The organism is Pseudomonas sp. MPB23, assembly GCF_046605395.1.
Taxonomy (GTDB): Bacteria; Pseudomonadota; Gammaproteobacteria; order Pseudomonadales; family Pseudomonadaceae; genus Aquipseudomonas.
This window is the reverse complement of the sequence record NZ_CP176771.1, coordinates 115,343-346,028: the sequence shown is the minus strand read 5'-3', so window position 1 is coordinate 346,028 and position 230,686 is coordinate 115,343. Positions and strand designations below refer to the sequence as shown.

At 62.5% G+C, this 230,686-nt stretch carries 185 protein-coding genes, 2 tRNA genes, 8 pseudogenes and 1 riboswitch (2 of these 196 cut by a window edge); of the genes and pseudogenes, 101 read left to right on the top strand and 94 right to left on the bottom strand.

Features of this window, described 5'->3' with window-relative positions:
- The 6 genes from ACLH0J_RS01465 to ACLH0J_RS01440 all read left to right on the top strand — a co-directional run.
- Nucleotides 1-2,879, top strand: the 3' portion of a protein-coding gene (locus ACLH0J_RS01465) for a type VI secretion system Vgr family protein (protein ID WP_411390594.1). Its footprint begins 22 nt before the window's first position; the window shows 2,879 of its 2,901 coding nt (coding positions 23-2,901); the start codon falls outside the window, past its left edge; its stop codon occupies nt 2,877-2,879.
- 35 nt (nt 2,880-2,914) lie between these two features.
- Entirely contained in the window at nt 2,915-3,367 is a 453-nt protein-coding gene (locus ACLH0J_RS01460; RefSeq protein ID WP_411390593.1) for a hypothetical protein, read from the top strand.
- Between the two features lie 98 nt (nt 3,368-3,465).
- On the top strand, nt 3,466-3,762 hold the full coding sequence (locus ACLH0J_RS01455) for a hypothetical protein (protein ID WP_411390592.1): 297 nt from the start codon (nt 3,466-3,468) through the stop codon (nt 3,760-3,762).
- 34 nt (nt 3,763-3,796) lie between these two features.
- Complete coding sequence (locus ACLH0J_RS01450) at nt 3,797-5,821, top strand: DUF3274 domain-containing protein (protein ID WP_411390591.1); 2,025 nt, start codon at nt 3,797-3,799, stop codon at nt 5,819-5,821.
- Nucleotides 5,818-7,476 (top strand): DUF2875 family protein, encoded by a 1,659-nt coding sequence (locus ACLH0J_RS01445; RefSeq protein WP_411390590.1) that lies wholly within the window; start codon nt 5,818-5,820, stop codon nt 7,474-7,476. The genes ACLH0J_RS01450 and ACLH0J_RS01445 overlap by 4 nt, the downstream gene beginning before the upstream one ends.
- Nucleotides 7,477-7,568: 92 nt before the next feature.
- On the top strand, nt 7,569-7,838 hold the full coding sequence (locus ACLH0J_RS01440) for a PAAR domain-containing protein (protein ID WP_411390589.1): 270 nt from the start codon (nt 7,569-7,571) through the stop codon (nt 7,836-7,838).
- Between the two features lie 368 nt (nt 7,839-8,206).
- On the opposite strand, the gene ACLH0J_RS01435 is transcribed toward ACLH0J_RS01440, so the two are convergent.
- From ACLH0J_RS01435 to ACLH0J_RS01340, 20 genes are read right to left on the bottom strand one after another with little or no spacing between them, the layout of a single operon-like run.
- On the bottom strand, nt 8,207-8,602 hold the full coding sequence (locus tag ACLH0J_RS01435) for a hypothetical protein (protein WP_411390588.1): 396 nt from the start codon (nt 8,600-8,602) through the stop codon (nt 8,207-8,209).
- 26 nt (nt 8,603-8,628) lie between these two features.
- Nucleotides 8,629-9,855: a beta-ketoacyl-ACP synthase gene (locus tag ACLH0J_RS01430; protein WP_411390587.1), complete on the bottom strand. Its 1,227-nt coding sequence runs from the start codon at nt 9,853-9,855 to the stop codon at nt 8,629-8,631.
- Nucleotides 9,855-10,583 carry a 3-oxoacyl-ACP reductase FabG gene (gene fabG / locus ACLH0J_RS01425; RefSeq protein WP_411390586.1) on the bottom strand — a complete coding sequence of 243 codons (729 nt, stop codon included), beginning with the start codon at nt 10,581-10,583 and terminating at the stop codon, nt 9,855-9,857. Before fabG ends, ACLH0J_RS01430 begins: the two co-directional genes overlap by 1 nt.
- Nucleotides 10,580-11,041 carry a hotdog family protein gene (locus ACLH0J_RS01420; RefSeq protein ID WP_411390585.1) on the bottom strand — a complete coding sequence of 154 codons (462 nt, stop codon included), beginning with the start codon at nt 11,039-11,041 and terminating at the stop codon, nt 10,580-10,582. Before ACLH0J_RS01420 ends, fabG begins: the two co-directional genes overlap by 4 nt.
- On the bottom strand, nt 11,038-12,204 hold the full coding sequence (locus ACLH0J_RS01415; RefSeq protein WP_411390584.1) for a beta-ketoacyl-[acyl-carrier-protein] synthase family protein: 1,167 nt from the start codon (nt 12,202-12,204) through the stop codon (nt 11,038-11,040). Before ACLH0J_RS01415 ends, ACLH0J_RS01420 begins: the two co-directional genes overlap by 4 nt.
- Entirely contained in the window at nt 12,201-12,683 is a 483-nt protein-coding gene (locus ACLH0J_RS01410) for a hypothetical protein (protein WP_411390583.1), read from the bottom strand. The genes ACLH0J_RS01415 and ACLH0J_RS01410 overlap by 4 nt, the downstream gene beginning before the upstream one ends.
- Complete coding sequence (locus ACLH0J_RS01405) at nt 12,680-13,414, bottom strand: class I SAM-dependent methyltransferase (RefSeq protein ID WP_411390582.1); 735 nt, start codon at nt 13,412-13,414, stop codon at nt 12,680-12,682. Before ACLH0J_RS01405 ends, ACLH0J_RS01410 begins: the two co-directional genes overlap by 4 nt.
- On the bottom strand, nt 13,411-14,658 hold the full coding sequence (locus ACLH0J_RS01400; protein WP_411390581.1) for an NAD(P)/FAD-dependent oxidoreductase: 1,248 nt from the start codon (nt 14,656-14,658) through the stop codon (nt 13,411-13,413). The genes ACLH0J_RS01405 and ACLH0J_RS01400 overlap by 4 nt, the downstream gene beginning before the upstream one ends.
- Nucleotides 14,659-14,691: 33 nt before the next feature.
- Entirely contained in the window at nt 14,692-17,010 is a 2,319-nt protein-coding gene (locus ACLH0J_RS01395) for an MMPL family transporter (RefSeq protein WP_411390580.1), read from the bottom strand.
- Complete coding sequence (locus tag ACLH0J_RS01390; RefSeq protein ID WP_411390579.1) at nt 16,994-17,689, bottom strand: outer membrane lipoprotein carrier protein LolA; 696 nt, start codon at nt 17,687-17,689, stop codon at nt 16,994-16,996. Before ACLH0J_RS01390 ends, ACLH0J_RS01395 begins: the two co-directional genes overlap by 17 nt.
- The gene (locus ACLH0J_RS01385; RefSeq protein WP_411390578.1) at nt 17,686-18,111 is read right to left on the bottom strand and encodes an acyl-CoA thioesterase; all 426 of its coding nucleotides are present in this window, start codon (nt 18,109-18,111) and stop codon (nt 17,686-17,688) included. The genes ACLH0J_RS01390 and ACLH0J_RS01385 overlap by 4 nt, the downstream gene beginning before the upstream one ends.
- Nucleotides 18,104-19,645, bottom strand: coding sequence for an HAL/PAL/TAL family ammonia-lyase (gene hutH, locus ACLH0J_RS01380; RefSeq protein WP_411390577.1), 1,542 nt, complete (start codon nt 19,643-19,645; stop codon nt 18,104-18,106). Before hutH ends, ACLH0J_RS01385 begins: the two co-directional genes overlap by 8 nt.
- Nucleotides 19,629-20,564, bottom strand: a complete 936-nt coding sequence (locus ACLH0J_RS01375; protein WP_411390576.1) for a glycosyl transferase — start codon at nt 20,562-20,564, stop codon at nt 19,629-19,631. The genes hutH and ACLH0J_RS01375 overlap by 17 nt, the downstream gene beginning before the upstream one ends.
- Nucleotides 20,561-21,295: a glycosyltransferase family 2 protein gene (locus ACLH0J_RS01370; protein ID WP_411390575.1), complete on the bottom strand. Its 735-nt coding sequence runs from the start codon at nt 21,293-21,295 to the stop codon at nt 20,561-20,563. The genes ACLH0J_RS01375 and ACLH0J_RS01370 overlap by 4 nt, the downstream gene beginning before the upstream one ends.
- Nucleotides 21,288-22,958: an AMP-binding protein gene (locus ACLH0J_RS01365; protein WP_411390574.1), complete on the bottom strand. Its 1,671-nt coding sequence runs from the start codon at nt 22,956-22,958 to the stop codon at nt 21,288-21,290. Before ACLH0J_RS01365 ends, ACLH0J_RS01370 begins: the two co-directional genes overlap by 8 nt.
- Nucleotides 22,955-23,500, bottom strand: coding sequence for a hypothetical protein (locus ACLH0J_RS01360; RefSeq protein WP_411390573.1), 546 nt, complete (start codon nt 23,498-23,500; stop codon nt 22,955-22,957). Before ACLH0J_RS01360 ends, ACLH0J_RS01365 begins: the two co-directional genes overlap by 4 nt.
- Nucleotides 23,497-23,751, bottom strand: coding sequence for an acyl carrier protein (locus tag ACLH0J_RS01355; protein ID WP_016979215.1), 255 nt, complete (start codon nt 23,749-23,751; stop codon nt 23,497-23,499). Before ACLH0J_RS01355 ends, ACLH0J_RS01360 begins: the two co-directional genes overlap by 4 nt.
- A gap of 9 nt (nt 23,752-23,760) precedes the next feature.
- On the bottom strand, nt 23,761-24,030 hold the full coding sequence (locus ACLH0J_RS01350) for a phosphopantetheine-binding protein (protein ID WP_010563239.1): 270 nt from the start codon (nt 24,028-24,030) through the stop codon (nt 23,761-23,763).
- Nucleotides 24,008-24,820, bottom strand: coding sequence for a lysophospholipid acyltransferase family protein (locus tag ACLH0J_RS01345; RefSeq protein ID WP_411390572.1), 813 nt, complete (start codon nt 24,818-24,820; stop codon nt 24,008-24,010). Before ACLH0J_RS01345 ends, ACLH0J_RS01350 begins: the two co-directional genes overlap by 23 nt.
- A complete protein-coding gene (locus tag ACLH0J_RS01340; protein ID WP_411390571.1) occupies nt 24,796-25,515 on the bottom strand; it encodes a beta-ketoacyl synthase chain length factor in 720 nt (239 codons plus the stop codon). Before ACLH0J_RS01340 ends, ACLH0J_RS01345 begins: the two co-directional genes overlap by 25 nt.
- Nucleotides 25,516-25,841: 326 nt before the next feature.
- On the opposite strand from ACLH0J_RS01340, the gene ACLH0J_RS01335 reads away from it, so the two are divergent.
- Nucleotides 25,842-26,612, top strand: coding sequence for a ParA family protein (locus ACLH0J_RS01335; protein ID WP_411390570.1), 771 nt, complete (start codon nt 25,842-25,844; stop codon nt 26,610-26,612).
- 119 nt (nt 26,613-26,731) lie between these two features.
- Here the strand turns inward: ACLH0J_RS01335 and trxC are convergent, their stop codons facing one another.
- On the bottom strand, nt 26,732-27,166 hold the full coding sequence (gene trxC, locus ACLH0J_RS01330; protein ID WP_411390569.1) for a thioredoxin TrxC: 435 nt from the start codon (nt 27,164-27,166) through the stop codon (nt 26,732-26,734).
- Between the two features lie 84 nt (nt 27,167-27,250).
- Here trxC and ACLH0J_RS01325 point away from each other — a divergent pair.
- Nucleotides 27,251-27,349: pseudogene (locus tag ACLH0J_RS01325) on the top strand (transcriptional regulator); the annotation flags it as partial.
- A 21-nt stretch (nt 27,350-27,370) separates the two neighbouring features.
- Here ACLH0J_RS01325 and selO read toward each other — a convergent pair.
- Genes selO through ACLH0J_RS01310 form a run of 3 tightly spaced genes read right to left on the bottom strand, consistent with a single transcriptional unit; the run spans nt 27,371 to nt 34,013 of the window.
- Nucleotides 27,371-28,834 carry a protein adenylyltransferase SelO gene (gene selO / locus ACLH0J_RS01320; protein ID WP_411390568.1) on the bottom strand — a complete coding sequence of 488 codons (1,464 nt, stop codon included), beginning with the start codon at nt 28,832-28,834 and terminating at the stop codon, nt 27,371-27,373.
- A gap of 48 nt (nt 28,835-28,882) precedes the next feature.
- A complete protein-coding gene (mscK, locus tag ACLH0J_RS01315) occupies nt 28,883-32,221 on the bottom strand; it encodes a mechanosensitive channel MscK (RefSeq protein ID WP_411390567.1) in 3,339 nt (1,112 codons plus the stop codon).
- A 49-nt stretch (nt 32,222-32,270) separates the two neighbouring features.
- Entirely contained in the window at nt 32,271-34,013 is a 1,743-nt protein-coding gene (locus tag ACLH0J_RS01310) for a potassium/proton antiporter (RefSeq protein WP_411390566.1), read from the bottom strand.
- A 313-nt stretch (nt 34,014-34,326) separates the two neighbouring features.
- Between ACLH0J_RS01310 and ACLH0J_RS01305 the strand changes: the two genes are divergently transcribed.
- A complete protein-coding gene (locus tag ACLH0J_RS01305) occupies nt 34,327-34,557 on the top strand; it encodes a hypothetical protein (RefSeq protein ID WP_411390565.1) in 231 nt (76 codons plus the stop codon).
- A complete protein-coding gene (locus ACLH0J_RS01300) occupies nt 34,554-34,847 on the top strand; it encodes a cell division protein ZapA (protein WP_411390564.1) in 294 nt (97 codons plus the stop codon). The genes ACLH0J_RS01305 and ACLH0J_RS01300 overlap by 4 nt, the downstream gene beginning before the upstream one ends.
- 11 nt (nt 34,848-34,858) lie before the next feature.
- On the opposite strand, the gene ACLH0J_RS01295 is transcribed toward ACLH0J_RS01300, so the two are convergent.
- Together ACLH0J_RS01295 and putA are read right to left on the bottom strand one after the other, a co-directional pair.
- Nucleotides 34,859-36,661: an acyl-CoA dehydrogenase gene (locus ACLH0J_RS01295; RefSeq protein WP_411390563.1), complete on the bottom strand. Its 1,803-nt coding sequence runs from the start codon at nt 36,659-36,661 to the stop codon at nt 34,859-34,861.
- 190 nt (nt 36,662-36,851) lie between these two features.
- The gene (putA, locus tag ACLH0J_RS01290; protein ID WP_411390562.1) at nt 36,852-40,805 is read right to left on the bottom strand and encodes a trifunctional transcriptional regulator/proline dehydrogenase/L-glutamate gamma-semialdehyde dehydrogenase; all 3,954 of its coding nucleotides are present in this window, start codon (nt 40,803-40,805) and stop codon (nt 36,852-36,854) included.
- Between the two features lie 29 nt (nt 40,806-40,834).
- On the opposite strand from putA, the gene ACLH0J_RS01285 reads away from it, so the two are divergent.
- From ACLH0J_RS01285 to ACLH0J_RS01270, 4 genes are all read left to right on the top strand, one after another.
- Entirely contained in the window at nt 40,835-41,092 is a 258-nt protein-coding gene (locus tag ACLH0J_RS01285) for a hypothetical protein (RefSeq protein WP_411390561.1), read from the top strand.
- A gap of 175 nt (nt 41,093-41,267) precedes the next feature.
- Nucleotides 41,268-42,755 carry a sodium/proline symporter PutP gene (gene putP / locus ACLH0J_RS01280; protein ID WP_411390560.1) on the top strand — a complete coding sequence of 496 codons (1,488 nt, stop codon included), beginning with the start codon at nt 41,268-41,270 and terminating at the stop codon, nt 42,753-42,755.
- A gap of 204 nt (nt 42,756-42,959) precedes the next feature.
- Entirely contained in the window at nt 42,960-44,990 is a 2,031-nt protein-coding gene (gene tssI / locus ACLH0J_RS01275; protein WP_411390559.1) for a type VI secretion system tip protein TssI/VgrG, read from the top strand.
- The gene (locus ACLH0J_RS01270) at nt 44,990-45,715 is read left to right on the top strand and encodes a DUF4123 domain-containing protein (protein WP_411390558.1); all 726 of its coding nucleotides are present in this window, start codon (nt 44,990-44,992) and stop codon (nt 45,713-45,715) included. The genes tssI and ACLH0J_RS01270 overlap by 1 nt, the downstream gene beginning before the upstream one ends.
- Here ACLH0J_RS01270 and ACLH0J_RS01265 read toward each other — a convergent pair.
- On the bottom strand, nt 45,701-46,978 hold the full coding sequence (locus ACLH0J_RS01265) for an O-acetylhomoserine aminocarboxypropyltransferase/cysteine synthase family protein (RefSeq protein ID WP_010563256.1): 1,278 nt from the start codon (nt 46,976-46,978) through the stop codon (nt 45,701-45,703). The genes ACLH0J_RS01270 and ACLH0J_RS01265 overlap by 15 nt on opposite strands.
- Nucleotides 46,979-47,153: 175 nt before the next feature.
- Here ACLH0J_RS01265 and ACLH0J_RS01260 point away from each other — a divergent pair, with 175 nt between their 5' ends.
- Nucleotides 47,154-47,990, top strand: coding sequence for a 23S rRNA (adenine(2030)-N(6))-methyltransferase RlmJ (locus tag ACLH0J_RS01260; protein WP_411390557.1), 837 nt, complete (start codon nt 47,154-47,156; stop codon nt 47,988-47,990).
- Between the two features lie 105 nt (nt 47,991-48,095).
- On the opposite strand, the gene msrA is transcribed toward ACLH0J_RS01260, so the two are convergent.
- From msrA to aceE, 4 genes are all read right to left on the bottom strand, one after another.
- Complete coding sequence (msrA, locus tag ACLH0J_RS01255; RefSeq protein ID WP_411390556.1) at nt 48,096-48,743, bottom strand: peptide-methionine (S)-S-oxide reductase MsrA; 648 nt, start codon at nt 48,741-48,743, stop codon at nt 48,096-48,098.
- Nucleotides 48,744-48,817: 74 nt separating this feature from the next.
- Nucleotides 48,818-51,505: a putative bifunctional diguanylate cyclase/phosphodiesterase gene (locus ACLH0J_RS01250; protein WP_411390555.1), complete on the bottom strand. Its 2,688-nt coding sequence runs from the start codon at nt 51,503-51,505 to the stop codon at nt 48,818-48,820.
- 317 nt (nt 51,506-51,822) lie between these two features.
- Nucleotides 51,823-53,469, bottom strand: coding sequence for a dihydrolipoyllysine-residue acetyltransferase (gene aceF, locus ACLH0J_RS01245; RefSeq protein WP_411390554.1), 1,647 nt, complete (start codon nt 53,467-53,469; stop codon nt 51,823-51,825).
- An 11-nt stretch (nt 53,470-53,480) separates the two neighbouring features.
- A complete protein-coding gene (aceE, locus tag ACLH0J_RS01240; RefSeq protein WP_411390553.1) occupies nt 53,481-56,126 on the bottom strand; it encodes a pyruvate dehydrogenase (acetyl-transferring), homodimeric type in 2,646 nt (881 codons plus the stop codon).
- 383 nt (nt 56,127-56,509) lie between these two features.
- Between aceE and glnE the strand changes: the two genes are divergently transcribed.
- From glnE to ACLH0J_RS01190, 10 genes and pseudogenes are all read left to right on the top strand, one after another.
- Nucleotides 56,510-59,449, top strand: coding sequence for a bifunctional [glutamate--ammonia ligase]-adenylyl-L-tyrosine phosphorylase/[glutamate--ammonia-ligase] adenylyltransferase (gene glnE / locus ACLH0J_RS01235; protein ID WP_411390552.1), 2,940 nt, complete (start codon nt 56,510-56,512; stop codon nt 59,447-59,449).
- A gap of 204 nt (nt 59,450-59,653) precedes the next feature.
- Nucleotides 59,654-60,688 carry a lipopolysaccharide heptosyltransferase II gene (waaF, locus tag ACLH0J_RS01230; RefSeq protein ID WP_411390551.1) on the top strand — a complete coding sequence of 345 codons (1,035 nt, stop codon included), beginning with the start codon at nt 59,654-59,656 and terminating at the stop codon, nt 60,686-60,688.
- 1 nt (nt 60,689) lies between these two features.
- Nucleotides 60,690-61,751 (top strand): lipopolysaccharide heptosyltransferase I, encoded by a 1,062-nt coding sequence (gene waaC / locus ACLH0J_RS01225; protein WP_411390550.1) that lies wholly within the window; start codon nt 60,690-60,692, stop codon nt 61,749-61,751.
- Nucleotides 61,751-62,875: a glycosyltransferase family 4 protein gene (locus ACLH0J_RS01220; RefSeq protein WP_411390549.1), complete on the top strand. Its 1,125-nt coding sequence runs from the start codon at nt 61,751-61,753 to the stop codon at nt 62,873-62,875. The genes waaC and ACLH0J_RS01220 overlap by 1 nt, the downstream gene beginning before the upstream one ends.
- On the top strand, nt 62,872-63,678 hold the full coding sequence (rfaP, locus tag ACLH0J_RS01215) for a lipopolysaccharide core heptose(I) kinase RfaP (protein WP_411390548.1): 807 nt from the start codon (nt 62,872-62,874) through the stop codon (nt 63,676-63,678). Before ACLH0J_RS01220 ends, rfaP begins: the two co-directional genes overlap by 4 nt.
- Entirely contained in the window at nt 63,678-64,412 is a 735-nt protein-coding gene (locus ACLH0J_RS01210) for a lipopolysaccharide kinase InaA family protein (RefSeq protein WP_411390547.1), read from the top strand. The genes rfaP and ACLH0J_RS01210 overlap by 1 nt, the downstream gene beginning before the upstream one ends.
- Complete coding sequence (locus tag ACLH0J_RS01205) at nt 64,409-65,161, top strand: lipopolysaccharide kinase InaA family protein (RefSeq protein WP_411390546.1); 753 nt, start codon at nt 64,409-64,411, stop codon at nt 65,159-65,161. The genes ACLH0J_RS01210 and ACLH0J_RS01205 overlap by 4 nt, the downstream gene beginning before the upstream one ends.
- Nucleotides 65,161-66,618: a lipopolysaccharide kinase InaA family protein gene (locus ACLH0J_RS01200; RefSeq protein ID WP_411390545.1), complete on the top strand. Its 1,458-nt coding sequence runs from the start codon at nt 65,161-65,163 to the stop codon at nt 66,616-66,618. The genes ACLH0J_RS01205 and ACLH0J_RS01200 overlap by 1 nt, the downstream gene beginning before the upstream one ends.
- A gap of 71 nt (nt 66,619-66,689) precedes the next feature.
- Nucleotides 66,690-67,446: pseudogene (locus tag ACLH0J_RS01195) on the top strand (DUF3800 domain-containing protein).
- A 387-nt stretch (nt 67,447-67,833) separates the two neighbouring features.
- Nucleotides 67,834-67,977, top strand: a pseudogene (locus tag ACLH0J_RS01190) (ABC transporter permease); the annotation flags it as partial.
- Nucleotides 67,978-67,983: 6 nt separating this feature from the next.
- Here the strand turns inward: ACLH0J_RS01190 and ACLH0J_RS01185 are convergent.
- Together ACLH0J_RS01185 and ACLH0J_RS01180 are read right to left on the bottom strand one after the other, a co-directional pair.
- A complete protein-coding gene (locus ACLH0J_RS01185) occupies nt 67,984-69,369 on the bottom strand; it encodes a surface-adhesin E family protein (RefSeq protein ID WP_411390544.1) in 1,386 nt (461 codons plus the stop codon).
- Between the two features lie 74 nt (nt 69,370-69,443).
- Nucleotides 69,444-71,528 carry a TonB-dependent receptor family protein gene (locus ACLH0J_RS01180; RefSeq protein WP_411390543.1) on the bottom strand — a complete coding sequence of 695 codons (2,085 nt, stop codon included), beginning with the start codon at nt 71,526-71,528 and terminating at the stop codon, nt 69,444-69,446.
- Nucleotides 71,529-71,701: 173 nt separating this feature from the next.
- Between ACLH0J_RS01180 and ACLH0J_RS01175 the strand changes: the two genes are divergently transcribed.
- The 7 genes and pseudogenes from ACLH0J_RS01175 to ACLH0J_RS01145 all read left to right on the top strand — a co-directional run bounded on the left by ACLH0J_RS01175 (nt 71,702) and on the right by ACLH0J_RS01145 (nt 79,581).
- The gene (locus ACLH0J_RS01175; RefSeq protein ID WP_411390542.1) at nt 71,702-72,022 is read left to right on the top strand and encodes a YceK/YidQ family lipoprotein; all 321 of its coding nucleotides are present in this window, start codon (nt 71,702-71,704) and stop codon (nt 72,020-72,022) included.
- Between the two features lie 151 nt (nt 72,023-72,173).
- Nucleotides 72,174-73,931 carry a carbamoyltransferase gene (locus ACLH0J_RS01170; protein ID WP_411390541.1) on the top strand — a complete coding sequence of 586 codons (1,758 nt, stop codon included), beginning with the start codon at nt 72,174-72,176 and terminating at the stop codon, nt 73,929-73,931.
- Nucleotides 73,915-75,045, top strand: a complete 1,131-nt coding sequence (locus ACLH0J_RS01165) for a glycosyltransferase (RefSeq protein WP_411390540.1) — start codon at nt 73,915-73,917, stop codon at nt 75,043-75,045. Before ACLH0J_RS01170 ends, ACLH0J_RS01165 begins: the two co-directional genes overlap by 17 nt.
- Nucleotides 75,045-75,941, top strand: a complete 897-nt coding sequence (locus ACLH0J_RS01160) for an antimicrobial resistance protein Mig-14 (protein ID WP_411390539.1) — start codon at nt 75,045-75,047, stop codon at nt 75,939-75,941. The genes ACLH0J_RS01165 and ACLH0J_RS01160 overlap by 1 nt, the downstream gene beginning before the upstream one ends.
- Complete coding sequence (locus ACLH0J_RS01155) at nt 75,938-77,335, top strand: PIG-L deacetylase family protein (RefSeq protein ID WP_411390538.1); 1,398 nt, start codon at nt 75,938-75,940, stop codon at nt 77,333-77,335. The genes ACLH0J_RS01160 and ACLH0J_RS01155 overlap by 4 nt, the downstream gene beginning before the upstream one ends.
- An 11-nt stretch (nt 77,336-77,346) precedes the next feature.
- Nucleotides 77,347-78,315 carry a glycosyltransferase gene (locus ACLH0J_RS01150; protein WP_411390537.1) on the top strand — a complete coding sequence of 323 codons (969 nt, stop codon included), beginning with the start codon at nt 77,347-77,349 and terminating at the stop codon, nt 78,313-78,315.
- Between the two features lie 181 nt (nt 78,316-78,496).
- A pseudogene (locus ACLH0J_RS01145) lies at nt 78,497-79,581 on the top strand (glycosyltransferase).
- On the opposite strand, the gene ACLH0J_RS01140 reads toward ACLH0J_RS01145, so the two are convergent.
- On the bottom strand, nt 79,570-80,136 hold the full coding sequence (locus tag ACLH0J_RS01140) for a toluene tolerance protein (RefSeq protein WP_411392758.1): 567 nt from the start codon (nt 80,134-80,136) through the stop codon (nt 79,570-79,572). The pseudogene ACLH0J_RS01145 and the gene ACLH0J_RS01140 sit on opposite strands and share 12 nt — an antisense overlap.
- Nucleotides 80,137-80,285: 149 nt before the next feature.
- On the opposite strand from ACLH0J_RS01140, the gene ACLH0J_RS01135 reads away from it, so the two are divergent.
- The 6 genes from ACLH0J_RS01135 (at nt 80,286) to ACLH0J_RS01110 (ending at nt 87,193) form a co-directional block, all read left to right on the top strand.
- Nucleotides 80,286-81,464, top strand: coding sequence for an O-antigen ligase family protein (locus tag ACLH0J_RS01135; RefSeq protein WP_411390536.1), 1,179 nt, complete (start codon nt 80,286-80,288; stop codon nt 81,462-81,464).
- 9 nt (nt 81,465-81,473) lie between these two features.
- Complete coding sequence (gene msbA / locus ACLH0J_RS01130) at nt 81,474-83,282, top strand: lipid A export permease/ATP-binding protein MsbA (RefSeq protein WP_411390535.1); 1,809 nt, start codon at nt 81,474-81,476, stop codon at nt 83,280-83,282.
- A gap of 149 nt (nt 83,283-83,431) precedes the next feature.
- Nucleotides 83,432-84,136: a sulfotransferase family 2 domain-containing protein gene (locus tag ACLH0J_RS01125; RefSeq protein WP_411390534.1), complete on the top strand. Its 705-nt coding sequence runs from the start codon at nt 83,432-83,434 to the stop codon at nt 84,134-84,136.
- Entirely contained in the window at nt 84,129-84,737 is a 609-nt protein-coding gene (gene cysC / locus ACLH0J_RS01120) for an adenylyl-sulfate kinase (RefSeq protein WP_411390533.1), read from the top strand. Before ACLH0J_RS01125 ends, cysC begins: the two co-directional genes overlap by 8 nt.
- Before the next feature lie 103 nt (nt 84,738-84,840).
- Nucleotides 84,841-86,265: a bifunctional D-glycero-beta-D-manno-heptose-7-phosphate kinase/D-glycero-beta-D-manno-heptose 1-phosphate adenylyltransferase HldE gene (gene hldE, locus ACLH0J_RS01115; protein WP_411390532.1), complete on the top strand. Its 1,425-nt coding sequence runs from the start codon at nt 84,841-84,843 to the stop codon at nt 86,263-86,265.
- Nucleotides 86,258-87,193 (top strand): NAD-dependent epimerase/dehydratase family protein, encoded by a 936-nt coding sequence (locus ACLH0J_RS01110; RefSeq protein ID WP_411390531.1) that lies wholly within the window; start codon nt 86,258-86,260, stop codon nt 87,191-87,193. The genes hldE and ACLH0J_RS01110 overlap by 8 nt, the downstream gene beginning before the upstream one ends.
- Before the next feature lie 33 nt (nt 87,194-87,226).
- Here the strand turns inward: ACLH0J_RS01110 and ACLH0J_RS01105 are convergent, their stop codons facing one another.
- From ACLH0J_RS01105 to ACLH0J_RS01090, 4 genes are read right to left on the bottom strand one after another with little or no spacing between them, the layout of a single operon-like run.
- Nucleotides 87,227-88,195, bottom strand: a complete 969-nt coding sequence (locus ACLH0J_RS01105) for a metal ABC transporter ATPase (RefSeq protein WP_411390530.1) — start codon at nt 88,193-88,195, stop codon at nt 87,227-87,229.
- Nucleotides 88,196-88,236: 41 nt separating this feature from the next.
- Nucleotides 88,237-89,049 carry an aldo/keto reductase gene (locus tag ACLH0J_RS01100; protein ID WP_411390529.1) on the bottom strand — a complete coding sequence of 271 codons (813 nt, stop codon included), beginning with the start codon at nt 89,047-89,049 and terminating at the stop codon, nt 88,237-88,239.
- The gene (locus ACLH0J_RS01095) at nt 89,046-90,221 is read right to left on the bottom strand and encodes an NAD(P)/FAD-dependent oxidoreductase (RefSeq protein ID WP_411390528.1); all 1,176 of its coding nucleotides are present in this window, start codon (nt 90,219-90,221) and stop codon (nt 89,046-89,048) included. The genes ACLH0J_RS01100 and ACLH0J_RS01095 overlap by 4 nt, the downstream gene beginning before the upstream one ends.
- A gap of 55 nt (nt 90,222-90,276) precedes the next feature.
- Nucleotides 90,277-90,612 (bottom strand): DMT family transporter, encoded by a 336-nt coding sequence (locus ACLH0J_RS01090; protein WP_411390527.1) that lies wholly within the window; start codon nt 90,610-90,612, stop codon nt 90,277-90,279.
- A gap of 119 nt (nt 90,613-90,731) precedes the next feature.
- Between ACLH0J_RS01090 and ACLH0J_RS01085 the strand changes: the two genes are divergently transcribed.
- Nucleotides 90,732-91,622, top strand: a complete 891-nt coding sequence (locus tag ACLH0J_RS01085) for a LysR family transcriptional regulator (protein WP_411390526.1) — start codon at nt 90,732-90,734, stop codon at nt 91,620-91,622.
- Between the two features lie 23 nt (nt 91,623-91,645).
- Nucleotides 91,646-92,923, top strand: a complete 1,278-nt coding sequence (gene waaA, locus ACLH0J_RS01080; protein ID WP_411390525.1) for a lipid IV(A) 3-deoxy-D-manno-octulosonic acid transferase — start codon at nt 91,646-91,648, stop codon at nt 92,921-92,923.
- 30 nt (nt 92,924-92,953) lie between these two features.
- Here waaA and ACLH0J_RS01075 read toward each other — a convergent pair whose 3' ends face one another.
- Nucleotides 92,954-94,393: a TolC family outer membrane protein gene (locus ACLH0J_RS01075; RefSeq protein WP_010563297.1), complete on the bottom strand. Its 1,440-nt coding sequence runs from the start codon at nt 94,391-94,393 to the stop codon at nt 92,954-92,956.
- A gap of 194 nt (nt 94,394-94,587) precedes the next feature.
- A riboswitch (TPP riboswitch) is annotated at nt 94,588-94,693 on the top strand.
- 148 nt (nt 94,694-94,841) lie between these two features.
- Between ACLH0J_RS01075 and thiC the strand changes: the two genes are divergently transcribed.
- Nucleotides 94,842-96,731, top strand: a complete 1,890-nt coding sequence (gene thiC / locus ACLH0J_RS01070) for a phosphomethylpyrimidine synthase ThiC (RefSeq protein ID WP_010563298.1) — start codon at nt 94,842-94,844, stop codon at nt 96,729-96,731.
- A gap of 144 nt (nt 96,732-96,875) precedes the next feature.
- Nucleotides 96,876-98,165, top strand: coding sequence for a putative hydroxymethylpyrimidine transporter CytX (gene cytX, locus ACLH0J_RS01065; protein ID WP_411390524.1), 1,290 nt, complete (start codon nt 96,876-96,878; stop codon nt 98,163-98,165).
- Here cytX and ACLH0J_RS01060 read toward each other — a convergent pair.
- Entirely contained in the window at nt 98,134-98,871 is a 738-nt protein-coding gene (locus ACLH0J_RS01060; protein WP_411390523.1) for an RsiV family protein, read from the bottom strand. The two genes, cytX and ACLH0J_RS01060, sit on opposite strands and share 32 nt — an antisense overlap.
- Nucleotides 98,872-99,064: 193 nt before the next feature.
- Between ACLH0J_RS01060 and ACLH0J_RS01055 the strand changes: the two genes are divergently transcribed.
- The 8 genes from ACLH0J_RS01055 to ACLH0J_RS01020 all read left to right on the top strand — a co-directional run bounded on the left by ACLH0J_RS01055 (nt 99,065) and on the right by ACLH0J_RS01020 (nt 107,871).
- On the top strand, nt 99,065-99,682 hold the full coding sequence (locus ACLH0J_RS01055; RefSeq protein ID WP_411390522.1) for an NUDIX domain-containing protein: 618 nt from the start codon (nt 99,065-99,067) through the stop codon (nt 99,680-99,682).
- Nucleotides 99,673-100,122 carry a DUF1249 domain-containing protein gene (locus ACLH0J_RS01050; protein ID WP_411390521.1) on the top strand — a complete coding sequence of 150 codons (450 nt, stop codon included), beginning with the start codon at nt 99,673-99,675 and terminating at the stop codon, nt 100,120-100,122. Before ACLH0J_RS01055 ends, ACLH0J_RS01050 begins: the two co-directional genes overlap by 10 nt.
- A 98-nt stretch (nt 100,123-100,220) precedes the next feature.
- Nucleotides 100,221-101,036, top strand: coding sequence for a 3',5'-cyclic-AMP phosphodiesterase (gene cpdA, locus ACLH0J_RS01045; RefSeq protein WP_411390520.1), 816 nt, complete (start codon nt 100,221-100,223; stop codon nt 101,034-101,036).
- A 49-nt stretch (nt 101,037-101,085) separates the two neighbouring features.
- Nucleotides 101,086-101,694, top strand: a complete 609-nt coding sequence (locus ACLH0J_RS01040) for a YqiA/YcfP family alpha/beta fold hydrolase (protein WP_411390519.1) — start codon at nt 101,086-101,088, stop codon at nt 101,692-101,694.
- Nucleotides 101,695-101,748: 54 nt separating this feature from the next.
- Entirely contained in the window at nt 101,749-103,653 is a 1,905-nt protein-coding gene (gene parE / locus ACLH0J_RS01035; RefSeq protein WP_411390518.1) for a DNA topoisomerase IV subunit B, read from the top strand.
- On the top strand, nt 103,653-104,648 hold the full coding sequence (locus ACLH0J_RS01030; protein ID WP_411390517.1) for an esterase-like activity of phytase family protein: 996 nt from the start codon (nt 103,653-103,655) through the stop codon (nt 104,646-104,648). Before parE ends, ACLH0J_RS01030 begins: the two co-directional genes overlap by 1 nt.
- 73 nt (nt 104,649-104,721) lie before the next feature.
- Nucleotides 104,722-106,986: a DNA topoisomerase IV subunit A gene (gene parC, locus ACLH0J_RS01025; protein WP_411390516.1), complete on the top strand. Its 2,265-nt coding sequence runs from the start codon at nt 104,722-104,724 to the stop codon at nt 106,984-106,986.
- A gap of 177 nt (nt 106,987-107,163) precedes the next feature.
- Nucleotides 107,164-107,871 carry a membrane integrity-associated transporter subunit PqiC gene (locus ACLH0J_RS01020; RefSeq protein WP_411390515.1) on the top strand — a complete coding sequence of 236 codons (708 nt, stop codon included), beginning with the start codon at nt 107,164-107,166 and terminating at the stop codon, nt 107,869-107,871.
- Nucleotides 107,872-108,003: 132 nt separating this feature from the next.
- Here ACLH0J_RS01020 and ACLH0J_RS01015 read toward each other — a convergent pair whose 3' ends face one another.
- A complete protein-coding gene (locus ACLH0J_RS01015; protein ID WP_411390514.1) occupies nt 108,004-109,533 on the bottom strand; it encodes an AhpA/YtjB family protein in 1,530 nt (509 codons plus the stop codon).
- Nucleotides 109,534-109,666: 133 nt separating this feature from the next.
- Between ACLH0J_RS01015 and serB the strand changes: the two genes are divergently transcribed.
- Nucleotides 109,667-110,881 (top strand): phosphoserine phosphatase SerB, encoded by a 1,215-nt coding sequence (gene serB / locus ACLH0J_RS01010; RefSeq protein ID WP_411390513.1) that lies wholly within the window; start codon nt 109,667-109,669, stop codon nt 110,879-110,881.
- A gap of 123 nt (nt 110,882-111,004) precedes the next feature.
- On the opposite strand, the gene asd is transcribed toward serB, so the two are convergent.
- From asd to ACLH0J_RS00995, 3 genes and pseudogenes are all read right to left on the bottom strand, one after another.
- Nucleotides 111,005-111,865, bottom strand: coding sequence for an archaetidylserine decarboxylase (gene asd, locus ACLH0J_RS01005; RefSeq protein ID WP_411390512.1), 861 nt, complete (start codon nt 111,863-111,865; stop codon nt 111,005-111,007).
- Nucleotides 111,866-111,881: 16 nt separating this feature from the next.
- Nucleotides 111,882-112,696: pseudogene (gene rhdA, locus ACLH0J_RS01000) on the bottom strand (thiosulfate sulfurtransferase).
- Nucleotides 112,697-112,753: 57 nt separating this feature from the next.
- Complete coding sequence (locus ACLH0J_RS00995; protein ID WP_411390511.1) at nt 112,754-114,289, bottom strand: HDOD domain-containing protein; 1,536 nt, start codon at nt 114,287-114,289, stop codon at nt 112,754-112,756.
- 167 nt (nt 114,290-114,456) lie between these two features.
- Here ACLH0J_RS00995 and motA point away from each other — a divergent pair, with 167 nt between their 5' ends.
- The gene (gene motA, locus ACLH0J_RS00990) at nt 114,457-115,308 is read left to right on the top strand and encodes a flagellar motor stator protein MotA (RefSeq protein ID WP_003171338.1); all 852 of its coding nucleotides are present in this window, start codon (nt 114,457-114,459) and stop codon (nt 115,306-115,308) included.
- Between the two features lie 3 nt (nt 115,309-115,311).
- Nucleotides 115,312-116,328: a flagellar motor protein MotB gene (gene motB, locus ACLH0J_RS00985; RefSeq protein ID WP_411390510.1), complete on the top strand. Its 1,017-nt coding sequence runs from the start codon at nt 115,312-115,314 to the stop codon at nt 116,326-116,328.
- A 51-nt stretch (nt 116,329-116,379) separates the two neighbouring features.
- Here motB and rsgA read toward each other — a convergent pair whose 3' ends face one another.
- Nucleotides 116,380-117,411 (bottom strand): small ribosomal subunit biogenesis GTPase RsgA, encoded by a 1,032-nt coding sequence (rsgA, locus tag ACLH0J_RS00980; protein ID WP_411390509.1) that lies wholly within the window; start codon nt 117,409-117,411, stop codon nt 116,380-116,382.
- A gap of 108 nt (nt 117,412-117,519) precedes the next feature.
- Between rsgA and orn the strand changes: the two genes are divergently transcribed.
- Nucleotides 117,520-118,062 carry an oligoribonuclease gene (gene orn / locus ACLH0J_RS00975; protein ID WP_017849764.1) on the top strand — a complete coding sequence of 181 codons (543 nt, stop codon included), beginning with the start codon at nt 117,520-117,522 and terminating at the stop codon, nt 118,060-118,062.
- Between the two features lie 184 nt (nt 118,063-118,246).
- Complete coding sequence (locus ACLH0J_RS00970) at nt 118,247-118,861, top strand: trimeric intracellular cation channel family protein (protein WP_411390508.1); 615 nt, start codon at nt 118,247-118,249, stop codon at nt 118,859-118,861.
- Here ACLH0J_RS00970 and queG read toward each other — a convergent pair.
- Nucleotides 118,840-119,922 carry a tRNA epoxyqueuosine(34) reductase QueG gene (queG, locus tag ACLH0J_RS00965; RefSeq protein WP_411390507.1) on the bottom strand — a complete coding sequence of 361 codons (1,083 nt, stop codon included), beginning with the start codon at nt 119,920-119,922 and terminating at the stop codon, nt 118,840-118,842. The two genes, ACLH0J_RS00970 and queG, sit on opposite strands and share 22 nt — an antisense overlap.
- Before the next feature lie 63 nt (nt 119,923-119,985).
- On the opposite strand from queG, the gene ACLH0J_RS00960 reads away from it, so the two are divergent.
- The 13 genes and pseudogenes from ACLH0J_RS00960 to ACLH0J_RS00900 form a co-directional block, all read left to right on the top strand.
- Nucleotides 119,986-120,846: an NAD(P)H-hydrate dehydratase gene (locus tag ACLH0J_RS00960; protein ID WP_411390506.1), complete on the top strand. Its 861-nt coding sequence runs from the start codon at nt 119,986-119,988 to the stop codon at nt 120,844-120,846.
- Nucleotides 120,834-121,304, top strand: a complete 471-nt coding sequence (gene tsaE, locus ACLH0J_RS00955; RefSeq protein WP_411390505.1) for a tRNA (adenosine(37)-N6)-threonylcarbamoyltransferase complex ATPase subunit type 1 TsaE — start codon at nt 120,834-120,836, stop codon at nt 121,302-121,304. Before ACLH0J_RS00960 ends, tsaE begins: the two co-directional genes overlap by 13 nt.
- A gap of 15 nt (nt 121,305-121,319) precedes the next feature.
- Nucleotides 121,320-122,741, top strand: a complete 1,422-nt coding sequence (locus tag ACLH0J_RS00950; RefSeq protein ID WP_411390504.1) for an N-acetylmuramoyl-L-alanine amidase — start codon at nt 121,320-121,322, stop codon at nt 122,739-122,741.
- Nucleotides 122,741-124,652: pseudogene (gene mutL, locus ACLH0J_RS00945) on the top strand (DNA mismatch repair endonuclease MutL). The gene ACLH0J_RS00950 and the pseudogene mutL overlap by 1 nt, the downstream one beginning before the upstream one ends.
- On the top strand, nt 124,652-125,623 hold the full coding sequence (gene miaA / locus ACLH0J_RS00940; protein ID WP_411390503.1) for a tRNA (adenosine(37)-N6)-dimethylallyltransferase MiaA: 972 nt from the start codon (nt 124,652-124,654) through the stop codon (nt 125,621-125,623). Before mutL ends, miaA begins: the two are co-directional and overlap by 1 nt.
- A gap of 94 nt (nt 125,624-125,717) precedes the next feature.
- Nucleotides 125,718-125,978 (top strand): RNA chaperone Hfq, encoded by a 261-nt coding sequence (gene hfq, locus ACLH0J_RS00935; protein ID WP_034117442.1) that lies wholly within the window; start codon nt 125,718-125,720, stop codon nt 125,976-125,978.
- 12 nt (nt 125,979-125,990) lie between these two features.
- Nucleotides 125,991-127,292 carry a ribosome rescue GTPase HflX gene (gene hflX / locus ACLH0J_RS00930; protein ID WP_411390502.1) on the top strand — a complete coding sequence of 434 codons (1,302 nt, stop codon included), beginning with the start codon at nt 125,991-125,993 and terminating at the stop codon, nt 127,290-127,292.
- A 96-nt stretch (nt 127,293-127,388) separates the two neighbouring features.
- Nucleotides 127,389-128,564: an FtsH protease activity modulator HflK gene (gene hflK, locus ACLH0J_RS00925; protein WP_411390501.1), complete on the top strand. Its 1,176-nt coding sequence runs from the start codon at nt 127,389-127,391 to the stop codon at nt 128,562-128,564.
- Entirely contained in the window at nt 128,564-129,430 is an 867-nt protein-coding gene (gene hflC, locus ACLH0J_RS00920; protein ID WP_411390500.1) for a protease modulator HflC, read from the top strand. The genes hflK and hflC overlap by 1 nt, the downstream gene beginning before the upstream one ends.
- A gap of 293 nt (nt 129,431-129,723) precedes the next feature.
- On the top strand, nt 129,724-130,911 hold the full coding sequence (locus ACLH0J_RS00915; protein WP_411390499.1) for an ATP phosphoribosyltransferase regulatory subunit: 1,188 nt from the start codon (nt 129,724-129,726) through the stop codon (nt 130,909-130,911).
- Nucleotides 130,912-130,965: 54 nt separating this feature from the next.
- Nucleotides 130,966-132,255, top strand: a complete 1,290-nt coding sequence (locus ACLH0J_RS00910; RefSeq protein ID WP_411390498.1) for an adenylosuccinate synthase — start codon at nt 130,966-130,968, stop codon at nt 132,253-132,255.
- Between the two features lie 112 nt (nt 132,256-132,367).
- A pseudogene (locus tag ACLH0J_RS00905) lies at nt 132,368-133,423 on the top strand (methyl-accepting chemotaxis protein); the annotation flags it as partial.
- Between the two features lie 411 nt (nt 133,424-133,834).
- A pseudogene (locus ACLH0J_RS00900) lies at nt 133,835-134,329 on the top strand (methyl-accepting chemotaxis protein); the annotation flags it as partial.
- Nucleotides 134,330-134,398: 69 nt separating this feature from the next.
- On the opposite strand, the gene ACLH0J_RS00895 reads toward ACLH0J_RS00900, so the two are convergent.
- The 4 genes from ACLH0J_RS00895 to ACLH0J_RS00880 form a co-directional block, all read right to left on the bottom strand.
- A complete protein-coding gene (locus ACLH0J_RS00895; protein ID WP_411390497.1) occupies nt 134,399-135,964 on the bottom strand; it encodes an ABC transporter permease in 1,566 nt (521 codons plus the stop codon).
- Nucleotides 135,964-136,989: an iron ABC transporter substrate-binding protein gene (locus ACLH0J_RS00890; RefSeq protein WP_411390496.1), complete on the bottom strand. Its 1,026-nt coding sequence runs from the start codon at nt 136,987-136,989 to the stop codon at nt 135,964-135,966. Before ACLH0J_RS00890 ends, ACLH0J_RS00895 begins: the two co-directional genes overlap by 1 nt.
- A gap of 144 nt (nt 136,990-137,133) precedes the next feature.
- Nucleotides 137,134-137,220 (bottom strand) — tRNA-Leu (locus ACLH0J_RS00885).
- A gap of 178 nt (nt 137,221-137,398) precedes the next feature.
- A tRNA-Leu gene (locus tag ACLH0J_RS00880) sits at nt 137,399-137,485 on the bottom strand.
- 224 nt (nt 137,486-137,709) lie between these two features.
- Here ACLH0J_RS00880 and rnr point away from each other — a divergent pair.
- The 7 genes from rnr to dnaB all read left to right on the top strand — a co-directional run bounded on the left by rnr (nt 137,710) and on the right by dnaB (nt 144,925).
- Entirely contained in the window at nt 137,710-140,343 is a 2,634-nt protein-coding gene (gene rnr, locus ACLH0J_RS00875; RefSeq protein WP_411390495.1) for a ribonuclease R, read from the top strand.
- On the top strand, nt 140,340-141,095 hold the full coding sequence (rlmB, locus tag ACLH0J_RS00870) for a 23S rRNA (guanosine(2251)-2'-O)-methyltransferase RlmB (protein ID WP_411390494.1): 756 nt from the start codon (nt 140,340-140,342) through the stop codon (nt 141,093-141,095). The genes rnr and rlmB overlap by 4 nt, the downstream gene beginning before the upstream one ends.
- 245 nt (nt 141,096-141,340) lie before the next feature.
- The gene (gene rpsF / locus ACLH0J_RS00865) at nt 141,341-141,763 is read left to right on the top strand and encodes a 30S ribosomal protein S6 (protein ID WP_010563335.1); all 423 of its coding nucleotides are present in this window, start codon (nt 141,341-141,343) and stop codon (nt 141,761-141,763) included.
- Between the two features lie 28 nt (nt 141,764-141,791).
- Complete coding sequence (gene rpsR / locus ACLH0J_RS00860; RefSeq protein WP_002551829.1) at nt 141,792-142,022, top strand: 30S ribosomal protein S18; 231 nt, start codon at nt 141,792-141,794, stop codon at nt 142,020-142,022.
- Between the two features lie 36 nt (nt 142,023-142,058).
- Entirely contained in the window at nt 142,059-142,952 is an 894-nt protein-coding gene (locus ACLH0J_RS00855) for a hypothetical protein (RefSeq protein ID WP_411390493.1), read from the top strand.
- Nucleotides 142,953-142,970: 18 nt separating this feature from the next.
- Nucleotides 142,971-143,417 carry a 50S ribosomal protein L9 gene (gene rplI, locus ACLH0J_RS00850; RefSeq protein WP_010563337.1) on the top strand — a complete coding sequence of 149 codons (447 nt, stop codon included), beginning with the start codon at nt 142,971-142,973 and terminating at the stop codon, nt 143,415-143,417.
- Nucleotides 143,418-143,527: 110 nt separating this feature from the next.
- Nucleotides 143,528-144,925 (top strand): replicative DNA helicase, encoded by a 1,398-nt coding sequence (gene dnaB / locus ACLH0J_RS00845; RefSeq protein ID WP_017849744.1) that lies wholly within the window; start codon nt 143,528-143,530, stop codon nt 144,923-144,925.
- Between the two features lie 6 nt (nt 144,926-144,931).
- Here dnaB and ACLH0J_RS00840 read toward each other — a convergent pair whose 3' ends face one another.
- Nucleotides 144,932-148,924 carry a dermonecrotic toxin domain-containing protein gene (locus ACLH0J_RS00840; RefSeq protein ID WP_411390492.1) on the bottom strand — a complete coding sequence of 1,331 codons (3,993 nt, stop codon included), beginning with the start codon at nt 148,922-148,924 and terminating at the stop codon, nt 144,932-144,934.
- A 216-nt stretch (nt 148,925-149,140) separates the two neighbouring features.
- On the opposite strand from ACLH0J_RS00840, the gene ACLH0J_RS00835 reads away from it, so the two are divergent.
- The gene (locus tag ACLH0J_RS00835) at nt 149,141-151,444 is read left to right on the top strand and encodes a YgiQ family radical SAM protein (protein ID WP_411390491.1); all 2,304 of its coding nucleotides are present in this window, start codon (nt 149,141-149,143) and stop codon (nt 151,442-151,444) included.
- A 183-nt stretch (nt 151,445-151,627) separates the two neighbouring features.
- Here the strand turns inward: ACLH0J_RS00835 and ACLH0J_RS00830 are convergent, their stop codons facing one another.
- Nucleotides 151,628-151,867, bottom strand: a complete 240-nt coding sequence (locus ACLH0J_RS00830; RefSeq protein ID WP_411390490.1) for a pyocin S6 family toxin immunity protein — start codon at nt 151,865-151,867, stop codon at nt 151,628-151,630.
- 310 nt (nt 151,868-152,177) lie between these two features.
- Here ACLH0J_RS00830 and ACLH0J_RS00825 point away from each other — a divergent pair, with 310 nt between their 5' ends.
- The 3 genes from ACLH0J_RS00825 to ACLH0J_RS00815 all read left to right on the top strand — a co-directional run bounded on the left by ACLH0J_RS00825 (nt 152,178) and on the right by ACLH0J_RS00815 (nt 158,994).
- Nucleotides 152,178-155,468, top strand: a complete 3,291-nt coding sequence (locus tag ACLH0J_RS00825) for a DUF2126 domain-containing protein (protein WP_411390489.1) — start codon at nt 152,178-152,180, stop codon at nt 155,466-155,468.
- Nucleotides 155,469-155,617: 149 nt separating this feature from the next.
- The gene (locus ACLH0J_RS00820) at nt 155,618-158,104 is read left to right on the top strand and encodes a circularly permuted type 2 ATP-grasp protein (protein WP_411390488.1); all 2,487 of its coding nucleotides are present in this window, start codon (nt 155,618-155,620) and stop codon (nt 158,102-158,104) included.
- Nucleotides 158,104-158,994: a transglutaminase family protein gene (locus tag ACLH0J_RS00815; protein WP_411390487.1), complete on the top strand. Its 891-nt coding sequence runs from the start codon at nt 158,104-158,106 to the stop codon at nt 158,992-158,994. Before ACLH0J_RS00820 ends, ACLH0J_RS00815 begins: the two co-directional genes overlap by 1 nt.
- Nucleotides 158,995-159,061: 67 nt before the next feature.
- Here ACLH0J_RS00815 and ACLH0J_RS00810 read toward each other — a convergent pair whose 3' ends face one another.
- Entirely contained in the window at nt 159,062-159,244 is a 183-nt protein-coding gene (locus ACLH0J_RS00810) for a hypothetical protein (RefSeq protein WP_010563345.1), read from the bottom strand.
- Between the two features lie 331 nt (nt 159,245-159,575).
- Between ACLH0J_RS00810 and azu the strand changes: the two genes are divergently transcribed.
- Nucleotides 159,576-160,022: an azurin gene (azu, locus tag ACLH0J_RS00805; RefSeq protein WP_411390486.1), complete on the top strand. Its 447-nt coding sequence runs from the start codon at nt 159,576-159,578 to the stop codon at nt 160,020-160,022.
- Between the two features lie 119 nt (nt 160,023-160,141).
- Here azu and nadE read toward each other — a convergent pair whose 3' ends face one another.
- The 3 genes from nadE to ACLH0J_RS00790 all read right to left on the bottom strand — a co-directional run bounded on the left by nadE (nt 160,142) and on the right by ACLH0J_RS00790 (nt 163,284).
- Nucleotides 160,142-160,969: an ammonia-dependent NAD(+) synthetase gene (nadE, locus tag ACLH0J_RS00800; protein WP_411390485.1), complete on the bottom strand. Its 828-nt coding sequence runs from the start codon at nt 160,967-160,969 to the stop codon at nt 160,142-160,144.
- 3 nt (nt 160,970-160,972) lie between these two features.
- Nucleotides 160,973-162,187: a nicotinate phosphoribosyltransferase gene (pncB, locus tag ACLH0J_RS00795; RefSeq protein WP_411390484.1), complete on the bottom strand. Its 1,215-nt coding sequence runs from the start codon at nt 162,185-162,187 to the stop codon at nt 160,973-160,975.
- A gap of 206 nt (nt 162,188-162,393) precedes the next feature.
- A complete protein-coding gene (locus ACLH0J_RS00790) occupies nt 162,394-163,284 on the bottom strand; it encodes a LysR family transcriptional regulator (protein ID WP_411390483.1) in 891 nt (296 codons plus the stop codon).
- Between the two features lie 153 nt (nt 163,285-163,437).
- Here ACLH0J_RS00790 and ACLH0J_RS00785 point away from each other — a divergent pair, with 153 nt between their 5' ends.
- From ACLH0J_RS00785 to ACLH0J_RS00750, 8 genes are all read left to right on the top strand, one after another.
- A complete protein-coding gene (locus ACLH0J_RS00785; RefSeq protein WP_411390482.1) occupies nt 163,438-164,928 on the top strand; it encodes an aldehyde dehydrogenase family protein in 1,491 nt (496 codons plus the stop codon).
- A gap of 106 nt (nt 164,929-165,034) precedes the next feature.
- The gene (locus tag ACLH0J_RS00780) at nt 165,035-166,315 is read left to right on the top strand and encodes an NAD(P)/FAD-dependent oxidoreductase (RefSeq protein WP_411390481.1); all 1,281 of its coding nucleotides are present in this window, start codon (nt 165,035-165,037) and stop codon (nt 166,313-166,315) included.
- Between the two features lie 374 nt (nt 166,316-166,689).
- On the top strand, nt 166,690-167,826 hold the full coding sequence (locus ACLH0J_RS00775) for a branched-chain amino acid ABC transporter substrate-binding protein (protein ID WP_411390480.1): 1,137 nt from the start codon (nt 166,690-166,692) through the stop codon (nt 167,824-167,826).
- 122 nt (nt 167,827-167,948) lie between these two features.
- Complete coding sequence (locus ACLH0J_RS00770; protein WP_010563353.1) at nt 167,949-168,863, top strand: ABC transporter permease subunit; 915 nt, start codon at nt 167,949-167,951, stop codon at nt 168,861-168,863.
- 2 nt (nt 168,864-168,865) lie between these two features.
- On the top strand, nt 168,866-170,143 hold the full coding sequence (gene livM / locus ACLH0J_RS00765; protein WP_411390479.1) for a high-affinity branched-chain amino acid ABC transporter permease LivM: 1,278 nt from the start codon (nt 168,866-168,868) through the stop codon (nt 170,141-170,143).
- The gene (locus ACLH0J_RS00760; protein ID WP_411390478.1) at nt 170,140-171,015 is read left to right on the top strand and encodes an ABC transporter ATP-binding protein; all 876 of its coding nucleotides are present in this window, start codon (nt 170,140-170,142) and stop codon (nt 171,013-171,015) included. Before livM ends, ACLH0J_RS00760 begins: the two co-directional genes overlap by 4 nt.
- Nucleotides 171,012-171,728: an ABC transporter ATP-binding protein gene (locus ACLH0J_RS00755; RefSeq protein WP_262051624.1), complete on the top strand. Its 717-nt coding sequence runs from the start codon at nt 171,012-171,014 to the stop codon at nt 171,726-171,728. The genes ACLH0J_RS00760 and ACLH0J_RS00755 overlap by 4 nt, the downstream gene beginning before the upstream one ends.
- Before the next feature lie 699 nt (nt 171,729-172,427).
- Nucleotides 172,428-173,192, top strand: coding sequence for an SDR family oxidoreductase (locus tag ACLH0J_RS00750; RefSeq protein ID WP_411390477.1), 765 nt, complete (start codon nt 172,428-172,430; stop codon nt 173,190-173,192).
- A 120-nt stretch (nt 173,193-173,312) separates the two neighbouring features.
- Here the strand turns inward: ACLH0J_RS00750 and ACLH0J_RS00745 are convergent, their stop codons facing one another.
- From ACLH0J_RS00745 to ureE, 5 genes are all read right to left on the bottom strand, one after another.
- Nucleotides 173,313-174,434 (bottom strand): AGE family epimerase/isomerase, encoded by a 1,122-nt coding sequence (locus ACLH0J_RS00745; protein ID WP_411390476.1) that lies wholly within the window; start codon nt 174,432-174,434, stop codon nt 173,313-173,315.
- Nucleotides 174,435-174,593: 159 nt separating this feature from the next.
- Nucleotides 174,594-175,166: a HupE/UreJ family protein gene (locus tag ACLH0J_RS00740; RefSeq protein WP_411390475.1), complete on the bottom strand. Its 573-nt coding sequence runs from the start codon at nt 175,164-175,166 to the stop codon at nt 174,594-174,596.
- A 22-nt stretch (nt 175,167-175,188) separates the two neighbouring features.
- On the bottom strand, nt 175,189-175,803 hold the full coding sequence (gene ureG / locus ACLH0J_RS00735; RefSeq protein WP_010563363.1) for an urease accessory protein UreG: 615 nt from the start codon (nt 175,801-175,803) through the stop codon (nt 175,189-175,191).
- 9 nt (nt 175,804-175,812) lie between these two features.
- Nucleotides 175,813-176,487 carry an urease accessory protein UreF gene (locus ACLH0J_RS00730; protein WP_411390474.1) on the bottom strand — a complete coding sequence of 225 codons (675 nt, stop codon included), beginning with the start codon at nt 176,485-176,487 and terminating at the stop codon, nt 175,813-175,815.
- On the bottom strand, nt 176,484-176,984 hold the full coding sequence (gene ureE / locus ACLH0J_RS00725) for an urease accessory protein UreE (protein WP_411390473.1): 501 nt from the start codon (nt 176,982-176,984) through the stop codon (nt 176,484-176,486). Before ureE ends, ACLH0J_RS00730 begins: the two co-directional genes overlap by 4 nt.
- 278 nt (nt 176,985-177,262) lie before the next feature.
- Here ureE and ACLH0J_RS00720 point away from each other — a divergent pair, with 278 nt between their 5' ends.
- Complete coding sequence (locus ACLH0J_RS00720) at nt 177,263-177,760, top strand: C40 family peptidase (protein ID WP_411390472.1); 498 nt, start codon at nt 177,263-177,265, stop codon at nt 177,758-177,760.
- 5 nt (nt 177,761-177,765) lie between these two features.
- On the opposite strand, the gene ACLH0J_RS00715 is transcribed toward ACLH0J_RS00720, so the two are convergent.
- A complete protein-coding gene (locus tag ACLH0J_RS00715) occupies nt 177,766-178,398 on the bottom strand; it encodes a TetR family transcriptional regulator (RefSeq protein WP_010563367.1) in 633 nt (210 codons plus the stop codon).
- Between the two features lie 161 nt (nt 178,399-178,559).
- Nucleotides 178,560-179,021, bottom strand: coding sequence for a hypothetical protein (locus tag ACLH0J_RS00710; protein ID WP_411390471.1), 462 nt, complete (start codon nt 179,019-179,021; stop codon nt 178,560-178,562).
- Between the two features lie 347 nt (nt 179,022-179,368).
- Here ACLH0J_RS00710 and ACLH0J_RS00705 point away from each other — a divergent pair, with 347 nt between their 5' ends.
- The gene (locus ACLH0J_RS00705; protein WP_411390470.1) at nt 179,369-181,438 is read left to right on the top strand and encodes an AsmA family protein; all 2,070 of its coding nucleotides are present in this window, start codon (nt 179,369-179,371) and stop codon (nt 181,436-181,438) included.
- Nucleotides 181,439-181,491: 53 nt separating this feature from the next.
- Here the strand turns inward: ACLH0J_RS00705 and ACLH0J_RS00700 are convergent, their stop codons facing one another.
- Nucleotides 181,492-182,022 (bottom strand): bacterioferritin, encoded by a 531-nt coding sequence (locus ACLH0J_RS00700; protein ID WP_411390469.1) that lies wholly within the window; start codon nt 182,020-182,022, stop codon nt 181,492-181,494.
- A gap of 175 nt (nt 182,023-182,197) precedes the next feature.
- Between ACLH0J_RS00700 and ACLH0J_RS00695 the strand changes: the two genes are divergently transcribed.
- From ACLH0J_RS00695 to ACLH0J_RS00685, 3 genes are all read left to right on the top strand, one after another.
- The gene (locus ACLH0J_RS00695) at nt 182,198-183,088 is read left to right on the top strand and encodes an esterase/lipase family protein (RefSeq protein WP_411390468.1); all 891 of its coding nucleotides are present in this window, start codon (nt 182,198-182,200) and stop codon (nt 183,086-183,088) included.
- 133 nt (nt 183,089-183,221) lie between these two features.
- Nucleotides 183,222-183,521, top strand: coding sequence for a PsiF family protein (locus ACLH0J_RS00690; protein ID WP_010563372.1), 300 nt, complete (start codon nt 183,222-183,224; stop codon nt 183,519-183,521).
- Between the two features lie 139 nt (nt 183,522-183,660).
- Nucleotides 183,661-184,674 (top strand): AI-2E family transporter, encoded by a 1,014-nt coding sequence (locus tag ACLH0J_RS00685; RefSeq protein WP_411390467.1) that lies wholly within the window; start codon nt 183,661-183,663, stop codon nt 184,672-184,674.
- Between the two features lie 73 nt (nt 184,675-184,747).
- Here ACLH0J_RS00685 and ACLH0J_RS00680 read toward each other — a convergent pair whose 3' ends face one another.
- On the bottom strand, nt 184,748-186,016 hold the full coding sequence (locus tag ACLH0J_RS00680) for an Hsp70 family protein (protein WP_411390466.1): 1,269 nt from the start codon (nt 186,014-186,016) through the stop codon (nt 184,748-184,750).
- A 286-nt stretch (nt 186,017-186,302) separates the two neighbouring features.
- Here ACLH0J_RS00680 and ACLH0J_RS00675 point away from each other — a divergent pair, with 286 nt between their 5' ends.
- Entirely contained in the window at nt 186,303-187,244 is a 942-nt protein-coding gene (locus tag ACLH0J_RS00675) for a DnaJ C-terminal domain-containing protein (RefSeq protein ID WP_411390465.1), read from the top strand.
- 12 nt (nt 187,245-187,256) lie between these two features.
- Here the strand turns inward: ACLH0J_RS00675 and ACLH0J_RS00670 are convergent, their stop codons facing one another.
- From ACLH0J_RS00670 to urtA, 12 genes are all read right to left on the bottom strand, one after another.
- Entirely contained in the window at nt 187,257-188,384 is a 1,128-nt protein-coding gene (locus tag ACLH0J_RS00670) for a sensor histidine kinase (RefSeq protein ID WP_411390464.1), read from the bottom strand.
- Between the two features lie 92 nt (nt 188,385-188,476).
- Complete coding sequence (gene ureC, locus ACLH0J_RS00665) at nt 188,477-190,177, bottom strand: urease subunit alpha (protein ID WP_411390463.1); 1,701 nt, start codon at nt 190,175-190,177, stop codon at nt 188,477-188,479.
- A 107-nt stretch (nt 190,178-190,284) separates the two neighbouring features.
- Nucleotides 190,285-190,590 (bottom strand): urease subunit beta, encoded by a 306-nt coding sequence (locus ACLH0J_RS00660; protein ID WP_321142462.1) that lies wholly within the window; start codon nt 190,588-190,590, stop codon nt 190,285-190,287.
- On the bottom strand, nt 190,587-191,120 hold the full coding sequence (locus tag ACLH0J_RS00655) for an N-acetyltransferase family protein (RefSeq protein WP_411390462.1): 534 nt from the start codon (nt 191,118-191,120) through the stop codon (nt 190,587-190,589). The genes ACLH0J_RS00660 and ACLH0J_RS00655 overlap by 4 nt, the downstream gene beginning before the upstream one ends.
- A 5-nt stretch (nt 191,121-191,125) precedes the next feature.
- Nucleotides 191,126-191,638: an N-acetyltransferase family protein gene (locus tag ACLH0J_RS00650; protein WP_411390461.1), complete on the bottom strand. Its 513-nt coding sequence runs from the start codon at nt 191,636-191,638 to the stop codon at nt 191,126-191,128.
- Between the two features lie 9 nt (nt 191,639-191,647).
- Nucleotides 191,648-191,950: an urease subunit gamma gene (ureA, locus tag ACLH0J_RS00645; protein WP_003171437.1), complete on the bottom strand. Its 303-nt coding sequence runs from the start codon at nt 191,948-191,950 to the stop codon at nt 191,648-191,650.
- Between the two features lie 42 nt (nt 191,951-191,992).
- Complete coding sequence (locus tag ACLH0J_RS00640) at nt 191,993-192,832, bottom strand: urease accessory protein UreD (protein WP_411390460.1); 840 nt, start codon at nt 192,830-192,832, stop codon at nt 191,993-191,995.
- Nucleotides 192,833-192,863: 31 nt separating this feature from the next.
- Complete coding sequence (gene urtE / locus ACLH0J_RS00635) at nt 192,864-193,562, bottom strand: urea ABC transporter ATP-binding subunit UrtE (protein WP_411390459.1); 699 nt, start codon at nt 193,560-193,562, stop codon at nt 192,864-192,866.
- A 130-nt stretch (nt 193,563-193,692) separates the two neighbouring features.
- Nucleotides 193,693-194,526, bottom strand: a complete 834-nt coding sequence (gene urtD, locus ACLH0J_RS00630; protein WP_411390458.1) for an urea ABC transporter ATP-binding protein UrtD — start codon at nt 194,524-194,526, stop codon at nt 193,693-193,695.
- The gene (urtC, locus tag ACLH0J_RS00625; RefSeq protein WP_411390457.1) at nt 194,523-195,590 is read right to left on the bottom strand and encodes an urea ABC transporter permease subunit UrtC; all 1,068 of its coding nucleotides are present in this window, start codon (nt 195,588-195,590) and stop codon (nt 194,523-194,525) included. The genes urtD and urtC overlap by 4 nt, the downstream gene beginning before the upstream one ends.
- Entirely contained in the window at nt 195,590-197,092 is a 1,503-nt protein-coding gene (gene urtB, locus ACLH0J_RS00620; protein ID WP_411390456.1) for an urea ABC transporter permease subunit UrtB, read from the bottom strand. The genes urtC and urtB overlap by 1 nt, the downstream gene beginning before the upstream one ends.
- Before the next feature lie 81 nt (nt 197,093-197,173).
- Entirely contained in the window at nt 197,174-198,439 is a 1,266-nt protein-coding gene (gene urtA / locus ACLH0J_RS00615; RefSeq protein WP_010563386.1) for an urea ABC transporter substrate-binding protein, read from the bottom strand.
- Between the two features lie 317 nt (nt 198,440-198,756).
- On the opposite strand from urtA, the gene ACLH0J_RS00610 reads away from it, so the two are divergent.
- Nucleotides 198,757-206,004: a DUF4329 domain-containing protein gene (locus tag ACLH0J_RS00610; protein WP_411390455.1), complete on the top strand. Its 7,248-nt coding sequence runs from the start codon at nt 198,757-198,759 to the stop codon at nt 206,002-206,004.
- 20 nt (nt 206,005-206,024) lie between these two features.
- Here ACLH0J_RS00610 and ACLH0J_RS00605 read toward each other — a convergent pair whose 3' ends face one another.
- From ACLH0J_RS00605 to ACLH0J_RS00580, 6 genes are all read right to left on the bottom strand, one after another.
- A complete protein-coding gene (locus tag ACLH0J_RS00605; RefSeq protein ID WP_411390454.1) occupies nt 206,025-207,407 on the bottom strand; it encodes a PepSY-associated TM helix domain-containing protein in 1,383 nt (460 codons plus the stop codon).
- Between the two features lie 112 nt (nt 207,408-207,519).
- Entirely contained in the window at nt 207,520-209,580 is a 2,061-nt protein-coding gene (locus ACLH0J_RS00600; protein WP_411390453.1) for a TonB-dependent copper receptor, read from the bottom strand.
- Nucleotides 209,581-209,673: 93 nt separating this feature from the next.
- Nucleotides 209,674-210,021 (bottom strand): DUF2946 domain-containing protein, encoded by a 348-nt coding sequence (locus tag ACLH0J_RS00595; protein WP_411392757.1) that lies wholly within the window; start codon nt 210,019-210,021, stop codon nt 209,674-209,676.
- A gap of 52 nt (nt 210,022-210,073) precedes the next feature.
- Nucleotides 210,074-210,556 (bottom strand): copper chaperone PCu(A)C, encoded by a 483-nt coding sequence (locus ACLH0J_RS00590; protein ID WP_411390452.1) that lies wholly within the window; start codon nt 210,554-210,556, stop codon nt 210,074-210,076.
- Nucleotides 210,557-210,604: 48 nt separating this feature from the next.
- Nucleotides 210,605-211,000, bottom strand: a complete 396-nt coding sequence (locus ACLH0J_RS00585; RefSeq protein ID WP_411390451.1) for a DUF2946 domain-containing protein — start codon at nt 210,998-211,000, stop codon at nt 210,605-210,607.
- Between the two features lie 97 nt (nt 211,001-211,097).
- Nucleotides 211,098-211,385 carry an addiction module antidote protein gene (locus ACLH0J_RS00580; RefSeq protein WP_078833060.1) on the bottom strand — a complete coding sequence of 96 codons (288 nt, stop codon included), beginning with the start codon at nt 211,383-211,385 and terminating at the stop codon, nt 211,098-211,100.
- Nucleotides 211,386-212,003: 618 nt separating this feature from the next.
- Between ACLH0J_RS00580 and ACLH0J_RS00575 the strand changes: the two genes are divergently transcribed.
- On the top strand, nt 212,004-212,258 hold the full coding sequence (locus ACLH0J_RS00575; protein ID WP_411390450.1) for a DUF6124 family protein: 255 nt from the start codon (nt 212,004-212,006) through the stop codon (nt 212,256-212,258).
- A 50-nt stretch (nt 212,259-212,308) separates the two neighbouring features.
- On the opposite strand, the gene ACLH0J_RS00570 is transcribed toward ACLH0J_RS00575, so the two are convergent.
- Both ACLH0J_RS00570 and cbiE read right to left on the bottom strand, forming a co-directional pair.
- The gene (locus ACLH0J_RS00570; protein WP_411390449.1) at nt 212,309-213,028 is read right to left on the bottom strand and encodes a cobalt-precorrin-6A reductase; all 720 of its coding nucleotides are present in this window, start codon (nt 213,026-213,028) and stop codon (nt 212,309-212,311) included.
- Nucleotides 213,025-214,230: a precorrin-6y C5,15-methyltransferase (decarboxylating) subunit CbiE gene (gene cbiE, locus ACLH0J_RS00565; protein WP_411390448.1), complete on the bottom strand. Its 1,206-nt coding sequence runs from the start codon at nt 214,228-214,230 to the stop codon at nt 213,025-213,027. The genes ACLH0J_RS00570 and cbiE overlap by 4 nt, the downstream gene beginning before the upstream one ends.
- Before the next feature lie 38 nt (nt 214,231-214,268).
- On the opposite strand from cbiE, the gene cobG reads away from it, so the two are divergent.
- The 5 genes from cobG (at nt 214,269) to ACLH0J_RS00540 (ending at nt 219,617) form a co-directional block, all read left to right on the top strand.
- A complete protein-coding gene (gene cobG / locus ACLH0J_RS00560) occupies nt 214,269-215,615 on the top strand; it encodes a precorrin-3B synthase (protein ID WP_411390447.1) in 1,347 nt (448 codons plus the stop codon).
- Nucleotides 215,608-216,234: a precorrin-8X methylmutase gene (locus ACLH0J_RS00555; RefSeq protein WP_411390446.1), complete on the top strand. Its 627-nt coding sequence runs from the start codon at nt 215,608-215,610 to the stop codon at nt 216,232-216,234. Before cobG ends, ACLH0J_RS00555 begins: the two co-directional genes overlap by 8 nt.
- Entirely contained in the window at nt 216,234-216,965 is a 732-nt protein-coding gene (locus tag ACLH0J_RS00550; RefSeq protein WP_411390445.1) for a precorrin-2 C(20)-methyltransferase, read from the top strand. Before ACLH0J_RS00555 ends, ACLH0J_RS00550 begins: the two co-directional genes overlap by 1 nt.
- Nucleotides 216,965-218,602: a precorrin-3B C(17)-methyltransferase gene (gene cobJ, locus ACLH0J_RS00545; RefSeq protein WP_411390444.1), complete on the top strand. Its 1,638-nt coding sequence runs from the start codon at nt 216,965-216,967 to the stop codon at nt 218,600-218,602. Before ACLH0J_RS00550 ends, cobJ begins: the two co-directional genes overlap by 1 nt.
- 235 nt (nt 218,603-218,837) lie before the next feature.
- Nucleotides 218,838-219,617 (top strand): hypothetical protein, encoded by a 780-nt coding sequence (locus ACLH0J_RS00540; protein ID WP_411390443.1) that lies wholly within the window; start codon nt 218,838-218,840, stop codon nt 219,615-219,617.
- On the opposite strand, the gene ACLH0J_RS00535 is transcribed toward ACLH0J_RS00540, so the two are convergent.
- The 9 genes from ACLH0J_RS00535 to accC all read right to left on the bottom strand — a co-directional run.
- Nucleotides 219,614-220,210: a MarC family protein gene (locus tag ACLH0J_RS00535; RefSeq protein WP_411390442.1), complete on the bottom strand. Its 597-nt coding sequence runs from the start codon at nt 220,208-220,210 to the stop codon at nt 219,614-219,616. The two genes, ACLH0J_RS00540 and ACLH0J_RS00535, sit on opposite strands and share 4 nt — an antisense overlap.
- Nucleotides 220,211-220,386: 176 nt before the next feature.
- Entirely contained in the window at nt 220,387-223,158 is a 2,772-nt protein-coding gene (locus tag ACLH0J_RS00530; RefSeq protein ID WP_411390441.1) for a response regulator, read from the bottom strand.
- 113 nt (nt 223,159-223,271) lie between these two features.
- On the bottom strand, nt 223,272-224,564 hold the full coding sequence (purD, locus tag ACLH0J_RS00525) for a phosphoribosylamine--glycine ligase (RefSeq protein ID WP_411390440.1): 1,293 nt from the start codon (nt 224,562-224,564) through the stop codon (nt 223,272-223,274).
- Nucleotides 224,565-224,714: 150 nt separating this feature from the next.
- Nucleotides 224,715-226,322 (bottom strand): bifunctional phosphoribosylaminoimidazolecarboxamide formyltransferase/IMP cyclohydrolase, encoded by a 1,608-nt coding sequence (purH, locus tag ACLH0J_RS00520; protein WP_411390439.1) that lies wholly within the window; start codon nt 226,320-226,322, stop codon nt 224,715-224,717.
- Between the two features lie 81 nt (nt 226,323-226,403).
- Nucleotides 226,404-226,724 carry a DNA-binding transcriptional regulator Fis gene (fis, locus tag ACLH0J_RS00515; protein WP_002555375.1) on the bottom strand — a complete coding sequence of 107 codons (321 nt, stop codon included), beginning with the start codon at nt 226,722-226,724 and terminating at the stop codon, nt 226,404-226,406.
- Entirely contained in the window at nt 226,721-227,734 is a 1,014-nt protein-coding gene (gene dusB, locus ACLH0J_RS00510; protein WP_411390438.1) for a tRNA dihydrouridine synthase DusB, read from the bottom strand. The genes fis and dusB overlap by 4 nt, the downstream gene beginning before the upstream one ends.
- A 186-nt stretch (nt 227,735-227,920) precedes the next feature.
- Nucleotides 227,921-229,150: a DUF3426 domain-containing protein gene (locus tag ACLH0J_RS00505; RefSeq protein ID WP_411390437.1), complete on the bottom strand. Its 1,230-nt coding sequence runs from the start codon at nt 229,148-229,150 to the stop codon at nt 227,921-227,923.
- 30 nt (nt 229,151-229,180) lie between these two features.
- Nucleotides 229,181-230,059 carry a 50S ribosomal protein L11 methyltransferase gene (gene prmA, locus ACLH0J_RS00500; protein ID WP_411390436.1) on the bottom strand — a complete coding sequence of 293 codons (879 nt, stop codon included), beginning with the start codon at nt 230,057-230,059 and terminating at the stop codon, nt 229,181-229,183.
- Between the two features lie 276 nt (nt 230,060-230,335).
- On the bottom strand, nt 230,336-230,686 hold the 3' portion of the coding sequence (gene accC / locus ACLH0J_RS00495; protein WP_010563410.1) for an acetyl-CoA carboxylase biotin carboxylase subunit. 1,011 nt of this gene lie beyond the right edge of the window; the window shows 351 of its 1,362 coding nt (coding positions 1,012-1,362); its start codon lies off the right edge, out of view; its stop codon occupies nt 230,336-230,338.

Sequence of the window (230,686 nt, the reverse complement as noted above, 5' to 3'; positions counted from 1 at the left end):
TTCTCTCGGCTCAAAAGCACCGTTTGATCAAACTGGCTGTTAAAACAGAATCCGATCACGAACTGTTGCTGGACAGTTTCAGTGGCCATGAAGCGATATCCCAACCGTTCAGCTTTGACTTAGCGTTGCTTAGCCGCGATCCGCTGATCGAACTCAAGACCGTGGTCGGCCAACCCACGCTGCTTGAAGTCGAACTGGCCGATGGCGCTCACCGCTGCATTCACGGCCATATCACGAGCTTCAACCACCTGAAAAATGATGGCGGCCTGAGCTATTACTCGGCAACGTTGAGCCCATGGTTTTGGTATTTGAGCCAGCGAATGGATTCTCGTATTTTCCAAGACCGCACGGTGGTTGATGTGTTGCACACGGTCTTCGGCCATTACGGCGCATTGGCCAAGTTCCGATTCGATCTTGCGCAGGGCGTACCCCTCAGAACCCACAGTTGCGTCACGCAGTTCAATGAAACAGACGAACACTTTGCGCGGCGCCTGCTTGAGCAAGAAGGCTTGTTGTTCTACTTCGAGCACACCGCACAAAGCCACACGCTGGTGGTGCGTCATGATTCCGACAGGCTCGTGCCGCTGGAGCAACAACCGGTCATTCAATACCACCAGGACTCGATCCCGGACGCTGCCGACACCATCAGCGAATGGACTGCCCAACGCCAGCAGGAATCCGACGCCATCAGTGTTTCCTCGTTCGATTACAAGCAGGCAGACCAATGGGAACAGGTCGATACTGGCCTGCTGAAGTCTGCCAGCAACTCTGCACGATTTGAGCGGTACGAATTTTTAGGTCAATACAACCCTGGCAGCCGTGCCGACGCGACCAATCGTGTCGGCTGGCGCCGCGATGCCTTGCATATGCTGAGCAAAACCTTTCGCGGCGTCAGCAATTGCCGAGCGATGGTGCCGGGTTACACCTTCACGCTAACGCAGCACCCCCGACATGATCCCTCACAGGTGAATAGCGGCAGCAATCAGCGCGAACCAGGGGCCACGGTTAATGAGTTTCTGCTATTGAGCGTGCAACATCAGGGACACAACAATTACCTCAACGAAGCGGAAGCGGACTACAGCAATACCTTCACCAGCATCCGTCGCCATATTCCTTATCGCCCTCAATGCTTAACGCCATGTCCAGTGCTTGCTGGGCCTCTGACCGCCATCGTGGTCGGCGATAAAAATTTGGGGGAAGTGCATACCGATGAGTGGGCGCGAGTGAAGGTGCGCTTTCATTGGCAACGCCAACAGCCCGATCAGCGCGACAGCACCAGGCAGCATGCGCAAGACACCGCGTGGCTACGGGTAGCCCAGCCCAGCGCGGGTGATGGCTTTGGTCATCAGTTCATGCCGCGTATCGGGCAGGAAGTGGTGGTGAGCTTTATTGCCGGGGACGTTAACCAGCCTTTGATCACCGGCACCGTTTACAACAGCAGTCACCACTCGCCTCGCTTCAGCGATGTATCAGGGTTGAAGCAGTTGCCGACCAACAACGCCCTAAGCGGAATTAAAACTAAAGAACACCAAGGACGCGGCTACAACGAGTTGTTGTTCGATGACACCCCAGGCGAGCTGCGTACTCGACTTGCCAGCCGTCATCAGGACAGTGCGTTGAACCTGGGTAAACTGACCACGCCACGCAACGAAGGCAAGGCCCAGCCGCTGGGTAACGGCGCAGAACTGCGTACCAATGCTGCAATCGCCTTACGTGCCGCGCAAGGCTTACTGCTGACCACCTACTCCAAGCATCAAGCGCAAGACCCGCAGTTGGGCCGGGAAACGCTGTTGGAATTGCTCAGCCAGTGTGCCGACCTGTTTAAGTCTTTGGGTGAGACCGCCGCCGCACAAGGCGCCCAGGCACTCGATCACGCCGGTATCGAAGCGCTGCGCCAAACTCTGAATCAGTGGCCCGCTGTCGACAGTTCAGCCAGCGGTGATCCGCTGATCGCCATCACCAGTGAGGCGGGAATCGTCAGTGCCACCCCTGCATCCCAAGCCCATTACGCCGGGGGCAATCACGACACGACCGCGCAGGATCATCTGCAAATGACCAGCGGCGCGGCCATGCGCCTGCACGCGGGCCAAGGTATTTCCGCGTTTGCCCAGGATGCTGGCATCAGCGCCATCGCCAATCGCGGCAAAGTACTTGTGCAGGCTCAAAACGACGACATCGCCCTCAATGCACAAAAGAACCTGCACGCCTCGGCGGCTGAAGGTGAAATCGTCCTGACGGCGCCGACCATTCGTTTGGTCGCTGATGACGGCAGCTACATCAAGATTGGCGGCGGCATCGAGATTGGTACGTCAGGCAGCGCCATCGTGCACGCGGCAGACCATGACTGGGTAGGTCCCAAGACCGACCGCGTACCCATGCCAGCGTTTGGGCGCGATGGGGCAGATCAGCGTCACGTTTTGCACTTTGAGGGTGACGCAAAAGCTGCTGCGTTATCGCAGGCTTACAATGTCACGCTGGAGGATGGCAGCGTGGTGCAAGGGATCACTGGAGGTGACGGGGGGACGGAACAGATTCAGCGAGAGTCCATGCAATTAGCCAATGTGAATGCCTTGAAGCCGTTGCTTGACTCAGGTTCGGCGGGCATTGGGGGCGGCCTGAAACCTGCGCCCAGCAAGAACAGCCCGTATGACCTCACCTATCTCATCAAAGACAAGCAGACCGGCGTGCCGCTCAGCGACGTGAAATATCGAATTCAGCTTGAGTCCGGCGATGTCGTCATTGGCATCACCGACGAGCACGGCAACACCCAAACCGTGCAATCCGACACACTACAAATCGCCAAAATCGAGGTGCCTTACGATGACGATAGCGCAACACAACCTCACTCCCACGTCGGACCAGACACCTGTGATTGTTGAGACTTCCACGAAAAAAGCCCAATGGCCGCTCTTGGGTGAGTGAATTTCCGACCAGCGTCAGCCTGGATGACTTGGCTGCACCGTTTGCGACACAGGCAACGGCCTTTATTACTGCTCTTCGTGCCGCAGGCGCAACCGTTAGCATTTCTGCAACGTTACGGCCTGCCAATAGGGCCTTCCTCATGCACTGGGCATGGCAAATCGTGAACAACGCCGCCGACCCACAAACAGTGCCGGAACGTGAAGGCATCGATATTGAATGGGCCCATCAAGACGATGCAGGCGCTTATTCCCATGATAAATCCGTGGCTGGCGCTCAAGCGATGCTCACTGCGTATGGCATCAAAAAAGACCTTAAAGTTTCTCCATCCCTAACGTCCCGACATATCGAAGGCAACGCCATCGATACGACGATCAGTTGGGCGGGGACCCTCACTATCAATAATGCATCAGGTACTGCGGTGATCATCAATACCGAACCTCAATGAATCTTGAGTTGCACGCTGTGGGGAAGACCTACGGCGTTATCAAGTTTTTGGGGGGAGACAAGGACAAACCGCATTGGTCAACGGACGGAAAGTAACCCATGACTACCCATTTCTCAGTAGCGGCAGTGTTGTTGCTCGCATTGACTCAAACGGCTTGCGGATCGGAACAAATTCCCAGCGATATTGGTGAATTCGTTGAACAGCGGGACCTGTGTGACCACTTGCGTGGCGAAATCCCCGATCTGGGTGATGAGCAAGCGCAGGTCATCGACGACATCAACCAGCAATGCCGAGGCACGGACGCTGAACTGCAACGGCTCAAGCTCAAATATGCAGGCAGCACTGCGTTTGAGAACCTGTTGAATCAGTACGAGCCGAACATCGAATCCCCGTGAAATGAGCTGATTGCAGCCTTCAAGGAACTAAGGCATGAGCGACCCCAACTACAGTGTTATCGCCGAACTACGCAGTCGGCTTGTCCCTAATCGCCCCGGTGATCGACTGGTCGCTATCCCACGCGACATGCCCGGCATCGTGATTTTTTTGCATGGCGTTAACGACCCTGGCGCTTCGTATGAGTCGGTGGAAACTGGGTTACTTCAAGGATTGAACGAGCGGCTGCACCGCCCGGATTTATGCGCGGGAAGTTATGGCGCTGACTTTGCGGCGGCCAAGGCGATTCCGGTAGAGGACTTAAACAGTGTCGAACAACGCATGCTCGACGACCCCGATACCTACCTCTACAAACGCAGCGCCGATAAAACCACCCGCAGTTGTTTCATCCCGTTCTACTGGGGCTATCGCGCCGCACCCGACGAAATCAAGCGCGACAAGAACGGCGACCCGACCAAGCTGCGCACCCAGTATCAGGACAACTTCGATAACCGCCTGGACCGGCACTTCGCCAAGGGCGGTGGGTTCTTCGCCAACGCCACCAACAATCTGTTGGAAATGTTTGGCGAGGGATTTAGCAAAATCACCCGGCACGCGGCTAATCTTGTTCTGCCCAATACGTTGTTCATGGGGGCCAACCCGCAACGTCGCTATTTCATTCTGGCTGCCCATCGTCTGGCCATGCTGATCAGCGAAGCGCGCCGTCTAGCCCCCGATGAAACCATCACCATCATGGGCCACAGCCAGGGCACGCTGATCACCCTGCTGGCGCAGGCCTTACTGGTGGATCGTGGCCAGCGCTGCGCTGACTGCGCGATCATGGTCGCCTCACCGTACTCACTATTGCCGAACAAAACTCCGAAAGGCTCAGATACCCTCGGCACCCTAATCGATATCGTGCAGGCCGTGACTGCCAAGCCTCATGCAGGCCCGTCCCTCGGAGAGATGCAATACGGGCAACCCGGTTATGGCGGTCGCACCGGCCCGAACTGGTCGCCGCAGCAGGGTCAGCGCCTGGGGCCGGATGACAGCACGGTGGTGTTTCCCGAGCGTGACAATCGCGGCAAGGTTTATCTGTATTTCAGCCATGACGACTCTACCGTTGGCATCAACGATGTCAGCGGTATCGGCACCTTTGGCGTGCCGTCACATTTACCCGATGGCAAGCCAGCCATGGCTGCGATGCCTTCAGGGTTTTATCAGCGGCTGTGGAGCACGCGGCATCGCGATGAACAGCCAATCTACGTGGGGGCGGAACCTAGTCTCGTGCCCTTGCGCGTCAGAGGAGAGCGTTATTCGGCAGAACATCAGCTAATCCCCGCCATATTGCAAACCCCCACAGGCATCGGTCAAACCCGCTATATCAACGGCGAAGTGCTGGTGCCGCCGCACGCGCCGCAGATGTTCGGCGGTGAAGCCGTCACTGGAAGCCCGACCGCCCCCGGTATTGACGCTCCGGACGCAGTCTCGCAGAACAACGCGCTGGGCAATAGCAACGCCAAGTTCAAATGGGTTGAAGTGCGCAAAAGCCCAACGCGCGTGGCTGAGGCTCAGGAGCTGGCCGCCTGGAATCAGGGCAAGGAGCCGGACGACCAAACTCGCGTGCTGCGCCAGACCGTGGTGTCGGGCAACCCAATGCTCAAAACCGTCGATCACTTTCTAATCGAGCGCGAAGAAACTCCCAACGAAATCCGCGTCCGTCTGGCGGTCGACCCCAAAGAATGGGGCAATAACAGCTATCACTCGGCGATTCTGCGCAGCCCGGAAAACCATCGGTGGGTGACGGCGATGGATGTGGCGGTGGGGCAGGGTAAATGTTTGGACGATCCGCAGATTCGGGAGGTGTTGATTGCGATGGCGGATTGGCGGGTGAATGAAAAAGCATACAAAGAAGGGCTGACCCAAATGCCGGGATGGCCAAGGCTTAGTGCCGACGCGCGATCCTTGGCCACGGCCAACTTCCTTTACTACCAATACGGAACATTTCCCTCTCCTGAACTGGTGCCAATGACGCCGCCGCCACTGGTCAGAAGACCCGCCCCCACAGGAGGTCAATCATGAGCAACCGACCGCGCTTAACGGTTTTCCTCTGGATCGGGTTCGTACTGGTGCTCGGTTGGCTGATGTTCGTGACCTATGAAGTGATGAAATATATAGAGATTGAAGAGATGACGATGAAAAACGTTGCACCTCCCACCCTTGTAGGACTTGCTGCCATCTTTGGTGTTGTGGCGGTGTTGTATGGCGCGGTGTGGAGCGGCAAGGCCGTGATGCAATGGGCCAATGGCGGCGCTGCTGTTGTTGCGCAGCCTGTGCCACTCACCGCAGAACAGATTGCCGAACGTGAACGGACTTATGCGTTGGAGATCAGGGCGGCGGGGTTAGCGGTGGGTGTTTGGCATCAGACCCGCATTTGGAATTTGATCAAAAAAAAGAACGACAACTTTAGCTCTATCTATTCCCAGAAGGCCGAGGATTATCCTTACTCTGCGAGCACCCGACGTAATATTGCTGTGATTAATACCGGCGCATCGTTTCACCATTCTGCCCGCGATGCCGTGGCCTACTGGCCCTTGCCGACCTTTGCGCTTGGCCCTCTCAAGCAGCCTAAAGACAACGGCTCGGAAACCAACATTTTGAGTGGGCGAAATGCTGCCACCCTTGGCGTGACGCTGTTTCTTTGGCAGGACGCAGACAACACCACCCATGCTCAACCCATGATCGAAAAGCTTTTCCAGTTTTTTGATGAACATCAGGAAGTGCCAGAAGCATTGATCATCAGTGAAGATGGCGATGTAACCCGTAGCGCTAACCGAGTTGCCGGAACGCCGGGGCTTCAAGATGGCAAAATGGTGCCAAAGGTCTACGAAAGCATGACCGGCCTATTGGTCTCGCGCTCGGATCGGGTCGATCAATACCTGCGCCCATTTGCCACTAACGAGGAAGAGGACAACCAGAATAAGCGCACCGACATGGGCAAGTTATGGGCGTTTTATTGGAAGCATTCTGTTTTATTCGACGGTATCTATGCGGTCAAGAAGCAAGCTGAGGGGGTAGAGAATGCATATGGCCCCGGCACCATGTCCAGCACCTACTGGCACGCCCAACTTCCCAAACTCTGGCAAACCCTCAGCAATCGCGGCCCCGGCCGTTTCGAACCCACGCCCTGGCTTCCCGTGCGCTGGGCCGAACATCAGATCAAGGAATTCGACGCCGCGCCCATGCTCGGTTACCTGCACCGCCCGATAAAAGTTTCGATGACCAACGAAAACGGCAAACCCCTCAAGCCCGCACTACAGGTCAAAACCCTGCAAAGTGCCTGGCTTAAAGCCCTGAACACCTTGCCCGAAGACGCCGCCCCGGTGCGAGTGTTCTATGACAGCACCGACAACATCGACGGCCTGATTGCCCTCAACAACGCCTTGCATGGATTGAATACCGACGGCACCAGCATCGAACTGGGCAACGTCGAAGAAGGCTACGACCTGGGCCGTCGCCTGGGCAATACCGGCGTCAGCAGCGCACTGGTCGCCATCAACCTCGCCAGCATGGCCAGCTACCTCGACGGCGGCACCAGCGCCGTGGTCTACAACGGCAGCGACGGTACTACTACCGTACAAATGGTCCGCCCACCGGACGAGGCCACCAAAGCCAAAAACGCTAAAACCCGTTGGGCCGACCCCTTCAGCTTCGGCGCCCCGGGAGGCAAGCAATGAAGCGGCCTATTTGGGAAGGCGGCATGTTGTCTAGCTTTGATACCACTTGCGCATGTTTTCAAGTACCAGCCGTAACAGCCGGGAGTTAAGTAATGAAACAACCCGTTTGCTTAGGCGACACCACCGGCCGTGGCGGTAAGGTCATCGACTGCCAACTTGCAGGCACTCACCAGATCAACGGCAAAACCGTGACCGTAGTCGGCGATAAAGCCACCTGTCCGTTGCATAGTGGTATCTACGCGTTCACAGAGGGCCACCCACATCGACGGATGAACGGCCTGAGCATCGTCCTGGATGGGCATCGGCTGGAATGCGGCTGTCATGGGATAGCAAGTCATGCAGCCAACGTGCAAGTGGGTTAACTGCCAACACAACCCGTTTGGTACAGGGCTCTTCCTGAGCGTGGCTGCGCTTTTCTACCGTAATGAAGCGAGCACCCTATGCGATGTCTAGATTGACCTTCATCAGCATTGAGAATGCGCACACGAGCGAAAAAGCAGCAGTACGCAGTGCGCTTGGGTTGCGATGAGGTGGGTGATGGATGAACGGCGTTGTGCCACTGATTGCAGCAGATTTTTTTCAGGCATACTGCCCGAGTTCCCGAAAGGGGCTTGTGAGACTCTGAGGATCCTGGGCAACCAGCAATTGCAGAGCCAGGCAGGAAGCGGTGATGACAAGCCAACCTGTTTGTGAAGAGGGCGCCGAAAGGCGCCCTTTGTCGTTTCCGGGTTTACTGCATCCCCGCCGAACGCAACGCTGCCATGATGTCCCGATCCAGCATGCTCACCCAACGGTTGTAGTTGCGATGGATCTTGCCGTCCTTGTAGCCCAGGTCGCGGCTGTCACGGTAGGTGATGGCGTAGCTGTTGCGGGTGTAGCGGATGTCGATGGCCGCGTAGAACTGATTGCGCACATTGATTTCGGCCTGCACCAGTTGCGGGCTCAGGCGCTGTACCGTCCAGTTGCGCTTTTGCAGGGCGTCGACGATCACCGTTTTCATTTTTTCTTCGCTGACCTGGGGGCTGGCCACCAGCTCGTGCTGGGTGTTGAGTATCGGTTTGCTGGTGCAACCGGCGGTGGTCAGCAGGGCGAGGGTGATCAGGGTGGCGCGTAGCAAGGAAGACATTCCGTTTTCTCCAGTCGATTAAAAAGTCAGGACCAGCGGCGAAAGATCAACGAGGTGTTGACGCCGCCAAAGGCAAAGTTGTTGTTCATCACATAGTCGTGGTGCATCTCGCGGAACTCACCCTGCAGGTAATCCAGCTCGCCGCATTGCGGGTCGACGCAATCCAGGTTGAAGGTGTGCACGTACTGGTCGCGGTTCATCATCTCGATGCTGAACCACGACTCCAGCGCGCCACAGGCGCCCAGGGTGTGGCCGAGGAAGCTTTTCTGCGAGCTGATGGGCATGCGGCTGCCGAACAGGCTGTGGGTGGCCAGCGTCTCGGCGATGTCGCCCTGGTCGGTGGCGGTGCCGTGGCCGTTCACATAGCCGATGGCCGAGGGCTCGAGCCCGGCGTCTTCCAGGGCCAGTTCCATGGCGCGGCGCATGGTTTTCTGCTCCGGGCGGGTGGTGTGCTGGCCGTCGGCGTTGCTGCCGAAACCGACGATCTCTGCATGGATATGCGCACCTCGCGCCAGGGCGTGTTCCAGCTCTTCGAGCACCAGCATGCCGCCGCCTTCGCCGATCACCAGGCCATCGCGGCCGCTGTCGTAGGGGCGTGGACTGGTCTGCGGCGCGTCGTTCTTCAGGCTGGTGGCGTAGAGCGCGTCGAACACCATGGCTTCGGTGGGGCACAGCTCTTCGGCGCCGCCGGCGAGCATCAGCGGCAGACGCCCGAACTTGATCGCCTCATAGGCATAGCCGATGCCCTGGCTGCCGCTGGTGCAGGCGCTGGACGTGGGGATCAGCCGCCCGGTCAGGCCAAAGAAGATGCTGATATTCGCCGCCGTGGTGTGGGGCATCATGCGCACATAGGAGTTGGCGTTCAGCCCCTCGGCCACCGAGTTGAGCAGCATGTTGCCGAATGCCTTGATCTCATCGGTGCTGCCGGTGGACGAGCCGCAGGCAACGCCCATGCGCCCGTCCTTGATCGACTCGTCGCCGAGCAAGCCTGCGTCCCGCAACGCCTGCTCCGCTGCCCACACCGCCAGGCGCGAGACGCGGCCCATGCTGCGCAGTTGCTTGCGGGTCCAGTGGGCGGGCACGACGAAATCGTCGATCGGCCCGGCCAGGCGTGTATTGAGTTCGGTAAAGCGGTCCCATTCGTCCATGCGCCGGATGCCGCTGCGGTTGGCGCGAAAGTTGGCCGCGATGGTGTCCCAGTCGCTGCCCAGGGAGGTCATGCCGGCCATGCCGGTAACGACGACACGTTTCATCAACACAGGCCTCCGTTCACGGCCAGGACCTGGCGCGTGATATAGCCGGCTTCGGCCGACATCAGGAAATTCACCGCGCCGGCAACTTCTTCCGGCGTGCCCATGCGCTGCGCCGGGATCATTTTCATCAGTTCTTCCACTGGCACGTTTTCATCGAGCATGGCGGTGTCGATCAAACCGGGCGCGACGCAATTGACGGTGATCTTGCGCTTGCCCAGCTCGATGGCCAGCGCCTTGGCCGCGCCGATCAGGCCGGCTTTGGAGGCGCTGTAGTTGACCTGGCCACGGTTGCCGATCAGCCCGGACACCGAGGTAATGCACACGATACGCCCGGCGGCGCGACGCCGGATCATCGGCATCATCACCGGGTGCAGCACGTTGTAGAAACCGTCGAGGTTGGTGCGCATCACCACGTCCCAATCGTCCTCCGACAAGGCCGGGAAGGCACCGTCGCGGGTCAGGCCGGCGTTGAGCACCACGCCATAGTACGCGCCATGTTGCTCCACATCGGCTTCCAGGATCTGCTTGCACGCCGCGCGATCCGCCACGTCGAATTGCAGCACCCGGGCCTTGCGTCCCAGGGCCTGGATCTCGACCTGCACCGCGTCCGCTTCGGCGCGGCCACTGCGGCAATGCAGCACGATGTCATGGCCGGCCTGGGCCAGACGCAGGGCAATGGCGCGCCCGATACCACGGCTGGAGCCGGTGACCAGTACGGATTCAGTCATGGCGTTTCGTCCTTCGATTCATCTAAATAAGTGGCCGCCTGGGGCGGTCGAAATACGTTCAAGCGGGCGCTGGCCTGGATGCCGTCGCCGGTGAGGTGGCATTCGAACACACCCATGCCGTTGTCGTCTTCCAAAGAGCGCAGGCCATGGATGCTCAGCTCGGCGCCGAGGGGAAAAACCGCCACGTTGCATTCGAACTTGCGTGTGCCGAGCAGGAAGCCCAGTTCCACGGCTTCGCCTTTCTGGCGCGCGCGGCAGCCGGCATAGGCGGCCACGCTTTGGGCCATCAGCTCGATGCCGACCCAGGCCGGCAGGCTGCCGTCGGGGCGGTTGAACAGGCCGTTGGGCTTGACGGTGACGCGGGTGTGAATCTGCTCTTCATCGAACGACAGCACCTGGTCGATCAGGATCATGTCGCCCGCATGGGGCAGCAGTTCGGCGAGTGGCCAATCGATCATGGGGCCTCTGCGATTATCAGGCTGACGTTGTTGCCGCCGAAGGCAAACGAGTTGCTCATCAGGCAGCGTTTTTCCAAAAGCTCACCGACATGCGCCCAGCGCAAGGCGGGCAGTGCCGGGTCGGCCTGGCCGTCCCACACGTGGGGCGGCAGCCGACCATGGGCCAGGCTCAACCAGCAGAACGCCGCTTCCAGTGCGCCGGCGGCGCCCAGGGTGTGGCCGCTCATGGGCTTGGTCGACGAGCAGGGCACGCCTTGGGGAAACAGGCTGGCGACGGCCAGGCTTTCCATGGCGTCATTGTGTTGGGTGGCGGTGCCGTGCAGGTTCAGGTAGCCGATCTGCCCGGGCTGCAATTTCGCACTGGCCAGGGCCTTGTGCATCGCCTGCAACGCGCCTTTGCCGGTGGGTTCCGGCGCGGAGATATGGTGCGCATCGCAACTGGCGCCGCTGCCCAGCAGGGCGATGAAGGCGGGCTCCCGGGTCATCAAAAACAGCACCGCGGCTTCGCCGATATTGATGCCGTTGCGGTTCACCGAAAACGGGTTGCAGCGCTCGTTCGACACCGCTTCCAGGGCGCTGAAGCCATTGAGGGTCAGCTTGCACAGGCTGTCGACGCCGCCGCAGATCACCGCGTCGCACACGCCCAGGTCCAGCAGGCGCCGCGCGCTCATCAGCGCGCGGGCGCTGGACGTGCAGGCGGTGGAAATCACATAGGCCGGGCCGCTCAATTGCAGCCAGTCGGCGAGGAAGTTCGCCGGCGCGCTGAGTTCCTGTTGCTGGTAGTCGTAGTCGCCGGGGAAGCGGTGGTCGCGCAGGTAATGGGCGATGCCGCGACTGGCTTCGTCGATACCGGAAGTGCTGGTGCCCAGCACAATGCCGACCCGCGACGGGCCATAGGTGAGGATCGCCTGGCGAATCTCGCCTTCGATCTGCAACGCCGCTTCCAGCAGCAACTGGTTGTTGCGGCTGCTCTGCTGGCCCAGCTCGGGCGGGATGATCGCCAGCTCGCCGTGCACGCCGCCCACCGGTAGCACGCGCTCCGGCACCCAGCCGCTTTCGCCGCGCATGCCGGAGCAGTCGCCGGCGAACAGATTGCGGCTGACCTCATCCTGGCCGCGTCCGAGGGCGCAGATTACGCCGAGGGCATTGAGATAGGCGGTCATCGGCCGGCCCCGAGCGGGCTGATGCGATAACTTACGGGCTGCCCGCTGATGTTCACGCGGAACACCTCCGACGACTGATAGACGATCTGCCAATGGCCCGGCAGGGTGCGCGTCAGGTCCATCGCCTGGGCGTCGGGATAGAGCGCGCGCAGGTCATCGGCCGACGCCAGGGCGAACAGCAAGGCGGCGAACAGCTCGCGCGCCTGGGGATTGGGCGGCAGCAAGCCGTCGGCTTGCCACTGGCCGTCGATCAGCTTTTGCCGGGCCTGGGGGATGCCCAGCGGGTCCATCATCGACCAGCGGATGCCGCCGCCCTCGCGCTGGATCACCAGCAGCCAATCCTGGCTCTGGCCCGCTTCCAGGCGCTGCACATGCAATTGCAGCGGCAGGGCCAGGGCCGGGGTTTTCTCGGGCAGCGGCGCTTGGCTGGCGCAGGCGCTCAGCAGCAACAGGGCACCGATCAACAGCCGACGCATCATGTTGGCGCGCTCGCCAAGGGTTTGCGGGCCACGCAGTTGACCAGGGTTTCTTCGCGCTGGCCCACCGGCGGCGGCTGGCGCAGGCCCCAGCGTTCCAGCAGGCCGAAATCGCGGGCGCGGCTCCACCACAAATACGGGTACGAGACGTTCTGCGCAGCGAACTCGAAACCCTGCTCGCGCAGCATCTCCAGGTATTGCCCGGCGCTTTTCTGCACGTGCATCGGGTGGCGGAACAGCCAGCGGATCACCCAGGTGTCGATGTAGGCTTCGGTGGACTCGGCAAACAGCAGGTAGCCGCCAGGCTTGAGCACCCGGTAGAACTCTTTCAAGGCGCGATGCTGCTCGACCAGATGATGGAAGGTTTGGTGGCAGAACAGCAGGTCGACACTCGCGTCCGGCACGTTGAGGGTGGCGCAGTCGCTGCCGATCAGCTCGACGTCCAGGCCCTGGCGCGCCGCTTCTTCGCGGCTCAGCGCCAGGCTGTGGGGGTCGGCATCCAGGCCGATCAGGCGCGCGGGCGCGAACACCTGTTGCAGCAACTTGAAGGATTTGCCCTGGCCGCAACCGGCGTCCAGTAACACCGGCGCCACCGGCAATGGCTCGCTGAACAGGCTGCGCAGGTCGTTGATCGCCACGCGCAACACGTGGTGCTGCCAGGTATGGCTGCGCAGGAACCAGAAGCCGAACTTGGTTTCTTCGACGTAGTTCTTACTCAAGTACTGACTGCTCACGCGACATCCCCCGCACAAATCTCCGACAACATCCGCAACCGCCGCTTGGGCTCGCTGACAAACGGGTTGCGCTCGTCCCAGGCATAGCCGGCGAGGATCGAACTGATCATGCGGCGAATCTCCGGGGCGCTGCCGGGATGGAAAATCACGTCCTGGAAAGTCCCGGCGTACCAGCCTTCGACGTAGCAGCGGAAGGTATCGACACCGCGCTTGAGCGGTTCGGCGAATTCGCGTTGCCAGTCCACGCTCTCGCCGCTGAGCTGGCGATGCAAGAGGCCGGCGGCCATGCTCGCCGAACGCATGGCGATGGTCACGCCGGACGAGAATACCGGGTCGAGGAATTCCGCCGCATTGCCCAGCAGCGCAAAGCCCGGGCCGTGCAGGGTTTTGACGTTGGCCGAATAGCCGCCGATGGTGCGCGCCGGCGTATCCCACACGGCGTTGTGCAGCACGCCGGACAGGCTTGGGGTTTCGTCGATGAAGCTGCGCAGGCAGGCGTCGAGGTCGCTGTCGCGGCCGTCGAAATGCGCCTGGGCCGCCACCACACCGATGGAGCAGCGCCCGTTGCTGAACGGGATGGTCCAGAACCAGATATCGCGTTGGGTCGGGTGGGTGGTGACGAGGATCTTGGTGCGGTCAAACCCTGGGTGCTCGATGCGGTCTTCGACGTGGGTGAACACCGCCTGGCGCACCGGAAAGTCCGACGGCGCTTCCAGGTCCAGCAGGCGCGGCAGCACGCGACCGTAGCCGCTGGCGTCGAGCACGAACTGGGTCTTGATGTGGTACTCGCTGCCGTTCTCGCGGCGCACATGCACATAGCGGCACGCGCCGGAAAGGTCCACGCCGATGAGGGTTTCGCCGTAGCGAATGTCCACGCCCTGCAACGCGGCCTGATCGGCCAGCAACTTGTCGAACTCGCCGCGCTGCACCTGGAAGGTGGTCGGCTTGCCGTTGCTGAAGGTATCGCTGAAGTCGAACGCGCTGTAGCGCTCGCCCCAGGCGAACGCGGCCCCGGTTTTTACCTGGAAACCGGCGGCCTGCACCGCGTCGAGCATGCCGGCTTCTTCGATGAAGTCGATGCAGTGCGACAACAGGCTTTCGCCAATCGAGAAGCGCGGGAAGTGCTGGCGCTCGATGATCAATACATCATGCCCTTTGCGCTTTAGCAGCGCGGCGGCGATGGCACCGGACGGGCCGGCACCGATCACCACCACCTGGCGACGTTCCATTTCAACTATGGGCACGAGGGCTCCTTGCCACATTGGCGATATTCACATTCATTGGGCGTGCTTCTGATGGCCGGCCCAGGGCGCCAGCATAAAGCTGAACGCCAGGCCCAGGCTGACCGACAGGCCGAAATTACTCACTGCGGGTGTACTCGACACCGCCAGCAGGCCGAACGACAACCAGGTCGTCAGCGCCGCCAGCAGTGTTCCCAACAGACTGACCGCAGGGCCGCCGATCTGCTCGCGCATCAAAATCGCATAGTCGACGCTGATGGCCGTGACCAGCAGCAAGCCGAACAGGCTGAACAACGTCAGCGGCTGGCCCAGCCAACCGAGGCTTGCCAGGCTGCAGAGGGCGGCCAGCAGCGGCAGGGCGACGATGCGCAAGGCACCGCCGAAACCGAACGGCAGGATCAGCAACAGCACGATCAGCCCACAGGACATCAACTTCAATTCGGCCGCGCTGATCTGCGTGTCGGCGAACACCCGGTTCAGGTCGCCGAGGCGATCCACCAGTTGCACGCCTGGCAGGTCCAGCGCCTGCACCCGCAGCAGCGCCGGGTTGTTCAAGCCTTGCAGGCTGACCATCGCCGCCACGCCGCCGTCGACCGGGCCGAGCCACAAGGTGCGCCAAGGCTCGGCCAAGGGGCCTACCAGCGCGGCGTCGATGTCTTCGGTGGGCAGCGCTTGCAGTTGCGCGACTTCGGCGTGCAGGGCGCTGGCGGGTACGCCGAGGTCCAGCAGCGGCTGCCAGTGTTGCGCCAGGTTGTTCAGCGCCTCGCGCAGTTGTTGCTGTTCGGCGGGCAGGTTGACCAGTTGGTTGAGCGCCAGGTAGCCCTGCAGCTTGTCCATGTTCACCAGTTGGTCCAGGCGCTGGCTCAAGGCGGCCTGGCGCTCCAGCAACTGCTGCTGGTTGTCTGCACGCACCAGGAAGAACTGGCTGGTGGGCTGGAAACCGGTGATGCGTGCTACGGCCTGGGCTTCTTGCAGCAATTGCGGCGGTGCGCCGATCCACTGGCGGATATCGTTTTTGCTGTTGAGCTGCCACAGGCCACCGACGCAAAACAGCAGCACCCACACCAGCAGCACCGCGCTCGGCACGCGCTTGAGCAACCCCGCCCGCAGTTGCCACAGGCATTCGGTGATGCGCAGCGGCCACTGTGCCGGGCGCAGTTCGACGCCGTTGAGCAGGGCCGGTAACAGGCACACGGCGGATAGATACGCACCGACCAGCCCGGCGGCGGAGAACACCGCGATTTGCGTCAAGGCCGGGAACGGCGTCCAGGCCAGCGCCAGGTAACCGATGCAACTGGTGGCCAGGCTCAGGCTCAGCCCCGGCAAGGTCAGGCGCAACGCCGGCCAACTGCGCCAGGGTTGCAGGCTCCAGCTTTTCGACAGGTAGTGCAGTGGGTAATCCACCGCCACGCCGATCAGGCTCGAGCCCAGCACCAGGGTCATCACATGCATATGGCCGAACAGCGCCACACAGGCCACTGCGCCGAAGAGCATGCCCACCAGCACCGGCACAAAGGCCAGCAGCACGCGCCAACGCCGGAACGCCAGCAACAGCAGCAGCAAAATACCGACGGTCGCGCCGCCGCCCACCCAGGTGATTTCCCGCGTGGCCTGCTGTTGCCCGCTCGCGGCGTAGAGCAGACCGCTGGCGGCGAGCAATTGCACGCCTTGGCTGCTGGCCTGTGCGCGGCTGGCCTGGAGCAAGTCGGCGACCTGCAACGGCAGGTTCATATCGAAGGCATTGCCGGTGGTGTGCGCGCGCAGCAGCACCCAGCTTTTGCCATCGGCCTCGGCGATCAACGCGCCGCTGCCGATATCCAACTGGATCGAACCGCGTTGCGGCTGGCTGTTCTGGATGCGTCCGGTGAGGCCCAGCCAGTCATCCTGGCTCGGCACCAGGCTGAACCCGGTGAAGGGGTCGAACAGGGCTTGCACACGTTGTTGGATGAACGCGTCGGGCTGCTCGACCAGTTGCGCGCGGTCCTTGGCCGAGAGCATCGCCAGGCGCCCGCGCAGCAGTTGTTCGCGCAGGGCCGGCAAGTCGGCCTGCAGGTTCCATTGCACCTTTTCAAACAGCCCACTGGCCTGCCAGCGCTCGCCGAGTTGCTCGGCCATGGTCACGGCTATTTGCCGGTCGGCATGCCCCACCAGCACCAGCATTTGGCGGTTCAGCGGCTCCTGCATGCGTTGTTCGGCTTGCAGTTCCAGGGCGTCCGGCGTGCTGCCCGGCACCAGCTCCATCAGGTTGGCCGACAGCGGCGCGCCATGGCGCCACTGCCAGCCGGCCAGGGCCAGCACCGCCACCAGCAGGATCAGGAACAGGCGCGGCAGCAGGCGCTCACTGGGCAAAGTCATGGCTCTCCGCGTCGCTCAAGGGTTTCCCGGCGGTGCTGTCCTGCATGCGCAGCACGGTGCTGTCGCCCTGGGTCTCCAGCAGCTCGATGGTTTGCACCAACTCGCCCCCGTCGATATTGATCTGGGTGAACACCTGCTTGAGCAGCAGGGAACGCGGGATCAGGGTCAGCTTCCATTGCTGGGCTTCGCCTTGCAGCTGCAGTTCAAAATCGCGCTGCAAACCACTGCTGTCGCCCTGGAGGACGGCGAGGAACAGACGGTTCTGCTCGGCGCCGGCGCTCTTGTTCGGCAGCGCTTGCCAGCCGTTGGCGTCACGGCGCGCAATGCCTTCGGGGCGGATGCGGTAATCCTGTTGCAGCGGGGTTTTGAGCAGCCACAGCAGGCCGTGGTCCTTGGCGAGGACGAAGGTGCCTTTGCTGACCAGAGGTTGTGGCAGGGCGCGCAGGTGTTTTTCCTGGATGAAGCTGCCGTGGATCACGCTGGGTTTAGCCAACTGATCGCTGAGCTGTTGCAGGTCAAAAGCGTGAGCCAGGCTTGGAATGCTTAATAACAGGCTTAACACGATCCCTGTGGGAGCGGGCTTGCTCGCGAGGGACGTTAACGATAACGCGGGTCGCCTGACACTCATCAGGACCCTCAGGATCTTCGCGAGCAAGCTCGCTCCCACAGGGGATCTCATTTCAAAGCTCTCTCTACGGCGTCAGTGAATATTGTTGGTGAGGCCAGTTGCATCTCGCGGCTGGCGATGTCCACCGCCACCTGCACGGTCATGGCGCGGGTCAAACGCTCACCGCTGGCAAGATCGGTGATCAGGTAATTGACCTTCAAGCGGTTCTCCCACTCCACCAGGCTGGCGCGCACGTTGAGGGTCTGGCCGAAGGTGGCGCCGCGCACATAGCGCAGTTGCATGTCGATCACCGGCCACGCATAACCCGACTCGAGCATCGCGGTGTAGTTGTGGCCGATCTTGTCGAGCAAGGCGCACCGGGCGATTTCCAGGTACTTCACGTAATGGCCGTGCCACACCACGTTCATGGTGTCGATATCGAAAAACGGCACGAGGATTTCCGTGTCGCTGTGCAACACGCCCGGGCTACGCATGCAGCCTCCAGTGTTGCTCGGCGATACGTTTGAGGCACAGGCGCAGTTCGCCTTCGAGGGCGCGGTCTTCGATCACGGGCGGGAAGTCCTTGGCCAGTGCCTCGTGCATCGCGGCAAGTGCCGGCGGCAACGGGCGTGCCTCGTCGGCCCGGGCGCGCAGCCACACGCCCTGGTGGGCGGCGAGCAGGGTGGCGGCGGCGACCTGTTCGGTCAGCTCCAGCACACGGATCGCATCGCGGGCGGCGATGGTGCCCATGCTCACCTTGTCCTGGTTATGGCATTCGGTGGAGCGCGAGAACACGCTGGCCGGCATGGTGTTTTTCAGCGCTTCGGCGGTCCAGGCGCTGGTGCCGATCTGTACCGCCTTGAAACCGTGGTTGAGCATCGCGCGGTCGGCCGGGGCGCCGGACAGGTTGCTCGGCAGGCCATGGTTGTAACGCACGTCCACCAGCAGCGCGAGCTGGCGATCGAGCAGGTCGGCGACATTGGCCACCAGGGTCTTGAGGCTGTCCATGGCGAAGGCGATATGGCCGCCGTAGAAGTGCCCGCCGTGCAGCACGCGCTCTTCTTCGGCGTCGATGATCGGGTTGTCGTTGGCGCTGTTCAGTTCGATCTCGATGAACGAACGCAGCCAGTTCAGGCTGTCGGCCAGCACGCCGAGGACGTGGGGCGCGCAGCGCAGCGAGTAGCGATCCTGCAGGCGATGCAGCGGCGCGGTCGGCGCGTCGATGGCCAGGTCCTTGCGCAGCCAGGCCGCGACTTGCATCTGCCCAGGGTGCGGCTTGGCGGCGAACAGGCGCTCGTCGAAGTGTTCCGGGTTGCCTTGCAGCGCCACCACGTTCAGCGCGGTGATGCGCGTGGCCAGTTGCAGCAGGTAATCGGCGCGGGCGAAGGCCAGGCAGGCGAGGCCGGTCATCACCGCAGTGCCATTCATCAGCGCCAGGGCTTCCTTGGGGCGCAGGACCAGCGGGGTCCAGCCCAGTTCGCGGTGGACGTCGATGGCCTGGCGCCGTTCGCCACGGAACAGCACCTCGCGTTCGCCAGACAGGGTCGCGGCCACGTAGGACAGCGGCGTCAGGTCACCGCTGGCGCCCACCGAGCCTTCTTCCGGGATCAGCGGCAGTACGTCGTGTTCGAGGAAGGCGTGCAGACGCTCCAGCAACTCCACGCGCACCCCGGACACGCCGTGGCACAGCGACTGCAACCGCGCGGCGAGCACGGCGCGGGTGGCTTGGGCGTCGAGCAACTTGCCCAGGCCGCAACCGTGGAACGTGTACAGATGACGGGGCAAGGCTTCGACGTGGTGCAACGGCACCGCCACCACGCAGGAGTCGCCGTAGCCGGTGGTCACGCCGTAGATCACGCCTTCCTTGTCCAGCAGCGAGTCGAGGAACTGCGCGCCCTTGGCGATGCGCTGGCGGTAGGCGGCGTCATCCTGTAAGTGCGTGGGCACCTGACGGTTGGCCAGGGCCAGCACGTCTTCGATGCGCAGAGGGCGTTCGCCAAAGGTTACTGGCTCAAGATGCGTCGTCATCGGTCTTCCAGAAAGGGTAAAAGTTGAACCATTGTTGGGGCGCTTGCAGGCAGAACTGGCCCAGGCGTGCGGCGTAGCGCGCGGTCCACTGGGCGATGACCTGTTCGCGGGTGCTGCGTTTCCATTCGATCAGGGCCGCGAAGGGCTCGATGGTCAGGCGATAGCGGCCTTGGTGTTTCAGGCACATCAGCAGGTTCACCGGACATTTGAGCAGGCCGGCCAGCAACCACGGGCCTTGGGGGAAGGCGGCGTCGTGGCCGAGGAAATCCACGCGCACCGTGCGCCCGCCGTGCAGTGGCACGCGGTCGCCGGCAATCGCCAGCCATTCGCCGTCGTCCAGGCGCTGGCTGAGCAGCAGCATGGTGGCCGGGTCCAGCTCGCTGACCTGGATCAGACGCAAATGGGTGGCGCCGGCTTCGCCCAGCAGGCGGTTGAAACGTTCGGCGTGCTTGGTGTGCACCAGCACGTTCATGGTCACCTGTTCGCCGATCTCCGCCAGCGCGCGGCACACTTCGAGGTTGCCCAGGTGCGCGCCGACCAGCATCTGCCCGCGTTCGCCACGCAGTTGCCCGCGCAGTTTGGCCGGGTCGTTGATCTCGATCTGTTCCAGGCGCAGCTTGCCGTTCCACACGTCGAGTTTGTCGAGCAGCGAGTCGGCAAAGGCCATGAACTGGCCGAACACGCTGCGCTGGCTGGGACGCAATTCGTCGCGCCCGCTCCACTCGGCCAGGCGCTGCTGGTATTGCCAGGCGCTCTGGCGCGCGGTGCGGCCGAACAGGAAGAAGTACAACACGATGCCGTACAGCACCGGGCTCAACAGCCGGCGGCCGAGGACCTTGGCGGCCACGGCGGTGAGTTTCATCAGCCAGTAGCTGCCGCGTTCCTCACGGTCGGCCCAGTGTTTGCCGCTGTTGCTCATGCCTGCCACCGTCGCCACAGGATCATCGGCGCGCGGATCAACATGCCGAAGAACAGCCGGGTGTGCATGGCTGAAATGCGCACGTTGTCGCGGAACAGGCGGAAGTGGGACAGCCCGTCGGCGGGGTAATGCACCTGGGTCGGCAGCCAGCGCATCGGTTGGTTGCGCCAGGCCAGGCGCACCAGGATGTCCGTGTCGAAATCCATGTGGGTGCCGATGTAGGCCGAGTCCATCAGTGCCAGGGTTGGTGCCAGCGGATACACACGAAAGCCGCACATCGAGTCGCGAATCTGCAGCGACAGGGTGTTGATCCACACCCACACGTGGGTCAGGTAGCGCGCGTACAGGCGACCTTTGGGCACGCTTTCGTCGTATTCGGGGTAGCCGCAGATGATCGCGGTGGGCTGCCGGCGGGAGGCGTCGATGAAGGTCTCGACTTCGCGCAGATCGTGTTGGCCGTCGGCGTCCACTTGCAGGGCATGGGAGAAGCCCAGGCGAGCGGCCTCGCGAAAGCCGGCCATCACCGCACCGCCCTTGCCCTGGTTGCGGGGCAGGGTCAGCAGGGTGACGTGCTCGAGCGTCGCCAACTGCGCCAGCACTGCCGCGCACGCGGGGCTGCTGCCATCGTCCACCAGCAGGCAGGGCAGGCCGCTGTGCAACAGGCTGTCGACCACGGCCGGCACGGCGGTTTCGTGGTTATAGACCGGGATCAGGGCGCAGGGCTTATACATGGGCGGCTTCCAATTGGATCCGGCCGCTGGAACAGGCCGCGACACCATTGCGGTAGGCGAAATACAACTTGCCGCGTTCCGCGTCGAAGCGCAGATGCAGTTCAATGCGATCGCCCGGGCGTACCAGTTGCTGGAACTTGAGCACTTCCATCCCGGCAAAGGTCGGCGGCAGGTCCAGGCATTGTTGGCCCAGGTTGAACGCCCACTCCACTTGCACCACGCCGGGCAGCACCGGGGTGACGGGGAAGTGGCCGCTGAAGTAGGCCAGGTCCGGTGGCACGCTCAGTTGCAGGGTCCATTCGCCGTCGACTTCGACTTGCTCCAGTACGTCCGGGGTTTTCGGCCGGGGTGCCAGCAACAGCGCTTCGACGTCGGCCTGGGGCAGTTTGCCTTGGCTGTTCAGCGGCAGTTGGCGCAGCAAGCGCCAGCGACGCGGCAGGGCCAGGGCTTCGCAATGTTGGTTCAGGTGCTGGCGCAGGGTGTGGGTCACGGTGCGTCGGCCCTGGTTGCGCAGGGCGTGCAGGCCTTCGTCGTTGAGCACGACGAGCGCGCCGAGGAAGGCACGGTTTTCCTGCACCACGCCCAGGCGGGTTTCGGCGACCCACGGGTGGGTCATCAAGGCCTGTTCGAGCATGGGCAGGGAGATGCGTTTTTCTTCCAGCTTGACGATGCGGTCCAGGCGCCCGAGCAGCTCGAAGCGGCCATCGGCGTGGATGCGCGCGGCGTCGGCCGTCTGTTCGACATGCCCGGCGGGCAGGTACGGTGAGGCGATGCGCAGGGCGCCGTCGGTGTCCTGGCTCAGTTGCACGTCGGCAAACGGCTGCCATGGTTGTGCGCCCTGGCGCCAGGCGATGCCACCGGTTTCCGAGCTGCCGAGGATTTCTGTCGGCCATTGCTGCAAGCGGTCGTAGAGACTGCCGGCGGCGTCGACGGGCAAGGCGCCGCCGGAGGAAAACACCTTCGATACCTGGCGCAGCGCCGGCCAATCGAGGTTGTCGCCCATGCGCTTGAGCAGCGCGGGGCTGGCGACCCAGGCAAATTGCCCGTGCTCGCGGCTGGCGCGCTGCATGTCTTCGGGGAACGCCAGTTGCTTGCGCACAAAGGTGCGACCGGCGCACAGCGGCCACAACACACGAAACAGCAAGCCGTAGATGTGCTGGGTGGCCACGCTGCCGATGATGCAGGCGTCTTTAAGGTCGGCGCCCCACAAGGTTTCCAGCGCCTGCACTTCGTTGGCCAGTTGGCGCAGGGTCTTGTCGATGCGTTTGGGCTCGCCGCTGGAGCCGGAGGTGCACAGGCTCAACTGGCAGGCGTCCAGATCCAGTGCTGCCGGGCTCAATGGTGCCTGGTACAGCGCGTCGAGATCGGTGGCTTCCACCAGCCAGGCATCCACGGCATCGGCCCAGCGTTGGCGGGTCTGGGGTTGCAGGTCGGCAGGCAGCAGCACGCTGGTCCCGGCGCGCCAGGCGCCGAGCAGGGCAATCGCCAGCAGCCCGGCATCTTCCAGGTGCACGGCCAGGCGCTGAATGCCACGCGCTTGCAGGCCCGCCGCCAGTTGCAGGGATTGCGCCCACAATTGGGCGTGATTCATCGCAGGTTCGGTGGTGACCCCACGCTGTTGCAGCGGCTCGAGCAGCAGGTGCTCAAGTTTCAACCCATTCATATGCGGCCTCGAACCCTTTGTCGTACCAGCCATTCCACGGCAAACAACAGCCCCATCAGCCCGTAGGCGATCAGGCCGTTGTACAACGTCCACCAGCTCAACGGTGCCCACAGGGTGAGGGCGGCGGCGAGCAGGCCATTACACAGAAAAAACACACTCCACACCACGGTGACCTGGCGCGTATACACAATGGCCCGGGGCGGTAGCTGTGGATCGGTCATGCGTGCCAGGCGCTCGACCATCGGCGGGCCGTATTTCAGGCTCAGACCGAACAGCGCCAGCATGAACGCGCTGACCAGGCTCGGGTACCAGCGCAACAGGTGCGGGTTGTCGAACCAGGCCAGGCCCAGGCAAAACACGATCACGGCCACGGCCATCCAGCGGCTGCCGGGGCGGCGTGCACCCGTCAGCGCGCGCAACAGCCACAGGCTGCCCAGCAGCAGGCCGAATTGCCATGGCGCGAAGTGCTCGGTGCCGTAATACACCGCAAAGGGGTACAGCAGCCCCGCCAGCAACAGGCCAAGGCTGATCAGTCGGCTCATGCGGCGGGCGTGACCAGACGGTACACCGCCTCAACCACGTCGTTGACGGTGCGCACCGCCTTGAACTCTTCGGCGGCGATCTTCTTGCCGGTCTGGCGTTTGATATGGTCGATCAGGTCCACGGCGTCGATGCTGTCGATTTCCAGGTCCTGGTACAGATTGGCGTCGAGGGTGACGCGTTCCGGCGGTAGTTCGAACAGTTCCACCAAGGCATCGCGCAGGGTGTTGAAAATATCGTCACGAGTTTGCATGGTCCGGTCTCAAGCTGCCTGTCTGGCCGTGACGAACGCCGCAAGGCTGGCCACGTTGGTGAAGTGATTGCGGGTGTCCTTGGCGTCGGCATCGATCTTGATGCCGTACTTTTTCTGGATCGCCAGGCCCAATTCCAGGGCGTCTACCGAATCCAGGCCGAGGCCTTCGCCGAACAGGGTTTGATCGCTGCCGATATCGTCGGCGCTGATGTCTTCCAGGCCCAGGGCCTCGATGATCAGCGTTTTTATGTCGTGCTCAAGGCGGTGTTGGTCGCTCATCTTCGGCGAGCTCCTTAATGAAATAGTGATGCAGGTAATCGTTGAGCTTGCGTGAAGCCTGGGGCGCAGGCCCTAGTGCAGCAAAGGCCTGTGGTTCTATATCGGCACCCACGCGCAAACTGAAGTGCACGCGACGTTTTGGGATGCGGTACCAGGGTTCGGCCTTGGTCAGGGTGGTGGGGCTGACCTTGATCACCACGGGGGTGATGATTGTCGCACCGCGCAGGGCAATGGCGGCGCCGCCGCGATGAAAGGCAGGCGCCGCGCCGGGTGTGGTGCGGGTGCCTTCCGGGAAAATGATCAGGGTCTGGCCGGCTTGCAGGGCGCCGGCGGCGGCATCGAGCATCTCGGCGCTGCCGTCGTTGCTGATATAGCCCGCATCGCGCACCGGGCCGCGGGTGAAGGGGTTCTGCCACAGGCTCTGCTTGACCACGCAGTTGGCCTGGCGCACCAGGCCGATCAGGAACACCACGTCGATCAGCGACGGGTGGTTGGCGATGATCATCTGGCCCGGACGCCCGAGGTGCTCGGCGCCTTCGACGCTGTAGGTCAGCACGCCGGCGCGCTGCATCAGGCGGATAAAGAACCAGAACAGCCAACTGATGGTGTGGCGGGCGCGGCGGCGGTGGTTGTCTGCGTTCCCTGGCAGGCAACTGAGCAGGGGAAACACCAGCAAACGCAGGCACAGGCCGCCGAAGCCGAACAGCGCAAAGCTGGCAGCGGTAGCGAACAGGCGCCAGTAATAGGCGTCCCGTGGTTTGGCGCTCATGGCTTGCGTTGCCAGTTCCATACACGGTTCTTCCAGGCATGTTGGCAGGCGACCTGTTCAGTGAGCAGGGTGCGCAGCAGGTCCAGGGCGTGGGGCCACTGGGTGTGAGTGAGTTGGACAGTGCCGCGGCTGAGTTCCAGTTGCCACTCGTCGCCTGGGGTCAGCAGCAGGCCGAGGGCGTAAGGGAAGGGCACATCCGAGATCCAGCCGGCATAGGCGTCGGGGGGCTGTTCTTCGGTGATCACCAGCAGCACCGCCGGGGCGCCTTCGTTGAGCAGCGCGGCGGCTTCGAGCATGCCGTGCTCGAGGCCATCGCCGGCGGCGGCGAGGGCGGTCATTTCCGCGGTTTCATTGCGCAGGATCGACCACAGGCCGATCACCGCGTTATGCACCGACAGGCTGAACTGGGTCGGCGACAGTGGCTGGTCGTTGGCCAGGTCGCTGAGGATATCGAGGGTGCGCGGGGTTTCGCCATGCCGGGAAATGAACACCAGGGGCAAATCCGGCAGGCCTTCGGCCAGCGGCCAGCCCACGGCGAAGGCCATGCGCGCCAGGCGGCTCAGGCGGCGGCGCTGCATGGCCGGCAGGAACGACACGTCGGGGCAAGCGTCGCTGGCGGGCAGCAATGCCGGGGCCTGGCACCAGGCGTGCCAGTCGTCCGCGCTTTCCAGGCCGGGGGCCCAGGCGCGCCATTGGGCGATATTGAAAGTGATCACTGAGAGGTTATCCCGCCCCTGCGGGCTTCCATGTGCGGCTTTTGGCCCCGAATACCGGGACAGGGAGCAATCGCCGAATGGCGCGCATTATCGCGGTGCCGTGGGGTTCTAGCAAACTTTGTGCATGGGCGATGACAAATGGGCGGTAGAGGTTTGCCGAGTGTTCATTTCCGGGAGGCAGCTGGATTGTCGGATGTTTCCTTTTCATTTGTGCGGTGCATTACTAATGTCTATCCGTCATGCGCCAATGCATGGATGAACGAGGTAGCTAACAGGCGCTTTTGCCCTCTACACTCGGACATTCATTGATACACGGAGGTTTTTCCATGCGGCGCGTGGTGTTCAATCAAAAAGGCGGCGTTGGCAAGTCCAGCATCGCCTGCAACCTGGCGGCGGTCAGCGCCAGTGAAGGCTATCGGACCCTGTTGGTGGACCTCGATGCACAAGCCAACTCAACCCAGTACCTTACCGGGCTGACCGGCGATGATATCCCGATGGGCATTGCTGAATTCTTCAAGCAAACCCTGTCGTCCGGGCCGTTTTCAAAGAAGAACCGCGTCGATATCTACGAAACGCCGTTCGACAACCTGCATGTGATCACTGCCACGGCAGAACTGGCGGACCTGCAGCCCAAGCTGGAGGCCAAGCACAAGATCAACAAGTTGCGAAAATTGTTGGACGAGCTGAGCGAAGATTACGACCGGATTTACCTGGATACGCCACCGGCGTTGAATTTTTACGCGGTTTCGGCGTTGATCGCTGCTGATCGTGTACTGATTCCCTTCGATTGCGACAGTTTTTCCCGCCAGGCGCTGTATGGCCTGCTGGCTGAAATCGAGGAATTGAAGGAAGACCACAACGAGGACCTTGAGGTGGAAGGCATTGTGGTCAACCAGTTCCAGGCGCGAGCGAGCCTGCCGCAGCAGATGCTCGATGAGTTGATCGCCGAGGGCTTGCCGGTGTTGCCGGTGTACCTGGCCAGCTCGGTGCGCATGCGCGAGTCGCACCAGGAAAACAAACCGCTGATTCACCTGGACCCACGGCATAAGCTGACGCTGCAGTTTGTGGAGTTGCATAACCTGCTGGAAAACGCCTGATCTGAGACACACCGCAGAACCCATGTGGGAGGGGGCTTGCTCCCGATGGCGGTGTGTCAGGGCCTGATGTGTTGGCTGATCCATCGCTATCGGGAGCAAGCCCCCTCCCACACTGCGGGTTACACCCCTTGGCTGCGCAACCAGCTCATCAGCTGCGGCAAGGGAAATGCTCCGCTCTGGCGCGCCACTTCGCGGCCGTTTTTGAACAGAATCAAACTGGGGATCGAACGAATCCCCAACTGCGCCGACAACTGCTGATTGGCCTCGCTGTCCAGCTTGGCCAACCGGCACTTGCCCGTGAGCTGTCCCGCCGCCTGTTCGAATACCGGCGCAAACGACTTGCATGGCCCGCACCAATCGGCCCACACATCCACCAGCAACGGCAGGTCGCCCTTGATCTGGCTGGCGTAGTCGCCTTGTTTCAGCTCGAAAGGCTTGCTCAGTAACACCGGTTGCTTGCAACGCCCGCACTTGGGCGCATCAGCCAGGCGTTCGCCGGGGATGCGATTGAGGCCGTTGCAGTGCGGGCAGGGAATGACAAGAGGGCTGGACATGGTGGCGCTCCTTTGAGACTGGCCAATAGATCCTATTTGGAGTCCGGTCTGGGGTTTATCAAGGCGTGGGAGCGTGTTCTGTTTTCAAATCCGCTTATGAGTCTGGTGGATATTCTCAGTGACAGGATCGAAGCCTACGATCACGAGCATCGTCCGATGCCCATCGTCAGTGGTGTTGACGTGGAGACGTTCATCTAGCCGACTCTACGAAGAACAACTGATCTCCAGATGCTTGCCCCAATCCGGCGGCCGCTGGGCGTATTGCTCCATCCCCGCTTGTTCCTCGAACGGCTTGGAAAGCACCTCGTGCAGCCGTCGCACTTCGCTGTAATCGCCTGACTCGGCGGCGGTGATGGCGTTTTGTGCGAGGTAGTTGCGCAGGATGTACAGCGGGTTCACCGCGTGCATCCGCGCACGGCGCTGTGTTTCGGTGTCATCGCCATCCCGGGCAATGCGGGCGGTGTACACCTCGGCCCAGGCATCGAACCCGGCCCTGTCGACAAAATCATCGCGCAGGCGCGTCACGGCCAGCGCCGCCGGCTCGTCCCCCAGGCGGCGGAAGAACAGCGTGTAATCCACGCCACTGTTCTGCATCAGTTTGAGCAAGCGTTCCACCAGCGCCTGGTCATCGTCTTCGGCGGTGGTCAGCCCCAGTCGGCGGCGCATTAGGTCCAGGTAGTGGGCCTGATACAGCGGCAGGTACAGGCCAAGGGCTTCTTTCAAGGCATCGACGCTGATAAACGGTGTGAGTGCCTGGGCCAGCGCGCTGAGGTTCCACTGGCCGATGGGCACTTGATTGCTGAACGAGTAACGCCCTTCGTGATCGGAATGGTTGCAGATGAAGTGCGCGTCGAAGTCGTCGAGAAACGCAAAGGGCCCGAAGTCGAAGGTGATGCCCAGGATCGACATGTTGTCGGTGTTCATCACCCCATGGCAAAAGCCATACGCCTGCCATTTGGCGATCATTTCGGCGTTGCGCTCGACGATTTCGCGGAACATCGCCAGATACGGCTCGGGTTGTTCGCGGCATTCGGGGTAGTGCAGCTTCAACACATGCTCGGCCAGTTCGGCCTGCTGTTCGGGCTTCTTGGTGTAGTAGAAGTATTCGAAATGGCCGAAGCGGATATGGCTGTTGGCCAGGCGCAGCACCATCGCGCCGCGTTCCTGTTTCTCGCGCCACACCGGGGTGTTCGAGCCGATCACGCAGAGTGCGCGGCTGCTGGGGATGCCCAACGCGTGTAGCGCTTCCGAGGCCAGGAATTCACGAATCGAAGAACGCAGCACCGCGCGCCCATCGCCCATGCGCGAGTACGGCGTCTGCCCGGCGCCCTTGAGGTGCAGGTCCCAGTGCTCGCCGGCGGCGTTATACACCTCGCCCAGCAACAACCCGCGGCCGTCGCCCAATTGCGGGGTGTAGCCACCGAATTGATGCCCGGAATACACCATCGCCCGCGGCTCGGCTTCGGCCCACAGCGTGTGGCCGCCGAACAGTTCGGCGAACACAGGCGTCTCGGCCAGCGCCGGGTCGAGGTCGAGCAGGGCCATGGCGGCGGGGCTCGCCACCACCAGGCGTGGCTCGTCGAGGGGCTCGGGCAGGACGTGGGTTGAGAACGCGTCGCCCAGGCGTGCGAAGCGGTTGTCGAAGGTCAGTTCGTCGAGGGCTTTCACCGGCCATCTCCAGCAGAATGTCCGAGCATTCTGCTGGGGATAAGGCGTTTAGTCGAGTTTGCTCGGCGGTGGTTCTTGCACGCCGCCGTCGTTGGCGGGCTTGGCGGGGGTGTCGACTTCCACCAGTTTGTATTCCTGGCCGTGGAGGTTCTTGAGGTACACCTCCATCTGCCGGAACGAGATGTTGATGTGGTGGTTCTTGAACTCGCGGTTGATAAAGCGGTTCACTTCGTCGATCACCGGGTTGCGGTCGCCCAGGTCACGCACGTGCATGCGCAGTTCGTGGTCGAGGGTGCTTTCGCCGAAGTTGAGGAAGTACACGTGGGGTTCCGGATCCTTCAGCACCCGTGGGTTTTCCCGCGCGGCCTTGAGCAACAATTCCTTCACCAGATCCAGGTCGGAGCCGTAGTCCACGCCCAGCTTGAGGGTGACGCGGGTGATGGTGTCGGTCAGCGACCAGTTGATCAGTTGCCCGGTGATGAACGTCTTGTTCGGGACAATGATGTCCTTGCGGTCGAAGTCGGTGATGGTGGTGGCGCGGATGCGGATCTTGCTCACCGTGCCCGACAGGTTGCCGATGGTGATGGTGTCGCCGATGCGTACCGGGCGCTCGAACAGGATCATGATGCCGGAGATGAAGTTGGCGAAGATCTCCTGCATGCCGAAGCCCAGCCCCACCGACAGCGCGGCCACCAGCCATTGCAGTTTGTCCCAGCTCACGCCGAGGGTGGACAGGGTCGACACGAAGCCCACGCCGGCAATCACATAAGACAGCAGCGTGGTGGTGGCATAGGCGCTGCCCTGGGCCAGTTCCAGCTTGGACAGCACCAGCACTTCGAGCAATCCGGGCAGGTTACGCGCCAGGGCGAAGGTGATGCCGATGATGATCAGCGCGCCGAGCAGGTCGCCGATGCTGATGGGCACCATGCTGACATTGGCGCCGGTGCCGCTGGTGTATTCGTAGAGGGTGACGTTGTCCAGGTAGGAAAATACCGAGATCAGGTCGGACCAGACCCAGTACAGCGCGGCGATAAAACCGCCGAGCAAGGCCAGGCGGATCAGGCGCATGGACTGGTCGTTGACTTGCTCGATGTCCAGGGTCGGTTCTTCGATCACCACTTCGCCTTCACCGGCTTCCTTGGCGGCCTGGCGTTTGGCCAGGGCGCGGGCGTAGGCCAGGCGCCGTGCGGCGACACCCAGGCCGCGCACGAAAGTGGCTTCGATCACCAGCCACAACATCAGCAGGTACAGGGTGTTGATCAGCCGGTCGCTGAGCTTGAGCGCGGTGTAGTAGTAGCCAAAGCACACGGCGATAAACAGGGCGATGGGCAGGGCGGTAAACACCAGGCCCATGGCTTTACGAAACAGCGAGGCTTTTTCGTGGGTCGGGCTGTGCATCAGCAGACGGCCCAGCAGCCAGGTCATCAGCGCGTAGCACAGCAGCACCACGCCGATGCCCAGCACGTCGTCGGCCAGCGCCGCCGGTTGGTGCTCGGCAATCGCCACCACGGCCACCAGAGCCAGCACCACCAGCCCGAGCTTGCGTACCCAGTCCTGGAGGAATTCGACCTGGGGTTTCTCCCAGCGGAAGTGCAACTCGGCCACGCCGCCCGGCGCGAGGATGCGGTACGCGGTGTAGAACACCAGCCAGGCCTGGGCGATCTGCAGCAGGGCCGCGCCAAGGTTGGCGTTCTGTCCACGGGCGTCGATCTGCAGCGCGTAGCCGCACAGCGCCAGGCCCAGCGCCACCGGCATGGCCAGCAGGATGTTCACCAGGATCGCCTGGGGGGTGTGCCACTGGCTGTCGCGCTTGAAGTGGCCGATGTCCAGGTGGACCTTTTTCAGCCGCGCGTACAGGGCGTTGCGCCGCCACAGCAGGGCGCCGATCAACAGCAACAATGGCAGGAACAGCAGCGGGCGCTGGGTCAGGCCGTCGTACAGCTCGCTGATACTGGAAGCCCAGGGCAGGGTAGCGACTTGCTTGCTCAGGTGCGCCGGAATGGTCTCCAGCCACTCGGTGTCCAGGGGCTTGTTGCTGGGAATCCAGAACATTTGCTCATCGAGGGTCGCGCGCAGCGTCGTCGCGGTGCTCAGCAGTTGCTTCTGGTTCAGTTGCAGGGTGATGGATTCGTTCAGCAGCGCGCTCAGCTCACGGCTCAGGCGTTCGAGCAGGTCGCTGCGGGTGATCGCCAGTTCCAGCAAGGTCCGGCGCAGTTGCGGGGTGACATCTTCCGGTGGCTGGTTGGCGAGCAGGTTATCCACATAGGTGCTGGGGGAACTGATCAGCTCGCGCTGCTGGTTGACCTCGAACTGGTACAGGCGAATGTTGGCGATGTCGTCCGCCAGGTCGCGGTCCACGGTCAGGCGTGGCAACGCCTGTTTTTGCTTATAGAGGATCTTGGAGAGCAGCAGGCTGCCCTTGAGCACGTTGATCTGTTCGTCCAGCGCCGCATCGCTCTGGGTCACGGTGTCCAGTTGCTGCTTGGTCTGCAGGTTTTTCTGGGTCAGGTCGTTGAGGCGGTCGGTGCTTTTGAGCAGGTAGTCGGAGAGCTTCAGGTTGGCCGCGCTTTCCGTGGCCAGGAGGCTGCTGCCGCCGGCTTTCTGCGCTTCGATGGACTGCTGGGTCACGGTCTGCTGGGACTGGGCCAGGCGTTTCTGGTTGATCAGGGTTTGCAGGTCCTGGATCTCTTGTTCCAGGCGCGCGGTCTTTTCCACCACCAGGTCGTGCTGGCTGTTGCCCAGGTCTTGCAGTTGGCTGTTACCGGCCAGTTCCTGGCGGCGCAGCGGGATCAGTGCATTGAGCGACGCCAGTTCGGCGTTCAACTGGTTGCGCTGGTCGGCGCTGAGGGTTTTGCCATTGTCCTTGCCGGCCTTGAGGGTTGCGTTGATCTGCTGGATGCGCGTCTGGCTGCTGCTGATTTCGGTCTGGGCGCGCTCGGGGCGGGTCTGGGCGGCGATGGTCAGGCTGTTGGCGTCGGCCAGGTCTTTTTGCAGGTCGCCTTGCTGGGTGGTGCGCTGCACCAGCAGTTGCTCGAGTTGCGGCACCGGCAAGGTGGCGTAGCGTTGGGCTACCGGGATGACCTTGGTAGCCTTGAGCCGGGTCAGCTCGCGCTGGTTCTCGGTGGTCTGGCGCGGCGCGTCTTCCAACTGGCGCTTGAGGTCGGTGAGGCGCTGCTCGTAATCCTGCTTGTTGCCCAGGTAGGTCAGGGTCTGTTGCAGGATCGACTGCAGCGCCTTCATGTCGGCGTCGGGCAGCTTGCGGTCGGGCAGCTTGTCCAGGGTTTGCTGGATGGCGTCGGCGCTGGGCGGCTCGGCGGCGTGTACGCTGCCGACACAAAGGGTCAGGCCCAGCAGGGCAGTGGCGAGAAAAGTGCGCAGGGTTGGCATAGAGACCGGTCGAGCAAGGTGAAGAATCGGGGCGTTGTCGCCCCGCAGTTTAGAGGAAGAGTCCGGGGCCCGGGCGACTTCCTTCGGGGAATCTGACGCCGACTTTGCCGATCTTGTTCCCGTCCATGACCGCGACGGTCCAGATGGTGTTGTTCCACTCCACCTGGTCGCCCACCACCGGCGCGCCGCCGACTTTCTGGGTGATGAAGCGGCTCAGTGGCATGTCCGGGTCGATACCTTCCAGCTTCAGGCCGTACAGGGCGGAAACCGCGCCCAGTTGGGCGTCGCCCTCGAGGACGAAGTCGCCGAAGAAGCGCAGATCCAAGCCGCGTTGCGGCGCCTGGCTGAACAGTTTGCCCAGGGCCGGCAGGTTGTGTTCGTGGCCGATCACGCAGAGCAGGTCGCCGACTTCCAACACCGTACTACCCGACGGGTGGAGCAATTGCTGGCCACGGAACAGGGCGGCGATGCGTGTGCCCTCGGGCATTTTCAGCTCGCGCAGGGCCGCGCCGATGCACCATTTTTCTGCGCCCAGGCGGTAGACGAACAGCTCCCACTCGCTGGTGACGTGCACTTCCAGGGCCGCCCGGGAAATCGGCGCGGGGTCCGGCGGTACGGTCACTTTCAGCAGCTTGGCGACCCACGGCAGGCTGGTGCCCTGCACCAGCAGCGACACCAGCACGATAAAGAACGCCAAGTTGAAATACAGTTGCGCATGGGGCAGGCCGGCCATCAGCGGGAACACCGCCAGAATGATCGGCACCGCGCCGCGCAGGCCGACCCAGGCGATAAAGGCTTTTTCGCGGCCGTGGAACGCCTTGAACGGCAGTAGGCCGACCATCACCGACAGCGGCCGCGCGAACAGGATCATCCACAGCGCCAGGGCCAGGGCCGGCAGTGCGATCGGCAGCAGGTCATGGGGCGTGACCAACAGCCCCAGCACCAGGAACATGCCGATCTGGGCGAGCCAGGCCATGCCGTCGAGCATATGCAGAATGCCGTGGCGGCTGCGCACCGGTCGGTTGCCGATCACCAGGCCGCACAGGTACACGGCGAGGAAGCCGCTGCCGTGCAGGGCGTTGGTGAGCGCGAAGACGAACAGGCCGCCGGCGATCACCAGGATCGGGTACAGGCCGGTGGCCAGGTTGATGCGGTTGACCATCTGCAGCATCAGCCAGCCACCGCACAGGCCGACCAGGCCGCCGATGCCGAACTCGCGCACCAGGTGCATCAGCAGGTTCCAGTGCAGGCCGGTTTCGCCGCTGGCGAGCATGTCGATCAGGGTGACGGTGAGGAACACCGCCATCGGGTCGTTGCTGCCGGATTCGATTTCCAGGCTGGCGCTGACCCGTTCGTTGAGGCCCTTGCCGCCGAGCAGCGAGAACACCGCGGCGGCGTCGGTGGAGCCGACAATCGCGCCGATCAACAGGCCCTGGATGATATTGAGGTTGAACAGCCAGGCTGCGGCCATGCCGGTGAGGCCGGTGGTAATCAACACCCCCACCGTGGCCAGCGACAATGCCGGCCACAGCGCCACGCGGAAACTCGCCACCCGTGTGCGCAGGCCGCCGTCGAGCAGGATCACGGCCAGGGCGAGGTTGCCCACCAGGTAGGCGGTCGGGTAGTTGTCGAAGATGATGCCGCCGCCGTCGACGCCGGCGACCATGCCCACGGCCAGGATGATCACCAGGATCGGGATGCCCAGGCGGGACGAAAGGGAACTCACCAGAATGCTCGCACTTACCAGCAACGCGCCGATCAAGAACAGGCTGTTGATGGTCGTCGCATTCAAAGGCAGTACTCCATGAGCAAAAAATAAGGCGAGGCGCAAACTGACCATGCAGTCTGCGTGCCAGCGATTCTAACCTGTTGAATTGGCGTGCTGTCAAAAAGCTTATGCCGGTGGGGCCTTCGATGGCTGTGGTTTTTTTCGTATCTGACGAGGGGTTGGGCGAATTCAGGAACCAGATGGGGGAAATGCAGTCACTAAGGCTCGAACGCGTGGCCCGGCCCTTAAAAAACGAGCTGCGTGCCAGGGATAACCCTGGCTTGCGAGGTGAATTTTCTTTATCGTCACCGCCCTTTGAAAAACCCGAGAAATCAAAATGTTAGAAGCCTCCCTCAGCCAATTGGAACAACTGGTCAGCGACCTGGTACAGCAGAACCAGGAACTGCTGGGCAGCAACGAAGCGCTCAAGGCCGAACTGGCCCGCGCCAAGGATGAGAACGACAGCCTGCAACTGAACCTGATGGAGCAGGAAGAAAAGAATGGCGCCACCGCCGCGCGTATCCAGGCGCTGGTTGAGCGTGTGAGCGCAGGGCCTGTCAGCGCATGAGTGAAGGGATAAAGGTCGTTTCGATTCTCGGAGAGGATTACTCGATCAAGGCGCCGGCCGGGGAAGACAAAACCCTGATGCACGCCGTGACCATGCTCAAGGCGTCCCTTGCCACCACCAAGAAAAAGTACCCGACCCTGATCGGTGACAAATTATTGGTGCTGGCCGCGCTGAACCTGTGCGCCGAGCAGATCGAACTGCAGCAGGCGCACCAGCAGGAACTCGACCGTTACCAAGAGCAAGTCAGCGCCACGGTCGAGGTGATTTCCAAGGCCATCGGGACGCCCTGATTGCCCAGGGGTTAGAACCACTCATCCTGCATGCCCAGGCACGTATCATCGCGTGCCTCGAGAATCGCCAGTTCATGATGGCAGCTCGGTACTTCCCAGGTCAGGAAGTACCGGGCGGCCTGGAGCTTGCCTTTATAGAAGGCCACATCCGCCGCATTGCCCTTGGCCAAGCCTTCTTCGGCGCGAATCGCCTGTTCCAGCCAGCGCCAGCCAATCACCGTGTGCCCGAATACCTTCAGGTACAGCGCCGAGTTCGCCAGGCTGCTGTTGACCTTGCCCTGGGCGAGATCGATCAGCAGACCCATGGTCACGCTTTGCAGGCGTGCCACCAACTGTTCCAGCGGTTCCCTCAAGGCGGTCAACGAGGCGTATTCATGGGCCCGCGCGCCGGTGTTGGCGATCAACCGAATCAATTGTTTGAGGCCCGCGCCGCCGTTCTGCGCCAGCTTGCGCCCCAGCAGGTCCAGGGACTGGATGCCGTGAGTGCCTTCGTGGATCGGGTTCAGGCGGTTGTCGCGGTAATACTGCTCCACCGGGTATTCGCGGGTGTAGCCGTGGCCGCCGAGGATCTGGATCGCCAGTTCGTTGGCCTTGAGGCAGAACTCCGATGGCCAGGATTTGACGATGGGGGTCAGCAGGTCGAGCAGTTCGTGGGCTTGTTTGCGCTCGGTTTCGGATTCCAGCGTCGTGGTGTCATCGAACAGCCGCGCGGCGTACAGGCCAAGGTCGAAGGCGCCTTCCACATAAGCCTTTTGCGTCAGCAGCATGCGCTTGATGTCGGCGTGCTGGATGATTGAGACCGGCGCGGTGCTCGGGTCTTTGCTGTCGGGCAGGCGGCCTTGCGGACGTTCGCGGGCGTACTCCAGCGAATACAGGTAGCCGGCGTAACCGAGCATGACCGCGCCCATGCCAACGCCGATGCGTGCCTCGTTCATCATCTGGAACATGCAGCTCAGGCCCTGGTGCGGCTTACCCACCAGATAGCCGACGCAGTGGCCGTTATCGCCGAAATTCAGCGCTGTGGACGTGGTGCCGCGCCAGCCCATCTTGTGAAACAACCCGGCCAGCAGCACATCGTTGCGCTCGCCCAGGCTGCCGTCGTCGTTGACCAGGAATTTGGGCACGATAAACAGCGAAATGCCCTTCACCCCGGCCGGCGCGTCCGGCAGCTTGGCCAGCACCATGTGCACGATGTTTTCCGACAGCGGGTGATCGCCGCCGGAGATGAAGATCTTGTTGCCCTTGAGCCGATAACTGCCGTCAGCCGCCGGTTCGGCGCGGGTACGAATATCCGACAGGGAAGAGCCCGCGTGGGGTTCGGTCAGGGCCATGGTGCCGAAGAAACGCCCCTCGATCATCGGCTGCAGGAAGCGTTGTTTCTGCTCTTCGGTGCCGAAGCTTTCGATCAGGTTGGCGGCGCCCATGGTCAGGAACGGGTAGGACGTTGACGCGGCGTTGGCGGATTGGAAGTGTGCGAAGCAGGCCTGGGACAGCAACGTCGGCAACTGCATGCCGCCCGCGTCGAAACTGCGCGCGGCATTCAGGAAGCCGGCTTCGAGGAAGGCGTCCACCGCCGGTTTCACTTCCGGAATCAGAATTGCCTTACCGTCCTCATAGCGCGGTTCGTTTTCGTCATTCTTGCGGTTGTGGGGCGCGAAGTGTTTTTCCGCGATGCTGCGCGCGGTGCTGATGGCGGCATCGAAGGTCTCGCGGTTGTGCTCGGCAAACCGCTCGCGCTGGGTCAGGCCCTCGGCATCGAGGACTTCGTACAGCTCGAAAGCCAGATTGCGGGAACTGAGTAGCGTCTCGGACATGGCGGCTCACCTTTGTGGGAATGGGCCTGAGTCTAAGTGGGCGAATAGAGGCTGGATAGCAAGATTGATCTGGGTGATGGAGGAGCAGAAGGTCAATGTGGGAGGGGGCTTGCTCCCGATAGCAGCGTGTCAGTCACTTATATACCGACTGAAACACCGCTATCGGGAGCAAGCCCCCTCCCACAATCCGTCAGCCGATGGTCATCAGGCTGGCGTTACCGCCCGCCGCAGCGGTGTTGACGCTCAAGGCCCGTTCGATCACCAGGCGTTCCAGCGCAATCGCCGTTTCGCCCTGGGACAGACCCTGCACCCCGACAATCGCCCCGCTGCGCTGGGCCACTTGCTGGCAAACCGCGCGCAGTTGGTCGGAATCGCCGTGGTGCAGGACCGCGTCGAAGACCACCTCGTCTTTGGTCCAGTCGGCCACGCGCTTGATCTTCGCCTGAATGTCTCGCGGCAGACGTGGGAACAAGGCTTTGGTCAGGTCGGTTTCCGGCCATACCGCCGAACCGCCGACGGCAAGCACCGCCGCCAGTTGAGTCAACAGATCGCCCTCTACGTCCGCCAGGCACAGCACGTGCTCGCGGGGCAGGATGGCGTAGCTGTTGCGCTCGCCGGTCGGGCCGGCCAGTTGGCGGGTGATACCACTTTGCGACTGCGCGGCGAACTGCGTGCACAGCGCGCTCAGGCCGCTGAACTGATGGCTGTCGGCCCAGGTTTTCAGGGCCGTCAACGGTTGGCTCATGGCATCGCGCAGGCGCACGTCCGGTGCGGACAACGCATCGCCGCGTACGAAGGATTGCTCGATCGCATCGGTAGGACGTGTCGACAGCAGGCGATACAGGTACAGCGGGCCACCGGCTTTCGGGCCAGTACCCGACAGGCCTTCGCCGCCGAAGGGCTGCACGCCGACCACGGCACCGACGATGTTGCGGTTCACGTAAACGTTACCGGCGTGGACGTTGTCGATCACCTTGGCGATCGTCTCGTCGATGCGCGTGTGCACGCCCAGGGTCAGGCCGTAGCCGGACGCATTGATTTGCGCGATGAGCTGGTCGATCTCCTTGCGCTTGTAACGCACCACGTGCAGCACCGGGCCGAAGATCTCCCGTTGCAATTCGTCGAAGCTGTCCAGTTCGATCAGGGTCGGCATCACGAAGGTGCCGCGCTTGATCTCGTCGCCGTCGGCAATCGCTACCTGGTAAACCGTGCGGCCTTTGTCGCGCATGGCCTGGATGTGTTTGTCGATGCCGGCCTTGGCTTCGGCGTCGATCACCGGGCCGATGTCCACCGACAGGCGCTCCGGGTTGCCGAGACGGCATTCAGCCATGGCGCCCTTGAGCATTTCGATGACGCGGTCTGCCGAATCTTCCTGCAGGCACAACACACGCAGGGCCGAGCAACGTTGGCCGGCGCTGTCGAACGCGGAGGACACCACGTCGATGACCACTTGTTCGGTCAGCGCCGAGGAGTCGACGATCATGGCGTTCTGACCGCCGGTTTCGGCGATCAGCGGGATCGGACGGCCCTGGGCATCCAGGCGCCCGGCGACGCTGCGTTGCAGCAGGCGCGCGACTTCGGTGGAACCGGTGAACATCACGCCTTTGACACGATCATCGCCGACCAGCCGCGCACCGACGCTTTCGCCCTGGCCCGGCAGCAGTTGCAGCACGCCTTGCGGAATACCGGCTTCGAGCAGGATGCGTACGGCTTGGGCAGCCACCAGCGGGGTTTGCTCCGCAGGCTTGGCCAATACCGGGTTGCCGGCAGCCAGTGCCGCGGCGACCTGGCCACTGAAAATCGCCAGCGGGAAGTTCCACGGGCTGATACACACCACCGGGCCCAACGGGCGGTGGGCGTCGTTGGTGAAATCGTTGCGGGCCTGCACCGCGTAGTAACGCAGGAAGTCCACGGCTTCGCGCACTTCGGCGATGGCATTGGCGAAGGTCTTGCCGGCTTCGCGGGCCAGCAGGCCCATCAATGGCTGGATCTCGCCTTCCATCAGATCGGCGGCGCGTTCCAGGATCGCGGCGCGCTCGGCGGGCGGGGTGGCCTGCCAGATCGGGCCGGCGTTGATCGCGCACTGGATGGCGTTGTCGACGTCTTCGACGGTGGCTTCCTGTACATGGCCGACCACATCACGCAGGTCGGAGGGGTTGAGTACCGGTTGCGCTGCTTGTTGGCTGGCGGCGCAACCGAGCATTGGCGCGGCTTTCCAGTGGTTGTGGGCGGTCGCCAGCAGCGCGCAGGACAGCGAGGCCAGGCGGTGTTCGTTGGCCAGGTCGATACCGGCCGAGTTGGCGCGGTCGCTGCCATACAGGTCGCGCGGCAGCGGGATACGCGGGTGTGGCAGGCCGAAGCCGCCTTCCAGCGTCGCCATCTGCTCGATGCTGGCCACTGGATCGGCCACCAGCTCCTGGATCGAGATGGACTGGTCGGCAATGCGGTTGACGAACGAGGTGTTGGCGCCGTTTTCCAGCAGTCGACGGACCAGGTAGGCCAGCAGTGTTTCGTGAGTACCGACCGGCGCGTACACGCGGCACGGACGGTTCAACTTGCCTTCGGCCACTTTGCCGACGACCTGCTCGTACAGCGGTTCGCCCATGCCGTGCAGGCATTGGAATTCGTACTGGCCGGGGTAATAGTTCTGACCGGCGATATGGTAGATGGCCGACAGGGTGTGGGCGTTGTGCGTGGCGAATTGCGGGTAGATGGCTTCCGGCACCGACAGCAGTTTGCGTGCACAGGCGATGTAGGAAACGTCGGTGTACACCTTGCGGGTATACACCGGGTAGCCTTCCAGGCCGTCGACCTGGGCGCGTTTGATTTCGCTGTCCCAGTACGCGCCTTTCACCAGGCGGATCATCAGGCGATGGCGGCTGCGGCGCGCCAGGTCGATGACGTAGTCGATCACATACGGGCAACGTTTCTGGTAGGCCTGGATCACGAAACCGATGCCGTTCCAGCCGGTCAGTTGCGGCTCGAAGCACAGGCGTTCGAGCAGGTCCAGGGACAGCTCCAGGCGATCGGCCTCTTCGGCGTCGATGTTCAAGCCGATGTCGTATTGCTTGGCCAGCAGGGTCAGGGACAACAGGCGCGGGTACAGCTCGTCCATCACGCGCTCGTACTGGGCGCGGCTGTAACGCGGGTGCAGGGCCGACAGTTTGATGGAAATACCCGGGCCTTCATAAATCCCACGGCCGTTGGAGGCTTTGCCGATGGAGTGAATGGCTTGTTCGTACGAGGCCAGGTACTTCTGCGCGTCGTGTTCGGTGAGGGCGGCTTCACCGAGCATGTCGTAGGAATAGCGGAAACCCTTGGCTTCGAACTTGCTCGCGTTGGCCAGGGCTTCGGCGATGGTTTCGCCGGTGACGAACTGCTCGCCCATCAGGCGCATGGCCATGTCGACGCCCTTGCGGATCATCGGCTCGCCGCTTTTGCCGATGATGCGGCTCAGGGACGAGGTCAGGCCGGTTTCGTTGTGGGTGGCGACCAGTTTGCCGGTCAGCAACAGGCCCCAGGTGGCGGCGTTGACGAACAGCGACGGGCTGTTGCCCAAGTGTGGCTGCCAGTTGCCGGTGCTGATCTTGTCGCGGATCAGGGCGTCGCGGGTGCCTTTGTCGGGGATGCGCAGCAGCGCTTCGGCCAGGCACATCAGCGCCACGCCTTCCTGGGACGACAGGGAAAATTCCTGCAGCAGCCCCTGAACAATACCGGCACGGCCGCCGGCGCTCTTCTGGTTACGCAGCTTTTCGGCAATCGAGGCGGCGAGCTTGTTGGTGGCTTCGGCCATCTCGGCCGGCAGGCGTGCCTGTTCGATCAGCATCGGTACCACTTCCGGCTCAGGGCGACGGTAAGCAGCGGTGATGGAAGCGCGCAGTACGGATTGCGGCAGGATGCTCTCGGCGAACTCCAGGAAGCACTGGTGGGCGTGGTCGGCCTGGACCTCGCCGGCGTCATCGGCTTCCTTGCTGCTCAAGCCGTTGAGCTCGGCCAGGGTTGCACCACCCTCGAGTTTCTCCAGGTAATTGAAAATCGCCTGCTTGATCAGCCAGTGCGGCGTGCGATCAATGGAGGTCGCGGCCGCCTTCAGGCGTTCGCGGGTCGGGTCGTCGAGTTTGACCCCAAGGGTGGTCGTCGCCATTTTCTTATCCTCATGGGTGCCACTACCGCGTGGCATCAGCTGGCGGCAAGATTAGCTTTGCTCTGAAAGAGGTGCAACCGGGTGCAACCCTTTTTATGCATGAAATTTTCGACGACTCATCTGGAAAAAATCCGACTCTCGACCGAATCCGCTTCGCCTTGGTGCATTTGCTTCTGAAGTCGGCCGTTCTTGCTCCGAAAAGGAGCAAAAACGGGGCGTTTTCAGCAAAACACATCAAGGTGCAACTTATTCGCAAAAAACTGGTTGCACCTTATTTACTTTGTTGAATAGCATTCGCGGCCAAGGTGCAACCACTCCAGCGGCGTGGTTCATCGGCTGGCGGCTTTCCTGGGGAAACGTCAGTCATAAATGCGCGGCACGCAGTTACGTTCACCTACTTCCAGTGGGGGGCCGTCTGACAGACCGCCGCTACATAAAAACAAAGCCAGGGCGTCACTCCTTATGAGCGTTAGCAATCCCACCCTGATCACCTTCGTGATCTACATCGCAGCAATGGTGCTGATCGGCTTCATGGCCTATCGCTCCACCAACAACCTTTCCGACTACATCCTCGGCGGTCGCAGCCTCGGCAGTGTGGTGACAGCTTTGTCGGCCGGCGCTTCCGATATGAGCGGCTGGTTGCTGATGGGCCTGCCGGGCGCGATCTACCTGTCCGGCCTGTCGGAAAGCTGGATCGCCATCGGCCTGATCGTCGGTGCCTACCTCAACTGGTTGTTCGTGGCCGGTCGCCTGCGGGTACAGACCGAGCACAACGGCGACGCCCTGACGCTGCCGGATTACTTCGCCAGCCGTTTCGAAGATGAAAGCGGCCTGCTGCGGATCATCTCCGCCCTGGTGATCCTGGTGTTCTTCACCGTCTATTGCGCCTCCGGCATCGTGGCCGGTGGCCGCCTGTTCGAAAGCACCTTCGGCATGTCCTACGAGGCAGCGCTGTGGGCCGGTGCGGCGGCGACCATTGCCTACACTTTCGTGGGCGGTTTCCTGGCAGTGAGCTGGACCGATACCGTACAAGCCACCCTGATGATCTTCGCGCTGATCCTGACGCCGATCATGGTGCTGCTGGCCACCGGCGGTGTCGATACCACGTTCCTGGCGATCGAAGCCCAGAACCCCGAAAACTTCAACATGCTGAAAAACGGCAGCTTCATCGGCATCATTTCCCTGCTGGGCTGGGGCCTGGGTTACTTCGGCCAACCGCACATCCTGGCGCGCTTCATGGCGGCGGATTCGGTGAAGTCGATCGCCAACGCGCGTCGCATCTCCATGACTTGGATGATCCTGTGCCTGGGCGGCACCGTGGCCGTGGGCTTCTTCGGTATCGCTTACTTCTCTGCGCACCCTGAAGTCGCGGGCCCGGTGAACGCCAACCATGAGCGCATATTCATCGAGCTGGCCAAGCTGCTATTCAACCCATGGATCGCGGGTGTCCTGCTGTCGGCCATCCTGGCGGCGGTCATGAGCACCTTGAGCTGCCAACTGCTGGTGTGTTCCAGTGCCCTGACCGAAGACTTCTACAAAGCGTTCCTGCGCGGGAACGCCGCCTCCCAGGCTGAACTGGTGTGGGTCGGCCGTGCCATGGTGCTGCTGGTGGCCTTGGTCGCCATCATCTTGGCCACCAACCCGGGCAGCCGAGTGCTGGGTCTGGTGAGCTACGCCTGGGCCGGTTTCGGCGCGGCGTTCGGCCCGGTGGTGCTGATTTCGGTGATCTGGAAACAGATGACCCGCAACGGCGCACTGGCCGGCATCCTGGTCGGTGCGATCACCGTAATGGTGTGGAAGCATTTCGAGGTGCTGGGCTTGTACGAAATCATTCCAGGCTTCATCTTCTCCAGCCTGGCGATCTACATCGTGAGCAAGCTGGGCGAACCGACGCCCGGTATGCTCAAGCGCTTTGATGCTGCGGAAAAAGACTACAACCTCAACAAGTGATTCGTTTGGCGCCGAGCGCCCGATGAGTTGAAAAAAGGCCCGCGTCCTACGGATTGCGGGCCTTTTTTTGCCTGTGTGCCGACCCGGTTCGAAGAAGATTCAGGCGCCTGTGCGTAGGGTTTTACTGATTTATCCGCCGCCTGCTCAGGCACGTGGAGCCATGGTGCAAAATCCGCCGCCTACCCCTTTGCAGAGAAACACCGGATGTTCGCTCCTGCCAATCAAAGTGCCTTTACCCTGACCCTCGATGGGGTACCCAGTGACTTCAAGGTGTTCGCGTTCCACGGCACCGAGGCCATCAGTCAGCCGTATTGTTTCAACCTCGAACTGGTCAGCGAGCGGCCTGACCTGGACCTGGAACGCGTGCTCAATCGCCAGGCGTATCTGAGCTTCGATGACCGCGGCCATGGTGTGCATGGCCTGGTTTATAGCGTGGCGCAGGGCGATTCCGGGCCGCGACTCACGCGTTATCAGGTCAGCCTGGTGCCGCAGTTGGCGTATTTGCAGCACAGCCGTCACCAGCGCATTTTCCAGCACAAGACGGTGCCGCAGATCGTCGCGCTGGTCTTGGTGGGGCAGGCGATTCAGCGCGACCAATTCGAGTTCCGCCTGAGCGGTACGTACCCTGAAAGGGAGTATTGCGTGCAGTTCGACGAGACCGATCTGGCGTTCATCGAGCGGCTGTGTGTCGAGCAGGGCATTCACTATCACTTCCAGCATTCGCCCGAAGGTCATCGGCTGGTGTTCGGCGACGACCAGACGGTGTTCGCCCAGGCTGCTCGGTCCACACCTTATGAGGCCGGCTCCGGAATGGTGGCGGACACGCCGGCGATCAAGCGGTTTGCCGTGCACCTGGCAACACGGACCACCGCGGTGAATCTGCGGGATTACGATTGGCGCAAACCGCACATCGAGCTGGAAAGCGCGGTTTGCGTCGAACAGCGTCCCGCGCTTGAAGAGCAGGTTTACCCCGGCCATTTCAGCGACCGTACCCACGGTAAATACCTGGCACAACGTGGGTTGGAGCGTCAGCGCAGTGATTATCGACTGGCTCGCGGCGACGGTGATGAGCCGGCGTTGAGCAGCGGCCGGTTCCTCAAATTGACCGGCCATCCGCGCCAAGCCTGGAATGACCTGTGGCTGGTGCGCCAAGTCACCCACGAGGGTCGGCAACCCCAGGTGCTGGAGGAGGTGGTTACCGAGGTCGCTGATGGGGATTTTCGTCAGGGCTATCGCAATGAATTCGTCGCCGCGCCGTGGGATGCAATCTTTCGCCCACCGTTGCCTGCGCTGCCGCGCCCGACCCTGTCGGGCTATCAGAACGCGGTGGTCACTGGTCCTGTCGACAGTGAAATCCACTGCGACGAATACGGCCGGGTCAAGGTGCAACTGGCCTGGGACCGCGCCGGCGATCACACCGACCATTCCAGTTGCTGGCTGCGGGTCGCCAGTGGCTGGGCCCATGACCGCTATGGCGCGGTGCTGATTCCGCGGGTGGGCATGGAAGTGCTGGTGGGCTTCGTCAATGGCGACATGGACATGCCGGTGGTGATGGGCTGCCTGGCCAATGCGGCCACCCCGGTGCCCCTCGACCTGCCGGCAGACAAGACCCGTAGCATCTTTCGCAGCCAGAGCAGCCCTGGGGGCGGTGGCTACAACGAACTGCGCATCGAAGACCGCAAGGGTGCCGAGGAAATCTATCTGCGCGCCCAGCGCGACTGGACCCAGCATGTGTTGCATGACCAGCAGGTGCAGGTGGATAACCGGCGCCGGGTCAGCGTGGGCGGCGAGTCGCACCATGAAGTGCAGGGCGAGGAACAGCGCATCACCCATGGCAATCGCCTGACCGAACTCAAGCAGGACGATCACCTCATGGTCGGTGGCTCGCAGCAGATGCGCGCCGGGCGCACCATTCACATCGGCGCGGGACAAAGCGTGGTTATCGATGCGGGCGCGAGCGTGACGATTCAGGCCGGCGGGCAGTCGATCACGCTGTCGTCGGGTGGGATTTTCAGCAGCGTTCCGATCCAGCTGGGGGGCGCGACCGCGCCGACAGCCGCGCCGTTGATACCGGGTTGGAAGGCGCAATTGCTCGCGGTGATTCCCGCACCGCTGAGCCGCGTGCAGGTGGCGAGCCTGAAACGCAGCGCGCCGTTTTGCGAAGAGTGCGAGCGCTGCAAGAACGGCCAGTGCGCTATCGGCGGTCAATCCCACCTTGAAAGGAATTCAGCCTGATGTATTCACCTTTGACGCCCGGCGCCTGGCTGGCCCAACACCCTCTGGCTGCCAATGAGCGGATCTTCGCCGTGCTGGGCAATGCCAGCGAGGCCAAGCCGTATGCCGCCTGGCGAGCCATGGCGGCCGGGGAACCGCCGCAATCCATCTGGGCGGCCACGGCCTACGCCGATTGGGATGAGGTGATGCCTCACGTTGCCCTGGTTGAACCGGGCAGCGCTTTCCTTGATTGGATCGCCACCACCGCTGCAACGGACTGGGGTTGGCTGGCGGTGTCGTCCAGCCCGGTGGAAACGGTGATCGAGCACCTGAAGGGGCTGACCAAGGTCTATCTGCCCGATGACCGGGAGGTGTTCTTGCGTTTCTGGGATGGCGCGCAGTTTTTGCCGATCGTGCAAACCCTGGGCGATGAAATGGGCGCGGTAGTGCCGGTGTTCCAGCGGTATCTGATCAATGGGCAGCCGCTGACGGTGGCGACGGGCCCGGTCACGGCGGCCAAACCCAGTCCGTGGTGGCGAGTGCCTGCCCCTTTGCTGGAGCACCTCGCCACGCAATCCCCGCAAATCCTGATCGACAACCTGCTGCAATGGCTCGAAGAACATCGCCCGGAGCTGTTCACGGCCTTTGCGCCGGCGACCTTGCGGCACAAGGTCGCCTACTTCGCGCGTCGATCGCAGGTCAGCCATCAAGCGCTGGCCGACCACCTGGCTTCAGCGTTGGCTTGAGCCCAGCGCCTGCTGCAAGTCGTCGATCAGGTCTTCAATGGCCTCGATGCCCACCGACAGGCGGATCATCTCCGGCTTCACGCCAGCCTTGGCCTGCTCCTGTTCGTTCATCTGCCGATGGGTGGTGGAGGCCGGATGGCAGGCGAGGGATTTGGCGTCGCCGATGTTCACCAGGCGCTTGAAGATTTGCAGGGCGTCGTAGAAACGCACGCCGGCTTCGTAGCCGCCTTTGAGGCCGAACGACAGGATCGCCGACGGTTTGCCCTGCATGTATTTCTGCGCCAGCGCATGGTGCGGGTGATCCGGCAGTCCGGCGTAGCTGACCCATTCCACCTCGGCATGGCCCTGCAGGAATTGCGCGATTTTCAGCGCGTTTTCAGTGTGACGCTCCATGCGCAAGGCCAGGGTTTCCAGGCCTTGCAGCAGCAGAAAGGCGTTCATCGGCGCGAGCGCTGCCCCGGTGTTGCGTAGTGGCACCGTACGGGCGCGGGCGATGAAGGCGGCGGGGCCGAATTTTTCGGTGTAGACCACGCCGTGATAGGCCGGCTCGGGCTGGTTGAGGCCGGGGAATTTTTCCGGGTATTGGGTCCAGGGGAAGGTCCCGCTGTCGACGATCACGCCGCCCAGGGAGTTGCCATGGCCGCCGACGTATTTGGTGATCGAGTGCACCACGATGTCGGCGCCGAACTGGATCGGCTTGCACAGGATCGGCGTGGCCACGGTGTTGTCCACCATCAGCGGTACGCCGCGGGCGTGGGCGACGTTGGCCAGGGCTTCGATGTCGATGATATTGCCGGCGGGGTTGCCGATGCTTTCGCAGTACACCAGCTTGGTGTTCTCATCGATCAGTTCGGCGATGGCCTCGGCGCTGTCGTCGCGGGCGAAACGCACATCCACGCCGAAGCTGGGCAGCAGGTGGGCGAACAGGGTGTAGGTGCCGCCATAGAGCTGCGGGGTGGTGACGATGTTGTCACCGGCACGGGTCAGGGTCTGGATTGCATAGTGAATCGCTGCGCTGCCGGCGGACACGACCAGCGCGGCGATACCGCCTTCGAGGGCGGCGAGGCGCTGCTCCAGCACATCGTTGGTCGGGTTCATGATCCGCGTGTAGATATTGCCGGGCACGTCGAGGTTGAACAGGTCGGCGCCGTGCTGGGCGTTATCGAATTCGAAGGCGACGTTCTGATAGATCGGCACGGCCACGGCCTTGGTGGTCGGGTCCGATTTGAAGCCGTGGTGCAGCGCGATGGTGGCGTCTTTCATGGTGGTTATTGACCTCCTTGGATGAAATGCTCGCCACAATAAATCCACGCCAGCGTCGACACTTAGATTTTTTTCGAGCGAGCGCGTGTTTTTTCGATATAAACACCGCCCGGCATGCGCCCCTGCACCTTTGCGTCCGTAGAAGGTAAACTTCGCCGCCTGCGCAGGAGCAACCATGAATTATCGTCACGCCTTTCACGCCGGCAACCATGCCGATGTCTTCAAACACCTGACCTTGACCCGCCTCATCGCCCTGATGTCGCGCAAGGAGCAGCCGTTCGCCTACCTCGACACCCACGCCGGGATCGGTCTGTACGACCTGCAGGGCGACCAGGCCAACCGCACCGGTGAATACCTGGAAGGCATCGCGCGCCTGTGGGGCGAAACCGACCTGCCGCCCCTGACCGCCGACTACATGCGCGTGCTGCACGAGATGAACCCGGATGGCCAGTTGCGCTACTACCCGGGCTCGCCGGAGCTGGCGCGGCGCCTCACGCGCCCCCAGGACCGCGTGTTGCTCAATGAAAAACACCCGGAAGACGGCGTGCTGCTCAAGGACAACATGAAGGGTGATCGTCGGGTCAAGGTGCACCTGGGCGAAGGCTGGCATGTGCCGCGCGCCTTGCTGCCGGTGCCGGAAAAGCGCGCGTTGATGCTGATCGACCCGCCGTTCGAGAAACTCGATGAGATGCAGCGCTGCGCCGCTTCGCTCAAGGAAGCGGTGGGGCGTATGCGCCAGACCGTGGCGGCCATCTGGTACCCGGTGAAAGACCAGCGCATGCTGCGCCGCTTCTACCAGGACCTGGCCGGCACCGGTGCGCCGAAGCTGTTACGTGTGGAATTGCTGGTGCACCCGCTGGACACGCCGGACACCCTGACCGGCTCGGGCCTGGCCATCGCCAATCCGCCGTGGGGCCTGGAAGAAGAATTGCGTGAGCTGCTGCCGTGGCTGTCCAAGAAGCTGGGCCAGACCCAGGGCGGGTGGCAGATGGATTGGCTCATCGCGGAGTAACCCGCTCGAAAAACCTGTAGGAGCCGGTTTGCCGGCGATGGCGTCCTCAAGATCGCTATCGTCGGCAAGCCGGCTCCAAAGAGGCAGGCGGCAATGCAGGGGGGCTTAGATCGGGCAGGTCACGCCTGTGCCGCCGATCCCGCAGTAGCCCTGGGGATTCTTCGCCAGGTACTGCTGGTGATACGCCTCGGCGAAGTACACCGTCGGCGCTTCGTCGATTTCCGTGGTAATCGTGCCCAGGCCGGCCTTGGTCAGTTCTGCCTGATAGGCCTGTGCACTGGCCTTGGCCGCCGCCAATTGCTCAGGCGTGGTGGCATAGATCACCGAGCGGTACTGGCTGCCGATGTCGTTGCCCTGGCGCATGCCCTGGGTCGGGTTGTGCAGTTCCCAGAACATCTTCAGCAGGTCTTCGTATTTGACCTTGGCCTGGTCGTAGACCACCAGCACCACTTCGCTGTGGCCGGTCAGGCCCGAGCAGACTTCTTCGTAGGTCGGGTTCGGTGTGTAGCCGCCGGCGTAGCCGACCACGGTGCTGACCACGCCATCGCGCTGCCAGAATTTGCGCTCGGCACCCCAGAAGCAGCCGAGGCCGAAGATCGCGAAACCGACATCGTCGAGGAACGGGCCCAGCAGCGGGTTACCGTTGACGAAGTGCGTCTCTGGCAGCGTCATCGGGGTTTCGCGGCCAGGCAAAGCTTGTTCTTGAGTAGGGAGCACGTTTTTGTTCACCAGAATTTCCGAGCGCAAGACCATGATCAGTCCTCTCAGTCAGATTGAGTTATCGGTAAGGAGTCAGACAGCCAGTGTGCCCGAGTGTTACGGCGCTGTCAGGCGATTGGCCCACGAGGATAGCGCCTGAGCTTCTCCATCAGCTCCGAACCGGGGATCGGCCGATCAAACAGGTAGCCCTGGCCCACGTCGCAACGATGCCGGCGCAGGAACGCCAGTTGCTCGGCGGTTTCGACGCCTTCGGCCACCACTTTGAGCTTGAGGTTGTGGGCCATGGCGATCACTGCCGAGGTGATCTCCATGTCGTCCTGGTTATCCGGGATTTCGTGGATGAAGCTGCGGTCGATCTTAATGATGTCGATGGGGAATTTTTTCAAATAGCTCAGCGACGAGTAACCGGTGCCGAAGTCGTCCATGGCCAGGGTCAGGCCCAGGCTTTTCAATTGGTCGAGTTGCAGGCGGGTGTCCTCGGTGGCCTCCAGCAGCAGGCCTTCGGTCAACTCAAGTTCGAGCAGGTTGGCCGGCAGTCCTTCTTCCGCAAGGATCGTGGCAATCGACGCCACCAGGTCCGGGTCGGAGAACTGCTTGGGCGACAGGTTGATCGCCACCTGTAGGTTGCCCATGCCGGCAGCGCTCAGTTGCTTGCTCATGCGGCAGGCCTGGCGGGCGACCCATTTACCGATTGGGATGATCAGCCCGGTCTCTTCGGCCACGCTGATGAACTGATCGGGGCGGATCATGCCCTTTTCCGGGTGGTTCCAGCGCAGCAGCGCTTCCATGCCCAGCAGGCGACCGCTGCGCAGGCACAGTTTGGGCTGGTAGAACACGTCCAGCTCGTTCTGGGTCAGAGCGCGGCGCAGGTTGTTTTCCACGAACAGCTTGTAACTGGCCTCGGCGTTCAGCGCTTCGGTAAACACCTGCACCTGGTGTTTGCCGTTGGCTTTGGCCTTGTGCAGTGCGAGGCCGGCGTTACGCATCAGCGTTTGCGGGTCGCGGCCGTGCAGCGGCGCACAGGCCAGGCCCACGGAGCCGGTCACGCTGATCAGTTGGTTGTCGACGAACATCGGTTTGTCGAGGGTCGCCAGCAACTGGCTGGCGACCTGCTGGCCGCTCTCCTGGTCGGTGTCGTCGAGCAGCACCGCGAATTCATTACTGGCAAAGCGCGCCAGGCTGCCGCCGGCACTCAGGCTGTTGCGCAAGCGCCGAGCCAGGCTGATCAGCAGTTTGTCGCCGGTCTGATGGCCGAGGCTGTCGTTGATCCGCTTGAAGTTGTCGATGTCCACCAGCAGCAGGCTGATCGGGGTGTCGCTGTCGCGGGCAAAGCGTTCGTCGAGGTTGCGGATGAACGCCGGGCGATTGCCCAGGTTGGTCAGGTTGTCGGTATAGGCCAGGCGCTCGATGCGCTGCTGGGCCAGCTTGGTCTGGGTGATGTCTTCGTAGATGCCGATGTAGTGGGTCAGCTCACGGTTATCGCCATACACCTTGGAGATCGACAACTGGCCCCAGTAGGGTTCCAGGTTTTTGCGGCGGCTCTTGAATTCGCCCTGCCAGCTATTGCTCTTGGCCAGGCTCGATGGCGCGTCGAACAGCAGCTCGCTGAGATTCTCCAGCGCCGGCAGATGGGCGAGGCGGTGGCCGTGCACTTCTTCGGCGCTGTACTGGGTGATCGCGGTGAAGCTGGGGTTGACGTATTCCACCACGCCGTCGCAGTTGACCAGCAGAAACGCGTTGGCGCTTTGTTCCACCGCCCTTTGGAACAGGTGCAGGGCGCTGGTGGCGGTCCGGCGGTTGTGGTTGTTGATCACTTGCGCGAACTGGTCGGCCAGCTCGCCGGCGAAGGCAATTTCATCGGCCTGCCAGGCGCGCGCATTGCCACCCTGTTCCAGGCACAGCACGCCCACCACGTGGCCATCGACACGGATGCTCGCGTCGAGCATGGCGTAGATGTTCTTGGCGCGCAGGCTGTCGGCCATTTCCCGGGTGCGCGGGTCGCGCATGGCGTTGGTGGCGTCGATCGCGCGGCTGGTATGCAGGGCTTCCAGGTAATCGGGGAAGCCACTGGCGTCGATCGGCTCCGGCAGATGGTGGCGTTGGTCGGCGCGGTTGTAGGCCGAGATCGGCACCAGGCGCTGGTCTTCGAGGTTCCAGATGCTGGCACAGTCGATCTGATAGATATCGCAGGCGCTGCGGGTGATCAGCTCGGCGGCTTCCTGCAGCGAATTTTGGGTGGTGTAGCGCTGGCGGGCCAACAGCAGGATCAGTTCCTGCTGGGCGCGCACCCGTTCCAGGTGCTGCAGTTGTACCTGCTGGGCGTGCTGGTTGAGCTCCAGGGCGATCTGCAGGCGGGTGTTCTGGCTTTCCAGCTCCGCCGTGGGGGCGGGTATTTCGCTGAACAGGCCTTCGACCACCATCAGGTAGCCGCGCAACAGGTGGCGATTGTGTTGTTTGTAGGCTTCGCCCATTTCCAGCAGGCTCAGCGGGCCGTCGCTGGTGTGCAGGGTATAGCGCACCAGGTAATGAGCACTCTGGGTCAGCTGTTGCTGGATGGTGTCGTGCAGTTGATAGCGTGCCTGGGGCTCCATCAGGCTGGCGTAGGGCGTGCCGATCAAGGCGCACAGCTCCACCGCCGGCAGGCCGAATTGGCGCTCGCAATTGGGGTCCAGGTAGAGCAGGGCCCAGCTTGCCTCATTAAGCCGCTCGAAACGGAGCATACCGAGGCGCGAAGGCACCGGTAACTGCGTCACTACCTCGGCCGCCAAACGAGCGACATCGGATTGGCTTTTCATGGGGGAAACTCACTTGATCTGTCGCACACGGCGCCGGGCTTACGCCCTCTTTGCTGCTGCCTACGGCAAGGTTGCATCATGCGGCGCGGGCTGACAAGAGAGGATGAAGGCTAAGTGCTATAACCGTGTTATCGGCTGCGCGAGGGCTTTCTTCAATTGGGGTGATGGAAGGTGTACAAACCTGTTCGACGTGTCCAATTTTTGACCCTGAGCCGAGGCAAAAAAAGCCCCGCCAAATGGCGGGGTTGAGGTACGAGCGTGGCGCTCGGAAATCGGTGTAACCGGGCCTCTCCGGTGAAGGAGAGGCCCGCGAACGCTTACAGCAGAATGGTGCGGATGTCGTTCAGCAGTTGGCTCAGACGCTGGGTGAAGCGTGCTGCGGCGGCGCCGTTGATCACACGGTGATCGTAGGACAGCGACAGCGGCAGCATCAGCTTCGGCTGGAACGCTTTACCGTCCCATACCGGCTGGATAGTTGCCTTGGACACGCCCAGGATCGCCACTTCCGGCGCGTTGACGATTGGCGTGAAGCCAGTACCGCCAATGTGGCCGAGGCTGGAGATGGTGAAGCACGCGCCCTGCATGTCGTCTGCGGTGAGCTTCTTGTCGCGAGCCTTGGCAGCCAGCGCGGCGGCTTCGGCAGCCAATTGCAGCAGGCTCTTCTGGTCGACGTTCTTGATGACCGGTACCAGCAGGCCATCCGGGGTGTCGACCGCAAAGCCAATGTGCACGTACTTCTTGCGAATGATCGCCTTGCCGCTTGGCGCCAGCGAACTGTTGAAGTCCGGCAGTTCCTTGAGCAGGTGCGCGCAGGCCTTGAGCAGCAGTGGCAGCACGGTCAGCTTCACGCCGGCCTTCTCGGCCACGGCTTTCTGCGCAACGCGGAAAGCTTCCAGGTCGGTGATGTCGGCCTGGTCGAACTGGGTCACGTGCGGGATGTTCAGCCAACTGCGGTGCAGGCTCGACGCGCCGATTTGCATCAGGCGGGTCATCGGCACTTCTTCGGTTTCGCCGAAGCGGCTGAAGTCCACGGCCGGGATTGGCGGGATGCCCGCGCCACCGGTGGCGTTGCCGGCAGCCGGCGCTTCCTTGGCTTTGTTCATCACGGACTTGACGTAAGCCTGCACGTCTTCCTTGAGCACGCGACCGTGAGGGCCGCTGGCCGACACAGCGTTCAGCTCGACGCCGAATTCACGCGCCAGTTGGCGTACAGCCGGGCCGGCGTGAACCTTGGCTCCGCTTGGCGCTGGTGCGGCAGCAGCAGGGGCCGGTGCGGCCTCGGCTTTTGCAGCAGGCGCAGGGGCGGCGGCCGGTGCAGCTTCAGCTTTTGCAGGCGCCGGAGCGGCGGCGGGTGCTGGAGCCGCAGCCGACGCAGCGCCTTGGACTTTCAGCTTGAGGATGAAGTCGCCAGTGCCGACTTCGTCTTCCAGCTTGACCGCGATGCTTTCCACCACGCCGGCTGCCGGCGATGGGATCTCCATGGAGGCCTTGTCGGACTCCAGGGTGATCAGCGACTGGTCGGCTTCAACGGTGTCGCCGACCTTGACCAGCAGCTCGATGATCTTGGCCTTGCCCGAAGAACCGATGTCCGGGACATAAATGTCCTGAACGCTGGCGGCGGCCGGTGCAGCGGCCGGGGCGGCAGGCGCCTCGGCAACGGCAGCGGGTTTTTCAGCCGGCGCAGGTGCTGCAGCGGCAGCAGGCGCGGCCGCAGGGGCTGCATCAGCAGCGCCTTCGATTTCCAGCTCCAGCAGTTCGTCGCCTTCTTTCAGGCGGTCGCCCAGCTTCACTTTCAGGCTCTTGACCACGCCGGCCTTGGGAGCAGGGATTTCCATGCTCGCCTTGTCCGATTCCAGGGTCAGGATGCTCTGGTCGGCTTCAACGGTGTCGCCGACCTTTACAAACAGCTCGATTACTTCACCTTCACCGCTGCCGATGTCAGGTACGCGAATGAGTTCGCTCACAAAAAATCTCCTCAGCAGTCCAGTGGGTTGCGTTTTTCCGGGTTGATCCCGAACTTGACGATGGCGTCAGCCACCACCTTCGGTTCGATCTCACCACGGTCAGCCAAGGCTTCCAGGGCTGCCAACACCACGAAGTGACGGTCGACTTCGAAGAAGTGACGCAGCTTCTTACGGCTGTCACTGCGGCCGAAACCGTCGGTGCCCAGGACTTTGAATTCCTTGGACGGGACCCACTGGCGAATCTGTTCAGCAAACAGCTTCATATAGTCGGTGGACGCGATGACCGGACCCTTACGGCCCGCCAGGCATTCTTCGACGTAGCTCAGCTCAGGCTTCTGGCCTGGGTGCAGGCGGTTGTTGCGTTCTACGGCCAGGCCGTCGCGACGCAGTTCGTTGAAGCTGGTGACGCTCCACACGTCGGCGCCGACGTTGAACTCTTCACGCAGGATCTTCGCCGCTTCACGCACTTCGCGCAGGATGGTGCCGGAGCCCATCAGTTGCACGTGATGCGCCGCTTCCTTGGTGTCTTCTTCGAGCAGGTACATGCCCTTGATGATGCCTTCCTCGACACCGGCCGGCATGGCGGGTTGCTGGTAGGACTCGTTCATCACGGTGATGTAGTAGAAAACGTCCTGCTGCTCCTGGGTCATCTTCTTCATGCCGTCCTGGATGATCACCGCCAGCTCATAGCCGTAGGTTGGATCAAAGGTGCGGCAGTTCGGAATGGTGGCCGCCAGGATGTGGCTGTGACCGTCTTCGTGTTGCAGGCCTTCGCCGTTCAGCGTGGTGCGGCCGGCGGTGCCGCCGATCAGGAAGCCACGGGTACGGCTGTCGCCTGCTGCCCAAGCCAGGTCGCCGATACGCTGGAAGCCGAACATCGAGTAGAAGATGTAGAACGGCAGCATCGGCTGGTTGTGGCTGGAGTACGAGGTACCGGCAGCGATGAAGGAGCTCATGGCGCCCGCTTCGTTGATGCCTTCTTCGAGGATCTGGCCCTTCTTGTCTTCCTTGTAGAACATCACCTGGTCTTTATCGACTGGCTCGTAGAGCTGGCCGACGGAGGAGTAGATGCCCAACTGACGGAACATGCCTTCCATACCGAAGGTACGGGCTTCGTCCGGGATGATCGGCACGATGCGCGAACCGATTTCCTTGTCCTTGACCAACTGCGCGAGGATGCGCACGAAGGCCATGGTGGTGGAGATTTCACGGTCGCCCGAACCGTCGAGGATAGCCTTGAGGGTATCCAGTGCCGGCGTCGGGATGTTGAAGCTCTTGGCGCGGCGCTGTGGCACGAAACCGCCCAGTGCGGCACGACGCTCGCTCAGGTAGCGGGCTTCGGCGCTGTTCGGCTCCGGCTTGAAGAACGGCAGGTTTTCCAGCTCTTCGTCCTTGACCGGGATGTCGAAGCGGTCGCGGAACAACTTCAGGCTGTCGACATCGACTTTCTTGGTGTTGTGCGCGGTGTTCTTCGCTTCGCCGGCACCGGTGCCATAACCCTTGATGGTCTTGGCCAGGATGACAGTCGGTTGTTCTTTGTGGTTGACCGCTTCGTGGTACGCCGCATAGACCTTGTACGGGTCGTGGCCGCCACGGTTGAGTTTCCAGATCTCGTCGTCGGACAGGTCGGCAACCATCGCCTTGAGTTCAGGCGAGTTGAAGAAGTGTTCGCGTACGAACGCGCCGTCTTTGGCCTTGTAGTTCTGGTACTCGCCGTCGATGACTTCGTCCATGCGACGTTGCAGGATACCGTCGACGTCCTTGGCCAGCAGTGGGTCCCAGAAACGGCCCCAGATGACTTTGGTCACGTTCCACTGAGCACCGCGGAACACGCCTTCGAGTTCCTGGATGATCTTGCCGTTGCCGCGAACCGGGCCGTCGAGGCGCTGCAGGTTGCAGTTGATGACGAAGATCAGGTTGTCCAGCTTCTCGCGGCCGGCCAGGGAGATGGCGCCCAGGGATTCCGGCTCGTCGCACTCGCCGTCGCCCAGGAAACACCAGACTTTCTGCTTGCCTTCGGGGATGAAGCCACGGGCTTCCAGGTACTTCATGAAGCGCGCCTGGTAGATCGCCTGGATCGGGCCCAGACCCATGGAAACGGTCGGGAACTGCCAGAACTCAGGCATCAGCCAAGGGTGCGGGTAGGACGACAGGCCCTGACCGCCGACTTCCTGGCGGAAGTTGTTCATTTGCTCTTCGCTGATGCGACCTTCCATGAACGCACGGGCGTAGACGCCTGGCGAGGTGTGGCCCTGGAAGTAGATCAGGTCGCCGCCGTGTTCGTCGGTCGGGGCCTGGAAGAAGTAGTTGAAGCCGATGTCATACAAGGTTGCGCTGGAAGCGAAGCTGGAGATGTGACCGCCCAGGTCAGAATCTTTCAAGTTCGTGCGCATTACCATCGCCATGGCGTTCCAGCGTACCAGCGAGCGAATGCGGCGTTCCATGAACAGGTCGCCAGGCATGCGTGCTTCGTGGGTAACGGGGATGGTGTTGCGGTATGGCGTGGTGATGGCGTAGGGCAGTTGCGAGCCGCTGCGGGTCGCGAGTTCGCCCATACGGGTCATCAGATAGTGAGCACGGTCTTCGCCTTCTTTGTCGAGAACCGATTCCAGGGCGTCCAGCCATTCCTGGGTTTCGACGGGATCGAGGTCTTGCATGGCTTGCTCCAGGGCGGAAAGGCTACCAGAATCGGTTGCCTGAAGTTTGCGACTGGCCTTGTGGGCAGACGACATAAATTCTTGGGTGGCCGAAGGTTGCTTCGGCGTCCTGTAGTTTTACTACAAATCGTCGGCCATTTCAGCCTTTCGAATGTATATACGAGTAGTAAAACTACACAAGACTGAGCGGATTGCTCGGTCAGTTAGGTGAGCATAATCGTTATTGTTGATCTTTTGCGAACAAGAAAAGGTAGAAGTTTAATGTTGCCTGCCAAAATTATTGTTTTTTCAGCTATTTCTAACCTTTGTTCGACACCCCTTCATTGGGCGCGACTCCTGTGTCCCTCTCAACAAGCTCTCTACGCGCCGATCAAGGATAGACCATGAGCCTTCCAACGCTGGCTGAAGTGCCGGCCATTCTCTTGCCGTTCGCCCTTCGGGCCGAGCAGTCATTTCGTGACGCAGTGGCCGCGCTGGACGACGATCATGGCCTTTCTGCGTGGACGTCGCAACGCTGGGCCGACTTCGCCCGCGTGTGCGCCGCCAGTGATTTTGTGATTGAACAGAGTGTTCGTGACCCTTTGATGTTGCTCGAACTGGCGGCCTGGGGCGAGCTGGACCGGGCGTTCGCCCCTGGCGAGCTGTGCGGGCAGATTGCTGGCGCCGTGCAACAAGCTGAAACAGAAGATGAGCTGGGCCGTGTGCTGCGTCGCCAGCGCACCCGCCAGCAGGTGCGCATTATCTGGCGCGACCTGACCCGCCAGGCCGACCTGGTGCAAACCTGCCGCGACCTCTCCGACATGGCCGACGCCAGCATCGACCAGGCCTACCAATGGCTGTACCAGCGCCACTGCACGCAATTCGGCACGCCGACCGGCCGCCGCAGCGGTGAGCCGCAACAGATGGTCATCCTCGGCATGGGCAAGCTCGGCGCGGTGGAGCTGAACCTGTCGTCGGATATCGACCTGATCTTCGCCTACCCCGAAGGCGGCGAGACGGTGGGCGTGAAACGTGCCCTGGATAACCAGGAATTCTTTATTCGCCTGGGTCAGAAATTGATCAAGGCCCTCGACCCGATGACCGTCGACGGTTTTGTCTTCCGTGTCGACATGCGCCTGCGGCCTTACGGTTCGGCCGGCGCGTTGGTGCTCAGCTTCAACGCGCTGGAGCAGTACTACCAGGACCAGGGCCGCGACTGGGAACGCTACGCCATGATCAAGGCGCGGGTGGTTGCCGGCGACCAGGTGGCCGGCGCGCAACTGCTCGATATGCTGCGACCCTTCGTGTACCGGCGTTACCTGGACTTCTCTGCGATCGAAGCGCTGCGCACCATGAAGCAGCTGATCCAGCAGGAAGTGCGGCGCAAAGGCATGGCCGAAAACATCAAGCTGGGGGCGGGCGGCATCCGCGAAGTGGAGTTCATCGCCCAGGCGTTCCAGTTGATCCACGGCGGGCGCGACCTCAGCCTGCAACAACGGCCGTTGCTCAACGTGCTCGGCACCCTGGAGGGCCAGGGTTACCTGCCGCCGGCGGTGATCGCCGAGTTGCGCGATGGCTATGAATTCCTGCGCTACACCGAACATGCGATCCAGGCGATTGCCGACCGCCAGACGCAAATGCTCCCGGACAGTCCCGAAGACCAGGCGCGCATTGCCTTTATGCTGGGCTTTGCCGACTGGGCCGCGTTCCATGAACGCCTGATGTACTGGCGTGGGCGGGTGGACTGGCATTTCCGCCAGGTCATCGCCGACCCTGATGAGGAAGATGGCGCAGAGAGCGAACTGGTCGTGGGCGGTGAGTGGTTGCCTCTGTGGGAAGAATCTCAGGATGAGGACGCCGCCTGCCGCCAGCTCGCCGAAGGTGGCTTCACCGACGCGCCCAAGGCACTCAAGGCCCTGGCCGGCCTGCGCGGCAGCCCGCAACTGCGTGCCATGCAGCGCCTCGGCCGTGAGCGGTTGGACGCGTTTATCCCGCGCCTGCTGGCCCAGGCCGTCGAGCACGCCAACCCGGATCTGGTGCTGGAGCGCGTATTGCCGTTGGTGGAAGCCGTCGCGCGGCGTTCGGCCTATCTGGTATTGCTCACCGAAAACCCCGACGCGCTGCGCCGCCTGCTGACCCTGTGCGCCGCCAGCCCGTGGATCGCCGAACAGATCACGCGCTTCCCGCTGTTGCTGGATGAATTGCTCAACGAAGGCCGCCTGTTCAAGCCGCCATTGGCGCCGGAGCTCGCCGCCGAATTGCGCGAGCGCCTCACGCGCATCCCCGAAGACGACCTCGAGCAGCAGATGGAGGCCCTGCGGCACTTCAAGCTGGCCCACCGCCTGCGCGTGGCCGCGTCGGAAATCGCCGGCAGCCTGCCATTGATGAAAGTCAGCGACTACCTGACCTGGCTCGCCGAAGCCATCCTCGAACAAGTGCTGGCCCTGGCCTGGCGCCAGACCGTGGCGCGCCACGGTTCGCCGCAACGCCTGGACGGCACCCTGTGCGATCCTGGGTTCATCATTGTCGGTTATGGGAAAGTCGGCGGCATCGAACTGGGGCATGGTTCGGACCTGGACCTGGTGTTCATCCACGACGGCGACCCGCAGGCCGAAACGGATGGCGCCAAGCCGATCGACGGCGCGCAGTTCTTCACACGCCTGGGGCAAAGGATCATTCACCTGCTGACCACCCAGACCAACTCCGGCCAACTGTATGAAGTGGACATGCGCCTGCGGCCTTCCGGCGCATCCGGTTTGCTGGTGAGTTCGCTCGGGGCGTTTGCGCGCTATCAGGAAAATGAAGCCTGGACCTGGGAACATCAGGCCCTGATTCGTGCGCGGGTGCTGGTGGGCAGCCAGGATGTGGGCCGTGCGTTCGAGCAGGTGCGGGCCAATGTGTTGGGGCGTGAGCGCGATTTGGTGAAGCTGCGCCAGGAGGTCAGCGAGATGCGCGCCAAGATGCGTGACAACCTGGGCACCAAGAGCACGGCGGCCGGCACCGGCGCCAATGCCTTTGAACCCACGGCGGTGTTCGACCTCAAGCAGGACGCCGGAGGTATCGTCGATATTGAATTTATGGTGCAATACGCGGCTTTGGCGTGGTCTGCGCAACATCCATCGTTGCTGCGCTATACCGACAATATCCGCATTCTGGAGGGTCTTGAGCAGGCGGGGTTGATGCCCGCCGCCGATGCTCATCTGCTGCGCGAGGTGTATAAGGCCTACCGTTCCGCCGCCCATCGCCAGGCCTTGCAAAACGAGGCCGGCACCGTGGCGGGGGATCAGTTCGCCGACGAGCGGCGCCAGGTGATGCGAATCTGGCAGGAACTGGGGTTAAGCTGACACGCGATTAAATGAGCGACGCCAATTTAATGTGGAAACGGGCTTCATGTGGGAGCGGGCTTGCTCGCGATGCAGGCGCTGCGGTCTGTCCAGCGGACTGCGGTGATGCTATCGCGAGCAAGCCCGCTCCCACACAAAGCGCGCCCTACAGTAATCATCGATGCGGGGAGGCATAAGCCTCCCCGCATCGTTTGTGGAAACTACATGAATATTCTGATCGTTGGGCCCAGTTGGGTCGGTGACATGGTGATGGCGCAGACACTGTTCCAGTGCCTGCGCGAGCGCTATCCGGATTGCCAGATCGACGTGCTCGCCCCTGAGTGGAGCCGGCCGATCCTCGAGCGCATGCCCGAGGTGCGCAAGGCCCTGAGCTTCCCGCTCGGCCATGGCGCCCTCGAACTGGCGACCCGCCGTCGTATCGGCAAATCCCTGGCGGGCCAGTACGACCAGGCGATCCTGCTGCCCAACTCGATGAAGTCGGCGCTGGTGCCGTTTTTCGCCGGTATCCCCAAACGCACCGGCTGGCGCGGCGAATTCCGTTACGGCCTGCTCAACGATGTGCGCACGCTCGACAAGGCGCGCTACCCGCTGATGATCGAGCGTTTCATGGCTCTGGCCTACGCGCCCGGTGCTGAATTGCCGACGCCCTACCCACGCCCCAGCCTGCAGATCGACCCGGTGACCCGTGACGCGGCCCTGGCCAAGTTCGGCCTGCAGCTCGATCGCCCGGTGCTGGCGCTGTGCCCCGGCGCCGAGTTTGGCGAGTCCAAGCGCTGGCCGTCGGAGCACTACGCCAAAGTCGCCGAGATGAAGATCCGCGAAGGCTGGCAGGTGTGGTTGTTCGGTTCGAAAAACGATCATTCGGTGGGCGAAGACATTCGCCAGCGCCTGATTCCCGGCCTGCGCGAAGAGGCGGTGAACCTCAGTGGCGACACGTCCCTGGCCGAGGCCATCGACTTGCTCTCATGCGCCGACGCGGTCGTGTCCAACGACTCCGGCCTGATGCATGTGGCGGCGGCGCTGAACCGCCCGCTGGTGGCGGTGTACGGCTCCACTTCGCCGGGTTTCACGCCGCCGTTGGCCGACAAGGTCGAAGTGGTGCGCCTGGGCCTGGATTGCAGCCCGTGCTTCGAGCGCACCTGCCGTTTCGGTCACTACAACTGCCTGCGCCAGTTGCTGCCGCAGCCGGTGAGCGATGCCTTGCAGCGGTTGCAGGGCTCCGTGGTCGAGGTTCACTGAGTTGCGGGTACTGGTAATCAAGACCTCATCCCTGGGCGACGTGATCCATGCGTTGCCGGCACTCACCGACGCCGCGCGGGCGATCCCCGGCATTCAATTCGACTGGGTGGTGGAAGAAGGCTTTGCCGAAATCCCCACCTGGCATCCGGCCGTCGACAAGGTGATCCCGGTGGCGATCCGCCGCTGGCGCAAGAATATCTGGCAGACCTTCAAAAGTGGCGAATGGCGGCGCTTCAAGCAGCGCATCCAGTCGACCAGGTACGACCTGGTGATCGACGCCCAGGGCCTGCTCAAAAGCGCCTGGCTGACCCGCTACGTGCGGGCACCCGTGGCCGGCTTTGACAAGCGCTCGGCCCGCGAACCCATCGCTGCGCACTTCTATTCGCGCCGCCTGGCCGTGGCCCGTGGGCAGCACGCGGTGGAGCGCCTGCGCCAGTTGTTCGCCGTGGCCCTGGGTTATGACCTGCCCAAAGGCCTGGGCGACTACGGCCTGAGCGTCGAGAAACTGCTCGGCCTGCCGCCGCAAAAGCCGTTTGTGCTGCTGTTGCACGGCACCACCTGGGACACCAAGCACTGGCCCGAAGCGTACTGGCGCGAGCTGGCCGAACGCATGGGGCGCCTGGGCGTCGACGTGAAGTTGCCGTGGGGCAACGCGATCGAAAAGGCCCGCGCCGAACGCCTGGCCAGCGGCCTGCAAAACGCCGAAGTGCTGCCCAAGTTGAACCTGGCCGGGGTTGCCCGCGTATTGGCCGGCGCCCGTGCCTGTGTGGCGGTGGACACCGGCCTCGGTCACCTGGCCGCTGCGCTGGATGTGCCGACCATTTCCCTGTTCGGCCCGACCAACCCCGGCCTGACCGGCGCCTATGGCAAGGGCCAGATTCACCTGGCCAGCGACTTCCCGTGCGCACCCTGCCTGCAAAAGCAATGTACCTATCAACCGACGGCCGACGACTTGCGTCGGTTCGACATCAAGCGCGAGTTTCCCCTGTGCTTCACGCGCCTGAGCCCTGAGCGTGTGGCCAGCCGACTGAGCACGTTGTTATTGGCTGAGGAGCTGCACTGATGCAACTGGCTTTTGTTCTGTACAAATACTTCCCCTTCGGCGGCCTGCAGCGTGACTTCATGCGCATCGCCCTGGAGTGCCAGCAGCGCGGCCATCAGATTCGGGTCTACACGCTGATCTGGGAAGGTGACATTCCGCCGGGATTCGAAGTGCTGGTGGCGCCGGTCAAGGCGTTCTTCAACCATCGACGCAACGAGAAGCTCAGCGCCTGGATGGAAGCCGACCTGGCCAAGCGCCCGGTGGACCGCCTGATCGGCTTCAACAAAATGCCGGGCCTGGACGTGTACTACGCCGCTGATGGCTGCTTCGAAGACAAGGCGCAGAACCTGCGCCACTCGATGTACCGCAGCTTTGGCCGCTATCGCCACTTTGCCGAGTACGAACGCGCGGTGTTCGCCAAGGACGCCAAGACCGAAATCCTGATGATCTCCGAAGTCCAGCAGCCGCTGTTCATCAAGCATTACGACACCCCGCTGGAGCGCTTCCACCTGCTGCCGCCGGGCATTGCCCAGGACCGCCGCGCGCCGCCGAACGCCGCCGAAATCCGCGAAGGCTTTCGGCAGGAATTCAACCTGGCCGACGACGACCTGTTGCTGGTGCAGATCGGCTCGGGCTTCAAGACCAAGGGCGTGGACCGCAGCCTCAAGGCCCTGGCCGCGTTACCGGCCGAGCTGAAAAAACGCACGCGCCTGCTTGTCATCGGCCAGGACGACCCCAAAGTATTCCAACTGCAAAGCGCCACCCTGGGGCTTGGGGATCACGTGCAGTTTCTCAAGGGCCGCAGCGATATCCCGCGTTTCCTGCTGGGCGCCGACGTGTTGATCCATCCGGCGTATAACGAAAACACCGGCACCGTGCTGCTCGAAGCGCTGGTGGCGGGGTTGCCGGTGCTGGTATCGCAAGTGTGTGGGTACGCCCATTACATTGCCGAGGCGGACAGCGGCCTGGTGCTGGATGAGCCGTTTGAACAAACCCAGCTCAACGAGTACCTGGCCCGGATGCTCACCGACACTGCACAGCGCGCGGCCTGGAGCCGCAATGGGTTGGCCTTTGCCGAGACGGCCGACCTCTACAGCATGCCGCAGCACGCGGCGGATGTGATTCTGGCGGAGCCAAAACGATGAAGTTGATTCTTGCCGAACCGTTCAAGACCTTATGGGCCGGGCTCGATGCCTTTGCCGAAGTCGAGAAGCTGCAAGGCCAGGTATTTCGCGAACTGGCGGCGCGGCGCACATTGCGCACCGAGGTCGAGGGCCGTCCGTATTTCGTGAAGATCCACCGGGGCATCGGCTGGGGCGAAATCTTCAAGAACCTGATCACCGCCAAATTGCCGGTGCTGGGCGCCGGCCTCGAGTGGGAGGCCATCCATCGTCTGCAGGACCTCGGCGTGCCGACCATGACCGGCGTGGCGTTCGGCGAAAAGGGCAGCAATCCGGCCGATCAGCACTCGTTCATCATCACCGAAGAACTGGCGCCGACCGTCAGCCTGGAAGACCTGACCCTCAACTGGGTCGCCGAGCCGCCGGCTCCTGCGCTGCGCCATGCCCTGACCGCGGAACTCGCGCGCATGGTCGGCGACATGCACCGGGGCGGCGTCAATCACCGTGACTGCTACCTCTGCCACTTCCTGCTGGACACGTCGCAACCGATCGACGCGCACCACGTCAAGCTCTCGGTCATCGACCTGCACCGCGCCCAACTGCGTGCCCACCTGCCGCTGCGCTGGCGCGACAAGGACCTGTCCGCGCTGTATTACTCGGCACTGGACATCGGCCTGACCCGCCGCGACAAACTGCGTTTCCTCAAAGGCTACTTCCGCCAGCCGCTGCGCCAGATCCTCGCCGAGCAATCGGCGTCCCTGAGCCTGATGCAACGCAAGGCCGACAAGCTGTATGCGCGCAAGCAACGTTACGGGGATGCGATCTGATGGCGGGTTGGAACCTGGAGCCTGCCTACGCTCACCTGGCGGATGATTTTGGCAGCCTCGAAGCGGTGTTTGCCCTGCAAGGCCAGCGCCTGACCCGCGACCCGCTGTCGGAAGTGATCCGCGTGGAGCGCGGCGGGGTCAATTACTACGTCAAGCGCTACACCGGCGCCGGCAAGGGCTTGCGGCGCTACCTGGGCAAACCGCGGGTCAAGTCCGAATGGCAGAACCTCAAGCGCTTCGCCAAGTGGGGTATTCCCACCGCCGATGTGGTCGCCTGGGGCCTGGAACGCAAGGGCCTGGCCTACAGCCGTGGCGCGATGATCACCCGTGAGTTGGCCAAGACGGAAGACCTCTCGGTGCTGGCCGAGCGCAAGGATGCGCGCCTGCGCGACCCCAAGTGGGTCGATGCGGTCAGCCGCCAGCTCGCCGAATACACCCGGACCATGCACGACCACCACTTCACCCATAACGATTTGAAGTGGCGCAACCTGCTGATCGACGACCAGTCGACCCTGTACCTGATCGATTGCCCCAACGGCGATTTCTGGCGCGGGTTCTGGCTCAAATACCGCATTACCAAAGACCTGGCCTGCCTGGACAAGGTGGCCAAGTATCATCTGTCCGCCACCCAGCGCCTGCGCTTCTATATGCAATACCGCCAGCGCCGGCACTTGAGTGCATCGGACAAAGAACGCATTCGCCATGTGGTGAAGTTTTTTGAGGGACGCGAATGAGTGATTTCCTGGCGGCTGAAGACCGTGCCCTGTTGGAGCGGCACGGCCTCGCCACCTTCGACGCCCTGTGGGCCAAGCAACTGGACGCGGTCGACGAGCCCAACACCAGCCGTGGCGGCTGGAGCAGCGTGTTTCGCCTGGAACTCGACGGCCACGGTTATTACCTCAAGCGCCAGAGCAACTACCTCACGCGCAGTTTGCATCGGCCATTGGGCGAGCCAAGTTTCTCCCGCGAGTTCCGCAATATCAGCCGTTACCGCACGCTCGGTATCCCGGCGTTGCAGGCGGCTTTCTATGGCGAGCGCAAGGTCGCCGGCGAACACCGCGCGATGCTGCTGACCCGCGCGCTGGATGGCTGGAACGACTTGGAGTCATTGCTGGAGCAGTGGTCGACGCTGAGCGATGCCCAGCACCGTGCGATCCTGCTGGCCTGCGGCCAACTGGCGCGTCGCCTGCACAGCGTCGGCCAGGTGCATGGCTGTTTCTACCCCAAGCATATTTTCCTGCAGGCCACCGGCGACGGTTACGCCGCGCAGTTGATCGACCTGGAGAAAACCCGCCCGCTGCTGTTCGGCCGGCGTGATCGGGTCAAGGACCTGGAACCGTTGTTGCGCCGTGCACCGCAGTGGACGGATGCGCAGGTGCGCCACCTGTTGGCGGCCTACCTCGATCAGCCCGAAGACAGTGCGTCGGTCACCACCTGGCTGCAACGCCTGACGACGCGACGCAGCCATAAGGAGAACCGCTGATGCGCCTGTCCGAGCTGAAAAGCGCCGGCCGCACGCCGAGCCTGCCCCTGAGCATCGACCTGGCGGACGCCGCCGGCCCCGCCCAACTGCAACTGCTGAGCCTGTTGCGGGTGTTGCCGGGCGAGCGTTACGTGGGCGCGGCGGTATGGCGCGGACGTCCGGTGCTGGCCAAATTATTGGTGGGCAGCAAGGCGGCGCGGCATTTTCAGCGTGAACTGAACGGCGTGCGTCTGCTCGCCGAGCAAGGCCTGACCACGCCGCTGTTGCTCGTCGATGGCTTGCAGGAAGGCGAGGGCGGCTGGCTGCTGTTCGAGTTCCTCGAAGGCGCCGAAAGCCTGGCCGATGCCTGGCACGCCGTCGAAGGCCTGCCGCCCTTGGCCGACGAGCAGACGGCTGTGCTGGCCGAAGCGCTGGACGCGATTGCCCGGATGCACGCCAAAGGCCTGTGGCAAGAAGACCTGCACCTGGACAACCTGCTGCGCCAGAACGACAAGCTGTACCTGATCGACGGCGCCGGCATTCGCGCCGAAGAGGCCGGCAAGCCGCTGTCGCGCAATCGGGTGCTGGAAAACCTCGGGGTGTTTTTCGCCCAGTTGCCGAAAAATCTTCAGCCGTTCACCGAAGAACTGCTGGTGTACTACCTGCTGAGCAACGGCGAACACGCTTTGCCCCTCGAAGCCCTGGAAAAACAGGTGCGCAAGGTCAGCGCCTGGCGCCTGAAAGACTTTCTGAACAATGTCGGCCGCGAGTGCACGCTGTTCAGCGTGGTGCGTGGCGCTTTTGCCTTGCGCGCGATTCGTCGCGAGGAAGAGGCTGCGATGCTGCCGGTGCTGGCACAGGCGGACGCCTTGCTGGATCAGGGCCACCTGTACAAGACCGGTGGCGCGGCCAGCGTGGGTAAAGTCGAGGTGGCCGGTCGCCCGCTGGTGATCAAACGCTACAACATCAAGAACTTCGCCCATTGGCTCAAGCGCTTCTGGCGCCCGAGTCGCGCCTGGCACTCCTGGCGCGAAGGCAACCGCCTGGCGTTCCTCGGCATCGCCACGCCCAAGCCCCTGGCCGTGCTGGAAAAACGCTTTTTCTGGCTGCGCCGCCGTGCCTACCTGATCACCGAATACCTGCCGGGACCGGACATCATCGAGCGCTTCGCGCCCTACATCGAACACGGCGACGCGCCGGAAAACGAACTGCAGGCACTGGACCAGTTGTTCGCCGAGCTGATTGGCGAGCGCATCAGCCACGGCGACCTCAAGGGCCACAACCTGTTCTGGCAAGAAGACCGCTGGGCCCTGATCGACCTGGACGCGATGTGCCAACACACCTCCGCCGCCAGTTTCGCCCCGGCATACGCCAGGGACCGGGCGCGGTTTATGCGTAACTGGCCGCCGGGCAGTGCGTTGTACCGAGTGATTGATCAGCGCTTGCCTGAAGGCGTCCAGGCTGGAGGCTCTCTGTAGCAGCGACGGAGGGCAGTATAGATGTCGGTGGGCGCCCTAGAAGTCCCATAAAAACAAGGATTAAACATCCCATGGCTGATGAAAAACTAACTTCCCCGCAGTTTCTTCTTTTTGAAAGTGAGAGTGAGGCTGAGCGTGATGCAGAAGTTGTGGCGGCGAAGCCGCCAACGGGGGCGTTCAGCAATTTCATTGTCTATGTGGATGAAAGTGGCGATCACGGGATGCAGACACTCGATGTCAACTATCCCATGTTTGTTTTGGCTTTCTGCGTTTTCGAGCATGTTCGCCTCTCGCCAGCACAAGCATGCTTTTCTCGAAGAGCTGACGAGCATCATTGAGTCGAGCAACTTTGTCTTGATCAGTTGTGTGATTGATAGAGCCACTCTTCGCGAGCAGCAAGGCCCGATACATAATCCTTACCATCTGGCTTTAGGTTTCTGTCTTGAAACCCTCTACGAGTTTCTCCAAGAGAAAAATCAGCAAAGCGCATTGACTCACGTGATTTTCGAGCGTCGAGGTCGTAAAGAGGATAACGAGCTTGAGTTGGAGTTTCGTCGGATGTGCGACGGCGCCAATCGTCTGGGTATTCGCCTGCCGTTTGATATCGTCTTTGCGACCAAGCAGGTGAACTCAACGGGGTTGCAGCTTGCAGATCTGGTTGCCCGCCCCATTGGCATGAGTGTTCTGCGGCCAGGTCAGGAGAATCGTGCCTTTGACGTCCTCACGCGCAAGTTTTATTGCAGCGGAGGGCGGAGCAAGGTGGGCGAGGGTTTTGAAAATTGGGGGCTGAAGATTTTTCCTGTTGTAGAAAGCGAAAAGCCCCGGTGAAACTCACCGAGGCTATAGCGCCGACCGGGATCCCCCAGTCCATTTGCGGCCGATTCTATGCTTGCGGTTTTGGAGTGTCAACGCGGGGAGCCTGGCCGTCGACGAGGGCTCGCCGTAGGGCGTCTAGTGATCCGTGTGGTAGTCATCACGATTGCCTGACCAACACCCATCAGGCAATTGATCGCCGAGAGCGACAGCCTGTTTTCCTCCAAAGTTTTTATTCAGTTGATTTAACGCGATAAAAATCCTGGCGCGGGCTCTGCAATGGCTTCTGGTGAACTCTTTGCCGGTCGCCGCGGAGCCGTGTATGCCTTCCAGCCTTTTCTCGCTTTCCCGTTTGATCTGCCTCGGCGCAGTGTTGTTGCTGGACCAGGCGAATTCGCCGCGGGGGTGTTGTTTATCAACGTGATCGCCAACGGCCTGCTACTGATCGGCTGGAGTTTCTATTGGCAGCAGGCGGCGACGGGAGTGCTGATCGTCATGGCGCTGACCTTCAGTTTTGCCAGCCGCCGAATGCTGCAGCGCGCCTAGCCGGCGCTATTCAACCTTGACCAAGGTGTTCCGGGTTTTGTCGTCACCCTTGACCACGCGCTCGCGGGTGAAGAAGTACCCGTAATCTTGCAGGTAGATCTCGGTGCTGGTGGCGTTGTAGCGCTCGCCAGCTTGCGTGCAATTCAATTCCTTGGCGTTGCCGCTCAGCGCTGCGTTGATTCTGCTGGCCGGGAGTTCACGCGCCACCACGCAGGTATAGGTGCGCCACAGTACGTGGTCTTCCTCGGCGGTACTGCGATTCAGGTCCTTGGTGCTGAAACCCAGCGTTGCACCGACCGGCATTTGTTTCCAGTCGCCAGTGAAGCTCAGTTGTTGAATATGGCTGGCGACCGAGGTGGTCAGCCCTTCCCATTCAAATTGAGACTGGTAGGTCAGGGTGATAAGGCCTCGGAAGGACGTGCTGGACGCTTTTGAGTAGTCAGAGACGTTGCGGATGCGTAACTGGCCGTTTTCACCGCTCGGCTCGATGTACAGATCGTTTTGCAACGTGACCGAACTTTCGCTCCTTTGCACCAGATGGCGCAGGGACTTGACCGGATTGGGCATGCCCAGCGCATTCATGGCCTCCACCACGTCGGCCGATAACGGTGGGGGTGTCAGGGTTTCCTGGGGTTTGCTACGCACAGCCGCCACCGGGAGTTGTTCGAGCGTTGGCGCGCAGGCTGCCTGGAGCAAGGTTTGGATGTGCGTTTCGGCTGAGCTGAAGGGCGCGTCCTGAGGGGCGGTTTCGGTCGTGCCGAAGGTCACCACATTGTTCTGGTTCAGGCCGAAGGTGCCCAGCGTCCGGTAGGTCTGGCGGCTGCAACTGACTTGCCAGTGCATACGCGTCTGGGCATAGGGCATTTTCTTGAGCTTGTTGGTGAGGATGAACGGCTCATCGACGGCCCCCCAGAACTGCACGCTATCACCTGCGCGCTTTACGCTGGCGCGGTCGATCAGCAACTGTCGTTGGGTTTGCGTGCCGCTGACAACCCGCCAGTCCGGGCGTGGCGTGCGGGCGCAGGCGTCGATAAAGCCAGGGTTCTGCTTGAGATTGGCGATCACGGCCGGCGTCAGGTTGCGCATCACGGTAAAGCGTGTGGGCTGGCCTTTGGCGGTCAAGGTTGTGGGCGATTCCAGAAACAGCAGGCTGGCGCTCGGGGTGGCACAGGACGCCCGGACTTGGGCGATGTCTGGCACGCTGGGGCCTTTGCCGGATTCCACATGAACCTGGTAGCTGAGCTCGTCGCCGTCACGCAGGATCGAATCGGCCAGCGGTGGCTGTTTGAGCAACTCGCCAAACAGCGGCTCGGCCTTGGCCCCATTCCTCATGGCTTGAAGGCTACAACCGCTGAGCAAACCGAGGGCGACGATTACCGTGATGCGTTTCATGAGCGTTCCTTGCTGCTGGAGGTATTCAAGGGTACCCAACGCTTTCGGCGGGCCAGGGCGCTTCTTGAGCGACGTCAGAACTGGTACTGCGCGCCGGCCCCGGCATACCACGAGCGGCCGGGCGCGGCTTCGTAATAGCGGCCATTGCCATCGCCGACGATCACTGAACCCACGTACTGGCGGTCCAGCAGGTTGTCCAGGCGCAGAGTCTGGTGGAAGGTCCAGTGTTCGACCTTCTGCTCGAAGCGGGCGCGCCAGTTGAACACGCTGTAGCCCGGCGCGGCGTGCTGGATGTTGGTGTCTTCGACGTAGACCTTGCTGCGGTACATGCCTTCGAGGGCGGTGCTGACCCAGTCCCTCGGCTTCCAGTTCAGCTCGGCGAACAGCGTGGTTTGCGGCACGCCGGGAAGGTAGTTGCCCTTGTCGACCTGGGTGCTGCCGCCGCTGACGAAGTCGCTGTCGTAGGTGGCTTGCAGGCGCGTGTAGGCGAGTTGGGTGCTCCACTGTTCGCTGAGCTGGCTTTCGAGGCCCAGCTCGAAGCCGCGACGCAGGGTGCGTCCGGCGTTCTGGTAAGTGGTGCGACCGCCGCTGGATTGCTGCACCACCAATTCGTCTTCGGTGGTGATCTGGAACAGGGCCGCGTTGAGCCGCGTGTCCTGGCCGATGCGGGCCTTCACGCCGACTTCGTACTGCTGGCTGACCGAGGGCTTGAGCGCGAAGTTGAAGCCGTTCGCGGTGCTGGAATACGCCGACTCGGCCTGGGTCGGGGTTTCGAAGCCTTTGCCCGCGCTCACGTAGCCATGCAGGTCCGGGGTGAAGGCATACATGACGCTGACCGAGGGGGTGTTCTTCTGGTAGGTCTTGTGGCCGCTGTCGTTGCCGTCACTGAGGAAGTGGTCGTCCACCTCCATTTCCATGGTGCTGTGGCGCAGGCCGGCTTGCAGGGTCCAGTCGCCCAGCAGCCAGTTGGCTTGCACGAAGGGGTCGAGGCTGGTGGCGGTGTCGATTTCGTCGCGGCCCAGGGCGCCTTTGACGCCGTGCACGCCGTCGACGGTGTTGGAATAGCCCTGGCGATCGTCCTGGCTGCGGTCGTAGTCGAGGCCGGCGATCAGGGTCAGTTCACCGGGGGCGCTGCCGATGGGTTGCAGCCAGTGGACGGAGCCGCCGTAGAACGTGCGGTCGAAGTCGACTACGCCGCCGCGTTTGTCCGAGGCCGTGCCGCCTGGAATCGACAGATACTGAATCACACTGCGTCGCCCCGTGTACCCATTCACCTGCAAGGTCGCATCGCCGAAGTAGCGTGCGTAATTCACGCCCAATTGCTGATGATCAATACTTTTGCGCGTGTTGTACGTCAGTGCGCTGCTGCTCACCGAGCGTGGGTCGGCCTTGTAGGCTGCCCAGGTCTGCCCCAGCGGGTCTTGCGTGCCGTTCTGCTCCAGGCTGCTGTAGATCAGCGCCAGCGTGCTGTCGTCATCCGGTTGGACGTTGAGTTTGGCGAAGGTCTGGTCGCGGCGGGCGCTGCTGTGGTCGCGGTAGCCATTGGTGTCCATGCGCGAGGCGTCGAGGACGAAACCGGCGCCGTTGGCCGCGCCCTCGGCAGTCAGGTGGTTTTTGTTCAGGCCGTCGCTGCCCACCAGGGTTTCGGCGCCGATGCGCGGCGGGCCTTCGCCGTTGCGGGAAAACATCTGGATGACCCCACCGGCATTGCTGCCATACAGCGTGGCGGCGGGACCGCGCAGCACTTCGATGCGTTCGGCGGTGTCGAGGTTGAACGTCGCCGCCTGGCCCTGGCCGTCCGGGGTGCTGGCGGGGATGCCGTCGGCGAGCAGCTTGATGCCACGCACGCCGAACGCCGAGCGGGCGCCGAAGCCGCGCGAGGATATCTGCAGGTCCTGCGCGTAGTTCTGGCGATTCTGCACCACCAGGCCGGGCACGCGGGACAGGGCTTCGGAGGCATTGATGCCCAATTGCCCGTCGCTGATCTGCTCGCGGCTGATGCTGTCCACCGAGTACGGCAGGTCGAATGTCGGGCTGGCGCTGCGCGAACCGGTGACCACGCTGGGGTCGAGGATCAGCGGCGCGTCGTCCGCCTGGGCGGTCTCGCACAGGGCGAGCAGGCCGGGCAGCAGCAGGGTAAGGCGGGCGAGGTGGTTCATGGGTCAGCCGAAATCCGTGGCGTTCAGGGTGTAAACGCGCAAAAGGGAACGAGTTTAGTGGCTTGGCGGATTTTTAGCATTTCGGACGCCTCCTACGTGTTGTAGCGCAGGGGCTGGGCTGAACCGTGGGCAAGTCGGGTGCTAGCGTGGCGAACGATCTCTGGAGGCTCGCCATGAACATAAAAAACGTTGCGGTACTGCTGATGGTTTCGTTGCTCAGCAGTGGCTGCGGCACACTCAACACGGTGCTGCGTGAAGATGTCGCAGCGACCCGTGAACTGCGCCAGCAAAAAACCTACTGTCAATCCATTCCGCGCGCCTACAGCGGCGCGGCGTTTGATTTCTGCCTGCTGCACGCCGCGCCGGACCCCACGGGCCGGGTGATCTCGTTGGTGTTGGCCGATATTGCCTTGTCGGGGGCGCTGGATACGCTCGTTCTGCCCTACACCCTGTACCGACAGGTCGAACACGGCAATATCGACATCTATCGTTAAACCCGGCCAATCCACTGGCCGCTTGCCACTAACCGTCTTGCCCTGCTTTTAAGCTATAATCCCGCCCTTTAGCTGTTTCCTGCCCAGGCGGGTAACACACTTTTTTCAGGCGCGACCCGCCTGCATGCAGACTAAAAGAGGCTAGACCCCTGTGGCATTGACGATTCTTGGCCTGTCCGGCGCCCTTAGCCATGATCCTTCCGCAGCCCTGTATATCGACGGCAAGCTGATCGCGGCCGCCGAAGAAGAACGCTTCGTACGCGACAAACATGCAAAGCACCGCATGCCCTACGAGTCGGCGAAGTTCTGCCTGGAACAGGCTGGCATCAAACCGTCTGATGTAGACGTGGTGGCGATTCCCTTCGCCCCGATCAGCCTGTTCGGCGAGGCGCGCTGGCACTACGCCAAGCGTTACTGGTACGCCCCGGACCGCGCGCTCGACGCGATCCTGATGGGCAACCGTCGCTACAAGCGCTACCGCAACAAGATCGTCTGGTGCCTGGAGCAACTGGGTTTCGATCCGAAGAAAATCAAGATCGAACCGGTTGAACACCATCTGGCCCACGCCTCCAGCGCCTATCACTGCTCCGGCTTTCAGGAGAAAACCGCGATCCTCGGTATCGACGGTAAAGGTGAATACGCCACCACCTTCTTCGGCTACGGCGAAAACGGCAAGATCCACAAGATCAAGGAATTCTACGATCCGGACTCCCTCGGCGGCCTGTACGGTGCGGTCACCGAGTTCCTCGGTTTCGAGATGCTCGACGGCGAGTTCAAGGTCATGGGCATGGCGCCGTATGGCGATGCCAGCAAGTACGATTTCTCGCGCCTGGCCTCCTTTGAAAACGGCGAACTGGTGATCAACACCGACTACGCCAACGTCATCGGCCTGCGTCGCTATAAAGAGAAGGGCAAGGGGTTCTACTTCTCGCCCAAACTGATCGAGTGGCTGGGGCCCAAGCGCGAAGGCGACATCGCCGACGAGCCGTACATCCACTACGCGGCCAGCATGCAGGCGCTGTTCGAGAAGCTGTCCCTGCAGATGATCGACTACTACCTGGGCGACATCCTCAAGGAAACCGGCAAGCTGGCCTTCGCCGGCGGCTGTGCGCTGAACGTCAAGCTGAACCAGAAGATCATTGCTCGTGACGACGTCAAGGAGCTGTTCGTGCAGCCGGCGTCCGGCGACGCCGGCACCGCCGTGGGCGCGGCCGCTTATGTGTCCCACGCCCGTGGTGTACCGGTCGAGAAGATGGAACACGTCTACCTCGGCCCGTCCTACAGCAACGAAGACGTGATCGCCGCCTGCGCCAAGCACGCGAGCAAGCCGAACTGGCGCAAGATCGAAAACACGCCTCAGCGCATCGCCAAGATCATGGTCGACGGCAACCCGGTGGCCTGGTTCCAGGGCCGCATGGAGTTCGGCCCGCGTGCCCTGGGCGGTCGCTCGATCATCGGTTGCCCGAGCGCCACCGGCGTGGCGGATCGCATCAACCACCAGATCAAGTTCCGCGAGCGCTGGAGGCCTTTCTGCCCGTCGATGCTCGACACCGTGGCCCCGCAGATGATCAAGGTCGATCACCCGGCGCCGTTCATGACCTTCACCTTTGAAGTGTCGGAAGAGTGGAAGACCCGCGTACCGGAAGTGGTCCATGAAGATGGCACCTCCCGCGCCCAGGTACTCAAGCGCGAATACAACCCGCGCTACTACGACATGATGAAAGAACTCGAAGTACTGACCGGTAACGGCGTGTCCCTGAACACCTCGCTCAACCGTCGTGGTGAAGCGATGATCTGCTCGCCGACCGACGCGCTGAACATGTTCTACGGCTCCGACCTGCAGTACCTGATCATGGAAGACATCCTGGTCGTCAAAGACGGCGTGGACCCTTATGACACGCTCGGCTGACCGCCACGTCCTGCAGTTCTGCCACGGCTATGACGGGCCGTTCCTGGACTGCGCCCGGCAGTACGCCAGTCTGTTCGCAGGCTCCGGCTACCAGGTGACCACGGTGTTTCTCACCGGGGTCGCCGACCCCGAAGTGGCCGCCGGCTGCGCGTCCGATGAAGTGTTGTTCATGGAATTCAGCTCCAAGGCCATTCGTGGCCTGAAGCTGGGCGCCATCCGTGAACTGCGCAAGATCGCCGCGTCGCGCAACTTCAGTTTCTGCATTGCCCACCGGTTCAAGCCGATCTACATCGCCTTGCTCGGCACGCGGCTGTCGGTGATTGGCGTGCATCACGCCTTCGGTGACTACCAGCGCCGCAGCCGCAAGCTGTTTGCCGGGGTTTTCCGCAAGCGCCTGAGCCTGCTGGGGGTGTCCAACGCTGTGCGTGACGACATGCGCCGCTGCCTGCCGACGTGGCCGGCGGCCCGTATCCAGACCTTGTATAACCGTATCGACGTCGACGCCATGCAGGCCAGCCAAGTGCCTGTGCACGAGGCGCGCGACGCGTTGGGGTTGTCGCCGGACGAATGGGTGGTCGGCAACGTCGGCCGCCTGCACCCGGACAAGGACCAGGCCACGCTGCTCAAGGGCTTCGCCCTGGCGCTGCCGCACTTGCCCGCCGAAAGCCGCCTGGCGATCCTCGGCAGCGGGCGTCTGGAGCAAGACCTCAAGCACCTGGCGCGGGAGCTGAACATCGCCGACAAGGTGCTGTTTCTCGGCCAGGTGCCGGAGGCGCGTCGGTATTTCCGCGCCTTTGATGTGTTTGCCCTGAGCTCCGATCACGAGCCTTTTGGCATGGTCCTGCTGGAAGCCATGGCGGCCGGCGTGCCGTTGCTGGCCACGGCCTGCGGCGGGGCGAAGGAAGTCGTCGAAGGGGTCGGCATCCTGTTTCCGTTCGGTGATGCCGAGCACCTGGCCCAAGGGCTGCAGCATCTGGCGGCGATGGATCACCACCAGCAACGGCAGTGCGCCGAGATGATGCTGGAGCGCCTGCGCACGCGTTTCTCGGATCAGGCGGTACGCGATACTTTCTGGCAATTGCCGCACGTTATTGAACTGACCGCGGGGGCTTGATGCTCAATCGATTCCAAGGCTGGCGCGAGCGAGGCTGGTCCGTCGTCGACGCGCCTGTCTACAGCGAGGCCTGGCAGCGTTTTGGCGGCAGTGTCGCGACCCATCCCCAAGTGATCGAGCGCCTGGCCGGGCTGGCCGACATCCCGGTGCGTTACCTGGCCTGGGAGCACGATGGCGCACTCAAGGCATGCATCGCCACCTGGGGGCGGGACCTGGCGTTGTCCAAGGATGTGCTCAAGCGACGGGGCAAGAAGGGCCTGTTCGACCTGGGCAATGCCGAGTTGATCCTGCCCGCTGCGCCTGACGCCCAGGCGCCTTTGCGGCATCGCGGCCGCTACCTGTCGACCCTGAACGAAGGCCGCTTCAGCGGCCTCAAGCCCCAGGCCGAGCAACTGGCCATGGCCCGTACCCCGGAAGAACTGTCGAAGAAATTCCGTTACAACCAGCGCCGCGAACTGCGCCTGCTGGAAGAAGCCGGCGGCGTGGTGCGCCCGGTGAGCGAGTTTTCCAGCCAGGAGCTGGCGGCGATCTACTGCGATTTGTTCCTGCGCCGCTGGGGCTTTGTCGCCACAGGCGCCGAGCGCATGGCCGAGGTGATTGAGCTGCTGCGCGACTGGCTGATCGGCTCGGTGATTTTCCTCAACGATGCGCCGATTGCGGTCCAGTTGGTGTACCGCGTCGAATCGCCGGAGTGGATCAGCGTGGAGTACGTCAACGGCGGCGTCGATCCCGAAACCCGCGCGTTCAGCCCAGGCAGCGTGCTGAGTTTCCTCAATACCCAGAGTGCCTGGGAACAGGCGCGCGAAGTCGGCAAACCGCTGCGTTTTTCCTTCGGGCGCGCCGACCGCGAGTACAAGGACCGTTGGTGCAACCCTGTGCCGGTGCTGACCGTATGAGCCGCAAACAGCAGTTGCTCAAGCGCCATCGGCGTAACAAACGCATTGGCGTGCTGGTTGGCCTGGTGCTGTTGGTGGTGATCGGTCTTTGTGTTGCCTGGTGGTTGCCGTTCGTCCTCGGCGTGCTGGCCTGGGCGGCCCATGAGGCCTGGTTTGCCGACCATCTGTTCTATGCGCCCCACGAGGATTATCAATACCGGTTCTCGGCGGATGCGCAGCGGACCGATGTTCGCCTGGAGGGCGGGCGCCTGCGAATCGATTCGCCCCTGGAAGCCGAGGCGACGTTGGTGCTGGCCATCAAGGTCAAGAGCGGCTGGCTGGGACGCTTCCTGGACCCGGCCGTTGAGATTGTCGACGGTGACCGCCGCGACCGGCAGACATTCGAGCGGGGCGTGAAGGGCGTGCGTTACCTCAACCTCAGCGGTCTGGCCCCGGCCCTGATGGCCGGTGAACTGCACTTGCGCGGGCGTTTTTGCAGCCTGCAGGGCGCGCCACGGTTGTGGGCCTGGGCCACGCCGGATTATTCGAAACAGCGGGTGATGGTTATCGCGCCCCATGCCGACGATGCCGAGTTGGCCGCTTTCGGTCTTTACAGCCAGGCCGAGAACCCGTGGATCGTGACCCTCACCGCGGGCGAAATCGAAGCCGAGCACTACCAGCAGATGGGCCTGGACCCGGTCGAAGCCGCGCGGATCAAAGGCCGGCTGCGCGCCTGGGACAGCATCGCCGTGCCGCGTTGGGCCGGCGTGCCACAGGAGCATTGCGTGCAATTGGGCTATTTCTGCCTGCAATTGCCAGCGATGCGCGCAGCGCCTGATCAGCCGATCGCCTCGCGCGAGGCGGATCTGTCGGATACCCGCCTGTTTCGCCAGCTCAACCCCTTCCCGTTGCCAGCGGACCATGACGGCCTGCCGACCTGGAACAACCTGCTGGCCGACCTGCGCCAATTGCTGCTGAGCGCACGTCCCGAGGTGATCGTATTGCCCCACCCGGTGCTCGACCCGCACCCGGACCATATCTGTGCGCAGCAAGCGGTGATCGAGGCCCTGCAAGGCTTGGCGTGGCAACCCACGACCGTGTTGGGCTATGCCAACCACCTGCATGACAACGACCGCTGGCCCATGGGGGACGCGGGCGCCGGGATTGCCTTGCCGCCGCTGTTCGACGACACCTTGGAACTGCGGCCGTGCAGCCTGCCGCTGTCGCTGGCCCAACAGCGCGACAAGGCCATGGCGCTGGGCATGATGCATGACCTGCAGCCCGCGCCGCCGTTCAAGCGCCGGGTGCGGCGCTGGCTGCAGCGGGTATTGGCGGGGCGTGTGCCGTCGCCCTACGGTGAGAACGAGTTTTTCCGCAAGGCCGTACGACGGCATGAGTTGTTCTGGCATTTGTGAAAGGGAAAGTCATGAAAGTTTTGTTTCTGGTGCAGAAAGAACAGCGCGCCATTCTGGATCGTCTCTACGACGGTGTGGCCGCCCACTGCGAGTGTGATACCCGCTGGCTGAGCAGTGACGAGCAGCGCAACCTGCGCGCCTACTTCCGCCGTGAGGTGGATGTGACCCGCTATGACCGCATTGTCTTCTTCCTGCGCTTCAAGCAGGAAATCCGCCAGGTCGGGTTCATTCGTACGATCCCCAACCTGGTGATCCTCGAACACGACGCCTACCAGAACTACATTCCCTGCAAGTACACCGGCAAGTTCAGCGCGCACTACCGGCGCTTGCCATGGGCGCGGGTCATCAGCTCCGGCCATATGGTCACCGAGCGTCTGCGCGCCGAAGGCTTCGACGCGGTGTTCGTGCCCAAGGGCTACGACCAGGTGCTGTTGCAGGCCCCGCCTCCCGAAGAGCGGCGTGAGCGCGACATCGAGCTGGCGTTCGTCGGCAGCACCAACAGCGTGGCCTACAGTGGGCGCAAGGCATTGCTCGATGAGCTGGCGCGGGTTGAACCTTTGGTGGTGACGCGGACCAAATCCGGTGAGGAGTACTGCGCGACCCTCAACCGCATCCGTTTTTTCGTCAGTGCCGATGTGGGCATGGGCGAGTACATGATCAAGAACTTCGAGGCCATGGCCTGCGGCTGCGTGTTGCTGGCGTTCGATCAAGGCGCCGCCGAAAACCAGGCCCTTGGTTTCAAGGACATGGTCAATGTGGTGTTCTACAAAGACATCCCGCAGTTGCAGGAAAAACTGGCGGTGTTGCGCGCCGACCCGCAGTTGGCGGCAGACATCGCGCGTAACGGCCAAGACCTGGCGGTCAGCCAGTTCAGCTTTGCCCGTATCGGCCAGCGCATTGTCGATGCGCTACAGCCACCCCTGCGCGCCCGGGCGCCCTTGAGTTTGCTTGAGCGGCTACGTTTGAAACTGAACGTTTGATAATGGTCAGTTTGTCTTGGAGTAGTGGCCAGATACGAAAGCCCCCTTGGACAAGGTGCGGCGCAAGCGTCGAGATCGGATCAGCGGGCCGCCATGTCGGCACGGGATGTCGGTATCTGCGGGTTGATCCATCAGTTACGTATGACAAGCCACCACAACGCCGTATAAGGTCATTTTTTCGATGAGTATCCTCAACATCATGTGGGCCGGTGGTTCTGCTTACGCCTCGGTGCAGAAGGTTCATCAGCAGATACTGTCCCACGTCGTCGGCCGTGTGCCGGTTGACACCTGGCTGCTTCAAGGCAGTGCAGAGGGGGGCGAGCCGGCGCACGAGTGGAAACTCTCCTCGGCCCAGCTCAAGGGCCGGCACCTGTGGAAGTTGCTGATGCCGAGGTTGCGGGCGCGTTTTCAAAAGGCGCTGCCCGAAGGGGTGAAGGTCGTGCTGCTGGATGGGGTTGGCGTTGCCCGGGTAATGTTGCCGATGCTCAAGCGCTTGCCGCAGGTGCGGGCAGTGGTGGTCTTTCATGGGGTCACGCGTTTGCGTCGGGCAGACCAGACGCTGTTCGAGCAGTTCTCGGCGGAGCAGTTGACGCTGGCGGCGGTCTCGCAAACCCTCGCTCACTCGCTTGAGGGCTACCTGAAACGCCCGGTAGCGGTGCTGCGCAGCGCTTTCGACCCTGTCGCTTTCCGTGCTGCCGCACTTTCCCGGGAGCAGGCGCGGGCGCGTCTGGGACTGCCGTTGGATGCTGTGCCGGTACTGGGCGCGGTGGGTCGGCTGGTCGACGACAAGGGCTTTGGTTGTTTGCTGGAGGCATTCGCCAGCGTGTTGCCAGGTTGGCCTGACGCGCGCCTGGTGATCGTCGGCGAGGGGCCGGCGAGGTCGGCCCTCGAGGCGCGTATCGAGCAGCTCGGCCTGCCGGGCAAGGTGTCACTGCCCGGTCATTTGGCGGACGCGGCGACGCTCTACCGGGCCTTGACTGGGTGGCCATTCCGTCGACGCAAGAGGGCTTGGGGTTGATCCTGCAGGAAGCGGTGATGGCCGGTGTGCCGGTGCTGACCAGTGACTTGGCGGTGTTCCGCGAGCAACTGGCGGATACCGGCTGGTACGCCCCTTCAGGCGAGGTGCAGGCCTGGGGCGATCTGATTGCACGTGCCTTCGCCACTTCCGCGCGGGAGGTGCTCGAGGCTCAGTCGCGGGCGCTGGCGCCGGAGCAAGCCTGGAAAGACTTCAGTGAAACCTCCCGGCGGCTGTTTTCATGCCGCTAGCAGTGCTTGCTCCAGTGCGTGCATTGGAAAGCGATCGTTCAGCTTCTCGCGCGCAATATAGCGTGCGAAGTGCTGCAAGTTGCGCCGCGCGAGTTCCGGGTTCAGGGGGGCGCGCAGAAAGCGCATGTCGGCCACGTCGATCAGCCCCATTTCGTTGTCTGGCGTCACCACGATATTGCCCAGGTGCAGTGAGCGGAAGTAGATGCCTGCACCGTGCAATCGACGGATGAGGGCCACCAGCGGATCGAGGTTCGATTGCCAGTCAAAGCCTTCCTTGTTGGAAATCTGCCGCAGGGTTTCTCCCGGCAACGGGCGATACAGCACGGCGGTCATGCCGGACGCTGGCAGTTGAAAGAACGCAAGAACGGTCAAGGTCGGAATGCCGCGCTGCTGCAATTGCGCCACGTTGTCGATGAACCGTTTGGAATAGGGGCGAAACAGCGCGGATGAAAGCAGGCGTTTGCGACGAAACAGTTTAAGGATATTCCCGTCGCTCAGCAGGTAGACTTTCGGGCCGTAGCTGTCCTTCTCCAGGATTCTGGCGCCTTCAATCATCGCGGTTAAATCGGCTTGGGCAAGCCTTGAACATTGCATTGTTGGAAAGCCTTGTGGGAGTCGCGGGGCACAGTGGTCGGTAATAATGCCGAAAGTTTTGGGTTTTAACCATGCCGGGTTGGCGGGTTGAACGTATTCAGGAGCGGGTGATGCAAGCAAGTCGTTGGGCGCAGGTATGGATGATTTTTGGGTTGCTTTGGTTTTTGCTGGCGATTGCCTACGCGCCGACCAACAAGATTTATCAACAAGGCTTGACTCTGTTTCTCTGGTTGCCAGCCATGGTCTTTGCCTGGTCGGCACGTGAGCGTCTCAAGGAGGTCTGGCGCCAACAGCGCTGGATGTGCCTGATGGTTGCCGCGCTGGCCGTGTGGGGCGCGATCAGCCTGACGTGGACCAATGCCGAAGATCCTTCGCGCGAAGCCAAGCGCCTGCTGTATATCGGCGTGTTCCTGTTGTTTTTTCCGGTATTTGCCTGCGGCCGGACCGAGCAGGTCATCCGCGTGATGCAGTGGGGCGGTTTCGGGCTCGGCTTGTCGTCGCTGCTGGCGATCATCAAGTTCTATGGCCTTGAGCATCACCCCTGGCAGGCGCGTCTCGGCGGGCTGGGGCAATTGAGCCATCCGATTCTTGGCGCCTACGTGATTGGCCTGGCGGCCGTCTGGCTATTGCACTGGTTGCCCCGTGGTCGCTGGATGCAAGTGGCATGGGCCGTGTCCATTGCGCTGCTGGGTCTGTTTGTGGTGCTGAGCCAAAGCCGTGGCGCTGCACTGGCACTGCTGCTGACGGTCGTGGCCATGCCTGCCTGGTGCCGTGACCGTCGGACCGCAGTGATTGCCATCGGCGCAGTCGTGGCCGCGCTGGCGGTGTTCTTTGCCATGCAATCGTTGATGCTGGCCCGTGGTGTCTCCTATCGACCACAGATCTTCATGGCCTCCCTGCAGATGATTGCCGAGCATCCATGGACTGGCCTGGGCCTGGGCGGGGATTACAAGGTGTTTACGGATGGTGAGTATTTCGACCATGCCCACAACCTGTTCACCCACGTAACCATCGAACTGGGCCTGCCGGGCCTGCTGCTGTGGTGCGGGCTGTGGTTCGGCGTGTTGTGGCAAGCCTGGAAGGCGCGCGACACGCTCTACGGCAAGGGCATCATCGGCATGTGGGTGTTCTCGTTCCTGGCCATGCAGTTCGATGCTGCCAGCCTCACGGGCACGCCTCGGGCCGAGTGGTTCATCTCGTGGCTGCCGATTGCGCTGGCCAGTGTCTTGGTCTGGGCTCGGGCCAAACCCGACGCTTGTGATAAAGTTCGCGTCCTACCCCATCAGTGAGCTCGACACATGAGTGACGCACCGCCAAAAGCGGACCAGGAATCCAGCCTGAAAATTTATTTCAGGCTGCTGGGCTATGTGAAACCGTACATCGGCATGTTCCTGCTGAGTATCGTGGGCTTCGTGATCTTTGCGTCCACCCAGCCCATGCTCGCCGGGATCCTCAAGTATTTCGTGGATGGCCTGAGCAATCCCGATGTGGTGTTCCTGCCCAATATTCCGTTGTTCAAGGACCTGAAGTTGCTGATGGCCGTGCCGCTGCTGATCATCCTGATCGCCGCGTGGCAGGGCCTGGGGTCTTTCCTGGGCAACTATTACCTGGCCAAGGTTTCCCTGGGACTGGTGCACGACCTGCGGGTCCAACTGTTCAACAAGCTGCTGGTGCTGCCCAACCGCTATTTCGATACCCATAACTCCGGGCACCTGATTTCCCGCATCACCTTCAACGTGACCATGGTCACCGGCGCGGCCACGGATGCGATCAAGGTCGTGATTCGCGAAGGCCTGACGGTGGTGTTCCTGTTCGGGTACCTGTTGTGGATGAACTGGAAGCTGACCCTGGTGATGCTGGCGATCCTGCCGCTGATTGCGCTGATGGTCGGCAGCACCAGCAAGAAATTCCGCAAGCAGAGCAAGAAGATCCAGGTGGCGATGGGCGACGTGACCCACGTGGCCTCCGAGACCATCCAGGGTTATCGCGTGGTGCGCAGCTTCGGTGGCGAAAGCTATGAGCAGCGCCGCTTTGCCGCTGCCAGCCAGGGCAACACCGATAAACAACTGCGCATGAACAAGACCGGCGCGGTCTACACCCCAATGCTGCAACTGGTGATCTACACCGCCATGGCCGCATTGATGTTCCTGGTGCTGCTGCTGCGCGGCGATGCCACGGCGGGTGACCTGGTGGCGTATATCACCGCTGCGGGCCTGCTGCCCAAGCCGATCCGCCAGTTGTCGGAAGTCAGCTCGACGATCCAGAAAGGCGTGGCGGGTGCCGAGAGCATCTTCGAGCAGTTGGATGAAGAACCTGAGGTCGACGGCGGCACCGAAGAGCGCGATCGCGTCAGCGGTCGCCTGGACGTGCGTAACCTGAGCTTCACTTACCCAGGTACCGAGCGCGAAGTGCTCAAGAACATCAGCTTCAGCGCGGCGCCGGGCCAGATGATTGCCCTGGTGGGGCGTTCGGGCAGTGGCAAGTCGACCCTGGCCAGCCTGATCCCGCGTTTCTACCATCACGAAACCGGGAAAATCCTGCTGGACGAGCTGGAAATCGAACACTACAGCCTGCGCAACCTGCGTCACCATGTGGCCCAGGTCACCCAGCACGTGACGTTGTTCAACGATACCGTGGCCAACAACATCGCCTACGGCGACCTGGCGGATGCGCCCCGGGCAGACATCGAAAAAGCCGCCGAAGACGCCTATGCCATGGACTTTATCTCGGAGCTGCCAAACGGCCTGGATACCGAAGTGGGTGAAAACGGCGTGCTGCTCTCCGGTGGCCAGCGTCAACGCCTGGCGATTGCGCGGGCGCTGCTGAAAAACGCACCGCTGCTGATTCTGGATGAAGCGACCTCGGCGCTGGATACCGAATCGGAGCGCCATATCCAGGCGGCGCTGGACAAGGTCATGAAGGGCCGTACCACCCTGGTCATCGCGCACCGGCTGTCGACGATCGAAAAAGCCGACATGATTCTGGTGATGGATCACGGTGAAATTGTCGAACGTGGTACGCATGTCGAATTGCTGGCCATGGGCGGCTATTACTCGCGGCTGCACGCCATGGGGCTCGACGAGCCAGCAACGGCTAACATCACCTGACGAACCGGGCGCGCAATGCGTCCGGTTTGTATCAAGTTGCTTACAGATATTGACCAAAGCCAAATAATTGGCGGCCTATCATTTGTTATGTTGGCCCTCTCGATCTTAATGATGAACGAGAGGGCTAACCTTCTTGCGTGGGTATTGGAATGCTGCAACGACTGTTCTGGAAACTGCTCCCCAAGCCTCAACGGGAGTTTCTGCTGGGGCGTTTGTCGGTGGTGGATCGTCAGGCGGTGAACAAATCCCTGTCTGCGGTGACCGTGCTTCCTCCCGCCTTCGAACGGCACCAATGTGTCTTTATCCACGTGCCCAAATGCGCCGGCAGCAGTGTCTGCTCGGCCCTGCTTGATGGGCGCTGGCCAGGGCATTTGCCGTATTACTGGTATCAGCAACAATTCCCTGAGCACTGCGCGCGCAGTTTCAAGTTTGCATTCGTGCGCGACCCACTGGAGCGGGCCTACTCGGCCTACACCTACCTGCGCGGCAACCACATGGGTGATCGCGACCTGCAAGCCCAGACTCTGGTCCGCGGCTACCGCGATTTCGATCATTTCATTGCCGGCTGGCTGCACCCGGAGAACCTGCGGCGCCAGTTGCATTTCGCGCCCCAGACCGATTTTCTGGTCGATCACCTGGGTCATATGGCGATGGACTTTCTCGGGCGCCAGGAGTCGTTGCAGGAAGATTTCCAACATCTGTGCGAACGCCTCGGCGTGGTCTCAGGCCTGCCGCATCTGAATGTTTCACTGGGACGTCGCAATGAGCCGGTCAGGGACTTTTGCTCGTTGCGTACGCGCCGACTGGTCAGGCGTGCCTATCAACGTGATTACGAGGTCCTCGGCTATGAATAGTCAGTCGCTTGGCGCGGGTTCGGCGCCTATCCGTCCCTTTGCCTTGTCGTTGTCGGCCGCCGCACGGGCCGCGCTCAAGCAACAACAGCCCTGTTGTCTGTGGCTGACGGGGCTGTCCGGCTCCGGTAAGTCGACCCTGGCCAATGCGCTGGAAGTGCAGCTCAACGAGCAGGGGCGGCATACCTTTGTGCTCGACGGCGATAATTTGCGCACCGGTTTGTGCAACGACCTGGGCATGAGCGACGCGGCACGCAAGGAAAACATCCGGCGTATCGGCGAAGTGGCGCGGCTGATGGTGGATGCGGGATTGATCGTGATCGTCTCGGCGATTTCCCCGTTCAGCGCCGACCGGGCGACCGCCAGGGCATTGTTCGGGGCGGGGCAGTTTTTTGAGGTGTATATCAGCACACCGTTCGAGGTGTGCGCACGGCGCGACCCCAAAGGCCTGTACCGCGCGGCGCTGGATGGGCGCATCAAGGCGTTTACCGGGTTGGACAGTCCCTATGAAGCACCGCTAGCGGCCGACTGCGAGATCAATACCGACGAGGTCGACCTGGGCGATGCCGTGGCGCATATCCTGGCGATGCTGTTTAAAAAATAATCAGTCTGCGCCCATGTTGCATCGCGGATAAAGCTCTGGAACTAGGCGGCGCTCACCCTGTGCTAATATCGCGCCCCTGTTCATTTTGTATGTGGGTTGCTCCATGAAGTTGTCCATGCCGCGATTCGATCAAGCCCCTGTCTTGGTGGTCGGCGATGTCATGCTCGACCGTTACTGGCATGGCGGTACCTCACGGATTTCCCCTGAGGCGCCGGTGCCGGTCGTCAAGGTCGAGCAAATCGAAGACCGTCCAGGCGGCGCTGCCAACGTTGCCCTCAATATTGCCGCCCTCGGCGCCCCGGCCTCCCTGGTCGGAGTGACCGGCGACGACGAAGCCGCCGACAGCCTGGCCAACAGCCTGCGCGGCGCCGGCGTGCGTGCACTGTTCCAGCGCATCGCCCATCAGCCGACCATCGTCAAGCTGCGGGTCATGAGCCGTCACCAGCAATTGCTGCGTATCGATTTTGAAGAACCCTTCGCCACCGACGCCCTGGCTCTCAGTGCGCAGGTCGATGAGTTGCTCGAAGGCATCAAGGTGCTGGTGCTGTCCGACTATGGCAAAGGCGCCCTGAAGAACCACCAGGCGCTGATCCAGGCCGCCAAGGCCCGTAACATTCCGGTACTGGCTGATCCCAAGGGCAAGGACTTCTCGATTTATCGAGGCGCCAGCCTGATCACGCCGAACCTCAGCGAGTTCGAAGCCATCGTCGGCGGTTGCGCCGATGAGCTCGAACTGGTGACCAAGGGCGCGGCGCTGATGGCCGACCTCGACCTGGGCGCCTTGCTGGTGACCCGTGGCGAGCACGGCATGACCCTGCTGCGCCCGGGCTATCCGGCGATGCACCTGCCGGCGCGGGCCCGTGAAGTGTTCGACGTGACCGGCGCCGGCGACACCGTGATTTCCACCCTGGCCGCCTCCATCGCGGCCGGCGAAGAACTGCCCCACGCCGTGGCCCTGGCCAACCTGGCAGCGGGCATCGTGGTCGGCAAGCTGGGGACCGCGGCCATCAGCGCCCCCGAGTTGCGCCGCGCGATCCAGCGCTCCGAAGGTTCGGAACGTGGCGTGCTGACCATCGAGCAATTGCTACTGGCGATTGACGATGCGCGGGCCCATCACGAAAGCATTGTGTTCACCAATGGCTGCTTCGACATCCTGCACGCCGGCCACGTGACATATCTGGAACAGGCGCGCGCCCAAGGCGATCGCCTGATCGTCGCGGTCAACGATGACGCATCGGTCAGCCGCCTCAAGGGCCCGGGTCGTCCGATCAACAGCGTTGACCGACGCATGGCGGTCCTGGCCGGCCTGGGCGCGGTGGATTGGGTGATCAGCTTCCCGGAAGCGACCCCGGAAAACCTGCTGGCCCTGGTCAAGCCCGACGTACTGGTCAAGGGCGGCGACTATTCCGTCGACCAGGTAGTCGGCGCCGATATCGTCACCGCCTACGGCGGCAAGGTCAAAGTCCTCGGGTTGGTCGAGAACAGCTCGACCACCGCCATCGTCGAGAAGATTCGCAACAATGAGTGAAGCCGAGAAGCGCGTCCTGATCACCGGCGGTGCCGGCTTCATTGGCTCGCACTTGGTCGATGCGCTGCTCGCCAAAGGCTATGCGGTGCGGGTGCTGGATAACCTGTCCACCGGCAAGCGCAGCAACCTGCCGCTGGACAATCCTCGCGTCGAATTGCTGGAAGGCGATGTCGCCGACGCCGAGCAGGTGGCGCGCGCCGCCATCGGCGTGACGGCGGTGGTGCACCTGGCGGCGGTGGCGTCGGTGCAGGCGTCGGTGGATGATCCGGTCAGCACGCACCAGAGCAATTTCGTCGGCACCTTGAATGTCTGCGAAGCCATGCGCAAGGCCGGGGTCAAGCGCGTGGTGTTCGCGTCCAGTGCTGCGGTGTATGGCAATAACGGCGAAGGCGCTTCGATCGACGAAGACACCGCCAAGGCGCCCTTGACGCCCTATGCCTCCGACAAGTTGGCCGGCGAGTATTACTTGGATTTCTACCGTCGCCAGCATGGACTGGAGCCGGTGATTTTCCGCTTCTTCAATATCTTCGGGCCGCGCCAGGACCCGTCTTCGCCGTATTCCGGCGTGATCAGCATCTTCAGCGAACGTGCCCAGCAGGGCTTGCCGATCACCGTGTTCGGCGACGGCGAGCAAACCCGCGACTTCATGTATGTGGAAGACCTGGTGGGCGTGTTGGTGCAGGCTATCGAAGCCGCCGATGCGCCCTTGGGTGCGATCAACGTCGGCTGGAACCGCACCACCACCCTCAAGCAAGTGCTGCAGGCATTGGAAGAAGCGGTGGGCGCATTGCCTGCCGTGACTTACGGGTCGGCACGGTCGGGGGATATCCGGCATTCGCGGGCGAATAACCAACGGTTGCTGGCCAGTTTCAAACTGCCCGAACCCACGCCGTTGGCCGTGGGCCTGGAGCGTCTGCTCAACGCCTGAACGTTTCCCCGGTGCCCGTACTTGTAGGAGTCGTCAGCGGCTGGCTTTTTTCGTCGGCACGATCTTGCGCAGCATCTGCCGCGCCTTGCCGGTCAGGCGCTTGAGTTTCGACTCTTTCTCAGGCTCCGCCAGGCCTTGCTGCCTGAGCCAATCCTTCCAGCGAATACGCTCCTCACGCACCAGCCAGCCTTCCTGGCGGGCGAAGCTTTCGGCCAGGTACAGCCCCCGTGTGCTGGCGGGATACAGTTGGTCTTTCTTCATGGTGTACAACTCGGCGAGGGGCTGGCCGTCTTTGAGTGGCATCAGGTACAGGTCCGGACGCTGACGGTCCAGGCGCGCCACCAGTTGGTCGCCTTCGAGTCGTTCATCCACATGGAACAGGCTCAGGGATTTGGCTTCCTTCGGTACTTCCAGGCGCAAATCGTAGATCAATTGCAGCGAGGCGGTCGGCAGGTGCACGTAGGCGCGCGGGCGCTCGATCAGTTGAGTGGTGGCGCAGCGCACCGGGCGGGCGGCGCCGGACAGGGGGCTCAAGCGAAACGGCAGGGCCTCGCGATAATGCAGCGCGGCTGCGTAGGGCGCTGGCAGCCAGGTGTCGTTAAAGCGCCCGCTGAGCCAGCCTTCGGGCGTCTCCAGCAAGCATTCCTCGGCTATCTCCTGGATGGCGGTGTGCAGCGGCAGGTTCAGTTCATGGGCGGGAACGTAGCCGGAGATCAGCTTGAGCACCACATCGCCACGGTCCTGGCGACGCTGGCGTACCAGCACCCAGTAATCCTTGTTTTGCCAATGCAGGGTCAGGCGCACCGACACGCCGAGGTTCGCCAGTTCGAGCACAAAACGCTCGGAGTCTGCGACATCCACCGGCTTGCGCCGTTGCAGGGTCTGGGCGAAGTTGAGCGGCATGCCCACGCTCTGGTAGCTCAGGCCTTCGGGTGTGGCTTCGACGTGCAGCGGCAGTGTCTTGAAGTTGCTGGGGTTCTTTCTTATGAGCGTTCGCGGCATGTCGGCTCCTTCCTGCGACGGGGTCGGCCGCGTCGGCGGCATCAGCGTTGACGAATGACTTGGGCAGCGGTCGCCACGTTATGGGCCAGGTGCAGCGGATTGATGGTCCCGACAATAGCACTGGCGACGCCGGTTTGCGCAAACAACAAGGTGAAGCTGGCACGAACCGGGTCCACTCCCGGCGCAAGGCACACGTGGCCGCTGGCCAGGGCCTTTTTTACCAGGATGCCTTTGCCATGGGTCGCCGCATAATCAATGACGGCTTTTTCGGCCTGTTCGTTCAGATTGTAGGTGACCATCGCGCAATCACCCTGTTCCAGAGCCTTCACGCCGCCCTCGACGGTTTTGCCAGAGAAACCGAAACCACGGATCTTGCCTTCCTTTTTCAACTGCGCCAGGGTCTCGTAGACCTCGCAGTCATTGAGGATGTGCAGGTCGTTGCCATCGGAATGCACCAGCACCAGGTCGATAAAGTCCGTTTCCAGTCGCTTCAAGCTGCGTTCGATCGACATCCGGGTATGGGCCGCGCTGAAGTCGTGACGGGACACGCCGGCTTCAAACTCCTCGCCGACCTTGCTGACAATCACCCAGTCCTGGCGCTGGCCCCGCAACAGCGGCCCCAGGCGCTCCTCGCTCGTCCCGTAGGCCGGCGCGGTGTCGATCAGGTTGATCCCCAACTGGCGGGCCTGACGCAGCAGCATGCGTGCTTCGTCGTCGTCGGGAATCTGGAAACCGCTGGGGTATTTCACCCCCTGGTCGCGGCCCAGCTTGACCGTGCCCAGGCCCAGCGGCGAAACCAGCAGGCCGGTGCTGCCCAGGGGCCGATACAGGTCGTGCAGGGTGGGCAGGCTCATGGCAGTAGTTGCTCCCAGGCCGGAACGCCGATGGCGGGTTTGGGCAGGTCGGGCAGCGGGGCGGACACGCTCGGGCGGATGCCGTCGCGTTCCAGGGCGTTGATCACCCGATCGGCGAAGTCCGGCGCCAGGGCCAGCTTGGTCGGCCAGCCCACCAGCAGGCGGCCTTGTTCGGCCACGAAGGCGTTGTCCGGGCGGGTCATGCCCGATTGCAGCGGCTCGGCGCGGTCGACGCGCAGGGTGGCCCACTGGGTCTGGCTCATGTCGATCCACGGCAGCAGTTGTGCCAGCTCTTTTTGCGCGGTGGCGATCTGTTCTTCAGGTGTGCGCGCCACGCCATCCGCCTCGGCAATGTCGCCGCCCAGGTACCACACCCAGTTGCCGTCGGCGGCGGGGTGGGTGGTGACGGTGATGCGTGGCTTGGTGCCGCCGCCCAGGCAGTGGGCGTACAGCGGCTTCAGGCCGGGGCCTTTGGCGATGATCATGTGCAGCGGGCGCTTTTGCATGGCCGGCTGGCTCAGACCCAGGCTCGCCAACAGGTCAGCGGTGCCGCCGCCGGCGCTCAGCACGATGCGCTGGACACGGATCTCGCGGCCATCCACCTTCAACCCCAGCAGCGTGTCGCCTTCGAGCAGCGGTTCGATGTGTTGCCCGGCGAGCAGGCCATCACCGCCCAGTTGCGCCAGGCGTTGGATCAGGCTGGGCACGTCGATGACCAATTCCGCCAGGCGATACACCTTGCCCTTGAAGCGACGGTCCTGCAGGGCCGGCGGCAGGTCGTCGCCCTTGACCTGATCGACGCGGCCACGCACCGCCTTGCTCGCGAAGAAGCTGGTGAGGTTGCCGGCGAGGGTGCCCGGGGACCACAGGTAATGGGCTTCGGACAACACGCGCACGCCAGACAGGTCCAGCTCACCGTCGCCGGCCAGGGCTTCGCGCCAGCGGCGCGGCATATCGGCAATGGCTTCGGAGGCGCCGGTGAGCGCGCCGTGCAGGGCGTATTTCGCGCCGCCGTGGATGATTCCCTGAGACTTCACGCTTTGCCCGCCACCCAGGGTGGCGTTTTCCACCAGCACCGTGGAAAAGCCCTGGCGACGCAGGCGTGCATTCAGCCAGAGGCCGGCAACTCCGGCGCCGACAATCAGCACGTCGGTGGAAATAACGGATGGCATGGGCGACCTCAGTGTTCAAGACAAGAGTCGCAGTATACAGGCTGTTGAGTGACGGTCAGTGCCCGGCGGTTTTCGAGAACAGTTGAATCACCACTACGCCCAGCACGATCAGGCCCATGCCCAGCATCGCCGGCACATCGAGCTTCTGCCCATAGATAAACAGTGCCGCGATGCTCACCATCACGATGCCCATCCCGGCCCACACCGCGTAGGCCACGCCCACCGGCACGGTGCGCACCACTAGGGTCAGCATCCAGAAGGCCACGCCATAGCCGACGATCACCAGCAGCAGCGGGATCGGCGTGCTCCAGCCCTTGATGGCTTTCATGGACACGGTGGCGATCACTTCCGAGCAGATGGCGATAGCCAGGTAGTAGTAGGCGACATTCATGGGGCAATCCTCGGAGTAGACCGGCACTGTAGGCGCGAGCGCCTACAAAGGTTGGCATTTTAGCGATTGGTCAGATGGGGTAAAGTCATTACCTATCCGAATTTGAGATGGGTTGAGCCATGAGCGTGCAATGGAACCTGGAACAGATGCGCCTGTTTGTCGGCGTCGCCGAACAGCGTTCGTTTTCGGCGGTGGCGCGCGAGCAGCGCAAGGCGCAGTCGGCGGTCAGCAACGCGATTGCCCTGCTGGAAGCCGACTTGGGCATCAGCCTGTTCGAGCGCAGCAGCGGCCGCCAGCCACGCCTGACCGAAGCCGGCAGCGTGTTGCTGGAGGAAGCACGCGAAGTGCTGCGCCAGTGTGAACGCCTCAATGGCCGGGCGCTGTCCTTGACCCGCGGCGAGGAAGCCTGCCTGCGTCTGGCCCAGGATGAGGCGATGTTGTTCCAGCCGATACTCGATAGCCTGGAGGCGCTGGCGGGGCAATACCCGTTGTTGGAAGTGCAGCTGTCCAGCGCCGCCCAGGGCGATGTGGCGCGCAAGTTGGTGGAGCGCAAGGCCGACCTGGGCCTGTTGTTCTATCACGACCAGATCCCCGAAGCCCTGGAGCGGCGCGTGGTGGGCAGTGTGGAGATGGTCACGGTGTGCGGCGTGAACCACCCGCTGGCCAAGGACCGGTACGTGACGTGCCAGCGCCTGGCGCAGTTTCGCCAGTTGTTGATGTCGACCCAGACCAGCGTCTACCCCGGCAGCGAAGCGGCCAGCCCATTGGTGTGGCGCGCCGACAGTTTCTACGTATTGGCCGAATGGTTGATGAGCGGCCTGGGCTGGGCCTGGCTGCCCCGGCATATCGTGCAATACCCGACCTATCAGCAGCAGATGGTGGAACTGGACAGCGAATGGACGCCGCCGGCCCTGGTGGTGGAACTGGTCTGGCGGCGCGACGAGCACCTCGGCCCCGCCGCGCGCTTTCTCGCCGAACGTTTTGCCGAGCGCTTGCAGGCGATCGACTGAAAAAGCCGATAAACTCCGCCGCCATGAATAGAACTCTCTACAGCTGTCTGTTTTACCTGGCGCTGCCGTTGGTGGCTTTACGTCTGTGGCTGCGTGCGCGCAAGGCGCCGGCCTATGCCAAGCGCATCGGCGAGCGGTTTTCCTATGGCTTGCCGCCGATGCAGCCGGGCGGCATCTGGGTGCATGCCGTGTCCGTGGGCGAAAGCATCGCCGCCGCGCCGATGATTCGCGCGCTGCTGGCGCGTTATCCGCAGTTGCCGATCACCGTCACCTGCATGACGCCCACCGGCTCCGAGCGCATCCAGGCGTTGTTCGCCAGCGAGCCGCGCATCCAGCACTGTTACCTGCCCTACGATTTGCCCTGTGCGGCCAAGCGTTTTCTCGACCGGGTACAGCCCAGGCTGGCGGTGATCATGGAAACCGAGCTGTGGCCCAACCATATCCACGCCTGCGCCCAGCGCGGTATTCCGGTGGCGCTGGCCAATGCGCGATTGTCGGCGCGTTCCGCCAAGGGCTATGCGCGCTTCGCCAAGTTGACGGCGCCGATGCTGGCGCAAATGAGCCTGTTCGCCGTGCAGACCGAAACCGAGGCCCAGCGTTTCCTGAGCCTGGGCGCGCGGCCGCAAACCGTGCAGGTCACCGGCTCGATCAAATTCGACCTGACCATCGACCCCGAGCTACCTGCGCGCGCCGCCGCCCTGCGCGAGCAATGGGGCGCCAGCGAGCGACCGGTCTGGATCGCCGCCAGTACCCATGAAGGTGAAGATGAGGTGGTGCTCGCGGCCCATCGCCGATTGCTCGACAGCTATCCCAATGCACTGCTGATTCTGGTGCCGCGTCACCAGGAACGTTTCGGCCCGATGTTCGAGCTGTGCACGCAACAGGGTTTTGCCACGGTGCGCCGTTCCAGCGGCGAGCCCGTCACCGCGCAGACCTCGGTACTGCTCGGCGATACCATGGGCGAGCTGCTGTTTTTGTATGCCTTGGCGGACAGCGCCTTCGTCGGCGGCAGCCTGGTGGCGACCGGTGGACATAACCCGCTGGAGCCGGCGGCGCTGGCCAAGCCGGTGATCATGGGGCCCCACGTGTTCAACTTCCTCGAAATCACCGCGATGATGCGCGACGCCGGGGCATTACGAGAGGTGGATGATGCTGAGGGGCTGGCTGAGGCCGTGCGGCAACTGTTCGAGTTGCCGCAGGATGCACAGCGCATGGCGCAGGCGGGTCTCAAGGTGATGCGGGCCAACCAGGGCGCCTTGAAGCGCTTGTTGGATGGACTGGATCACCTGATGACTCACTGACGCACTACCGATTCAAGTGTGGGAGGGGACTCAATAGCCTGGGCGGGCCTTGAGTTGCTCGGCGGCGGCTTTAGCCAGGTCCGGTGGCAGGAAGTCGCGATCCGGGTTGTAGTCCGCCTTGAGATAACGCGTCAGGTCCTGCAGGTCGCCGGGGTTCAGGGTGCCCGCCGCCTGTTTCAGACGCAGGTTGTCGAGGATGTAGTCGTAGCGGCTGTTGTTGTAGTTGCGCACCGACGAGTAGAGCTGGCGCTGGGCGTCGAGCACGTCGACGATATTGCGCGTACCCACCTGGTAACCGATTTCCGTGGCTTCCACTGCGCTCTGGTTGGAGATGATCGACTGGCGGCGTGCCTGTACCTGCTCCACATCGGTGTTCACCGCGCGGTGCAGGTTGCGCGTGTTTTCCACCACCTGGCGGCGCAGGCCTTCGCGCTGCTGTTCGATCTGGCCCAGGCGCGAGTAGGACTCCCGCACTTGCGAGCTGGTCAGGCCGCCGCTGTAGAGCGGGATATTCAGGCGCAGGCCGATGGTGCGTTGCTCCACCGGGCCGTGGTAGGCGGTGCCGAAGGCGTTCGGGTTGCTGAAACCGAGGGCGTCGTTGTCGCCTTTTTCGTACTGGGCGACGGCATCCAGGGTCGGCGCGTGGCCGGCCTTGCGTTGCTTGAGGGTTTCCTCGGCGGCCGTGACGGCGTAGTTGCTGGCCAGCAGGTTAAGGTTCTGGCGGCCGGCCGTTTCCACCCAGGCCTTGGCGTCGTTCGGCAGCGGCGGCAACACCGGCAGCGTATGGACAATGCCCTGGATCGAGTTGTACTGGCGGTTGGTCAGGGTGATCAGCGCTTCAAAAGCGTCGTCGACCTGGCGTTGCGCAACGATACGGTTGGCCCGTGCGGTGTCGTAGCTGGCCTGGGATTGCAGCACGTCGGTCTTGTCCGACAGGCCGACGTCGAAGCGTTCGTTGGACTGATCCAACTGGCGCTTGAACGCGTTTTCTTCGGCCTTGGTCGAGGCCAGGTTGTCCTGGGCGCGCAGCACCGCGAAGTAGCTTTCGGCGCTTTGCAGGATCAGGTTCTGTTCGGTGGCCGAGAGTTGCAGCGCCGCCTGTTCGTTGGTGGCTTCGGCCGCTTGCAGCTGGAACCAGCGGTCGGCGCGGAACAGCGGCTGGCTCAGGGTCGCGCGCCAGGCGTGGGCATCGCGGTTGGCGGTGGCAGCGGGTGTATCGATCTGGGTGCGCGAGTTGGTGATATCGGCACCGCCCGACAGGTTCGGCAGCAACCCGGCGCGGGCCTGGGGTACCACTTCCTTTTGCGCGCCGTATTGGGCGCGGGCGGCGGCCAGGTCGGCGTTGTTGTCCACCGCTTCCTGATAGACGCTGACCAGGTCGGTTCTGGCGGACAAGGGCGCTTCAGCTGCCCAGACCATTCCGTTGGTCGCACAAGACACGGCAAGCGCCAGTGAGAGTTTGCGCAGCATGAGGCGATCCCTGAGTAAATATTACGACGATAATGTGTTGGCCAAGGCTACGGTCACTGTTTCAGAGCGTCAAGCTTTTAGCCGTAGCCGAGTGTAGTGGTGCTTCCACGGCGCAACAATCCTGCAATTACGCCATTCATCACGCTGAATGCTCCGCTATTGGCAATTTGCCCATGGCATGGTCTAGACTGGCCGCGTTCTTGTCGGGGTGCCTTGTTGGAAGGCTGAGATCGGTAAATACCGGATCCCGTTGAACCTGATCAGGTTAGCGCCTGCGTAGGGAACAAGATTTCTCGTCACCCGGCGAGTCCTCTTGTGCTTCGTCCGGGATGAGCGTTCGACTATCGAACGACCCCCGAGCATTGCACAGCACTGGTTTTCAGTGCACCCATCCGTCACAGGTTCGCTCCGACAAAAATCCACCGCCTGGATAGTTGGAGAGCCCGTGATGAGTACAACACCAAAAAATACCGTGCATTTGAGTGAATCGGCCAAGGTCGACTCCGGCTCCGTGCAACCGTTTACCCGCTCGCAGAAGATCTACGTGCAAGGCACCCGCCCGGACATCCGTGTACCGATGCGCGAAATCAGCCTGGACGTGACCCCCACCGATTTCGGCGGTGAAATCAATGCCCCCGTGGTGGTCTACGACACCTCCGGCCCCTACACCGACCCCAACGTCATCATCGATGTGCGCAAAGGCCTGGGCGATGTGCGCTCGCCGTGGATCGAGTCGCGTGGCGACACCGAACGCCTGTCGGGCCTGAGTTCGCACTTCGGCCAGCAACGCCTCACCGATGCGGAACTGACCGCGCTGCGCTTCGCCCACGTGAAGAACCCGCGCCGCGCCAAGGCCGGCGCCAACGTCACGCAGATGCACTACGCGCGCAAAGGCATCATCACCGCCGAGATGGAATACGTCGCCATCCGCGAAAACATGAAGCTCGAAGAAGCCCGCGCCAGCGGCTTGCTCGACCAGCAGCACGCCGGCCACAGCTTCGGCGCCAGTGTGCCGAAAATCATCACCCCGGAGTTCGTGCGCGAAGAAATCGCCCGTGGCCGTGCAATCATCCCGGCCAACATCAACCACACCGAACTCGAACCGATGATCATCGGCCGTAACTTCCTGGTGAAGATCAACGGCAACATCGGCAACAGCGCCCTGGGGTCGTCCATCGAAGAGGAAGTGGCGAAACTCACCTGGGGCATTCGCTGGGGTTCGGACACGGTGATGGACCTGTCCACCGGCAAGCACATCCACGAAACCCGTGAATGGATCATCCGCAACTCGCCGGTGCCGATCGGTACCGTACCGATCTACCAGGCCCTGGAAAAAGTCGGCGGCGCCGCCGAAGACCTGACCTGGGAGCTGTTCCGCGACACTCTGATCGAACAGGCCGAGCAGGGCGTTGACTACTTCACCATCCACGCTGGCGTGCTGCTGCGCTACGTGCCACTGACCGCCAAGCGCGTCACCGGCATCGTCTCCCGTGGCGGCTCGATCATGGCCAAGTGGTGCCTGGCGCATCACAAAGAGAACTTCACCTACACGCATTTCGACGAAATCTGCGAAATCATGAAGGCCTATGACGTCAGCTTCTCCCTCGGCGACGGCCTGCGCCCCGGTTCGATTGCCGACGCCAACGACGCCGCGCAGTTCGGCGAGCTGGAAACCCTCGGCGAACTGACCAAGATCGCCTGGAAGCACGACGTGCAAACCATGATCGAAGGCCCCGGCCACGTGCCGATGCAGTTGATCAAGGAGAACATGGACAAGCAGCTCGAATGCTGCGACGAGGCGCCGTTCTACACCCTCGGCCCGCTGACCACCGACATCGCACCCGGCTACGACCACATCACCTCCGGCATCGGCGCGGCGATGATCGGCTGGTTCGGTTGCGCCATGCTCTGCTACGTCACGCCCAAGGAGCACCTGGGCCTGCCGAACAAGGATGACGTGAAGACCGGGATCATCACCTACAAGATCGCCGCGCATGCAGCCGATCTCGCGAAAGGTCATCCGGGCGCGCAGATCCGCGATAACGCGCTGAGCAAGGCGCGCTTCGAGTTCCGTTGGGAAGACCAGTTCAACCTCGGCCTGGACCCGGACACCGCGCGTTCCTATCACGACGAAACCCTGCCGAAAGACTCGGCCAAGGTCGCGCATTTCTGCTCGATGTGCGGGCCGAAGTTCTGCTCGATGAAAATCACCCAGGAAGTGCGTGAGTACGCGGCCAACCAGCGCATCGATGCGGTGGATGTGGACGTGGCCAAGGGCCTGGCGGAGCAGGCTGAGCGCTTCAAGCAGGAAGGCAGTCAGCTCTACAAAAAAGTCTGATCCGGGATTGGTGGTACCTGTACTGGCCTCATCGGGAGCAAGCCCCCTCCCACATTTGAATGTGTGCGCAATTCAAAGTGTGGGAGGGGGCTTGCTCCCGATTGCAATCTTTCAAACAACAAATGCCCCTCAGAGATAACACCCTTGAGCATTCAACCGAGTACCTATTCCCCGGATATCGCAGTGCCGAGCGACAAGCGCGTGTTCGGCGCCCGCGACCTGTTTTCCCTGTGGTTCTCCCTCGGCATCGGCCTGATGGTCCTGCAGACCGGTGCGCTGCTCGCGCCGGGCCTGGGCTTGTCCGGCGCGTTGCTGGCGATTTTTCTCGGTACCCTGGTCGGCGTGCTGTTGCTCGCCGCCGTTGGTGTCATCGGTAGTGACACCGGCTTGTCCGCCATGGCCGCGCTCAAGCTCAGCCTCGGTGCCCGGGGCGCGAGCCTGCCGGCGTTGCTCAACCTGCTGCAACTGATCGGCTGGGGCTCGTTCGAAATCATCGTGATGCGCGACGCCGCCAGCCTGCTGGGCACGCGGGCATTCAGCGACGCCAGCCTGCTGGCCAGCCCGTTGCTATGGACGCTGTTTTTCGGTGGCTTGGCAACGCTGCTGGCGGTAAGCGGCCCGTTGACATTTGTGCGTCAGATCCTACGCAAGTGGGGGATCTGGCTGCTGCTCGCCGCCTGCCTGTGGCTGACCTGGAACCTGTTCGCCAAGGCCGACCTCGTCGCACTCTGGGCCCAGGCCGGTGACGGTTCGATGCCGTTTGCCGTGGGGTTCGATATCGCTATCGCCATGCCGCTGTCGTGGCTGCCGCTGATTGCCGACTACTCGCGCTTCGGCAAACGCGCCCAAAGCGTGTTTGGCGGCACCGCGCTGGGGTTCTTTATCGGTAATTTCTGGCTGATGAGCCTGGGCGTGGCCTACACCCTGGCGTTCGCGCCCAGCGGTGAAGTGAATGCGCTGTTGCTGGCGTTGGCCGGGGCTGGCCTGGGCATTCCGCTGCTGTTGATCCTGTTGGACGAGTCGGAAAACGCCTTTGCCGATATCCACTCGGCGGCGGTGTCCAGCGGCATGCTGTTGCGCTTGAAGGTCGAGCACCTGGCGCTGGCCATCGGGGTGATCTGCACCTTGATCGCCTGCTTTGCGCCATTGGCCCAGTACCAGAACTTCCTGTTACTGATCGGTTCGGTGTTTGCGCCGCTGTTCGGCGTGGTGCTGGTGGATCACTTTATCCTGCGCCGCCGTGGCCAAGGCGCGATTGCTTCTCTGCGTTGGCCGGCACTGATTGCCTGGTTGGGCGGCATCGGCACGTATCACCTGCTCGCCAACCTGTACCCGGATATCGGCGCAACCCTGCCGGCGCTGGTGCTGGCAGGGCTGTTGCAGTTCATCCTGGGCCGGGCCTTCAGCGGCGAGCGGGCACCAGCTCAGGCTTGATGATGCCTTCCAGGCGCGAGTAGGGAATCTGCAGCTCGACGTGGCCCAGGGCATACGGCGCGATGGTGCTGGTGGGGTATTTGAGCACCACGCCAGCAGCGGTCAGCGCCACGTTCGGGGTTTTCTGGAAGGGGTAGGTTTTCACGAACTCCGGTTCCAGGCTCAGGCGGGTGCTGATCAACCAACTGTTGTGGGCCACCTGGCCGGCTTTCCAGAAAGCGTCTTGCTTGCCCGGCAACAGCATGTCGGTCAGCGACAGCGCTTTTTGCTGCTGGCGCGAATAGTTGATGAACGCCCGGCCCGGTTCGCCGTGGGTGGCGCCCTGGTCCAGGTAGCTGGACAACTCGATGATCACCAAGCCGTCATGCTGCTCGCGTACCTTGGCCTGCAAGTACATGCTGTTGCTGGGCGCGGCGGTTTTCAGGAATTGCTCGCGATACGTCTCCAGGCTGGTCGGCAGTGGGTTGGCGCCGCTCATTTCCAGCAGGCGCTGTTCGATCAACGCATCCAGCTTGGGCTCCTTGGCGAAGTGTACGGTGTCGATATTCACCAGTGGGCAATCGCTGCTGGCGCAGCCCGGCTTGCTTTGCTCGCTGGCGTCACGGGTGGCTTCCAGCGGGGCGCGATAGCTGGGTTGGAACAGGCTCTGGCAGGCGCCGAGGGTCAATGCGATGCACGCCACGGAGGCGATTTTTAAAAGCGACATGTAGGGTCTTCGTCCGTCGATAAGAGCGAAATTCGTGGAGCTTCGACTACCGGCAAGACAGTCGGTTCGCCACTAAGCTGGTTAGAGTGAGTTTGACGTCCGCCGTCTATCCCGGCAACTGGAAAGGGGCTGCACCAACGGGCATGGGCGCGTTAGGATGGCGCCCATTGCGCAGGCTTAACGAGGATGGGATATGACGGACTTTGCAAGATCGACGCCGAGCAAGATCGAAGTCGTTCAGCGCGACAATGCGCACAAAGGCTTCTACACGCTCGATTGCGTGCAACTGCGCCACGAAAAATTCGATGGCGGCATGAGCCGGTTGATCCACCGCGAAGTCTTCGTTCGTCACGACGCCGTGTGCGTGCTGCCCTACGACCCGCAGCGCGACGAAGTGGTGTTGAACGAGCAGTTTCGCGTCGGCGCCATGGGGCGTACCGACAACCCCTGGCTGATCGAGATGGTTGCCGGCCTGATCGACAAGGATGAACAACCCGAGGAGGTTGCGCACCGCGAAGCCGAGGAGGAAGCTGGGTTGACATTCTCCGCGTTGTGGCCGATCACCAAATATTTCCCGTCGCCCGGCGGCAGCACCGAATTTGTACACCTGTACCTGGGCCGTTGCGACAGCACCGGCGTCGGTGGCGTCCATGGATTGGAAGAAGAAGCAGAAGACATCCGCGTCACCACCTGGGCATTTGAAGATGCCCTGCAAGCGGTGCGCGACGGTAAGATTTCCAACGCAGCCAGCATTATCGCCCTGCAATGGCTTGCGCTTAATCGCGCGGAAGTGAGGGGGTTATGGCAGTAAAGGCACGGGAACGTTATCGCGTCGACCTGATCGGGCTGCAAGCGGCTTGCGAAGCCAACTATGCGCGGCTGATGCGTCTGCTGCCCGACATGCGCCATACGCCCGAGGCGCGGCGCATCGGCGTGACCCATGGCGACCAGATGCTCGGCGTGCTGGCCCTGGAAGTCATCGTCAACTGCCCGTACACCACCACCCTGCGGGTGCGCCAGGAGCACAGCCTGCCATGGCTGCCGGTGCCGCAGCTGGAGGTGCAGGTGTACCACGACGCGCGAATGGCCGAAGTGATCAGCGCCGAGCATGCGCGGCGCTTTCGCAGCATCTATCCTTACCCGAACGTGTTCATGCACCAGCCCGATGAGAAAGCACAACTCAATGTGTTCCTCGGTGAATGGTTGAGCCACTGCCTGGCCCTGGGTCATGAGTTCGCAGTCGTGCGGTAGATGTGAACTGCGTCTGCTTCCTTAGGTTTCCTCTTTGTATCCTGCCCCAGCATAATCACGCCCACCGTCCATTCCTGTGATTGCTTTGGGAGAGCGCCTTGCCGAGCGTATCCACCTTGAACCCCGATGCGTCGGCGTTGCTGGTGCAACTGTCCGACAGTCACCTGTTTGCCGAGGCCGACGCCACACTGGTGGGCATGAACACCCGTGAAAGCTTGCAGCGGGTGATCGGCCTGGTGCGCGAGCAGCAGCCCCGGATCGACCTGTTATTGGCCACGGGAGACCTGTCCCAGGACGGTACGCTGGCGTCCTATCAGCAGTTTCGCGACATGACGGCCGCTATCGCCGCGCCTGCGCGCTGGATTCCCGGCAATCACGATGAACCGCAGATCATGGCCCACGCCGCCATGCACAGCGATTTACTGGAGCCGGTGGTCGACATCGGCAACTGGCGCATCACCCTGCTGGATTCCGCTGTGCCGGGCTCCGTGCCGGGGTATCTGCAGGACGACCAGCTACAACTGCTGGCCCAGGCGCTGAGCGAGGCGCCGAATCGCCATCACCTGGTGTGTTTCCACCATCATCCGGTACCCATCGGTTGTGCATGGATGGAGCCCATCGGCCTGCGCAATCCCGATGCGTTGTTCGCCGTGCTGGACCGCTTCCCACAGGTCAAGGCGCTGCTCTGGGGCCATGTGCACCAGGAAATCGACCGCGAGCGCAACGGCGTGCGCCTGCTGGCGTCACCGTCGACGTGCATCCAGTTCACGCCGGGCAGCGAGGATTTCAGCGTCAACGAACAAGCGCCGGGCTATCGCTGGCTGCGCCTGCATGCCGACGGGCGGTTGGAGACCGGGGTGGAACGCCTGGTCGGCTTCGCGTTTACGGTGGATTACGGTAGCAACGGTTACTGAGATTTACCTGTAAACTGCGCCCTTTTGGCGCAAGCACGGAGAGCCTGGCATGTCCGCTTCGATCCTGTATATCCACGGTTTCAACAGCGCGCCGGCGTCGAACAAGGCCAGCCAGTTGATCCGTGTGATGGACGCCCTCGGCCTGGCCGAACAACTGCGCGTACCGGCCCTGCATCACCATCCCCGCCAGGCCATCGCTCAATTGGAAGGCGCCATCGCCGAACTGGGGCGGCCGCTGCTGGTCGGCAGCTCGCTCGGCGGCTACTATGCAACCCATCTTGCCGAACGCCATGGCCTCAAGGCGCTGCTGGTCAACCCGGCGGTCAGCCCCCATCGGATGTTCGACGGTTACCTGGGCACCCAGAAGAACCTCTACACCGATGAAACCTGGGAATTGACCCACGATCACGTCACGGCGCTGGCCGAGCTGGAAGTCCCGGCGCCCCAGGACGCCGCGCGTTATCAGGTGTGGTTGCAGACCGGGGACGAAACCCTGGATTATCGCCTCGCCCAGCAGTATTACCGGGCCTGTGCCTTGCGCATCCAGGCCGGCGGCGACCATGGTTACCAGGGGTTCGCCCAGCAATTGCCGGCGCTGCTCAGCTTTGCTGGCGTTGGCGCAGATCAGTATCAATCCTTCGATTTCTCGGCACTGTAATTGCCTTGGAAACCGCAGGTTACTTTTTAATCGAACGACTCACGACGAGACCCCATGGCCACTCCCAGCGCTAGCTCTTATAACGCCGACGCCATCGAAGTCCTCTCGGGCCTCGACCCGGTGCGCAAACGCCCCGGCATGTACACCGACACCAGTCGGCCGAACCACCTTGCCCAGGAAGTCATCGACAACAGCGTCGACGAAGCCTTGGCCGGGCACGCCAAGTCGGTGCATGTCATTCTCCACGCTGACCACTCCCTGGAAGTGTCCGACGACGGTCGCGGCATGCCGGTGGACATTCACCCGGAAGAGGGCGTGTCGGGCGTCGAGCTGATCCTCACCAAGCTGCACGCCGGCGGCAAGTTCTCCAACAAGAACTACCAGTTCTCCGGCGGCCTGCACGGTGTGGGTATTTCCGTGGTCAACGCCCTGTCGACGTTGGTGCGGGTGCGGGTCAAGCGCGACGGCAACGAGTACGAGATGACCTTCGCCGATGGCTACAAAGCCACCGAGCTGCAGGTGATCGGCACCGTTGGCAAGCGCAACACCGGCACCAGCGTGTACTTCGCCCCGGACCCGAAATACTTCGATTCGCCGAAATTCTCCATCAGCCGCCTCAAGCACGTGCTCAAGGCCAAGGCTGTGCTGTGCCCGGGCCTGCTGGTCACCTTTGAAGACAAAGGCACCGGCGAAAAGGTCGAGTGGCATTACGAGGACGGCCTGCGTTCCTACCTGGAAGACTCCGTCAGCGACTTCGAGCGCCTGCCCAACGAGCCGTTCTGCGGCAGCCTGGCCGGCACCAAGGAAGCCGTCGACTGGGCGTTGCTGTGGTTGCCCGAAGGGGGCGACAGCGTGCAGGAAAGCTACGTCAACCTCATCCCCACGGCCCAGGGCGGCACCCACGTCAACGGTCTGCGCCAGGGCTTGCTGGATGCCATGCGCGAGTTTTGCGAATACCGCAGCCTGTTGCCGCGCGGCGTGAAGCTGGCGCCGGAAGACGTGTGGGAACGCATTGCGTTCGTGCTGTCGATGAAAATGCAGGAGCCGCAGTTCTCCGGCCAGACCAAAGAGCGCCTGTCGTCCCGCGAAGCGTCGGCGTTTGTTTCCGGTGTGGTCAAGGACGCGTTCAGCCTGTGGCTCAACGAACACCCGGAACTGGGCCTGGCCCTGGCGGAACTGGCGATCAACAACGCCGGCCGTCGCCTCAAGGCCAGCAAGAAGGTCGAGCGCAAACGCATTACGGCGGGCCCGGCACTGCCCGGCAAGCTGGCCGATTGCGCCGGACAGGACCCGATGCGCTCCGAACTGTTCCTGGTCGAAGGTGACTCCGCCGGCGGTTCCGCCAAACAAGCGCGGGACAAGGAATTCCAGGCGATCCTGCCGTTGCGCGGCAAGATCCTCAACACCTGGGAAGTCGACGGCAGCGAAGTGCTGGCCAGCCAGGAAGTGCACAACATTGCCGTGGCCATCGGCGTCGATCCCGGCGCCGAGGACATGAGCCAACTGCGCTACGGCAAAATCTGCATCCTCGCCGACGCCGACTCCGACGGCCTGCACATCGCCACCCTGCTGTGCGCGCTGTTCGTGCAGCACTTCCGCCCGCTGGTGGATGCCGGTCACGTCTACGTCGCCATGCCGCCGCTGTACCGTATCGACCTGGGTAAAGAGATTTTCTACGCCCTGGACGAAGCCGAGCGCGATGGCATCCTCGACCGCCTGGTGGCCGAGAAGAAACGCGGCAAGCCACAGGTCACGCGATTCAAAGGCCTGGGTGAAATGAACCCGCCGCAACTGCGCGAAACCACCATGGACCCGAACACCCGGCGCCTGGTGCAGTTGACCCTGGACGACTTCGCCGCCACGTCGGAAATGATGGACATGCTGCTGGCGAAGAAACGCGCGCCGGACCGCAAGTCCTGGCTGGAATCCAAAGGCAACCTCGCCGAGGTCCTGGGCTGATGCGCACAGGTTTCGCCCTGGCGATCCTGATGTTGAGCGGGCTGGCGGCTACCCTGGCGGTCGCCGCACCCGTGGCTGAGCTCAAGCTGGTGTCCGAACACCCGGTAGACGGCATGCGCGGCGGTAACCTGTCGGGCCTGGCTGTGTGTGGCAAGGCGTTGTGGACGGTTTCCGACCGCGATGACGACCAGATCTACCGCCTGGATATCAGCGCGCCGACCTGGCAGGCCGAAGCGGTGAAGATCGAGGTGCCGCCGGTGCCGGAGTCCGGATTGCCCTGGGGGTTGCGTTCGCGTACCAAGGCCGCCTCGTTCATTCGCGGTGGCGACCTGGACTTCGAAGGCATCACCTGCGATGCCGCTGGCAACCGCTACATCGTCAGCGAGGCCCATGCGGCGGTGCTGCAGGTGCCGGTGACGGGTGCTCCCGAGTGGTTGAAAATCGCCCCGGGCATGGTGCGTGAAGCCCGGGCGAGCGGCATGTTGCTGCATTTCAATGCCCTGTTCGAAGGCCTGGCGATCAACCCTGAAGGCAATCAGATCTGGTTGGCTGCGGAGCGTGAGCGGCGCGGCCTGATTTCCATCAAGCGCCCGCAGAGCCTCTGGAACTGCGACGGCGCCTGCGTGTTATTGAGTGAGGCCGGCCAGGAAATGCAGCCGGCCCAGTTCCCCAATGCCAAGGCGGTGTCCAAGGACTTCGCCGACCTGGCGCTGTACAAGGGCAAACTGTTTACCCTGGAGCGCAATGCGTTCCATATTTGCCGGCGCGATACGGTCACGGCCAAGGTCGAGCGGTGCTGGTCGTTTGCCGACGAGACCCTCACGCCCGAGCGGCGCTACGCCCAGCCCTATGGGCTGGCCGAAGCCCTGGTCATTGACGACGACGGTGCCTGGCTGGGCATCGATAACAATTTCGGCCCCCGCGCCGATGGTGAAAAACGTCCCATGGTCTATCGTTTTGCCGCCCCGGCCGGTGGCTGGAGCGCCCAGCCATGAACCACGCTTTTTTTGAATCGAATCAGCGCCGCGGCATTTCCGCTGCGCCTTACCCCATCATGATGAGGCCCGCATGAGTGACATCCTCGCAGACAGCTTAGATGGCGTAGAACGCCGGTCGCTGGCTGACTTCACCGAAAATGCCTACCTCAACTACTCCATGTACGTGATCATGGACCGTGCCTTGCCGCATATCGGCGACGGCCTGAAGCCCGTACAGCGGCGCATCATCTACGCCATGAGTGAGTTGGGCCTGGACGCCGATTCCAAGCACAAGAAGTCGGCGCGTACCGTCGGTGACGTGCTCGGCAAATTCCACCCCCACGGCGACTCGGCCTGCTACGAAGCCATGGTGCTGATGGCCCAGCCGTTCAGCTACCGCTACACCCTGGTGGACGGCCAGGGCAACTGGGGTGCGCCGGATGATCCCAAGTCGTTCGCGGCCATGCGTTACACCGAGGCGCGCCTGTCGCGGTATTCGGAAGTGCTGCTCAGCGAATTGGGGCAGGGCACTGCGAACTGGGGGCCGAACTTCGACGGTACCCTGGAGGAACCTCTGGTGTTGCCGGCACGTTTGCCGAATATTCTCCTCAACGGCACCACCGGCATCGCCGTCGGAATGGCCACCGATGTGCCACCGCACAACCTGCGGGAAGTGGCCACCGCCTGTGTGCGCCTGCTGGACGAGCCCAAGGCCACGGTGGCGCAGCTCTGCGAGCACATCCAGGGGCCGGATTACCCGACCGAAGCGGAGATCATCACGCCTCGCGCCGACCTGCTGAAGATGTACGAAACCGGCAAGGGCTCGGTGCGCATGCGCGCCGTGTACCACGTCGAAGACGGCGACATTATCGTCACCGCGCTGCCGCACCAGGTGTCCGGCGCCAAGGTGCTGGAGCAGATCGCCGCATTGATGCAGGCCAAACCGTCGAAATTGCCGCAAGTCGCCGACCTGCGTGACGAGTCCGACCACGAAAACCCGTGCCGCATCGTGATCATCCCGACCAACAGTCGGGTCGACCACGAAGTGCTGATGCAGCATCTGTTCGCCAGCACGGACCTGGAGTCCAGCTACCGGGTCAACGTCAACATCATCGGCCTGGACGGCAAGCCGCAGCTGAAAAACCTGCGCAACCTGCTGGTGGAATGGCTCGAATTCCGCGTCCAGACCGTGCGCCGCCGCCTGCAATTCCGCCTGGACAAGGTCGAGCGTCGCCTGCACCTGTTGGACGGCTTGCTGATTGCCTACCTCAACCTGGATGAAGTGATCCACATCATCCGCACCGCCGAACACCCGAAAGCCGAGCTGATCGCGCGTTTCGAGCTGAGCGAGATCCAGGCCGACTACATCCTCGACACCCGCTTGCGTCAGTTGGCGCGACTGGAAGAAATGAAGCTGCGCGACGAACAGGACGCGTTGCTCAAGGAACAAGCCAAGCTGCAAGCCCTGCTGGGCAGCGAAGCCAAGCTCAAAAAGCTGGTGCGCAGTGAGCTGATCAAGGACGCCGAAACCTATGGCGACGACCGCCGCTCGCCCATCGTCGAGCGCACCGAAGCCAAGGCTCTGACAGAAACCGAGCTGTTGCCCAACGAGAAAATTACCGTCGTTCTGTCGGAAAAGGGTTGGGTTCGCTCCGCCAAGGGGCATGATATTGACGCCACTGGTTTGTCGTACAAGGCAGGCGACGGCTTCAAGACCGCTGCGGCCGGGCGTTCCAACCAGTTTGCGGTGTTTATCGACTCCACGGGGCGCAGTTACTCGGTGCCAGCCCACACCTTGCCGTCCGCACGCGGGCAGGGCGAGCCGTTGACCGGACGCCTGACGCCGCCGCCGGGGGCGAATTTCGAATGTGTGCTGCTGCCGGATGACGACTCGTTGTATGTGATCGCGTCCGACGCGGGTTACGGTTTCGTGGTCAAGGGTGAAGACCTGCAAGCCAAGAACAAGGCGGGCAAGGCGCTGTTGAGCTTGCCGAACAATGCCAAGGTGATCCTGCCGCGGCCGGTGGAGGATCGCGAGAGCAACTGGCTGGCATCGGTGACCACCGAAGGGCGCTTGCTGGTATTCAAGATCAGCGACCTGCCGCAGTTGGGTAAAGGCAAGGGCAACAAGATTATTGGTATTCCCGGCGAGCGCGTGGCCAGCCGCGAAGAGTTCGTGACCGATATCGCCGTGATCCCGGACGGCGCGACCCTGGTGCTGCAGGCCGGCAAACGCACGTTGTCGCTGCGTCCTGACGATCTTGAGCACTACAAGGGCGAGCGCGGTCGGCGTGGTAACAAACTGCCGCGTGGCTTCCAGCGTGTGGACGCTTTGTTGGTGGAAGCGCCCGTTTAACGCGTATTAGAGCCCCCGATCTACGATTTAACCCGTAGATCGACGCTTTCGCGCTGGAGTCATGGCGCATATTCACGGATGATATGGCCTTTCCAGCGCCGGCGTGGCCGAGCGTGTTTAGGTTATTTTTAAGTATTACATTGTGGTTCGCCTTGTGGCAGCCACCTGGATGGGATGATGACTGCTCCACGCCTTCCTTTTATTTTCATGCTCGCTGGCCTTTTGGGGCTGGCGGGTTGCAGCACACACCAGCCGGTGTCGCTGTATCAGTTGGACAGCGGAAGTCCTGCTCAGCCGGTACAAGCCGCCGGCATGGCGGTGTTGCTGGGGCCGGTGGTCGTAGCTGACTACCTGCAGCGCGAAACCCTGCTGCAACGTCAGAACGACGGCAGCCTGCAAGGTTCCACCGATGGTCGCTGGGCGGGCAGTTTGTCGTCCGACATCAATCAACTGATGCTGCGCCAAGTGGCCGGTCAACTGGACAGCCAGCGTGTCGTTCTTGCGCCGGCTCCCGCCGGTTTCACCCCGGATGTGCAGGTCCTGCTGACCATTACCCGGCTCGACTCCGGCGTCTCGCAGCCAGCGATCCTCGATGCGCAATGGCGCTTGATCGACCGCCGTGGCCAGGTGCGCGATAGCCGCATCGTGCACCTGCAGGAAGAGCACGCCGGGACCACCGCGTCCCAGGTTCAGGCCCAGGGCGTGTTGTTGCAGCATTTGGCTCAACAGTTGTCGGTGGCCCTCAAGCCATTGGCCAACCAGCCGCCGATTGTCGAAGCACCGCGCAAACCGGCACCGACGCAGGCTAAGCCCGCAGAGCCGCAAAAGCCGAAAATGCCGATGGCCACGCCGATCCGCACGGATATGGAAGTGTTCAGGTTCTGATCCTTGTAGGAGCGAGCTTGTTCGCGAAAAACGCAGGAACAACGCGTTTTACCAGCAAGCCCGCGCCTACAGGCGGTCAATAAAAAGCCCGCTGATGAGTGATCATCGGCGGGCTTTTTATTGGGGCTGTACTCAGCCCTTTGCGCGGGTCTCGTGCATCCGCGCCAACTGCCGCTCCAGCATCGACGGATACGGCTCCATCAACCGCTCCACGCAACTGGCCCCTTCCGGGCTGGCAATCGGGCGGATGCGGGCGCGCTGGCGGATCAGTGTGTCTTCGCTGATCTTACGCTCCACCAGCAACAGGTTGCGGCTGTGTTGGGACAGGGCCAGCGCATCCTGGGCGATTTCCGTCAGCAGCAGGTCGATCTGGCTCATGCCGAACAGGTCGTCGCCGACGGTCAGGCCCAGTTGTAGCTGCAGGGTGATGCCGCTGTCGGCCACTTCGATCTGCAGCTCATGGCCCAGGGCACGCAGCAACTCGCCGCAGCAAATCGCGTTGGTCAGGTAGTCTTCGCCGCTGTCTTCGCTGTGGAACAGCATCAGTGTGCTGCCGTCGTTGAGGGTGTGCAGTTCGCTCTGGTACAGCGAGGCGGCCTGGTCGAGGCAGTCGCGGTAGCGTTCCAGCAGTTCGGTCAAACGGGCGCGGGGCAGGCGACGCAATTGGTCCTGGGCGCCCAGTTGCACGGCCAGGACGGCGCTGTATTGGGGGTCGGTGCTGCGCACGGGAGCCGGCTTGGGCGCGGGGGCGCTGGTCGACGAAGTGTCGCGCAGGTCGGCGAACGGGTCTTCGCCGTCCAGCTCGTCTTCTTCGGCCTTGAACGCCTGGCGTGTTGCAGGTTTCAAACCCGCCACCGGGGCGCTTTCGTCAAAGCCCGGGTCGCGCAGGTCGCGTACTTCGAACTCGGGTTCGTCGCCGTAGTCGGTGTCGTCGAATTCAGGCTCGGGTGCAACTTCGCGCACCACCGGTTCCGGGGCGAAGCTGGCGTGCAGTTGGCGAGCGAGGTCGCCGATTTCATCCTGGCGGTCGGTGGCTGGCGTATGTTCGTCGATATCCCGCAGCCAGATGCGCAACTGCATCAGCGGCGTAGAGATATGCCGCCCCAGGCGCAGGCTCAAGGCCAGGGCCAACGCCAGCAGGATCGCGCTGAGAATGCCCATGCTCTGCAGGCTGATGGTCATCGGCTGCTGGAACTGCTGCATGTCGAGGCTGATGCGCAACTGACCGGCTTTCACGTCCTGGAACGTGATATTGCTCTGGTACAGACCTTCGGCTTCACCCAGCAGGCCGTTCTTCGGACGCTGCCCGGCTTCGGCCATGATCCGGTTGTCCACGCTGTAGATGGCGGCATGGGCCACCAGCGGGTTCTTGGTCAGGTTATTGAGCAGCACGTTGAGGCTGAGGATGTCGTTGGACACCAGCAGCTCCGTCGCCGAGGTGGCGGTCTGGGTGGTCAGGCTCTCACCCAGGGCGTCGGCTTGTTCGTGCATGGCCTGCTTGAACTGCAAACCCATCACGCAGGCGTAGATCACCAGGGCCAGGGCGACCAGGATCACGTTATGGCTGGCGATGCGTAATGCGATCGGTACACGGCGGTGGCGCAGTGCCCGGAAGATCAGCAGAAAGAAGTTGTCGGTTTTTACTGGCGTGGGCCGGTTCACTTGAGCTCGGCTCTTGGTCTGTGAAGTTGACGCGCAGTATAGCGACAGGCCCAAGACCGGCAAAGCGCTGGCTGTGCCCGATGGTCACTGAAAGTGGGTAGAATGCGGTTTTTTTCCAGCCTGGGGGTGCGCCTTGCGCGAAATTGTCCTGATTAACATCACTGGGGAAGACCGCCCGGGTCTTACCGCAGCCATTACCGGTGTTCTGGCCCAGGGTGGTGTGAACATTCTCGACATTGGCCAAGCCGTGATCCACGACACCCTGTCGTTCGGCATCCTGGTAGAGATCCCAGGTACCGAGCACGCGTCGTCGGTGCTCAAGGACATCCTGTTCACGGCGTACAAGCTCGATCAGCAGGTGCGTTTCACCCCGGTGTCCGAAGAGGACTACCGGCATTGGGTGGCCGGCCAGGGTAAGAAGCGCCATATCGTGACCCTGCTGACACGCAAGGTTACCGCCGAGCAGTTGCAGCGTGTCAGCGCCATCACCGCGCAGTACGGGTTGAATATCGACCATATCGACCGTCTGTCGGGTCGCATGCCCTTGGACACCCCGGCCGACCAGGGCAAGGGCTGCATCGAGTTCTCCGTGCGTGGCGAGCCGGCCGATCCACAAGCCCTGCGCGCCGACTTCCTGAGGGTGGCCCAGGAGCTGAATGTCGATATCGCCTTCCAGGAGGATTCGCTGTTCCGCCGTAACCGTCGCCTGGCGGTGTTCGATATGGATTCGACGCTGATCGAAGCCGAGGTCATCGACGAACTGGCCAAGGCGGCCGGCGTCGGCGAGCAGGTGGCCGCGATCACTGAACGCGCGATGGCCGGCGAGCTGGACTTTCGCGCCAGCTTCAAGGAGCGCCTGGCGCTGCTCAAAGGGCTGGATGTGAGCGTACTGGATTCCATCGGTGCGTCGCTGCGTCTGACAGAGGGCGCCGAAACCCTGTTCGCCGAACTCAAGCGCCTGGGTTACAAGACCGCGATCCTCTCCGGCGGCTTTACCTACTTCGCCAAGCAATTGCAGGCCAAGCTGGGTATCGACTACGTGTTCGCCAACGAGTTGGAAGTGGTGGGCGGCAAGGTGACCGGCGTGGCGGTAGAGCCGATTGTCGACGCGCAGCGCAAGGCGGATCTGCTGAAGGAATTGGCCCACAAGGAAGGTTTGCGTCTGGAGCAGACCATTGCTGTCGGCGACGGCGCGAATGACTTGCCAATGCTGGCGATTGCCGGCTTGGGCGTGGCGTTCCGTGCCAAGCCGTTGGTCAAGCAGTCGGCCAAGCAGGCGATTTCGACCCTGGGGTTGGATGGTGTCTTGTACCTGTTGGGGTTCCGCGACCGCGACGGTCAGCTCTAGCTGAAAAAAATGCGCTCAAAAATGTGGGAGGGGGCTTGCTCCCGATGACGGTGTATCAGCAAACACATGAGTGGCTGACACGCTGCTATCGGGAGCAAGCCCCCTCCCACATTGGGTTCGGCGTCAGGCTTTAGGTGAGCCGATACCTTGGCCCATCTGCACCGGCGAACCCGCCACCAGTGTTTCTGCCCACTTCACCTGATCCGGCCCAAACAGCACGATCGCCGTCGAACCCAGTTTGAAACGCCCCAACTCCGCACCTTTTTCCAGGTGGATCGGCGCACGGGCGGCTTCGTCGTAGCGGAAGGTTTTCAGCTCACGCTTGGGCGGTGTCACCAAACCGGCCCAGACGGTTTCAATCGACGCCACGATCATCGCGCCCACCAACACCACGGCCATCGGGCCGCGTTCGGTGTCGAACAGGCAGACAACACGCTCGTTACGTGCAAACAGCTCCGGCACGTTTTCGGCCGTGGTCTGGTTCACCGAGAAGATCCGGCCCGGTACGTAGACCATCTCGCGCAGTGTGCCGGCCAGCGGCATGTGTACGCGATGGTAGTCCTTCGGCGACAGGTAGATGGTGGCGAAATCGCCGCCCATGAACGGCGCCGCCACGGCCGCGTCACCGCCCAGCAGTTCCAGCACGCTGAAGCTGTGGCCCTTGGCCTGGAACACACGGCCATGCTCGATCGGGCCCAGTTGGCTGACCGCACCATCGGCCGGGCTCAGCACTGCGCCTGGAGTCGGGTCCAGCGGGCGCGCACCGTCTTTCAAAGCGCGGGTGAAGAAGGCGTTGAAGTGCTCGTAGGCCGTCACGTCTTCCACCAGCGCCTGGGACATATCCACTTGATAACGCTTGGCGAACCAGGTGGTGAAGGCATTCTTGAACCAGCGTACGCGGCACTCCGCGATGCAGCCGGCTAACCTCGACAGCAGGTGGTGCGGCAGCAGGTACTGGCTGAGGATAAACAACTGCTTTTTCATTAACTGTCCTTAAACCTTAAATCTCAACGGGGGTGTCGGGGTGGTTGCCCCATTCGCCCCAGGAACCGGCATAACCTTTGACTCGCGGATAACCGAGCGCCTTGGCCACCAGGTAGGTGAAGCCAGAGCGGTGATGAGTCTGGCAATGGGTGATGATTTCTTTATCGCGGGTCAGTCCGAGGTCTTCGAGGATCTGCGGCATGTCGCGGCGGATGCGCAGGTTGCGCGCCTTGTCCATGCCGGCGGTCCATTCGAAATTGACTGCGCCGGGGATGTGACCGCCTTTGGCCGCCAGCACTTTCTCGCCGGAATACTCCAGCGGGCCGCGCGCATCCCAGATCCCCAGGTCGGCAGCGCCGAGGCGGCTTTGCAGGTATTCGCGGGTGGCAGTGGGGCCGTCGTGCAGGGTGAGGCTGACCGGGCCGCCAGCCGGAGCCGGCACCTCGGTGGACAGCGGGAGCTGGTCTGCCAGCCATGCCAGCAGGCCGCCGTCGAGGTAGTGGTATTGCGTGTGGCCGATCACGTCGAGCAACCAGATGAAACGTCCGGCCCAGCCACCGCCTTCGTCGTCGTAGACCACGTAGGTGGCATCCGGGGTGTGGCCCAGTTCGCCGAATAGTTTTCCAGGTCGGCCTGGGTCGGCAGCAGGCCGGGGGCTGGTGGCTGGCCCAGTTGGGTGCGCTTGGGGTCAACGAAATGCGCGCCGGGGATATGCCCTTCGGCGTAGCGGGCGGCACTGGTGAGGTCCACCAGGATCAGGTGTTCGGCATCCAGGCGGTCGAACAGCTCGCTGGATTCGATCACCAGCGGCAAGCCAGAGAAGTCAGGCATGTGAGGTCTCCTGGGCACAAATGTTGGCGATAAGGGACCGCGATTGTAGCGCAAGCATCAGGCGCCGCGGTTGGTAAAGCAGTGCAGGGCTTTCTCGATGCATTGAGCGGTTTTGCCGAAGGCCTGCACGGTGGTTTCCGAGAACGGACCGCCGCCCTGGTCGGCCACCATGACCATCACCACCTTGCCGTTACAGCTCAAGGAGCGCAGCAACAGGTGTTCGCCGGCGAACAGGCGACGCAGGATCGGCGGCAGCAGCGCCGAGAACTGGGCGTGATTGTCCGGCGTCAGGCGCACTTGGGCGGACTTTTCCAGCAGCCGCTGCAGCAGCGTGCTGTGCACGACATCCAGGCTCAGGTTGGCGGCGTCTTTCGGCAGACCGTCGATCTGGTGCACGCGCAAGGTGCTCTGGGCGCGATCGGTCATCAGCAGCATGACGCGTTGCATGCCGCTGGCGGCCAGGGCTTCCTTGGCGCAGGTGGTCAGGTGCATGGCGTTGGCAAAGCGGCTTGGCTCCACCAGCAGCTCGGTGCAGCGCTTGCGCCACAAGGCCAGGGCCTCGGCGGTGGGGGGTGGTGCCGGCAGCAGGCCAGGATGGATTTTTTGCACTTGCCACGGCCAGATTAGCGCCAGCGCCGGGTGCCAGAGATCCGGCATCACGGTGTCGCGGGCGTTGATGACGGCTTGCTGGTGAACCTGTTGCTGCACGTCGCCCAGCGGCTGTTGCAGGTACAGCGCCGTCAGGTATTGCCAGCGTTGGGTGTGCGGACAGGTCCAGGATTCCTGGGCCGACATCGCCAGGCCGTTGGCCAGCAACACGGTATTGGCCGGCTGGTTCAGCCAGCGGCGCAGGTTGGTTTCGGCATCGAGCAATTGCTGCTGGCGCAGCGGGTCGTCTTCGCGAGCGATATGCAGCGCCTTGACCAGCAAACGCTGCTCGTTCAGCAGCAGCTTGTAGCCTTGGGATACCCAGATCGGCAGGTGCCAGGTTTCGGTCAGCGCGAGGCACAGGTCCAACAGGCGCACGCCGAACAATTGCTGTTCGACCACGCGCGCCGACTCGCCTTTGTGGATCACCCGCAGTTCCCATTCATCCAGCAGCTTGGGATAGGCCAATGCCATTGGCCACAGCGGGGACAGAAACAGCAGGCTGCCCCAGTGAATGTCTTGCCACAGCCGTGCCAGGCGGCTGCCGAACAGGCCATTGGCCTGCTGCGACGCGTGCCGGCTGACCAACACCAGTTGGCGGAAGGCAACCGGGATTTCTTTCATCGGCACCGATGGCAGGCGTGCCAGCAGATCTTCGGCGCGTTTGAGACCGAGGCGGTTGAGCGCCACTTCAAGATTTTCTGCCGGTTCCGCCAGGCTGCCATGGGTGTGGCTGTTGGCCTCGCGCATCACGCTCAGCACCAGCGACGGGCTGCTTTGCATCAGCTCGGCAATATCCCGCAAGGAGCTGCGACTATCGCGGATGGCTTTGCACACGCGGTCGTGGCTGGCCTGGGGAACAGGCAGCCGGACATCGTCCAGGCACTTGATCCAAGCAGCGAGTGAATTGGGTTTTACAGGTGGAGTTGTTTTTTCATTTGCCATGATTGGGGCGCGATCATCACTTGCGGTCAACACGCCCGGAGCGGGCCGAACTGGCTTTTCGCCTTAACGGCCTATAGTCTGGCGCAGTTTTGCCGATAAGTAGAACAAGAGTTTTCCAGTTTCCCCAAATTTGTCCATGAACCTGACGGCGCAAGTACTCATCTCCTATGGCTAAAATTATCGGCATCATTGTCGTCTTCGCAAGCGTGCTCGGTGGGTACGTCCTGTCCCACGGTAAAATCGCCGCGCTGATTCAACCTTTCGAGGTGATGATTATCGGGGGGGCGGCACTGGGTGCATTCCTGCAGGCGAACCCCGGCTACATGACCATGCACGTGATCAAAAAGTCGCTGAGCATGTTCGGTTCGCGTTTCACCCACACCTTCTACCTTGAAGTGCTGGGCCTGGTTTACGAGATTCTCAACAAAAGCCGCCGCGAAGGCATGATGGCCATCGAGGCTGACATCGAAGACGCTGCGGCCAGCCCGATCTTCGCCAAGTACCCGGCAGTGCTCAAAGACGAGCGCATGACCGCCTACATTTGTGACTACTTGCGCATCATGTCCTCCGGCAACATGGCCCCCCATGAGCTGGAAGGCCTGTTCGACATGGAGTTGTTCAGCCTCAAGGAAGAGCTGGAGCATCCTTCCCACGCCGTTACCGGTGTGGCTGATGGCATGCCCGGCTTCGGTATCGTCGCGGCGGTACTGGGTATCGTGGTGACCATGGCCTCGCTGGGCGAGGGTGACCAGGCGGCCATCGGCATGCACGTAGGTGCGGCGTTGGTGGGTACCTTCTTCGGTATTCTGGCGGCCTACGGTTTCTTTGGCCCACTGGCGACCTCCCTGGCCCACGATGCCAAGGAAGAAATCAACCTGTACGAGTCGATCAAGGCCAGCCTGGTTGCTTCGGCTTCCGGCATGCCGCCGTCGCTGGCCGTGGAGTTCGGTCGCAAGGTGCTTTACCCCAAGCATCGCCCAAGCTTCGCTGAGCTGGAACAAGCGGTTCGCGGTCGCTAAGCCATGGAAAACAACCAGCCAATCATCATCAAGCGCGTCAAGCGCTTCGCGGCAGGGCACCATGGTGGCGCCTGGAAAATCGCCTTCGCCGACTTTGCCACGGCGATGATGGCGTTCTTCCTGGTGCTGTGGCTGATGTCCACCGCCACGCCCGAACAGAAGATCGCCATCGCCGGCTATTTCAAAGACCCCATTGGCTTTTCGGAAAGTGGCACGCCCTTTGTGATCGACCTGGGCGGCTCGCCGCAGCTAGCGCCTGAGCGGACCATCAACCCGGAAGTCAAGACCGAAGCGCCGCAGGAAAAAATCCCGATCGAGCGCGATACCGTCGAGGCCATGGCCGAACAGGTCGAGCAGGAGCGTCTTGAACTGTTGCTCAAAGAGCTGCAGACCAAGGTCGAGGAAAACCCGCAACTGCTGAAATTCAAGGATCAGATTTCCTTTGAGATCACTCCGGATGGCTTGCGCATCCAGATCACCGACGCCGCCAATCGGCCGATGTTCGACTCCGGCAGTGCGCGCTTGAAGCCTTACTTCGAGGACATCCTGCTGGCCATGGCCGACACCATCAAGGCGGTGCCGAACAAGATCAGTATCAGCGGCCACACCGATGCCAAGCCGTACACGGGCCAGGGTGACTTCGGCAACTGGGAGCTCTCGGCCAACCGTGCCAACGCCGCACGCCGCGCGCTGGTCGCCGGCAGCTATCCAGATCAGCAAGTGGCGCGGGTGGTAGGTTTTGCGTCCTCGCAACTGTTTGATGCCAAAGATCCGTTCAACCCGATCAACCGCCGCATCGACATCGTCGTACTGACCAAAAAGGCCCAGCGCGCGATTGAAGGTGATCAGCCACCACCGGCACCGACCCCAGGTGCGGGCACGCAGGGCGGAGCGCCGGCCGATCCGAACGCGATTGCGCCAAGCCAGGAACCGCTGCCGGCCCATGAGCTGCGGCAGAAGTTGAACCTGTTTGATGACGGTGGGGTGAAAGACCCTACGGTGCCTGGAACGGGTTCCTAAGCACCACAGGCAAAAAGGCCGCGATGATCGCGGCCTTTTTGTATCTGCGATTTAGTAACTGCTCTCAGGCAGGCTCGCAATGATCGATCGATAGCTATTCATCCGCTGCTGCTGCACGCGCCCGTCTTCCAGGGCCTTGAGCAGTGCGCAGCCCGGTTCGCGGTCGTGCTTGCAATCGCGGAAGCGGCAGGTGCCGATCAGGTCGTTGAATTCGATGAAGCCGGCTTCCACATCGCTGCGGCTGACGTGGCCGAGGCCGAATTCACGGATACCTGGGGAGTCGATCAACTCACCGCCACCGGGGAAGTGGAACAGGCGCGCGGTGGTGGTGGTGTGGGTACCCTGGCCAGACAGCTCCGACAGCGGGCCCACGCGGGTGTCGACTTCCGGCAGCAGGCTGTTGACCAGCGAGGACTTGCCCACGCCGGACTGGCCGACAAACACACTGATGTGCCCGTCCAACTTCTGTTGCAGCTGTTCCATGCCATTGCCGTGATGGGCCGAGACTTCCAGCACCGGATAACCCAGGGTACGGTAGACCGCCAGCAATGCACTGAGCGCCGGGGCGTTCTGTTCGTCGATCAGGTCGAATTTGTTCAGCAGCAACAACGGGCGAATGCCGGCGTGCTCGGCCGCTACCAGATAGCGGTCGATCAGGTTGGCATGGGGCTCGGGCAGCGGCGCGAACACGATCACGATCATGTCGACGTTGGCCGCCACCGGCTTGAGCTGGCCGCGGCTGTCGGGGCGGCGCAGTTCGGTGGTGCGTGGCAACTGGGCGACGATCACGCCGATCCCCTGGTTGCCGGCACGCCACACCACTTGGTCGCCGGTGACCAGCGCAGGCAGGTTGGCGCGCAAGTGGCAACGGAACACTTGGCCTGCGAGTTCGCCTTCCAGCGCCTCGACTTCGACCTGCACACCAAAGTGCGCGATCACCAGGCCCGTCTGTTCGGGGCCCAGGTCGCCGCCCTCGAGCGCTTCCACGGCGGAGGATTCACGTTTGGCGGCGCGTGCGGCGCGTTCACCCTGAATCTTTTCGATGCGCCAGTTTTGGCGACGGTTGAGCTGGCGTTTGGCCATTGGTGTTCCGTGTCGATAATGCAAAGGTTAGGTAAAACGGTCGCGAGTCTAGCACGGCCCCGCCTGCTAAACTGCGCAGCTACGCCAAGGTGCCAAGAGAATCAAGCCATGCAAAACCCACAGAACCTGATTTGGATCGATCTGGAAATGACCGGTCTGAACCCCGACACCGACGTCATCATCGAGATGGCGACCATTGTCACCGACAGCAACCTCAACACCTTGGCCGAAGGTCCGGTGATCGCCATCCACCACAGCGACGCGGTGCTCGCCACCATGGACGAGTGGAACACCCGCACCCACGGTAACTCCGGTCTGACCCAGCGCGTACGTGACAGCCGTGTCAGCATGGCCGAAGCCGAGGCCGAAACCATCGCCTTCCTGGAAAAGTGGGTGCCCAAGGGCAAGTCGCCGATCTGCGGCAACAGCATCTGCCAGGACCGCCGCTTCCTTTATAACCACATGAAGGCGCTGGAAAGCTACTTCCACTACCGCAACCTGGACGTGTCGACCCTCAAAGAGCTGGCCGCGCGTTGGGCGCCGGAAGTCAAAGACAGCTTCCATAAAGGCAGCACGCACCTGGCGCTGGATGACATCCGCGAGTCGATTGCCGAACTGCAGCATTACCGCAAGCATTTCATCAAGGCTTGATACGGTTTCTTAGGGCGGCCGGACTTGCTGTGGCGAGCGGGCCTGCCCCCCACGTTGGGTTGCGAAGCAGCCCTAATACAGCCAACACACGCCTCCAAACAGATATCATTGCCCGGTTTTGGGGCCGCTTCGCGTCCCAATGCGGGGCAGGCCCGCTCGCCACAACTTTGCAAGGATCCCCCTCATGTTGTTGATGCTCTACCTCGTCGCCATCACCGCCGAAGCCATGACCGGTGCGTTGTCCGCCGGTCGGCGCGGCATGGACTGGTTCGGTGTGGTGCTGATCGCCTGTGTGACGGCGCTGGGTGGCGGTTCGGTGCGCGACGTGCTGTTGGGGCATTACCCGCTGACGTGGGTCAAGCACCCGGAGTATCTGGTGCTGACTTCCGTCGCCGCGCTGGTGACGATCTTCATCGCGCCGCTGATGCGGCATCTGCGCTCGTTGTTCCTGGCGCTGGACGCCGTCGGGTTGGTGGCTTTTACCTTGATCGGTTGCATGACGTCCCTGGAAATGGGCCATGGCATGTTGGTGGCTTCGGTCAGCGGCGTGATCACCGGAGTGTTCGGCGGCATTCTGCGGGACATCTTCTGCAACGACATCCCGCTGATTTTTCGCCGCGAGTTGTATGCCAGTGTGTCGTTCCTGGCCGCCTGGTTCTACCTGCTGTGCCTGTATCTGGAGCTGCCCGGCGAACAAGCGATCCTGCTCACGCTGTTCAGCGGCTTTCTATTGCGCCTGTTGGCGATCCGTTTTCGCTGGGAAATGCCCAAGTTCGTCTACAACGACGACGTGCACTGACGCGCGGCGTGCTGCTCGAGCGCCCACTCCACATGTTCGCGCACCAGTTCCGAGGGATAATCCTGGCGTGCCTTCAAGGCTTCCAGCACCACAATGCTGGATGGCGCATTGCCCAGCCCCACCGCCAGGTTGCGCAGCCAGCGTTCATAACCGGCGCGGCGCAACGGTGAGCCTTCGGTGCTGCTGAGGAATTTATCCTCATCCCACATGAACAGTTCGGCCAGTTCGGCGTTATCCAGGTTGTGCCGTGGCTGGAAATCGCCCTCGGCGGTGGATCGGGCGAAACGATTCCATGGGCAAACGATCTGACAGTCATCGCAGCCGAACACGCGATTGCCGATCAGCGGGCGCAGGTCTTCAGGAATGGCGCTCTTGAGTTCGATGGTCAGGTAGGAAATGCAGCGCCGGGCGTCCAGTATGTAGGGGCCGACGAAGGCGTTGGTAGGGCAGATATCCAGGCACGCGGTGCAACGGCCGCAGTGTTCGGTGCTGTGGGGTGGATCGACCGGCAGGGGCAGGTCGACAAACAGTTCGCTGAGGAAGAAATAGCTGCCGGCCTTGCGATTGAGTACCAGGGTATTCTTGCCGATCCAGCCGAGGCCGGCCTGTTCGGCGATGGCTTTTTCCAGCACGGGGGCACTGTCGACGAAGGCGCGAAAGCCGAACGGGCCGATCTGCGCTTGAATGCGGTCGGCCAATTGCTGCACGCGCTTGCGGATCAGCTTGTGGTAATCGCGGCCCAGGGCGTAACGGGAGATGTAGGCTTTCTCCGGCTTGGCCAGCAGTTGCGCCATTTGCGTGTCGCCCGGCAGGTAATCCATGCGTAGCGAGACCACGCGCAAGGTGCCGGGTACCAGTTCGTCGGGATGTGAGCGTTTACTGCCGTGAGCGCCCATATAGTCCATCTCGCCGTGGTAGCCCGCGTCGAGCCAGCGTTGCAGGTGTTGCTCATGCTCGGCCAGGTCCAGGCCGCTGATGCCGACTTGTTGAAAGCCCAACTCGCGGCCCCAGTCTTTGATCGATTGGGCGAGGGCGGGCAGATCGGAGGTAATAGCAGGCATGAGACACGGGAAACCAGGGGTTAGATGAGTATAATTCTGCCAGACATCGGAGCTTGAAGACGCATGCCGCAGACAAAACACGAAATAACCGACGTTCAGCCCCTGTTGCATGGCCATTTGCCGCAACTGGCTGCGCGCGCGCCGGACGCCCACAAAGGCCAGTTCGGTCATCTGCTGGTCATCGGCGGGGACCGCGGCTTTGGCGGCGCAGCGCTGCTGAGCGCCGAAAGCGCCTTGCGCAGTGGCGCGGGCATGGTGTCCTTGGCCACGCGCCTTGAACATGTGCCTGCCGCATTGGCCCGTTTGCCGGAAGTCATGACCGTAGGCGTGAGTTCGGCCAATCAAATAATGGGCCTGCTGGAAAAAATCTCGGTCATCGTCATTGGCCCGGGCCTGGGCGTTGCCGCCTGGGGTAAAAGCCTGTTGTCCGTCGCGGCGAATGCCCGGCAGCCGCAAGTCTGGGATGCGGATGCTCTCAATCAGCTATCCACGGGCAGCGTCAGCCTGCCGGCCAACTGCGTGATCACCCCGCATCCGGGTGAGGCGGCACGGCTATTGGGGATTTCGACAGCCGAGGTTCAGGCCGACCGTCTTAAGGTGGCGCGCGCGTTGAGCCAGACATTCAATGCAGTGGCTATTCTCAAGGGCGCGGGCAGTTTGATTGCCAGCCCGGACGGGCGTGTTTCGCGCTGCGACCAAGGCCATCCGGCGATGGCAACGGCGGGGCTCGGTGATGTGCTGGCGGGTCTGGTGGGCGCGTTGCTCGCCCAGGGCATGCCCGCTTATGAAGCCGCTTGCCTGGCGGTGTGGTTGCACGCGACGGCCGGGGATCGCCAGGGCTCCTTTGGACGCGGGCTTGCAGCCAGTGACCTGATTCCCGCCATTCGTCAGTTGCTGGAGGAGCAGTCGCCGTGCCTGAAGTAATCCTTTTCCTTGCCGATGAAGATGCCATGGTTGCGTTCGGTCAGCGCATTGCCCAGGTGACAGCCGGGGCGGGGGTGATCTTTCTCGAAGGCGACCTGGGGGCGGGCAAGACCACGTTGTCCCGAGGGATTATTCGCGGGTTGGGCCATACGGGGGCGGTAAAAAGCCCGACGTTCACCCTGGTAGAACCCTATGAGATAGGTGCGGTACGGGCCTTTCACTTCGATCTCTATCGTCTGGTGGACCCCGAAGAGCTTGAGTACATGGGCATCCGTGATTACTTCGATGGAGATGCGCTGTGCCTGATCGAGTGGCCAGGTAAAGGTACAGGCTTTTTGCCAAAGCCGGACCTGACCATTACCATTACGCCGCATGAGCACGGGCGTCGGCTGAAGTTGTTGCCCCAGGGTGCGCGCGGTGAGTCGTGGTGCGCTGCTCTGGCATTGGAATTCAAATAATTGGTGGGGTTAGGTATGCGCTTTCGCGCGTTGGTTGCTGTCGTAGGGGTGTTGCTTGCGGCAATGACTGTCAATGCTCTGGCTGCTTCACAGGTGAAGAGTGTTCGCCTGTGGCGAGCGCCGGATAACACGCGACTGGTGTTTGACCTGTCTGGCCCGGTCCAGCACAGCGTCTTTACCCTGGCGGCGCCTGATCGTCTGGTGATCGACATCAACGGTGCGACCCTGGCTGCACCGTTGAAAGTCTCCACCGCCAATACCCCGATTACCGCCATGCGTTCGGCGCAACGTACGCCAACCGACCTGCGCGTGGTGATCGACCTGAAGAAGGCTGTGACCCCTAAAAGCTTCTCCCTGGCCCCGAATGCCCAGTACGGCAACCGACTGGTGGTCGATTTGTTCGATAACGCCGCGGACGCCGCACCGCCGCCGGCGCCAACCCCGAGCGTCGCCACGGTGCCGGCGGTACCGGTCAACCCCTCGCAACCCCCGGTCAAATTGCCTCCACCACCGCCAGCCCCTGCCGGCAAGCGTGACATCATTGTGGTGATCGACGCCGGTCACGGCGGCGAAGATCCGGGCGCCTCCGGTTCGCGCGGCCAGCATGAAAAAGACGTGGTGCTGGCCATCGCCCGTGAATTGCAACGCCAGGTCAACGGCATGAAAGGCTATCGCGCCGAGCTGACCCGCACCGGCGACTACTTCATCCCGTTGCGCGGACGTACCGAAATCGCCCGCAAAAAGGGCGCCGACCTGTTCGTCTCTATTCATGCCGACGCCGCCCCTTCGGCTGCGGCCTTCGGCGCTTCGGTGTTTGCCCTGTCGGACCGCGGCGCGACGTCCGAGACCGCTCGTTGGCTGGCCGACAGCGAAAACCGTTCCGACTTGATCGGCGGAGCGGGTAACGTGTCCCTCGACGACAAGGACAAGATGCTCGCCGGTGTGCTGCTCGACCTGTCGATGACCGCCTCGCTGACCTCCAGTCTGAACGTCGGTCAGAAAGTCCTGAGCAACATCGGCCGGGTGACCTCGCTGCACAAACAGCGCGTGGAACAAGCCGGGTTCATGGTGTTGAAGTCGCCGGATATCCCTTCGATCCTGGTGGAAACCGGGTTTATCTCCAACGCCAACGAAGCGTCGAAGCTGGCCAGTGCCAGCCACCAGCAGGCATTGGCACGCTCCATCAGTGCCGGCGTGCGCCAGTTCTTCCAGCAGAACCCACCGCCGGGCAGCTATATTGCCTGGCTGCGTGACTCGGGGAAAATCGCCCAGGGCCCGCGTGACCATCGCGTGCAGCCCGGCGATACGGTGGCCATGCTGGCCGTGCGTTTCCAGGTCTCGCCGGCCACCTTGCGCAATGCCAACAACCTGAAGACCGATGAGTTGAAAGTCGGCCAGGTACTGACCATCCCTGGCACTGAATTGGCGGCACAGTGATGAGCGAAGCAACGTTGAATAGTGGGTCGCGCATCGAACTGCTCAGCCCGCGGCTGGCCAACCAGATTGCCGCGGGTGAGGTGGTTGAGCGCCCCGCATCGGTGATCAAGGAACTGCTGGAAAACAGCATCGACTCCGGCGCCAGGCGCATTGATGTGGATGTGGAGCAGGGCGGCGTCAAGCTGCTGCGTGTACGCGACGATGGCAGTGGCATCTCCGCGGATGACCTGCCGCTGGCCCTGGCGCGACACGCCACCAGCAAGATCCGTGACCTGGAAGACCTGGAGCGGGTGATGAGCCTGGGCTTTCGTGGCGAGGCCCTGGCCTCCATCAGCTCGGTGGCCCGCCTGACCCTGACCTCGCGCACCCGCAGCGCCGAACAGGCCTGGCAGGTGGAAACCGAAGGTCGCGACATGGCGCCTCGGGTCCAGCCGGCGGCGCACCCGGTGGGCACCTCGGTGGAAGTGCGCGACCTGTTCTTCAACACCCCGGCGCGGCGTAAATTCCTCAAGGCCGAAAAAACCGAATTCGATCACCTGCAGGAAGTCATCAAGCGCCTGGCCCTGGCGCGGTTCGATGTGGCATTCCACCTGCGTCACAACGGCAAGACCATCCTCAGCCTGCATGAAGCCAACGACGACGCCGCGCGCGCGCCGGGTGGCTGCCGTGTGCGGCGCAGGGTTCCTGGAGCAGGCGCTGCCGATTGAAATCGAACGCAATGGCTTGCGCTTGTGGGGCTGGGTGGGGTTGCCGACCTTTTCCCGCAGCCAGGCGGACTTGCAGTACTTCTTTGTCAATGGCCGTGCGGTGCGCGACAAGCTGGTGGCCCATGCGGTGCGTCAGGCTTATCGCGATGTACTGTTCAACGGGCGCCATCCGACCTTTGTGCTGTTTTTTGAAGTCGACCCTTCGGTAGTGGACGTCAACGTGCACCCGACCAAGCACGAAGTACGCTTCCGTGACGGGCGCATGGTGCATGACTTCCTCTATGGCACCTTGCACCGCGCCTTGGGCGATGTACGCCCCGACGACCAATTGTCTGCGCCGATTGTGACGGCCGTGGTCCGGCCGAGTGGCCCCGAAGCCGGCGAATTCGGCCCGCAGGGCGAAATGAGCCTGGCCGGCAACCTGCTGCAATCGCCGCAAGCACAGCCCAGCTACACCGCGCCTGGCTCGGGTTCGGGGGCGGGTTATCAGTATCAATACACGCCGCGCCCGCAGTCCACGGTGCCGGTCGCCGAGGCTCAAGCGGCCTATCGCGAGTTTTTCGCGCCGCTGCCCGGCGCCGAGCCGAGTGCGGTCGCCCTGCCGGAAGGTGGCGGTGATATCCCGCCGCTGGGCTACGCATTAGCGCAGCTCAAGGGCATCTACATCCTGGCGGAAAACGCCCATGGCCTGGTGCTGGTGGACATGCATGCCGCCCACGAGCGGATCATGTACGAACGCCTGAAGATCGCCATGGCCAGCGAAGGTCTCAGTGGCCAACCGCTGCTGGTGCCGGAATCGCTGGCCGTCAGTCAGCGTGAGGCCGATTGCGCCGAAGAACACCACGGGGTCTTCCAGAAACTGGGCTTCGAGTTGCAACGCCTGGGCCCGGAGACCCTTGCGATTCGTCAGATTCCGGCATTGCTCAAGCAGGCCGAAGCCAACCGCCTGGTGGCTGACGTGCTGGCCGACCTGATGGAATACGGCACCAGTGACCGCATCCAGGCACATATCAACGAGTTGCTCGGCACCATGGCCTGCCACGGTGCCATTCGCGCCAACCGTCGCCTGGCCCTGCCGGAAATGAACGGCCTGCTGCGTGACATGGAAAACACCGAGCGCAGCGGCCAATGCAACCATGGCCGACCGACCTGGACCCAGATGGGCCTGGACGATCTGGACAAACTGTTCTTGCGCGGTCGTTGATGAGTGCCTTGCCCCCCGCGATTTTCCTGATGGGCCCCACGGCCGCTGGCAAGACCGACCTGGCCATTGAGCTGACCAAGGTGTTGCCGTGCGAGCTGATCAGTGTCGACTCGGCGCTGGTTTACCGGGGCATGGATATCGGCACTGCCAAGCCTTCAAAAGCGCTGTTGGCGCAATATCCGCACCGCTTGATCGACATCATCGACCCGGCCGAGAGCTATTCCGCGGCGGATTTTCGCACCGACGCGCTGGCGGCCATGGCTGAGATCACCGCACGAGGCAACATCCCGCTGCTGGTGGGTGGCACGATGCTCTATTACAAGGCTTTGCAGGAAGGGCTGGCGGACATGCCGCCTGCCGACGCCCAGGTCCGTGTCGAACTTGAAGAGGAGGCTGCACGCCTTGGCTGGCAAGCGCTGCATGACCAGTTAGCGGCAGTCGACCCGGTGTCCGCTGCGCGCATTCACCCCAATGACCCCCAGCGACTCACTCGCGCCCTGGAAGTCTGGCGGGTCAGTGGCCTGACCATGACTGAGCATCGGCAGCGACAATCTGCGCAAAGTGCTGACGCAGGCGCATCTGGACAGTCACAATTGCCCTATACTGTGGCGAATCTGGCCATTGCTCCGGCAAATCGCCAGGTGCTGCATGAACGAATTGCACAAAGATTCACGATTATGTTGGAACAGGGGTTTGTGGATGAGGTCGTAGCACTGCGTTCGAGAGGTGACCTGCACCCGGGGCTACCTTCGATACGTGCTGTAGGCTACCGCCAAGTCTGGGATCATCTGGATGGCAAGTTGACGTCAGACGAAATGCAGGAGCGCGGCATTATTGCCACGCGCCAATTGGCGAAGCGCCAGTTCACCTGGTTGCGCAGCTGGAGCGATTTGCACTGGCTGGACAGCCTGGACAGCGACAATCTGTCACGCGCCTTGAAATACTTGGGAACGGTCTCCATATTGAGCTGAGTCCTTGCAATTGCCGTCTATCCTTGGGGGTGTGACGGCCATAAGCTATTTATTTTCCGATTTTTTATTATTGATCCTTAAAGGAGTGCGGCACATGTCAAAAGGGCATTCGCTACAAGACCCTTACTTGAATACTTTACGTAAAGAGAAAGTGGGGGTTTCCATCTACCTGGTCAACGGTATCAAGCTGCAAGGCACGATTGAATCGTTCGACCAGTTCGTGATCCTGCTGAAAAACACCGTCAGCCAGATGGTTTACAAGCACGCTATCTCGACAGTCGTTCCAGTTCGTCCAATCCGTCTGCCTAGCGCTGCCGGTGACGAGCCGGGTGATGCCGAGCCAGGTAACGCCTGATAGGAGTCTCCTTTGTTCTTTGAGCGCCACGGTGGTGGTGAACGAGTGATCCTCGTTCACTTGGATGGACAGGACCCTGAGGCGCGCGAAGATCCGCAGGAGTTTCAGGAGTTGGCAAATTCGGCCGGCGCCGAGACCGTTGCGTTTTTTAACGTGCCGCGTCATCGGCCAACCGCCAAATTCCTGATTGGCAGCGGCAAGGTCGAGGAACTGCGCGACCTGGTACATGCCCAAGAAGCCGATCTGGTGATTTTCAATCACACCCTCACGCCCAGTCAGGAACGTAACCTCGAACGTGTTTTCGAGTGTCGCGTGATCGACCGTACCGGTCTGATTCTCGATATTTTCGCCCAACGCGCCCGTACCCATGAAGGCAAGCTCCAGGTCGAACTGGCCCAGCTTGACCACATGAGTACTCGCCTGGTTCGTGGCTGGACTCACCTTGAGCGTCAGGGTGGCGGTATCGGCATGCGTGGCCCGGGCGAAACCCAACTGGAAACCGACCGGCGCCTGCTGCGGGTCCGCCTGCGTCAGATCAAGGGCCGCCTGGAAAAAGTCCGCAGCCAGCGCGAGCAATCGCGCCGTGGTCGTATGCGTGCGGACATCCCTACCGTTTCCCTGGTGGGCTATACCAACGCCGGTAAATCCACGCTGTTCAACAACGTGACCAAATCGGATGTGTATGCCGCCGACCAACTGTTCGCTACCCTCGACCCGACCTTGCGCCGTCTGGACCTGGACGACCTTGGGCCGATAGTCCTGGCCGACACCGTGGGATTCATTCGCCACTTGCCCCACAAGCTGGTCGAGGCATTTCGGTCTACGCTCGAAGAGTCGAGCAATTCCGACCTGCTGTTGCACGTGATCGATGCGGCCGAACCGGATCGCATGTTGCAAATCGAGCAGGTGATGGTGGTGCTGGGCGAGATTGGTGCCCAGGACTTGCCGATCCTCGAGGTGTATAACAAACTCGATTTGCTTGAAGGCGTTGAGCCACAAATCCAGCGCGACGAGAACGGCAAACCCCAGCGGGTATGGCTGTCGGCGCGCGATGGCACGGGCCTGGAGCTGCTTGAACAAGCCATTGCCGAGTTGCTGGGCAGTGATTTGTTTATCGGCACCTTGCGCTTGCCTCAGCGTTTTGCTCGACTGCGTGCACAGTTTTTCGAACTGGGCGCGGTACAGAAAGAAGAACACGACGAAGAAGGGGTCAGCTTGCTGGCCGTTCGATTGCCGCGCTCGGAGCTGAATCGGCTGGTCAGCCGTGAAGGCGTGGTACCGACAGAGTTCATCGAACAACACACTTTGCAATAAAAGCCTCCGAAAGCGGTTGTGCCGCAGTGGCAGGCATTCTGTAGCATTGGTCGGCGCGCCGTGGGTGCGTCTTTGCTTTATCAGATGGAGAGCGCTATGGCTTGGAATGAGCCGGGTGGCAACTCGAATAATCAGGATCCTTGGGGTGGTAAGCGCCGCAATAATGGCGACCGTAAGGGGCCACCAGATCTCGACGAGGCCTTCCGAAAGCTGCAGGAAAGCCTGAATGGGTTGTTCGGTGGTGGAAAAAAACGCGGCGGTGACGACGGCGGTCGTACAAGCCGGGGCGGCGGCTATGGCCTGCTGGGCCTGGGTCTTGTCGTGCTGGCGGCCGTATGGCTTTACAGTGCCGTATACGTGGTGGACGAGCAGGAGCAGGCCGTGGTGCTGCGCTTCGGCAAATACTACGAAACGGTTGGGCCGGGCCTGAACATCTACTTCCCGCCGATCGACAAGAAGTACATGGAAAACGTCACGCGTGAGCGTGCCTACACCAAGCAGGGCCAGATGCTGACCGAAGACGAGAACATCGTCGAAGTGCCGCTGACCGTGCAGTACAAGATCAGCAACCTGCAGGATTTCGTGCTGAACGTCGATCAGCCGGAAATCAGCTTGCAACACGCAACCGAGAGCGCCCTGCGCCATGTGGTGGGCTCCACCGCCATGGATCAGGTGCTGACCGAAGGTCGTGAATTGATGGCCAGCGAAATCAAGGAACGCCTGCAACGGTTCCTCGACACGTATCGCACCGGTATCACCGTGACCCAGGTGAACGTACAGAGCGCAGCCGCACCGCGCGAAGTACAGGAAGCCTTCGATGACGTGATCCGCGCCCGTGAAGACGAGCAGCGTTCGCGCAACCAGGCTGAAACCTACGCCAACGGCGTCGTGCCGGAAGCCCGTGGTCAGGCCCAACGCATCCTTGAAGATGCCAACGGTTACCGCGACGAAGTGGTCTCGCGCGCCAAGGGTGAGGCGGATCGCTTTACCAAGTTGGTCGCCGAGTATCGCAAGGCGCCGGAAGTCACGCGTCAGCGTCTGTACCTGGACACCATGCAGGAAGTCTTCAGCAACACCAGCAAGGTCCTCGTGACCGGCAGCAAAGGTGGGCAGAACAACCTGCTGTACCTGCCGTTGGACAAGATGATCGAAGGCGGTCGTAGCGGCACCAGCGCACCGTCCACCGGTTCCAATGCCGCTGCCAACGAAGCGAGCGCCCGTGCGGCCGCTGACTTGCTGCAACAGCAAACACGTACCAGGGAGAGTCGTTGATGAGCAATAAATCGCTGACCGCCCTGATTGTGGGCGTCGTCGTTGTCATCGCTGCCTGGAACTGCTTCTACATCGTCGCTCAGACCGAGCGTGCGGTGCTGCTGCAATTCGGTCGCGTGGTCCAGGCGGATGTCCAGCCGGGCCTGCATGTGAAAGTCCCCTACGTTAACCAGGTGCGCAAGTTCGACGCCCGCCTGATGACCCTGGATGCACCGACACAGCGCTTCCTGACCCTGGAAAAGAAAGCCGTGATGGTGGACGCCTACGCCAAGTGGCGCGTCAAGGATGCCGAGCGTTTCTACACGGCGACCTCCGGCCTCAAGCAGATTGCCGACGAACGTTTGTCGCGTCGTCTGGAGTCGGGCCTGCGTGACCAGTTTGGTAAGCGCACCCTGCACGAGGTGGTATCCGGTGAACGTGATGCGCTGATGGCTGACATCACGCGTTCGTTGAACGCGATGGCGGAAAAAGAGCTGGGCATCGAAGTCATCGATGTTCGGGTCAAGGCCATCGACCTGCCGAAGGAAGTGAACCGCAGCGTGTTCGAGCGGATGAGCACCGAGCGTGAGCGTGAAGCACGTGAGCACCGCGCCAAAGGTAACGAGTTGGCTGAGGGTATCCGTGCGGATGCTGACCGCCAGCGTCGCGTACTGCTGGCCGAGGCCTATCGCGAGTCTGAAGAGGCGCGTGGTGATGGTGATGCGCAAGCTGCGTCGATCTACGCCAAGGCTTATGGCCAGGACCAGGAGTTCTACGCGTTCTACCGTAGCCTGCGTGCCTACCGTGAAAGCTTCGCGAACAAAACCGACGTCATGGTTCTGGACCCAAGCAGCGATTTCTTCCGCTACCTGGAAAAGTCCAAGTAACCGGCTTGTGATTCTGTAGGGATCACTCCCGTCGGGCGGCTAAAACGCCTGGCGGGGTGATCCTTTCAGAAAACGGGTGTATGATGCGGCAGCCGGGAAATTCCCGGCTTTTTGCGTCTGTATGTTTGATTCGGCAGGCGTGACAGGTTTTTCGAGGAAAGTGCCCGACGAGGCCGTTTGCAGGCCGTTCGTCACGTCGCTCTTGCGCGTGGTTTATGCAGGGCGCGGGTATTTTCTGCTTCACTCAAGGCTCGGCCGAGGGCTGGCCGCCCGGATCATAGGGGAATGGCGTAATGGCAACGGTAGACCGCTGGCTGCTGCCAGATGGCATCGAAGAAGTACTGCCACCAGAAGCTGCGCGCATTGAAGTAGCGCGTCGCCAGGTGTTGGATCTGTTCCAGAGCTGGGGTTACGAGTTTGTCGTGACCCCCCATATCGAGTACCTGGAATCTCTGCTGACCGGCGCGGGCCAGGACCTGGATTTGCGCACCTTCAAGGTCATCGACCCGCAGTCGGGGCGGCAAATGGGGTTCCGTGCCGACATCACGCCGCAAGTGGCGCGCATTGATGCGCACACCCTGCGTCGCGAAGGCCCGAGCCGTCTGTGCTACGCCGGTAGCGTGCTGCATGCAAAGCCGCGGGCGTTGTCGTCGTCGCGCAGCCCGATCCAGTTGGGCGCCGAGTTGTACGGCGATGCCAGCCCGAGCAGCGACATTGAAGTGATCAGCCTGATGCTGGCCATGCTGCAACTGGCTGACGTACCCGATGTCCACATGGACCTGGGCCACGTCGGTATCTACCGTGGCCTGGCTCGTGCGGCCGGATTGTCCGGTGCAGCGGAGCAACAATTGTTCGATGCCCTGCAGCGCAAGGCTATCGATGAAGTCATCGCCCTGACCGAAGGCGTTCCTGCCGACTTGGCGGGGATGCTGCGCGCGTTGGTCAACCTGTGTGGCGGTCGTGAAGTCCTGGTGGAAGCGCGTGAGCGCCTGGCCAATGCACCGGCACAGGTATTGGCTGCGCTGGATGACGTGTTCGCGATTGCCGAGCAGTTATCGGCGCGTTTCCCGGCGTTGCCGCTGTATTTTGACCTGGGCGAGTTGCGTGGCTATCACTATCACACCGGTGTGGTATTTGCGGTGTTTGTACCGGGAGTTGGCCAGGCCATCGCCCAAGGCGGTCGTTACGACGATATCGGCGCCGACTTTGGTCGCGCGCGTCCGGCCACCGGCTTTTCCACCGATTTGAAAACCCTGGTGACCCTGGGGCGTGCTGAGGTCGAGCTGCCGTCTGGTGGCATCTGGATGCCTGACAGTACGGACGCAGCACTCTGGCAAAAGGTTTGCCAGTTGCGCAGTGAGGGTCAGCGTGTCGTCCAGGCCTTGCCTGGGCAGCCATTGGCCGCCGCCCGTGAAGCGGACTGCGACCGGCAATTGATTCTGCAGAACGGGCTTTGGCAAGTATCGCCACTGGCTTCTTGAGTTTTCCTGCCGGCCATCGCCGGCACCAAGTTTGCGCGAATGAGGACAAGTGTTATGGGTAAGAATGTCGTAGTCCTGGGCACCCAATGGGGTGATGAGGGCAAAGGCAAGATCGTTGATCTGCTGACCGAACATGCTGCCGCCGTAGTGCGCTACCAAGGCGGCCACAACGCTGGCCACACCCTGGTCATCGATGGTGAAAAAACCGTCTTGCACCTGATCCCGTCGGGCGTCCTGCGCGAAGGCGTACAGTGCCTGATCGGCAACGGCGTCGTGGTTGCACCGGATGCCCTGCTACGCGAGATCACCAAGCTGGAAGAGAAAGGCGTACCGGTGCGCGAGCGTCTGCGTATCAGCCCGTCCTGCCCGCTGATCCTGTCCTTCCATGTTGCGCTGGACCAGGCCCGTGAAAAGGCCCGTGGCGAGCTGAAAATCGGCACCACCGGTCGCGGCATTGGTCCGGCTTACGAAGACAAGGTTGCGCGTCGTGGCCTGCGTGTGGGCGACCTGCTCAACATGCCGCGCTTTGAAGACAAACTGCGTGAGCTGGTGGAATACCACAACTTCATGCTGGTGGGTTACTACAAAGAGCCAGCCATCGAGTTTGAAAAGACCCTGGCCGAGTGCAAGGAATACGCTGAGCTGCTCAAGCCGCTGATGCTGGACGTGACTGCCGAACTGCACGACCTGCGTCGCGCCGGCAAGGACATCATGTTCGAAGGCGCCCAAGGGTCGTTGCTGGACATCGACCACGGCACCTACCCGTACGTGACCAGTTCCAACACCACCGCTGGCGGCGTTGCTACCGGTTCGGGTGTTGGTCCTATGTTCCTGGACTACATTCTGGGTATCACCAAGGCTTACACCACGCGTGTAGGTTCGGGTCCATTCCCGACTGAGCTGTTCGACGAAGTTGGTGCGCACCTTGCCAAACAAGGTCACGAGTTCGGCGCGACTACGGGCCGTGCCCGTCGTTGTGGCTGGTTTGATGCGGTTATCCTGCGTCGCGCTATCGATGTGAACAGCATCTCGGGCATCTGCCTGACCAAGCTGGACGTCCTCGACGGTCTGGAAACCATCAACATCTGCACCGGCTACAAAGATGCAGAAGGCAAGGTGGTTGCTCCGACTGACGCAGACAGCTACGTAGGTCTGCAGCCGGTGTACGAAGAAGTGCCGGGCTGGAGCGAATCGACCGTGGGTGCGAAAACCCTGGAAGAGTTGCCAGTCAACGCCCGCGCGTACATCAAACGTGTTGAAGAACTGATCGGTGCGCCAATCGACATTATTTCGACGGGCCCGGACCGCAACGAAACCATCGTTCTGCGTCACCCGTTCGCTTAATAAGCTGTTGATGTAGAAAGAAAAGGGCTCTTTCGGGAGCCCTTTGTCGTTTCAGCTCTCCATGCGGCACGACCCTTGCTGTGTTTAGCTCTTTCGCGGTGCTATCAAATTAATGGCACCCGTGGTGGAGGGATTCCCGATGTCTGCCGTTCTCTCGTTGTTACAAAGCCGTCTGTTGCGACCGGTATTCGTTACCCTAGGTATCGCTCTTTTGGTGCAGGTGCTGGTGGCGGTCGCTCTAACCCGGAGCACGGTCACGGCGCTGGAAGCCGATTTGGGTAATCGCCTGGGGGTCGACAGCCAGAAATTGTCCGGCGAGTTGGCCCAGGCCGGCAAAGAAGTCACATCCAGCCTGGACAGTTTGTCCACCAGTACCCGTCAGCGCCTGACCGCAGGGCTTTCTGCACGCCTGCAGGAAGAGCAGAAGCAACTGCGTGCGACCCTGGAAAAAGATCTGCAAGACTCCGCTAACGACATGGCGCAACTGTTAGCCTCTGTGGCGCCTCGCGCCATGTGGGACAACGATGTGCCGGCGCTGTCGGAGTTCGCCCGACGGGCCCAGCGCAATCCCAACGTGTTGTTCGTGGTCTATGACGACGCTGCCGGTGAGCACTTGACCCGTTACCTGAACCGGGAAAACCCGATCAACCAGGCCTTGTTGGATAAGGGCAAGGGCGACCGCGCCCTGGATAAAGTGCTGGACGCGGCCAAATCGGACACTTCCGTGTACTACGTCGAAGCATCCATCAGCCCCAACGGCGTCGAGATTGGCAAGGTCCGCATGGGGGTTTCGACCGCAGCGGTAGAGGCCGACCTGCTGGCGCTGGATAAGCGTTTTGCCGCACTGATCGCCAGCGGGGATCAGTTGGTCGGCGACAGCCTCAAAGGCGCTGCGGCGGATAGCGCGGCAGCCATGGGCGCGCGCTTGCAGTCTGCACAAGCCACCGCGACCCAGATGACCGCCAACACCACCAGCGCCGTGCAAGAGGCCGCCGGCACTTTGCGCTGGCGCATCGGTATGGGCCTGGCCGTTGTCGGCTTTGGCGTATTACTGCTGATCGCCGTGGTGCTTGGGCGGCGGGTGGTCAATCGCCTGAAGCTGCTGATTGCGGCCATGGATGACCTGGCGGCGGGCGAGGGCGACCTCACCAAGCGTGTGCAGATCAACAGCAAGGACGAAATTGGCGCCATGGCCTCGGCGGTCAATCGTTTTGTGGATAAGTTGCAGCCGATTGTGCGCGAGGCGGGCGATGTGGCCCAGCGTACCGGCGTGGAAATCGGTGCCATGACCTTGCGCAATGCCGGTGCCGATGCCGCAGCGGGGCTGCAGCGTGATGAGGTGGCGGAGAGCTTGCGCGCACTGTCGCAAATGGCCGACGAGGCCCAATCTGAAAGCCATGCGATGCAGGCCGCATTGCAGCAAGTGGTGGATATTCGCCAGGCTACCGATGAGAACTCGCGCACGTCGGCGCAAGTCGGCACTCTGATCGAAGCGCTGGCGGGGCAGGTGCAAGCAGGTTCCCAGGTGATTGAGCGCCTGGCGCAGCAAAGCGAACAGATCGAAGTGGTGCTCACGGTGATCCACGGCATTGCCGAACAGACCAACTTGTTGGCGCTCAACGCAGCCATTGAGGCGGCGCGTGCCGGTGAGACCGGGCGCGGCTTCGCGGTGGTGGCGGACGAAGTGCGTGCGCTGGCCAGCAAGACCCAGAGCTCCACTGGCGATATCCAGGCGCATATCGTCGCGTTGCAGCAGGGCGCGCGTGAGGCGGTGGAAACCATCGGCAAGGCCGGACGCCAGGCCAATGAAGGCTTGGTGGTGCTGCGTGACAGTGTGCGCTTGCAGCAGACCGTACAGGCGTCGGTGGAGCAGGTGCATGCGGCAATCGGCCTGGCCACTCGCGCGGCTGAACATCAAGCCCAGGGCGCCCATGCGGTGCGTGGCCGGGTCGAGGTGATCCATGCCCAGGCCGAGCGTGCTGCGCAGGCGGTGGTCGAGACCACCGCCAGTGGCAAGGTGCTGGATAGCTTGGCGGCGCAGTTGAAGGCGAGCCTGGGGCAGTTCCGGGCCTAGTTAGCGTCGGCAGCCGGCTCCAGGGTTTACGTACAACCTGTAGGAGCCGGCTTGTCGGCGATGGCTATCTCAGCGGCTCAGATACATCCGCGTCGTCAGCAAATACACCGGCAACCCTGACACCAGAATCAACAGCGCCGCATACGGCGCCGCCGCCGCGAATTCCACATTCGAGGTATGCGCCCACACGGCCGTCGCCAGGGTGTTCAGCCCGGTTGGGCTCAACAGCAAGGTCGCTGTCAATTCCTTCATAGCATCGAGAAACACCAGCGCGAATGCCGCGCCCAATGCCGGGAAGATGATCGGCAAGGTCACCCGGCAAAACGCACTGAACGACGATGCGCCCAGCGTGCGTGCGGCCTCTTCCAGTTGCGGCGCGGCTTTGTTCAAGGCTGTGCGAATCGGCGCCTGGGCCAGCGGCAGGAACAGCAATGCATACGCGATCAGCAGCAATGCCGATGTCTGATACAGCGCTGGCACGTAATGCAGGGCGAAGTACACCAGTGTCAGCGCAATCACCAGGCCGGGCAGGGCGTGCAGCAAGTACGGCAGGCGCTCGGCCCAGATTGCCAGTTGACCCTTGTAGCGCACCACCAGCAGCCCTGCCGGTACCGCGAGTACCAGGCACAGCGCTGCGCCGCCCAGCGACAGGGCCAATGAGGACAGCAATGCCTCACCGATTTGGGCCACCGGAAACGCCGCCGACGAACCCACTGCCAGCCAGTAACCGAGCATCCCCAGGGGAATGCCGCTGCCGATGATCGCCAGCGCCAGGCAATACAGTTGGCCCAGTGATGCCCACTTGCCCAGTCGAACCTGTTCTGCATGCCGCGCCGCGCCCTGACCGACGCGGACGTGTCGGCCCTTGCCGCGCACGCGCAGTTCCAGCCACAGCAGGGTCAGGCACATCACCAGCAGCACCGCCGAGAGCATCGCGGCGTTGGCATTGCTGAATTCCAGTTCGAATTGCTGGTAGATCGCAGTGGTAAAGGTCTGCAGGCCGATGATCGACAGTGCGCCGAACTCCACCAACATATGCAGCGCGATCAGCAGCGCCCCGGCCACCAGCGATGGCCATAGCAGGGGCAAGGTAATGCGGAAAAACACTCCCCAACGATTCAGTCCCAGGGTGCGGGCCGACTCTTCCAGGGAGGGATCCAGATTGCGCAGGGTCGCCGCCACCGGCAGGAACACCAGCGGGTATTTGGACAGGGTCATCACCAGGATCGCCCCGCCAAGCCCTTCGAAGTTGGCGCTCAGCGACACCCAGGTAAAGCTGCTGACAAACGCCGGCACGGCAAAGGGCAGACACAGGATCACGCCCCAGATACGCCGCCCCGGCAGGTTGCTGCGTTCCAGCAGCCAGGCCAGGGGCAGGCCGATGACACCGCATGCCACGGTCACGCCGATCATCAGTGCGAGGGTGTTGCGTAGCAGCCCAAAGACGTAGGGTCGCCACAGCAGATGCACCGCCTGCGTCCAGCCGGCTTGCCAGGCCTTGAGCCCGACATACGCCAGCGGCAGCAGACTCAGGCCAACCAGGAGCAGCACGGGGAGCAGCAGCCAGATCGACGGACGCTTGCGCCGTGGGCTGAACCCCCCACGCAGGGCGGAGGTGGATAGCGATGGGGTCATCAGTTCAAGCCAACGTCACGTTCCAGGTCCAGGGCTTCTTCGGCGTTGCCCAGGTCGGCAGGGGTGACTTTCGGCGGTTGCAGCTCGCTGAAAGGCTTTAGGCCACGGCTGGATTCCATGCCCTTGCGCAGCGGGTACTCGGCCGAGGTGTTGGTGATCACGCGCTGGCCTTCTTCGCTGACCATGAATGCCAGCAGTTGCTGGGCTTCTTTCGGGTGCTTGCTGGATTTCAACGCAGCCGCTGACGAAACGGTGATCAGGCCGCCGGCATCGCCGTTGGTGAAATAGTGCAGTTGGGAATCCAGGTTGGTTTTTTCTTTCTTCAGGGCAAACCAGTAGTAGTTGTTCACCAGCACGGTGGCGACTTCGCCGTTTTCCACGGCTTTTAGGGCAACCATATTGTTGCTGTACACCTTGCCGAAGGCGCGCAGGCCGGTCAGCCATTCTTCAGCGGCTTCGCGACCGTGCAGCTTGATGATCGCGACCGCCTGTTCCTGGAACGCGCCGCTGGTGGGTACGAAACCGACCTTGCCTTGCCACTCGGGGCGGGCGAAATCCAGCACGGATTTGGGCAAGTCTTTTTCGGCGATGAGTTTTGGGTTGAAGGCCACGACGCGGGTGCGTGCGGTCACGCCCATCCAGTCGCCAGTGCTATCGACGTAGTCCTTGGGCAGTACGTCGAGGGTGCTGGCGTCGATCTTGGCCAGCAGGCCCTGTTCGCCAAGTTTGTTCAGCGGTGGCGATTCTTCGGTGTAGATCACGTCGGCGGGGGAACGGTCGCCTTCTTCGACGACCTGGCTGGCCAGTTGGTTGCTGCTGCCTTTGCGTACGTTGACGTGAATATCGGTCTTGGCTTCAAAGGCCTTGGCGAGTTCATCGCCGACTTCTTTGTGTTGGCCGTTGTACAGGGTCAGGGAAACCTTGTCGGCGCAATAGGCGGTAGGCGAGAGCAGGGTCAGGCCGAGCAGGGTGATGCTCAGGCCGCGCAGAAGAGATGTCTTGAGATGGGTGTCGCGGATCATCATCCGGAAGTTTCCTCGCTTGAGTGCAACAAATCGTTGCAAGGATAAACGATAAGGCTTCTCAAGTGCGGGTGAGGGGGAAATCGACGAGGAGGTTTTTACACCCCAGAAACGAAAAAACCCGCTTTCGCGGGTTTGATCTGAATGTGGTGCCCAGGAGAAGACTCGAACTTCCACGACCTTGCGGTCACCAGCACCTGAAGCTGGCGTGTCTACCAATTTCACCACCTGGGCATTATCAACAACGCTTGCGCTGTCGATGGAGCGAACTATACGGAGGGCTTTTTGATCTGTAAACCCCTGATTCAAAAATATAAATCAGGTTTTTTGTTGGAAATCAAAGGCATGAAACGCAAAAACCCGCTTTCGCGGGTTTTTGGAATACTCAAGGTTAAAACCTCAAGTTTTGAATTGGTGCCCAGAAGAAGACTCGAACTTCCACGACCTTGCGGTCACCAGCACCTGAAGCTGGCGTGTCTACCAATTTCACCATCTGGGCAGCATCGTCAACGTTGCCGTCGTCGATGGCGCGCACTATACGGAGAGGATTTTAGGCTGTAAACCCCTGCTATCAAAAAAAACTGGAAAATTTCACCAGCGGTCGTGCAAGGTGCGTTCCGGGGGCTACAAAGGGCTTTTAAACGCTTGTTGATGCCTGAAATTTCCCGTTTCAATACGCGTATGCCAAACTAACCCGCATATAGACAAGGTGAAAATTCTCTAATGGCCGATTGGCAGTCCCTCGATCCCGAGGCCGCTCGTGAAGCGGAAAAATATGAAAACCCTATTCCTAGCCGCGAACTGATCCTGGCGCATCTCGCCGATCGGGGTTCGCCTGCTAGCCGTGAGCAGTTGGTTGAAGAGTTCGGTCTGACCACCGAAGACCAGCTCGAAGCCCTGCGCCGCCGCCTGCGTGCCATGGAGCGCGATGCTCAGTTGATCTACACCCGCCGTGGCACCTATGCACCCGTGGACAAGCTCGACCTGATCCTGGGCCGCATTGCCGGCCACCGTGACGGCTTCGGCTTCCTGATCCCGGATGACGGCAGCGACGACCTGTTCATGAGCCCGGCGCAAATGCGCCTGGTGTTCGATGGCGACCGTGCGCTGGCGCGCGTATCGGGCCTGGACCGTCGCGGCCGCCGTGAGGGCGTGATCGTTGAAGTGGTGTCTCGTGCCCACGAGTCCATCGTCGGTCGTTACTTCGAAGAGGTCGGCATCGGCTTCGTCATTCCGGACAACCCGAAGGTCCAGCAGGAAGTGCTGGTGACGCCGGGTCGTAATGGCGCCGCCAAGGTCGGTCAGTTCGTGGAGGTGAAAATCACCCACTGGCCAACCCCGCGCTTCCAGCCCCAGGGCGATATCGTTGAAGTGGTCGGCAACTACATGGCGCCGGGCATGGAAATCGACGTCGCGCTGCGCACCTACGATATTCCTCACGTCTGGCCCGAAGCCGTGCTCAAGGAAGCCGCCAAGCTCAAGCCGGAAGTCGAAGAGAAGGACAAAGAGAAGCGCATCGACCTGCGTCATCTGCCGTTCGTCACCATCGACGGCGAAGATGCCCGCGACTTCGACGATGCGGTCTACTGCGAAGCCAAACCCGGCAAGCTGCGCCTGTTCTCCGGCGGCTGGAAGTTGTACGTGGCGATTGCCGACGTTTCCAGCTACGTGAAGATCGGTTCGGCGCTGGATAACGAAGCCCAGGTGCGCGGTAACTCCGTGTATTTCCCTGAGCGCGTGATCCCGATGCTGCCCGAGCAACTGTCCAACGGCCTTTGCTCCCTGAACCCGAAAGTCGACCGTTTGGCCATGGTGTGCGAGATGACCATCTCGAAAACCGGCGAAATGACCGATTACCAGTTCTACGAAGCGGTGATCCACTCCCAGGCGCGCCTGACCTACAACAAGGTCAGTACCATCCTGGAACAGCCGAAAACCAGCGAAGCCAAAGCCCTGCGCGGTGAGTACGGCCATGTCGTACCGCACCTCAAGCAGCTCTACTCGCTGTACAAAGTGCTGTTGGGCGCACGTCATGTGCGTGGCGCGATCGATTTTGAAACCCAGGAAACCCGGATCATCTTCGGTTCCGAGCGCAAGATCGCCGCGATCACCCCGACGACTCGCAACGATGCGCACAAGCTGATCGAGGAATGCATGTTGGCGGCCAACGTGGCCACCGCAGAATTCCTGAAGAAGCACGAGATCCCTGCGTTGTACCGCGTGCACGACGGCCCGCCGCCGGAGCGTCTGGAAAAACTGCGCGCGTTCCTCGGCGAGCTTGGCCTGTCCCTGCACAAAGGCAAGGACGGCCCGACGCCGAAGGATTACCAGGCACTGCTGGCCAGCATCAAGGACCGTCCGGATTACCACGTGATCCAGACCGTCATGCTGCGCTCCCTGAGCCAGGCGGTGTACAGCGCCGACAACCAGGGCCACTTCGGCCTGAATTACGAGGCGTACACCCACTTCACCTCGCCGATTCGCCGTTATCCGGATTTGCTCACGCACCGGGCGATCCGCAGCGTGATCCATTCCAAGCAGAACACCCCGCACGTCAAGCGCGCCGGTGCCATGACCATTCCGAAGGCGCGGATCTATCCTTACGACGAAGCGGCCCTGGAACAGTTGGGCGAGCAGTGCTCCATGAGCGAGCGCCGCGCCGACGAAGCCACCCGCGACGTGGTGAACTGGCTCAAGTGCGAGTTCATGAAGGATCGCGTAGGCGAGTCTTTCCCAGGCGTGATCACGGCCGTGACCGGCTTTGGCCTGTTCGTCGAGCTGACCGACATCTACGTCGAAGGCCTGGTGCATGTCACCGCCTTGCCAGGTGACTACTACCACTTCGATCCTGTGCATCACCGCCTGGCGGGCGAGCGCACCGGTCGCAGTTTCCGCCTGGGCGACACGGTGGACGTGCAGGTCATGCGCGTCGACCTCGACGAGCGCAAGATCGACTTCGGCATGCCTGAAAAAGCCGTCGATGCATCGAGCAGCCACAAAAAACGTGGCAGCAACACCGCTGCGCCTGCGTCCAAAGGCAAAGGTGCTCCCGCGAAAGTGGCGGCAGAGCCTGAACCAGCCAAGGCAGGTCGTCGTTCGGCCGCCAAGGACAAGGCCCCCGAAGCCTACCGCCCGAGCGATGCCGCGGCGAAAAACGCCGAACTGCGCAAGAGCCGCGAGTTGAAGCAGCAGTTGCTCAACGAAGCCAAAAGTGGTGGTAAAGCGGCGTCTGGGGGAAAGTCCCACGGGGCGGAAAATCCGTCGAGCAAACCCAGCAAACACCGTAAAGGCCCGCCAAAAGCGGGTTCGGCCCCCGCCAAAAGCGGCGGGTCGCGCAAACCTAAGGCCAAGTCATGAGTCTGGAAAAAATCTACGGCGTACACGCCGTAGAAGCACTGCTGCGTCACCATCCCAAGCGCGTCAAGCAAGTGTGGTTGGCCGAAGGCCGTAGCGAGCCGCGCGTACAGGCGCTGGTCGAGCTGGCCAATGCGAATAAAGTCGCCATCGGCCAGGCCGAGCGTCGTGAGATGGACGTGTGGGTCGAGGGTGTTCACCAGGGCGTGGTCGCGGACGTGAGTCCAAGCCAGGTCTGGGGCGAAGCCATGCTCGATGAACTGCTCGATCGCACCGAAGGCGCGCCGCTGCTGCTGGTGCTGGACGGCGTGACCGACCCGCACAACCTCGGTGCCTGCCTGCGTTCGGCGGATGCCGCCGGTGCGCTGGCGGTGATCGTGCCGAAAGACAAGTCGGCCACCTTGACGCCCGTGGTGCGTAAAGTCGCCTGTGGCGCCGCGGAAGTGATTCCATTGGTGGCCGTGACCAACCTGGCGCGCACCCTGGAGAAACTCCAGCAGCGCGGCCTGTGGGTCGTGGGCACGGCGGGCGAGGCTGAGGTCAGTATCTATGACCAGGACCTTACCGGCCCGACCATCCTGATCATGGGGGCCGAAGGCAAGGGCATGCGTCGCCTGACCCGCGAGCATTGCGATTACCTGGTGCACCTGCCAATGGCTGGCAGCGTCAGCAGTCTCAACGTGTCGGTCGCGACCGGCGTGTGCCTGTTCGAAGCCCTGCGCCAGCGCGGCGCCAAGGCCAAGGCAAAGAAATAACCAAGCCTTGCGCAGGCCAAAATGTGGGAGGGAGCAAGCCCCCTCCCACATTTTTTTTGTGGTGTTCGGGTGATTGTTCAAATAATCACCAATCACCTTGCGCCCTTTCTCCCCCTTCTCTACAATTGCGCCCCTTGCCTTGCTGGCAGGCACCGATGTGCCTCCCCGCGGCAGGATCCATAAGTGTCATTCACTCCTTGTCTGACCGTTTTTGAGCGGCAGGCTACAACCCGTAAGGAGCATTCATGCGTCATTACGAAATCATCTTTTTGGTCCACCCGGATCAAAGCGAGCAAGTCGGCGGCATGGTTGAGCGTTACACCAAGCTGATCGAAGAAGACGGCGGCAAAATCCACCGTCTGGAAGATTGGGGCCGTCGTCAACTGGCCTACGCAATCAACAATGTTCACAAGGCTCACTACGTGATGCTGAACGTTGAGTGCACTGGCAAGGCCCTGGCCGAGCTGGAAGACAACTTCCGCTACAACGATGCTGTGATCCGTAACCTGGTCATCCGTCGCGAAGAAGCCGTTACCGGCCAATCCGAGATGCTCAAGGCTGAAGAAAACCGCAGTGAGCGCCGTGAGCGTCGCGACCGTCCTGAGCACGAAGGCGCTGATAGCGTTGATAGTGATGACAGCGACAACAGCGATAACGCTGACGAGTAATCCACGGACCTTTTAAGGAGCCTATCAAATGGCACGTTTCTTCCGTCGTCGTAAATTCTGCCGCTTCACCGCTGAAGACGTGAAAGAGATCGATTACAAAGATCTCAACACTCTGAAAGCCTACGTATCCGAGACCGGCAAAATCGTTCCAAGCCGTATCACCGGTACCAAAGCACGTTATCAGCGTCAGCTGGCCACCGCTATCAAGCGCGCCCGCTTCCTGGCCCTGCTGGCCTACACCGACAGCCACGGCCGCTGAGACCGGGCAGTCGACAAGTAGTAAGGGATTGAATGCATGCGCGCCTTAGCTGAGTTCATCATGCGCGGTCGTGTGCAGGCCACTCTGGTAGTGGCTGGATGTGCGGCATTGCCGTTGCTTTATTGGTTGGGTGCTGCCGCGGGTTGCCTTGTGCTGCTGCGGCGCGGTTTGCAGGACGCCATTGGCGTTCTGGCCCTGGGAGTGCTGGCCGCCTTGATCTGGTGGCTGCAACTGGGCGAACCCAAGGTACTTCTGGTACTGCTGGGATCGTCGAGCCTTGCGTTGGTTTTGCGCGCAAGTGAATCCTGGGTCCGCACGCTGCTGGTCAGCGTGGCATTGGGGTTGGTGTTTTCGGTGTTGATTGACGCGGCTTTCCGCCCGCAAATCGAGGCGCTGTCGCAGGAGATCGTCAAGGTCTTGCCGATGGCCCTCGGGGAACTCTACCAGCAGCTTTCGGTAGATGAGCGAGCGCGACTTGCGACACTGATTGCACCGGCCCTGATCGGCCTGATGGCGGTAATGATGCAGATCGTCAGCGTGCTGAGCCTGATGCTTGGGCGTTATTGGCAGGCGTTGTTGTACAACCCGGGTGGTTTTGGTCGCGAATTTCGCAGCATCAGAATCCCTGTGGGCCCGGCGATGTTGCTGCTGGCACTCATGGCTGTCGGACCGTACTTAGGTTCACAGGCGGCCTTGCTGGTGCTGTTTTGCAGCGTACCGCTGGTGTTTGCCGGATTGGCCCTGATTCACGGGCTGGTGGCGCAGAAGCGCCTGGCCAGGTTCTGGCTGGTGGGGTTGTACGTGACGATGTTGCTGTTCATGCAGCTGATCTATCCGTTACTCGTGGTTTTGGCCATTGTCGACGGCCTGATTGATTTTCGCGGTCGTCTGGCGCCGAAAGACGCCGATAACGCGAACGGTGAAGGTTAAAAGTTAGAGGATTTTCACATGCAACTGATCCTTCTGGAAAAAGTCGCCAACCTGGGCAACCTGGGCGACAAAGTGAACGTTAAGGCCGGCTACGGTCGTAACTACCTGCTGCCATACGGCAAAGCCACCGCTGCAACCGCTGCCAACCTGGCTGCGTTTGAAGAGCGTCGTGCTGAGCTGGAAAAAGCAGCAGCAGACAAAAAAGCTTCGGCCGAAACTCGCGCTGCCCAACTGGCTGAGCTGGAAGTGACTATCACTGCCACCGCCGGTGACGAAGGCAAGCTGTTCGGTTCGATCGGCACCCACGACATCGCTGACGCACTGACCGCCTCCGGCGTTGAAGTTGCGAAAAGCGAAGTTCGTCTGCCGAACGGCACCATCCGCAACGTAGGCGAATTCGACGTAGCCGTGCACCTGCACGCTGAAGTTGAAGCCACCGTACGCGTTGTCGTGGTAGCAGCTTAAGCAGCACCTAACTGACTGGCACCTCGCGTGTCGGGCGGTTAACATCGGGCACGATCCTGTTTACAGGTCGTGCCTTTTGTTTTTTACACATCCCCTAATTCCAAGTGGCCATGAACGATATTTCAGCTCCTGAGCAATACGATCTGCAAACCGCTGCCCTGAAGGTGCCGCCGCATTCCATCGAGGCCGAACAGGCCGTGCTCGGTGGTCTGATGCTGGACAACAACGCCTGGGAACGCGTGCTGGATCAAGTCTCGGACGGTGATTTCTATCGTCATGACCACCGCCTGATCTTCCGCGCCATTGCCAAGCTGGCCGACCAGAACTCACCGATCGACGTGGTGACCCTGGCCGAGCAACTGGACAAGGAAGGCCAGACGTCCCAAGTCGGCGGCCTGGGCTACCTCGGTGAACTGGCGAAAAACACGCCGTCCGTCGCCAACATCAAGGCATATGCCCAGATCGTTCGCGAGCGGGCCACCCTGCGCCAGTTGATCGGCATCAGCACCGAAATCGCCGACAGTGCCTTCAACCCCGAAGGCCGCAGCGCCGCCGAGATCCTCGACGAAGCCGAGCGCCAGATCTTCCAGATCGCCGAAGCCCGCCCGAAAACCGGCGGCCCGGTCAGCGTCAACGACCTGTTGACCAAGGCCATCGACCGTATCGATACGCTGTTCAACACCGACAACGCCATCACCGGTATTTCCACGGGCTACACCGACCTCGACGAGAAGACCAGCGGCCTGCAGCCGTCCGACCTGATCATCGTCGCCGGCCGTCCCTCCATGGGTAAAACCACCTTTGCGATGAACCTGGTGGAAAACGCCGTGTTGCGCAGCGACAAAACGGTGCTGGTGTACTCCCTGGAGATGCCAGGTGAATCGTTGATCATGCGGATGCTCTCGTCCCTGGGCCGTATCGACCAGACCAAAGTGCGCGCCGGTCGCCTGGAAGACGACGATTGGCCGCGCCTGACCTCGGCGGTCAACCTGCTCAACGACCGCAAGCTGTTCATCGATGATACCGCCGGCATCAGCCCGTCGGAGATGCGCGCGCGTACCCGCCGCCTGGTGCGTGAACACGGCGACATCGCTCTGATCATGATCGACTACCTGCAACTGATGCAGATCCCGGGTTCCAGCGGCGACAACCGGACCAACGAGATTTCCGAAATCTCCCGGTCGTTGAAAGCCCTGGCCAAGGAATTCAACTGCCCGGTCGTCGCCCTGTCCCAGCTCAACCGTTCCCTGGAACAACGTCCCAACAAGCGTCCGGTGAACTCCGACTTGCGTGAATCCGGAGCGATCGAGCAGGACGCCGACGTGATCATGTTCGTGTACCGCGACGAGGTGTATCACCCCGAGACCGAGCACAAAGGCATCGCCGAGATCATCATCGGCAAGCAGCGGAACGGCCCGATCGGCTTTATCCGCCTGGCGTTCATTGGCAAGTACACACGCTTTGAGAACCTGGCGCCGGGCAGCTACAACTTCGACGACGACGAGTAGTCCGCCTTAGGGCCTGGGGAACAACTGCCGGATGGTGGGTTCCTCGTATTGGTAATTCCAGCGCAACTCGGTGCCGGCAGGAATGTCCTCGCTGGCAAAGAGTCCGGTGAGTATCAGGCGGTCCTGCGGGGTGTCCTCGACCTGTGCGAGGATTGCGAATTGTGCGGCTTCGACGTTATAGCCCGTGCTGGCCTGGCGTATCGGCAACCCTGCGTCATATTCAAAAATCGTGTTTATCCTCGACAACGCATTGTCGCCGGAAAGGACCAATTGCATGTTCAACGCATGGGGTGTGGCCGGCCTGACGTTTTTGATGGGCATCAGGTAAGGGTCTTGCCGCGCCTGGGCGATGCACAGCGGCAATAGTTCTCCACCATAGACGCCCAGCGTGTCGCCTTTTTTAATGGGGCGCCGGCTGATGACCGTCGCTTCGCCAATCAGTGAAGCTTCCTGCGCAAATTTCTGATGGGCCGCGGTGAAGGGGATCACTTCGAGGTTGTCTTCGTACAGGCGCGCGACATTTTCATAGCCTTGCCACTGAATGTAGGGGCGGATCTTGCTGGCGGCAAAGACCGTATCGGTGGTCAAGGATTTGCAATGACTCTGTATTTGCCGGATTCGCATGGGCCGGCCCTGCGTGTCGCGCAGTGGGTAGCGGCCGTTGTTGGCGCGGTAGTAGACGCGGCGGTAGTTCTGGCTGTATTGGTAGCCCCGCTGGGCGCGCATGTGGTTGAGTTCGTCAGCGGAGTAGTGCGTTCTCACTGCCCCCTCTTCGGCCGACGCGTATTCGCTGATCGATTCGGCCGATTCAAACTCGTCACTGGACTGCATGCCCTCGGCCAACATCACCGGTGATTCTCTTCCGCCCGGCAGTGCGCCTTTGGTTTGATCGATTTCCCAGCCGCCGTCGGCTTTTTTGCGCAGGTAGGGTTGATAGGCCCTGAAACGGCTGCGTGCATCGATCAGTCGCCAGCCCAGAGGGTCGTATTTGACCGGGTAGTAGTGCTGGCTGTCCTGGATGTAATAGCGATAAGTCCCATCGGCAAGCGGCGGAGCTTGATGGATTCCGTCAGCGCGTTCCGTGAGCCCGGAAGGCAGTGCGGGTTCGCTGAATAAGGGGTCGAGGGATAGACCGGTCGCGTTCGATATCGGCTTCAACGCGCGCTGGATACGAATAGGGGGTGGGCCCGCTTTGATCAGCGCCAGGCCGGTCTTGTGCAGCGCCTGTTCAAGGGAGTCGGCACCCGATTGGCGCAGGATCGTCCTGCGCTCGGCATCGCTGAGGGTCCGTTCGATGGCGCCAGGCAGATCGGAGAGCGAGCTCGTATGCTCGCCTTTGGCATCGTAGATGGCGTATTGCTCGCCTTGGCGGATCAGCGTATCGCGGGCTCCGCCATCCGCGCTGCCGATGCTGCCCAGCAGAGGGCCTTCGTGGCTGGCGTCATGCACGGCAAGCCTGCGCGATTGTGGCCAGCCGGGCGTTCGCTCCAGTGTGTAGAGCAGCAGCGGCACGCTCTCGCGGTTGCGGACAGAATCGAGAAACAGGCTTTCGGTTAGGCGCGTTGCCTTGATTGCATTGCGGTATTGCTCTGCTTCCCAGTGCTGCACGGGCGGCAGGGTGTTGTCCTCTTGCAGGCGCTCGCGTTCAGGCGCCGAGAGGGTGCTTTCCATTTCTTCAAGGTGGCGCTTGGAGAGTTCCGGCACAAGCGTACGGAGGCTTCTTTCGACCGAGGTGATCGCTGCTTCGCTCGGTGCGTCGAGCAGCGAAAACAGCCGTTGTTTTTGCCCGGCCGCCTCGGTCTCCAGGCGCATGGCGAGGTTTTCGACCTTGGTGAAATAGTCGATGTACAGCGGCGGCAGCAGGTTGTTGAACTCGGCTTGTGGCAGTTGCTCCTCCAGTGCATGCAGCAGCTCGCCTTTTCTGAATCGCGCCGCGTCTATTTTGATTTCAGCGGGCCCCGTGCCGTGACTCAACACCACCTGCTGTTGCTCATCGACAATCCTCAATACCCGGTTTGCAGGCCACTCGGGCAGTGAGCTGAGCACATGGAATTGAATCAGCGGCGTATGGGGACTGGGCGAATCACCTTGGGTGTGGCCAAGGGCGAAGTCATTGATTTCCTGCTCCAGATTGAAATGTTTGACGGTGTCGAGCAGCAAGGGCGGCGGGCGCACCATCTCCTGATGGATCTGACGCAGCGCGGTGTTATCCACGCCGCTGAGCAACAGGATCGGCTCGACCGCCGACTGCTTGATGTGCGCGGCATCGGGGCCCAGGCGTTTGATCAGCTTGAGGTCGTCCCACGCCTCGGGTGTTTCATGCAGCGGGCGCCAGCCGCCGACTTGGTTACTCAGCAACGGCGGAGAATAGGTCTGCGGATCGGTGGGGTGTGCCAGTTCCCATTGCTTGCCATCGGGAGTGCGGCGGATTGCATGGGGTTGATCGTCAAGCTTCAGGTAATGCTGTTGCTCGTGTCGGTACAAACCTTGTGTGTCGGCAACAAGGTGCTGGGGCAGCGCCTTGGGATGGCGGTAAGGCGTGAGGTCGTTGTGCCATAGACGCCAGCCTTTGTTGCGCACCCGCACTTTTATCAGGCCGGCGGTGAAGCCCGCGGTCTTGATGACGCCGGCCGTTGCCGCGGCCAGGGCGGCGCTGTCCACCACATCCAGCAGGTCGTTGAGGGCCTCGTCACTGTCGCCACGGCTCCAGGCCGCGAAGCCCTCGTAAACCGTGTCGATCAATTGAGCGGCGCCGACCACCAGTAGGATTTGGCCCACAATTGGAATGAACGACGCGGCAAAGAACAGCAAGGACTTGCCTGCATCAAGGTAGCTTTGCAGGCGTTTTTGCCGGCTCAGCAGGTCGGCGTTCGCGCTGAGAACGGCCAGGATCTGGGCGTCGCTTTTGATCTGGGCGATTTTCTCTTCGGCGACGGACATAAACACATCCGCGCTGATCGGGGTGAGGCTGAGCGGATGGTTCAAGTGGGCAGGCTCGGTGTAGATCCTGCCGGCCATTTCGATGGCAGGAGAGCCTGGTCGGGCCGGGGTGACATCCAATAGGCTGCCCTGGTGCTGCAAGGGCACCAGGCGATTGAATCGGGCTCGGTCATTGGCGTCCAGCAGGCGTTCGGCCAGCTTGCGCTCGAGATCTGCCAGGGAAGTGTGTTGACGCAAGGGTGTGACGGGGTCGCCGGGGGTGTAGAGGATGAAGGGGATACCGATTGTCGGCGCCTTGATCACCAGCACGCCCGGTACTACGACGCCGTTGAGGGTCAGGTGATTGCTCTGGATGTCCAGATGCGAGCCTGATCGATACAGGCTGTTCAACTGCAGGTGCTGTATGGCGGTCAGTTGCTGTTGCATGTAGGCGATATGCAAGGCGACCCCGAAGGCATGCTGCGCCTGCGCGCGGAACAGGCCGCGCACCTGTTGCGGGGTGCGCGGCGACGCGGAACTGGGCGAGGGTTCAAGTACGCTGAACACATGGGCCAGATACTTGCCGCCCAGATCCAGGCGGCGGCAGAACTTCGCGAACGCGGTGGCGCCGATCGTGCTGAGCACCTCGCCACTGGGTGTGACGTTGTAGATCGCCGTGCCCGCTTCCATGCCGCCGTCTACCGCTTCAGAGGCCTCGAAGTTCTGCAGCGCCGCTTCCAGGAGGGTCTGCCGGGTGGTCCTGGCGTGGTTTTTGATCAGTCCCAGCAGATGGTGATTTTTCCATTCGCGCACCAGGATCGCGTTTTCGTCGTCGATCAGGCCGAAAAAACGCCGGGTGAGCATCACGCGTAATCGGGGGCGGGCATAGTCTTCAGGGCTCTGGATCTCGTCCAGCAACATGTTGAGGTCGTGCCGGGCCTGGTTGCTGTTGATCAGGCTGTCACGAAAATCCTTGAGCAGCCACGTTGGTGCCTGGCGCAGCCAGGGCGGTAATTGCGGCTTGATGAACGCGTGGTGAGCCGGCAGGGAAGTCGATGGTTGGGTGGCGCGTGTGTTCATAGGGCGGGCCATCAAGGGCTGTGATTGATTCAGCCAGCCTACCCATGATTTTTTGACGGCTGGCTAACGGAATAGCCCCTGATGCGTGGGGTAAACCGGGTCGGGAAAGCACCGCGCAGACGCCCGGGTTAAAAGCCGACCGCTGTCGTCGGAATTGGTCAAATTTTGTGCTATATTCCGCGCCCGCGATTTTTCATCTCAACACCGGTCACCGTCATGCAAACAGCCAAGCCGTTATTTGACTATCCCAAGTACTGGGCCGAATGTTTCGGTCCAGCGCCGTTCCTGCCGATGAGCAGGGAGGAGATGGATCAGCTTGGCTGGGATTCGTGCGACATCATCATCGTCACCGGTGATGCCTACGTTGACCACCCGTCGTTCGGCATGGCGATCATCGGCCGACTGCTGGAAGCCCAGGGTTTCCGCGTCGGGATCATTGCCCAGCCGAACTGGCAGTCCAAAGACGACTTCATGAAGCTCGGCGAGCCGAACCTGTTCTTCGGCGTCGCGGCCGGCAACATGGACTCGATGATCAACCGCTACACCGCCGACAAGAAAATCCGCTCCGACGACGCCTACACCCCTGGCGGCATGGCCGGCAAACGCCCGGACCGCGCGAGCCTGGTATACAGCCAGCGCTGCAAGGAAGCCTACAAGAACGTGCCGATCGTGCTCGGTGGCATCGAAGCTTCCCTGCGCCGTATCGCCCACTACGACTACTGGCAGGACCGGGTGCGCAACTCGATCCTGATCGACGCCACCGCCGACATCCTGCTGTACGGCAACGCCGAGCGCGCCATCGTCGAAGTGGCCCAGCGCCTGTCGTGGGGCCACAAGATCGAAGACATCACCGATGTGCGCGGTACCGCGTTCATTCGCCGTGATACGCCCGAAGGCTGGTATGAGGTGGACTCCACCCGTATCGACCGTCCGGGCAAGGTCGACAAGATCATCAACCCGTATGTGAACACCCAGGACACCCAGGCCTGCGCCATCGAGCAGGAAAAAGGCCCGGTGGATGACCCGGAAGAGGCCAAGGTCGTACAGATCCTCGCCAGCCCGCGCATGACCCGCGACAAGACCGTGATCCGCCTGCCATCGGTGGAAAAAGTCCGTGGCGACGCGGTGCTCTATGCTCACGCCAACCGCGTGCTGCACCTGGAAACCAACCCAGGCAACGCCCGCGCCCTGGTGCAGAAGCACGGCGAAGTGGACGTGTGGTTCAACCCGCCGCCCATCCCGATGACCACCGAAGAAATGGACTACGTGTTCGGTATGCCTTACGCACGTGTTCCGCACCCGGTGTATGGCAAGGAAAAAATCCCGGCCTACGACATGATCCGTTTCTCGGTGAACATCATGCGTGGCTGCTTCGGCGGCTGCACCTTCTGCTCGATCACTGAGCACGAAGGCCGCATCATCCAGAACCGTTCCGAAGAGTCGATCATTCGTGAGATCGAAGAGATCCGCGACAAGGTCCCCGGCTTCACCGGCGTGATCTCCGACCTCGGCGGCCCGACCGCAAACATGTACCGCATCGCCTGCAAGAGTCCGGAAATCGAATCCGCGTGCCGCAAACCGTCCTGCGTGTTCCCTGGCATCTGCCCGAACCTGAACACCGACCACTCGTCGCTGATCCAGCTGTACCGCAGCGCCCGTGCGTTGCCGGGGGTGAAGAAGATCCTGATCGCTTCCGGCCTGCGCTACGACCTGGCCGTCGAGTCGCCGGAATACGTGAAAGAGCTGGTGACCCACCACGTCGGCGGCTACTTGAAGATCGCCCCGGAACACACCGAGGAAGGTCCGCTCAACCAGATGATGAAACCGGGCATTGGCAGCTATGACAAGTTCAAGCGCATGTTCGAGAAGTACACCAAGGAAGCGGGCAAGGAGCAGTACCTGATCCCGTATTTCATCGCCGCCCACCCTGGCACCACCGATGAAGACATGATGAACCTGGCCCTGTGGCTCAAGGGCAACGGCTTCCGCGCCGACCAGGTGCAGGCGTTCTACCCGTCGCCGATGGCCACCGCCACCGCGATGTACCACTCGGGCAAGAACCCGCTGCGCAAGGTCACCTACAAGAGCGACGCGGTGACCATCGTCAAGAGCGAAGAACAGCGCCGTCTGCACAAGGCCTTCCTGCGCTACCACGACCCGAAAGGCTGGCCGATGCTGCGCGAAGCGCTGACCCGCATGGGCCGCGCTGACCTGATCGGGCCGGGCAAGGATCAACTGATCCCGTTGCACCAGCCGGCCACCGACAGCTACCAGAGCGCGCGTCGCAAGAACTCGACGCCGGCCGGCAGCCACAAGGTCGCCAAGGAAACCACCACCCGGATCCTCACCCAGCACACCGGCCTGCCGCCCCGTGGCAGCGACGGCAGCAACCCGTGGGACAAGCGCGAACAAGCCAAGGCTGCCGCGCAGGCACGTAACAAGCAGGCAGCCAAGGAGCGTAGCGATGCGGCCAAGGGCAAGGGCGGTAAACCCGCCCGCAAGCCGGTCGTGCCGCGTTGATCGCCGCCTGAATATGCAAAACGCCAGCCTCGTGCTGGCGTTTTGCTTTGTGGTCGGCTGACGTGGACATCCTGAATGTCTGCGGCGGTTTGAGGTTTTTCGCGAGCAAGCTCGCTCCTACAGTCGGTGGGGGCATGCAAGGATGAGTAAGTTTGAAATTCATTGCGCGGGTGTAACTCATCATCAAGCGGTTACACCGATGAATAAATCCAAGTCCGTTGGTAAGGGTTCACCCACGATGCTTGCAATCTGCTGTATCTGCACGGGACTAAGCAGCCAGTCACCATCAGGGCTGCTATGCAGGTCAGACCACCCAAGAACATCCAGCACGCCCTGTTCAAACTCATGAGGTACATCCAGCTCAAACTTCAGCGAGTCGTCTTCGTTGTCACCCGGTAAAAAGCCGCTAATCCATAAAAACATGATGACGTCTCTCTTATTTCGGTTTTGGCACCGCGCCGGTGACGGTCATTTTGCGTAAGGCGCCAAGCGATGTCGGACGATTGGAGTGCGCTCGCAGAAATCGGGGCGATTCCCCACCCCATCGCCCACCCAACCGATACCGCCCCACCCACTTGCGCCACAAATATGTGCAGCGCTTGCACCATTGCACTGCCGTTGGCGCCGTTTTGGTGCTGTACTGCACCGGGTCTTACGATAAAGCGCAATGACCGCCGCTCTGGCATAAGTCTTGCGCGGGTTGTATCCATGCCCTGGCTCGCAGGAGGCCGCCGTGTCGATTCATGTCGCGTTGCACCACGTTACGCATTACCGCTATGACCGCGCTGTTGAACTCGGCCCACAGATCGTGCGTTTGCGCCCGGCGGCCCACAGCCGCACGCGGATTCTGTCCTATGCGCTGAAAGTGCTGCCCGAGCAGCATTTCATCAATTGGCAGCAAGATCCCCAGGGCAATTACCTGGCGCGTCTGGTGTTCCCGGAGAAAACGGACGAGTTGCGCATCGAAGTCGACCTGGTCGCCGAGATGGCGGTGTTCAACCCGTTCGACTTTTTCCTTGAGCCCTACGCCGAAAAAATCCCCTTCAGCTACGCCGCCGATGAGCAGCGCGAGTTGGCGCCGTACCTGGAAACCTTGCCGCTGACGCCGAAGTTTGCCGCCTACCTGGCCGGCATCGACCGCACGCCGTTGCCGGCCGTGGACTTCCTGGTGGGCCTCAACCAGCGCCTGGCCGCCGATATCGGCTACCTGATCCGCATGGAACCCGGTGTGCAGACGCCGGAGTTCACCCTGGAAAACGCCTCCGGTTCGTGCCGCGATTCGGCCTGGTTGCTGGTGCAGTTGCTGCGCAATCTGGGTTTGGCGGCGCGGTTTGTCTCCGGCTACCTGATCCAGCTCACCGCCGACGTCAAGTCCCTCGACGGCCCGTCCGGCACCGAAGTGGACTTCACCGACCTGCACGCCTGGTGCGAGGTGTATTTGCCCGGCGCCGGCTGGATTGGCCTGGACGCCACTTCCGGGTTGTTCGCCGGTGAAGGCCATATCCCGTTGGCTTGTAGTCCCGATCCATCCTCTGCGGCGCCGATCAGTGGGCTGGTGGAGCCGTGCGAGTGCGAATTTACCCACGAGATGTCGGTGGAGCGCATCTGGGAAGCCCCTCGGGTGACCAAGCCCTACACCGAAGAACAATGGCTGGCGATCCAGGCCCTGGGCCGGCAGATCGACGGCGACCTGGTCAAGGACGACGTGCGCCTGACCATGGGTGGCGAGCCGACCTTCGTCTCCATCGACGACCCCGATGGCGCCGAGTGGAACACTGCCGCGCTCGGGCCGGACAAGCGGCGCCTGTCCGCCGAGCTGTTCCAGCGCATGCGCAAGCACTACGCGCCCCAGGGCCTGGTGCACTTTGGCCAGGGCAAGTGGTACCCCGGCGAGCAACTGCCGCGGTGGTCGCTCAACTGCTACTGGCGTCGCGACGGGGTGCCGATCTGGCATAACAGTGCGCTGATCGCCGATGAGCAACAGGACTACGGCGCCGATGGCGTCATGGCCGGGCGTTTCCTGGCCAGCGTCGCCGAGCGCCTGAAGTTGCCGGCGCGCTTTGTGTTCCCGGCCTTCGAAGACAATTTCTACTACCTGTGGCGCGAAGGGGCGCTGCCGCAAAACGTCACTGCCCAGGACCCGCGTCTGAGCGATGAGCTGGAGCGCGAACGCCTGCGCAAAGTGTTCGGCCAGGGCCTGGATAAAATCATCGGCCAGGTGCTGCCGCTGGCGCGCACCGCCGCCAATGATCGCTGGCAGAGCGGGCGCTGGTACCTGCGCGATAACCACTGCCGCCTGGTGCCGGGGGATTCGCCGCTGGGCTATCGCCTGCCGTTGGCCTCGCAGCCCTGGGTGACCGCGGCGGAATATCCGTTCGTGCACCCCATCGACCCGAACCAGGATCAACCGGAACTGCCAACCACCGGCCAACTGCAAAGCCACGGCGAACCTGCGCCGAGCGATGAGCGCGTGCCCAAGGTCGATGAGTCCGCCGACTGGCTGACCCGCACCGCGCTGTGTGCCGAAGCCCGGGAAGGGCGCCTGTACCTGTTCATGCCGCCGCTGGAGCGCGTCGAGGATTACCTGGAGCTGGTGGCTGCCATCGAAGCCACCGCCGAAGAGCTGCACTGTCCGGTCTTGCTGGAAGGCTACGAGCCGCCGGCGGATAACCGTCTGAGCAACTTCCGCGTCACCCCGGATCCGGGCGTGATCGAGGTCAACGTGCAGCCGTCCGCCACGTGGGACGAGTTGGTCGAGCGCACCGAATTCCTCTACGAAGAAGCGCGGCAAACCCGCCTGACCACCGAAAAATTCATGATCGACGGCCGTCACACCGGCACCGGTGGCGGTAACCACTTTGTGCTGGGAGGCGCCACGCCCAAGGATTCGCCGTTCCTGCGCCGCCCGGATCTGCTGCGCAGCCTGATCAGCTACTGGCATAACCATCCGTCCTTGTCCTACCTGTTTTCCGGCCTGTTTATCGGCCCGACGTCCCAGGCGCCGCGGGTCGATGAAGCGCGCAACGATGCACTGTACGAGCTGGAAATCGCCTTCGCGCAGATGCCGGAGCCAGGCGAGGAATGCCCGCCGTGGTTGGTGGACCGCTTGCTGCGCAACCTGTTGATCGACGTGACGGGCAACACCCACCGCGCCGAGTTCTGTATCGACAAGCTCTACTCGCCGGACGGCGCCACGGGGCGCCTGGGCCTGTTGGAATTGCGTGCCTTTGAAATGCCGCCCCACGCACGCATGAGCCTGACTCAGCAACTGCTGCTGCGGGCGCTGGTAGCGCGGTTCTGGCGTGAACCCTATGCACCGCCGAAACTGGCGCGCTGGGGCACGGAGTTGCATGACCGTTTCCTGCTGCCGCACTTTATCGAACAGGACTTCGCCGACGTGATCGTCGAGCTGAACGCCGCCGGCTACCCGCTGCGCGCCGAATGGTTTGCCGCGCACCTGGGGTTCCGTTTTCCCAAGGTCGGCGACTACGCCGTCAGCGGCATCGAACTGGAACTGCGCCAGGCCCTGGAGCCCTGGCACGTGCTGGGCGAAGAGGGCGCGGTGGGCGGCACGGTGCGCTATGTGGACTCGTCCCTGGAGCGCTTGCAGGTGAAGGTGAGCGGGCTGACGCCGCAGCGTTATCTGCTGACCTGCAACGGCATCCCGGTGCCCTTGCAGCCAACCGGTCGGGTCGGCGAGTTCGTCGCCGGCGTGCGCTATCGCGCCTGGCAACCGGCCAACTGCCTGCAGCCGACCATCGCGGTGCACGCGCCGTTGGTGTTCGACCTGCTCGACACTTGGATGCAGCGCTCCCTGGGCGGCTGCCAGTACCACGTGGCCCATCCGGGCGGGCGCAACTACGACAGCTTGCCGGTGAATGCCAATGAGGCGGAGAGCCGGCGTATGGCGCGGTTCTTCCGCCTGGGCCATACCCCAGGCAAGCAGTCGGTGCCGACCGTAGTGGTGAACGATGAATTCCCGATGACCCTGGATCTGCGACGTTTCCCCAATAAAAATGACTGAATGCGATCCGTGGGCTTGCTCCTGATTGCGGTGAATCAGCCGATACATGAGTTGACTGACCCACCGCAATCGGGAGAAGCCCCTTCCCACAGCGGATTTGCAGTGTTTGTTAGGTTAATCTGAGCCCCCTTGCCTCTGCCGAGCGTTCCATGTCCGACTTGCTCGACCGTTACCCGCTGACCGCGGGCACTTATCACGAATTGCTCGACGACAGCGGCGCGGTGCGCGCCCACTGGCGGCGCCTGCTCGATCACCTGCAGCGCAGCACCCCCGCGCAACTGGCCCAGCGCCAGGCGCTGCTGACCCGGCAGATCCAGGAAAACGGCGTGACCTACAACGTCTACGCCGACCCCAAGGGCGCCGACCGCCCCTGGGAACTGGACCTGCTGCCCCATGTGCTGGCCGCTGAAGAGTGGCAGCAACTGTCGGCCGGCATCGCCCAGCGTGCGCGCCTGCTCAATGCCGTGCTGGCCGATCTCTACGGCCCGCAACGCTTGATCAAGGAAGGTTTGCTGCCCGCCGAGCTGGTGTTCGGGCATAACAACTTCCTGTGGCCGTGCCAGGGCATCCAGCCGCCGGACGGGGCGTTCCTGCACCTGTATGCCGTGGACCTGGCGCGCACCCCGGATGGCCGCTGGTGGGTCACCGCCGACCGCACCCAGGCGCCGTCGGGTGCCGGTTATGCGCTGGAAAACCGCACCATCGTGTCCCGTGCGTTTCCGGATCTGTACCGCGACCTGCAAGTGCAGCACCTCACCGGTTTCTTCCGCACGCTCCAGGAAACCCTGGCCCGCCAGGCCCCGAGCGACAACCAGCCGCCGCTGATCGTGCTGCTCACGCCCGGACGTTTCAACGAAAGCTATTTCGAACACCTCTACCTGGCGCGCCAGCTCGGTTACCCGCTGGTGGAAGGCGGCGACCTCACCGTGCGCGACAGCACCGTGTTCCTCAAGACCCTCAGCGGCCTGCGCCGGGTGCACGCGATCATGCGGCGCCTGGACGACGATTTCTGCGACCCGCTGGAACTGCGCACCGACTCGGCCCTCGGCGTGCCCGGCCTGCTCGACGCCGTGCGCCAAGGCAATGTGCTGGTGGCCAATGCCCTGGGCAGCGGCGTGCTGGAGTCGCCGGGGTTGCTCGGCTTTTTGCCGAAGATCAACCAGTTCCTGTTTGGCGAAGAATTGATCCTGCCGTCCATCGCCACCTGGTGGTGCGGTGAGGCGCCGGTCCTGGCCGAAGCCCTGGAGAAACTGCCGGAGCTGCTGATCAAGCCCGCGTTTCCTTCGCAGAGTTTCACCCCGATATTCGGCCGCGACTTGAATGACGCCCAACGCGAGGCGCTCGCCGAACGCATGCGCGCGCGGCCTTACGCCTATGTCGCCCAGGAACTGGCGCAGCTGTCCCAGGCGCCGGTGTGGCACACCGTGGATGACCATCTGCAACACCGCGCCATCGGCATGCGCGTGTACGCCGTGGCCAGCGAGGACGGTTATCGCGTCCTGCCCGGCGGCCTGACCCGCGTGGCCGCCGAAGCGGATGCCGAAGTGGTGTCGATGCAACGCGGTGGCGCCAGCAAGGACACCTGGGTGCTCGGCGAGCGTGCCGCCGGTGGCGAGCAGTGGCGCGCGCAGCGGGCGATCGGTGCCCATGACCTGGTGCGCCGCGACCCGTATCTGCCCTCGCGGGTGGTGGAAAACCTGTTCTGGTTCGGCCGTTATTGCGAGCGCTGTGATGACAGCGCGCGCTGGTTGCGGATTGTGCTGGCGCGTTATGTCGACGGCGACGACCCGCTGGCGTTGCAAGCCGCGATCGAGTTGGGAGAAAGCCTGCGCCTGCTGCCGGAAGAGGGCGAACTGCCCGAACGCCTGCTCGCTGCCATGCTCGGCGACGACTGGCCGTCGAGCCTGCGCGCCAACCTGCAGCGCCTGCAGTGGGCCGCGTCCCAGGTGCGCGGCAAGTTGTCCCGGGAAAACTGGCAGGCCTTGGTGGAGCTGCAGCGCGAAGCCTTGGAACTGGAAAGCGAAACCCCGGATTTTGGCGAGTTGCTGGACTTCCTCAACCGCCTGGTGATGTCCCTGGCGGCGCTCTCCGGGTTCGCCCTGGACGACATGACCCGCGACGAAGGCTGGCGCTTCTTGATGATGGGCCGGCGCATCGAGCGCCTGCAGTTCCTCAGCAGCAGCCTTGCAGCGTTCCTGCGCGGGGTAGCGGTGTTCGATCAGGCGGGGCTGGAGTGGTTGCTGGAACTGGGCAACAGCAGTATCACCTATCGGTCACGTTACCTGGCGGTGCCGCAGTTGATCCCGGTGCTCGACCTGTTGCTGCTGGACGAGCAGAACCCCCATGCGGTGCTGTTCCAACTGAAACTGGTGAGCCGTACCCTGCGTCGCCTCAATGATGACTTTGGCGTGCCTCGGGAAACCGGCCTGGCGCCGTTGGTGGAGCGCCTGTCGCGGTTCGACCTGGCGTGCCTGGAGAACCCCTTGTTCGGCGAGTCCAGCGTGCGTGCCGCGCTGGAAGGCCTGGCGGACCTGCTGCAAGCGGTCGCCGATGAGAGTGGGCTAGTGTCGGATCGCCTGGCGTTGCGTCACTTTGCCCATGTGGATGATGTCAGCCAGCAAACGGTGTCGGTGTGATGAGTGCGCGCTACCAGATTTTCCACGATACCCATTACCACTACGACAGCCCGGTGTCCCTGGCCCAGCAACTGGCGCACCTGTGGCCACGGCCCTGCGCCTGGCAGCGTTGCAGCGCGCAGCAACTGGATATCAGCCCCGAGCCGACGTCGCGGCGCGATGAGTTGGACGTGTTCGGCAACCCGATCACCCGCCTCGCGTTCGAACGGCCCCACGATGAATTGCTGGTCAATGCCGCGCTGACCGTGGAAGTGCTGGCGCGACCTGTGCTGGATTTCCAGCAGTCGCCACCCTGGGATACGACCCGCGACAGCCTGACCTACAGCAGCCAGCCGCTGTCAGCGCAGATCATCGAGGCGTGCCGCTATCGCTTCGAGTCGCCCTACGTGCATTTGAAAAAAACCTTCGTCGAGTTCTCCGAAAGCTGTTTCCCGCCGGGGTACCCCTTGTTGTTGGGCGTGCAGGCGCTGATGGAAAAGATCTTCAGCGAATTCACTTTCGACGCCGAAGCCACCCAGGTCGCCACGCCGCTGGTGGAAGTGCTGGAGCGCCGGCGCGGCGTGTGCCAGGATTTCGCCCACCTGATGCTCGCCTGCCTGCGCTCGCGCGGCCTGGCGGCGCGCTATATCAGCGGCTACCTGCTCACCCAGCCACCGCCCGGCCAACCCCGGCTGATCGGCGCCGACGCGTCCCACGCATGGGTCTCGGTGTATTGCCCGGCGTCGGGCTGGGTGGATTTCGATCCGACCAACAACGTGCAGCCGGCACTGGAACACATCACCCTGGCCTGGGGCCGGGATTTCTCCGATGTGTCGCCGTTGCGCGGGGTGATCCTGGGGGGCGGGAGCCATGACCCTGAGGTGCGGGTGACGGTGATGCCGCTGGAATGATGACGTAAGGGGGCGGGTTTGCTGTGGCAGGCGGGCTTGGCGCAAAGAGCCCGCGCTGCAACGGAAATTATTCTGCCGGATCTTTTGGTGTTTCAGTCTCGTCGCTCGTTACTTCACTGTCGGCATCCGGGTTCAATGCGCCGGCTTCTTCATCGGCAGCGGCTTTCTTGCGTTGCAGTTTTTCCTCTTTCTTCTGTTCCTTGGCCAAGTCTCTCTGACGTTTGGCGAAGGAGTAATTAGGTTTGGCCATGGGCGATCCTCTAGGGTCGAAGGTGAGGGTGGCGGCACGCAGCTGCCTTGGGTCGTCATGGTAGCAGCTTCAAGGTGCGCTTGGCCTTCACTTACCGCAGGCGTACGCGGCCAGCAGGCCGTTGAACAGTTGATTGAGGTGCATGGCTCGGACTCCAGAGGGTGATGGGCCGATCATAGGCGCTGTGCGGCATTTTGGCTGGTAGGTTATATCGATAAGTCTGATAGCCTAAAGTTGTATACAACCTGTTGATTCAGGTCATAAGTATTTCTGCCCGCTTGGGGCACCCTTGTCGCAATACGCGTTTCTAAACCCTGCCTTGGAGATTCACATGTTCGCCAAACTCGTTGCTGTTTCCCTGCTGACCCTGGCCAGTGGCCAGTTGCTTGCTGCAGAGTGCAATGTCACCGTCGACTCCACCGATATGATGTCCTACAACACCAAGGAAATCGTGATCGACAAGAGCTGCAAGACGTTCACCGTCGAGCTGACTCACTCCGGCACCATGGCGAAAAGCGTCATGGGTCATAACTGGGTGCTGACCAGCGTCGCCGACATGCAGCCGGTCGCGACCGATGGCATGGCCGCCGGTCTGGACAAGAACTACCTGAAAGAAGGCGACACCCGCATCATCGCCCACACCAAAGTCATCGGTGCCGGCGAAACCGATAAGGTGACCTTCGATGTGTCGAAGCTGGCGGCGGGTACGGACTACGGCTTCTTCTGCTCGTTCCCGGGCCACATCTCGATGATGAAAGGCACTGTAGTTCTGAAATAAGACCGCATTATCGTTCATCGGGAGCAAGCCCCCTCCCACACTTGGAATGCATTTCAAGTTTGGGAGGGGCTTGCTCCCGATGGCTGCCTTACCATCAACACAAAACTATTGGGTTCACCTCACGGCGCAAACGGCATCACCCGCTTGTGCTCGGTCTTGCGATACGTCTCGCAAATGATCCTGAACGCCTCTTCCCTCACCGCCTCGCCATGCAGGAATGCGTCGATCTCGGCGTAGGTGACGCCGTGGGACGCTTCGTCCGGTTTGCCCGGCGACAGGTCTTCGAGGTCGGCGGTCGGCACCTTCTCCACCAGCGACTCCGGCGCACCGAAGTGCCGCGCGATCGCGCGCACCTGATTTTTCACCAGCCCGCTCAGCGGTGCCAGGTCACAGGCGCCATCACCGAACTTGGTGAAAAAGCCCATCACCGCTTCCGCCGCATGGTCGGTGCCGATCACCAGGCCCCCGGCCGCGCCGGCGATGGTGTACTGCGCCACCATGCGCATGCGCGCCTTGGTGTTACCCAGCACGAAATCGCGGGACACCGCCGCCTTGCCCTCAAACACCGCCACTTCTTCGGCCAGGGATTTCACCGCCGGGCCGATATTCACGGTGTGGCGCTCGTCCGGCTCGATAAAGTCCACCGAGGCCTGGGCGTCGATTTCATCGAACTGGGTTTCGTAGGGCAGGCGCACGGCGATAAAACGGTAGGCCTCGTCACCGGTGCTGGCGCGCAGTTCCTGCATCGCGCGCTGGGCCAGCAGGCCGGCGGTGAGGGAGTCGACGCCGCCGCTGATGCCCAGCACCAATGTCTTGAGCCCGGAATTGCGCAGGCAGTCCTGGATGAATGCCACGCGCCGGGCGACTTCGGTTTCGAGGGCCGCCTGGTCTTTGAACGGCGCTTGGACCTTGAGCTGCTGCGCAATCTCACGCTGTACGGCTTGCATGATTCACTCCTTGCTGGATAGGGCAGGTACTTTGAACACGTGACGCAAATAGGCGACGAAATTCGGGTCGGTGCAGTGGGTCTTGCCCGCTTCATCGGAGATCTTCGCGACGGGCTGGCCATTGCACGCGGTCATTTTAAACACGATGCTCATCGGTTCCACACCTGGAATATCGCAGGTCAGGTTGGTACCGATGCCAAAGCTCACATTGATGCGACCGCGCAGCGCGCGGAATATCTCCAGGGTCTTGGGCAGCGTCAGGCTGTCGGAGAACACCAGGGTCTTGCTCATCGGTTCGATGCCCAGCTTGTGGTAGTGGGCGATGGCTTTTTCCGCCCATAGCACCGGGTCGCCGGAGTCGTGGCGCAGGCCGTCGAACAGTTTGGCGAAGTACAAGTCGAAGTCGTTGAGGAACGCATCGGTGGTGATGCAATCGGTCAGCGCGATGCCCAGCAGGCCACGGTATTCGCGGACCCAGCAGTCGAGCGCGGCGATCTGGCTGTCGATCAGGCGCGGGCCGAGTTGCTGGTGGGCCATGATCCATTCGTGGGCCATGGTGCCCAGCGGCTTCATATCGTACTCACGGGCCAGGTGTACGTTGCTGGTGCCGACGAAGCGGCCGGGGAAGTCGTGCTTGAGTACGCTGACCACTTCTTCCTGCACGCGGTAGGAGAAGCGTCGGCGGGTGCCGAAGTCAGCCACTTGCAGCTCGGACAGCTCGTCGCTGCTGGCGTTGGCGGTCAGCCAGTCGAACTTGCGGTACAACTGCTCGCGGGCCTGTTCGAGGATCACGGTCTGGTAGCGGTAGCGGTTACGCACTTCGCTGACGATGGCCAGCATCGGCACCTCGAACAGGATCACATGCAGCCACGGCCCGCGCAGGCGGATAAACAACTCGCCGTTCTCGATACCGGTATGCACGTAGCGCAGGTTGAAGCGGAACAACCCGAGAAAACGCAGAAAGTCCGGTTTTATGAAGCTGATGCGCTCCAGGAAACTCAGTTGGTCCGCGCTCAGGCTCAACTCGGCGAGCCGTTCGATCTGGTACCGGATCTCCGCCAGGTAGGGACGCAGGTCCTCGCTGTTACGGCAACGAAACTCCCATTCAACTTCCACGTTGGGGTAGTTGTGCAGCACCGCCTGCATCATGGTCAGCTTGTAGAAGTCGGTGTCGAGCAGGTTCTGCACGATGCGATCGGCAAACACACTCTCGCTCATAACGGGAATCTCCAGACGGGTCGGCGATCAGCGCCGGCCGTTACGCACAAGTAAGGAAGGGGGCTAGTGGCGCATAGACCCGTGGGGTTTTGCCAGTAATTTTTTTGGTGAGGCCACTGGCCTCATCGGGAGCGAGTCCCTCCCACAGATTGGAATGCATTCCAAGTGTGGGAGGGGGCTTGCTCCCGATAGCGGTATTCCAGGCCCTAAATAACTTGCTCCATCATCCACTTCACAAAATTGCGCACCTTGGGCACCTCCGCCGAATGCTCCGGGTAGGCCAGATAGTAGGCATCCTGGCTCGGCATCGCATGCGGCCAGGGGATCACCAGCTTGCCGTCGGCCAACTCCTCTTCCACCAGAAAACGCGGCAGCAAGGCCACGCCACACCCCACCTGCGCCGCCCGGATGCACATATAGAAGGTGTCGAAACGCGGCCCGTGGTAGCTGTGCTCGGTGTGAAAACCCTGGTCGGCGAACCAGTCATGCCAGCCCTGGGGCCGCGAGGCGTTTTGCAGCAGCACCAGGTCGCTCAGTTGCGTGGGGTCGGTGAACGGCTGCGCCGGCAGGCTTTCCGGGGCGCACACCGGGATCAGTTCCTCGCTGAACAGTTTCAGGCTCTCGGTGCCGGGCCGTGAGCCCTGGCCGAAGTAGAAGGCCATGTCGGCCTTGCCTTGCAGCAGTTCGTCGGGCTCCTGCTCGTTGCACAGGTCCAAGTGGATCTGCGGGTGACGCAAGCGCCAGCCCTTGAGGCGCGGCACCAGCCAGCGCGCGCCGAAGGTGTAGGGCGTGGACACGCGCAACACTTCGGTCTCGCCGCCGTAGGAGCGCAGGTAATGGGTGGACATCTCCACTTGCGTGAGGATCTTGCGCACTTCCACCAGGTACAAGTCGCCTGCCGGGGTCATCTGCAAGCGTCGGCGTACCCGGCGGAAGAGCAGGTGCTGCAGCAATTCTTCCAACTGCGCCACCTGTTTGCTCACCGCGCTTTGCGTGAGATTCAGCTCTTCGGCAGCCCGGGTGAAGCTCAGGTGGCGGGTGGCGGCTTCGAAACACTGCAGGGCAGTGATCGAGGGCAAATGTCTTTTGTTCAGCACGGCACGCCTCTTTTGATGCTTTGCATGAATAAACGGAATGATATCTCGCCTAATCGTCGTTTGTTGGCAAGTCTTGGGCCAGCTACAAATAAGCCCTGGTTCGCCGTGCGTGTCGCGGTGCGATTTTTTGTTCGAAGATTGAAGGAGTGACCCATGGTTGCCGCATTGCTTGATCGTCTCGGGGTAAACCCAGCGCTGTACCAGTCGGGTAAACAGCCCGTGCATTCGCCGATCGACGGCAGCCGGATCGGCAGCGTGCACTGGGAAGGTGCCGCCGAGGTCGAGCAACAGGTCAGTCGTGCCGAGCATGCATTCGACGCCTGGCGCAACGTCCCGGCACCGCGTCGCGGCGAACTGGTGCGCCAATTCGGCGACGTATTGCGCGAATACAAGGCTGACCTCGGCGAGTTGGTGTCCTGGGAAGCCGGCAAGATCACCCAGGAAGGCCTGGGCGAAGTGCAGGAAATGATCGACATCTGCGACTTCGCCGTCGGCCTGTCCCGCCAGTTGTACGGTTTGACCATCGCCTCCGAGCGTCCGGGCCACCATATGCGTGAAACCTGGCACCCCCTGGGCGTGGTCGGCGTGATCAGCGCCTTCAACTTCCCGGTGGCGGTGTGGGCGTGGAACACCACCCTGGCGCTGGTGTGCGGCAACGCGGTGATCTGGAAACCCTCGGAAAAGACCCCGCTCACCGCCCTGGCCTGCCAGGCGCTGTTCGAGCGCGTGCTGAAGAACTTCAAGGACGCCCCCGAGTACCTCAGCCAAGTGATCATCGGCGGCCGTGACGCCGGCGCCGCGCTGGTGGACGACCCGCGCGTAGCCCTGATCAGCGCCACCGGCAGCACCCGCATGGGCCGCGAAGTGGCACCGAAAGTCGCCGCACGCTTCGCCCGCAGCATCCTCGAACTGGGCGGTAACAACGCGATGATCCTCGGCCCGAGCGCCGACCTCGACATGGCGGTGCGCGCCATCCTGTTCAGCGCCGTCGGCACTGCCGGGCAGCGTTGCACCACCCTGCGCCGCTTGATCGCCCATGAGTCGGTCAAGGAAGAAATCGTCACCCGCCTCAAGGCCGCCTATTCCAAGGTGCGCATCGGCCATCCGCTGGAAGGCAACCTGATCGGCCCGCTGATCGACAAGCACGGCTTCGACGCGATGCAGGATGCCTTGGAGCAGGCCTTGAGCGAAGGCGGCAAGGTGTTCGGCGGCAAGCGTCAATTGGAAGACAAATTCCCGAACGCCTACTACGTGTCGCCGGCGATTGTGGAAATGCCTGAGCAAAGCGACGTGGTCTGCACCGAAACCTTCGCGCCGATCCTGTACGTGGTCGGCTACAAGGACTTCGCCGAAGCCCTGCGCCTGAACAACGCCGTGCCCCAGGGCCTGTCGTCATGCATTTTCACCACCGATGTGCGCGAAGCCGAGCAGTTCATGTCGGCGGTGGGCAGCGACTGCGGCATCGCCAACGTCAACATCGGCCCGAGCGGCGCGGAAATCGGCGGCGCATTCGGCGGTGAGAAAGAGACCGGCGGCGGTCGTGAGTCGGGTTCGGATGCATGGCGCGGGTACATGCGCCGCCAGACCAACACCGTGAACTACTCGCTGGAACTGCCGCTGGCCCAGGGCATCACCTTCGACTGATTACCTGTCGAAACACCATTGAACCTGTGGGAAGGGCAAGCCCTCCCGCAGGTGGCCTCTTTGCTGTTCGGAACAGATGTTTGTTGGGTCTCATCGGAGTCTGGCAATGGCACTACGCGAAACATGTTTGTGGGAACACCTCACCCCCAGCCGGCCGGATCGCGCCGCGCTCAAGGGTGAGGTCAAGGTGGATGTGTGTGTGATCGGTGCCGGCATCACCGGTTTGTCGGCGGCCATTCATTTGCTGGAACAGGGTAAAAGCGTCGCCGTGCTGGAGGCCCATCGCACCGGCCATGGCGGTTCGGGGCGCAATGTCGGGTTGGTCAACGCCGGCCTGTGGATTCCTCCGGATGACATCGAAGCCGGTTTCGGCGAAGCGGTGGGCAGCCAGCTCAACCGCATGTTGGGCGCGGCACCGTCGCTGGTGTTCAGCCTGGTGGACAAATACAACATCGACTGCCAATTGCGCCGCGAGGGCACCTTGCACATGGCGCATAACGCCCGTGGCGAGGCGGATCTGCGCAGCCGTGAAGAACAATGGAAACGCCGTGGCGCACCGGTCGAATTGCTCACCGGGCAGGCTTGCGAGCAGGCCACGGGGACGAAAAAGATCGCCGCCGCCTTGCTGGATCGGCGCGCGGGCACCCTGAACCCGATGGCCTACACCAGTGGTCTGGCCGCGGCGGCGGGGTTGGGTGGGCAGTTGTTCGACCATTCCCCGGTGACCCAGGTGGAACGCCAAGGTGTGAGCTGGTCGGTGCAGACCGCCAACGGTGCGGTGCAGGCTGCACAAGTGGTCGTCGCCTCGAATGCCTACACCGAAGGTGAATGGACCGAACTGCGCCGCAGTTTTTTCCCCGGCTATTACTACCAGGTCGCCTCCGTACCGCTGAGCGATGACGCCTCCAGGCAAATCCTCCCCGGCGGCCAGGGCTCATGGGACACGCGCCAGGTTTTGAGCAGTATTCGCCGCGACGCCGATGGTCGCCTGTTGCTCGGCAGCTTGGGCAACGGCAACCAGAAACCGGCGTGGTTTCTCAAGGCGTGGGCCGATCGGGTGCAGCAGCACTACTTCCCGTACCTCAAATCGGTGCAATGGGAATACACCTGGACCGGCTGCATCGCCTTTACCCCGGATCACCTGATGCGCCTGTTCGAACCGGCCCCCGGTCTGGTGGCCGTCACCGGCTATAACGGGCGTGGCGTGACCACCGGCAGCGTGGTCGGCAAGGCGTTTGCCGACTATTTGTGTCACCAGAATCCCCAGGCGTTGCCGATTCCGTTCGCACCGATGCAGCCGTTGGCCGGGGTGGGCCTGCGCAGTTGTCTTTATGAGGCTGGATTTTCGCTGTATCACGCCGGGCAATGCCTGCGGATCGTGATCTGATCAGCGAAATACCCTTCAGAAGCCTGCACTTTCTTCGCAGGCTACTAATCTGTATTGGTGCAAGTTGTAGCAATCACGCACTGTAAATGTGCAGTTCCGTTACGCGCGCTGTTACAGGCATAGGAACTGTCGTTTATGCGCTTGGTTGCAGGTGTCACCTGCCAAGGTTGTACTTTTTGCATGCATTGGTTGCACCTCTTGAAGTCAGGGGGTTGCACGTACTGGCCAATGGAGCCGAAACGCCTGTAATAACAATGACGCCGTGTCTTTTTGAAGAATAAAAAAGTAATGGCACGCCGCTTGCTCTGAGCTTTCAGTGAAAGGTTTGAACGCAAGTTGTTGTGCCAAAAATCAAAAACATCGGAGCACCACTCATGTCCCAGACGTTTTACAAGAAAGGTTTTCTGGCCCTCGCCGTTGCAACGGCACTGGGTGTTTCTGCGTTTGTTCAAGCTGATGTGAAGATCGGCGTAGCGGGGCCCATGACGGGCGCCAACGCGGCTTTCGGTGAGCAGTACATGAAAGGCGCCCAGGCGGCCGCCGATGTGATCAACAAGGCTGGCGGCATCAACGGCGAGAAAATCGTGCTGGTGGCCGGCGACGATGCCTGCGAACCCAAGCAAGCCGTGGCCGTGGCCAACCGCCTGGCGGACCAGGACAAAGTGATCGGCGTGGTCGGGCACTTCTGCTCCTCGAACACCATCCCGGCGTCCGAGGTGTATGACGAAGCGGGCATCATCGCCATCACCCCAGGCTCCACCAACCCTCAAGTGACCGAACGCGGCCTGGGCGCCATGTTCCGTATGTGCGGGCGTGACGACCAGCAGGGCATCGTCGCCGGCGACTACATCGTCGATGTGCTCAAGGGCAAGAAAGTCGCGGTCATCAACGACAAGGACACCTACGGCAAAGGCCTGGCCGACGCCACTGCTGCCCAGTTGACCAAGCGTGGCGTCAAGCCCGTGCTGGAAGAAGGCCTGACCCGGGGCGAGAAAGATTTCAGCGCCCTGGTCACCAAGATCCGTTCCCTCGGTGCTGACGTCGTGTACTTCGGCGGCCTGCATCCGGAAGCCGGTCCCTTGGTTCGCCAGATCCGTGAGGCGGGCATGAAAGACGTCAAGTTCATGTCCGATGACGGCGTTGTCACTGACGAGCTGGCGAAAACCGCCGGTGGCAATCAGTACGTCGACGGCGTGTACATGACCTTCGGCGCCGACCCGCGCCTGCTGCCGGACAGCAAGGTCGTGGTGGACGCGTTCCGCAAAGCGGGCTACGAGCCGGAAGGCTACACCCTGTACGCCTACGCTTCGGTCCAGGCCCTGGCCGCCGGCTTCAACGGTGCCAAGTCCAACAAGGGCGAAGACGCCGCCAAGTGGCTCAAGGCTCACCCGGTCCAGACCGTGATGGGCAAGAAAGAGTGGGATGGCAAGGGCGACCTGAAAATCTCCGACTACGTGGTGTACCAGTGGGATAAAGACGGCAAGTACCACCAGTTGGAAAAGCAGAAGTAATCCCTGTGGGAGGGGCAAGCCCCCTCCCTCGTTGGGACGGTGTTGTTATTGAAATCTGTCTTTTCCTCCAGAAGGACCGCGCACCCACCGGTGCGCAGGTTCTCACCGCGTGAGATTGCGTTATGGATGGTATTTTCCTGCAGCAACTGGTCAACGGCCTGACCCTCGGGTCGGTCTATGGCCTGATCGCCATCGGCTACACAATGGTCTACGGCATCATTGGCATGATCAACTTCGCCCACGGCGAGGTTTATATGATTTCCGCTTACCTCGCGGCAATCAGTCTGGCACTGCTGGCTTACTTCGGCATCGAATCCTTCCCGCTGCTCATTCTTGGCACCCTGATCTTCACCGTGGTCGTCACTGGCGTGTACGGTTGGGTCATCGAACGGGTCGCCTACAAACCGCTGCGCAACTCCACCCGACTGGCACCGCTGATCAGCGCCATCGGTATCTCCCTGATCCTGCAGAACTACGCGCAGATCGCCCAGGGCGCCAAGCAACAAGGTATTCCGACCCTGCTGGCCGGGGCCTGGCGTGTCGATTTCGGCAGCGGGTTTGTCCAGCTCACGTACACCAAGGTCTTCATCCTCGTGGCGGCGTTCGCCGGCATGGCGTTGCTCACCTACATCATCAAGTACACCAAGCTCGGCCGCATGTGCCGCGCTACCCAGCAAGACCGCAAGATGGCCTCGATCCTGGGGATCAACACCGACCGCGTGATCTCCTACGTGTTCGTCATCGGTGCCGCCATGGCGGCCCTGGCCGGTGTGCTGATCACCCTCAACTACGGCACCTTCGACTTCTATGCCGGCTTCATCATCGGCATCAAGGCGTTTACCGCAGCGGTACTCGGCGGCATCGGTTCCCTGCCTGGGGCGATGCTGGGCGGGATCATCCTCGGTATCTCCGAGTCGTTGTTCTCGGGGTTGATCAACTCTGACTACAAAGACGTGTTCAGTTTCTCCCTGTTGGTGGTGATTCTGATTTTCCGTCCTCAGGGCCTGCTTGGTCGTCCACTTGTGGCGAAGGTGTAAACATGTCTGCTGCCAAACCCATCGATATCAAGAAAAGTGTGGTCGATACGGTCCTCGCCGGGCTGATTTCCCTGATCGTGTTCGGTCCGATCGTCGGCGTGGTCCTCGACGGCTACAGCTTCAACCTGGAACCGGCGCGCGTCGGCCTGCTGGTCGCCATTGTGATGGCCGGGCGCTTTGCCCTGAGCCTGTTCCTGCAAACCCCCAAGGGCCTGAAGGTTCTGCAAGGCTTTGAAAGCAGTGGTTCGGGCGTGCATGTGCTGGCGCCGGACTACAAGTCGCGGCTGCGCTGGATCATCCCGGCACTGATCGTGATCGCCATCGTGTTCCCGATCTTCGCCAACAAGTACCTGCTGACCGTGGTGATCCTCGGGCTGATCTACGTGTTGCTGGGCCTGGGCCTGAACATCGTGGTGGGCCTGGCCGGTCTGCTCGACCTCGGTTACGTGGCGTTCTACGCCATCGGTGCCTACGGCCTGGCGCTGGGCTATCAATACCTCGGCCTGGGGTTCTGGACCGTACTGCCACTGGCGGCCATCGCGGCGGCGCTGGCGGGGTGCATTCTCGGGTTCCCGGTGTTGCGCATGCACGGCGACTACCTGGCCATCGTGACCCTGGGCTTCGGTGAAATCATTCGCCTGGTGCTCAACAACTGGCTGTCGTTCACCGGTGGCCCGAACGGCATGCCGGTGCCTTCGCCGACCTTCCTCGGCCTGGAGTTCGGGCGCAAAGCGAAGGAGGGCGGGATTCCGTTCCATGAGTTCTTCGGCCTCGATTACAACCCCAACATCAAGTTCATGTTCATCTACATCGTGCTGTTCCTGGTGGTGCTGGCCGTGCTGTACATCAAGCACCGCCTGACCCGCATGCCAGTCGGCCGCGCCTGGGAAGCCTTGCGCGAAGATGAAATCGCCTGCCGTTCCATGGGCCTGAACCATGTGCTGGTCAAGCTCTCGGCCTTCACCATCGGCGCTTCCACTGCCGGTCTGGCGGGCGTGTTCTTCGCCAGTTACCAGGGCTTCGTCAACCCGTCGTCGTTCACCTTCTTCGAGTCGGCGCTGATCCTGGCCATCGTGGTATTGGGCGGCATGGGCTCGACGGTGGGCGTGGTGATCGCCGCGTTCGTATTGACCGTCGCGCCGGAACTGCTGCGTAGCTTCTCCGAGTACCGCGTGTTGCTGTTTGGCGTGTTGATGGTGGTGATGATGATCTGGCGGCCGCGCGGCCTGATCCGGATCAGCCGTACCGGTGTGACCCCACGTAAAGGAGTGGCGCCATGAGCAAGGAAGTCGTCCTGTCTGTGGAACATTTGATGATGCACTTCGGTGGCATCAAGGCCTTGAGCGATGTGAGCCTCAAGGTCGAACGCAACTCGATCTTCGCCCTGATCGGCCCCAACGGCGCCGGCAAGACCACGGTGTTCAACTGCCTCACCGGCTTCTACAAAGCCAGTGGCGGCAAGATCGAACTCAACGTGCGCGGCAAGCAGACCAACGTAATCCAACTGCTTGGCGAGCGTTTCCAGGCCATCGACTTCGTGTCGCCCAAGAGCTTCCTCAGCCGGGTGTACTACAAGATGTTCGGCGGCACCCACCTGGTGAACCGCGCCGGGCTGGCGCGGACCTTCCAGAACATTCGCCTGTTCAAGGAAATGTCGGTGCTGGAAAACCTACTGGTGGCCCAGCACATGTGGGTCAACCGCAACATGTTGGCGGGCATCCTCAACACCAAGGGCTATCGCAAGGCTGAAAGCGACGCCCTCGACCACGCCTTCTACTGGCTGGAAGTGGTCGACCTGGTCGACTGCGCCAACCGCCTGGCCGGCGAACTCTCCTACGGTCAACAGCGCCGCCTGGAGATCGCCCGCGCCATGTGCACACGGCCGCAGATCATCTGCCTGGACGAACCGGCAGCGGGCCTCAACCCCCAGGAAACCGAAGCCCTCAGCGCGATGATTCGCCTGCTGCGCGACGAACATGACCTCACGGTGGTGCTGATCGAACACGACATGGGCATGGTGATGAGTATTTCCGACCACATCGTGGTGCTCGACCACGGCAACGTGATCGCCGAGGGTGGCCCCGACGCGATTCGCAACGACCCGAAAGTGATTGCCGCCTACCTGGGCGCGGACGAAGAGGAGCTGGTATGAGTGCACCTATCCTCGAAATGAAGGATCTGGACGTGTTTTACGGCCCGATCCAGGCGCTGAAGAAAGTCTCGCTCTACATCAACGAAGGTGAAACCGTCAGCCTGATCGGCTCCAACGGCGCGGGCAAATCCACGCTGCTGATGTCGATCTTCGGCCAGCCACGGGCCGAGTCGGGGCAGATCCTCTACAACGGCGTCGACATCACCCAAAAGTCGTCCCACTACATCGCCTCCAACGGCATTGCGCAGTCGCCGGAAGGGCGGCGGGTGTTCCCCGACATGACCGTCGAGGAAAACCTGCTGATGGGCACCATCCCCATCGGCGACAAGTTCGCCCATGAAGACATGCAGCGCATGTTCGAGCTGTTCCCACGGCTCAAGGAGCGACGTAACCAGCGCGCCATGACCATGTCCGGCGGCGAGCAGCAAATGCTCGCCATCGCCCGCGCGCTGATGAGCCGCCCCAAGTTGCTGCTGCTGGACGAACCGAGCCTGGGCCTGGCGCCGATCGTGGTGAAGCAGATCTTCGCGACCCTGCGCGAGCTGGCGGCCACCGGGATGACCATCTTCCTGGTGGAACAGAACGCCAACCACGCCTTGCGCTTGTCGGACCGCGCCTATGTGATGGTCAACGGCGAAATTCGCCTGACCGGCACCGGCAAGGAATTGCTGGTCAACGAGGAAGTGCGCAACGCCTACCTCGGCGGCCACTGATTTACCTGTGGGAGGGAGCAAGCCCCCTCCCACATGGTTTTTTGGCGTGCTGCTGAAATTGTGGAAAACAAATCCAGCCACCTCCCAAAGCGCGACATATAGCCGCCGCAAATCCCTGTTTTGTCACAGTTTTGACTTGTCCCCATCCACTGTGGAACCGGCTGTGGGTAACGTGGGAGTAGCTGGCTGAAAGCCTTTAAATCCGTGGCTTACAGCGCTGTGATCGTTTTCTGATCAGCGGCTTTTTGGCGACCGCCGAAGCGCGTTGTCAACCTGTTTAAAGACACAGGTATATGACCGAAATATGTCCTTCCAGCCTGTGGATAAGTCTGTGACTAAACTCTGGAAAGACTGCCGCAGGGGCCGGAATGACTGGCCTGGAGCCATCGTTTGATTTTTTCCACCGCGCAAGGGCCTACATACGCCCCGTCCCAGGTCAAGCAAAAAACTTTGCAAAACCCTCTGCAAGCCTTGTGCACAGCGGCCTGGGCCGTTTTGCACTTGCCCCCAAAGACTGTGGGCGCAGTTGTGGATAACCTGCGCGCATATGGCTGCAGGCCACGGTTCATAAGGCTTTGCTCGCATTGATCAAAAAACGATCAGTGAAGTGCGCGGGTGTGTGCATAGCGGTTGCCGCCATCGCGGCGTACGGGCATTCTGCTGGCTGATTTTTTCCCCGATGTCCGCAAGGAGAACACCATGTCCAACACGCTGTTTATTACTGGCGCCACCTCAGGTTTCGGCGAAGCCTGCGCCCGTCGTTTTGCCGAAGCCGGCTGGAAACTGGTGCTCACCGGTCGTCGCGCCGAGCGCTTGAATGCGCTGGTCGAGGAGCTTTCCAAGCACACCGAAGTACACGGCCTGGTGGTGGACGTGCGTGACCGCAAGGGCATGGAAGACGCCATCGCCAACCTGCCGCCGTCGTTCGCCACCTTGCGCGGACTGATCAACAACGCCGGCCTGGCCGTGGGCACCGACCCGGCGCCCAAGTGCAACCTCGACGATTGGGAAACCATGGTCGACACCAACATCAAGGGCCTGCTGACCACCACCAGCCTGCTGCTGCCGCGCCTGATCGCCCATGGCCGTGGCGCCGGGATCATCAACCTCGGTTCCATCGCCGGCAGCTACCCGTATCCGGGCAGCCACGTGTATGGCGGCTCCAAGGCGTTCGTCAAGCAGTTCTCCCTGAACCTGCGCTGCGACCTGCAAGGCACCGGCGTGCGCGTGACCAACATCGAGCCGGGGCTGTGCGAAAGCGAGTTCTCCCTGGTGCGCTTCGGCGGTGACCAGGCGCGCTACGACGCCACCTACGCTGGCGCCGAGCCGATCCAGCCGCAGGACATCGCCGACACCATCTTCTGGGTGCTCAACACCCCGGCGCACGTCAACATCAACCGCCTGGAACTGATGCCGGTGAGCCAGACCTGGGCCGGCTTTGCGATTGAGCGCGGGGGCAAGTAAGGCGTTAGACCGAGTTGCCAGCATCGGGAGCAAGCCCCCTCCCACCTTTGAATGGGGGCACAGATCAAAATCTGTGAACCCGTTCGAGTGTGGGGCTTGCTCCCGATGAGGCCCTGAAGGTCAGCCGAGGGCCTTGACCAACCCCTGATAACAGGTCGCCAAGTGATACGGCGTGGTCGACGGCATATCCCGGCGGCTCACGTTGCCCTTGGCGTCCAGGCATTCGTTCCAGCCCTTGGCATGCAGGAAGTGCTGCTGCAGCGCGAGTAACTGGCGCTGCAGCACCGCTTCGCTGCCGGGGCGCAAGGTCAGTGCCCGCAGGTACTCGGCCTGGGCCCAGATGCGTTGGGTGCCGTCACGCACGCTGCCGTCCACGGCCAGCATGCCGCTGACCGCGCCGCTGAGGTTATCCACACCCTTCTGCTCGGCGTAGGCGAAAGCCCGCGTCAGAGAGGCGTGCAGCGGCGTGTCGCGCAGGATCGGTGAAGATTCGAGCAAAAAGAACCATTCGAACTGGTGCCCCGGCTCAAACCAGTTATCCACAGCGCCCAGCGGTTTTTCCATCATCACGCCGTGCTGGCGGTCGATGAAGCGCTGCTGCATGGCCGTCGCCAGGTTCAGCAGGGCCGTTTGCACGGCGGCGTCTGCACGCACCGCGAGGGTGGCGAGGAACGCTTCGGCCAGGTGCATCAACGGGTTTTGCAGCGGGCCGGACGAGAGGGATGACCAGTCGCGCTCCAGCACCGCTTCGTACAGGCCGTCACCGTTGGCGAAGCGCTTGGCGACCACTTCCAGGGCGGCATTGAGCACCGATTCCACCAGCGGCTCGCGCACCTTGGCCCAGTAATGGGCGCAGGCAAAGATGATGAACGCATGGGTGTAGAGGTCTTTGCGCGGGTCCAGCGGTTGGCCGGCGGGGTCGATGCTGTAGAACCAGCCACCGTGCTCGGCGTCGTGGAAATGCCGTTGCAGCGAGCGGAACAGCGCAGCCGCACGTTCTTCGGCAAACGCGGCATCGGGCGTGCCGATCAGGCTGGCGAACAGGTAGAGCTGCCGGGCGCAGGCCATGGCGCGGTAGCGTTGCGGTGGCAAGGGCTGGTGATCGGCGTCCAGCGCCTCATAGGGCAGCGCCAACTCGGCGTTCCAGCCCGGGCCCTGCCAGAGCGGCACGATCAGGTCATGGAAGTGCGTGAGCACGGCATTCAACGAAGGCTGGGAGGTGGAGCTTGGAGCGATGGGCATCGGCTGGCGTCGTCACGGCAGGGGTGTAGGCGCGCATGGTAGCAGGCTTGGGATCGGTGGTGTCTGTGCTACCGCTATCGCCGGCAAGCCGGCTCCTACATACGATGACCTGTAGGAACCGGCTTGCCGGCGATGACGCCCTTACCTACGCCGCCAATCTCAGCCCGCCAGCAACCAAACCCCCGTCGCCGCCGAAGCCGCCCCGGCGATCCGCACCAACGGTGCCGCCGCCGCCGGCAGTCCGCGCACCACCGCATATCCGGCGGCATGCAACGCGGCGGTCGCCGCGACAAACCCGGCGGCATACGCCCAAGGGCTCGACATGGCAGGCAGCTCCAGGCCATGGGCCACGCCATGGAACAGCGCAAACACCGCTGTCGCCCCCACGGCGACGAACAACGGCGGACGCACCGCCAGCGCCACCGCCAGGCCCAGGGCCAGCACCGAAGCGGCAATCCCGCTCTCCAGCGCCGGTAAGCCCAGGCCTTCAAAGCCCAGCACGCCGCCCAGCAGCATGGTGCCCACGAAGGTGCATGGCAGCGCCCAACGGGCCGCGCCTTTTTGCTGGGCCGCCCACAGGCCGACCGCGACCATGGCCAGCAGGTGATCGAGGCCTCCCAATGGGTGACTGATACCGGCCACTAAGCCGTTGTCGCCGTGGCCGGGGTGTGCGAAGGCCAGGGCGGGGGTGAGCAGCAGGGCGGCGGCGCCGAAGAGTTTTTTCAGGCTCATGGACAGGTTCCTTATGCAGTGATCAGGCGGCGGTCAGCAGCCCTTGGCGTTCGATAAAGGCGACGATTTCATCCAGGCCGACGCCGGTTTTCTGGTTACTGAATACAAAGGGTTTGCCGTTGCGCATGCGCTGGGTGTCGCTGTTCATCAACTCCAGCGACGCGCCGACCATGGGCGCCAGGTCAATCTTGTTGATCACCAGCAGGTCGGATTTGCAGATGCCCGGGCCGCCCTTGCGCGGCAGCTTGTCGCCGGCGGATACATCAATCACGTAGATGGTCAGGTCCGACAGCTCCGGGCTGAAGGTGGCCGACAGGTTATCGCCGCCGGATTCCACCAGGATCAGGTCGAGGCCGGGGAAGCGGCGGTTGAGCTGGTCCACGGCTTCCAGGTTGATCGATGCGTCTTCACGGATCGCGGTGTGCGGACAGCCACCGGTTTCCACACCAATGATGCGCTCCGGTGCCAGGGCCTGGTTGCGCACCAGGAAGTCGGCGTCTTCGCGGGTATAGATGTCGTTGGTGACCACCGCCAGGTTGTAGCGATCACGCAGCGCCAGGCACAGGGCCAGGGTCAGGGCGGTCTTGCCGGAGCCCACCGGGCCACCGATGCCGACTCGCAGGGGTTGTGTGTTCATGTGTTTCTCCTAGGAACGGAACAGGCGGCTGTACTGGCGCTCGTGGGCCATGCATGCCAGGGACAGGCCGAACGCGGCGCTGCCGGAAGAGTGAGGGTCGAGGCGGCTGGCGTCCTGCTGGGCTTGTTGCAGCAGCGGCAGCAGTTCGCTGGTCAGGCGCTGGGCGGCCTGCTGGCCCAGGGGCAGGGTTTTCATCAGCACGGCCAATTGGTTTTCCAGCCAGCTCCACAGCCAGGCGGCGAGGGCATCGTCGGCGCTGATGCCCCAGGCGCGTGCGGCGAGCGCCCAGCCCAAGGCCAGATGTGGCTCTGCTTGTTGTGCGAGAAAACCACGGGCCGCGTCGTCCAGTTCCGGTAGACCGTTGAGCAGTTGCTGCAGCGAGTAACCCATCTGCCGGCTTTCCTGATACAGCTCGCGGGTCTCGCGGCTGGCGCGGTGCTCTGCGCACAACTGCATCAGGCGTGGCCAATCCTGCTCGGTAGCCGCACGGCAATGGGCGAGCAACAGCGGCGCTTCGAAGCGCGCCAGGTTGAGCAGTAATTGATCGCCGATCCAGCGTCGCGCGCTCGCGGCGTCATTGACGCGAGCGTTCTCTACCGCCATTTCCAGGCCCTGGGAATAGCTGTAGCCGCCAATCGGCAATTGCGGACTGGCCAGGCGCAGCAACGCCCAGGCGGGGTTCATTGACGCACGCCGAACTGGTGCAGCTTGGGTGGGTAGTTGAAATCTTCATCGCCATGACGCGAATGATGGTGACCACCGCCATAGGCGCCGTGTTCCGGCTGGAACGGCGCCTCGAGGGTTTCGGTGTGGGCGCCCAATTGTTCGAGCATGGCCTTGAGCACGTAGTCATCGAGCAGGCGCAACCAGCCATCGCCGACTTGCAGCGCCACATGGCGGTTGCCCAGGTGATAGGCGGCGCGGGTCAGTTCATAGGCGCTGCTGCAGGTGACGTGCAGCAGGTGTTCAGGGCGGGCGCATACGCGTACGACACGTCCGTCTTCGGCCTGTAGGCATTCGCCATCATGCAGCGGCGGTTGGCCGCGCTCCAAAAACAGGCCGACGTCTTCACCCTCGGCACTGAAACAGCGCAGGCGGCTCTTGCTGCGTGCTTCGAAGTTCAGCAGCAACTCGGCGTCCCAGAGGGCTTGGGGGGCGATTCGGCGGTGGATCACCAGCATCAGGAAGCTTCCAGCTATGAGCGATGCAAGAGTTAGAGCAAGGGCCTTGCCAACCCGACAAGGAAGGTAGGAATTGCCTGTCAGCAGGCGCGCTAACGCCACTAAATAGGGCGTAGGGAAATTCTGCTTAAGCACCGAAGTGGTGCATCTTCTGTGTGCGTGCACCCATCGTGAGCGTTTTAGGATTTGTCCTACGTATGTTCAGGAATTGGCGCTCAAAACGTTACCTGCCGCGTCATTAGGCTATGCGCCGTGTTTATTCCACTGCGACGTTCATCATGTTCAAGTCATTTTTTTGTTTAGTCATTGTCAGCCTGTCTCTCGCCCTTTCGTCGGCGTCAGCCAACCTGCGGCCCCTTCCTTCCATCGCGGCGTCCCTGAAGGAAGCGTCCATCAAGGACGTGGTCGACCGCGCCCATGAATTATTGGGCACGCCTTACAAATGGGGCGGCACCTCGGTGGAGCAGGGGTTCGATTGCAGCAGCTTTCTGGTCTACCTCTTCAAGACCCAGGCGAATATCCAGATCCCGCGCACCACGGCGGCGATGCACCGCTCTACGGCGCCGACCGTCAAGCGCAGTGCTTTGAAACCGGGGGATGCGGTGTTTTTCAAAGGCAATGGTCGCGGCCAGGTCAGCCATGTGGGTCTCTATATAGGTGACGGCAAATTTATTCATTCGCCGCGTACCGGCAAGAACATCCGCATCGATTCACTGAGCAACCATTACTGGAACAAGCACTACACCACGGCCAAGCGCTTCCACACGGCGGGCTGACCGACTTACTCGGTGCTGCCCAGGCCCTGCCAATGCTTGAGGCCGATAAAGATAAAGCGCAACTGCTGGGTGATTTTCGCCTGGGGCGTGAGGTGGGGCGGCAAGGCCTGGGCGGGTGGGTCGATGATGTCGGGGAGGGTGGCGAACACGCTTTTGACGATCAGGTCGGCCATTACGTGCAAACCCTCGGCATCCAGGTGCTGCAGTTTGGGCATGAACGTCAGGTCGGCCGCCAGGTCACGGGTGATGTCTTCACGCAACGCGCCGATGGCTTGGCGCACTGCGAGGCAGCCGCCGTATTGCTCGCGGGCCAGGAACAGGAATTGCGAACGATTGGCCGAGACCACATCGAGAAAGATCCGCACCGAAGCGTCGATAATGCCGCCCATCACGAATTCATTGTGGCGAACCAGGCGGATCGTCGCGCGGAAGGTCTGGCCCACTTCACTCACCAGCACCAGTCCAAGCTGGTCCATGTCGGCAAAGTGGCGATAGAAACCGGTGGGCACGATGCCGGCCGTCCTGGCCACTTCGCGCAGGCTCAGGCTGCCAAACCCACGGCCACACTCCATCAGATGGCGGGCTGCGTCCATCAGGGCGAGTCGGGTTTGTTGCTTTTGTTCGGCGCGGGGCAGCATTGGCGGGCGGACTTTGTCGACAAGTACAGCGACGCACTCTAGCAAAACAGTTCTGTTGGCGTCGAACTTGGCGCTGGGGTGCAGGGGAAGGGCGGGACAAACGCTACAAAAAAGCAAAAGCCCGATCGGCGGATCGGGCTTTTTTCTCGGCCACCACAGGCTTAGCTCTGTGCTTCGTGCAGTTCTTGCAGACGGTCTGCACCACCTTCGGCAACACCTTCGGCATACGCACGTTCGTTGGCGTGTTCTGCGCCGCCTTCAGCCAGGCCCTGGTGTTGCAGACGGTCGGCACCACCTTCGGCGACACCTTCGGCATACGCGCGTTCGTTGGCGTGTTCTGCGCCGCCTTCAGCCAGACCTTTGTGTTGCAGGCGATCAGCACCGCCTTCGGCAACACCTTCGGTATAGGCACGTTTGTTGGCTTGCTCCGAACCGTTTTCAGCAACGCCGCCTTTGGCGTAGTCACGGTTCTCTTGTTCTTGCGAACCGCTGCGAGCCAGGGTCTGGTTGAAGTGAACGGCATCAGCCTTGACCTGTGGAATCGCTTGTTCGGCGGCTGGCAGGGCAAAGGCACTGGAAGCCATGATGGACAAGAGGACGGTAGCAAGTACTTGGCGTTTCATGATCGGTTGCTCCTTGGGAGGGCGATTAAGTGGGTACGGAGCTAATGCTACTCTCGATAAGTTGATATGAAAGTTCATAAACACAATGGTAATAATCAACAGAATTGATTGTTCGCGCGAGGCCTTCTAGACCGGGCCTTTCAGGCACGCGGTTTTGCACCGTGATGGGTATTTTCGACACGAACCCGGGTAACGATGGTGCGTTGTCGATGATTGAAATTGGTCCGAGTGGTCAGGAAAATGGCTTTTTGCGCCTAAATCAGCGATTGGGTTAAACCCCCGGCCGGTTTGTCAGTCGTAGCCTTATGAGCTGTCGTTCGGCTGTCCGTATCAAGGAGTCCTGTGCAATGACGCGCACGCGCAAAATCGTGGTTTGGAGCTGTGCCAGCTTCGTTCTGTCAATCGTTGTGGTGGTGCTGGTTCTGGTGTTTTTCGACTGGAATCGCATCAAACCCACTCTCAATGCCAAGGTCTGCGAAGAACTGCATCGCCCGTTTGCCATCAATGGCAACCTGGCCGTGGTGTGGGCGCGCGAGCCCGATGAAGGCGGCTGGCGCGCCTGGCTGCCATGGCCCCATGTGATCGCCGAAGACCTGACCCTGGGCAACCCCGACTGGTCGAAACAAGCGCAGATGGTCAGCCTGAAAAAGGTCGAGCTGCGTATTTCGCCCCTGGCCTTGCTGGTGCAGCGCGTGGTGATCCCGCGTATCGACCTCACCGAGCCCAGCGCCGAGTTGCAGCGCCTGGCTGACGGCCGCGCTAACTGGACCTTCACCTTCGACCCCAAGGACCCGAATGCCGAACCCTCCAACTGGGCGGTGGACATCGGCGCCATCGGCTTCGACAAAGGCCACGTGACCCTTGACGATCAAACCCTCAAGACCCGCCTGGACATCATCATCGACCCCTTGGGCAAACCGATCCCCTTCGGCGAAATCGTCGGCGATGCCGATGCGAAGAAAGCCCTGGAAAAAGGCTCCGCCCCTCAGGACTATGTGTTCGCCCTCAAGGTCAAGGGCCAGTATCACGGCCAGGCACTCGACGGCAGCGGCAAGATCGGTGGCCTGTTGGCCCTGCAGGACGCGGCCAGGCCGTTCCCGCTGCAGGCCCAGGTCAAGATCGCCGACACCCGCATCGCCCTGGCCGGCACCCTCACCGACCCGCTGAACCTCGGCGCCCTGGACCTGCGGCTGAAGCTGTCCGGCAGCAGCCTGGGCAACCTCTACCCGTTGACCGGCGTGACCCTGCCGGATTCGCCGGCCTATTCCACCGACGGCCACTTGATCGCCAAGCTGCACGAGGCCAGCGGCGCGTCATTTCGCTATGAAGGCTTCAACGGCAAGATCGGCGACAGCGATATCCACGGCGACCTCGCCTACGTCGCCAGCCAGCCGCGGCCCAAGCTCAGCGGCACGCTGGTCTCCAATCAGTTGCTGATGACCGACCTCGCCCCGCTGATCGGCGCCGACTCCAACGCCAAGCAAAAGGCGCGTGGCGGCGCCAGCAAACAACCGGCGACCAAGGTGCTGCCAGTGGAAGCGTTCCGCACCGAGCGCTGGCGCGACATGGACGCCGATGTGGAATTCACCGGCAAACGCATCGTCCACAGTGCCGATCTGCCGTTCAACGACCTCTATACCCACCTGGTCCTCACCGACGGTGAACTGAGCCTGGAACCTCTGCGTTTCGGCGTGGCCGGCGGCAAGCTCGATGCGCAGATCCGCCTCAACGGCCGCATCACCCCGATGGAAGGCCGCGCCCGGCTCACCGCGCGCAACTTCAAGCTCAAGCAGTTGTTCCCGACCTTCGAGCCAATGAAAACCAGCTTCGGCGAACTCAACGGCGACGCGGACATCACCGGGCGCGGCAACTCCGTGGCGGCGCTGCTGGGCAGTGCCAATGGCGATCTGAAGATGCTCATCAACGATGGCGCCATCAGCCGCGGCCTGATGGAAATCGCCGGGCTCAACGTGGGCAACTACGTGGTGGGTCGCCTGTTTGGCGACAAGGAAGTGAAGATCAACTGCGCGGCCGCCGACTTCGGCATCAAGACGGGCCTGGCGACCACGCGTCTGTTCGTGTTCGACACCGAGAACGCCATCATCTACATCGACGGCACGGCGAACATGGCCACCGAGCAACTGGACCTCACGATCACCCCGGAGTCCAAAGGCTTTCGCCTGTTCTCGCTGCGTTCGCCGCTGTACGTCAACGGCCCGTTCATCAAGCCCAATGCCGGCGTGAAAGCCATCCCCCTGGCCCTGCGCGGCGCCGGCATGGTCGCACTGGGCGTCATCGCCGGCCCGGCCGCCGGCTTGCTGGCGCTGGTGGCACCGAGCGGCGATGCGCCGAACCAGTGCGCGCCGTTGCTGCAGCAGATGAAGGAAGGCAAGGCGCCGAAGACGGTGAAAGGTTAACCGAGGGCGTGTGAGTGCACATGTGGGAGGGAGCAAGCCCCCTCCCACAGGGGTTACAGGCTTTCGAGGATGTCGGCCATATCGTCCGCGTGCTCTTCTTCCTGGGCCAGGATCTCTTCGAACAGGCGGCGTGTGGTCGGGTCTTTGTCGCCGATGTACTGGATGATTTCGCGGTAGCTGTCCACCGCAATGCGCTCGGCGACCAGGTCTTCGTAGACCATTTCCTTCAAGTTGTTGCCCGCCACGTACTGGGCGTGGGCGTTTTTCGACAGCAGGTCCGGGTTGAACTCCGGCTCGCCGCCCAACTGCACGATACGCTCGGCGAGTTTGTCGGCGTGTTCGGCCTCCTGGGTGGCGTGCTCGAGGAATTCTTCGGCGGCGATCTGGGCTTTGACGCCGCTGGCCATGAAGTAGTGGCGTTTGTAGCGCAGCACGCAGACCAGTTCGGTGGCCAGCGACGCGTTGAGCAGGCGAATGATTTCTTCGCGGTCGGCGTCGTAGCCTTCGGTCACGGCACCGTTTTCGACGTTTTTACGCGCGCGGCTGCGCAGGGTCGCAACGTCAGTCAAGTTTGCTTCAGTCATCTCAATCTCCTGGGGCTGATCCGGTTTACGCCACGCTCTGCCGGCGTGATCGCTCCCAGTTGTGAGTGCTGGCGCGCGGGAAAAGTTTTATTGGATTTGCCCACTGGTGTCATCAGTGCGTCGCAGGGCTGGGTTAGCCTGCGCTCATCTTCCCTCGATCAAGGACGTTCGCTCCATGTCGCAGTCGTTAGCCACGCGTTACCCACTGGTATTGGTCCCCGGCATGTTGGGGTTCGTGCGCCTGGGGTGGTTTGCGTACTGGTATGGCATCGTTCCGGCACTGCGCGCGGGTGGGGCGCAAGTGTTTGCGGTCCAGGTGGCGCCGCTGGATTCCAGTGAAGTGCGCGGCGAGCAGTTGCTCGCCGAGATCGAAAGGATTGTGCAGGAGACCGGCGCCGACAAGGTCAACCTGATCGGCCACAGCCAGGGCGCGCTGACCGCGCGCTATGCGGCGGCCACGCGCCCGGAACGGGTGGCGTCGGTGACCTCGGTGGCCGGTCCCAACCACGGCTCGGAACTGGCGGACCATATCCACGCCCATTACCCGGCCGACAGCGTCAAGGGCCGGCTCATGAGCGCAGGGTTCCATCTGGCGGCCGGGGCGATGAGCCTGCTGGAAACCGGCTATCGCGGCCCACGCTTCAAGGCGGACTTGCACGCCTCCCACCAATCCCTGACCAGCGCCGGTGTGGCGTTGTTCAACCGCCAGTATCCCCAGGGGCTGCCCGAAACCTGGGGCGGGCACGGCGCCGAACAGGTCGACGGCGTGCGCTATTACTCGTGGTCCGGCACCTTGCAGCCGGGCAAGACCGATCGCGGGCGCAACCGGCTGGATGTCACCCACCGCTACTGCCGGTGGTTCGCCCGCAGCTTCGTGCGCGAGCAGGGCCAGTGCGACGGCATGGTCGGGCGCTACAGTTCGCACCTGGGCACGGTGATCGGGGACGATTACGCCCTGGACCACTTCGACATCGTCAACCAGTCCCTGGGCCGGGTGGGCAAGGGCGCCGAGCCGATCCGCTTGTTCGTCGAACATGCCCGGCGGCTGAAGGACGCCGGGGTTTAGGCTTCGCGCTCCGAAAAAACCAACGGGGTCGATGCGGGCGGATTATCCCTCGTCTGGCTGGGAAGATGTAACAGGGTTTGGCTACACTCTCGGAAGGCCGTGCCCGCCGGCACGGTAATAGGGAGAAAACTCCATGAAGATGCTGCGTATTCCGTTGTTGATGATGGGCCTGCTGCTGTGTTCCCAAGGTTTTGCGGCGACCGCCCAGCAAAACAAAATGACCTCCTGTAACGCCGAAGCCACCACCAAGACGCTCAAGGGCGACGAGCGCAAGGCGTTCATGAAAACCTGCCTGTCGGCCCCGGCGGCCAATGATGCCAAGACCCTGACGCCGCAGCAGCAGAAGATGAAGGACTGCAATGCCGACGCCAAGACCAAGGCCTTGACCGGCGACGCACGCAAAACCTTTATGAGCACCTGCCTGAAGAAATAATAGCCCCGGGCCATAGAAGGCTGCGACACTCGTACGCAGCCCGTGTAGGACTGAGTCAGTGGTGGTGAGGGAGGTTGCTCCCTCGCCACAGCAAGCCCGCTCCTGCAACATCCTTTAACGCCGTTTGTTTTGAGGCTGTATGCCAACGTTTTCTCAGCGTCATGTGTTGTTGCTGGCCAGCTACATCATCATTTTCGGCGGGTTGCTGCTGGTTCTGCCGTTGAAATTGTTGCCCAGCCTGCTGGCCGGTCTGTTGGTCTTCGAACTGGTCAACATGCTCACCCCCCAACTGCAACGGTTGATCGAAGGTCGGCGTGCGCGCTGGCTCGCGGTGGCCTTGCTCGGCACCCTGATCGTCAGCGCACTGGCCCTGATCTTCGCCGGCGCCATCAGCTTCCTGCTCCACGAAGCGGAAAACCCCGGGGCCTCCCTCGACAAATTCATGGGCGTGGTCGATCGCGCGCGCGGCCAACTGCCGCCCTTCCTCGACGCCTACCTGCCCGCCAGCGCCGCCGAATTCCGCGTGGCCATCGGCGACTGGATCACCAAACACCTGAGCGAACTGCAACTGGTCGGCAAAGACGCGGCCCACATGTTCGTCACCTTGCTGATCGGCATGGTGCTCGGCGCGATCATCGCCCTGCAGCGCGTGCCCGACGTCACCAAGCGCAAACCGCTGGCCGCGGTGCTGTTCGATCGCCTGCACCTGCTGGTCCAGGCGTTTCGCAACATTGTCTTCGCCCAGATCAAGATCGCCGCGCTCAATACCGTGTTTACCGCGATCTTCCTCGCTGTGGTGCTGCCGTTGTGCGGTATCCACCTGCCGCTGACCAAGACCCTGATCGTGCTGACCTTCCTGCTCGGCCTGCTGCCGGTGATCGGCAACCTGATGTCCAATACCCTGATCACCATCGTCGCCTTGTCGCTGTCGATCTGGGTGGCGGTGGCGGCACTGGGGTATCTGATCGTGATCCACAAGATCGAATACTTCCTCAACGCGCGGATCGTTGGCGGGCAGATCAGTGCCAAGTCGTGGGAATTGCTGTTGGCGATGCTGGTATTCGAGGCGGCGTTCGGCTTGCCGGGGGTGGTGGCAGGGCCGATTTACTATGCGTACCTGAAGAGTGAGTTGAAGCTCGGCGGGATGGTCTAGGGGAGGGCTTATTCTGGGAGTGGGGCTTATTGTGGGAGGGAGCAAGCCCCCTCCCACCTTTGGATGATTCGGCTCAGATGCCGTAGCGCTTGCTGGCCTCGATCGCCAGTCCGCTGCCGATGCTGCCAAAGATATTGCCTTCCACATGCCGCGCATTCGGCAGCATCGCCGAGATGCTGTGGCGCAGCGCCGGAATGCCGCTGGAGCCGCCGGTAAAGAACACCGTGTCCACCTGCGCCACGTCCACCGAGGCGTCGTTGAGCAGTTGGGTCACGCTGTTGCGCACGCGCTCCAGCAGGCCGTCGATGGCCGACTCGAACAGCGTGCGGCTCAGGTCTACGCTCAGGCCCGGTTCAACCCGGTCGAGCAGTACGTGGCGGTTGTCTTCGTGGGTCAGCTGGATCTTGGTTTCTTCGACTTCCATCGCCAGCCAGTGGCCGGCGCGCTGTTCGATCAGCTTGAACAGGCGGTCGATGCCGCCGGTGTCTTCGATGTCGTAGCGCATGCTGCCCAGGGCCAGTTGGGATTTTTGCGAGTACACCGCGTTGATGGTGTGCCAGGTGGCCAGGTTCATGTGGTGGCTGGTGGGCATGTAGGCGCCGCTTTTCATGCGGCTGCCGTAGCCGAACAGCGGCATCATGCCGGCCAGGGACAGTTGTTTGTCGAAGTCGGTACCGCCGATGTGCACGCCGCCGGTGGCGAGGATGTCGTCGTGGCGGTTGTCGTTGTGACGGCGGTCCGGGGACAGGCGCACCAGGGAGAAGTCGGACGTACCGCCGCCGATGTCGACGATCAGCACCAGCTCTTCTTTTTCGATGGTGGACTCGTAGTCGAACGCTGCGGCAATCGGTTCGTACTGGAACGAGATGTCCTTGAAGCCGATCTTGCGCGCCACGTCCACCAGGGTGTTTTCCGCTTCCTGGTCGGCCATCGGGTCGTCATCGACGAAAAACACCGGGCGGCCCAGCACCACTTCCTCGAACTCGCGGCCAGCGGTGGCTTCGGCGCGGCTCTTGAGCTGGCCGATAAACAGCGCCAGCAGGTCGGTGAACGGCATCGCCGTGCCCAGCACGCTGGTGTCGTGCTTGATCAGCTTGGAACCCAGCAGGCTCTTGAGTGAGCGCATCAGCCGGCCTTCGTAGTTCTCCAGGTATTCGTGCAGCGCCAGGCGACCGTAGACCGGGCGACGCTCCTCGAAGTTGAAGAACACCACCGACGGCAACGTGATTTTGTCGTCCTCCAGCGCGATAAGCGTTTCCATGCCGGGGCGGATCCAGCCGACGGTGGAGTTGGACGTGCCGAAGTCGATACCGCAGGCACGGGCTGGGGATGGGTTTTTCATGTCTATCGGGTTCCGGTTGAAAAACGGCCGCGCAGTGTATGCCAGTCGAGGGCGGTTGCGTAGGCCGACCATCTGTTAAATAGCCGGCCATGCGCCTTGAAAGGCCCGGGTTCGCCCCCAACTTGTGCTGCATACGGTCGGTGGCTGCAAGGTAATTCGCGTGGTGCCGATAAACTTCTGAGCCAGCCATCGGCTTCGGGTTGAGATCAGTCAATCCAAATGCTGCAAACCGGCGCATGCTGTGCCCCTGGCTGTGCGATATCGATCACGGAGGGTAACCCCCCAGATGGACTTTAAAGACTATTACAAGATTCTTGGCGTTGAGCCGACTGCGGACGATAAGGCCATCAAGGCCGCCTACCGCAAGCTCGCGCGCAAATATCACCCGGACGTGAGCAAGGAAAAAGACGCCGAAGCCAAGTTCAAGGACGCGTCCGAAGCCTACGAGGCGCTTAAAAGTGCCGACAAACGCGCCGAATACGACGAACTGCGCAAATATGGCCAGCATGGCCAGCCGTTCCAGGGCCCACCGGGCTGGCAGAGCCGTGGCGGGTTTGGCGGCGGCGGCGCGGGCACCGAAGACTTTTCGGACTTCTTCAGCTCGATCTTCGGCGGTCGCGGCGATGCCTTCGGTGGCGGCCAGCGCCGTCCCACCGGGCGTAAAGGCCAGGACGTGGAGATGCAGCTGTCGGTGTTCCTCGAGGAGACACTGTCCAACGAGTCCAAGCAGATCAGCTTCCAGGTGCCGCAATACGACGCCTCGGGCCGGCATGTCAGCAACACCACCAAGAGCCTGAACGTGAAGATCCCCGCCGGTGTGACCGACGGCGAACGCATTCGCCTCAAGGGCCAGGGCGCGCCCGGCGTGGGGGGCGGGGCCAATGGTGACCTGTACCTGGTGATCAAGTTTGCACCGCACCCCAAGTTCGAAGTGGACGGCGAAAACCTGATCATCAACCTGCCGCTGGCGCCGTGGGAGTTGGCGCTGGGGACGGAAGTGGCGGTGCCGACCCTCACCGGCAAGATCAACCTCAAAGTGCCGGCGGGCAGCCAGAATGGCCAGCGCTTGCGCGCCAAGGGCCATGGTTTGCTGAACAAGGCCGGGCAGCGCGGCTACCTGTTCGTCCAGCTCAAGGTGGTCATGCCCAAGCAGGCCGACGACGAGACCATCGCCCTGTGGCAGGAACTGGCGAAGAAAGCCGCTTTCAATCCGCGCGAGCACTTCTAAGCCCGCGCACCGTCAGGCCGAGCGCGGCAGCACCACGGTGAAGGTGGTGCCGTCCGCCGCGCTGGACGTCACGTCAATGCTGCCCCCATGGGCCTGCACCACTTCCTTGACGATAAACAGCCCCAGCCCGAGGCTCGTGGACGTGCCGCCCAGCGCTTCACCGGCGCCACGCACCAGCGGGTCGAATACCGTGCCCAGGGCGGCCTGGGGAATCGGCGGGCCATAGTTGTGCACGCTCAGCACCACGCTGTCCGCCAGGCCTTTGAGGGTCAGGGTCGGCGCCTGGTGCTGGGTGCCGTGCTGCAAGGCATTGCCGATCAGGTTCTGCAGCAACTGGTCAATGCGGCCACGGTCCCACTGGCCTTGCGTGTCGCCCTGCACCTGCAAGGTCGGCTGGCACTCCGGGCGACCGGCGCGGGCTTCATCGATGGCCGCTTGCGCCGCGTCGGCAAGGCTCATGGGTTTGGGCTCGATGGGCAGGCTGCTGCCCAACCGGCTGCGGACAAACTCGAGCAAATCGCTGACCATCGCGGCCATGTGCCGCGCGCCGTTTTTGATATTGCCCACCAGGCTCAACCCCTGGCTGTCCAGCGTTACCTTGCGCAGCAGCATCTCGGTGGACATGTTCACCGCCTGCAGCGGCGCGCGCAGGTCGTGGCCGAGGATGGCGAGGAAGATGTCCCGCGAGCGTGCCACCTGCTCGGCGTAGGCGGCGGTGGATTCGGCCAGGGCTTCGTCGATGGCCTCATTGAAGCGGATCATGTCCTGGAAGTCGGCCAGCGTTGGCGTGTGCAGGTGCTCGACCCACAAACGCAGCACGCACGCGCGCAGGTGGCGGAACTCGGCGGTCATTTGCACCAGGTCAAAGCCCACGGTGTGGCGCAGCTCGCCATGGCTGGCGGCGGCCTGATCCAGGCTGGGGCTTTTGTCGGGGCCTTCGCCCCTGGCCTTGGCCGCTTGTTCGCTGGCGCTCTGGCGGGTGTCCATGTCCCGCGCGGCGGCGAGCAGAATCGAGTGGGCGTGGTCGCGCAACTGCACGCGGTTCAGGGTATCGGCGGCGGGGGTCAGTGTCTGTGCAAACTGCTCCCATTCATCGACGATCAGGTCGGCATGTAACGCAATGAATTCGGATAAACGCATGGCCAGGTTTCCAAAGCGATAAAGGCGCGTGGCGCATCGTAGCGCCATACGCCTCTTCGCTTCAGCGGCACGTCAGGTGTGCCGATGAACGGTCAGAACAGAAAATAGCGCTGGGCCATGGGCAGCACATCCGCCGGTTCGCACCAGAGCAGTTGCCCGTCCGCCTTGACCTGGTAGGTTTGCGGGTCCACGTCGATGTCCGGCAGGTAATCGTTGTGGATCAGGTCGGTTTTCTGCACGTTGCGACAGCCCTTGACCACCGCGATCTGCTTTTTCAACCCCAGCGTTTCGGGCAGGCCGGCGTCGAGGGCGGCCTGGCTGATAAAGGTCAGGCTGGTGGCGTGCAGCGAACTGCCGAAACTGGCGAACATCGGGCGGTAGTGCACCGGTTGCGGGGTGGGGATCGAGGCGTTGGCGTCGCCCATCAGGCTTGAGGCAATCGCGCCGCCCTTGAGGATCAGCGTCGGCTTGATGCCGAAGAACGCCGGGCGCCACAGCACCAGGTCGGCCCATTTGCCCACTTCGATGGACCCGACGATATGGCTGATGCCATGGGTGATCGCCGGGTTGATGGTGTACTTGGCGATGTAGCGCTTGGCGCGGAAGTTGTCGTTGCCGGGGCCGTCGCCGGGCAGGGCCCCGCGCTGTTTTTTCATCTTGTCGGCGGTCTGCCAGGTGCGCGTGATCACTTCGCCGACGCGGCCCATGGCTTGGCTGTCGGAGCTGATCATCGAGAACGCGCCAAGGTCGTGGAGGATGTCTTCGGCGGCGATGGTCTCGCGGCGGATGCGGCTTTCGGCGAAGGCCACGTCTTCGGCGATGCTCGGGTCGAGGTGATGGCAGACCATCAACATGTCCAGGTGCTCGTCGATGGTGTTGCGCGTGAATGGCCGCGTCGGGTTGGTGGAACTGGGCAGCACGTTGGGGAAACCGCAGGCCTTGATGATGTCCGGCGCGTGACCGCCACCGGCGCCTTCGGTGTGGTAGGTGTGGATGGTGCGGCCCTTGAGGGCGGCGAGGGTGGTTTCGACGAAGCCGGATTCGTTGAGGGTGTCGCTGTGGATCGCCACTTGCACATCGTACTGGTCGGCGACGCTCAGGCAGTTGTCGATACTGGCGGGCGTGGTGCCCCAGTCTTCATGCAGCTTCAAGCCGATGGCGCCGGCCTTGACCTGCTCGATCAGCGGCTCCGGCAGGCTGGCGTTGCCTTTGCCGGTGAAGCCGATGTTCATCGGGAACGAATCGCTGGCCTGCAGCATGCGCGCCAGGTGCCACGGACCGGAGGTGCAGGTGGTGGCGTTGGTGCCGGTGGCCGGGCCGGTGCCGCCGCCGATCAGGGTGGTGACGCCGCTGGTCAGCGCTTCTTCGATCTGCTGCGGGCAGATGAAATGCACGTGGCTGTCGATGCCGCCGGCCGTGAGGATCATGCCTTCGCCGGCGATCACTTCGGTGCTGGCGCCGATGGCCATGGTCACGCCGGGCTGGATATCCGGGTTGCCGGCCTTGCCGATGGCATGGATGCGACCGTTCTTGAGGCCGACATCGGCCTTGACGATGCCCCAGTGGTCGATGATCAGCGCGTTGGTGATCAGGGTGTCGACCACTTCGTGGGCGAGCAATTGGCTCTGGCCCTGGCCGTCGCGGATCACTTTGCCGCCGCCGAATTTGACCTCTTCGCCATAGACGGTGAAGTCCTGCTCCACTTCGACGAACAACTCGGTGTCGGCCAGGCGGACCTTGTCGCCGACGGTGGGGCCGTACATGTCGGCGTAGGCTTGGCGGCTGATTTTCATGTGTGGTTGCCCTGAGAAATGTGTGTTGAATGTGAAGTCGCTATCGGGAGCAAGCCCCCTCCCACATGGGAATGCATTCCAACTGTGGGCTTGCTCCCGATGAGGCCCTAAAGGTCGCCCATGATCCGCCCGGCAAACCCGAACACCCGGCGCCCGCCGCTCAAGTCGACCAACTCGACCTCGCGACTCTGCCCCGGCTCGAAGCGCACCGCCGTGCCCGCCGGGATATTCAGGCGCATGCCCCGGCTGGCGGCGCGGTCGAAGGTCAGCGCGTCGTTGGTTTCAAAAAAGTGGTAGTGCGAGCCGACCTGGATCGGCCGGTCGCCGCTGTTGGCCACGCTCAGGGTCACGGTGCGGCGGCCGACGTTGAGTTCGATCTCGCCAGGCTGGATCTGATATTCGCCAGGAATCATGCAGGTTGCCCCAGGGTCTTGAAGTAGATGGCGGTCGGGCTGTAGCGCCCGTCCGGGCTTTGGCAGTAGTCGGGCAGTTCACCGACTTTGGTGTAGCGCAGCGCCTGGTAGAAGGCTTCGGCAGCGGAGCCGGCTTCGGTGTCCAGGTACAGCAGGCCGCGCTTGTGCTGGCGCGCGGCAAGTTCCAGCGCGTGCATCAACTGTTGGCCCAGGCCATGGCGCTGTGCGCTGCTGTGCACCAGCAGTTTTTGCACTTCGGCGCGGTTCAGGCCGTTGGGTTTCTGGCACAGCGCCAACTGCACGCTGGCGAGCACCTGTTCGTCGCGCACCACCACCCAGAGCAGCAGGCTGCTGTCGGCGACGCCGGCTTGGACGCTGTGCCAATAGGTGCGGGCCTGGGCCTCGTCGATGTCGGCCATGAACCCCACCGACGCGCCATGCCTGACCGCATCCAGCAACAGCTCGATCAAGCCCGGGCGGTAATGGGCAAAACTTTCAGCATTGACTCGACGCAGTTGCGTAGCGCTCATCGAACTCACTCCTGGGGCGGTTCCGCGCCCGGATTCAAGATCAGTTGCATAAAGGTCAGGTCGAGCCAGCGGCCGAACTTGATGCCCACTTGTGGCATCTGCCCGGTGGTGACGAACCCCAGGCGCTCATGCAGGCGGATCGAGGCCTGGTTGCCGCTTTCGATGGCGGCCACCATCACGTGTTTGCCGGCGCTGCGCGCGCGTTCGATCAGGGCTTGCATCAGGCGCGGGCCGAGGCCTTTGCCGCGTTGGTCGTGGCGCACGTACACCGAGTGCTCGACGCTGTAGCGAAAGCCCTCGAAGGGCCGCCAGTCGCCGAATGAGGCGTAGCCGGTCACTTCGTCGTTTTCCACCGCGACCAGGATCGGATAACCCTGGGCCCGGCGTGCCGCGAACCAGGCCTGGCGGTTGGCCAGGTCCACCTGTTGCTCGTTCCAGATCGCCAGGGTGTTGAGCACCGCATCGTTGTAGATGGCGCGGATCGCTGGCAAGTCCTGCTCGGTTGCATCACGAATCATGGCCGGGCCTCACGCGATGGGTTGGTGGACGGTCACCAGCTTGGTGCCGTCGGGGAAGGTGGCTTCCACCTGGATATCCGGGATCATTTCCGGGATGCCTTCCATCACCTGTTCGCGGCTGAGCAGGGTGGTGCCGTAGTGCATCAGGTCGGCGACGGTGCGGCCATCGCGGGCGCCTTCCATGAGGGCGGCGGAAATGTAGGCGATGGTTTCCGGGTAGTTGAGCTTCACCCCACGCGCCAGGCGGCGTTCGGCGACGAGGCCGGCAGTGAAGATCAGCAGTTTGTCTTTTTCCCGAGGGGTCAGGTCCATGGTTCAGTCCGTCCTGAAATACATTTGTGAAAACACTAGAGATCAAGTGCTCCAGATTCGTGGTGAGAGCGCTTCCCGTCCCAGTAGCACCGGGCGCAGCAGGCGCCATAAATCGATCAACCATTGCCGCGCCAGCAACGCTTCGCTGGCCAGGCAGCGGGCCACCAGCAGGCCGGGCAACTGGGTCAGGTCGCCGCGCACGGCGTGGGGCAGGGCGCGGCAGGTTTCGAGCAGTTCGGGGTCGATGTCGCCCGTCACCAGCAACGTGGCGAACACCGGTTGCCCATCCAGGCCGATCGGCGAGTCGAGCAAGCCGTCGTCGCCCACCATGCGCTGGCGCTCGTGCCAGAGCAACTGGCCGTCGCGGTGGATATCCAGGTGCGATTGAAAATGGCCGTGGTCGAAGCGCTCGCCGCTGGCCGGGCGGCCCAGGGCGACCACGTCCCAGTAGAACAGTCGCGCATCGCCGTGCAACTCGATGCGCGTGGTGAGTTCGGCCTGGGCGGCACTGAACACGATGGTTTCCTGGGGCAGCCATTCCAGGGTCGCGCCGGCGTCCACCCTCAGGTCCAACTGCTGGAACGCCGGGCTGCTGGCGCGGTACCACTTGGCCGCGCCGGGGCTGGTCAATTGGGCCCAGGCGCCTTCGGCGACGTGGGCGCGGATGTCCAGGCGGTCGCCGCCGGCAATCCCGCCGGGCGGGTGCACGATGATGTGCTGGCACACCTCGGGGCCTTCGGCGTACAGGTGTTTTTGCACGCGCAGCGGACCGAGGTGGCGGCGCATCACCGGGCGTGTGGTGGCGCCGAAACGCGCGTAGCCGAGTTCCAGCTCGGCGTGCCAGCTGGGGGTGAACAGGGCGGGGGACACGGGCAGGTTCATGGTTGTGTGCTTATCGTCAGGACGCCACAGATTAGATGGTTACGAGACCGCGCACACCGTCGCTTTGCATATTTTCACCACGGCCTTGCTGGACGATTTCACCGCGCGACATCACCAGGTACTGGTCGGCCAGTTCGGCGGCAAAGTCGTAGAACTGCTCCACCAGCAGGATCGCCATGTCGCCGCGTGCCGCGAGTTTTTTGATCACCGCGCCGATCTCCTTGATCACCGAGGGCTGGATGCCTTCGGTGGGCTCATCGAGGATCAACAGGCGCGGACGGCTGGCCAGGGCGCGGCCGATGGCCAACTGTTGTTGCTGGCCGCCGGACAAGTCACCGCCACGGCGATGCTTCATTTGCAGCAAGACCGGAAACAGTTCGTAGATAAACGCCGGCACTTGCTTGGCTTCGGAACCGGGAAACCGCGAGAGGCCCATCAGCAGGTTTTCTTCCACCGTCAGCCGCGCGAAAATTTCACGGCCCTGGGGCACGTAGGCGATCCCGGCATGCACGCGCTGGTGCGGCTTGAAACCGGTGATGGCGCGGCCTTCCCACGTCACCGCGCCTTCCTTGGCCGGCAGCAGGCCCATCAGGCACTTGAGCAGGGTGGTCTTGCCCACGCCGTTCCGGCCGAGCAGGCAAGTGACTTCGCCGATCTTCACGTCAAAAGACAGCCCGCGCAAAATGTGGCTGCCGCCGTAATACTGGTGCAGCTTGTCGACTTGCAACATGCAAAAACTCCTCAGATCCTTTGTGGGAGGGGCTTGCTCCCGATAGCTGTGGGTCAGGGACATCTATATCAACTGACAGTCAGCAATCGGGAGCAAGCCCCCTCCCACATAAAGCAAGTCCGTGTCCGGTTCAGCGGCCGAGGTAGACCTCGATCACCCGCTCGTTTTCCTGCACCTGTTCCAACGACCCTTCGGCCAGCACGCTGCCCTGGTGCAACACGGTGACGTGGTCGGCAATCGAGCCGACAAAGCCCATGTCGTGTTCCACCACCATCAGCGAATGCTTGCCCGCCAGGCGCTTGAACAGCTCGGCGGTGAATTCGGTTTCGGCGTCGGTCATGCCCGCCACCGGTTCGTCCAGCAGCAACAGTTGCGGGTCTTGCATCAGCAGCATGCCGATTTCCAGGAACTGCTTCTGGCCGTGGGACAGCAGGCCGGCCTGGCGATGCAGCGAGGCGCTGAGGCGAACGGTGTCCAGCACCTCTTCGATGCGGTCTTTCTGCTCGCCGCTCAGGCGCGCGCGCAGGCTGGCCCAGACGGACTTGTCGGTCTTCTGCGCCAGCTCCAGGTTCTCGAACACGCTCAAGGCTTCGAACACCGTGGGCTTCTGGAACTTGCGGCCGATGCCGGCCTGGGCGATCTGCACCTCGCTCATCTCGGTCAGATCGAGGGTTTCGCCGAACCAGGCGTTGCCGTGGCTGGGGCGGGTCTTGCCGGTGATCACGTCCATCAGCGTGGTCTTGCCCGCACCGTTGGGGCCGATGATGCAGCGCAATTCGCCGACGCCGATGTACAGGTTCAAATCGTTCAGCGCCTTGAAACCGTCGAAGCTGACGCTGATGTCTTCCAGGGTCAGGATCGTGCCGTGGCGCGTATTGAGGCCCTTGCCTGCGGCCTGGCCGAGGCCGATCGCGTCGCGGCCGCTGCCGGCATCGAAAATAGGTTCAAGCATGACGTTCCTCATTTCTTCAGCAGGCCGATAACGCCCTTGGGCAGATACAGGGTGACGATGATGAACAGCGCCCCGAGGAAGAACAGCCAGTATTCCGGGAAGGCCACGGTGAACCAGCTCTTCATGCCATTGACCACGCCGGCGCCGAGCAACGGCCCGATCAGCGTGCCGCGCCCGCCGAGGGCCACCCACACGGCGGCTTCGATGGAGTTGGTCGGCGACATTTCGCTGGGGTTGATGATGCCCACTTGCGGCACGTACAACGCCCCGGCCAACCCGCACATCACCGCGCTCAATACCCACACGAACAGCTTGAAGCCGCGCGGGTCGTAGCCGCAGAACATCAGGCGGTTCTCGGCATCGCGCAGGGCGGTCAGCACCCGGCCGAATTTGCTCCGGGCCAGGCGCCAGCCGACGTACAGGCACGCCACCAGCAGCAACACGGTGGTCACGAACAGCACCGCCCGCGTGCCCGGTGCGGTGATGCCGAAACCGAGGATGCTGCGGAAATTGGTGAAGCCGTTATTGCCGCCGAACCCGGTCTCGTTGCGAAAGAACAGCAGCATCCCGGCAAAGGTCAGCGCCTGGGTCATGATCGAGAAATACACGCCCTTGATCCGCGAGCGGAAGGCGAAGAAACCGAACACCAGCGCCAGCAGCCCCGGCGCCAGCACCACCAGGCACAAGGCCCAGAGGAAGTGCTCGGTGCCGATCCAGTACCAGGGCAGTTCGGTCCACGACAGAAACGTCATGAACGCCGGCAACTCATCGCCGGACGCCTGGCGCATCAGGTACATGCCCATCGCGTAGCCGCCGAGGGCAAAGAACAAGCCGTGGCCGAGGGACAACATCCCCGCGTAACCCCACACCAGGTCCAGCGCGAGGGCGACGATGGCGTAGCAGAGGATCTTGCCCACCAGCGTCAGGGTGTAGGCCGAGACGTGCAGCGGGTTGTCCGCCGACAGCAGGGAACACAACGGCAAGGCCAGCAGCAGAATCAGGATCAGCGCGCCGACGGCAAGCGTCACCTTGGGGCCGGCCTTTTGCGTGGCCGTGAGCATCAATGGCTGGTTCATCAGTCGATCACCCGTCCTTTCAGTGCGAAGAGTCCCTGCGGGCGTTTCTGGATAAACAGAATGATCAGCGCGAGGATCAGGATCTTGCCGAGCACGGCACCGATCTGCGGTTCGAGGATCTTGTTGGCGATGCCCAGGCCGAAGGCGGCCATGACGCTACCGGCCAACTGGCCGACACCGCCGAGCACCACCACCAGGAACGAGTCGATGATGTAGCTCTGGCCCAGGTCCGGGCCGACATTGCCGATCTGGCTCAGCGCCACGCCGCCAAGCCCGGCGATGCCGGAGCCGAGGCCGAAGGCGAGCATGTCCACGCGCCCGGTGGGCACGCCGCAGCAGGCGGCCATGTTGCGGTTCTGGGTCACGGCGCGCACGTTGAGGCCCAGGCGTGTCTTGTTCAGCAGCAGCCAGGTCAGCACCACCACGAACAGCGCGAAGGCGATGATGACGATGCGGTTGTACGGCAGCACCAGGTTGGGCAGCACCTGGATGCCGCCGGACAGCCACGCGGGGTTGGCGACTTCGACGTTCTGCGCGCCGAACACCAGGCGCACGGCCTGGATCAGCATCAGGCTGATGCCCCAGGTGGCGAGCAGGGTTTCCAGGGGGCGGCCGTACAGGTGACGAATCACCGTGCGTTCCAGGGCCATGCCGATGGCCGCCGTGACCAGGAACGCCACCGGCAGCGCGATCAGCGGGTAGAACTCGATGGCCTGCGGCACGTAGCGTTGCATCAGCAACTGCACCACATAGGTGGAGTAGGCGCCGAGCATCAGCATCTCGCCGTGGGCCATGTTGATCACACCAAGCAGGCCGAAGGTGATCGCCAGGCCCAGGGCCGCCAGCAGCAGGATCGAGCCCAGGGACATGCCGCTGAAGGCCTGGCCGAGCATCTCGCCCATCAGCAGCTTGCGTTTGACTTGGGCCAGGCTGGTCTCGGCGGCGGTGTGCACGGTGGCGTCGGTTTCCACGCCGGGGGCGAGCAGGGTTTCCAGGCGGGTGCGCGCCAGCGGGTCGCCGGTGCTGCCGAGCAGGCGCACGGCGGCCAGGCGTATCACTGGGTCGCTGTCCACCAGTTGCAGGTTGGCCAGGGCCAGGCTGAGGGCGGTGTGCACGTCCTCGTTGGTCTCGGCGGCGACCTGCTGGTCGAGGAATTTGAGCTGCGCCGGTTGCGCGGTTTTTTGCAGGGTCTGCGCGGCGGCCAGGCGTACCTTGGGGTCGGCGGCGAGCAGTTGCTGGCTGGCCTGGACGTTGTCGATCAGGCCGCGCAGGCGGTTGTTCAGGCGCACGGTCTTGGTTTCACCGTTGACCGTCAGTTGGCCTTGTTGCAGGGCGTCCACCAACTCGATGCGCGCCGGGTCGGGCTGCGCGGCCCAGTCCTGGAGGAGCTTGGCTTGTTGCGCGGGGTTGGCGGCGAGGAAGTCGTCGGCGTCACCGGCGTGTGTGCCGAAGGGCAGCAACAGCAGGGCGGCGAGGATGAGGCGGTGGAGGGCAGTGAGCATCACAAAATGTCCTGATCATGCACGGACCGGCTTTATGTGGGAGGGAGCAAGCCCCCTCCCACATGGGTCTGTAGTGGGGCTTTAGTTGCTCTTCACGGCGTAGTCCGGCTTCTTGTCATTGCCGGGAATGTACGGGCTCCAGGGTTGGGCGCGGATCGGTTCCTGGGTCTGCCATACCACCGAGAACTGCCCGTCGGCCTGGATTTCGCCGATCATTACCGGCTTGTGCAGGTGGTGGTTGGTCTTGTCCATGGTCAGGGTGAAGCCCGACGGTGCGTTGAAGGTCTGGCCGGCCAGGGCTTCACGCACTTTGTCGACGTCGGTGGACTTGGCTTTCTCGGCCGCCTGCGCCCACATATGGATGCCCACGTAGGTGGCTTCCATCGGGTCGTTGGTCACGGCTTTGTCCGCGCCCGGCAGGTTGTGTTTCTTGGCATAGGCTTTCCAGTCCGCCACGAACTTCTTGTTCACCGGGTTTTCCACCGACTGGAAGTAGTTCCACGCCGCGAGGTTGCCCACCAACGGCTTGGTGTCGATGCCGCGCAGTTCTTCTTCGCCCACCGAGAACGCCACCACCGGTACGTCGGTGGCTTTGAGGCCCTGGTTGGCCAGCTCTTTGTAGAACGGCACGTTGGAGTCGCCGTTCACGGTGGAGATCACGGCGGTTTTGCCGCCGGCGGAGAACTTCTTGATGTTGGCGACGATGGTCTGGTAATCGGCGTGGCCGAACGGGGTGTAGACCTCTTCGATGTCTTTGTCCGCGACGCCTTTGGAATGCAGGAACGAGCGCAGGATCTTGTTGGTGGTGCGCGGGTACACGTAGTCGGTGCCGAGCAGGAAGAAGCGCTTGGCGCCGCCGCCGTCTTCACTCATCAGGTATTCCACCGCCGGGATCGCCTGCTGGTTCGGCGCTGCACCGGTGTAGAACACGTTGGGCGACATCTCTTCGCCTTCGTATTGCACCGGGTAGAACAGCAAGCCGTTGAGTTCTTCGAACACCGGCAACACCGATTTGCGCGACACCGAAGTCCAGCAGCCGAACACCACGGCGACCTTGTCCTGGGTCAGCAACTGCCGGCCTTTCTCGGCGAACAGCGGCCAGTTCGACGCCGGGTCGACCACCACCGGTTCGAGCATCTTGCCGTTCACCCCGCCCTTGGCGTTGATCTCGTCGATGGTCATCAGCGCCATGTCCTTGAGGGACGTTTCGGAGATGGCCATGGTCCCGGACAGCGAATGCAGGATGCCGACCTTGATGGTCTCGGCGGCCTGGAGGGTCCAGGTCATGCCCATGGCGGCAATGGATGCCGACAGAGTGAAAGCCTTGATCAAGCTGCGACGCTTCATGGTGCGGTCTCCGTGAACGTTATTTTTCGAGGGGCAGAGCTGAACACTGAAGAGGACATAGCAAAGGCTGTGCCCGATGGCCGCATGCCCTGTTTGGTGGGCGTTGATGCGACGGTTGGCGCGAACCCGCACCAAGAGTGGGCGTTTGGATGCCATTGGTGCAGGCAATGCGCTCAAAGAGTGCCAGGGCGTTGAACGGCCTCGATAACTATGCAGCGCCCGGCGGTCGCGGGATGGGAGGACGCTTCTCAACGGCTTGCGTTCTGCGAGCTCGGTGCGTTCTGCGCACCCGCGATAAATGTGATCGAGGTGATGTCATGGAAGAGAATTTATCCAGAGAGGCGCGCGCCGCTGCCGCGAAAAGTGTGAAGTTTCAGTACAGTCCGGCGTTTATCAGTGCAGACGACGCCGCGCGTTATGTGCATGAGCGCATTGGCAACAAGCGCGACGTGGAATACGGCAGTGTGATTCTGCGAAGGCGCTCGGACGGCCGGATTTTTGCCACTGAGCCGGTCCCGGGCAGAGCGGCCACATTTGATTTCGAGCAGTTGCTGGAGCGGGGCGCCGGTAACGCCTTTGTTGATCCGCCCGGCTACCAGTTGGTGGGCGGGCTGCATTCCCATCCCGAGCGATTTGCCGCATTGAAGAGCGCCAACCCCCGGCTTACCGAACGCCAGGTGCGTATTTTCAACGGCTTTTATTCTGATCGCGATGTTGTGTTCAATCACTACGAGGGGCGGGCGCTGGTCGTCGCCTACTTATCGGGACCCAATGGTGAGCTGCTCAAGTACGAGCCCAGTGGCTCTCCGGCGGAACGGCAATTGGTCGACTGGATCGATGACGTCAGGACGGCCCTGCCAGAGCACGGTCACGATGGCACGCTGGAAGGCGTCATCAAGAAGCTGGCTGCAGTGGGGCGTTTGTCCCTGGTGGTGTCCAATGCCGATTGGGGCGGCGCGACCGGTGTTATCGATGAGCGCTGGCAACCCTATCTGCCGCTGACCGCCACCCAGGACACGGTTGCCTGTGGCCCGCTGTACCCGGATGTGGCCAGGGCGTTGAGCTTTGCGCAAGCGCGTATGCGGCGCCAACCGGATGTTCGCCAAATGGTCGTGCTGCTCAAGCATGAACAGCGCAACGCGTTCGTCGCGACCGAGCCCCTGGCCCTGGGTGCTGGCGAGCATGTGCCCGCCGATCAGCGTCTGCCTTCGTTGCCCGGCGGGCCGTTGTTGCCGGAGGGGTTTCATGTGCACGGTTTCTTCTTTGTGTCGCAGCCGGTGGCGGCGCAGATCCCCACGCGGGAACCCCAGGTGTACCAGCAATTCTTCAGCCCCGGCGAGCTGGCGGCGTACATCGCCAAGGCCCGTCGTTACCAGCAGGCGCCGACCTCGGCGTTGGGGATTTCGCTGTATATGCGCACTCAGGACCATGCGCTGCTGCGCTACCGGTTCAGCGGCTCGCCGGCGGAAAGCCAATTGTTCAGGGTGGATGAGGCGGGCGTAGTGTCCGACCAGGGCAATCAGCAGGCGCTGGACAGGGGGACGCTGACCCCGCGTCAGTATGTGATTCGGGTGGCCGATGCGGGCGAGCTGAGTGTCGAGCAAACCAGTGCGCTGTGGGACGTGGCGGGAGTGGTCGAGACTGACTGGGTACCGTTCCAGGCGCGGTCAAGGCCGACGCTGCCCAGCAGACCGGTCACCGGCCCGGCGCGGGTGCCTTTGCCGCCGTTGAGCCCGGCTTTCATTCAACCCGACGATGCGGCGTTCTGGGCCCATCGGCAGATTGGCGCGCGCCGTGATGTCGAGTACGGTGGCGTGATTCTGCGCAACCTGCACGGCTACTTTTTTGCCACCGAACCGCGGCGTGGCGGCAGTGATGTGTTCGATGTCAGAACCCTCCTCAACCGCGCGGCCGACGGTTCGATGCTCGCGCCGGCCGGGTATCGGCTGACGGGGCTCTATCATTCGCACCCGGCCATCCATACCGGTGTGGCTGAGCATAATCCCCAGTTCACCGCGCAGCAGGTCAAGGCGTTCGTGAACTTTTTCTCCATCGGCGATGTGGTCGCCGATATTCACGACCGCAAGTCGTTCCCGCTGTCGTACCTGTCGGGCCCGGACAATTCCCTGATCCGCTACAAGCCCAGCGGCTCGGCGCTGGAAGCACGCGTCGAGCAATGGCGCAGGGGCACGTTGTCGGTGCCGCCCGTGGCCTATGACGGCTCGCTCGAAGCGGATATCAAGGTATTGGCCTCGGTGGGCGAGCTGAGTTTTGTGATTGCCAGTGATGTCTGGGGCGGCTCGCGGGGCGTGGTGCCGGCGCATTGGCAGCCCTACACCGCGTTTGTCCAGCCCACGACGGCCGCCTTGCCGCTGTTGTCGCAGGTCTGCACGCAGATAACCGAGGCGATCGAGGCGGGCGTGGACGGCAGCACTGGCGGCAGGGATGCCTGGCGCTTGGGGCTGATCCTCAAGCGTGACGGCAAGGACGAATTCGTGGCGACCTGTGCCCAGGTACGCAATGAGCCACGCTTCTATGTGACCCACCTGTTATCCACGGACGCCGATGGCAATTTCCGGCTGCCGGACGAACACCGCATCGTCGGTTTCTATTGCGAGCCGCCCACCGCGCGCAGTCGTGTGGCGGTGTATCAACCCTGGCTCTATCGCAGCTTTTTCCCGGCGCTGGGTCTGGCCAGCGCGGCCCAACAGGCGGGCCTGATCGCTAACCTGCAAGTGCCCGATCAGCCGCTGGGGCTGTATCAGCGAAGCGCAGGCGGGGCGCTGTTGCGTTACCAGTTTTCCTATTCGGGCGCCGAAACCGAACTCACCGGCGACGCCGCCGCGACGGACTCCGCCATGCTCGACGGCAGTCTCACGCCGCAGGCATTTGTCTTGAAAGTCGCCGCCGCCGGTGTGCTGACGGTGCTCGCCACCAACCGGGTGTGGGATCGGGAAGGGGTCGTCACAGCGGATTGGCGGCCCTTTTCCAACATCCCGCCGGTGGTGGTGGGGCCGTCCTTCATCACCCCCGATGACGCCGCCCGTTGGGCGCACAACCAGATCGGCACACGCCGCGACAGAGAGTATGGCGGCCTCGTGCTCAAGCGTGGCAACCGTTACTTCGCCACGCCGCCGGTCAGTGGCGACCAGGCGCTGTTCGATTTCGGCACGATCCTGGCGCGGGACGATGAGGACGACTTCATCGCACCTGATGGCTATGAATGCCATGGGCTCTATCACTCCCATCCGGCCAACGATGGGCCGATAAAACAGTTCAACCCCAGCTTCACGGCGGATCAGGTCGAGCTGTTCAACAGTTTTTACTCCAATGCCGACCAGGTGTTCGCCATCACCCATCGCGACTTCGCGCGGGTGCATTACCTGTCGGGGGCACCGAACGCGCTGCTCAAGTACGTGAGCAGCGGTTCGGCTGAGGAAGCCAACCTCAAGGCCCAACTGTTGGGCACGGTGCCGTTAGTCGAGTTCAGCACGTTCGAAGGGGCGGTCTGGCGGCTGGCGCAAGCCGGCGAACTGCGTGTGGTGGTACCGTCGCCGGTGTGGGGCGGTGTGCGCGGCAAAGTCTCCCAGGGATGGACCTTGCGCAGTCCGGTCAGCGACGTGCAGGAACAACCGTTTTTCACCCCGGCGGTAGGCACTGCGCAGGCGGCCGTGCTGGTGGCCTTGAACGTTGTGGCGCGCTTGCGCCAGAGCGGCTATCAGGGGGTTGTGCTCAAGCACCTGACCTCGTCGACCTATATCGCCACCGAGCCCACCGCCCTGGGCGCTTCGCTGACCGGGCTGTTCCCGCTGCGCGATAACGGCCAGCCCCGGTTGCCCTCCAACTACCGCCTGGTGGGCTTTTATTACGCCCCTGCGCCACTGGCCGACATGCCGTTGCCCGCTACCGAACCCTGGCTGTACAAGCGCTTTGTCAGCCCACAGCTACTGGTCACGGCGATGAACCAGGCGGCCTCCACCCAGGGCCTGCAGATGGCCGGGATGGGCTTGAAACTGTTCTTGCACACCGCCGACAAGGCGCTGTTGCAGTGGCAAGCGCCCGCCCCCGGCGCGGCCAGCGAGCTGTTCAGTGTGGCCGCCGACGGCACGGTGACCGATAACGGTAACCAGGCGGCCTTGATGGACGGTTCGCTGTCACCCCGGGCGTTCGTGCAGCGGGTCATTCACGCGGGCGAGCTGACCGTGCTGCAGGTCGGTCGGCTGTGGAACACCCTGGGCTTGTTGTACGCCAGTGAAACCCTGCCGCTGGGCACCAAGAGTGCGACGGTCGACGCTACCTTCCTGAGTGCCGACGACGCCGCGCGGCATGCCCACGAGCGCATCGGCGTGCGGCGCGAAGCGATCTATGCCGGCTACATCCTGCGGCGTCCCGACCAGCGCTTCGTGTTCACTGAACCGGTGCGTGTGCACGGCGACGGATTTGCCGGTGACCTGCTGCTGTCGGCGCCGGGCAACGGGTTGCTGGTACCGCCGGCCGGCCATGTCATCCATGCGCGCTACAGTTCCCACCCGCCGCTGTCCCAGGATGAATTGGAACGTTGGCGGCGACTGGGCTGGAGCATGACCGACCTGGAAATCAGCGCGACGATGTTCAGCGACCGGGACATCCGCTCGGTGATCCGCTCCGGGCTGCCCGCGTACTTGAGCGGCTCACCCAACAGCCTGATCTGCTATATCCCCAGCGGTTCGCAGAATGAAGCATTGGTGCTGGCCAACACCTCGCGCGAGCCCAGCGTCGATGGGTATTACCGGCGCCTGGAACGCGGCGCGCTCAAGCCTGAAAACATCGTCACGCGCCTGGCGGATGCGGGCGAATTGCGGGTGGTTGCGCGCACGCGGTTGTGGGGGCCACGCCTGCGGGTCTACGACGACTGGACGCCGAATTTCGACTACGCCGAAACCCCACCGCAAACCCCGGCGCTGAGTGCCGTGTTCAAAACCCTCGACGCGGCGGCGATCAACGCCCACGTGCGCGGGCATGGGCGCAACCTGGATATCGAGGGGTACACCGCGTACCTGCTCAAGCACCCGCAAAAAAACGAGTACGTGGTCAGCGAACTGGCGCCTCAGGCGTCCGGCCGATGGTTGAGTGATTCATCCCTCGGCGCGGCCTATTTGAATGGCGGTGACTTTACCCATGGGTTCGTGATGGCCGGGTTGCTCTATTCCCAGCAATGGCTGCCCAGCGGCCTGCCGTCCACCGCGGCCTGGCTGACCCGATTCTTCGCCACGCCGCAGCGGTTGCAACGCGCCGAGCAAGACGTGCGCTATCTGCCGCGCGCCTCGGCCGGCGGCGTGTTGCCGGTGTATCTGTCGACCCTTGAAGGCGCGCTGTTGCGCTATCAGCCAGCCGAAACGTCGTTGTTCAGCGGCGGGGAGGAGGGCGAGGAAGTCAGCGTGCAGGGCATGCGCCTGCGCAGCGGCACCCTGGATATTCGCCGTTACGTGACGGCGATGGCGCAATCGGGCGACCTGACGGTGTTGTACTCCAGCCAATGCTGGGATCGCCGGGGCGCGGTGAGCAAAGACGCTGCGCAATGGCGACCCTACGCGCATTTCAACCGCCGCCGTTTGGGGCCGGTGTTCAACGATCAGGACGACGCCGCACGTTATGCGCGTTCCCGGCTCACGGCCGCCAATGCCCGACGGCTGTTCGGCGGCCTGATTCTCAAACGTCCCGACGGCCTGTTCGTCGCCACCGAACCGGTGAGCGTGCCCAGCGAAGACTTCGATCACACCTGGATTTTTCCCGATGAAATCGTGGGCCTGGGCGGCTTTCCGGCGGCCCATACCCTGGTGGCGCGCTATCGCTCAAGCCCCGGTCGCGAACTGCCGTTTGCCCTGGACGCCACGCAACGGGACATCTACCGCAACATGCTCTCGACCCGAGTGATCGGCGCCGCGCTGGCCGTCGCCGACACCCACCTGACCCGCGAGTACCTGTTCGGCTCCGACGGTTGCATCCTCAGCTACAGCCGCAGCGACACGGCACTGGAGAAGGCGCTCAAGGACGAGTTGCGGCCCTTGAACCTGGTACGGGAGGACCGCCTGGAGAACAGGCTCGAGCAACAGATTCGTGCCGGAGAGCTCAAGCCGGAGGCGTTCGTACGGCGCTTGAGCGAGGCCGGCAGCTTGCGCGTGGTGGAGGGCAGCAAGGTCTGGGGCGCGCCGCGGTTGGTCCTGGGGTTTGTCCCCAACGCTTATCGCGCGGCGGCGATCGAGATTGAAAGCGCCCAGGCGGAGCCAGCGTTCAGCCCGGTGTTCGCCCAGGAAGAGGCGGCCGTACGTTATGCCCACGAGCAGTGCCAATACGGTAGCGCGCTGCAGTTCGGCTACGTGTTCAAGGCCGCGCGCAAAGAGCAGTACATGGTGACGATGCCGCTGGTGCGCGGCAGTTATTGGAAGTACACGCAGGTGTTCCCCAACGGCCTGTTGCCCCAGGGCTATGTGCTGGAAGGCCTCTATCTGTGCGCCGCGCTCCAGAACCTGACACCGGGGCAGGATCCCCATGAGCGGACGTTCCATTCGCCCCTGGACATCGACAACGGCATTCGCTTCTCACGCCGTGGCGTGAAGGGCAAAACCCTGTCGCTGTACGTGTCCTGCCCGGAGGGGGCGTTGATCCGCTATCAGTACCTGGACACTGAAGAAATGATGGATTCGCGCAGCCATTTCCCGACGCTGCGCCAGAAGCTGCACGAGGGCAACATCAGCGTGCTTGACTATGTGCGTGACCTGGCGCAACACGGCAACCTCGACGTGTTGGTCGAGGGCTCGGTGTGGGCCGGCACGCGGCGGATCACGCCCGAGTGGAAGCCAGGCAGCGCAGAGGGGTTTGTCGATTACCCGATGGGCTGCGGCCCGCTGTTCTCCCACGCGGACGATGCCGCCCGCTACGTGCAACGTCGACTGTCCACGCGCATGGGCCACAACTATGTCGCCGCGGTGCTGGCCAACCCAAGCGATTCGTCTTTCATCACCACGCTGCCGTTGTGGCCGGGGCTGGACGCCACGCGTCTGTTTCGCCTGTTCTACACCGGGCCGTCCGGGCCGGTGCAGCCGATCTCGCGGCCGGTCGGCGGGCCGGCGCCTTTTCCGGATTTTCCGGACCTCTACCGGGTGATCGGCGCGCAGTTGATTTATAGAGACAAGGTGCCCGCCGGCAGTGAGGCGTCCAGGGATGAAGCGCTGGCCAGCCACTTTATCGAGCTGTCGGTCCTGAGTGATTTCATCCGCATCCTCAAGGCCCAGCGACAGGCGTCGACGAGCCTGTACCTGGTGACCCGTGGCGGCGCGCTGCTCAAATACGTGCCGGGTTTTTCACCGTTGGAAAACCAACTGATGGCGTCGGGGCCCAACCTCAAACTCATTGAGTTTTTCGACCAACTGGCTGGCGTTGGTCAGTTGTCTGTGCTCGACCGCGATGCCTATTGGCACAGCGAAGGGCTGTTCTCCGAGATGCAAACCGACAGCCGCAACGGGATACGGACCGATGAGCCACAGACGGACGAGCCCTTGCAACTGCGCGATCGCGACGAGCTGTAAACCGCTGCCGCACGTCTGCTTCAGGCGGAGCCCGAGGCAGGCGAACGCGGGTTGAAAAAACGTGCGAAGACCAGGCGATCCAATACCCACACCAGGATCAGCGAGGCGCCCACCAACGGAAAAACAATCGCCAGCCCGAGCATGATCGCCATCGCGGTTTTCCACTTCGGCAAGTCATGGCGCAACGGCGGGACCCCCAGCCCGCCCTGGGGGCGACGCTTCCACCAGATGACCACGCCACTCACGGCGCTGAGCAGGATCATCAGGCAGATCAGCAGCACGATCAGTTGGTTGACCCAGCCGAACAGCTTGCCTTCGTGGAGCATCACCCCGGTCTCGGTGGCGCGTGCCACGCCGTTGTAGTCGACCCAACGCACATCGGCGAGGACGTTGCCGCTGTACTGATCCACATGCAAGGTGGCGTCGTTGCGTGGGTCGTCGGCGAACACCGAGACGGTGAACACGCCCAAGGCGGTGGTGGGCAAGGTGATGCTGTAGCCGGGCTCGACCTGGCGCGAGGTAGCCAGGTCGACCACTTGTTGCAGGCTCACGGTGGGTGCGGCGGGGGCGGTGTGCATCGCGCCGTGCTTCATGTGTTCGGCGTGGTCGCCGGACATCGGCATCGGCGTGTTTTCCAGGGCCCAGGGCACGGTCTGTTGCGTCGCGGTGTTGAGCACCCGCGCCTGCTGGTCGGACTGCGGCACGTTGTTCCACATAGCGGCGGGAAAGCGATTCCACAGCTCGGCGTATTGCTTACCCCAGAAGCCGGTCCAGGCCATGCCGCTGAGCAGCATCGCCAGCAGGAACGCCGCGCCCCAGAAACCGACGACCGCATGCAGGTCGCGCCAGAACACGCGGCCACGGCGATTGAAGCGCGGCCACAACACCCCGGCCGCCGACTTGCCGCGCGGCCACCACAGGTACAGGCCGGACACCACCAGCATCACGCCCCAGCCGGCGGCGAGTTCTATCAGGCGGTCGCCGAGGGTGCCGATCATCAGCTCGCCATGCAGGGCGCGGGCGATGGCTTGCAGGTTGTTTTTCGCGTCCTGCTCGCCGAGCACGGTGCCGCGATACGGATCGACGAATACCGTCACTTCGCGGCCGCCGTCGTGCATCACGAACTGCGCGCTGTGGGTGGCGTCGACCGGAGGCAGGTATTTGCTGATTTTGCCCTGGGGAAAGGCCGCCTGGGCGCGTTGCAACAGCGCGTCGGCGCTGAGGGTGTGTTCGGCGGCGGGGACGGTCAGCAGGTCGCCGTACATCAGCGGGTCGAGCTGGGGTTTGAACAGGTAGATGATGCCGGTCAGGGCCAGCAGCACCATGAACGGTGCGACGAACAGGCCGGCGTAGAAATGCCAACGCCAGGCCAGGTTGTAGAAGGAAACTTTTTGAGTGGTCATCAGAGTGTTCCGCAAGGCTTGAGTTTTTTTGAGTCAGTTACACCGCTATCGGGAGCAAGCCCCACACACATTTGGAATGCATACCAGTTGTGGGGGCTTGCTCCCGATGCTTTTAGAAGCTCATGTCGAGCTTGGTCCACAGCGTGCGCCCCGGCTCCTTGATGGCCTGCGGGTCGTTGGATGGGTAGCCGAACCCGGCGTTGCCGGCCAGGTTCAAGTGCTCGGCGTAGGCTTTGCCGAACAGGTTGTCGACGCCGGTGCTGACCTTGAAGTTTTTATTGATGCGGTACGCGCCGTTCAGCGAGAACACACCAAAGCCGCCGCTTTTGCCGAAGTCCTTGCCGACCACGTTGCCCTTGTTCTGGTCGATGCGGTTTTGCGCGGCGACCACGCGCCACAGCGCGCCGGCGCTCCAGTCGTCTTCGCTGTAGGTCAGGCCGAAACGCGCGTCCAGCGGCGGCATCTGTGGCAGCGCCTTGCCGTCGCTGCTGTTCTTGCCCCAGGCGTAGGCGAGGGTGGCGTCGGCCTTCCAGTTTTGCGTCAGCTTGTAGGCCGCGCCGAGTTCGCCGCCCATGATCCGCGCATCCACGTTACGTGCCTGGGAGGTGGTGCCCATCATGCCGGTCTGGTAATCGAACAGGATGAAGTCACGCACCTGGCCGAAGTAGCCCGAGGCCCAGGCTTCGAGGTCGGCGGTTTTGTATTGCGCGCCGAAGTCGAGCTGGGTGGTTTTCTCTGGCTTCACGCCGTCGAAGGCATTCACCGAACCGACCGCGCCGGTGTTGGGGGAAAACAGTTCCCAGTAGTCGGGGAAGCGTTCCGAATGACCCAGGCCGGCGTAGACCGTGGTGGGGGTGTCGGCCAGGTCATGTTCATAGCGCACGAAACCGGAGGGCAGCGTATCGGCGCGGGTGTCGTCGGCGGTCGGGTTGGCGCGGGCGCTCATGCCGGAGCCGAGGGTCTGGCGGAAGTCCCTGGCGGAAGCGCGGTCCACGCGCGCACCGGTGACCAGGCGATCACGGTCGGCGGCGTACCAGGTGAGTTCGCCGAACACGCCGTAGTTGTGGAAGTTGGCGTCCTTGACCCTGGGCAGATCCTTGTAGGTATCGATACCCATGCTGCTGCGTTGGCGGTGCTCGTTGGTCTGCGCGTCCAGGCCGCCGATCAACTGCACATCGGCCCAGCGCCAGGTGGCCTTGATGCGGGCGCCGAGGGTGCGGCGGTCGACGTTGGAGGCCATGGGTCCGGCCATCATCCCTGTGCCGGACGGCGTGCGCAGGCTGTAGTTGTCCATCACGTGGTCGGCGTAGTTGTAGTAGACCTGGGCTTCGACCTTGTCGAGCACCTCGCCGATGTTGGATTTCTCGAAACGCAGCCCCAGGCTTTCGCGCAGGAACTGCGAGCCGTCCATGCTGCGTCCGGCGTAGCGCGCTTCGCCATCGCCACGGCCGGCGGTGAGTTCCAGCAAGGTGTCGGCGTCGGGGGTGAAGCCGACGGCGACGTCACCATTCCACTTGTCGTAGCGCGAGGCGACGGTGTCGTTGTTGCCGTCCTTGTAATCGTCGGAGTGGGCCTGGTTGCCAATCACCCGCACATAGCCCAGCGGGCCACCGGCAGCGGCGTCGATGACCTTGTCGAAGCGCCCGTTGGAGCCGACCAGCACACTGGCGTTGAGTCGCGTGCCGAGCTCGCCGAAGTGTTCCGGTTCGCGCTCGAACAGCACCGTGCCAGCGGAAGCGCCTGGCCCCCACAGCACGGTTTGCGGGCCTTTGATCACGGTGAGCTTGTCGTAGGTTTCCGGGGAAATGTACGAAGTGGGCGCGTCCATCCGGCCGGGGCAGGCGCCGAGCATCATGCTGCCGTTGGTGAGGATATTCAGGCGCGAACCGAACATGCCGCGCAGCACCGGGTCGCCATTGGTGCCGCCGTTGCGCACCAGGGCGAAGCCGGGGATGGTCTTGAGGTAATCGCCGCCATCGCTGGCGGGCACCGGTTGGCGCGGGTCTTTGGGGTTGGTGGTCACGGTCAGCGGCGAGCTGGGGGCGATCGCGGTGATCACGGTGGGGCTCAGTTCAGTCTCGTCAGCCTGGGCCTGGGGCGCCAGGAGTGCGCCGCATAAAACGGCGAGCACGGGGGTATAGCCCAAACGGGTATCAGCAGAAAACCTGGACATGACAAATTCCATCAATCAATCGTAAACAACACGGCCAGCAGCCTGCGGCTGTCTATCTGAAGTCGGCCGGGGTGAAGTAACGCTGTTAAGTGTTTACGAGAGGCTGGGCGGCGCGCGGCTGCGGGCGCCGGGGAAGATGCTCTGCCGGGCATGGCCCAGGCGCGGGGCGGGGGGGAGGGCGTTGGCCGGCGGTGGCGCGCCGAGGGGGATGAAGGCCACGCTGCCGGGCAGGGCCGGGCAACTGAACAGCAGGCTGCAATAGCCGCACTTTTCCCAGAGAACGTGGTGTTCGTCGGGGGATTTTTTCGGTTGCGGTTCGCCATGGCAGCTCGGCATGTCCATGGACATGCCGGCGTGATGATCCATCGGCATCGCTTGGGAAATCAGCGGACCGATAAAGATCATCAGCATGGCGAACAGGCTGATCCAACTGCCGCGCATCAGGCGACGGCGTGGAACTGACCTGGCGCGAGGGGCGCCCATCGAGGTTGGCTTACTGAGCGTGCATGTGCTCGTGGCCGGTCATGGGCGGCGCTTTCTGCACCGAGACTTGCACCTCGACCTTGCCGGCTTTTTCAAAGGTGAGCGTCAGCGGGAATTGCTTGCCGTCGGCCAGCACGCTGCGGTCCTTGAGGCCCAGCAGCATCACGTGATAGGCCATGGGCGCGAAGGTCAAGTCGCCCTTGGCTGGCACGGCAACGCTGGGCACCTGCTGCATCTTCATCAGCGCACCTTGCATCACGTGCTCATGCAACTCGGCCTTGTCCGCCACGGGGGTGTCGGCGCTGAGCAGGCGGTCGGGGGTTGGCCCGGTGTTATGAATCACGAAGTACGCCGCGACGGTGGGCGCGTTGGGCGGCAACTCCTGGGACCAGGGATCGCTGACCAACAGGTCGCCGGCCTTGTAGTCGGCGGCATGGGCAGCACTGAACACCGGCAGCAGCAACGCGGCCAGAAGCAGGGAAGATTTGAGCATGGCAGTTCTCCAGAACGGTTCTAAACGCAGTTCACTTGCGAAGAAACATCAGACCGTTGGAGAGGCGCGGGGGTTGAGGCTCGGCCATTGCTGGCGCGGTGTCGGGGACGCCAATGAAGGGGGCGGCAGGCTCTGGAATGCATCGAAACGCGTGACATACAACTGCGGCACATGCCCCGGCAACGCCACCAGCGACGGCGAGCCCGAGCAGCACCAGCAATGCTGCATGGCCGAATGCTCGTCCTGCTGCGGTGCCGGAAGGTCCAGTTTGCCCAGGGCGATCGTCTTCAGGCTGGCGCTATTGGCCGAACAAAAACTGCCCCACAGCAATTGCTGCACAGGGTCCTGGGACGGCTGCATCGCACTGGCCAACGGCATGGCAAACGCATTGAACAGCACTGCAAGGCAGGCGATCCAGGCAATTGCGAAGCGTTGACGGGCCATGGCGGACAATCCGTAGGGTTAAACGATCAGGGGCGTATTTAGCCTGATCGGGGGGGATAAGTAAAAAGAGGCGGTGTGGTTTGGTGTCGCAGTGCTATCAGATCGCTGTGGCATGAAGCTTGAGGCCCAACGCTTTCATGACTTTCATGATAGTCGCGAACTCAGGATTACCAGTGCTGGAGAGGGCTTTGTACAGACTTTCGCGTCCGAGACCGGCGTCGCGGGCTACTTGGGTCATGCCTTGGGCGCGGGCGATATTGTTGAGGGCTGAACGAATAAGTAATCCGTCGCCGGAGTCTTCTTCGAAAGAAGCTTCAAGATACTCGGCCATGTCCTCCGGTGTTTTTAGGTGTTCTGCTATGTCGAAATTTCTAAATTCAGTCATGACTCACTCCTTTTTTCAAATTCATCTGCCATCTGTTTAGCGCGCAGGATGTCGCGTTTTTGCGTTGATTTATCGCCACCTATCGGGGCTGATCTCATGAAGCGAATCATTTTTGATCGTATCCCTTGGGATACAGAATGGCAAGTTGCGACGCGCTGTGAAAACAGCGCATCCCTCTCGCGGATGCTGATGCAAAACCGCGAGAGGGGAGGTTAGGGCGGGGGCTTTTAGCTGAACCAGCCAGCTGGTTCGGAAGTGTTGGTAGGTAGATTCGTCTTTTAGAGGGATGCCAACTAGCTAGCTGTTTGGCTGGTTATTCCTACGAGCAGAAACCTCCGACAAGGATTTGAGGTTGCCCCTAGGACACTCGGTCCCTAGTCTCCGTACACCGCTGCAAATGTAGCGGTCGGGCGTCGCGGCCCGGATTGATTGAGCATGGCCTGCTTTAAGTTGACGCTTTTTTATCGTCTACTGTGCGGCGCTATGGTGGCTGTGCGCGGGATACCTTCGGGTATGCCGGCTTCCTTGATCTCCGGTCCGCGAACCTGCGTACAGCTGCCACCCCCCATCGCGTCGCGGCGATCAGTGGCAGCTCCACTTAGATTAAGGAGCCCCACAATGATTAAACCCACCCCCAATCCCCCCGTCCGGCTGTTCACCGTGGCCGATGGCATCGACACCGAAGACCTGCTGGTCAACCTCCGCGAAACACTCGCCTCGGCCAATGCGCTGAGCTGCGACCTGGCCTTTGATCTGGAAGGAACGAAACGAGAAGAGTTGCTGGGTGTTGCGCAGTTGATCGAGCTGGCGCAGTTGTTGGCTGATCGGGTGCATGACTGGGTCGAACAGACTTTAGCCGCGAGTAACGAGTAACTCAGTTCAAATGTGGGAGGGGGCTTGCTCCCACATTGAACCGGTGTTGTTCAGCGAGGGTGGATTGCCTGTAAGGCCGCCGCCACTGTGGTGAACTCCCGATCCACCCCAGCCAACACCGGCCTTTTCAACACCAATACCGGCACCCCCCGTTCACGCGCCACTTCAAGCTTAGGCTCGGTGGCCGTGCTGCCGCTGTTCTTGCTGATCAGCACATCAATCCCCCGCCGCTCAAACAACGCCCGCTCGTCGTCGACCAGAAACGGCCCACGCGCGCCGATCACTTCACAACGCTCATTCCCCGGATACACATCCAGCGCGCGCAAGGTCCAGAATTGCTCGGCGGGGATTTCCTCAAGGTGCTGCAACGGCTCGCGGCCCAGGGTGAACAGTGGGCGCTTGAACGGTTTCAACGCGGCGATCAACTCGGCCCAATCATTCACTTCACGCCAGTCATCCCCCGCCTGCGGCTGCCACGCCGGTCGGCGCAACGCCCAGCACGGCACGCCACACGCCCTTGCAGCCTCGGCGGCATTGCGGCTGATCTGCGCCGCATAGGGATGGGTCGCGTCGAGGATCAGGCTGATGTGTTGATCGCGAACGAACTGCGCCAATCCTTCAACGCCGCCGTAGCCGCCCACACGCACCTGGCACGTCAGATCGGTGGGCACGCGGCCCACACCGGCGAGGCTGTAGATATGCTCCGGGCCCAGTGTTCGCGCAATGGCCAGTGCTTCGGTCACGCCGCCGAGCAGCAGGATACGTTTCATAGTGGCTTGACCACGTCCAGCAAGGTGATCGGCAGTGCCTGGCGCCAGGTGTCGAACTCGCCCAGCGGCTGGGCCTGGGCCACGTGGATACGGGTCAGTTCGCCGCCGTGTTCGGCGCGCCAGGCCATCAGGGTCATTTCGCTTTGCAGGGTCACGGCATTGGCGACGAGCCGACCGCCGGGGCGTAGGTGTTGCCAGCAGGTGTCGAGCACGCCCTCGCGGGTCACGCCGCCGCCGATGAAGATCGCGTCCGGTGCTTCCAGGCCTAGCAACGCGGCCGGGGCTTTGCCGCGAATCAGTTGCAAACCGGGCACGCCGAGGGCATCGCGGTTGTGTTCGATCAGGCCTTGGCGCCCGGCATCGGCCTCGATCGCCAGGGCGCGGCAGCTCGGATGCGCGCGCATCCATTCGATGCCGATGGAGCCGCTGCCCGCGCCCACGTCCCACAGCAGTTCGCCGGGCATCGGCGCCAGGCGCGCGAGGGTCATGGCGCGCACGTCGCGTTTGGTCAGTTGGCCGTCGTGCTGGAAGGCTGAGTCCGGCAGCCCGGCCAAGCGCGACAGGCGGGGTGTGTCATGGGCGGCCAGGCAGTCGATGGCGACCAGATTCAAATCGGCGACACGCGCGTGCTGCCAATCGTCAGCCAATCCGTCGATCCGCCGCTCATGCGCGCCGCCCAGGTGTTCGAACACCGTCAACCGGCTCGGCCCAAACCCGGACTCTGCCAATAACGCCGCGATCAAGGCCGGGCTGCCGCCGTCATTGCTCAGCACCAGCAAGCGCACGCCGCTGGCCAGATGGGCATTGAGCGCCGCCAGGGGCCGGGCCACCACGGACAAGCTCACCACGTCCTGCAACGGCCAGCCCAGGCGCGCCGCGGCCAACGACACCGACGAAGGCGCCGGCAAAATCAGCAGCTCTTCAGCCGCCACTTGTCGCGCCAAACTGGCACCGACGCCATAGAACATCGGATCGCCGCTGGCCAGCACGCACACCGGTTCGCCGCGCCGCGCCAATACCGGTTCCAGGGAAAACGGGCTCGGCCACACATGGCGCTCACCGCCAATGCACAGTGGCAACAGGTCCAACTGGCGTTGGCCACCTATGATCCGCGAGGCGCGCAACAGGGCGTGCCGGGCATTTCTGCCCAGGCCCTTGAAGCCGTCTTCACCGATGCCTACAACCGTCAGCCAGGGCGACATATGGATTCCTTGAGCGACATCCGACGGGCAGGCTTTTCATGCCGCCGGACAAAGCAGGCATAATACCGCGCCTTGACCCGCCAACCGGTAGCCCCGTGAACCCAACGCCCGCTCTGAACACCTTGCGCCCCTCGGCTTGTCCGGGGTTGCTGCGTATCGTCCAGGCGCTGGACGGCGGCATTTGCCGGATCAAACTGGCGGGCGGCTCGATCAGCGCCGCGCAAGCCAACGCCGTGGCGGACGCGGCCCAGGCCTATGCCGGCGGGGTGATCGAGGCGACCAACCGCGCCAACCTGCAGATCCGTGGGATCGGCGCCGAGCAGGACGCCTTGATCGCACGGCTCCTGGCCGCCGGCCTGGGCCCCCGTAACGCCGCCGGTGACGACGTCCGCAACCTGATGCTCAGCCCCAGCGCCGGTATCGACCCGCAGATGCTGTTCGACACCCGCCCGCTGGCCGCGCAGATCCTCGCCACGCTGGACAATAATCCGCGCTTTCATGAGCTGTCGGCCAAGTTCGCCGTGCAACTGGATGGCGGTGAAGCCCTGGCGATGCTCGAACATCACCATGACCTGTGGCTGTCGGCATTCGAGCGCGATGGCCAGACCCTGTTGGCGTTCGGCCTCGCCGGTTGCCCGGGGCGGGATGCGCCACTGGCGGCCGTGCCGTTGGAGCTGGGCCATGCCTTGGTGGTGGCGGTGCTGGAGCGGTTTCTCGACCTGGCAACCCCGACGCAAACCCGTATGCGCCACCTGGCTGTGGATAACTTCCTGAGCGGCCTGAGCCTGCCGCTGCTCTCGGCGGATGGCTTCAAACGCCCGGCCAGTAGCGCTTTACTGCACCTGGGAAGTTATCCACAGCGCCAGCAGGATCAGGTCTACGTCGCCGCCGTCGCGCCCCTGGGTCGATTGGATTCGCACACGCTGCGGGGCGCGGCGCGGTTGGCCAGTGAGTACGGCGACGGTACGTTGCGCTTTACACCCTGGCAGGGCGTATTGCTCCCCAACGTCAGCCGTCCCGACGCCGTGACCGAAGGGCTGGCGCAGTTGGGCTTCCTCTGCACCCGCGACCAGCCCCTGGCGCGCTTGATCGCCTGCACCGGCTCCAGCGGCTGCGGCAAAGCCCTGGCCGACACCAAGGCCGACGCGCTGCAACTGGCCGCCCTGCAACCGGGCCACGCCGTGCACCTGTCCGGCTGCCCGCGCTCTTGCGCTGCCGCGCACGTGGCGCCGGTCACGTTGCTGGCGGTGAGCCCCGGCCGCTATGACCTCTATTTTCGCGACGCAGCCCACACAGGTTTCGGCCGGCTGCACGCGCGCACCCTTTCCATTGAAGCGGCGAGCGCCCTGCTGCGCGCTCACCCACGGAGCCACACCGATGATTGATTACATCCGCGACGGTCAGGAGATCTATCGCAACTCCTTTGCCATTATTCGCGCGGAAGCCAAGTTGGAGCGCATCCCGGTCGACCTGGAAAAACTCGCGGTGCGGGTGATTCATGCGTGCGGTATGGTCGAGGCCATCGACGGCCTGCAGTTTTCCGAGGGCGCGGGCAAGGCCGGGCGCGCGGCACTGGCCGCCGGCGCGCCGATCCTGTGCGATGCGCGGATGGTCTCCGAGGGCGTGACCCGCGCGCGCCTGCCGGCCAATAACGCCGTGATCTGCACCCTGCGCGACGACAGCGTGCCCGAGCTGGCGCGCGAGCTGGGCAACACCCGTTCCGCCGCGGCCCTGGAGCTGTGGCGCCCGCACCTGGAAGGCAGCGTGGTGGTGATCGGCAACGCGCCGACCGCCTTGTTCTACCTGCTGGAAATGCTCGACGCCGGCGCGCCGAAACCGGCGTTGATCCTCGGTTTTCCGGTGGGTTTCGTCGGCGCCGCCGAATCCAAGGCGATGCTGGCCGCTGACAGCCGTGGCGTGCCGTTCGTGATCATGCAGGGGCGCCTGGGGGGCAGCGCGATGGCCGCCGCGGCCGTCAACGCCCTCGCCACGGAGGTCGAATAATGCCGGCACGCGGACGTTTGATCGGCCTGGGCGTGGGCCCCGGCGACCCGGAACTGATTACCCTCAAGGCCCTGCGCCTGCTGCGCGAATCGCCGGTGGTGGCGTACTTCGTGGCCAAGGGCAAGAAGGGCAACGCCTTCGGCATCATCGAGGACCACCTGGTGCCCCAGCAGACGCTGATGCCGCTGGTGTATCCGGTGACCACCGAAGCCCTGCCGGCGCCGCTGTCCTACGAACAAGTGATCAGCGACTTCTACGACAGCGCCAGCCTCGACGTGGCCGCGCACCTGGACGCCGGCCGCGATGTGGCGGTGATCTGCGAGGGTGACCCGTTCTTCTACGGTTCCTACATGTACCTGCACGACCGTCTGGCCGAACGCTACGAAGCCCAGGTCATCCCCGGCGTGTGCTCGATGCTCGGCGGCGCTTCGGTGCTCGGCGCGCCGCTGGTGTATCGCAACCAGAGCCTGTCGGTGCTGTCGGGCGTGTTGCCCCATGACGACCTCAAGCGCCGCCTGGCGGATGCCGATGCGGCGGTGATCATGAAACTGGGGCGCAACTTCCCCAAGGTGCGCCAGGTACTGGAAGAACTTGGCCTGGCCGAGCGCGCGCTGTATGTGGAGCGCGCAACCATGGCCAACCAGAAAATCGTGCCGTTGGATCAGGTGGAGCCGATGTCCTCACCGTACTTCTCGCTGATCATCGTGCCCGGTGAACGGTGGCAAGGTTGATGAGCCCGGCGATTGTCATTCTGGGCCAGGGCAGCCTGGCCACCGCGCGCACGATCCAGCAGGTTTACCCCGGGGCGCTGATCCACGGTCTGGCCGGCCGGGTTGAGGGGGCCGACCGCACCTACAACGAATTCGGCGCGACCCTGCGCCAGCTTTACCAGCAAGGCACGCCGCTGATCGCGCTGTGCGCCGCCGGTATCGTGATCCGCACCCTGGCGCCGCTGCTGCTGGAAAAAGGCGAAGAACCCGCCGTGCTGGCCGTGGCTGAAGACGGCAGCGCCGTGGTGCCGTTACTCGGCGGCCTGGGCGGGGTGAACGGCATGGCGCGTGAAATCGCTGCGGCATTGGACGTGCGCGCGGCGATCACCACCAGCGGCGAGCTGCGTTTCGGCACCTGCCTGCTCAACCCGCCGGCGGGCTATGAGTTGGCTGACCTGGAACTGGGCAAGCGCTTCGTCTCCGACCTGCTGGCCGGCGAGTCCGTGCGTATCGAAGGGGCAGCGCCGTGGTTGGATCAAGTGAATTTGCCCCAGGATCAGCAAGCGCATTTATCGATTCACGTGAGCAGTGTCGAGCGTGTGCCCGCTGCCAACGAATTGCTGATCTATCCGAAGACGGTGTGCGTGACCTGCAAGCCGGGTGCGCAGTTGGCCGAGCGCGTACGCACGGCGTTACGCGACGCCGGCCTCGCCGTGCAATCCCTGGCGTGCCTGTTGGCCAGCGACACGCAGATGGCCGACGCATCGCTGCATGAAGCGGCACTGGCGTTGGCGGTGCCGCTGCGCTTTGCCGCCGTGGAACAAGAGGCGGACATCGTCATCACCGTGGCCGAACAGCCTTTGGACGTCGCGCACGTCGGCCGCGCCCGTGGCCGCCTCGCCGTGATCGGCCTGGGCCCTGGCGCCGCCGACTTGATGGTGCCGGCGGTGAAGGCCGAGTTGGCGCGTTGCACCGATGTGCTGGGCTATGAAACCTATGTGCGCATGGCCGGGCCGTTCCGCGACGATCAGGTGCAGCACTGCACCGATAATCGCGAAGAGATGCAACGCGCTCGCCACGCCTTTGAACTGGCAGCCCTTGGGCGTTCGGTGGTGGTGGTGTCGTCCGGCGACCCCGGCGTGTTCGCCATGGCCGCGGCGGTGATCGAGGCCTTGCACGACTCCAGCGACCCGGCGTGGCATCAGGTCGAGCTGCAAATCCTGCCGGGCGTCTCGGCGTCCCTGGCCACCGCCGCCCAGGCCGGCGCGCCGTTGGGGCATGACTTCTGCGTGATGTCGCTGTCGGACAACCTCAAGCCGTGGTCGATCATCGAAACGCGCCTGGACCTCGCCTCCCGGGCCGACCTGGCCCTGGCGTTCTACAACCCGATCTCGCGTGCGCGGCCGTGGCAACTGGGGCGCGCCCTGGAGATCGTCGCCCGGCACCGCACGGCCGACACACCGGTGGTGCTTGGACGCGACATTGGCCGCCTCGGCCAGACCCTGCGCGTCACCACCCTGGGGCAACTCACGCCAGAGCAGGTGGACATGCGCACCATGGTGCTGATCGGCTCGTCCACCACCTGCACGTTTCCCCGTGCCGGTGGCGGTGAGTGGGTGTACACGCCGCGCTGGTACGGCGAAAAACCCGCCGGCTGAAAACGCACAGGCAGCGGCCGGAAAGCTCCGCGTAACCCAGGGATTGGCCTGCGGTTGCGCGGGGCTTTTTCTTTTTTAGCCGACGAAATCCGGAACGCCTGCCGACGCCCCGCGTCGTTGCTGGGCCCTGGGTTTTACCGGGCGCGGCCAAGGGTTGTTTGTCGTATGGAAAGCCTGCCAGCCGCTGGACTAGTGTGGAGGCGAGCCCCATGTTGGGGTGCTTGGAGAACTGAAAATGGAGCGACATCACAGAAGGATCAGCAGTACGAAACGGCGCAAGTTGATTGCCGCCTACAAGTTGCCGGGCGCACCTGGCCGGCAGCCTTCCTTGCCGCTGGACGTGGAGGACGATTGCAACGCGGCGGTGGTCAACAACAGCGTGATGTCGTTCGCCGAGGGGCTGTCGGGGCTGAACCGCGAATACATCCGCAAAAGCTATCTGCTGGCCAGCAGCTATGTGAGTGATGTGTTGAAGGTCTCGCGCGGCACCGAGGCCTGGTACGACGAATTTATCAAGGTGATGATCAGCCTGGGCTGGCTGCCGGTGCGCAGCCGCTTCGAGCGGGTTTCCCAGGTGGGCAGGGGCCTGACGGTGCAACTGGCGGCGCTGAATATCATCGCCGCGATGCTGGCGTCGACTTCACTGACCGCGCCGATCCTCAGCGCGCTGCCGAAACTGGCCGCCGATGCACTGGAGGCGCTGAAGCAACAGCCGGCGACGTTCGAACTGTTCAAGCGCAACAGCACGGTGCACCAGGGCGGTGATTTCGGCCTGGCATCCTGTGCCGAAACGGACGGTGAGTTGACCATGGTGCTGGTGACTTACAGCACCCAGGGGGTAAGCAAACAGGTCGGGTTGCCGTTCCTGGAATGGGACAGTTCCTCGTTCGAGGCCTTCAGCGGGCAGACGTGCCTGGTGCTGAATACCTCGGTGGTCAACGAAAAAACCATCCAATTGATGCGTGAGAGCGCAGGCGACAAGGTGCAATTGGCGATCGCCAAATACCGCATCTAAGGCACCAGGTAGCCGCGCACCCCGGTAAAGATGATTTGCGCGGCCAGGGCACACACGAACAAACCCATCAGCCGGCTGACAATCTGCAGGCCCTGGTCGCCGAGAATGCGTTCGATGCGGTTGGACAAGTACAGCACCACGCCCACCGTCAAGCTGGCCAGGGCAATGCTGAGGATGGCGCTGATCTTGTCGTCCCAGTGCGGCTGGCTGACGCCCATCACCAGCAGGGCCCCGATGGTGCCGGGGCCGACGGTGAGGGGGATGGTCAGCGGCACGATGGTCACGTCCTGCTGCACGTTGTCGGTCTGCACCGCCGACTTGCCTTGGGCCATGCCCAGGGCCGAAATGAACAGCACACTGCCGGCGCCGATGCGGAACGCATCCACGGTGATGCCGAATACACTGAAAATCACGCGACCGAACAGGTAAAGCAGCACGCTCGACACCAGGGTCGCCAACGCCACTTTCCAGGCCAGGCGTCGCCGTTCCTTGCTGGAATAGCCGCGAGTCAGGCTGATAAAGCAGGACAGCACGAAGAATGGGCTGTAGAGCACCAGCATCTTCAAGTAAACGCTGAATAACACGTGGAGCATGGGGACGGCTCGTGGCAGTAGAAGTGCGCAGAGTCTAACAGGCGACATAGAACAAATGTGGGAGGGGGCTTGCTCCCGATGGCGGTGGAACAGTTACAGATAAGCTGACTGTCACACTGCTATCGGGAGCAAGCCCCCTCTCACATTTCCCCCGCCACATTTGAGCGCATTTGAAGTCAGGAGGGTTCGTGTTCGAGCCGCTGCTGACGCTGCGCCACCCAATACTCCACCAGCTCACGCAACTGCGACAATTCCACCGGCTTGGCCATGTGTCCGTCCATCCCGGCCTGGCGTGCGCGCTCTTTGTGTTCCGAGAGGATATGCGCCGTCAGCGCCACCACCGGCGTGCGCACGCGCTGATGGCTGACTTCCCACGCGCGCAGTTGCTGGGTGGCGGAGAAGCCATCGAGGATCGGCATTTCGCAGTCCATCAGCACCAGGTCGTAACGCTGGGCCTTCATCGCCTCCAGCGCTTGCTCGCCGTTGCTGGCGGTGTCCGGGTTGAGGTTGAGCTTGCCGAGCATGCCGCGGATTACTTTGGTGGAGATGCTGTTGTCTTCGGCCACCAGGATGCGGAAGTCGCTGGGCACGCTGATGGGCTCCGGCGCGCTGAGCACCGCACGCGGTTGACCGCCGCCTTTGTTGCGCTGGGTCAGCTCATCGGCCAGGGTGGTCTTGAGCGTGTAACCGGCCACCGGCTTGGCGAGGATGCGTTTGATCCCGCAGTTGCGCGCGATGATCTTGCTCGGCGCGTTGCTGATACCGGTGAGCATGATCAGCAGGATGTCGTGGTTCAGGCTGGGGTCTTCCTTGATCTTCGCCGCCAGTTGCATGCCGGTCATGCCGGGCATGTTCTGGTCCAGCAGCACCACGTCGAAGTAGTCACGCAAGTGCGCCTTGGTGCGCAGCAGCGCCAGGGCTTCCTTGCCCGACGGCACCGCGCTGACGTTCAGGCCCCAGGCGCTGCATTGCTGCACCAGCACTTTGCGGCAGGTGTCGTTGTCGTCCACCACCAGCACCCGCGCGCCCTTGAGCGGGCCGTCGAGGTCGGAGGTCGGGTGCTCCAGGCGTTCCGGGTCCAGCGGCAGGGTCAGCCACAGCGTGCTGCCCTGTTGGGCGCCGATCTTGATGCCGAACTCGCCGTTCATCAACAGGATCAGTTGGCGCGCAATGACCAGCCCCAGGTGCCCGCTCAAGCGGGTGGCCGAGAGGAAGTTCTTGCTGTGCAGTTCGCTGTGCAGCAGGGCATCGCGCTCGGCGGCTTCCATCGGGATGCCGCTGTCTTGCACGGCAATGCGCAGGCGCGGCGTGCTGCTGCGGTCATCCAGGGCGACCACGATCAGCACTTCGCCTTCATCGGTTTTTTGCAGGGCGTTTTCCAGCAGGCTCAGCATCGCTTGGCGCAGGCGCGTGGGGTCGCCACTGATCACGCGGGGTACCTGGGGCTGGATAAAGCTGATCAGCTCGACGTTCTGCTGCTCGGCCTTGGCGCGGTAGATGCTCAGGCAGTCGTCGATCAGGGCGTTGAGGTCGAACTGCACGTCGTCCAGTTCGATCTGCCCGGATTCAAGCTTGGAGATGTCGAGGATTTCGTTGATCAGGGTAAGCAGTTCGTTGCCGGCGCTGTGGATGGTTTGCACATAGTCGCGCTGATTGACCGACAGCGGCGTGCCCAGCAGCAATTCGGTCATCCCCAGCACGCCGTTCATGGGGGTGCGGATCTCGTGGCTGATCTTCGCCAGGAACTCGGCCTTGGCAGCGATCTCGGCATTGCTGGCCGCCAGGTCGCGGCTGAGGCTGAAGCGGGCCTCGACAATCGCGCGTTGGCGCTCGCCCAGGGCCAGGCTCATCAACAGGCCGCTGAGGCAGACAAAGGCGAGCAACGTGACGATCAAGCCTTGCGGCGACACCATCGTCAGCCCAAGCAGGGCCGGAAGGATGATCAGCGTGCCGATGTTGAACACTACCATCGCCGCCACGAACAGACGCGCCGGCCGGTAGCCTTTTTGCCAGTGGCAGGTCGAGACAAACAGCATGCTCAAGCCGGCGAGCGCCACCAGAGCGTAGGTGATGATGTTCAGCGGCAGGGTGTTGACGAACAACAGCAGCAGGCCACTCAACACGATGAACAGGATGTCGGCCATCAACAGCTTGTTCAGCGGGTGCGGGCCCAGCGGCATGAAGAAGCGGTAGGCAAACATCAGCCCGCATGGCGCGGTCAGCAGCAGCGCCAGGTAGGCGCCGGGGGTCTGGATCCCGTGCCAGTTCGGCAGCCACGGGCCCACCAGGTTGAGCAGCAACGCCAGGCTGAGCATCAACAGCAGCTCGCAGGCCGCCAGCCACAGGCTGCTGCGCGAGCGGTGGTAGGCGAAGCGTGTGAGGTTATGCAGGATCAGCATCAGCAGGCAGCCGAACAGCAGGCCGTAGATCAGCGTCTGTGTCTGGTTGGCGGCGGCGAGCACGGCCGGTTTGAGGGTGATATAGGGGCGCAGTTCGTGGTCCGAGACCAACCGCAGATAGACCTCAAGGGGGCGTGGGCTCTGAGGCATTGGCAGCATGAAGTCGCTGCTGGGCAAGGGCCGTTGCGCCTGGGGCTGGCGCGTGCCGGTGGTTTGTTGTTCGACCAGGGTGTCGCCGTCGAGCACGTAGAGGTTCAGTTGCGACAGGTCGGGGGCAAATACCTGCAACACTTGTTCGTGCTTGCCGGGTTGCAGCTTGAAACGTATCCACAGCGCGCCGTCTGGTTCCGCAGCGGTAATCCGGTCCAGTTCGGTGGGGCTGAATTGATTGGTGTAGCGGGAGGAACGGATGTCGCTCAGTTGCAGGTCGGCCTGTTCATCGAGCAGCACTGCCCAGCCACTGCCTTGCGTCGCGGCCTGGGCCGGCAACAAGCAGAGCAGTGTGAGCAGACTGACAGTGAAACCTATGGCGATCCTGAGCCAGCGCACGGCGAAATCCCTTCGTAGGTTGATGCACGGGTTAACTATGCGCGGGGTCACATCAGTACGGCAAGGGCCAGAAGCCCTTGCCTGACCGAACGGATAGCCCCGGATACCGTGACTTACTGGTTCTTGCCACGTTCGCGGGCGATAGCGCGATAGCCGATGTCTTTACGGTAGAAGCAGCCTTTCCAGTCGATGCTCGCCGCCAGCTTGTACGCCTGCTGTTGCGCAGCGTCGACACTGGCACCCATCGCGGTGGCGCACAATACGCGGCCACCGGCGGTCACGACCTTGCCGTCCTTGAGCGCGGTGCCTGCGTGGAAGACCTTGCCTTCCAACTGGGCGGCCGCGTCCAGGCCTTCGATCACATCGCCCTTGGCGTAGTCGGCAGGGTAGCCGCCGGCCGCCAGCACAACGCCGACGCTCGGGCGTGGGTCCCACTGCGCTTCAACCTTGTCCAGGGCCTGGGCCAGCGCGGCTTCCACCAGCAGCACCAGGCTCGACTGCAGACGCAGCATCACCGGTTGGGTTTCCGGATCGCCGAAGCGGCAGTTGAACTCGATGACTTTTGGGTTACCGGCTTTGTCGATCATCAGGCCGGCATACAGGAAACCGGTGTAGACGTTGCCTTCGTCGGCCATGCCACGCACGGTCGGCCAGATCACCAGGTCCATGACACGCTGGTGCACTTCGCTGGTCACCACTGGCGCCGGGGAGTAAGCGCCCATGCCGCCGGTGTTCGGGCCCGTGTCGGCGTCGCCGACGCGCTTGTGGTCCTGGCTGGTGGCCATCGGCAGCACGTTCTTGCCGTCGACCATCACGATAAAGCTGGCTTCTTCGCCGTCGAGGAATTCTTCGATGACCACGCGGGAACCGGCGTCACCAAAGGCATTGCCGGCGAGCATGTCGCGCACGGCGTCTTCGGCTTCCTGCAGGGTCATGGCGACGATCACGCCTTTACCGGCTGCCAGGCCGTCGGCCTTGATCACGATCGGCGCCCCTTTTTCACGCAGGTAAGCCAGGGCCGGCTCGATCTCGGTGAAGTTCTGGTAGTCGGCGGTCGGGATCTTGTGGCGCGCCAGGAAGTCCTTGGTGAACGCCTTGGAGCCTTCCAACTGGGCCGCGCCGGCGGTCGGGCCGAAGCAATCCAGGCCACGGCTGCGGAACAGGTCCACCACGCCGGCCACCAACGGTACTTCCGGACCGACGATGGTCAGGGACACGTTTTTCTCGGCGAAGTCCGCCAGTTGCTCAAGGGCCAGCACGTCGATAGCGACGTTCTCGCACTTGGCTTCAATGGCGGTACCGGCGTTGCCGGGGGCGACGAAGACTTTCTGGACGCGTGGGTCCTGGGCAACTTTCCAGGCCAGGGCGTGTTCACGGCCACCGCTGCCAATGATCAAAACATTCATTTCAAAAACCTCTGAGGAACGCTGTGCTTCCCTGTAGGAGCGAGCTTGCTCGCGAAGGTCGTCAACGATAACGAGGGAAACCTGACACCCCGTGGCGTTTTCGAGTGTTTCGCGAGCACGCTCGCTCCTACAGTCGGGAAGCGGTGCTGTTTAGTGGCGGAAGTGGCGCATGCCGGTGAAGACCATGGCGATGCCGGCCTCATCCGCAGCGGCAATCACTTCGGCATCACGCATCGAGCCGCCCGGTTGGATCACCGCCGTCACGCCAGCTTTCGCGGCATTGTCCAGGCCATCGCGGAATGGGAAGAACGCATCGGAGGCCATCACCGAACCGGCGACCTGCAAACCAGCGTGCTCGGCCTTGATCGCGGCGATACGCGCCGAGTTCACGCGGCTCATCTGGCCGGCACCGACACCGATGGTCTGGCGGTTCTTGGCGTAGACGATGGCGTTGGATTTAACGTACTTGGCCACTTTCCAGGCGAAGATCAGGTCGTTGATCTCTTGCTCGGTCGGTGCGCGTTGGGTCACCACTTTCAGGTCGGCGCTGGTGATCATGCCGATGTCGCGGCTCTGTACCAGCAAGCCGCCGTTGATGCGCTTGTAGTCCCAGGCCGCGGCACGTTCAGCCGACCACTCGCCGCAGGCCAGCAGGCGCACGTTGGCTTTGGCCGCGACGATGGCGCGGGCTTCTGCGCTGACGGTCGGGGCGATGATCACTTCGACGAACTGACGCTCGACGATGGCCTTGGCGGTCTCGGCGTCCAGTTCGCGGTTGAAGGCGATGATGCCGCCGAAGGCCGATTCGGTATCGGTGGCGTAGGCCAGTTCGTAGGCCTGGCGGATACCGCCTTCAGCGTCCGGGCTCACGGCCACGCCGCACGGGTTGGCGTGTTTGACGATCACGCAGGCTGGCTTGACGAAGCTCTTCACGCATTCCAGCGCGGCGTCGGTATCCGCCACGTTGTTGTACGACAGTTCTTTGCCTTGCAACTGGGTCGCGGTGGCGATGCAGACTTCGGCCGGCTTGGCTTCCACGTAGAACGCCGCGCTCTGGTGCGGGTTCTCGCCGTAGCGCATTTCCTGGGCCTTGATGAACTGGCTGTTGAAGGTGCGCGGGAACTGGCTGCGGCCTTCTGTGCTGAGGGTCTCGGCCGCCTGGTTCACGGTGCCCATGTAGTTGGCGATCATGCCGTCGTAGGCGGCGGTGTGTTCGAACGCCTTGAGCATCAGGTCGAAACGCTGGGCGTAGGTCAGGCCACCGGCTTTCAGGCTTTCCAGCACTTGGCCGTAGTCGCTGGCGTTGACCACGATGGCCACGTCTTTGTGGTTCTTGGCTGCCGAACGCACCATGGTCGGGCCGCCGATGTCGATGTTTTCGATGGCGGTCGGCAGGTCGCAGCCGGGCTTGTTGATGGTGGCTTCGAACGGGTAGAGGTTAACGGCCACCAGGTCGATCGGCTTGATGCCGTGCTCGGCCATGATGGCGTCGTCGATACCGCGACGGCCGAGGATGCCACCGTGGATTTTCGGGTGCAGGGTTTTGACCCGACCGTCCATCATTTCCGCGAAACCGGTGTAGTCCGCGACTTCCACTGCGGCCACGCCGTTGTCCTGCAGCAGTTTGAAGGTCCCGCCTGTGGAGAGGATTTCCACGCCCAGGGCTTCCAGCCCACGGGCAAATTCGAGGATGCCGGTCTTGTCGGACACACTGATCAAGGCGCGGCGGATCGGCAGGCGGGTAGTCTGGTCGGTCATTTCAATTTCCATCAAAAGCAAAGGAGTCAGCAAAAAAGGCGACCGTTTTTACGCGGGCGCCTTTCTGGTTGGATTGAATGCTTACAGCAAATCGTATTGTTTGAGCTTCTTGCGCAGGGTGCCACGGTTGAGGCCCAGCAGCTCACTGGCTTTGGTCTGGTTGCCCTTGACGTAGTTCATCACGCTTTCGAGCAAGGGCGCCTCGACTTCCGAGAGCACGAGGTTGTACACGTCCGTGACGGAAGCGCCCTCAAGGTGGGCGAAATAATTGTGCAGCGCCTTCTCGACACTCCCGCGAAGGGTCTGGCCTTCTTCGCTCGGCGTGTTGAGGTGCTGTTTCAAATTGACGTTGTCGCTCACGGGTGTTGTTCCACTCACTAAAGTCTCGGTCATCATCGTCATGCGGCCACCCCCTCTCCGTCCCCTGTTCCCAGGCTCTTGTAACGTTCGTCGAAGAACTCACGAACGTTGGCGCACTGTGCTTCCGTATCATCCAAACGATTGAAGTGGGCGCGAAACTCCCTGGCGCCCGGCAGGGTTGCGAGATACCAGCCGACATGCTTGCGAGCAATGCGTACTCCCATCACGTCTCCATAGAAGGCGTGCAGGGCGGCCAGATGCTCTAGCAGAATACGTTCCACCTCGACCAACTCCGGTGCCGGCAAGATTTCGCCGGTACGCAGGAAGTGCTCGATCTCACGGAAAATCCACGGCCGCCCCTGGGCGGCCCGGCCAATCAACAGGCCATCGGCGCCGGTGGCGTGCAGCACGCGCCGGGCTTTCTCGGCTGAGTCGATGTCGCCATTGGCAAACACCGGCATCGACACCGCCTGCTTGATCGCGGCAATGGTGTCGTACTCGGCTTCACCGGTGTACAGATCGGCGCGGGTGCGGCCATGCACCGCCAGCGCTGTAATGCCCGCCTGCTCGGCGATCTTCGCCACCGTCAGGCCATTCTTGTTGTCCCGGTCCCAGCCGGTACGAATCTTCAGGGTCACCGGCACATCGACTGCGGCGACAACGGCCTGCAGGATCTCGGCGACCAACTGCTCATCCTTCAACAGCGCGGAACCGGCGGCCTTGTTGCAGACCTTCTTGGCCGGGCAGCCCATATTGATGTCAATGATCTGCGCCCCCAACTCCACGTTGGCCCGGGCCGCATCGGCCAGCATCTGGGCATCTCCACCGGCGATCTGCACCGAGCGGGGCTCGGGATCACCTTCGTGAATCATGCGCATCCGCGATTTGCGGGTGTTCCACAAGCTCATGTCGCTGGTGACCATTTCCGAGACTACTAGACCCGCGCCCAAACGCTTGCAGAGCTGACGAAAGGGCTGATCGGTGACGCCCGCCATCGGGGCGAGAATCAAGCCGTTCTGCAATGTGTATGGGCCGATGCGTACCGCCGACATAGGACTTCCCTGTTGTGGGGCCGGATCATTAGAGTTCGAAAAAGGGTTGGCATGATACCCGCTCTCGATGACTGGATAAAGGCTGAATTGGATAAAATCTGAACAGCTATTTCTTTATCGCCGCCGGTTTGGTTGCGTGTTGTCCCGTCAGGATTCCCCCTTCAGCACCGTGAGACATGCACCGATTCACTCGGGCGAATGAAAGCTCAGGCTGTAGTTCACGGCTTTATTGCCGGGGTCGAGGATGTCCAGGGAGATATGGATCGGGGTCTGCGATGGCATCTCGCTTACGCCGGCCAGTTCACCGCTGAGGTATTCGGCCGGCTTGAAGCGACGGCTGGCGATCAGGTTGCCGTTCAAATCGGCAAAACGCAGCTCCAGCAGTGGAAACGGCTGGGAGAAGGTCGCGCGGTTGTAGATGATCGCATCCACCACCAGCGCGCCGGCGAACTCCGGATGGCTGCGTACCACCAGGTTGCTGCTCTTGATATGGGCGATATCGACCCTGGACGGCACGGTGCAGCCCAGAGTGGGGCACAGTTGCTGGAACCACGGGCGATAGGCGTCCTGGCGGGCCAGGTCGTCGAATTGGTAGGCGATGTATTGGCCGGCCAGGCCCGCGGCGGCGATCAGCACCAGCAACAGCCAGATCAGGCGACGACCCCAACCTGCCGGGCGTTTCTGCGCGTAGAGGTGCAGCGGGTCGTCTTCCAGGTCCTGCAGCACTTCGTCGTGGACGCCTGCGGTGACGCGTGGGCGCTTGCGACGGGGTTGCGGGCGCTCTTCGGGTTCCGGCGCGTCCACGGCGTCGATGACGGGTGTCACGGGTGGGTCGAGGTCGTCAGGGGCCTGGGTTGCGCGCAGCGGTGGTGCTTCGTCCCTGTCGTCGGTGTGGAACGACATGGACGGTTCGGTGCGCTGTTTGGTCGCAGGGGCTTTGGCCGGTTCGGGGTCGTTTTCGGTGGGTTGGACGCGTTCTTCGGGCGGTTCGCTGAACAGGCTGGCGGCCCACTTTTCTTCTTCGGCCTTGATCGTGTCGCGGCTGGCGCTGAGGGACTCTTCCTTTTGTCGACGATCGGAGCCGGGCTGGCGACGATCCGCACCGGGTGTTTGGGTGTGCTGAATCTCGCGGCGTTCCAGTTTGGCCAGCTCCTCGTCCAGGTCGAGGTTGTCCAGGTCCAGCGCTTCGGCGGCCCACTGTTTCTGGCTGATCGTCCGTGGCGCCGGGGGCGCTGCCGGCGGCTCAGGCTCCGGCGCGGCGGCCTGGGCGCGTTGCTCCAGCAACTGGCGCGCGGCGTTGAACACTTGCAGGCACGAGCCGCAGCGCACCACGCCGCGCGCCACGCTCAACTGGGCGTGGTTGACGCGAAAGCGTGCTTGGCAATGCGGGCACTGGGTGACGAAACTGTCGGTCATGCGGCCATCCGATTCAGGCAAGCGCTCATTCTAGCGCCGACGCCCGCTGATGCGTACCCAGCCATCACGGTTAGCGATCGGGTCCAGCTCGAAATCCTGGGCGTAAGCGGCGGCCACGTCTTCACCCTGTTCAGCGAGGATGCCCGACAGGGCCAGGCGGCCACCCGGCTTGACCAGGCGCGATAGCTGCGGCGCCAGGGACACCAGTGGCCCGGCGAGGATATTGGCCACCAGCACATCGGCCGGCACCTGGGGCAGTTGTTCCGGCAGGTACAGCGGGAATTTGCCTTCGGGAATGTTGTTGCGCCCGGCGTTATCGCGGGAGGCTTCCAGGGCCTGCACGTCGATATCCGTGCCCACGGCTTCCTTGGCGCCCAGCAGCAGGGCGGCAATCGCCAGGATGCCCGAGCCGCAACCGAAGTCCAGCACGTGGCTGTCGGTCAGGTCCTGGCCGTCCAGCCATTCCAGGCACAGCGCGGTGGTGGGGTGGGTGCCGGTGCCGAATGCCAGGCCCGGGTCCAGCAGCAGGTTGACCGCGTCGGGTTCCGGGGCGGCGTGCCAGCTCGGCACGATCCACAGGCGCTGGCCGAAACGCATCGGCTGGAAGTTGTCCATCCAGCTACGTTCCCAGTCCTGGTCTTCGATGATTTCGCTGTGGTGTTCGGGCAGCGGGCCGCCGGTGAGCAGTTCCATGTGGGCCAGCACGCTGGCGGCATCGGTGCCGTCCTCGAACAGGGCCAGCAGGTGGGTGTGGGACCACAGCGGCGTGGTGTTGAGTTCGGGTTCGAAGATCGGTTGGTCTTCTGCGTCCATGAAGGTCACCGAGACGGCGCCCACTTCGAGGAACGCGTCTTCGTAGGTTTCGGCTTGTTCTGGGCTGATGGCGAGACGGACTTGCAGCCAAGGCATGGCGGGCACCTTTGAAAAAATGAGTGTGCAGCGGGGAGGGGCTGCGAAAGGGCGCAAGTTTACGCCAGCGGCGGGCAGAAGACGACACTACTGACTGCGCACCGGTCAAATGTGGGGGGCTTGCTCCCGATAGCGGTGTGTCAGTCAACTTAACCTGTGGCTGAACTGCCGCCATCGGGAGCAAGCCCCCTCCCATAGCTGGACGGTGTACATCTTCAAAATAGAGGGCGCACAAACAACAAAGCCGCCCGAAGGCGGCTTTGTTGGGTGGAGCACTTACTGGTTGGCCAGCTTGTGTTCCAGGTAGTGAATGTTCACACCACCTTCGCAGAAGCCTTCATCGCGGACCAGATCCCGATGCAGCGGGATGTTGGTCTTGATGCCATCAACCACGATTTCGTCCAGAGCGTTACGCATGCGGGCCATGGCCTCGTCGCGGGTGGCGCCCCAGGTGATCAGCTTGCCGATCAGCGAGTCGTAGTTGGATGGAACCTTGTAGCCGCTGTACAGGTGCGAATCGACGCGAACGCCGTTGCCGCCTGGTGCATGGAAATGCTTGACCAGGCCTGGACTCGGGATAAAGGTTTTCGGGTCTTCGGCGTTGATCCGGCACTCCAGGGAGTGGCC

Excerpts from the sequence above, each read along its gene's own strand:
- ACLH0J_RS01455 (WP_411390592.1), top strand. The coding sequence starts at position 3,466 with ATGACTACCCATTTCTCAGTAGCGGCAGTGTTGTTGCTCGCATTGACT.
- ACLH0J_RS01450 (WP_411390591.1), top strand. The coding sequence starts at position 3,797 with ATGAGCGACCCCAACTACAGTGTTATCGCCGAACTACGCAGTCGGCTT.
- ACLH0J_RS01445 (WP_411390590.1), top strand. The coding sequence starts at position 5,818 with ATGAGCAACCGACCGCGCTTAACGGTTTTCCTCTGGATCGGGTTCGTA.
- ACLH0J_RS01440 (WP_411390589.1), top strand. The coding sequence starts at position 7,569 with ATGAAACAACCCGTTTGCTTAGGCGACACCACCGGCCGTGGCGGTAAG.
- ACLH0J_RS01435 (WP_411390588.1), bottom strand. The coding sequence starts at position 8,602 with ATGTCTTCCTTGCTACGCGCCACCCTGATCACCCTCGCCCTGCTGACC.
- ACLH0J_RS01430 (WP_411390587.1), bottom strand. The coding sequence starts at position 9,855 with ATGAAACGTGTCGTCGTTACCGGCATGGCCGGCATGACCTCCCTGGGC.
- fabG (WP_411390586.1), bottom strand. The coding sequence starts at position 10,583 with ATGACTGAATCCGTACTGGTCACCGGCTCCAGCCGTGGTATCGGGCGC.
- ACLH0J_RS01420 (WP_411390585.1), bottom strand. The coding sequence starts at position 11,041 with ATGATCGATTGGCCACTCGCCGAACTGCTGCCCCATGCGGGCGACATG.
- ACLH0J_RS01415 (WP_411390584.1), bottom strand. The coding sequence starts at position 12,204 with ATGACCGCCTATCTCAATGCCCTCGGCGTAATCTGCGCCCTCGGACGC.
- ACLH0J_RS01410 (WP_411390583.1), bottom strand. The coding sequence starts at position 12,683 with ATGATGCGTCGGCTGTTGATCGGTGCCCTGTTGCTGCTGAGCGCCTGC.
- ACLH0J_RS01395 (WP_411390580.1), bottom strand. The coding sequence starts at position 17,010 with ATGACTTTGCCCAGTGAGCGCCTGCTGCCGCGCCTGTTCCTGATCCTG.
- ACLH0J_RS01390 (WP_411390579.1), bottom strand. The coding sequence starts at position 17,689 with ATGAGATCCCCTGTGGGAGCGAGCTTGCTCGCGAAGATCCTGAGGGTC.
- ACLH0J_RS01385 (WP_411390578.1), bottom strand. The coding sequence starts at position 18,111 with ATGCGTAGCCCGGGCGTGTTGCACAGCGACACGGAAATCCTCGTGCCG.
- hutH (WP_411390577.1), bottom strand. The coding sequence starts at position 19,645 with ATGACGACGCATCTTGAGCCAGTAACCTTTGGCGAACGCCCTCTGCGC.
- ACLH0J_RS01375 (WP_411390576.1), bottom strand. The coding sequence starts at position 20,564 with ATGAGCAACAGCGGCAAACACTGGGCCGACCGTGAGGAACGCGGCAGC.
- ACLH0J_RS01370 (WP_411390575.1), bottom strand. The coding sequence starts at position 21,295 with ATGTATAAGCCCTGCGCCCTGATCCCGGTCTATAACCACGAAACCGCC.
- ACLH0J_RS01365 (WP_411390574.1), bottom strand. The coding sequence starts at position 22,958 with ATGAATGGGTTGAAACTTGAGCACCTGCTGCTCGAGCCGCTGCAACAG.
- ACLH0J_RS01360 (WP_411390573.1), bottom strand. The coding sequence starts at position 23,500 with ATGAGCCGACTGATCAGCCTTGGCCTGTTGCTGGCGGGGCTGCTGTAC.
- ACLH0J_RS01355 (WP_016979215.1), bottom strand. The coding sequence starts at position 23,751 with ATGCAAACTCGTGACGATATTTTCAACACCCTGCGCGATGCCTTGGTG.
- ACLH0J_RS01350 (WP_010563239.1), bottom strand. The coding sequence starts at position 24,030 with ATGAGCGACCAACACCGCCTTGAGCACGACATAAAAACGCTGATCATC.
- ACLH0J_RS01345 (WP_411390572.1), bottom strand. The coding sequence starts at position 24,820 with ATGGAACTGGCAACGCAAGCCATGAGCGCCAAACCACGGGACGCCTAT.
- ACLH0J_RS01335 (WP_411390570.1), top strand. The coding sequence starts at position 25,842 with ATGCGGCGCGTGGTGTTCAATCAAAAAGGCGGCGTTGGCAAGTCCAGC.
- trxC (WP_411390569.1), bottom strand. The coding sequence starts at position 27,166 with ATGTCCAGCCCTCTTGTCATTCCCTGCCCGCACTGCAACGGCCTCAAT.
- mscK (WP_411390567.1), bottom strand. The coding sequence starts at position 32,221 with ATGCCAACCCTGCGCACTTTTCTCGCCACTGCCCTGCTGGGCCTGACC.
- ACLH0J_RS01305 (WP_411390565.1), top strand. The coding sequence starts at position 34,327 with ATGTTAGAAGCCTCCCTCAGCCAATTGGAACAACTGGTCAGCGACCTG.
- ACLH0J_RS01300 (WP_411390564.1), top strand. The coding sequence starts at position 34,554 with ATGAGTGAAGGGATAAAGGTCGTTTCGATTCTCGGAGAGGATTACTCG.
- ACLH0J_RS01295 (WP_411390563.1), bottom strand. The coding sequence starts at position 36,661 with ATGTCCGAGACGCTACTCAGTTCCCGCAATCTGGCTTTCGAGCTGTAC.
- putA (WP_411390562.1), bottom strand. The coding sequence starts at position 40,805 with ATGGCGACGACCACCCTTGGGGTCAAACTCGACGACCCGACCCGCGAA.
- putP (WP_411390560.1), top strand. The coding sequence starts at position 41,268 with ATGAGCGTTAGCAATCCCACCCTGATCACCTTCGTGATCTACATCGCA.
- tssI (WP_411390559.1), top strand. The coding sequence starts at position 42,960 with ATGTTCGCTCCTGCCAATCAAAGTGCCTTTACCCTGACCCTCGATGGG.
- ACLH0J_RS01270 (WP_411390558.1), top strand. The coding sequence starts at position 44,990 with ATGTATTCACCTTTGACGCCCGGCGCCTGGCTGGCCCAACACCCTCTG.
- ACLH0J_RS01265 (WP_010563256.1), bottom strand. The coding sequence starts at position 46,978 with ATGAAAGACGCCACCATCGCGCTGCACCACGGCTTCAAATCGGACCCG.
- ACLH0J_RS01260 (WP_411390557.1), top strand. The coding sequence starts at position 47,154 with ATGAATTATCGTCACGCCTTTCACGCCGGCAACCATGCCGATGTCTTC.
- msrA (WP_411390556.1), bottom strand. The coding sequence starts at position 48,743 with ATGGTCTTGCGCTCGGAAATTCTGGTGAACAAAAACGTGCTCCCTACT.
- ACLH0J_RS01250 (WP_411390555.1), bottom strand. The coding sequence starts at position 51,505 with ATGAAAAGCCAATCCGATGTCGCTCGTTTGGCGGCCGAGGTAGTGACG.
- aceE (WP_411390553.1), bottom strand. The coding sequence starts at position 56,126 with ATGCAAGACCTCGATCCCGTCGAAACCCAGGAATGGCTGGACGCCCTG.
- glnE (WP_411390552.1), top strand. The coding sequence starts at position 56,510 with ATGAGCCTTCCAACGCTGGCTGAAGTGCCGGCCATTCTCTTGCCGTTC.
- waaF (WP_411390551.1), top strand. The coding sequence starts at position 59,654 with ATGAATATTCTGATCGTTGGGCCCAGTTGGGTCGGTGACATGGTGATG.
- ACLH0J_RS01220 (WP_411390549.1), top strand. The coding sequence starts at position 61,751 with ATGCAACTGGCTTTTGTTCTGTACAAATACTTCCCCTTCGGCGGCCTG.
- rfaP (WP_411390548.1), top strand. The coding sequence starts at position 62,872 with ATGAAGTTGATTCTTGCCGAACCGTTCAAGACCTTATGGGCCGGGCTC.
- ACLH0J_RS01210 (WP_411390547.1), top strand. The coding sequence starts at position 63,678 with ATGGCGGGTTGGAACCTGGAGCCTGCCTACGCTCACCTGGCGGATGAT.
- ACLH0J_RS01205 (WP_411390546.1), top strand. The coding sequence starts at position 64,409 with ATGAGTGATTTCCTGGCGGCTGAAGACCGTGCCCTGTTGGAGCGGCAC.
- ACLH0J_RS01200 (WP_411390545.1), top strand. The coding sequence starts at position 65,161 with ATGCGCCTGTCCGAGCTGAAAAGCGCCGGCCGCACGCCGAGCCTGCCC.
- ACLH0J_RS01185 (WP_411390544.1), bottom strand. The coding sequence starts at position 69,369 with ATGAAACGCATCACGGTAATCGTCGCCCTCGGTTTGCTCAGCGGTTGT.
- ACLH0J_RS01180 (WP_411390543.1), bottom strand. The coding sequence starts at position 71,528 with ATGAACCACCTCGCCCGCCTTACCCTGCTGCTGCCCGGCCTGCTCGCC.
- ACLH0J_RS01175 (WP_411390542.1), top strand. The coding sequence starts at position 71,702 with ATGAACATAAAAAACGTTGCGGTACTGCTGATGGTTTCGTTGCTCAGC.
- ACLH0J_RS01165 (WP_411390540.1), top strand. The coding sequence starts at position 73,915 with ATGACACGCTCGGCTGACCGCCACGTCCTGCAGTTCTGCCACGGCTAT.
- ACLH0J_RS01160 (WP_411390539.1), top strand. The coding sequence starts at position 75,045 with ATGCTCAATCGATTCCAAGGCTGGCGCGAGCGAGGCTGGTCCGTCGTC.
- ACLH0J_RS01155 (WP_411390538.1), top strand. The coding sequence starts at position 75,938 with ATGAGCCGCAAACAGCAGTTGCTCAAGCGCCATCGGCGTAACAAACGC.
- ACLH0J_RS01150 (WP_411390537.1), top strand. The coding sequence starts at position 77,347 with ATGAAAGTTTTGTTTCTGGTGCAGAAAGAACAGCGCGCCATTCTGGAT.
- ACLH0J_RS01140 (WP_411392758.1), bottom strand. The coding sequence starts at position 80,136 with ATGATTGAAGGCGCCAGAATCCTGGAGAAGGACAGCTACGGCCCGAAA.
- ACLH0J_RS01135 (WP_411390536.1), top strand. The coding sequence starts at position 80,286 with ATGCAAGCAAGTCGTTGGGCGCAGGTATGGATGATTTTTGGGTTGCTT.
- msbA (WP_411390535.1), top strand. The coding sequence starts at position 81,474 with ATGAGTGACGCACCGCCAAAAGCGGACCAGGAATCCAGCCTGAAAATT.
- ACLH0J_RS01125 (WP_411390534.1), top strand. The coding sequence starts at position 83,432 with ATGCTGCAACGACTGTTCTGGAAACTGCTCCCCAAGCCTCAACGGGAG.
- cysC (WP_411390533.1), top strand. The coding sequence starts at position 84,129 with ATGAATAGTCAGTCGCTTGGCGCGGGTTCGGCGCCTATCCGTCCCTTT.
- hldE (WP_411390532.1), top strand. The coding sequence starts at position 84,841 with ATGAAGTTGTCCATGCCGCGATTCGATCAAGCCCCTGTCTTGGTGGTC.
- ACLH0J_RS01110 (WP_411390531.1), top strand. The coding sequence starts at position 86,258 with ATGAGTGAAGCCGAGAAGCGCGTCCTGATCACCGGCGGTGCCGGCTTC.
- ACLH0J_RS01105 (WP_411390530.1), bottom strand. The coding sequence starts at position 88,195 with ATGCCGCGAACGCTCATAAGAAAGAACCCCAGCAACTTCAAGACACTG.
- ACLH0J_RS01100 (WP_411390529.1), bottom strand. The coding sequence starts at position 89,049 with ATGAGCCTGCCCACCCTGCACGACCTGTATCGGCCCCTGGGCAGCACC.
- ACLH0J_RS01095 (WP_411390528.1), bottom strand. The coding sequence starts at position 90,221 with ATGCCATCCGTTATTTCCACCGACGTGCTGATTGTCGGCGCCGGAGTT.
- ACLH0J_RS01090 (WP_411390527.1), bottom strand. The coding sequence starts at position 90,612 with ATGAATGTCGCCTACTACTACCTGGCTATCGCCATCTGCTCGGAAGTG.
- ACLH0J_RS01085 (WP_411390526.1), top strand. The coding sequence starts at position 90,732 with ATGAGCGTGCAATGGAACCTGGAACAGATGCGCCTGTTTGTCGGCGTC.
- waaA (WP_411390525.1), top strand. The coding sequence starts at position 91,646 with ATGAATAGAACTCTCTACAGCTGTCTGTTTTACCTGGCGCTGCCGTTG.
- ACLH0J_RS01075 (WP_010563297.1), bottom strand. The coding sequence starts at position 94,393 with ATGCTGCGCAAACTCTCACTGGCGCTTGCCGTGTCTTGTGCGACCAAC.
- thiC (WP_010563298.1), top strand. The coding sequence starts at position 94,842 with ATGAGTACAACACCAAAAAATACCGTGCATTTGAGTGAATCGGCCAAG.
- ACLH0J_RS01060 (WP_411390523.1), bottom strand. The coding sequence starts at position 98,871 with ATGTCGCTTTTAAAAATCGCCTCCGTGGCGTGCATCGCATTGACCCTC.
- ACLH0J_RS01055 (WP_411390522.1), top strand. The coding sequence starts at position 99,065 with ATGACGGACTTTGCAAGATCGACGCCGAGCAAGATCGAAGTCGTTCAG.
- ACLH0J_RS01050 (WP_411390521.1), top strand. The coding sequence starts at position 99,673 with ATGGCAGTAAAGGCACGGGAACGTTATCGCGTCGACCTGATCGGGCTG.
- ACLH0J_RS01040 (WP_411390519.1), top strand. The coding sequence starts at position 101,086 with ATGTCCGCTTCGATCCTGTATATCCACGGTTTCAACAGCGCGCCGGCG.
- parE (WP_411390518.1), top strand. The coding sequence starts at position 101,749 with ATGGCCACTCCCAGCGCTAGCTCTTATAACGCCGACGCCATCGAAGTC.
- ACLH0J_RS01030 (WP_411390517.1), top strand. The coding sequence starts at position 103,653 with ATGCGCACAGGTTTCGCCCTGGCGATCCTGATGTTGAGCGGGCTGGCG.
- parC (WP_411390516.1), top strand. The coding sequence starts at position 104,722 with ATGAGTGACATCCTCGCAGACAGCTTAGATGGCGTAGAACGCCGGTCG.
- ACLH0J_RS01020 (WP_411390515.1), top strand. The coding sequence starts at position 107,164 with ATGACTGCTCCACGCCTTCCTTTTATTTTCATGCTCGCTGGCCTTTTG.
- asd (WP_411390512.1), bottom strand. The coding sequence starts at position 111,865 with ATGAAAAAGCAGTTGTTTATCCTCAGCCAGTACCTGCTGCCGCACCAC.
- ACLH0J_RS00995 (WP_411390511.1), bottom strand. The coding sequence starts at position 114,289 with ATGGCAAATGAAAAAACAACTCCACCTGTAAAACCCAATTCACTCGCT.
- motA (WP_003171338.1), top strand. The coding sequence starts at position 114,457 with ATGGCTAAAATTATCGGCATCATTGTCGTCTTCGCAAGCGTGCTCGGT.
- motB (WP_411390510.1), top strand. The coding sequence starts at position 115,312 with ATGGAAAACAACCAGCCAATCATCATCAAGCGCGTCAAGCGCTTCGCG.
- rsgA (WP_411390509.1), bottom strand. The coding sequence starts at position 117,411 with ATGGCCAAACGCCAGCTCAACCGTCGCCAAAACTGGCGCATCGAAAAG.
- orn (WP_017849764.1), top strand. The coding sequence starts at position 117,520 with ATGCAAAACCCACAGAACCTGATTTGGATCGATCTGGAAATGACCGGT.
- ACLH0J_RS00970 (WP_411390508.1), top strand. The coding sequence starts at position 118,247 with ATGTTGTTGATGCTCTACCTCGTCGCCATCACCGCCGAAGCCATGACC.
- queG (WP_411390507.1), bottom strand. The coding sequence starts at position 119,922 with ATGCCTGCTATTACCTCCGATCTGCCCGCCCTCGCCCAATCGATCAAA.
- ACLH0J_RS00960 (WP_411390506.1), top strand. The coding sequence starts at position 119,986 with ATGCCGCAGACAAAACACGAAATAACCGACGTTCAGCCCCTGTTGCAT.
- ACLH0J_RS00950 (WP_411390504.1), top strand. The coding sequence starts at position 121,320 with ATGCGCTTTCGCGCGTTGGTTGCTGTCGTAGGGGTGTTGCTTGCGGCA.
- miaA (WP_411390503.1), top strand. The coding sequence starts at position 124,652 with ATGAGTGCCTTGCCCCCCGCGATTTTCCTGATGGGCCCCACGGCCGCT.
- hfq (WP_034117442.1), top strand. The coding sequence starts at position 125,718 with ATGTCAAAAGGGCATTCGCTACAAGACCCTTACTTGAATACTTTACGT.
- hflK (WP_411390501.1), top strand. The coding sequence starts at position 127,389 with ATGGCTTGGAATGAGCCGGGTGGCAACTCGAATAATCAGGATCCTTGG.
- hflC (WP_411390500.1), top strand. The coding sequence starts at position 128,564 with ATGAGCAATAAATCGCTGACCGCCCTGATTGTGGGCGTCGTCGTTGTC.
- ACLH0J_RS00915 (WP_411390499.1), top strand. The coding sequence starts at position 129,724 with ATGGCAACGGTAGACCGCTGGCTGCTGCCAGATGGCATCGAAGAAGTA.
- ACLH0J_RS00910 (WP_411390498.1), top strand. The coding sequence starts at position 130,966 with ATGGGTAAGAATGTCGTAGTCCTGGGCACCCAATGGGGTGATGAGGGC.
- ACLH0J_RS00895 (WP_411390497.1), bottom strand. The coding sequence starts at position 135,964 with ATGACCCCATCGCTATCCACCTCCGCCCTGCGTGGGGGGTTCAGCCCA.
- ACLH0J_RS00890 (WP_411390496.1), bottom strand. The coding sequence starts at position 136,989 with ATGATGATCCGCGACACCCATCTCAAGACATCTCTTCTGCGCGGCCTG.
- rnr (WP_411390495.1), top strand. The coding sequence starts at position 137,710 with ATGGCCGATTGGCAGTCCCTCGATCCCGAGGCCGCTCGTGAAGCGGAA.
- rlmB (WP_411390494.1), top strand. The coding sequence starts at position 140,340 with ATGAGTCTGGAAAAAATCTACGGCGTACACGCCGTAGAAGCACTGCTG.
- rpsF (WP_010563335.1), top strand. The coding sequence starts at position 141,341 with ATGCGTCATTACGAAATCATCTTTTTGGTCCACCCGGATCAAAGCGAG.
- rpsR (WP_002551829.1), top strand. The coding sequence starts at position 141,792 with ATGGCACGTTTCTTCCGTCGTCGTAAATTCTGCCGCTTCACCGCTGAA.
- ACLH0J_RS00855 (WP_411390493.1), top strand. The coding sequence starts at position 142,059 with ATGCGCGCCTTAGCTGAGTTCATCATGCGCGGTCGTGTGCAGGCCACT.
- rplI (WP_010563337.1), top strand. The coding sequence starts at position 142,971 with ATGCAACTGATCCTTCTGGAAAAAGTCGCCAACCTGGGCAACCTGGGC.
- dnaB (WP_017849744.1), top strand. The coding sequence starts at position 143,528 with ATGAACGATATTTCAGCTCCTGAGCAATACGATCTGCAAACCGCTGCC.
- ACLH0J_RS00840 (WP_411390492.1), bottom strand. The coding sequence starts at position 148,924 with ATGAACACACGCGCCACCCAACCATCGACTTCCCTGCCGGCTCACCAC.
- ACLH0J_RS00835 (WP_411390491.1), top strand. The coding sequence starts at position 149,141 with ATGCAAACAGCCAAGCCGTTATTTGACTATCCCAAGTACTGGGCCGAA.
- ACLH0J_RS00830 (WP_411390490.1), bottom strand. The coding sequence starts at position 151,867 with ATGTTTTTATGGATTAGCGGCTTTTTACCGGGTGACAACGAAGACGAC.
- ACLH0J_RS00820 (WP_411390488.1), top strand. The coding sequence starts at position 155,618 with ATGTCCGACTTGCTCGACCGTTACCCGCTGACCGCGGGCACTTATCAC.
- ACLH0J_RS00815 (WP_411390487.1), top strand. The coding sequence starts at position 158,104 with ATGAGTGCGCGCTACCAGATTTTCCACGATACCCATTACCACTACGAC.
- ACLH0J_RS00810 (WP_010563345.1), bottom strand. The coding sequence starts at position 159,244 with ATGGCCAAACCTAATTACTCCTTCGCCAAACGTCAGAGAGACTTGGCC.
- azu (WP_411390486.1), top strand. The coding sequence starts at position 159,576 with ATGTTCGCCAAACTCGTTGCTGTTTCCCTGCTGACCCTGGCCAGTGGC.
- nadE (WP_411390485.1), bottom strand. The coding sequence starts at position 160,969 with ATGCAAGCCGTACAGCGTGAGATTGCGCAGCAGCTCAAGGTCCAAGCG.
- pncB (WP_411390484.1), bottom strand. The coding sequence starts at position 162,187 with ATGAGCGAGAGTGTGTTTGCCGATCGCATCGTGCAGAACCTGCTCGAC.
- ACLH0J_RS00785 (WP_411390482.1), top strand. The coding sequence starts at position 163,438 with ATGGTTGCCGCATTGCTTGATCGTCTCGGGGTAAACCCAGCGCTGTAC.
- ACLH0J_RS00780 (WP_411390481.1), top strand. The coding sequence starts at position 165,035 with ATGGCACTACGCGAAACATGTTTGTGGGAACACCTCACCCCCAGCCGG.
- ACLH0J_RS00775 (WP_411390480.1), top strand. The coding sequence starts at position 166,690 with ATGTCCCAGACGTTTTACAAGAAAGGTTTTCTGGCCCTCGCCGTTGCA.
- ACLH0J_RS00770 (WP_010563353.1), top strand. The coding sequence starts at position 167,949 with ATGGATGGTATTTTCCTGCAGCAACTGGTCAACGGCCTGACCCTCGGG.
- livM (WP_411390479.1), top strand. The coding sequence starts at position 168,866 with ATGTCTGCTGCCAAACCCATCGATATCAAGAAAAGTGTGGTCGATACG.
- ACLH0J_RS00760 (WP_411390478.1), top strand. The coding sequence starts at position 170,140 with ATGAGCAAGGAAGTCGTCCTGTCTGTGGAACATTTGATGATGCACTTC.
- ACLH0J_RS00755 (WP_262051624.1), top strand. The coding sequence starts at position 171,012 with ATGAGTGCACCTATCCTCGAAATGAAGGATCTGGACGTGTTTTACGGC.
- ACLH0J_RS00750 (WP_411390477.1), top strand. The coding sequence starts at position 172,428 with ATGTCCAACACGCTGTTTATTACTGGCGCCACCTCAGGTTTCGGCGAA.
- ACLH0J_RS00745 (WP_411390476.1), bottom strand. The coding sequence starts at position 174,434 with ATGCCCATCGCTCCAAGCTCCACCTCCCAGCCTTCGTTGAATGCCGTG.
- ACLH0J_RS00740 (WP_411390475.1), bottom strand. The coding sequence starts at position 175,166 with ATGAGCCTGAAAAAACTCTTCGGCGCCGCCGCCCTGCTGCTCACCCCC.
- ureG (WP_010563363.1), bottom strand. The coding sequence starts at position 175,803 with ATGAACACACAACCCCTGCGAGTCGGCATCGGTGGCCCGGTGGGCTCC.
- ACLH0J_RS00730 (WP_411390474.1), bottom strand. The coding sequence starts at position 176,487 with ATGAACCCCGCCTGGGCGTTGCTGCGCCTGGCCAGTCCGCAATTGCCG.
- ureE (WP_411390473.1), bottom strand. The coding sequence starts at position 176,984 with ATGCTGGTGATCCACCGCCGAATCGCCCCCCAAGCCCTCTGGGACGCC.
- ACLH0J_RS00720 (WP_411390472.1), top strand. The coding sequence starts at position 177,263 with ATGTTCAAGTCATTTTTTTGTTTAGTCATTGTCAGCCTGTCTCTCGCC.
- ACLH0J_RS00715 (WP_010563367.1), bottom strand. The coding sequence starts at position 178,398 with ATGCTGCCCCGCGCCGAACAAAAGCAACAAACCCGACTCGCCCTGATG.
- ACLH0J_RS00710 (WP_411390471.1), bottom strand. The coding sequence starts at position 179,021 with ATGAAACGCCAAGTACTTGCTACCGTCCTCTTGTCCATCATGGCTTCC.
- ACLH0J_RS00705 (WP_411390470.1), top strand. The coding sequence starts at position 179,369 with ATGACGCGCACGCGCAAAATCGTGGTTTGGAGCTGTGCCAGCTTCGTT.
- ACLH0J_RS00700 (WP_411390469.1), bottom strand. The coding sequence starts at position 182,022 with ATGACTGAAGCAAACTTGACTGACGTTGCGACCCTGCGCAGCCGCGCG.
- ACLH0J_RS00695 (WP_411390468.1), top strand. The coding sequence starts at position 182,198 with ATGTCGCAGTCGTTAGCCACGCGTTACCCACTGGTATTGGTCCCCGGC.
- ACLH0J_RS00690 (WP_010563372.1), top strand. The coding sequence starts at position 183,222 with ATGAAGATGCTGCGTATTCCGTTGTTGATGATGGGCCTGCTGCTGTGT.
- ACLH0J_RS00685 (WP_411390467.1), top strand. The coding sequence starts at position 183,661 with ATGCCAACGTTTTCTCAGCGTCATGTGTTGTTGCTGGCCAGCTACATC.
- ACLH0J_RS00680 (WP_411390466.1), bottom strand. The coding sequence starts at position 186,016 with ATGAAAAACCCATCCCCAGCCCGTGCCTGCGGTATCGACTTCGGCACG.
- ACLH0J_RS00675 (WP_411390465.1), top strand. The coding sequence starts at position 186,303 with ATGGACTTTAAAGACTATTACAAGATTCTTGGCGTTGAGCCGACTGCG.
- ACLH0J_RS00670 (WP_411390464.1), bottom strand. The coding sequence starts at position 188,384 with ATGCGTTTATCCGAATTCATTGCGTTACATGCCGACCTGATCGTCGAT.
- ureC (WP_411390463.1), bottom strand. The coding sequence starts at position 190,177 with ATGAAAATCAGCCGCCAAGCCTACGCCGACATGTACGGCCCCACCGTC.
- ACLH0J_RS00660 (WP_321142462.1), bottom strand. The coding sequence starts at position 190,590 with ATGATTCCTGGCGAATATCAGATCCAGCCTGGCGAGATCGAACTCAAC.
- ACLH0J_RS00655 (WP_411390462.1), bottom strand. The coding sequence starts at position 191,120 with ATGAGCGCTACGCAACTGCGTCGAGTCAATGCTGAAAGTTTTGCCCAT.
- ACLH0J_RS00650 (WP_411390461.1), bottom strand. The coding sequence starts at position 191,638 with ATGATTCGTGATGCAACCGAGCAGGACTTGCCAGCGATCCGCGCCATC.
- ureA (WP_003171437.1), bottom strand. The coding sequence starts at position 191,950 with ATGGACCTGACCCCTCGGGAAAAAGACAAACTGCTGATCTTCACTGCC.
- ACLH0J_RS00640 (WP_411390460.1), bottom strand. The coding sequence starts at position 192,832 with ATGAACCTGCCCGTGTCCCCCGCCCTGTTCACCCCCAGCTGGCACGCC.
- urtE (WP_411390459.1), bottom strand. The coding sequence starts at position 193,562 with ATGTTGCAAGTCGACAAGCTGCACCAGTATTACGGCGGCAGCCACATT.
- urtD (WP_411390458.1), bottom strand. The coding sequence starts at position 194,526 with ATGAGGAACGTCATGCTTGAACCTATTTTCGATGCCGGCAGCGGCCGC.
- urtC (WP_411390457.1), bottom strand. The coding sequence starts at position 195,590 with ATGAACCAGCCATTGATGCTCACGGCCACGCAAAAGGCCGGCCCCAAG.
- urtB (WP_411390456.1), bottom strand. The coding sequence starts at position 197,092 with ATGCTCACTGCCCTCCACCGCCTCATCCTCGCCGCCCTGCTGTTGCTG.
- urtA (WP_010563386.1), bottom strand. The coding sequence starts at position 198,439 with ATGAAGCGTCGCAGCTTGATCAAGGCTTTCACTCTGTCGGCATCCATT.
- ACLH0J_RS00610 (WP_411390455.1), top strand. The coding sequence starts at position 198,757 with ATGGAAGAGAATTTATCCAGAGAGGCGCGCGCCGCTGCCGCGAAAAGT.
- ACLH0J_RS00605 (WP_411390454.1), bottom strand. The coding sequence starts at position 207,407 with ATGACCACTCAAAAAGTTTCCTTCTACAACCTGGCCTGGCGTTGGCAT.
- ACLH0J_RS00600 (WP_411390453.1), bottom strand. The coding sequence starts at position 209,580 with ATGTCCAGGTTTTCTGCTGATACCCGTTTGGGCTATACCCCCGTGCTC.
- ACLH0J_RS00595 (WP_411392757.1), bottom strand. The coding sequence starts at position 210,021 with ATGCGCGGCAGTTGGATCAGCCTGTTCGCCATGCTGATGATCTTTATC.
- ACLH0J_RS00590 (WP_411390452.1), bottom strand. The coding sequence starts at position 210,556 with ATGCTCAAATCTTCCCTGCTTCTGGCCGCGTTGCTGCTGCCGGTGTTC.
- ACLH0J_RS00585 (WP_411390451.1), bottom strand. The coding sequence starts at position 211,000 with ATGGCCCGTCAACGCTTCGCAATTGCCTGGATCGCCTGCCTTGCAGTG.
- ACLH0J_RS00580 (WP_078833060.1), bottom strand. The coding sequence starts at position 211,385 with ATGACTGAATTTAGAAATTTCGACATAGCAGAACACCTAAAAACACCG.
- ACLH0J_RS00575 (WP_411390450.1), top strand. The coding sequence starts at position 212,004 with ATGATTAAACCCACCCCCAATCCCCCCGTCCGGCTGTTCACCGTGGCC.
- ACLH0J_RS00570 (WP_411390449.1), bottom strand. The coding sequence starts at position 213,028 with ATGAAACGTATCCTGCTGCTCGGCGGCGTGACCGAAGCACTGGCCATT.
- cbiE (WP_411390448.1), bottom strand. The coding sequence starts at position 214,230 with ATGTCGCCCTGGCTGACGGTTGTAGGCATCGGTGAAGACGGCTTCAAG.
- cobG (WP_411390447.1), top strand. The coding sequence starts at position 214,269 with ATGCCGCCGGACAAAGCAGGCATAATACCGCGCCTTGACCCGCCAACC.
- ACLH0J_RS00555 (WP_411390446.1), top strand. The coding sequence starts at position 215,608 with ATGATTGATTACATCCGCGACGGTCAGGAGATCTATCGCAACTCCTTT.
- ACLH0J_RS00550 (WP_411390445.1), top strand. The coding sequence starts at position 216,234 with ATGCCGGCACGCGGACGTTTGATCGGCCTGGGCGTGGGCCCCGGCGAC.
- cobJ (WP_411390444.1), top strand. The coding sequence starts at position 216,965 with ATGAGCCCGGCGATTGTCATTCTGGGCCAGGGCAGCCTGGCCACCGCG.
- ACLH0J_RS00540 (WP_411390443.1), top strand. The coding sequence starts at position 218,838 with ATGGAGCGACATCACAGAAGGATCAGCAGTACGAAACGGCGCAAGTTG.
- ACLH0J_RS00535 (WP_411390442.1), bottom strand. The coding sequence starts at position 220,210 with ATGCTCCACGTGTTATTCAGCGTTTACTTGAAGATGCTGGTGCTCTAC.
- purD (WP_411390440.1), bottom strand. The coding sequence starts at position 224,564 with ATGAATGTTTTGATCATTGGCAGCGGTGGCCGTGAACACGCCCTGGCC.
- purH (WP_411390439.1), bottom strand. The coding sequence starts at position 226,322 with ATGACCGACCAGACTACCCGCCTGCCGATCCGCCGCGCCTTGATCAGT.
- fis (WP_002555375.1), bottom strand. The coding sequence starts at position 226,724 with ATGACGATGATGACCGAGACTTTAGTGAGTGGAACAACACCCGTGAGC.
- dusB (WP_411390438.1), bottom strand. The coding sequence starts at position 227,734 with ATGTCGGCGGTACGCATCGGCCCATACACATTGCAGAACGGCTTGATT.
- ACLH0J_RS00505 (WP_411390437.1), bottom strand. The coding sequence starts at position 229,150 with ATGACCGACAGTTTCGTCACCCAGTGCCCGCATTGCCAAGCACGCTTT.
- prmA (WP_411390436.1), bottom strand. The coding sequence starts at position 230,059 with ATGCCTTGGCTGCAAGTCCGTCTCGCCATCAGCCCAGAACAAGCCGAA.